Source organism: Mesorhizobium sp. B2-3-7 (assembly GCF_006442695.1).
Classification (GTDB): Bacteria; Pseudomonadota; Alphaproteobacteria; order Rhizobiales; family Rhizobiaceae; genus Mesorhizobium.
Window position 1 is genome coordinate 111879 of the sequence record NZ_VFVV01000004.1, and the last position, 228483, is coordinate 340361.

General features: G+C 63.0%; 210 protein-coding genes, 4 tRNA genes, 1 pseudogene and 1 riboswitch (2 of these 216 running past the window's edge). Of the genes and pseudogenes, 86 read left to right on the forward strand and 129 right to left on the reverse strand.

Features of this window, described 5'->3' with window-relative positions:
* Both FJ940_RS10025 and FJ940_RS10030 read right to left on the reverse strand, forming a co-directional pair.
* Nucleotides 1-114 carry the beginning of a diacylglycerol kinase gene (locus tag FJ940_RS10025; protein WP_140498951.1) on the reverse strand. It extends 246 nt beyond the left edge of the window, so the window shows 114 of its 360 coding nt (coding positions 1-114); its start codon is at nt 112-114; its stop codon lies off the left edge, out of view.
* A 77-nt stretch (nt 115-191) separates the two neighbouring features.
* Nucleotides 192-611, reverse strand: a complete 420-nt coding sequence (locus tag FJ940_RS10030) for a GFA family protein (RefSeq protein WP_140515267.1) — start codon at nt 609-611, stop codon at nt 192-194.
* Nucleotides 612-937: 326 nt separating this feature from the next.
* On the opposite strand from FJ940_RS10030, the gene FJ940_RS10035 reads away from it, so the two are divergent.
* Nucleotides 938-2008, forward strand: a complete 1071-nt coding sequence (locus FJ940_RS10035; RefSeq protein ID WP_140656395.1) for a diguanylate cyclase — start codon at nt 938-940, stop codon at nt 2006-2008.
* Nucleotides 2009-2054: 46 nt separating this feature from the next.
* Here FJ940_RS10035 and FJ940_RS10040 read toward each other — a convergent pair whose 3' ends face one another.
* From FJ940_RS10040 to FJ940_RS10050, 3 genes are all read right to left on the reverse strand, one after another.
* The gene (locus tag FJ940_RS10040; RefSeq protein WP_140515265.1) at nt 2055-3428 is read right to left on the reverse strand and encodes a 3-deoxy-7-phosphoheptulonate synthase class II; all 1374 of its coding nucleotides are present in this window, start codon (nt 3426-3428) and stop codon (nt 2055-2057) included.
* Nucleotides 3429-3563: 135 nt separating this feature from the next.
* The gene (gene mfd / locus FJ940_RS10045) at nt 3564-7061 is read right to left on the reverse strand and encodes a transcription-repair coupling factor (protein WP_140656398.1); all 3498 of its coding nucleotides are present in this window, start codon (nt 7059-7061) and stop codon (nt 3564-3566) included.
* A gap of 11 nt (nt 7062-7072) precedes the next feature.
* Nucleotides 7073-7360 (reverse strand): succinate dehydrogenase assembly factor 2, encoded by a 288-nt coding sequence (locus FJ940_RS10050; protein WP_140498959.1) that lies wholly within the window; start codon nt 7358-7360, stop codon nt 7073-7075.
* Nucleotides 7361-7452: 92 nt separating this feature from the next.
* Here FJ940_RS10050 and recG point away from each other — a divergent pair, with 92 nt between their 5' ends.
* Nucleotides 7453-9561 (forward strand): ATP-dependent DNA helicase RecG, encoded by a 2109-nt coding sequence (gene recG, locus FJ940_RS10055; RefSeq protein ID WP_140656401.1) that lies wholly within the window; start codon nt 7453-7455, stop codon nt 9559-9561.
* Here the strand turns inward: recG and FJ940_RS10060 are convergent.
* The 4 genes from FJ940_RS10060 to FJ940_RS10075 all read right to left on the reverse strand — a co-directional run bounded on the left by FJ940_RS10060 (nt 9513) and on the right by FJ940_RS10075 (nt 14620).
* Entirely contained in the window at nt 9513-10265 is a 753-nt protein-coding gene (locus tag FJ940_RS10060; protein ID WP_140557815.1) for a DUF502 domain-containing protein, read from the reverse strand. The two genes, recG and FJ940_RS10060, sit on opposite strands and share 49 nt — an antisense overlap.
* Before the next feature lie 94 nt (nt 10266-10359).
* On the reverse strand, nt 10360-12183 hold the full coding sequence (gene glmS / locus FJ940_RS10065) for a glutamine--fructose-6-phosphate transaminase (isomerizing) (protein ID WP_140498965.1): 1824 nt from the start codon (nt 12181-12183) through the stop codon (nt 10360-10362).
* 174 nt (nt 12184-12357) lie between these two features.
* A complete protein-coding gene (glmU, locus tag FJ940_RS10070) occupies nt 12358-13716 on the reverse strand; it encodes a bifunctional UDP-N-acetylglucosamine diphosphorylase/glucosamine-1-phosphate N-acetyltransferase GlmU (protein WP_140525399.1) in 1359 nt (452 codons plus the stop codon).
* Nucleotides 13717-13873: 157 nt separating this feature from the next.
* Complete coding sequence (locus tag FJ940_RS10075) at nt 13874-14620, reverse strand: cytochrome c biogenesis CcdA family protein (protein WP_140498969.1); 747 nt, start codon at nt 14618-14620, stop codon at nt 13874-13876.
* Between the two features lie 156 nt (nt 14621-14776).
* Here FJ940_RS10075 and FJ940_RS10080 point away from each other — a divergent pair, with 156 nt between their 5' ends.
* The 8 genes from FJ940_RS10080 to rpmG all read left to right on the forward strand — a co-directional run bounded on the left by FJ940_RS10080 (nt 14777) and on the right by rpmG (nt 23834).
* Nucleotides 14777-15154, forward strand: a complete 378-nt coding sequence (locus tag FJ940_RS10080; protein WP_140525400.1) for a hypothetical protein — start codon at nt 14777-14779, stop codon at nt 15152-15154.
* Between the two features lie 346 nt (nt 15155-15500).
* Entirely contained in the window at nt 15501-18122 is a 2622-nt protein-coding gene (gene topA, locus FJ940_RS10085; protein ID WP_140518283.1) for a type I DNA topoisomerase, read from the forward strand.
* A gap of 6 nt (nt 18123-18128) precedes the next feature.
* Nucleotides 18129-20447 (forward strand): ribonuclease R, encoded by a 2319-nt coding sequence (gene rnr / locus FJ940_RS10090; protein ID WP_140656403.1) that lies wholly within the window; start codon nt 18129-18131, stop codon nt 20445-20447.
* Nucleotides 20447-20893: a DUF983 domain-containing protein gene (locus tag FJ940_RS10095; protein ID WP_140525403.1), complete on the forward strand. Its 447-nt coding sequence runs from the start codon at nt 20447-20449 to the stop codon at nt 20891-20893. The genes rnr and FJ940_RS10095 overlap by 1 nt, the downstream gene beginning before the upstream one ends.
* Before the next feature lie 73 nt (nt 20894-20966).
* Nucleotides 20967-21707 carry an NUDIX domain-containing protein gene (locus FJ940_RS10100; protein ID WP_140656406.1) on the forward strand — a complete coding sequence of 247 codons (741 nt, stop codon included), beginning with the start codon at nt 20967-20969 and terminating at the stop codon, nt 21705-21707.
* A 23-nt stretch (nt 21708-21730) separates the two neighbouring features.
* Complete coding sequence (locus tag FJ940_RS10105; RefSeq protein ID WP_140501562.1) at nt 21731-22906, forward strand: MFS transporter; 1176 nt, start codon at nt 21731-21733, stop codon at nt 22904-22906.
* A 149-nt stretch (nt 22907-23055) separates the two neighbouring features.
* Entirely contained in the window at nt 23056-23514 is a 459-nt protein-coding gene (locus tag FJ940_RS10110) for a hypothetical protein (RefSeq protein ID WP_140656407.1), read from the forward strand.
* Nucleotides 23515-23666: 152 nt separating this feature from the next.
* Nucleotides 23667-23834: a 50S ribosomal protein L33 gene (gene rpmG, locus FJ940_RS10115; protein WP_006201775.1), complete on the forward strand. Its 168-nt coding sequence runs from the start codon at nt 23667-23669 to the stop codon at nt 23832-23834.
* Nucleotides 23835-24122: 288 nt separating this feature from the next.
* On the opposite strand, the gene FJ940_RS10120 is transcribed toward rpmG, so the two are convergent.
* The 10 genes from FJ940_RS10120 to FJ940_RS10175 all read right to left on the reverse strand — a co-directional run bounded on the left by FJ940_RS10120 (nt 24123) and on the right by FJ940_RS10175 (nt 36035).
* Nucleotides 24123-25262 (reverse strand): hypothetical protein, encoded by a 1140-nt coding sequence (locus FJ940_RS10120; protein WP_140520975.1) that lies wholly within the window; start codon nt 25260-25262, stop codon nt 24123-24125.
* Nucleotides 25263-25834: 572 nt separating this feature from the next.
* Nucleotides 25835-26902 carry a sn-glycerol-3-phosphate ABC transporter ATP-binding protein UgpC gene (gene ugpC, locus FJ940_RS10130; RefSeq protein WP_140656410.1) on the reverse strand — a complete coding sequence of 356 codons (1068 nt, stop codon included), beginning with the start codon at nt 26900-26902 and terminating at the stop codon, nt 25835-25837.
* Between the two features lie 3 nt (nt 26903-26905).
* Nucleotides 26906-27754, reverse strand: coding sequence for a carbohydrate ABC transporter permease (locus FJ940_RS10135; RefSeq protein WP_140656413.1), 849 nt, complete (start codon nt 27752-27754; stop codon nt 26906-26908).
* The gene (locus FJ940_RS10140) at nt 27754-28677 is read right to left on the reverse strand and encodes a sugar ABC transporter permease (protein WP_140623452.1); all 924 of its coding nucleotides are present in this window, start codon (nt 28675-28677) and stop codon (nt 27754-27756) included. The genes FJ940_RS10135 and FJ940_RS10140 overlap by 1 nt, the downstream gene beginning before the upstream one ends.
* A gap of 181 nt (nt 28678-28858) precedes the next feature.
* Nucleotides 28859-30136 (reverse strand): sugar ABC transporter substrate-binding protein, encoded by a 1278-nt coding sequence (locus FJ940_RS10145; protein WP_140656416.1) that lies wholly within the window; start codon nt 30134-30136, stop codon nt 28859-28861.
* 29 nt (nt 30137-30165) lie between these two features.
* Entirely contained in the window at nt 30166-31353 is a 1188-nt protein-coding gene (locus FJ940_RS10150; protein WP_140518291.1) for a PLP-dependent transferase, read from the reverse strand.
* Nucleotides 31350-32084 (reverse strand): FadR/GntR family transcriptional regulator, encoded by a 735-nt coding sequence (locus tag FJ940_RS10155; protein WP_140501544.1) that lies wholly within the window; start codon nt 32082-32084, stop codon nt 31350-31352. The genes FJ940_RS10150 and FJ940_RS10155 overlap by 4 nt, the downstream gene beginning before the upstream one ends.
* Nucleotides 32085-32234: 150 nt before the next feature.
* Nucleotides 32235-33728, reverse strand: coding sequence for an FAD-dependent monooxygenase (locus FJ940_RS10160; protein WP_140656418.1), 1494 nt, complete (start codon nt 33726-33728; stop codon nt 32235-32237).
* Nucleotides 33729-34256: 528 nt separating this feature from the next.
* Nucleotides 34257-35630, reverse strand: a complete 1374-nt coding sequence (locus FJ940_RS10170) for a PleD family two-component system response regulator (protein ID WP_140518293.1) — start codon at nt 35628-35630, stop codon at nt 34257-34259.
* Nucleotides 35631-35663: 33 nt separating this feature from the next.
* Nucleotides 35664-36035, reverse strand: a complete 372-nt coding sequence (locus FJ940_RS10175) for a response regulator (RefSeq protein WP_140501538.1) — start codon at nt 36033-36035, stop codon at nt 35664-35666.
* A gap of 236 nt (nt 36036-36271) precedes the next feature.
* On the opposite strand from FJ940_RS10175, the gene FJ940_RS10180 reads away from it, so the two are divergent.
* On the forward strand, nt 36272-36571 hold the full coding sequence (locus FJ940_RS10180; RefSeq protein ID WP_140501536.1) for a DUF3572 domain-containing protein: 300 nt from the start codon (nt 36272-36274) through the stop codon (nt 36569-36571).
* Nucleotides 36572-36717: 146 nt separating this feature from the next.
* Here the strand turns inward: FJ940_RS10180 and FJ940_RS10185 are convergent, their stop codons facing one another.
* The gene (locus FJ940_RS10185) at nt 36718-38220 is read right to left on the reverse strand and encodes a hypothetical protein (protein ID WP_140518298.1); all 1503 of its coding nucleotides are present in this window, start codon (nt 38218-38220) and stop codon (nt 36718-36720) included.
* A gap of 94 nt (nt 38221-38314) precedes the next feature.
* Nucleotides 38315-38902 (reverse strand): GNAT family N-acetyltransferase, encoded by a 588-nt coding sequence (locus tag FJ940_RS10190; RefSeq protein ID WP_140579688.1) that lies wholly within the window; start codon nt 38900-38902, stop codon nt 38315-38317.
* 65 nt (nt 38903-38967) lie between these two features.
* Between FJ940_RS10190 and FJ940_RS10195 the strand changes: the two genes are divergently transcribed.
* Nucleotides 38968-40296 carry a DNA polymerase IV gene (locus FJ940_RS10195; protein WP_140656422.1) on the forward strand — a complete coding sequence of 443 codons (1329 nt, stop codon included), beginning with the start codon at nt 38968-38970 and terminating at the stop codon, nt 40294-40296.
* Between the two features lie 22 nt (nt 40297-40318).
* On the opposite strand, the gene FJ940_RS10200 is transcribed toward FJ940_RS10195, so the two are convergent.
* Nucleotides 40319-40825 carry a hypothetical protein gene (locus tag FJ940_RS10200; RefSeq protein WP_140501529.1) on the reverse strand — a complete coding sequence of 169 codons (507 nt, stop codon included), beginning with the start codon at nt 40823-40825 and terminating at the stop codon, nt 40319-40321.
* 179 nt (nt 40826-41004) lie between these two features.
* On the opposite strand from FJ940_RS10200, the gene FJ940_RS10205 reads away from it, so the two are divergent.
* The gene (locus FJ940_RS10205; protein ID WP_140623444.1) at nt 41005-41886 is read left to right on the forward strand and encodes a DMT family transporter; all 882 of its coding nucleotides are present in this window, start codon (nt 41005-41007) and stop codon (nt 41884-41886) included.
* A 17-nt stretch (nt 41887-41903) separates the two neighbouring features.
* On the opposite strand, the gene FJ940_RS10210 is transcribed toward FJ940_RS10205, so the two are convergent.
* From FJ940_RS10210 to FJ940_RS10220, 3 genes are all read right to left on the reverse strand, one after another.
* The gene (locus tag FJ940_RS10210; RefSeq protein WP_140501525.1) at nt 41904-42707 is read right to left on the reverse strand and encodes a potassium channel family protein; all 804 of its coding nucleotides are present in this window, start codon (nt 42705-42707) and stop codon (nt 41904-41906) included.
* A gap of 67 nt (nt 42708-42774) precedes the next feature.
* Nucleotides 42775-46302 carry a DNA polymerase III subunit alpha gene (gene dnaE / locus FJ940_RS10215; protein WP_140656425.1) on the reverse strand — a complete coding sequence of 1176 codons (3528 nt, stop codon included), beginning with the start codon at nt 46300-46302 and terminating at the stop codon, nt 42775-42777.
* A gap of 113 nt (nt 46303-46415) precedes the next feature.
* Nucleotides 46416-48428 carry an acetyl/propionyl/methylcrotonyl-CoA carboxylase subunit alpha gene (locus tag FJ940_RS10220; protein ID WP_140656428.1) on the reverse strand — a complete coding sequence of 671 codons (2013 nt, stop codon included), beginning with the start codon at nt 48426-48428 and terminating at the stop codon, nt 46416-46418.
* A 202-nt stretch (nt 48429-48630) separates the two neighbouring features.
* Here FJ940_RS10220 and FJ940_RS10225 point away from each other — a divergent pair, with 202 nt between their 5' ends.
* From FJ940_RS10225 to gcvP, 9 genes are all read left to right on the forward strand, one after another.
* Entirely contained in the window at nt 48631-49758 is a 1128-nt protein-coding gene (locus FJ940_RS10225) for an S-(hydroxymethyl)glutathione dehydrogenase/class III alcohol dehydrogenase (protein WP_140656430.1), read from the forward strand.
* 64 nt (nt 49759-49822) lie between these two features.
* Nucleotides 49823-50392: an S-(hydroxymethyl)glutathione synthase gene (gene gfa / locus FJ940_RS10230; RefSeq protein ID WP_140495858.1), complete on the forward strand. Its 570-nt coding sequence runs from the start codon at nt 49823-49825 to the stop codon at nt 50390-50392.
* Between the two features lie 64 nt (nt 50393-50456).
* Nucleotides 50457-50924: a YaiI/YqxD family protein gene (locus tag FJ940_RS10235; RefSeq protein WP_140495857.1), complete on the forward strand. Its 468-nt coding sequence runs from the start codon at nt 50457-50459 to the stop codon at nt 50922-50924.
* Between the two features lie 25 nt (nt 50925-50949).
* Complete coding sequence (locus FJ940_RS10240) at nt 50950-51627, forward strand: DUF1345 domain-containing protein (RefSeq protein WP_140633496.1); 678 nt, start codon at nt 50950-50952, stop codon at nt 51625-51627.
* A gap of 116 nt (nt 51628-51743) precedes the next feature.
* Nucleotides 51744-52628 (forward strand): cytochrome b/b6 domain-containing protein, encoded by an 885-nt coding sequence (locus FJ940_RS10245; RefSeq protein WP_140656572.1) that lies wholly within the window; start codon nt 51744-51746, stop codon nt 52626-52628.
* 1 nt (nt 52629) lies between these two features.
* The gene (locus FJ940_RS10250) at nt 52630-53421 is read left to right on the forward strand and encodes a molybdopterin-binding protein (RefSeq protein WP_140656433.1); all 792 of its coding nucleotides are present in this window, start codon (nt 52630-52632) and stop codon (nt 53419-53421) included.
* 222 nt (nt 53422-53643) lie between these two features.
* Nucleotides 53644-53730: riboswitch (glycine riboswitch) on the forward strand.
* A 148-nt stretch (nt 53731-53878) separates the two neighbouring features.
* Nucleotides 53879-54976: a glycine cleavage system aminomethyltransferase GcvT gene (gcvT, locus tag FJ940_RS10255; RefSeq protein ID WP_140656435.1), complete on the forward strand. Its 1098-nt coding sequence runs from the start codon at nt 53879-53881 to the stop codon at nt 54974-54976.
* A gap of 7 nt (nt 54977-54983) precedes the next feature.
* Nucleotides 54984-55352 carry a glycine cleavage system protein GcvH gene (gene gcvH, locus FJ940_RS10260; protein ID WP_140495853.1) on the forward strand — a complete coding sequence of 123 codons (369 nt, stop codon included), beginning with the start codon at nt 54984-54986 and terminating at the stop codon, nt 55350-55352.
* 17 nt (nt 55353-55369) lie between these two features.
* Nucleotides 55370-58180, forward strand: a complete 2811-nt coding sequence (gcvP, locus tag FJ940_RS10265) for an aminomethyl-transferring glycine dehydrogenase (protein ID WP_140656438.1) — start codon at nt 55370-55372, stop codon at nt 58178-58180.
* A 9-nt stretch (nt 58181-58189) separates the two neighbouring features.
* Here gcvP and FJ940_RS10270 read toward each other — a convergent pair whose 3' ends face one another.
* From FJ940_RS10270 to cpaB, 10 genes are all read right to left on the reverse strand, one after another.
* Nucleotides 58190-59365, reverse strand: coding sequence for a diguanylate cyclase (locus FJ940_RS10270; protein ID WP_140495851.1), 1176 nt, complete (start codon nt 59363-59365; stop codon nt 58190-58192).
* Nucleotides 59366-59540: 175 nt separating this feature from the next.
* Nucleotides 59541-60011 carry a tetratricopeptide repeat protein gene (locus FJ940_RS10275; RefSeq protein ID WP_140656441.1) on the reverse strand — a complete coding sequence of 157 codons (471 nt, stop codon included), beginning with the start codon at nt 60009-60011 and terminating at the stop codon, nt 59541-59543.
* 161 nt (nt 60012-60172) lie between these two features.
* Nucleotides 60173-60991 (reverse strand): hypothetical protein, encoded by an 819-nt coding sequence (locus tag FJ940_RS10280; protein WP_224681051.1) that lies wholly within the window; start codon nt 60989-60991, stop codon nt 60173-60175.
* 72 nt (nt 60992-61063) lie between these two features.
* Nucleotides 61064-62026, reverse strand: coding sequence for a type II secretion system F family protein (locus FJ940_RS10285; RefSeq protein WP_140648880.1), 963 nt, complete (start codon nt 62024-62026; stop codon nt 61064-61066).
* Between the two features lies 1 nt (nt 62027).
* The gene (locus FJ940_RS10290) at nt 62028-62993 is read right to left on the reverse strand and encodes a type II secretion system F family protein (RefSeq protein ID WP_140648879.1); all 966 of its coding nucleotides are present in this window, start codon (nt 62991-62993) and stop codon (nt 62028-62030) included.
* 4 nt (nt 62994-62997) lie between these two features.
* Entirely contained in the window at nt 62998-64419 is a 1422-nt protein-coding gene (locus tag FJ940_RS10295) for a CpaF family protein (RefSeq protein ID WP_140564048.1), read from the reverse strand.
* Nucleotides 64416-65630 carry a response regulator gene (locus tag FJ940_RS10300; RefSeq protein WP_140555359.1) on the reverse strand — a complete coding sequence of 405 codons (1215 nt, stop codon included), beginning with the start codon at nt 65628-65630 and terminating at the stop codon, nt 64416-64418. The genes FJ940_RS10295 and FJ940_RS10300 overlap by 4 nt, the downstream gene beginning before the upstream one ends.
* A gap of 24 nt (nt 65631-65654) precedes the next feature.
* Nucleotides 65655-65924, reverse strand: coding sequence for a hypothetical protein (locus tag FJ940_RS10305; RefSeq protein WP_140555357.1), 270 nt, complete (start codon nt 65922-65924; stop codon nt 65655-65657).
* Between the two features lie 4 nt (nt 65925-65928).
* Nucleotides 65929-67314, reverse strand: coding sequence for a type II and III secretion system protein family protein (locus tag FJ940_RS10310; protein WP_181167416.1), 1386 nt, complete (start codon nt 67312-67314; stop codon nt 65929-65931).
* 116 nt (nt 67315-67430) lie between these two features.
* On the reverse strand, nt 67431-68357 hold the full coding sequence (gene cpaB / locus FJ940_RS10315) for a Flp pilus assembly protein CpaB (protein WP_246671066.1): 927 nt from the start codon (nt 68355-68357) through the stop codon (nt 67431-67433).
* A 235-nt stretch (nt 68358-68592) separates the two neighbouring features.
* Between cpaB and parE the strand changes: the two genes are divergently transcribed.
* A complete protein-coding gene (gene parE / locus FJ940_RS10320; RefSeq protein ID WP_140517037.1) occupies nt 68593-70653 on the forward strand; it encodes a DNA topoisomerase IV subunit B in 2061 nt (686 codons plus the stop codon).
* Between the two features lie 38 nt (nt 70654-70691).
* Nucleotides 70692-72758, forward strand: a complete 2067-nt coding sequence (locus FJ940_RS10325; protein ID WP_140656444.1) for an FUSC family protein — start codon at nt 70692-70694, stop codon at nt 72756-72758.
* Between the two features lies 1 nt (nt 72759).
* Here the strand turns inward: FJ940_RS10325 and FJ940_RS10330 are convergent, their stop codons facing one another.
* On the reverse strand, nt 72760-73884 hold the full coding sequence (locus tag FJ940_RS10330) for a DUF2336 domain-containing protein (protein WP_140520995.1): 1125 nt from the start codon (nt 73882-73884) through the stop codon (nt 72760-72762).
* Nucleotides 73885-74035: 151 nt separating this feature from the next.
* Here FJ940_RS10330 and FJ940_RS10335 point away from each other — a divergent pair, with 151 nt between their 5' ends.
* Both FJ940_RS10335 and FJ940_RS10340 read left to right on the forward strand, forming a co-directional pair.
* On the forward strand, nt 74036-74488 hold the full coding sequence (locus FJ940_RS10335; protein ID WP_140495838.1) for a MaoC family dehydratase: 453 nt from the start codon (nt 74036-74038) through the stop codon (nt 74486-74488).
* On the forward strand, nt 74488-75369 hold the full coding sequence (locus FJ940_RS10340) for a CoA ester lyase (RefSeq protein ID WP_140656447.1): 882 nt from the start codon (nt 74488-74490) through the stop codon (nt 75367-75369). Before FJ940_RS10335 ends, FJ940_RS10340 begins: the two co-directional genes overlap by 1 nt.
* A 3-nt stretch (nt 75370-75372) precedes the next feature.
* Here FJ940_RS10340 and FJ940_RS10345 read toward each other — a convergent pair whose 3' ends face one another.
* From FJ940_RS10345 to FJ940_RS10355, 3 genes are all read right to left on the reverse strand, one after another.
* The gene (locus FJ940_RS10345) at nt 75373-76047 is read right to left on the reverse strand and encodes an isoprenylcysteine carboxylmethyltransferase family protein (protein WP_140495836.1); all 675 of its coding nucleotides are present in this window, start codon (nt 76045-76047) and stop codon (nt 75373-75375) included.
* Between the two features lie 202 nt (nt 76048-76249).
* Nucleotides 76250-76858: a flavin reductase family protein gene (locus FJ940_RS10350; RefSeq protein WP_140495835.1), complete on the reverse strand. Its 609-nt coding sequence runs from the start codon at nt 76856-76858 to the stop codon at nt 76250-76252.
* On the reverse strand, nt 76859-77443 hold the full coding sequence (locus tag FJ940_RS10355; RefSeq protein ID WP_140495834.1) for a nitroreductase: 585 nt from the start codon (nt 77441-77443) through the stop codon (nt 76859-76861).
* 154 nt (nt 77444-77597) lie between these two features.
* Between FJ940_RS10355 and FJ940_RS10360 the strand changes: the two genes are divergently transcribed.
* Nucleotides 77598-78560, forward strand: coding sequence for a hypothetical protein (locus FJ940_RS10360; RefSeq protein WP_140517047.1), 963 nt, complete (start codon nt 77598-77600; stop codon nt 78558-78560).
* 53 nt (nt 78561-78613) lie between these two features.
* On the opposite strand, the gene FJ940_RS10365 is transcribed toward FJ940_RS10360, so the two are convergent.
* The 4 genes from FJ940_RS10365 to yidD all read right to left on the reverse strand — a co-directional run bounded on the left by FJ940_RS10365 (nt 78614) and on the right by yidD (nt 83131).
* A complete protein-coding gene (locus FJ940_RS10365) occupies nt 78614-79552 on the reverse strand; it encodes a GNAT family N-acetyltransferase (protein WP_140656450.1) in 939 nt (312 codons plus the stop codon).
* A 118-nt stretch (nt 79553-79670) separates the two neighbouring features.
* The gene (thrS, locus tag FJ940_RS10370; RefSeq protein WP_140517051.1) at nt 79671-81647 is read right to left on the reverse strand and encodes a threonine--tRNA ligase; all 1977 of its coding nucleotides are present in this window, start codon (nt 81645-81647) and stop codon (nt 79671-79673) included.
* Between the two features lie 147 nt (nt 81648-81794).
* Complete coding sequence (gene blaOXA, locus FJ940_RS10375; protein WP_140517053.1) at nt 81795-82613, reverse strand: class D beta-lactamase; 819 nt, start codon at nt 82611-82613, stop codon at nt 81795-81797.
* Nucleotides 82614-82756: 143 nt separating this feature from the next.
* On the reverse strand, nt 82757-83131 hold the full coding sequence (gene yidD / locus FJ940_RS10380; protein ID WP_140495829.1) for a membrane protein insertion efficiency factor YidD: 375 nt from the start codon (nt 83129-83131) through the stop codon (nt 82757-82759).
* A 326-nt stretch (nt 83132-83457) separates the two neighbouring features.
* Here yidD and FJ940_RS10385 point away from each other — a divergent pair, with 326 nt between their 5' ends.
* On the forward strand, nt 83458-84363 hold the full coding sequence (locus FJ940_RS10385) for a LysR substrate-binding domain-containing protein (RefSeq protein WP_140517055.1): 906 nt from the start codon (nt 83458-83460) through the stop codon (nt 84361-84363).
* A 16-nt stretch (nt 84364-84379) separates the two neighbouring features.
* On the opposite strand, the gene FJ940_RS10390 is transcribed toward FJ940_RS10385, so the two are convergent.
* The gene (locus tag FJ940_RS10390; RefSeq protein ID WP_140495827.1) at nt 84380-84826 is read right to left on the reverse strand and encodes an iron-sulfur cluster assembly scaffold protein; all 447 of its coding nucleotides are present in this window, start codon (nt 84824-84826) and stop codon (nt 84380-84382) included.
* Nucleotides 84827-85068: 242 nt separating this feature from the next.
* Here FJ940_RS10390 and folE point away from each other — a divergent pair, with 242 nt between their 5' ends.
* From folE to FJ940_RS10405, 3 genes are all read left to right on the forward strand, one after another.
* A complete protein-coding gene (folE, locus tag FJ940_RS10395) occupies nt 85069-85704 on the forward strand; it encodes a GTP cyclohydrolase I FolE (RefSeq protein WP_140517057.1) in 636 nt (211 codons plus the stop codon).
* A gap of 89 nt (nt 85705-85793) precedes the next feature.
* Nucleotides 85794-86252, forward strand: coding sequence for a phosphoribosyl-AMP cyclohydrolase (hisI, locus tag FJ940_RS10400; RefSeq protein ID WP_140517282.1), 459 nt, complete (start codon nt 85794-85796; stop codon nt 86250-86252).
* Nucleotides 86253-86349: 97 nt separating this feature from the next.
* A complete protein-coding gene (locus FJ940_RS10405) occupies nt 86350-87321 on the forward strand; it encodes a patatin family protein (protein ID WP_140656453.1) in 972 nt (323 codons plus the stop codon).
* A gap of 11 nt (nt 87322-87332) precedes the next feature.
* Here FJ940_RS10405 and recJ read toward each other — a convergent pair whose 3' ends face one another.
* The 7 genes from recJ to FJ940_RS10440 form a co-directional block, all read right to left on the reverse strand.
* Nucleotides 87333-89117: a single-stranded-DNA-specific exonuclease RecJ gene (recJ, locus tag FJ940_RS10410; protein ID WP_140495824.1), complete on the reverse strand. Its 1785-nt coding sequence runs from the start codon at nt 89115-89117 to the stop codon at nt 87333-87335.
* Between the two features lie 60 nt (nt 89118-89177).
* Nucleotides 89178-90161 carry a class II fructose-bisphosphatase gene (gene glpX / locus FJ940_RS10415; RefSeq protein ID WP_140495884.1) on the reverse strand — a complete coding sequence of 328 codons (984 nt, stop codon included), beginning with the start codon at nt 90159-90161 and terminating at the stop codon, nt 89178-89180.
* A 179-nt stretch (nt 90162-90340) separates the two neighbouring features.
* A complete protein-coding gene (locus FJ940_RS10420) occupies nt 90341-90508 on the reverse strand; it encodes a Thivi_2564 family membrane protein (protein ID WP_140495823.1) in 168 nt (55 codons plus the stop codon).
* A gap of 66 nt (nt 90509-90574) precedes the next feature.
* On the reverse strand, nt 90575-90931 hold the full coding sequence (locus FJ940_RS10425; RefSeq protein WP_140495822.1) for a hypothetical protein: 357 nt from the start codon (nt 90929-90931) through the stop codon (nt 90575-90577).
* A 128-nt stretch (nt 90932-91059) separates the two neighbouring features.
* A complete protein-coding gene (locus FJ940_RS10430) occupies nt 91060-92373 on the reverse strand; it encodes a homoserine dehydrogenase (RefSeq protein ID WP_140656456.1) in 1314 nt (437 codons plus the stop codon).
* Between the two features lie 48 nt (nt 92374-92421).
* Nucleotides 92422-93639 carry an LL-diaminopimelate aminotransferase gene (locus tag FJ940_RS10435; RefSeq protein WP_140495820.1) on the reverse strand — a complete coding sequence of 406 codons (1218 nt, stop codon included), beginning with the start codon at nt 93637-93639 and terminating at the stop codon, nt 92422-92424.
* 74 nt (nt 93640-93713) lie between these two features.
* Nucleotides 93714-94106 carry a hypothetical protein gene (locus FJ940_RS10440; protein WP_140495819.1) on the reverse strand — a complete coding sequence of 131 codons (393 nt, stop codon included), beginning with the start codon at nt 94104-94106 and terminating at the stop codon, nt 93714-93716.
* A gap of 98 nt (nt 94107-94204) precedes the next feature.
* On the opposite strand from FJ940_RS10440, the gene phaC reads away from it, so the two are divergent.
* From phaC to FJ940_RS10460, 4 genes are all read left to right on the forward strand, one after another.
* Nucleotides 94205-96040: a class I poly(R)-hydroxyalkanoic acid synthase gene (gene phaC / locus FJ940_RS10445; protein ID WP_140495818.1), complete on the forward strand. Its 1836-nt coding sequence runs from the start codon at nt 94205-94207 to the stop codon at nt 96038-96040.
* Nucleotides 96041-96256: 216 nt separating this feature from the next.
* Nucleotides 96257-97504 (forward strand): YcbK family protein, encoded by a 1248-nt coding sequence (locus tag FJ940_RS10450; protein ID WP_140495817.1) that lies wholly within the window; start codon nt 96257-96259, stop codon nt 97502-97504.
* A gap of 268 nt (nt 97505-97772) precedes the next feature.
* Nucleotides 97773-97847: transfer RNA gene (locus tag FJ940_RS10455), tRNA-Glu, on the forward strand.
* Nucleotides 97848-98013: 166 nt separating this feature from the next.
* On the forward strand, nt 98014-99156 hold the full coding sequence (locus FJ940_RS10460; RefSeq protein ID WP_140656459.1) for a hypothetical protein: 1143 nt from the start codon (nt 98014-98016) through the stop codon (nt 99154-99156).
* A gap of 40 nt (nt 99157-99196) precedes the next feature.
* Here the strand turns inward: FJ940_RS10460 and FJ940_RS10465 are convergent, their stop codons facing one another.
* The 4 genes from FJ940_RS10465 to FJ940_RS10480 all read right to left on the reverse strand — a co-directional run bounded on the left by FJ940_RS10465 (nt 99197) and on the right by FJ940_RS10480 (nt 100817).
* On the reverse strand, nt 99197-99556 hold the full coding sequence (locus tag FJ940_RS10465; RefSeq protein ID WP_246671067.1) for a DUF6074 family protein: 360 nt from the start codon (nt 99554-99556) through the stop codon (nt 99197-99199).
* 42 nt (nt 99557-99598) lie between these two features.
* A complete protein-coding gene (locus tag FJ940_RS10470; RefSeq protein ID WP_140517077.1) occupies nt 99599-99895 on the reverse strand; it encodes a DUF982 domain-containing protein in 297 nt (98 codons plus the stop codon).
* Between the two features lie 178 nt (nt 99896-100073).
* Complete coding sequence (locus tag FJ940_RS10475) at nt 100074-100310, reverse strand: hypothetical protein (RefSeq protein ID WP_140495812.1); 237 nt, start codon at nt 100308-100310, stop codon at nt 100074-100076.
* A 108-nt stretch (nt 100311-100418) separates the two neighbouring features.
* Nucleotides 100419-100817 (reverse strand): hypothetical protein, encoded by a 399-nt coding sequence (locus tag FJ940_RS10480; protein ID WP_140495811.1) that lies wholly within the window; start codon nt 100815-100817, stop codon nt 100419-100421.
* A gap of 209 nt (nt 100818-101026) precedes the next feature.
* On the opposite strand from FJ940_RS10480, the gene map reads away from it, so the two are divergent.
* The 9 genes from map to FJ940_RS10525 all read left to right on the forward strand — a co-directional run bounded on the left by map (nt 101027) and on the right by FJ940_RS10525 (nt 110000).
* Nucleotides 101027-101854 (forward strand): type I methionyl aminopeptidase, encoded by an 828-nt coding sequence (map, locus tag FJ940_RS10485; protein ID WP_140517079.1) that lies wholly within the window; start codon nt 101027-101029, stop codon nt 101852-101854.
* Nucleotides 101855-101902: 48 nt separating this feature from the next.
* On the forward strand, nt 101903-102691 hold the full coding sequence (radC, locus tag FJ940_RS10490; RefSeq protein ID WP_140656462.1) for a DNA repair protein RadC: 789 nt from the start codon (nt 101903-101905) through the stop codon (nt 102689-102691).
* 231 nt (nt 102692-102922) lie between these two features.
* Entirely contained in the window at nt 102923-104104 is a 1182-nt protein-coding gene (locus tag FJ940_RS10495; RefSeq protein WP_140623399.1) for a PfkB family carbohydrate kinase, read from the forward strand.
* 36 nt (nt 104105-104140) lie between these two features.
* Nucleotides 104141-104917 (forward strand): glutamine amidotransferase, encoded by a 777-nt coding sequence (locus FJ940_RS10500; RefSeq protein WP_140656465.1) that lies wholly within the window; start codon nt 104141-104143, stop codon nt 104915-104917.
* Between the two features lie 27 nt (nt 104918-104944).
* The gene (locus tag FJ940_RS10505) at nt 104945-105715 is read left to right on the forward strand and encodes an ATP-binding cassette domain-containing protein (protein ID WP_140656468.1); all 771 of its coding nucleotides are present in this window, start codon (nt 104945-104947) and stop codon (nt 105713-105715) included.
* A 31-nt stretch (nt 105716-105746) separates the two neighbouring features.
* Nucleotides 105747-106733: an autoinducer 2 ABC transporter substrate-binding protein gene (locus FJ940_RS10510; protein WP_140495805.1), complete on the forward strand. Its 987-nt coding sequence runs from the start codon at nt 105747-105749 to the stop codon at nt 106731-106733.
* Nucleotides 106734-106801: 68 nt separating this feature from the next.
* Nucleotides 106802-107728, forward strand: coding sequence for an ABC transporter permease (locus FJ940_RS10515; protein ID WP_224681046.1), 927 nt, complete (start codon nt 106802-106804; stop codon nt 107726-107728).
* On the forward strand, nt 107725-108681 hold the full coding sequence (locus tag FJ940_RS10520; RefSeq protein WP_140561491.1) for an ABC transporter permease: 957 nt from the start codon (nt 107725-107727) through the stop codon (nt 108679-108681). The genes FJ940_RS10515 and FJ940_RS10520 overlap by 4 nt, the downstream gene beginning before the upstream one ends.
* A gap of 2 nt (nt 108682-108683) precedes the next feature.
* Nucleotides 108684-110000, forward strand: coding sequence for an ArgE/DapE family deacylase (locus FJ940_RS10525; RefSeq protein WP_140521014.1), 1317 nt, complete (start codon nt 108684-108686; stop codon nt 109998-110000).
* An 82-nt stretch (nt 110001-110082) separates the two neighbouring features.
* On the opposite strand, the gene FJ940_RS10530 is transcribed toward FJ940_RS10525, so the two are convergent.
* The 7 genes from FJ940_RS10530 to FJ940_RS10560 form a co-directional block, all read right to left on the reverse strand.
* A complete protein-coding gene (locus FJ940_RS10530; RefSeq protein ID WP_140656471.1) occupies nt 110083-110961 on the reverse strand; it encodes an SMP-30/gluconolactonase/LRE family protein in 879 nt (292 codons plus the stop codon).
* Nucleotides 110962-110998: 37 nt separating this feature from the next.
* Complete coding sequence (locus tag FJ940_RS10535; protein ID WP_140656474.1) at nt 110999-111961, reverse strand: 3-keto-5-aminohexanoate cleavage protein; 963 nt, start codon at nt 111959-111961, stop codon at nt 110999-111001.
* Nucleotides 111958-112905: a 3-hydroxyacyl-CoA dehydrogenase gene (locus tag FJ940_RS10540; protein WP_140561497.1), complete on the reverse strand. Its 948-nt coding sequence runs from the start codon at nt 112903-112905 to the stop codon at nt 111958-111960. Before FJ940_RS10540 ends, FJ940_RS10535 begins: the two co-directional genes overlap by 4 nt.
* A 10-nt stretch (nt 112906-112915) precedes the next feature.
* A complete protein-coding gene (locus tag FJ940_RS10545) occupies nt 112916-113722 on the reverse strand; it encodes an SDR family oxidoreductase (protein WP_140495799.1) in 807 nt (268 codons plus the stop codon).
* A 13-nt stretch (nt 113723-113735) separates the two neighbouring features.
* Nucleotides 113736-115802, reverse strand: a complete 2067-nt coding sequence (locus tag FJ940_RS10550; protein WP_140656477.1) for an ABC transporter permease — start codon at nt 115800-115802, stop codon at nt 113736-113738.
* Entirely contained in the window at nt 115799-117340 is a 1542-nt protein-coding gene (locus tag FJ940_RS10555; RefSeq protein ID WP_140580055.1) for a sugar ABC transporter ATP-binding protein, read from the reverse strand. The genes FJ940_RS10550 and FJ940_RS10555 overlap by 4 nt, the downstream gene beginning before the upstream one ends.
* A gap of 75 nt (nt 117341-117415) precedes the next feature.
* Nucleotides 117416-118543, reverse strand: coding sequence for a sugar ABC transporter substrate-binding protein (locus FJ940_RS10560; RefSeq protein ID WP_140495797.1), 1128 nt, complete (start codon nt 118541-118543; stop codon nt 117416-117418).
* Between the two features lie 216 nt (nt 118544-118759).
* Between FJ940_RS10560 and FJ940_RS10565 the strand changes: the two genes are divergently transcribed.
* The 7 genes from FJ940_RS10565 to FJ940_RS10595 all read left to right on the forward strand — a co-directional run bounded on the left by FJ940_RS10565 (nt 118760) and on the right by FJ940_RS10595 (nt 124905).
* Complete coding sequence (locus tag FJ940_RS10565) at nt 118760-119440, forward strand: GntR family transcriptional regulator (RefSeq protein ID WP_140521020.1); 681 nt, start codon at nt 118760-118762, stop codon at nt 119438-119440.
* A gap of 284 nt (nt 119441-119724) precedes the next feature.
* Complete coding sequence (coxB, locus tag FJ940_RS10570) at nt 119725-120609, forward strand: cytochrome c oxidase subunit II (RefSeq protein ID WP_140521021.1); 885 nt, start codon at nt 119725-119727, stop codon at nt 120607-120609.
* A 21-nt stretch (nt 120610-120630) separates the two neighbouring features.
* Nucleotides 120631-122400, forward strand: coding sequence for a cytochrome c oxidase subunit I (ctaD, locus tag FJ940_RS10575; RefSeq protein ID WP_140495794.1), 1770 nt, complete (start codon nt 120631-120633; stop codon nt 122398-122400).
* Entirely contained in the window at nt 122397-123101 is a 705-nt protein-coding gene (locus FJ940_RS10580; RefSeq protein WP_140495793.1) for a cytochrome c oxidase subunit 3, read from the forward strand. The genes ctaD and FJ940_RS10580 overlap by 4 nt, the downstream gene beginning before the upstream one ends.
* 13 nt (nt 123102-123114) lie before the next feature.
* Nucleotides 123115-123834 carry a heme-copper oxidase subunit III family protein gene (locus tag FJ940_RS10585; RefSeq protein WP_140495792.1) on the forward strand — a complete coding sequence of 240 codons (720 nt, stop codon included), beginning with the start codon at nt 123115-123117 and terminating at the stop codon, nt 123832-123834.
* Between the two features lie 9 nt (nt 123835-123843).
* Nucleotides 123844-124242, forward strand: coding sequence for a cytochrome C oxidase subunit IV family protein (locus FJ940_RS10590; protein ID WP_140495791.1), 399 nt, complete (start codon nt 123844-123846; stop codon nt 124240-124242).
* Between the two features lie 189 nt (nt 124243-124431).
* Nucleotides 124432-124905, forward strand: a complete 474-nt coding sequence (locus tag FJ940_RS10595) for an aminoacyl-tRNA deacylase (RefSeq protein ID WP_140521022.1) — start codon at nt 124432-124434, stop codon at nt 124903-124905.
* 59 nt (nt 124906-124964) lie between these two features.
* Here FJ940_RS10595 and FJ940_RS10600 read toward each other — a convergent pair whose 3' ends face one another.
* The 5 genes from FJ940_RS10600 to tig form a co-directional block, all read right to left on the reverse strand.
* Nucleotides 124965-125786 (reverse strand): DUF2189 domain-containing protein, encoded by an 822-nt coding sequence (locus tag FJ940_RS10600; protein ID WP_140495789.1) that lies wholly within the window; start codon nt 125784-125786, stop codon nt 124965-124967.
* 312 nt (nt 125787-126098) lie between these two features.
* On the reverse strand, nt 126099-127034 hold the full coding sequence (locus FJ940_RS10605) for a heme o synthase (protein ID WP_140521023.1): 936 nt from the start codon (nt 127032-127034) through the stop codon (nt 126099-126101).
* A gap of 152 nt (nt 127035-127186) precedes the next feature.
* A complete protein-coding gene (locus tag FJ940_RS10610) occupies nt 127187-127567 on the reverse strand; it encodes a cytochrome c family protein (RefSeq protein ID WP_140495787.1) in 381 nt (126 codons plus the stop codon).
* 192 nt (nt 127568-127759) lie between these two features.
* Nucleotides 127760-128278, reverse strand: coding sequence for a hypothetical protein (locus FJ940_RS10615; protein WP_140495786.1), 519 nt, complete (start codon nt 128276-128278; stop codon nt 127760-127762).
* A 163-nt stretch (nt 128279-128441) separates the two neighbouring features.
* A complete protein-coding gene (tig, locus tag FJ940_RS10620) occupies nt 128442-129917 on the reverse strand; it encodes a trigger factor (RefSeq protein ID WP_140495785.1) in 1476 nt (491 codons plus the stop codon).
* Nucleotides 129918-130392: 475 nt separating this feature from the next.
* On the opposite strand from tig, the gene FJ940_RS10625 reads away from it, so the two are divergent.
* Nucleotides 130393-130477 (forward strand) — tRNA-Leu (locus tag FJ940_RS10625).
* A 63-nt stretch (nt 130478-130540) separates the two neighbouring features.
* Here FJ940_RS10625 and FJ940_RS10630 read toward each other — a convergent pair.
* From FJ940_RS10630 to FJ940_RS10640, 3 genes are all read right to left on the reverse strand, one after another.
* On the reverse strand, nt 130541-130759 hold the full coding sequence (locus FJ940_RS10630) for a hypothetical protein (RefSeq protein ID WP_140495784.1): 219 nt from the start codon (nt 130757-130759) through the stop codon (nt 130541-130543).
* Nucleotides 130760-130954: 195 nt separating this feature from the next.
* Complete coding sequence (locus FJ940_RS10635) at nt 130955-131539, reverse strand: GDYXXLXY domain-containing protein (protein ID WP_140564089.1); 585 nt, start codon at nt 131537-131539, stop codon at nt 130955-130957.
* On the reverse strand, nt 131536-132654 hold the full coding sequence (locus FJ940_RS10640) for a DUF2157 domain-containing protein (RefSeq protein ID WP_140555293.1): 1119 nt from the start codon (nt 132652-132654) through the stop codon (nt 131536-131538). Before FJ940_RS10640 ends, FJ940_RS10635 begins: the two co-directional genes overlap by 4 nt.
* A gap of 235 nt (nt 132655-132889) precedes the next feature.
* Between FJ940_RS10640 and FJ940_RS10645 the strand changes: the two genes are divergently transcribed.
* The 5 genes from FJ940_RS10645 to FJ940_RS10665 all read left to right on the forward strand — a co-directional run bounded on the left by FJ940_RS10645 (nt 132890) and on the right by FJ940_RS10665 (nt 135885).
* On the forward strand, nt 132890-133030 hold the full coding sequence (locus tag FJ940_RS10645; RefSeq protein WP_013531315.1) for a DUF1127 domain-containing protein: 141 nt from the start codon (nt 132890-132892) through the stop codon (nt 133028-133030).
* A gap of 48 nt (nt 133031-133078) precedes the next feature.
* Nucleotides 133079-133219: a DUF1127 domain-containing protein gene (locus tag FJ940_RS10650; RefSeq protein ID WP_140495781.1), complete on the forward strand. Its 141-nt coding sequence runs from the start codon at nt 133079-133081 to the stop codon at nt 133217-133219.
* Nucleotides 133220-133789: 570 nt separating this feature from the next.
* Nucleotides 133790-135199, forward strand: a complete 1410-nt coding sequence (gene trmFO / locus FJ940_RS10655) for a methylenetetrahydrofolate--tRNA-(uracil(54)-C(5))-methyltransferase (FADH(2)-oxidizing) TrmFO (RefSeq protein WP_140656480.1) — start codon at nt 133790-133792, stop codon at nt 135197-135199.
* A 64-nt stretch (nt 135200-135263) separates the two neighbouring features.
* On the forward strand, nt 135264-135554 hold the full coding sequence (locus tag FJ940_RS10660) for a type II toxin-antitoxin system ParD family antitoxin (protein WP_140564092.1): 291 nt from the start codon (nt 135264-135266) through the stop codon (nt 135552-135554).
* Nucleotides 135538-135885, forward strand: a complete 348-nt coding sequence (locus tag FJ940_RS10665) for a type II toxin-antitoxin system RelE/ParE family toxin (protein ID WP_318013603.1) — start codon at nt 135538-135540, stop codon at nt 135883-135885. The genes FJ940_RS10660 and FJ940_RS10665 overlap by 17 nt, the downstream gene beginning before the upstream one ends.
* Here the strand turns inward: FJ940_RS10665 and FJ940_RS10670 are convergent, their stop codons facing one another.
* The 7 genes from FJ940_RS10670 to yajC form a co-directional block, all read right to left on the reverse strand.
* Nucleotides 135886-136836 carry a sterol desaturase family protein gene (locus FJ940_RS10670; protein WP_181167636.1) on the reverse strand — a complete coding sequence of 317 codons (951 nt, stop codon included), beginning with the start codon at nt 136834-136836 and terminating at the stop codon, nt 135886-135888.
* Nucleotides 136836-137270: a type II secretion system protein gene (locus FJ940_RS10675; protein ID WP_140555290.1), complete on the reverse strand. Its 435-nt coding sequence runs from the start codon at nt 137268-137270 to the stop codon at nt 136836-136838. The genes FJ940_RS10670 and FJ940_RS10675 overlap by 1 nt, the downstream gene beginning before the upstream one ends.
* 81 nt (nt 137271-137351) lie before the next feature.
* Complete coding sequence (locus tag FJ940_RS10680; RefSeq protein ID WP_140656482.1) at nt 137352-138167, reverse strand: phytoene/squalene synthase family protein; 816 nt, start codon at nt 138165-138167, stop codon at nt 137352-137354.
* A 25-nt stretch (nt 138168-138192) separates the two neighbouring features.
* Entirely contained in the window at nt 138193-138582 is a 390-nt protein-coding gene (locus tag FJ940_RS10685) for an Mth938-like domain-containing protein (protein WP_140495776.1), read from the reverse strand.
* A gap of 29 nt (nt 138583-138611) precedes the next feature.
* Nucleotides 138612-141164 (reverse strand): protein translocase subunit SecDF, encoded by a 2553-nt coding sequence (secDF, locus tag FJ940_RS10690; RefSeq protein WP_140495775.1) that lies wholly within the window; start codon nt 141162-141164, stop codon nt 138612-138614.
* 89 nt (nt 141165-141253) lie between these two features.
* On the reverse strand, nt 141254-142324 hold the full coding sequence (locus FJ940_RS10695) for a hypothetical protein (RefSeq protein ID WP_140656485.1): 1071 nt from the start codon (nt 142322-142324) through the stop codon (nt 141254-141256).
* 52 nt (nt 142325-142376) lie between these two features.
* Nucleotides 142377-142715 carry a preprotein translocase subunit YajC gene (gene yajC, locus FJ940_RS10700; RefSeq protein ID WP_140495773.1) on the reverse strand — a complete coding sequence of 113 codons (339 nt, stop codon included), beginning with the start codon at nt 142713-142715 and terminating at the stop codon, nt 142377-142379.
* A gap of 287 nt (nt 142716-143002) precedes the next feature.
* On the opposite strand from yajC, the gene FJ940_RS10705 reads away from it, so the two are divergent.
* Nucleotides 143003-143878, forward strand: a complete 876-nt coding sequence (locus FJ940_RS10705; protein ID WP_140656488.1) for an ATP-binding protein — start codon at nt 143003-143005, stop codon at nt 143876-143878.
* An 84-nt stretch (nt 143879-143962) separates the two neighbouring features.
* Here FJ940_RS10705 and FJ940_RS10710 read toward each other — a convergent pair whose 3' ends face one another.
* The 14 genes from FJ940_RS10710 to FJ940_RS10775 all read right to left on the reverse strand — a co-directional run bounded on the left by FJ940_RS10710 (nt 143963) and on the right by FJ940_RS10775 (nt 160862).
* The gene (locus FJ940_RS10710; RefSeq protein WP_140521031.1) at nt 143963-144268 is read right to left on the reverse strand and encodes a hypothetical protein; all 306 of its coding nucleotides are present in this window, start codon (nt 144266-144268) and stop codon (nt 143963-143965) included.
* Between the two features lie 436 nt (nt 144269-144704).
* The gene (locus FJ940_RS10715) at nt 144705-146234 is read right to left on the reverse strand and encodes a LysM peptidoglycan-binding domain-containing M23 family metallopeptidase (RefSeq protein WP_140656491.1); all 1530 of its coding nucleotides are present in this window, start codon (nt 146232-146234) and stop codon (nt 144705-144707) included.
* Nucleotides 146235-146411: 177 nt separating this feature from the next.
* On the reverse strand, nt 146412-147065 hold the full coding sequence (locus tag FJ940_RS10720) for a protein-L-isoaspartate(D-aspartate) O-methyltransferase (RefSeq protein WP_140495769.1): 654 nt from the start codon (nt 147063-147065) through the stop codon (nt 146412-146414).
* Nucleotides 147062-147820: a 5'/3'-nucleotidase SurE gene (gene surE / locus FJ940_RS10725; RefSeq protein ID WP_140495768.1), complete on the reverse strand. Its 759-nt coding sequence runs from the start codon at nt 147818-147820 to the stop codon at nt 147062-147064. The genes FJ940_RS10720 and surE overlap by 4 nt, the downstream gene beginning before the upstream one ends.
* Complete coding sequence (gene serS, locus FJ940_RS10730; protein WP_140495767.1) at nt 147820-149124, reverse strand: serine--tRNA ligase; 1305 nt, start codon at nt 149122-149124, stop codon at nt 147820-147822. The genes surE and serS overlap by 1 nt, the downstream gene beginning before the upstream one ends.
* A 376-nt stretch (nt 149125-149500) precedes the next feature.
* The gene (gene tatC, locus FJ940_RS10735) at nt 149501-150364 is read right to left on the reverse strand and encodes a twin-arginine translocase subunit TatC (protein WP_140495766.1); all 864 of its coding nucleotides are present in this window, start codon (nt 150362-150364) and stop codon (nt 149501-149503) included.
* The gene (gene tatB / locus FJ940_RS10740; RefSeq protein ID WP_140495765.1) at nt 150361-151095 is read right to left on the reverse strand and encodes a Sec-independent protein translocase protein TatB; all 735 of its coding nucleotides are present in this window, start codon (nt 151093-151095) and stop codon (nt 150361-150363) included. The genes tatC and tatB overlap by 4 nt, the downstream gene beginning before the upstream one ends.
* Before the next feature lie 86 nt (nt 151096-151181).
* Nucleotides 151182-151403, reverse strand: a complete 222-nt coding sequence (locus FJ940_RS10745) for a twin-arginine translocase TatA/TatE family subunit (RefSeq protein WP_015317533.1) — start codon at nt 151401-151403, stop codon at nt 151182-151184.
* 179 nt (nt 151404-151582) lie between these two features.
* Nucleotides 151583-152362 carry an SMC-Scp complex subunit ScpB gene (gene scpB / locus FJ940_RS10750; RefSeq protein WP_140656494.1) on the reverse strand — a complete coding sequence of 260 codons (780 nt, stop codon included), beginning with the start codon at nt 152360-152362 and terminating at the stop codon, nt 151583-151585.
* Nucleotides 152359-153162, reverse strand: a complete 804-nt coding sequence (locus FJ940_RS10755; protein ID WP_140495879.1) for a ScpA family protein — start codon at nt 153160-153162, stop codon at nt 152359-152361. Before FJ940_RS10755 ends, scpB begins: the two co-directional genes overlap by 4 nt.
* Before the next feature lie 60 nt (nt 153163-153222).
* Nucleotides 153223-154242, reverse strand: a complete 1020-nt coding sequence (gene nagZ, locus FJ940_RS10760; RefSeq protein WP_140517130.1) for a beta-N-acetylhexosaminidase — start codon at nt 154240-154242, stop codon at nt 153223-153225.
* A gap of 125 nt (nt 154243-154367) precedes the next feature.
* The gene (locus tag FJ940_RS10765; RefSeq protein ID WP_140656497.1) at nt 154368-157724 is read right to left on the reverse strand and encodes an SPOR domain-containing protein; all 3357 of its coding nucleotides are present in this window, start codon (nt 157722-157724) and stop codon (nt 154368-154370) included.
* Between the two features lie 103 nt (nt 157725-157827).
* Nucleotides 157828-159585, reverse strand: a complete 1758-nt coding sequence (gene argS / locus FJ940_RS10770; RefSeq protein WP_140517134.1) for an arginine--tRNA ligase — start codon at nt 159583-159585, stop codon at nt 157828-157830.
* A 62-nt stretch (nt 159586-159647) separates the two neighbouring features.
* Nucleotides 159648-160862: a deoxyguanosinetriphosphate triphosphohydrolase gene (locus tag FJ940_RS10775; protein WP_140517136.1), complete on the reverse strand. Its 1215-nt coding sequence runs from the start codon at nt 160860-160862 to the stop codon at nt 159648-159650.
* A gap of 127 nt (nt 160863-160989) precedes the next feature.
* On the opposite strand from FJ940_RS10775, the gene erpA reads away from it, so the two are divergent.
* From erpA to FJ940_RS10795, 4 genes are all read left to right on the forward strand, one after another.
* The gene (gene erpA, locus FJ940_RS10780; protein WP_140517138.1) at nt 160990-161337 is read left to right on the forward strand and encodes an iron-sulfur cluster insertion protein ErpA; all 348 of its coding nucleotides are present in this window, start codon (nt 160990-160992) and stop codon (nt 161335-161337) included.
* Nucleotides 161338-161342: 5 nt separating this feature from the next.
* Nucleotides 161343-161735 carry a VOC family protein gene (locus FJ940_RS10785; protein ID WP_140495758.1) on the forward strand — a complete coding sequence of 131 codons (393 nt, stop codon included), beginning with the start codon at nt 161343-161345 and terminating at the stop codon, nt 161733-161735.
* Nucleotides 161736-161742: 7 nt separating this feature from the next.
* Nucleotides 161743-162537, forward strand: a complete 795-nt coding sequence (gene xth, locus FJ940_RS10790; protein WP_140495757.1) for an exodeoxyribonuclease III — start codon at nt 161743-161745, stop codon at nt 162535-162537.
* A gap of 64 nt (nt 162538-162601) precedes the next feature.
* Nucleotides 162602-162919 carry a hypothetical protein gene (locus FJ940_RS10795; RefSeq protein ID WP_140517140.1) on the forward strand — a complete coding sequence of 106 codons (318 nt, stop codon included), beginning with the start codon at nt 162602-162604 and terminating at the stop codon, nt 162917-162919.
* A 36-nt stretch (nt 162920-162955) separates the two neighbouring features.
* Here the strand turns inward: FJ940_RS10795 and FJ940_RS10800 are convergent, their stop codons facing one another.
* From FJ940_RS10800 to FJ940_RS10820, 5 genes are all read right to left on the reverse strand, one after another.
* Entirely contained in the window at nt 162956-163804 is an 849-nt protein-coding gene (locus tag FJ940_RS10800) for a tetratricopeptide repeat protein (RefSeq protein ID WP_140495755.1), read from the reverse strand.
* The gene (gene ilvD, locus FJ940_RS10805) at nt 163791-165515 is read right to left on the reverse strand and encodes a dihydroxy-acid dehydratase (RefSeq protein WP_140495754.1); all 1725 of its coding nucleotides are present in this window, start codon (nt 165513-165515) and stop codon (nt 163791-163793) included. Before ilvD ends, FJ940_RS10800 begins: the two co-directional genes overlap by 14 nt.
* Nucleotides 165516-165822: 307 nt before the next feature.
* Entirely contained in the window at nt 165823-167052 is a 1230-nt protein-coding gene (locus FJ940_RS10810) for an OmpP1/FadL family transporter (RefSeq protein ID WP_140495753.1), read from the reverse strand.
* A 359-nt stretch (nt 167053-167411) separates the two neighbouring features.
* Nucleotides 167412-170195: a valine--tRNA ligase gene (locus tag FJ940_RS10815; protein ID WP_140521040.1), complete on the reverse strand. Its 2784-nt coding sequence runs from the start codon at nt 170193-170195 to the stop codon at nt 167412-167414.
* 259 nt (nt 170196-170454) lie between these two features.
* A complete protein-coding gene (locus FJ940_RS10820; protein WP_140517148.1) occupies nt 170455-170952 on the reverse strand; it encodes a MarR family winged helix-turn-helix transcriptional regulator in 498 nt (165 codons plus the stop codon).
* 43 nt (nt 170953-170995) lie between these two features.
* Between FJ940_RS10820 and FJ940_RS10825 the strand changes: the two genes are divergently transcribed.
* Nucleotides 170996-172540, forward strand: coding sequence for an FAD-dependent oxidoreductase (locus tag FJ940_RS10825; RefSeq protein ID WP_140517150.1), 1545 nt, complete (start codon nt 170996-170998; stop codon nt 172538-172540).
* A 193-nt stretch (nt 172541-172733) separates the two neighbouring features.
* Here the strand turns inward: FJ940_RS10825 and FJ940_RS10830 are convergent, their stop codons facing one another.
* The 4 genes from FJ940_RS10830 to FJ940_RS10845 all read right to left on the reverse strand — a co-directional run bounded on the left by FJ940_RS10830 (nt 172734) and on the right by FJ940_RS10845 (nt 176213).
* Complete coding sequence (locus FJ940_RS10830) at nt 172734-173564, reverse strand: PopZ family protein (protein WP_140521041.1); 831 nt, start codon at nt 173562-173564, stop codon at nt 172734-172736.
* 258 nt (nt 173565-173822) lie between these two features.
* Nucleotides 173823-175202 carry a TolC family outer membrane protein gene (locus FJ940_RS10835; RefSeq protein ID WP_140521260.1) on the reverse strand — a complete coding sequence of 460 codons (1380 nt, stop codon included), beginning with the start codon at nt 175200-175202 and terminating at the stop codon, nt 173823-173825.
* Between the two features lie 178 nt (nt 175203-175380).
* Nucleotides 175381-176049 carry a protein-L-isoaspartate O-methyltransferase gene (locus FJ940_RS10840; protein ID WP_140495747.1) on the reverse strand — a complete coding sequence of 223 codons (669 nt, stop codon included), beginning with the start codon at nt 176047-176049 and terminating at the stop codon, nt 175381-175383.
* Between the two features lie 90 nt (nt 176050-176139).
* Nucleotides 176140-176213 (reverse strand) — tRNA-Cys (locus FJ940_RS10845).
* A 221-nt stretch (nt 176214-176434) separates the two neighbouring features.
* Between FJ940_RS10845 and FJ940_RS10850 the strand changes: the two genes are divergently transcribed.
* Nucleotides 176435-176686: a hypothetical protein gene (locus tag FJ940_RS10850; RefSeq protein ID WP_140495746.1), complete on the forward strand. Its 252-nt coding sequence runs from the start codon at nt 176435-176437 to the stop codon at nt 176684-176686.
* Nucleotides 176687-176741: 55 nt separating this feature from the next.
* Here FJ940_RS10850 and FJ940_RS10855 read toward each other — a convergent pair whose 3' ends face one another.
* A complete protein-coding gene (locus tag FJ940_RS10855; RefSeq protein ID WP_140495745.1) occupies nt 176742-177002 on the reverse strand; it encodes a hypothetical protein in 261 nt (86 codons plus the stop codon).
* A 220-nt stretch (nt 177003-177222) separates the two neighbouring features.
* Here FJ940_RS10855 and FJ940_RS10860 point away from each other — a divergent pair.
* Nucleotides 177223-177297 (forward strand) — tRNA-Asn (locus FJ940_RS10860).
* A gap of 38 nt (nt 177298-177335) precedes the next feature.
* On the opposite strand, the gene FJ940_RS10865 is transcribed toward FJ940_RS10860, so the two are convergent.
* The 4 genes from FJ940_RS10865 to FJ940_RS10880 all read right to left on the reverse strand — a co-directional run bounded on the left by FJ940_RS10865 (nt 177336) and on the right by FJ940_RS10880 (nt 181314).
* Entirely contained in the window at nt 177336-178499 is a 1164-nt protein-coding gene (locus FJ940_RS10865) for an IS481 family transposase (RefSeq protein WP_140656500.1), read from the reverse strand.
* Nucleotides 178500-179043: 544 nt separating this feature from the next.
* On the reverse strand, nt 179044-179730 hold the full coding sequence (locus FJ940_RS10870) for an ABC transporter permease subunit (RefSeq protein WP_140517152.1): 687 nt from the start codon (nt 179728-179730) through the stop codon (nt 179044-179046).
* Between the two features lies 1 nt (nt 179731).
* Nucleotides 179732-180454 (reverse strand): ABC transporter permease subunit, encoded by a 723-nt coding sequence (locus FJ940_RS10875; protein WP_140517154.1) that lies wholly within the window; start codon nt 180452-180454, stop codon nt 179732-179734.
* 74 nt (nt 180455-180528) lie between these two features.
* The gene (locus tag FJ940_RS10880; protein WP_140495742.1) at nt 180529-181314 is read right to left on the reverse strand and encodes a transporter substrate-binding domain-containing protein; all 786 of its coding nucleotides are present in this window, start codon (nt 181312-181314) and stop codon (nt 180529-180531) included.
* Nucleotides 181315-181866: 552 nt separating this feature from the next.
* Here FJ940_RS10880 and FJ940_RS10885 point away from each other — a divergent pair.
* Both FJ940_RS10885 and FJ940_RS10890 read left to right on the forward strand, forming a co-directional pair.
* Nucleotides 181867-183162, forward strand: coding sequence for an amidase (locus tag FJ940_RS10885; protein ID WP_181171758.1), 1296 nt, complete (start codon nt 181867-181869; stop codon nt 183160-183162).
* A gap of 152 nt (nt 183163-183314) precedes the next feature.
* Nucleotides 183315-184319, forward strand: coding sequence for a LysR substrate-binding domain-containing protein (locus FJ940_RS10890; protein ID WP_140656505.1), 1005 nt, complete (start codon nt 183315-183317; stop codon nt 184317-184319).
* A 6-nt stretch (nt 184320-184325) separates the two neighbouring features.
* On the opposite strand, the gene FJ940_RS10895 is transcribed toward FJ940_RS10890, so the two are convergent.
* Both FJ940_RS10895 and FJ940_RS10900 read right to left on the reverse strand, forming a co-directional pair.
* Nucleotides 184326-185402 (reverse strand): aminotransferase class V-fold PLP-dependent enzyme, encoded by a 1077-nt coding sequence (locus FJ940_RS10895; protein ID WP_246671068.1) that lies wholly within the window; start codon nt 185400-185402, stop codon nt 184326-184328.
* A 70-nt stretch (nt 185403-185472) separates the two neighbouring features.
* The gene (locus tag FJ940_RS10900) at nt 185473-186474 is read right to left on the reverse strand and encodes an ornithine cyclodeaminase family protein (RefSeq protein WP_181171759.1); all 1002 of its coding nucleotides are present in this window, start codon (nt 186472-186474) and stop codon (nt 185473-185475) included.
* Nucleotides 186475-186688: 214 nt separating this feature from the next.
* Here FJ940_RS10900 and FJ940_RS10905 point away from each other — a divergent pair, with 214 nt between their 5' ends.
* From FJ940_RS10905 to FJ940_RS10920, 4 genes are all read left to right on the forward strand, one after another.
* Nucleotides 186689-188035 carry an FAD-binding oxidoreductase gene (locus tag FJ940_RS10905; protein ID WP_224519171.1) on the forward strand — a complete coding sequence of 449 codons (1347 nt, stop codon included), beginning with the start codon at nt 186689-186691 and terminating at the stop codon, nt 188033-188035.
* 70 nt (nt 188036-188105) lie between these two features.
* Nucleotides 188106-188456 carry a RidA family protein gene (locus tag FJ940_RS10910; RefSeq protein ID WP_140517162.1) on the forward strand — a complete coding sequence of 117 codons (351 nt, stop codon included), beginning with the start codon at nt 188106-188108 and terminating at the stop codon, nt 188454-188456.
* Nucleotides 188457-188563: 107 nt separating this feature from the next.
* Nucleotides 188564-188995 carry a cupin domain-containing protein gene (locus FJ940_RS10915; RefSeq protein WP_140495738.1) on the forward strand — a complete coding sequence of 144 codons (432 nt, stop codon included), beginning with the start codon at nt 188564-188566 and terminating at the stop codon, nt 188993-188995.
* A gap of 229 nt (nt 188996-189224) precedes the next feature.
* Nucleotides 189225-189671: a hypothetical protein gene (locus tag FJ940_RS10920; protein WP_140521047.1), complete on the forward strand. Its 447-nt coding sequence runs from the start codon at nt 189225-189227 to the stop codon at nt 189669-189671.
* A gap of 69 nt (nt 189672-189740) precedes the next feature.
* Here the strand turns inward: FJ940_RS10920 and FJ940_RS10925 are convergent, their stop codons facing one another.
* Both FJ940_RS10925 and FJ940_RS10935 read right to left on the reverse strand, forming a co-directional pair.
* Nucleotides 189741-190196 carry a carboxymuconolactone decarboxylase family protein gene (locus FJ940_RS10925; RefSeq protein ID WP_140495736.1) on the reverse strand — a complete coding sequence of 152 codons (456 nt, stop codon included), beginning with the start codon at nt 190194-190196 and terminating at the stop codon, nt 189741-189743.
* Nucleotides 190197-190318: 122 nt separating this feature from the next.
* Nucleotides 190319-190746 (reverse strand): annotated as a pseudogene (locus FJ940_RS10935) (SRPBCC domain-containing protein).
* Nucleotides 190747-190945: 199 nt separating this feature from the next.
* Between FJ940_RS10935 and FJ940_RS10940 the strand changes: the two are divergent.
* The gene (locus FJ940_RS10940; RefSeq protein WP_140555124.1) at nt 190946-191704 is read left to right on the forward strand and encodes a copper homeostasis protein CutC; all 759 of its coding nucleotides are present in this window, start codon (nt 190946-190948) and stop codon (nt 191702-191704) included.
* Nucleotides 191701-192195, forward strand: coding sequence for a GNAT family N-acetyltransferase (locus FJ940_RS10945; protein ID WP_140495733.1), 495 nt, complete (start codon nt 191701-191703; stop codon nt 192193-192195). The genes FJ940_RS10940 and FJ940_RS10945 overlap by 4 nt, the downstream gene beginning before the upstream one ends.
* A 153-nt stretch (nt 192196-192348) precedes the next feature.
* Here the strand turns inward: FJ940_RS10945 and FJ940_RS10955 are convergent, their stop codons facing one another.
* The 5 genes from FJ940_RS10955 to FJ940_RS10975 all read right to left on the reverse strand — a co-directional run bounded on the left by FJ940_RS10955 (nt 192349) and on the right by FJ940_RS10975 (nt 199061).
* Nucleotides 192349-193728, reverse strand: coding sequence for an OFA family MFS transporter (locus FJ940_RS10955; RefSeq protein WP_140495731.1), 1380 nt, complete (start codon nt 193726-193728; stop codon nt 192349-192351).
* Nucleotides 193729-193967: 239 nt separating this feature from the next.
* Nucleotides 193968-194990 (reverse strand): acyltransferase, encoded by a 1023-nt coding sequence (locus tag FJ940_RS10960; RefSeq protein WP_140656511.1) that lies wholly within the window; start codon nt 194988-194990, stop codon nt 193968-193970.
* Between the two features lie 192 nt (nt 194991-195182).
* Nucleotides 195183-195980 carry a xanthine dehydrogenase family protein subunit M gene (locus FJ940_RS10965; protein WP_140656514.1) on the reverse strand — a complete coding sequence of 266 codons (798 nt, stop codon included), beginning with the start codon at nt 195978-195980 and terminating at the stop codon, nt 195183-195185.
* Nucleotides 195981-196131: 151 nt separating this feature from the next.
* Nucleotides 196132-198483, reverse strand: coding sequence for a xanthine dehydrogenase family protein molybdopterin-binding subunit (locus tag FJ940_RS10970; protein ID WP_140555120.1), 2352 nt, complete (start codon nt 198481-198483; stop codon nt 196132-196134).
* An 89-nt stretch (nt 198484-198572) separates the two neighbouring features.
* Nucleotides 198573-199061 (reverse strand): (2Fe-2S)-binding protein, encoded by a 489-nt coding sequence (locus FJ940_RS10975; RefSeq protein ID WP_140495727.1) that lies wholly within the window; start codon nt 199059-199061, stop codon nt 198573-198575.
* A gap of 305 nt (nt 199062-199366) precedes the next feature.
* On the opposite strand from FJ940_RS10975, the gene FJ940_RS10980 reads away from it, so the two are divergent.
* Nucleotides 199367-200503: an FIST signal transduction protein gene (locus tag FJ940_RS10980; protein WP_140656516.1), complete on the forward strand. Its 1137-nt coding sequence runs from the start codon at nt 199367-199369 to the stop codon at nt 200501-200503.
* Nucleotides 200504-200511: 8 nt separating this feature from the next.
* A complete protein-coding gene (locus FJ940_RS10985; protein WP_140495725.1) occupies nt 200512-201852 on the forward strand; it encodes a hybrid sensor histidine kinase/response regulator in 1341 nt (446 codons plus the stop codon).
* A 9-nt stretch (nt 201853-201861) separates the two neighbouring features.
* On the opposite strand, the gene FJ940_RS10990 is transcribed toward FJ940_RS10985, so the two are convergent.
* Nucleotides 201862-202545 carry a response regulator transcription factor gene (locus FJ940_RS10990; RefSeq protein WP_140495724.1) on the reverse strand — a complete coding sequence of 228 codons (684 nt, stop codon included), beginning with the start codon at nt 202543-202545 and terminating at the stop codon, nt 201862-201864.
* 224 nt (nt 202546-202769) lie between these two features.
* Between FJ940_RS10990 and FJ940_RS10995 the strand changes: the two genes are divergently transcribed.
* The 3 genes from FJ940_RS10995 (at nt 202770) to FJ940_RS11005 (ending at nt 205299) form a co-directional block, all read left to right on the forward strand.
* The gene (locus tag FJ940_RS10995; RefSeq protein ID WP_140656519.1) at nt 202770-203468 is read left to right on the forward strand and encodes a fumarylacetoacetate hydrolase family protein; all 699 of its coding nucleotides are present in this window, start codon (nt 202770-202772) and stop codon (nt 203466-203468) included.
* 4 nt (nt 203469-203472) lie between these two features.
* Entirely contained in the window at nt 203473-204123 is a 651-nt protein-coding gene (gene maiA, locus FJ940_RS11000) for a maleylacetoacetate isomerase (RefSeq protein WP_140495722.1), read from the forward strand.
* Between the two features lie 135 nt (nt 204124-204258).
* On the forward strand, nt 204259-205299 hold the full coding sequence (locus FJ940_RS11005; protein WP_140517186.1) for a zinc-dependent alcohol dehydrogenase family protein: 1041 nt from the start codon (nt 204259-204261) through the stop codon (nt 205297-205299).
* Here the strand turns inward: FJ940_RS11005 and FJ940_RS11010 are convergent.
* Entirely contained in the window at nt 205296-206195 is a 900-nt protein-coding gene (locus FJ940_RS11010; RefSeq protein ID WP_140555108.1) for a DMT family transporter, read from the reverse strand. The two genes, FJ940_RS11005 and FJ940_RS11010, sit on opposite strands and share 4 nt — an antisense overlap.
* Nucleotides 206196-206303: 108 nt before the next feature.
* On the opposite strand from FJ940_RS11010, the gene FJ940_RS11015 reads away from it, so the two are divergent.
* Nucleotides 206304-207704 (forward strand): PLP-dependent aminotransferase family protein, encoded by a 1401-nt coding sequence (locus tag FJ940_RS11015; protein ID WP_140517190.1) that lies wholly within the window; start codon nt 206304-206306, stop codon nt 207702-207704.
* A 23-nt stretch (nt 207705-207727) separates the two neighbouring features.
* Here FJ940_RS11015 and FJ940_RS11020 read toward each other — a convergent pair whose 3' ends face one another.
* On the reverse strand, nt 207728-208618 hold the full coding sequence (locus FJ940_RS11020) for a LysR family transcriptional regulator (RefSeq protein WP_140517192.1): 891 nt from the start codon (nt 208616-208618) through the stop codon (nt 207728-207730).
* A gap of 136 nt (nt 208619-208754) precedes the next feature.
* Here FJ940_RS11020 and FJ940_RS11025 point away from each other — a divergent pair, with 136 nt between their 5' ends.
* Complete coding sequence (locus tag FJ940_RS11025) at nt 208755-210200, forward strand: MFS transporter (RefSeq protein WP_140656522.1); 1446 nt, start codon at nt 208755-208757, stop codon at nt 210198-210200.
* A gap of 34 nt (nt 210201-210234) precedes the next feature.
* Here FJ940_RS11025 and FJ940_RS11030 read toward each other — a convergent pair whose 3' ends face one another.
* The 3 genes from FJ940_RS11030 to FJ940_RS11040 form a co-directional block, all read right to left on the reverse strand.
* The gene (locus FJ940_RS11030; RefSeq protein ID WP_140495716.1) at nt 210235-210732 is read right to left on the reverse strand and encodes a MaoC family dehydratase; all 498 of its coding nucleotides are present in this window, start codon (nt 210730-210732) and stop codon (nt 210235-210237) included.
* Nucleotides 210733-210979: 247 nt separating this feature from the next.
* The gene (locus FJ940_RS11035) at nt 210980-211408 is read right to left on the reverse strand and encodes a phasin family protein (protein WP_140656525.1); all 429 of its coding nucleotides are present in this window, start codon (nt 211406-211408) and stop codon (nt 210980-210982) included.
* Between the two features lie 70 nt (nt 211409-211478).
* On the reverse strand, nt 211479-212774 hold the full coding sequence (locus FJ940_RS11040; RefSeq protein ID WP_140564116.1) for a DUF445 domain-containing protein: 1296 nt from the start codon (nt 212772-212774) through the stop codon (nt 211479-211481).
* 398 nt (nt 212775-213172) lie between these two features.
* Between FJ940_RS11040 and rirA the strand changes: the two genes are divergently transcribed.
* Complete coding sequence (rirA, locus tag FJ940_RS11045; RefSeq protein ID WP_140495713.1) at nt 213173-213634, forward strand: iron-responsive transcriptional regulator RirA; 462 nt, start codon at nt 213173-213175, stop codon at nt 213632-213634.
* A gap of 78 nt (nt 213635-213712) precedes the next feature.
* On the opposite strand, the gene FJ940_RS11050 is transcribed toward rirA, so the two are convergent.
* The 5 genes from FJ940_RS11050 to hemP are packed head-to-tail and all read right to left on the reverse strand — an operon-like array spanning nt 213713 to nt 217822.
* The gene (locus FJ940_RS11050; RefSeq protein WP_140564117.1) at nt 213713-214501 is read right to left on the reverse strand and encodes a heme ABC transporter ATP-binding protein; all 789 of its coding nucleotides are present in this window, start codon (nt 214499-214501) and stop codon (nt 213713-213715) included.
* A gap of 9 nt (nt 214502-214510) precedes the next feature.
* Nucleotides 214511-215611, reverse strand: a complete 1101-nt coding sequence (locus FJ940_RS11055; protein WP_140495711.1) for an iron ABC transporter permease — start codon at nt 215609-215611, stop codon at nt 214511-214513.
* Between the two features lie 5 nt (nt 215612-215616).
* Entirely contained in the window at nt 215617-216525 is a 909-nt protein-coding gene (locus tag FJ940_RS11060) for a hemin ABC transporter substrate-binding protein (protein ID WP_140564118.1), read from the reverse strand.
* Nucleotides 216526-216535: 10 nt separating this feature from the next.
* Nucleotides 216536-217597 carry a hemin-degrading factor gene (locus FJ940_RS11065; protein WP_140517206.1) on the reverse strand — a complete coding sequence of 354 codons (1062 nt, stop codon included), beginning with the start codon at nt 217595-217597 and terminating at the stop codon, nt 216536-216538.
* An 18-nt stretch (nt 217598-217615) separates the two neighbouring features.
* Entirely contained in the window at nt 217616-217822 is a 207-nt protein-coding gene (hemP, locus tag FJ940_RS11070; protein ID WP_023757683.1) for a hemin uptake protein HemP, read from the reverse strand.
* 201 nt (nt 217823-218023) lie between these two features.
* Here hemP and FJ940_RS11075 point away from each other — a divergent pair, with 201 nt between their 5' ends.
* The 3 genes from FJ940_RS11075 to FJ940_RS11085 all read left to right on the forward strand — a co-directional run bounded on the left by FJ940_RS11075 (nt 218024) and on the right by FJ940_RS11085 (nt 221045).
* Nucleotides 218024-220213, forward strand: a complete 2190-nt coding sequence (locus FJ940_RS11075) for a TonB-dependent hemoglobin/transferrin/lactoferrin family receptor (RefSeq protein WP_140656528.1) — start codon at nt 218024-218026, stop codon at nt 220211-220213.
* Between the two features lie 2 nt (nt 220214-220215).
* A complete protein-coding gene (locus FJ940_RS11080) occupies nt 220216-220659 on the forward strand; it encodes a hypothetical protein (protein ID WP_140495707.1) in 444 nt (147 codons plus the stop codon).
* 71 nt (nt 220660-220730) lie between these two features.
* Nucleotides 220731-221045 carry an antibiotic biosynthesis monooxygenase gene (locus tag FJ940_RS11085; protein WP_023763446.1) on the forward strand — a complete coding sequence of 105 codons (315 nt, stop codon included), beginning with the start codon at nt 220731-220733 and terminating at the stop codon, nt 221043-221045.
* Between the two features lie 28 nt (nt 221046-221073).
* On the opposite strand, the gene putA is transcribed toward FJ940_RS11085, so the two are convergent.
* On the reverse strand, nt 221074-224685 hold the full coding sequence (gene putA / locus FJ940_RS11090; protein ID WP_140656531.1) for a bifunctional proline dehydrogenase/L-glutamate gamma-semialdehyde dehydrogenase PutA: 3612 nt from the start codon (nt 224683-224685) through the stop codon (nt 221074-221076).
* A 164-nt stretch (nt 224686-224849) separates the two neighbouring features.
* Between putA and FJ940_RS11095 the strand changes: the two genes are divergently transcribed.
* Nucleotides 224850-225302 (forward strand): Lrp/AsnC ligand binding domain-containing protein, encoded by a 453-nt coding sequence (locus FJ940_RS11095; RefSeq protein ID WP_140631128.1) that lies wholly within the window; start codon nt 224850-224852, stop codon nt 225300-225302.
* Between the two features lies 1 nt (nt 225303).
* Here the strand turns inward: FJ940_RS11095 and FJ940_RS11100 are convergent, their stop codons facing one another.
* Complete coding sequence (locus FJ940_RS11100) at nt 225304-226503, reverse strand: cytochrome c peroxidase (protein ID WP_140656534.1); 1200 nt, start codon at nt 226501-226503, stop codon at nt 225304-225306.
* Between the two features lie 7 nt (nt 226504-226510).
* Nucleotides 226511-226960, reverse strand: coding sequence for a FixH family protein (locus FJ940_RS11105; RefSeq protein ID WP_140495703.1), 450 nt, complete (start codon nt 226958-226960; stop codon nt 226511-226513).
* Nucleotides 226961-227111: 151 nt separating this feature from the next.
* Between FJ940_RS11105 and FJ940_RS11110 the strand changes: the two genes are divergently transcribed.
* Entirely contained in the window at nt 227112-228032 is a 921-nt protein-coding gene (locus tag FJ940_RS11110; RefSeq protein WP_140495702.1) for a sugar kinase, read from the forward strand.
* A gap of 3 nt (nt 228033-228035) precedes the next feature.
* Here FJ940_RS11110 and FJ940_RS11115 read toward each other — a convergent pair whose 3' ends face one another.
* On the reverse strand, nt 228036-228483 hold the 3' end of the coding sequence (locus tag FJ940_RS11115; RefSeq protein ID WP_140517222.1) for an aldose epimerase family protein. The gene runs 575 nt beyond the window's last position; 448 of the gene's 1023 nt are visible here — the last part of the coding sequence; the start codon falls outside the window, past its right edge; its stop codon occupies nt 228036-228038.

Here is a 228483-nt window from a genome sequence, read left to right on the forward strand (position 1 = left end):
GATCGGAAGGGCAAGGGCGAGCAGCGCCAGCTCCTGCTGGAAAGCTTTTTCAGTTGCGGTCAGCTTGCGGAACGCCCGCAGCGAGTTGAAATAAGCGTCGATCAGCCGCTGCATGCCAAACCCCTTTGCGAATCACCGGCACGGGATAAAGCAATGGCCCGATCAATGGAATAAGCTGGCTCGCCCAAAATTCATTCGTCGGCGACCTTCACCGATGGGGTCGACTTCTCGAATTGAGGCAGCGCGTCGTCGATCGAATAATAATCGCCCTTGTCACCCACGAAAATGTGGCATTGGCCCTCGAGGCCTGTCGGTTCATCGAACGATCCCGCCAGAACCGAAACATAGGCGTTGTCCCGCGGTTTCCAGAAAAGCAGCGATCCGCATGTCTTGCAAAAACCGCGCCCGGCGAAGGCGGACGCCTCATACCAGGTGATGTTGTCGGCGCCGTCGATATCGATATTGGCGTCCGGGACATTGGTTGCGGCATAGAAATGTCCACTCTGCTTGCGACATTGCGAGCAATGGCAATAGATGACGCCGCGCAACGGCCCTCGCGTCCTGAAGCGAACCGCTCCGCAGAGACACGATCCCGTATGATTTTCACTCATCGCACCATCCCAAAAGAAATCGCTGCTGACAGGATCCCAGCTTTTCGATGGCTGCGCGCAAGAAAATGCGACATGCATTTGGCGCGCTCGGGAATTGTTTGTTCACAGATGAAGGCGTGTTAAGCCGGAATCAGCGAAAGACAGGCCGGATTCAGCGGATTAAGGAAACTTTAGCGCTGCTGCATCTATGATCCTCGCAAGCGAAAGTCGTGAGTGGGGACGCGCCTTCTTCGCAAGATGGACTGGAATGGCCAGCGTTCCCCAGGTCGGCGACATTGGATGCCTGCGAATGCCGCAGCGTGTTCCCGGGGAAGAGTGAACAGAACATGCAGCCGGCAGCCGCCCAGAGCGAACGAAGCACCGATATTGCGAGCACTGTCCTCGCCACAATGCGCCAGCTCGGCGTGCTCGGCCTGCCACGCAACTACGAGATCTTCTACGAGGCCTTGAGCGGATCCAATCGCGAGCTCAGCCTTGCCGTCGTGTCGCTGAGCGGCCGACCGACACAGGACGACATCGACCAGATCGGACGCGCCTTCTTTGCCCAGAACCATGGCTCCGGCATCGTCGAGCATGCCAGGGAAGTCATCGCCAACGAACTCGAGGACATCGCTTCGCTGCTGAGGAGCGAGCGCAGCCACATCGAGAAATACGGCAGGATCCTCAACGAAACGTCGAGCGGACTCGGCAGAAACAGCCTGCTGTCGCCGGATGTTCTGCAAAAGATCGTCAACGCCATGGCGGTCGCCACCAATTCGACGATCGATCATGGCCGGCAAGTTGCCTCGACGCTCAGCGACAAGACCGCGGAACTGGAAAGCGTCAAGTCGAAGCTCGAGGAATACAAGCGCCTAGCCGACACCGACCCCCTGACGCAAATCTGGAACCGTCGCGCCTTCGACAAGGAAATCACCAGGATCTACAATAGCAACAAAGGCATCCTGTTCAATGCATTGATCCTCGCCGACATCGATCGGTTCAAGGACATCAACGACAGGTACGGCCATCCCGTCGGCGACAAGATCCTCCAGATCATCGCCGATATATTCCAGACCAGCATTCGCGCCGACATGTTCGTCGCCCGCACCGGCGGCGAGGAATTCGCGCTGATCGTCGAGGGCGCAAGCGAGGACGCCACCTACGAAATCGCCGAACGCATTCGCGCGCTGATCGAGCAGTCGCCTTTCACCAGCAGCCAGACCGGCATGAATTACGGCACCGTCACCGTCTCGATGGGCATCTGCATGGCATCCGAAGCCGAGGGCCCTGAAGACCTCTACAGCAAGGCAGACCGGGCGCTTTACCGCTCAAAGGTCAGCGGACGTAACCGCGTGACCAGGCATTCGACGATGGCGGGCCGCGCCGGCAAGAGCTGGCTGCTCTACAAGCAAGACTGATTTTTCGGCAGGAAGCGCTTTTCCTGTGAACTGCTTTGGACGGGGGTCAGCCGTTGGCGACCTGCTTGTGTTGCACCGGATGGCTTTTCTTGAGCAGGTCCGACACCAGGAACGCCAGTTCGATGGCCTGGTCGGCATTGAGGCGCGGGTCGCAATGGGTGTGATAGCGGTCCTGCAATTCCTCGGCGGTGATGGCGCGGGCACCGCCAGTGCATTCAGTCACGTTCTTGCCGGTCATCTCGACATGGATGCCGCCCGGATGCGTGCCTTCGGCGCGGTGCACCTCGAAGAACGTCTGCACCTCCTTCAGGATGCGGTCGAACGGCCGCGTCTTGTAGCCGGCCGCCTCGATCGTGTTGCCATGCATCGGGTCTGACGACCAGACGACGCTACGGCCTTCCTTCTGCACCGCCCGCACCAGCTTCGGCAGATGCTCGGCGACCTTGTCGGAACCGAAGCGCGCGATCAGCGTCAGCCTGCCTGGCTCGTTCTCGGGGTTGAGCAGGTCGATCAGTTCCAGCAAGCCGTCCGGCGTCAGCGACGGGCCGCATTTCAGGCCGAGCGGGTTCTTGATGCCGCGGCAATATTCGACATGCGCATGGTCGGGCTGGCGGGTGCGGTCACCGATCCAGATCATGTGGCCAGACGTCGCGTACCAGTCGCCGGAGGTCGAATCGACACGCGTCAGCGCTTCCTCATAGCCGAGCAGCAGCGCCTCGTGGCTGGTATAGAAATCAGTCTCGCGCAGCGCGAAATTGGTTTCGGAGGTGATGCCGACCGCGCGCATGAAATCCATCGTCTCGGTGATGCGGTTGGCAAGCGACTCGTATTTTTCGGCCTGCGGGCTGTCGGAGACGAAGCCGAGCATCCAGCGATGCACATTCTCCAGGCTGGCGTAGCCGCCCTGCGCGAAGGCGCGCAAAAGATTGAGCGTTGCCGCCGACTGACGGTACGCCATTTCCTGGCGGGCAGGATCGGGAATGCGCGACTTGAGGTCGAATTCGATGCCATTGATGATGTCGCCGCGATAGCTCGGCAGCGTCACCTCGCCCTTGGTCTCGTTGTCGGACGAGCGTGGCTTGGCGAACTGGCCCGCAACGCGGCCGATCTTCACCACCGGCTGCGCACCGGCGAAGGTCAGCACCACCGACATTTGCAGGAAGACGCGGAAGAAGTCGCGGATGTTGTCCGCGCCATGTTCGGCAAAGCTCTCGGCGCAGTCGCCGCCCTGGAGCAGGAACGCCTCGCCGGCAGCGACGCTGGCCAGTTGCTTCTTCAGCTTGCGCGCCTCGCCGGCAAAAACCAGCGGCGGAAAGGTGGCGAGCTGGGCCTCCGTGTTCTTCAGCGCGGCAAGGTCCGGATAAGCAGGGACCTGCTTGATCGGCTTTGCCCTCCACGAATTCGGCGACCATTTCGTCATCGCTGCACCCAACGCTTTTTCCGGCAAGCACCTCGCCCGCCATTTCCAGCCCCCATGTGGGGTGGCGGCTCCATACACGAAGCCGATTTCCTATTCTAGACCGGAATTTCAGCGCTGGCGAATGGGCCGGGCTGGCTACGCCGCCTTCTCTACCAGCCGCGCCAGTTGCGTCATGACGACAGCCGAGCCCGCCAAACGCTTTTCCGCCGTTGGCCAGTCGCGGGTGAAGACGACGCTTTGGTCCGGCCGGATCTTTGCCAGCGAGCCTTGCTCGCCGATAAATTTGACCAGTCCGACCGGGTTGGAAAACTCGCGCTTGCGGAAATGGATGACCACGCCCTTCGGCCCGGCATCGAGCTTCTCGACATTGGCCTTGCGGCAGAGGGCTTTGATGAAGACGATCTTGAGCAGATGCTTCACCTCCTCCGGCAGCGGGCCGAAACGGTCGATCAGCTCGGCGCCGAAAGCATCGATTTCCTCGGTGCTCTCGAGGTCGCCGAGGCGCCGATAGAGCGCCAGCCTGAGCTGCAGGTCCGGCACATAGCTCTCCGGGATCATCACCGCCGTGCCGACGGCGATCTGCGGCGACCAGCCGCCATCCAGCACCTCGCCGGAATCCTTCACCTCCGCGACCGCCTCCTCCAGCATCTGCTGGTAGAGCTCGAAGCCGACTTCCTTGATGTGGCCGGACTGCTCTTCGCCGAGCAGATTGCCTGCGCCTCTGATATCGAGATCGTGGCTGGCGAGCTGGAAGCCGGCGCCCAGCGTGTCGAGCGACTGCAGCACTTTCAGTCGACGTTCGGCGGTGTCGGTCAGCTTGCGGTTGGCCGGCAGTGTGAACAGTGCGTAGGCGCGCACCTTCGAGCGCCCGACACGGCCGCGCAACTGATAGAGCTGTGACAGGCCGAACATGTCGGCGCGATGGACGATCAGCGTGTTGGCGGTCGGGATGTCGAGGCCGGATTCGACGATGGTGGTCGACAAGAGAACGTCGTACTGGCCGTCGTAGAAGGCGTTCATGATGTCGTCGAGTTCGCCCGGCGGCATCTGGCCATGGGCCACCGCCACCTTCAGTTCCGGCACGGATTGGTTCAGGAAATCATGGATTTCCGCCAGATCGCTGATGCGCGGCACGACATAGAAGGAATGGCCGCCGCGATAACGCTCGCGCAACAACGTCTCGCGAATGACCAGCGGATCGAAGGGCGAGATGAAGGTGCGCACCGCCATGCGGTCGACCGGCGGCGTGGCGATCAGCGACAGTTCGCGCACGCCGGTCAATGCCAGTTGCAGCGTGCGCGGGATAGGCGTCGCCGACAGCGTCAGCACGTGGACGTCGGTCTTTAGGTCCTTCAGCCGTTCCTTGTGCTTGACGCCAAAATGCTGCTCTTCATCGATGATCAGTAGGCCGAGATTCTTGAACGAGATCGCGCTGCCGAGCAGCGCGTGGGTGCCGACCACGATATCCACCGTCCCTTCGGCAATGCCCTTCTTGGTCTCTGCCAGATCCTTTGCGCCGACCAGCCGCGATGCCTGGGCGACGCGGATCGGCAGGCCGGAAAAGCGCTGCGAGAAGGTCTTGAAATGCTGGCGGGACAACAGGGTTGTCGGCACGACGACCGCCACCTGGAACCCTTCCATCGCCGCGATGAAGGCGGCGCGCAGCGCCACCTCGGTCTTGCCGAAACCGACATCGCCGCAGATCAGCCGGTCCATCGGCTTGCCGGCCGCCAGATCGTCCCTGACGGAATCGATCGCCGTCTGCTGGTCATCGGTCTCCTCATAGGGGAAGCGCGCGGCGAACTCGCCATAGAGGCCTTCCGCCGGCACCAGCGGGGGTGCAGCGCGCATCTGCCGTTCGGCGGCGATGCGGATCAACTGCCCGGCCATGTCGAGCAGGCGTTTCTTCAGCCGCGCCTTGCGCGATTGCCAGGCGCCGCCGCCGAGTTTGTCGAGTGTCGCCTCGGCTGTGTCAGAACCGTAGCGCGACAGGAGCTCGATGTTTTCCACCGGCAGGAACAGCCGGTCGTCGCCGGCATAGTGGATTTCCAGGCAATCATGCGGCGCCCCGACGGCTTCGATTGTGCGCAGGCCGATGAAGCGGCCAATGCCGTGGTCGGCATGGACGACGATGTCGCCAGCCGACAGGGCCGAGGCTTCGGCAATGAAGTCGGACGCGCGCTTCTTGCGCTTGGAGCGCCGGATCAGCCGGTCGCCCAAAATGTCCTGTTCGGCGACGACGACCAGTCTTTCGGTCTCGAAACCGGATTCCAGCGGCAGCACGGCCAATGCCGCCTGCCCCGGCTCGAGTTTCTCCGCCTCCGCCAAGGTCGCCACCGGCGCAAGATTGCCCAGACGATGTTCGGCGAGAATTTGGCCGAGCCGGTCGAGCGAGCCCTCGGTCCAGCCGGCGACAATGACGCGGCGGCGTGCCGCGCGTTCGTCGGCGATGTGCTTCACCGCCACGTCGAAGACATTGACGTTGGGGTCGGCGCGCTCTTCCGCGAAGCTGCGGCCATGGCGCGAGCCGGCGTGGAAGACCTTTCTTGCTCCCGCATCCGGTGCGTCGAAGGCGGTGAAGTCGATCGCTTCGCGCGGTCCGAGAGAAGCGACGAGATTTTCCGGCGAGAGGTAAAGCAGGTCCGGCGCCACCGGCTTGTAGGGCACCGCGTCCTTCAGCGCACCTTCGGCCTGCTTTTTGCGCGCCTCGTAGTGATCGAGGATCAGCGTGTGGCGTTCGGCAAGCGCTTCATGCGCCAGATGGTCGAAAACGACAGGCGTGTCCGGCAGATAGTCGAACACGGTCTCCAACCGCTCGTAGAAGAACGGCAGCCAATGTTCCATGCCCGCGAAGCGCCGGCCTTCGCTGACCGCGGCGTAAAGCCCATCGTCACGCGACGGCGCGCCGAACGCTTCGATATAGGCGCGGCGGAAGCGGCTGATCGTCTCCGGCGTCAGCGCCACCTCGCTCATCGCCTGGAGCGCCATGGACTTGCGCTGCCCGGTGGTGCGCTGCGTGGCCACGTCGAAGACGCGGATCGATTCCAGCGTATCGCCGAAAAAATCCAGCCTCAGCGCCTCGGCCCAGCCGGGTGCGAAAAGGTCGAGGATGCCGCCGCGCACGGCGAACTCGCCGATGCCGCGCACCGTCGGCACCCGCTCGAAGCCCGATGTCTCCAGCCGCGACACCAGCGCGTTCATATCGACCTGGTTGCCAGGTTTGGCGTGGAAGGTCTGCGCCTCGATGAGATCCGCGGGCGGAATGCGCTGGAGCAGCGCATTGGCGGTGGTGAGAATGACGGCGCGATGCGGCTTCCTCGCCAGCGCGATCATGGCGGCGAGCGCGTCGAGCCGCCGGGCGGCCGCATCCGAGCCGGGCGAGACGCGGTCATAGGGCAGGCAGTCCCAGGCGGGCAGTTCCAGCACGGGCAGGCCGGGAGCGGCAAAGGCCAGCGCCTCTGTGATTGCCGGCAGGCGCTGCCCGTCGCGCGCCACGAACAGCACCGGCTTGTCGGGCGCGATCTCGCGCGCCGCCTGCACCAGCGCGAAGGCTTCATAGCCGTCGGCGACGCCGTCGACGATGAACTGGCCGGCACGGCCTTTCGGCAAGCCGATGGTGGGAATGAGGCTCATGGAAGCGTTCTTCAAAAGGTCATTGTCCGGCGTGAAGCCATGATTTTTTGCAGGACCGCACAATCAATTTCGGCGGGAACAGGACGTTCGCCGGTGATCAAGGGCAGGAACTCGGTGTCGGGAATATCGAGGAGCTTTTCATATTGGTCGATTTCGTCGCCGGTCAAGGCGCCGATCTCGGCATCGGCGAAGGTGCCGAGGATAAGGTCCATCTCACGCATGCCGCGGTGCCAGGAGCGAAACAAGAGCTTGCGGCGGCGGGCGTCGAGCCCCTCGCTTGATCGTTTCGTTCCCGTCATTGTGCCGCATCCTCGCTTGCTGCGGCGCATATAGCGTGGATAGAAGGGGCTGTCAGCCTTGCGCTGCAGCCGTCGCGACATAAGCTGACATCATGCGTCCTTCCATCCTTGACCCGCTTTTCGTCCCGATCACGTCGCTCGCCGGTGTCGGGCCGAAGGTCGGCGCGCTGATCGAAAAAGTCGTCGCGGCCGATCTCGGCGACCGAGCGGCGCGCGCCGGCGATCTTCTGTTCGTGCTGCCGCATACCGTCATCGACCGCCGCAACCGGCCGGGCATTGCCGGCTCGGCCGAAGGCGCCATCGTCACGCTCGACCTGCGCATCGACCGCCACCAGCCGCCGCCGCGCGGCAACAGGTCGGTGCCTTACCGGGTCTACGCCCATGACGATACCGGCGAAGTGGCGCTGACCTTCTTCCACGCCCATGCTGCCTATCTGGAAAAATCGATGCCTGTGGGCGAGCATGTCGTGGTCTCCGGACGCATGGAATGGTTCAACGGGCGCCCGACCATGGTCCACCCGGATCATATCGCCTTGGCCGGCGACGCCGAAAACCTGCCGCTGGTCGAGCCGGTCTATCCGCTCACGGCGGGGCTGTCCGCCAAGGTGCTGCGCCGCGCCATCGGCCAGGCGCTCGGCCGTCTGCCGGAACTGCCTGAGTGGCAGGATGGTGCTTTCATGCGCCGCCAGAGTTTCCCGTCTTTCGGTGACGCGCTGGCCCGCATCCATCATCCCGCGGACCCGATCGATGTCGCCATCGAAGGCGCCGCATGGCGGCGCCTCGCCTATGACGAGTTGCTGGCGGGCCAGGTGTCGCTCGCCCTGGTCCGGTCGAGGGTCCGCAGGCTGTCCGGCCGGCCGCTCACCGGCGACAGCCGGATCGTCGACAAGCTGCGCGCGGCCCTGCCCTACACATTGACCGCGTCCCAGGAATTCGCGCTCGCCGAAATCAATGCAGACCTCGCCGACCCCGAGCGCATGCTGCGCCTCCTGCAAGGCGACGTCGGCTCCGGCAAGACGGTCGTTGCGCTCCTGGCCATGGCGCGTGCCGTCGAGGCTGGCGGCCAGGCTGCCCTAATGGCGCCGACAGAGATCCTGGCGCGCCAGCACGTGGCGACGATCGCCCCTTTGGCGGAACGGGCAGGCATGCGCACGGCCATCCTCACCGGTCGCGAAAAGGGCCGCGAACGCACCGAAACGCTGGCGGGACTGGCCAGCGGCGAGATCGACATCGTCATCGGCACCCACGCGCTGTTCCAGGAAACGGTGGCGTTCCACGACCTCGTCCTTGCCGTCGTGGACGAGCAGCATCGCTTCGGCGTTCACCAGCGGCTTGCCATCACCGCCAAGGGCGACGCGCCAGACATGCTGGTGATGACAGCAACCCCCATTCCGCGCACGCTGGTGCTGACCGCCTTCGGCGACATGGACGTCTCCAAGCTGACGGAAAAGCCGGCCGGCCGGCAGCCGATCCGCACCGTCACGCTGCCGCTTGAGCGGCTGGACGAACTCGTCGATCGCATGGTGGAAGCGGTGGCCGGCGGCCAGAAAATCTACTGGATATGCCCGCTTGTGGAAGAATCCGAAGAGATAAAGCTGATGTCGGCCGAGGACCGCTTTGCTTCCCTGAAGCCGCTGTTCGGCGACCGGATCGGCCTCGTCCACGGCCGCATGAAGGGCGCCGAGAAGGACGAAGCGATGCGCGCCTTCAAGCAGGGCGAGACACGTATCCTGATTGCCACAACCGTCATCGAGGTCGGCGTCGACGTGCCGGACGCGACCATCATGGTCATCGAACACGCCGAACGTTTCGGCCTCGCCCAGCTGCACCAGTTGCGCGGCCGCGTCGGGCGCGGCGACAAGCCTTCGTCCTGCGTGTTGCTCTACAAGGATCCGCTAGGCGAAACGGCCAAGCGGCGCCTGTCGGTGATGCGCGAGACCGAGGATGGTTTCGTGATCGCCGAGGAGGACCTGAAGCTGCGCGGCGAAGGCGAATTGCTTGGCACCCGTCAGTCCGGCACGCCGGGCTTCCAGGTCGCGCGCATCGAGGCGCATGCGGACCTGCTCGAAGCGGCCCGCGATGACGCAAGACTGATCCTGTCGCGTGATCCGGACCTGCAGACCGAGCGCGGCGAAGCGCTGCGCCTGCTGCTCTACTTGTTCGGCCGCGACGAGGCGGTGCGGCTCCTGCGGGCGGGATAAGGCCCGAGCGGCGGATTGGCCAGGGTGCCCGTGATCGGCTCGCCATTCAGCATCACCAGCTTCGTTTTCACCTCCGGCGCCACCAGCCCGGCCGAGACGATCAGCTTGGCGCCATCCTCGATCGTCATGTCGAGCAGCACGATATCCGACTTTGGCACATACATCAGGAAGCCCGTCGTCGGATTGGGCGTACAAGGCATGAAGACAGCGGTCAGCGGATCGCCTTCCTGGTCAAGCTTCTGGTTGATCTCGGTTTCCTTCTCGCTGGCCACGAACACCAGCGACCACACCCCCTTGCGCGGATATTCGACCAAGCCGACCTGGCGGAACATGTCACCTTTGTTCGACAGCACGGTTTCGAAAATCTGCTTCAGCGAGCGATAGATGCCCCGCACCAGCGGCATTCGGCCAAGCAGGCGCTCGCCGAAATTGACGATGGCGCGGCCGACGATATTGGCGGTCATGAACCCGATCAGCGTGATCAGGACAAGCGCCACGATCAGCCCAAATCCCGGAACCGGGAACGGCAGGTAGGTATCGGGACTGTAGCGCGCCGGAATATAGGGTTTGACCCAGGAATCCACCCAACCGATGAAGGACCACGCGATATAAGCGGTGATCGCCAGCGGCGCGCAGACGACGAAGCCTGTGAGGAAATAGTTCCTCAGCCGGGTCATGCCGGAGGTCTTGAGAGCATCTGACATGGGTTCACCGGGGCGCGAGTTGCAGCGCAAACATTAGTGAACCGGAAGGCGCTTTGGAACTGCGAAGTTTTTAAAGCACCTGTTTAAAAAACGCCTACTCCACCGTCACCGATTTCGCCAGATTGCGCGGCTGGTCGACATCGGTGCCCATGAAAACGGCGGCGAAATAGGCCAGCATCTGGATCGGCAGCGCGTAGATGATCGGCGAGATGATTTCCGGCACGTCCGGAAGGATGATCGTCTCCATCGTCTTCACGCTCGCCTGCGCGGCGCCCTTGGCGTCGGTGATCAGGATGATCTTGCCGCCGCGCGCCGCCACCTCCTGCATGTTGGACACAGTCTTCTCGAAGATGCGGTCATGCGGCGCGATGACGATGACCGGCATGTTCTCGTCGATAAGCGCGATCGGCCCGTGCTTCAACTCGCCCGCGGCATAGCCTTCGGCGTGGATGTAGGAGATCTCCTTGAGCTTCAGCGCGCCTTCCATGGCGAGCGGGAAATTGGTGTCGCGTCCGAGATAGAGCACGTCCTTGTAGCGCGACAGTTCCCGCGCGATCCGTTCGATCTGCTCTTCGAGCTTGAGCACCTGGTTGGCATAGCGCGGCGCCTCGGAAAGCGCCCGCACCAGCGACTTTTCCTCGTCCCGCGAAATCGTGCCGCGCGCCACGCCTGCCCGGACGGCGAGCGAAGCCAGCACCGACAACTGGCAGGTGAAGGCCTTGGTCGAGGCGACACCGATCTCCGGCCCGGCCAGCGTCGGCAAGATGACGTCGGATTCGCGCGCCATGGTCGATTCCCGCACGTTGACGACGGCGCCGATCTTCATGCCGGCCTTGCGGCAATAGCGCAGCGAGGCCAGCGTGTCGGCGGTCTCGCCCGATTGCGAGATGAAGAAGGCGGCGTCGTTCTTCGACAGCGGCATTTCGCGGTAGCGAAATTCAGAGGCGACATCGATGTCGACCGGGAGCCGAGCGTAGCGCTCGAACCAGTATTTGCTGATCAGCCCGGCGAGATAGGCGGTACCGCAGGCCGAAATCGCCAGCCGGTTAATCGTAGCAAAGTCGAACGGCAGGTCGAGCGGCTTGGAGACGCCGGAAACAAAATCGACATAATGCGCCAGCGTGTGCGAGATCACCTCCGGCTGCTCATGGATTTCCTTCTCCATGAAGTGGCGGCGATTGCCCTTGTCGACCATGAAGCTGGTCGAGAGCGACTGCTGGCGCTTGCGGTCGACCTTTTCGCCGTCAATGTCGAAGATGGCGACACCGCTGCGGCGCACCACCGCCCAGTCGCCGTCTTCCAGATAGGTGATCGAATTGGTGAACGGGGCAAGCGCGATGGCGTCGGAGCCCAGGAACATCTCGCCGTCGCCATGGCCGACCGCCAGCGGTGGGCCGTTGCGAGCGCCAACGATGAGGTCCTCGTCGCCCGTGAACATGATCGCCAGCGCAAAGGCGCCTTCCAGCCGCTTGAGCGCCTTGTGCGCGGCATCGACCGGCTTCAAGCCTTTCGCGACTTCCCGCGCCACCAGATGCGCGACGACCTCGGTGTCGGTCTGCGACGAGAAGGAATAGCCGTCGCGGATCAGTTCGTCGCGCAGCTCGGCGAAATTCTCGATGATGCCGTTGTGGACGATGGCGACGCCATTGGAGAAATGCGGGTGCGCGTTGGTCTCGTTCGGCACGCCATGCGTGGCCCAGCGGGTGTGACCGATGCCGATCGTGCCGTCGAGCGGCTCGTCCTTCAGCCGGCGTTCGAGATTGACCAGCTTGCCTTCGGCGCGGCGGCGGCCAAGCGCCCCCTTCTCTATGGTGGCGACGCCGGCCGAATCGTAGCCTCGATATTCAAGCCGCTTCAGCGCATCGACGATGAGCGGCGCAACCTGCGAATGGCCGACAATTCCAACGATACCGCACATGCAGACAGTCCCCAATCCCCGGCAGAACCCGGCGCTATCTACGGATTGCCGGGCTCTCGCGAAAGTTACTTTGCGTTTCGTTCCGTGTAATGGGAACAGTCTCGTACGCATGCATCATGACACAGCGCACTTGCAATCCAGTTACTGCAATCGTTCAGTTTTTGAAGACCGGTTTTACCTCTTTTTGGCAACCGCGGCCGACGCGAAGCGCTCGCGCAATTCCTTGCCTTTGCCGGGGATCGTCTTCTGGCGGGCACGCCCGAAGGCCAGCGCATCGTCGGGCACGCTTTCGGTGATGACGCTGCCCGAGGCGATATAGCCGCCCTTGCCAATGGTGACCGGCGCGACAAGCGAGGAATTCGATCCGACAAAGGCGCCCTCGCCGATATCGGTGAAGTGCTTCAGATAGCCGTCATAATTGCAGGTGATCGTGCCGGCGCCGATGTTGGCCCCGGCGCCCACCCGCGCGTCGCCGATATAGGTCAAATGGTTGACCTTGGCGCCCTCCTCGATGACGGCCTGCTTGACCTCGCAGAAATTGCCGACCTTGGCTTTCTGTTTGAGATCGGCGCCCGGCCGCAGCCGCGCGAAGGGGCCGACATCGCAATGAGCGGCGACGATGGCGCCTTCGATATGGCTGAAGGCGTGAATCCTGGCGCCGCCTGCAATCTTCACACCGGGCCCGAACCAGACGTTCGGCTCGACAATAGTATCGGCGCCGATCTCGGTGTCGTGCGAGAAATACACCGTTTCTGGTGCGATCAGCGTCACGCCCGAAAGCATCGCTTCCTGCCGGCGGCGTGCCTGCCAGATGCCTTCGGCCTGCGCCAGCTCGGCGCGGTTGTTGATGCCGAGCGCATTCTCGAAGCTGGCTTCGGTGGCGACGACATCGAGGCCCTGGTTGCTGGCAAGCTCGACGATATCGGTGAGATAGTATTCGCCCTTGGCGTTCTTGTTGCCGACGGCATCGAGCAGTTTCAGCGCCTGGCTGCCGGCAATCGCCATCAGCCCGCCATTGCAGAAGGTGATCTTCTTCTCCTCGTCGGAGCAGTCCTTTTCCTCGCGGATGGCGACGAACTTGCCACCTTTTTCGATCAGGCGGCCATAGCCGGTGGGGTTCGCCGTGCGGAAGCCGATGACCACGACGGCAGCACCTTGCGCCAGCTTCAGGCGCGCGGCCGTGAGGGCGTCCGGATCGATCAGCGGCGTATCGCCGAACATGACGAGGATATCGTCGTAACCTTTTGATATAGCAGCGCGCGCGGCAAGCACCGCATGCGCGGTGCCGAGGCGCTTTTCCTGCACGAAAGCCTCTGCCTTCGGCGCGAATTTCTGCGCCGCCTTGCGCATCTCCTCGGCGCCGTGGCCGATCACCAGCGCAAGATCGCCGGCGCCCGCTGCCTCGGCCGCCTTGACCACATGCGCGACCATCGGCAGCCCGGCGATCTGGTGCAGCACCTTGGGCAGCGCGCTCTTCATGCGCGTGCCTTCGCCGGCGGCGAGGATGACGGATAGGCATGTTCTCTGGTTCATGGAAGGACAACCATAGGAAAAGCGTTGGGAATCAAATCATGCTAGCAGTGGGCGCCATGCTGCACCAATGCGGTTAAATTCCGGTGAGATGGTGAGCAGCCGACTCTTAATCAGCGGGTCACAGGTTCAATCTTGTGCGCACCCGATACCGACAGCCTTATCCCAGCCGGCCCAGCAGCGGAAAATTCTCCAGCAGCCAATACGACACGGCCTGCACCCCGCCGGTGAGGAAAAACACGCCGGCGACGACAAGCAATGCGCCGATCGCCTTCTCGACGCGGCCGAGATGGACGCGGAATTTGCCGAGGAAACGCATGAAGGCGCCGGAAAACAGTGCCGCGATCAGGAATGGGATGCCGAGGCCGAGCGAATAGGCGGCGAGCAGCAATGCGCCTTCGCCCACTGTCTCGCGGCCGCCGGCCAGCGTCAGGATCGGCCCCAGCACCGGGCCGATGCACGGCGTCCAGCCGAAGGCGAAGGCCAGTCCCATGACATAGGCCGCAACCGCGCTTGCCGGTTTGCCCTGCGACTGGAAGCGCGCCTCGCGCGACAAAAGCGGAATGCGCAGGATGCCGAGGAAATTCAGCCCCATCAGGATGATCAGCACGCCGGCGCCCATTGCCAGCGGCTCCTGCCAGACGCGCAGGAGGCGGCCGATGCTCGAGGCGCCGGCGCCCAGCGCGACGAACACGGTCGAGAAGCCGAGCACGAAGGCAATCGAGGAATAAAGCAGCGCGGTGCGGGCGCCGGCTTTCGCGGCTGCCCCGGCATTGCCGCGAAAATCGTCGACCGACACGCCGGCCATGTAGCAGAGATAGGGCGGCACCAGCGGCAGCACGCAAGGCGACAGGAACGAGATCGCCCCTGCCCCGACCGCGCTGACATAGCCTATATCGAGTGCCATTCCAGAACTCCGACTTTACGGGCCGATATAGCGACGCCCGGGCCCCTCTGCCAATCACCATTGTGTTGGCATGCCCGGGAATAAACGTCGGTACCTGCGCGTTGATCGAGCGAGGCCGCGATTGCCGCGCATCCTCGGATCAGCAGGGAGATTTCGATGAAAACCGTGACACTAGGGTTGGCCGCGCTTTTGCTCAGCACCGCCGCGTCTTTCGCAGCAGAGGCCTGGAAGGAGGCCGAGGTCGGCGGCACCAAGATCTACACCGATGCCAACGGCATGACGCTCTATACCTATGACAAGGACGAGAAGGGCAAGACCAACTGCTATGACAAATGCGCCACAAACTGGCCGCCGCTGAAGGCCGAGGCCGGCGCCAAAGCGGACGATGAATGGACCGTCGTCGACCGTACCGACGGCACCAAGATGTGGGCCTATGACGGCAAGCCCGTCTACACATTCATCAAGGACAAGAAGGCCGGCGATGTGTCGGGTGATGGCGTCGGCGGCGTCTGGCATATCGTCAAGGCCGACTAAGGCTGCCACCTTAACTTCGACGTTGCTGCCGGGCGTGCCTTCAACGCCTGGCAGTCCGCATCAGACGCGCTGGCGCGGCATTTGACTCGGTCCACAGGGTCGCCGGCGACCTCATCGGCGCCAATTTGAGCCGCTCCTCACCGCTCCAGCCATTTGTTTTAGTTAGCCCTCAACAATGTGATCTTCTCCATACACTCTTAGAGTGTATTGCTGCCGGCACTCTTGCAATTTGGCCGCTTCCCCTTGACCGGATGCAAAAGCGCGGCCATGTGAGCGACGAACAGAACCGAGATTTCGTCGCGCGCAGCGGAATTCTTCTGCCGCATCACAGCTGATATGAGCCCTCATGGACGTCGTCGTCGTCGAATCGCCGGCCAAGGCGAAGACAATCAACAAATACCTCGGCAAGAACTACAAGGTTCTGGCCTCGTTCGGCCATGTCCGTGATTTGCCGGCCAAGGACGGCTCGGTGCGACCGGACGAGGATTTCGCCATGTCTTGGGCGGTCGACACGGCATCCGGCAAGCGCCTCGCCGACATCGCCAAGGCGGTCAAGGACGCCGACGGCCTGATCCTCGCCACCGACCCGGACCGCGAGGGCGAGGCCATTTCCTGGCACGTTCTGGAAGTCTTGCGGCAGAAGCGCGCGCTGAAGGACAAGCCGGTCAGCCGCGTCGTCTTCAACGCCATCACCAAGAGCTCGGTGCTCGAGGCGATGGCCAATCCGCGCCAGATCGATGCGCCGCTGGTCGACGCCTATCTCGCCCGCCGGGCGCTCGACTATCTCGTCGGCTTCACTCTTTCGCCGGTACTGTGGCGCAAGCTCCCCGGAGCCCGTTCCGCCGGCCGCGTGCAGTCGGTCGCCTTGCGGCTGGTCTGCGACCGCGAATCCGAGATCGAACGCTTCATCCGCGAGGAATACTGGCAGATCGCTGCCATCCTCGGCACGCCGCGCAACGAGAACTTCGAGGCGCGCCTGACCGCTTTCGAGCGCAAGAAGTTGCAGAAGCTCGACATCGCCAACAAGGCGCAGGCCGACGACATCAAGGCCATGCTCGAGGGCGCGGCCTTCAAGGCGCTGTCCGTCGAAGCAAAACCCACCAAGCGCAATCCGGGCCCGCCCTTCACCACCTCGACATTGCAGCAGGCCGCCTCGTCGGGCCTCGGCTTTTCGGCCAACCGCACGATGCAGGTGGCGCAGCGCCTCTATGAAGGAATGGAGATCGGCGGCGAAACCACCGGCCTGATCACCTATATGCGAACCGACGGCGTGCAGATGGCGCCCGAGGCGATCTCGGCCGCACGCGATGCCATCGCCAAGGAATTCGGCCCGAAATACCTGCCGGAAAAGCCGCGCCTGTACACGACCAAGGCCAAGAACGCCCAGGAAGCGCACGAAGCGATCCGCCCGACCGACTTCATGCGCACGCCGGCATCGGTTAGGCAATATCTCGATGCCGACCAGATGCGGCTCTACGAATTGATCTGGAAGCGCGCCATCGCCAGCCAGATGCAGCCGGCGGAGATCGAACGCACCACGGTCGAGATCGAGGCGGTCAACGGTGCTCGCACGGCCGAGTTGCGCGCCGTCGGTTCGGTCGTGCGCTTCGACGGTTTCATCGCCGCCTATACCGATCAGAAGGACGACGATTCCGAGGACGAGGAAAACCGCCGCCTGCCCGAAATCCGCGCCGGCGAGCAGCTTGCCCGCCAAGCGATCAACGCCACCCAGCACACGACCGAACCGCCGCCGCGCTATTCCGAAGCTTCGCTGATCAAGAAGCTGGAGGAGCTCGGCATCGGCCGGCCGTCGACCTACACGGCGATCCTGAAGACGCTCGAGGACCGCGACTATGTCACCATCGACAAGCGCCGGCTTGTGCCGCAGGCAAAGGGCCGGCTGCTGTCGGCCTTCCTGGAAAGCTTCTTCGAGCGTTATGTCGAATATGACTTTACCGCATCGCTCGAGGAAAAGCTCGACGAGATCTCCGACGGCAAGCTCGCCTGGAAGGACGTCCTGCGCGATTTCTGGAAGGATTTTTCCGGCGCCGTGGCCGACATCAAGGAACTGCGCGTCACCGACGTGCTCGATGCGCTGAACGAGGAACTGGCGCCGCTGGTTTTCCCTGCCCGGGAGGACGGCTCCAATCCGCGCATCTGCCCCAAATGCGGCACCGGCAATTTGTCGCTCAAGCTCGGCAAGTTCGGCGCCTTCGTCGGCTGCTCGAACTATCCCGAATGCTCCTTCACCCGTCAGCTCGGCGACGCCGCCAACCCCAATGGCGAGAATGGCGGCGGCGAAGACGGCACCAAAGTGCTCGGCAAGGATCCCTACACGGCTGAGGAGATCACGCTGCGCAGCGGCCGCTTCGGTCCCTATATCCAGCGCGGCGACGGCAAGGAAGCCAAGCGTTCCAGCTTGCCCAAGGGCTGGACGCCCGATTCGATCGACCATGAGAAGGCGCTTGCCCTGCTTTCCCTGCCGCGCGATGTCGGCAAGCATCCGGAAACCGGCAAGATGATCTCGGCCGGGCTTGGCCGCTACGGGCCTTTCGTGCTGCATGACGGCACCTACGCCAATCTCGACAGCATCGAGGATGTATTCTCGATCGGGCTCAACCGCGCTGTTTCGGTAATCGCCGAGAAGCAGTTGAAGGGCAAGGGCGGCCGCAATGGCGGCACTGCGGCAGCCCTCAAGGAGCTTGGCGATCATCCCGACGGCGGCGGCAAGATCGTCGTGCGCGACGGCAAGTACGGGCCTTACGTCAATTTCGGCAAGGTCAATGCCACGCTGCCCAAGGGCAAGGATCCGCAATCGGTGACGATGGAGGATGCGCTGGCGCTGATCGCCGAGAAGGAAGCCAAGGGCGGCGGCGGCAAGAAGCCTTTCCGCAAAGCGGCGGCGGCCAAGGCGCCCGCTACCAAGAAGACGGCGGCCAAGAAGCCTGCCGCCAGGAAAAAGGGATAGAACGGCGTGGCGCGCAGGATCTCCGCAACAACCCACGGCGACCCGCGCACCGCCGACACAACGGCCAAGGTCAAGGGCGATTACAGGCCCTCGCGTGACGAAATCCTGCGCTACATCGCCGAAAATCCGGATCGCGCTGGAAAACGCGACATCGCCAAGGCGTTCGCGCTGCGCGGCCCGGACCGCATTTGGCTGAAGGATCTCCTGCGCGACCTGCAGGACGAAGGCGTCCTGACCAAGGAGCGTAAGCGCCTGGCCCGCGTTGGCGCCCTGCCCCATGTCACAGTGCTCGACATTTTCGACCGCGACGCCGACGGCGTGCTGCTGGCGCGTCCCACCGAACACACCGCCAATGGACCGCCCCCCATCGTTTCCATCCGCCTGTCGCGCAGTGGCGGCGGACCGGCGCCTGGCATTGGCGATCGCGTGCTGGCCAAGACCTTTCCCGCCGACGACACGAATGTCGCCTTGGGCGGCCCGGCCTACACAGGGCGGGTGATGAAGATATTCGAGAAGCGCACGGATGCCGTTCTCGGCGTCTTTCGGGTGCTTCAGGACGGCAGCTTCCGCATCGAGCCGGTGGAGCGCCGGCAATCCGAACTGATCGTCGACAAGGAATTCCAGAACGGAGCCAAGAACGGCGATCTCGTCGAGGTCGAGCCCGCCCGGGCCTCGCGCTATGGCTTGCCGAGAGCAAAAGTGCTCAACGTGCTGGGCTCGCTGACCAGCGAAAAGGCGGTCTCGATGATCGCCATCCACGCACATGACATTCCGCATGTCTTCCCGGCCGACGTTATCGCCGAAGCCGAAGCCGTCAAGCCTGCGACGATGGCCAACCGCGAGGACTGGCGCGAACTGCCGCTGGTCACCATCGACCCGGCCGACGCCAAGGACCACGACGACGCGGTGTTCGCTACGCCCGATCTCGATGAGAAGAACCCCGGCGGCGTGGTCATCACGGTCGCCATCGCCGACGTGGCTGCTTACGTCCGCTACGGCACTCCACTCGACCGTGAAGCGCTGAAGCGCGGCAACTCGGTCTATTTCCCGGATCGCGTCGTGCCGATGCTGCCCGAGCGCATCTCCAACGATCTCTGCTCGCTGCGCGAAGGCCAGGATCGCCCGGCACTGGCCGTGCGCATGACCTTCTCGGCGGACGGGCGCAAGATCAGGCATTCCTTCCATCGCGTCATGATGAAGTCGGCGGCCAAGCTCGCCTACCCACAGGCGCAGGCGGCGATCGACGGCGTGCCGGACGACAAGACCGGGCCGATCCTCGACGCGGTGCTGAAGCCGCTATGGGATGCCTATGCGGTCCTCAAGCGCGGACGCGATGGCCGCCAGCCGCTCGAACTCGACCTGCCCGAGCGCAAGATCCTGCTGAAGCCCGACGGCACTGTCGATCGCGTCGTCGTGCCGGAGCGGCTCGATGCCCATAAGCTCATCGAAGAATTCATGATCCAGGCCAATGTCGCCGCCGCCGAGACACTCGAGGCGAAGAAGCAGGCGCTGGTGTACCGCACCCACGACGCGCCCTCGCTGGCCAAGCAGGAATCGCTGCGCGAATTTCTGCAAACCCTGGGCCTGTCGCTGGCGCGCGGTGCGCAGATGCGGCCCGCCCAGTTCAACGGCATTCTCGAGCGCGTGCGCGGCGCCGACAATGAAGGTCTGGTCAACGAGGTGGTGCTGCGCTCGCAGAGCCAGGCCGAATATTCACCCAAGAACATCGGCCATTTCGGCCTCAACCTGAACCGTTACGCGCATTTCACCTCGCCGATCCGCCGTTACGCCGACCTCATCGTGCACCGCGGGCTTATCGCCGCACTCGGCCTCGGCCCAGGGGGCCTGACGCAGGAGGAGGAAGCGCGGCTCGAGGATGTTTCGGTGCTGATTTCCGGCACAGAACGCCGTGCAATGGCGGCCGAACGCGACACGGTCGACCGGCTGATCGCCGCTTATCTCGCCGAGCGCATCGACGACCGTTTCGACGCCCGCATTTCGGGTGTCACCAAATCGGGACTATTTGTCCAATTGCCGCAGTATGGCGCGGATGGTTTCATCCCTGTGTCAACTCTGGGCGGCGATTACTATATATATGACGAAACGGCCCGCTCGCTCTACGGAGAACGCTCGGGCAAGGGTTATCAGCTGGCGGACCGTGTCGAGGTCCGTCTCGTCGAAGTGGCGCCGATGGCCGGCGCGATGCGCTTTGAGATGTTGACCGACCCGAAGCCCCTGCCTGGCTCCGTCAGGTCGTTTCACAAGGCAAAGGGCCGCGCCCGTGCGTCACAATCGCGCCCAGGCTCGCGTGGCAGGAGACGATGATGGCAAGAGGCACGGAAGAACAGGTTTTCGGCGGTGAACATCACTCGGGCCGGGTCGCGCGTCCGCTGTGGACGGCGATGAAGCGCGGCATGCTCGGCCGCTGCCCGCATTGCGGCGAAGGCAAGCTGTTTCGCGGCTTCACCAAGACCGTCGAGACATGCAGCGTCTGCGGCGAGGAGATACACCATCACCGCGCGGACGATCTGCCCGCCTATCTGGTCATCGTCATCGTCGGCCACATCGTGCTCGGCGCCTTCATGGGCGTGGAGGCGACGTCGACCCTTTCCACCTGGCAGCACATCGCCATCTGGGTACCCTTGACGATCCTGCTGTCGGTTGCCCTACTGCAGCCGGTGAAAGGTGCCGTCATCGGATTGCAATGGGCATTCTATATGCACGGTTTTGCTGGCGAACACGACGTGGCCGAACCCCATCCCGGTGCCTGAGGTGCTGGCTGGCGCAACATGCCAACCGTCAAGGCTACTTTCGCATGCAAGACGTTTCCGCTAGGTCCTGCGCATGGAAGGAATGACCAAGGCGGACGTCGACAGGATCGACAAGGGTCTGGCCACGCATGGCGGCCGGGCGATTCGTCCACGCGATGCCGCGACCCTGATCCTGCTCGACGGCAAGGCCAACGACTTGCGGGTCCTGATGGGTCGCCGTCATGCCCGTCACGCCTTCATGCCAGGCAAGTTCGTTTTTCCCGGCGGCCGTACCGACCCGGCGGACAGCCGCATCCCCACCGCCACCGCGCTGCATCCCGAGCAGGAAGCAAAGCTCATCGCCGGCCCCGGGCGCACGAGCGAGGCGCGTGCCCGCGCCATCGCCTTGTCGGCCATCCGCGAGACCTATGAGGAAGCCGGGCTGCTGATTGGTCGCAAAGGCGCCTTCGCCACGACAAGGTCTGATTGGCAAGGCTTTGCCGAACATGGGGTGCAACCTGCCCTGGACATGCTGCGCTTCATTGCGCGCGCCATCACGCCGCCCAACCGGGTGCGCCGCTTCGACACCCGCTTCTTCTGCGCCTGGCGCGATGATGTCGCCGTCGAACTGACGGGCGGCGGTCCGACCAACGAACTCGAGGAGCTGGTCTGGCTGCCGCTTGCCAAGGCCAGGGAAGCCGACATTCCCGACATCACCCGGATGATCCTGGACGAGCTGGAAAGCCGCCTCGCCCATGATCCGCTGTTGCGTCCGGGCGGTCCCGTGCCCTTCTACCGGCTTGTCCGCAACCGCTTCACCCGCGAAATTCTGTAGAACATCGAGTATTCAGACATAACATGACGGTCGATACCCAACCAAAGGGCGACGAGCGCGTACACTGGCTGCCGATGGTGGCGGCGATCTCGTCGATCAGCGTCGTCGGCATTGCCATAGGCTTGGGCATGCCGCTGCTCAGCGTCATCCTGGAAACGCGTGGGCATTCGGCCTCGATGATCGGCCTCAACACGGCAGTCGCCGGCCTGGCCTCGATCGCCGGCGCCCCTCTGGCCACGCCGCTCGCCATGCGCTTCGGCGTTGCCTGGACGATGATCGCCATGATTGCCGCCGGTGCGCTGGCCTTCGTCGGCTTCCACTTCGCACCCGATTTCTGGATGTGGTTTCCGCTGCGCGTCGTGCTGCACATCGCGCTGACGGTGCTGTTCATCCTGTCGGAGTTCTGGATCAGCACCTCGGCGCCGCCGCATCGGCGAGGTCTTGTGCTCGGCATCTACGCCACCGTGCTGTCGCTCGGCTTTGCCGCGGGGCCGTGGCTGTTCGCCCATCTCGGCAGCTCCGGCTTCAGGCCGTTCGGAGTCATCATCGCATTGGTGGCGCTGGCCGCGATCCCGGTGCTGGCGGCGCGCAACGAGAGCCCGACGATCGTATCCGACGGCGAAACCAGCAATTTCCTGCGCTACATCTGGCTGGTGCCGACCGCGACCGCCGCCGTTCTGGTGTTCGGCGCTGTCGAAACCGGCGGTTTCGCCCTGTTTCCGGTCTATGGCAACCGCATCGGCTATTCCGAAGCCGACGCAGCCTTGCTGCTCACCATGATCGGCCTCGGCAACGTGCTCTTGCAGATCCCGATCGGCATGATCAGCGATCGCGTCTCGGACCGCCGCTATCTGCTTCTGGCCTGCGCCACTGTCGGCCTCGCCGGCACGATCTTCATGCCGCATCTGGCCGGCAACTGGCACCTGATGGCGGGCCTCCTGTTCGTCTGGGGCGGCGTGGTCGCGGCCATGTACACGATCGGCCTCGCCCATCTCGGCTCGCAGCTTTCGGGCCATGAACTGGCTTCGGCCAATGCCGCCTTCGTGCTGTGCTATGGTGTCGGCATGGTGCTGGGCCCGCAGGCGATAGGCATCGGCATGGATGCGTTCGGCCCTTCTGGCTTCGGCTGGTCGCTCGGCCTGTTCTTCGCCGCCTACATGGTTCTTGCCAGCGTCAGGCTGGTCCGCAAGATCCTGTAAGGCGCCACCGGCGCAAACCGAAATTCACGATCGCCCACTACCGGCTGGCCCATAACTGGCCACCCCGGATGACTGGCTGCTGACAGAACCGTGTCAGTAGGCACGGTTTATACGGAGACCTCAAAACACTTGAAGTTGAGGAGACTCCGATGATCGACAGCGGCTTTGAAACCACATCATTGCGGATGACGCTGCTCCTGCTTGTCACTTTCCAGGCGCCGGCCGCGGATGTCGACCGCATCATGGACGCGGTGGTGGCGCTGGCGCCGCTGGCCATGGGTAATTATGACCGCAACGCCTACCAGTCGGCACATGGCATCGAACGCTACCGACCACTTGACGGCGCAGCCGCCGGCGCCGAGACCGAATTGCGGCGCCGCCCCGGCACGGTCGAGGTTTCGTTCGAACTGCCCGATGACCAGGAATTGGCGGCGCGCGTCGTAGAAGCGATCTTTCAGGCGCACAGCTACCAGGAACCGGTGATCCGCATTCAGCCGGTCCTTGCCAGCCGTTCCAAGGGACTGGACGACCGCGCCAATCCGAATCGCTGGTGGAACACCACGGAAGATTGGAAGAAAACCATCGTTCTGGAGGCGGAACACGTATGAATGCCGACAGGCATTGGCGTCCGTGACGGCCGCAAGGCGCGTCGGGCTTGACTTTCCGGGCGCGTTCTTTATGTGTCGCGGCAAGTTTCCCGCGTCCGGGTGTTTTCCCGTGCTCCAGCGGCCAAAACCCCACGAACAAACGGACTGATACCATGGCCAAAGCCGCAAACATCAAGATCAAGCTTCTGTCGACCGCCGACACCGGTTTCTTCTACGTGACCAGCAAAAACAGCCGCACCAAGACGGACAAGCTGTCGTTCCGCAAATACGACCCGGTCGCCAAGAAGCACGTCGAGTTCAAGGAAACCAAGATCAAGTAATCTGGTTTTTCCGAGAAAATGCCGAAACGCCGCCCATCGGGCGGCGTTTTTTGTTCCTAAAACATTGATTTCATTGGTTGGCAGTCAAATCCAGCATAACGGCCAACGTAGTGGATCGCGCTGCCGATAGGGCTGCTATAGTCACAAAGCCCGCGCGAGGCAGGGGCCTTGTCGAGCGGCTCCCATAAACCGCGAAAGGCGTGCGCGTCGTCACCGCATAAATCTCCACGACAAAAGCCACGGCGCCTCAGCAAGGATCCAGAGAATTTGTCTCTACGCAGCTTTGCCCTAGCCACAAGAAAGTGATTCCAAGTACCTTTTCATGACATGCAATGGCACATAGTCACCCTCGACTAGATTTCCACCTTCCTCGTTCACAAGCACCATTAGAGCCTGTGTAGACTTTCTCATAAACACAGATAACTCAGATCTTATTGGTATATTACAAGAGAATCCTTTAATCATGATTAGAGAGAGTCGATTTTCGTCCATATTGAATTCGAGTTTAGACAAATCATCGTTAAATGGTCGATTGTGGAAAATGATAAGCTCTCCACGATCATTTATCGCTATTTCAATTTTAATGGGGAATTCAAAATTAATTCCTCCAATTACATAAGACTCACGTCTCTGAACTATCGCTAGGATTTTAGATATATCATCTTTAATATCAGATGTGTCGTTCTTTATCGAATTCGCTATCTGCAAAAATTGGTCAAATTTGGCTTCGAGTTTCGGTAGCGAATTGCGCAAATACCCAAGGCGAGACGCGACGAAGGCGACCTCCGCTTTGTGATTTTGCTTCAATGCCTCCCGCATGAAGGCAAGGAAAATAAGAGCCCAGCCCGGCTCATCATCTGTCGCCTTTCCACGAAAAAATGACGCGAAATCGGCAGGAACGGCCAGTTGGTCCTTTCCCTGCTCCGTTCCAGCGATGAGATCGCGCAGAACGCGCTTGCACGCTGCATCCAGACTCGCCTGGACCGCTGCAAAGTCGCGAGCCGATAGCGCGCCGTCCAAGTTTGTCTCTATTTCATCGACAACGTCCTTGTTGGATTCTAGCTTGAATGGCCCGCCCAATCCGATCTGCTTATGCAGATAGCGGCGCGCGGCACTAGCGAACTGAATCCTCGCGCGACGCTCCGGCGGCCGTCCGCCAAGCCGCAACTGGTCGGCCTCTTGCGTATCGACATACATGCGCACCATCACGAGTGAAGAGGTGAGTTCACTGAGTCGAATGGCGTGCTCCAAATCGTGGTTTGCTGGAACCGCGCCTGTATGAGCGCGCAGCTTGGATGCGACGTCCTCGTAGATCGCTTTATAACGTCCGCCAAACAGCGTCTCGCCGATCTTATCTAGGATGTCGCCGGCATTTTCGAGCGCCTTCCAACCGATCACCGCCCCGATGTATCCGCAAACCGAGATCATTCGTCTAGGTCCCTGATGATGGCCCAAAGTAGGGCGGCAGTTGACCAGAAATCAAGAATACCAAACGGCTGAGCCTAGCTCATATCCCGCCGCGGACGGTGGAGTTCAAAGAGATTTAGGCTGCTTTGCCGGCCGCCCTGGGATAGAGCGTGGCTTGATACTGCTGCCCTCGCTGTCCGCTAGGCGTCAATTCGCGACTGAATCTGTTCCGTGATTTCGCTGCGTATGAAAGCAATTCTCCGGTCTCCGAGCGTGATGGCAGACGGAAGCCGTCTTCTGACATACCGGTTCACCGGCCTAGGCTGATCATTCTCGCGGCATGGTTCAGTGATACGAGCGTCGGCGGAGTTGTTATTCGCAGGCATTATAAATCTCCCCCCGCCGCGTTGCGGCGATTCAAGAACCAAACTGATTGATGAAAGGACGCCACATGATGGCGGCAGGAGGGGGTTTCTATTAATGTGGCTCCGCAAAGCGGTTGGCCCGAGTCAGGCAAGTTTCGACTCGCCAAAAGGCCGTATGATTAGAATATGCCCAGCGGGCAACAGAGTGGCCGCTTGGCGGCCGCGCCCCTACCCTACCCGGTCGGCGCTTTTCGGGTCGAAAACATGCAGCGCCGCCGGATCGGCCGATAGCCGCACCGTCTCGCCAGGCTTCACGCTGGCGCGGCCCATGGCGAACACGCAAAGCTGCTGGCCGGCCAGCTTGACGTAGAACTGCGTCGAGAGGCCGAGCGGCTCGACCACCGCCACTTCGCCTTGCAGCGGCCCGTCATCCGCCAGCCTTATATGCTCCGGCCGCAAACCGACGGTAACCGCATCGCCTTCCCTGAGTGGCAGGCCATCCGGCAATCGCAGTTTCTGGCCATCGGACAGCACTGCATCCGCCTTGCCGCCCTTCTCAACACTCGCCGGCAGGAAATTCATGCCGGGCGAGCCAATGAATCCGGCGACGAACATGTTGGCCGGCCGGTCATAGAGGTCGAGCGGCGCGCCGACCTGCTGGACGACGCCGTCATGCATCACGACGATGCGATCAGCCATGGTCATGGCTTCGATCTGGTCATGCGTGACATAGACCGATGTGGTCTTCAGTTGCTGGTGAAGCGCCTTGATCTCGGCGCGCATGTGCACGCGCAGCTTGGCGTCGAGGTTCGAAAGCGGCTCGTCGAAAAGAAAGACCTTGGGATCGCGCACGATGGCCCGGCCCATGGCGACGCGCTGGCGCTGGCCGCCGGAAAGCTGGCGCGGCAGGCGTTGCAGAAAATTGTCCAGCCCAAGCCGCCTGGCGGCGCCGTCGACCCGCGCGTCGATCGCCTGCTTTTCCGCCTTCCTCAGCATCAGGCTGAAGCCCATGTTCTTCGACACGTCCATATGCGGATAGAGCGCGTAGGACTGGAACACCATGGCGATGTCGCGGTCCTTCGGCGCGACGTCGTTGACCAGCCGCTCGCCGATACGGATCTCGCCATCGGAAACCTCCTCCAGACCGGCGATCATGCGCAGAAGCGTCGATTTCCCGCAGCCGGACGGACCGACGAGGACGACGAACTCGCCGTCGGCGATGTCGAGGTCGACCGCGTGCAGCACACGCACGGCGCCATAGTCTTTGCGGACTTTTTCCAGCGTAACGGAAGCCATCGATTATCCCTTCACGGCGCCGGCGGTGAGGCCGGTGACGAGATAGCGTTGCAGGAAGCCGAAGAAGATGCAGACCGGGATCAGCGCCAGGATCGACGCCGCCATCATCTGCCCCCAGTCGACGGCGAACTTGCCGATGAAGGTGAGCAGGCCGACGGCGAAGGTCTTCTTGTCATCGCTGGAGATCAGCATCAGCGCGAACAGGAGTTCGCTCCAGGCGGCGGTGAAGACAAAGCCGAGCGTGGCGCCCATGCCGGGCAGCGTCAGCGGCACGATCACCCGGCGCATCGCCTGCGCACGCGTGCAGCCGTCGATCATCGCCGCCTCCTCCAGGTCCTTCGGTATGCCGTCGAAGAAGGACTGCATCAGGAAGGTTGCAAAGGCGGTGTTGAAGGCGGTGTAGATGATGATCAGCCCGGTCAGGCTGTTGATCAGGCCGATCTGGCCCATCACGCGATAGATCGGTGGAATGACCATGACTAGCGGAAAAGTCTGGGTCAAAAGCAGCATCAGCGCCAGTGCCGCCTTCCCGCGAAAGGCGAAGCGCGACATGGCATAGCCGGCAAGCGTCGCGATGACAGTCACCAGTGCAGCCGTCGAAACCGAGACGATGACGCTGTTGAGGAAATAGCGCGGAAAGTCGGTCGCCTCGAGCACGGTGACGAAGTTCTGCAACGTCATCTGCGACGGCCAGAAGGTGATGCCTTCGGAATAGAGAAGCCGTTCCGGTGTAACCGATATCTTCAGCGTCCAGAAGATCGGGAACAGGGCGAAGATCACATAGGCCGCGATGGCCGCATAGAGCCCGACGCCGCCGAAGAAGCGCTGCGAAGATGAGTGTCCCGCAATCATCAGACGTGCCTCACCAGGGAGCGGCGGATGGCGATCAGCGCAATCGCATAGGCAATGAGCAGGACGAGCAGCAGCACGGCAACCGCCGATGCGTAGCCCTTGTCCAGCGACTTGAAGGCACTGACATAGATGTAGACCGGCACCGTGTTGGTCGACCCGGCCGGCCCGCCCTCGGTCATGACGAAGATCAGGTCGGCGAAAGTGGCGATCCAGATGGTACGCAGCATCACCGTGATGGCGATGGTCGGCGCCAGGAACGGCAGCGTCACCTTGGTGAAGCGTTGCCAGGGCGAGGCGCCGTCGATCGCTGCCGCCTCATGCAGTTCCGAGGGAATGGATTTCAGTGCCGCCAGCAACGTGATGGCAAAGAACGGGATGCCGAACCAGACATTGGCGACGATCGGCCCCCACATGGCGGTCGAGGGATCGGAGAGAACGTTGGTCGGCTCGGCCTTCAGCCCCAGCGCGAACAGCCAGTGCGGCAGCGGCCCGATGATCGGATTGAACAGCCATGCCCATGTCAGGCCCGACAGGAAGGACGGCACCGCCCAGGGCAGGAACACCAGCGCCTGCACCACCTTGCGGCCCCGAAACGGCTTGTCGAGCAGCAGCGCCAGGCCAAGGCCGAGGAAGAACTGGAAGAACAGGCTGGAGAGCGTCCACCACAACGTATTGACCAGCGCCTGGCCGAGCACGGCATCCGACAGCATCGCCTGGTACTGGCCGAGCCCGACATACTCCGACTTGAAGGCTGAAAACTTACGGAACGAATAGCTGATGCCGATGACCAGCGGCACCAAAAGCACCACGACCAGCAGGATGATCGCCGGGCTGAGATAAAACCAGGGTTCGGTGGCAGCGTGCGTCAGCCGCTTGCGGCGCGGCCTCCCGGCGGGTCGTATTTCGGACACGGCATAAGTCATTGGCTGTGGGCGACTCCAGGAGGATCGAGATGGACAATGAGCGTCCTTCTCCCCCGCTTACGGGGAGAAGATGCCGGCAGGCAGATGAGGGGCAGCGCCAGGCTGACAGAACGTAGCGCCGCCCCTCATCCGGCCCTATCGGGCCACCTTCTCCCCGTGAACGGGGAGAAGGAAGAAAAAACTACTTCTTGTTCTTCGCCATCCAGTCCTGCTGTTCCTTGGTCAGGAAGGCGGCCCATTGGTCGGCAACCTCCTTGGCCGCCTTTTGGCCAAGCAATACTTCCTGGAAGTTCTTGATCGCCACCTGGTCGACGAAATTGCCGAGGTTCTCCAGATGCGTCGGGGGCGTCACCATTTCATATTTGGCGCTGTCGCTGAGCTCCGTGAACCAACCCTTGAACTGCTCGGTCTTGAAATGCGGATCCTGGTCGGCGCCGTTGTGGATCGGGACGACGCCGACTTCCTTGGCCCATTCCAGATTGTCCTTGGGCGAGAGCAGCGTCGCCATCAGCTTCCAGGCGTCGTCCTTGTGCTGCGAATTGGCGAACATTGCCCAGCCGGCATAGCCGAGCGTCGGATAGGACTTGCCGCTCGGCCCGACCGGCAGCGGCGCCACGGCGAAGTCGTCTGCGCTCATCTTGTCGGCTATACCCAGCAGCGCATCCGGATCCTGGTTGAGCATGGCGCAGGTGCCGGAATAGAAGCCGGTGACGGTTTCGTTGAAACCCCAGCTCACCGCGTCCTTGGGCGCCAGGCCCTGCTTGTACATGTCTGCCAGCATCTGCAGGCCCTTGACCGAGCCCTCCTCGTTTATGGTCGAGGTGCCGTCTTCGTTGAAGTAGCCGCCCTTGCCGGCGGCGATGTTCATGAACATGTGCATACCGTTGAAGGCGCCGGGCCCGCCGCGCAGGCAGTAGCCGTATTTGCCGGGCAACGCCGAGATCTTCTTGGAATCGGCGACGAACTCGTCGAGCGTGGCCGGCGGGCCGTCGAGGCCGGCTTCCTTGAACAGCTTCTTGTTCCAGAACAGCGCGTTCACATAGTAGCCGTAAGGGATCATGAACTGGGTGTTGTTGACGGTCGAGCCGAACTGCTTGGCGCGCTCGCCGAGCGTCTTGGCGTCGGCCCACTTGGCCATGTACGGGCCGAGATCCTCGAGCTGGGCGTTGTTGGCGTAGAGGCCCATCCAACGTTCCGGCATCTCGACCACGTCGGGCGTATCGCCTGCCTGCACCATGGTCAGGAACTTTTCGAAAGCTTGGCCCCAGGGCAGCGAGACCAGCTCGACCTTGATGCCGGGATTGGCCTTTTCGAATTCGGCGATCTGCTTCTTCAGGAACTCCGTGCGCGGCGGGCTGGTGATGACTTCGACCATTTTCAGGGTCGAATCGGCCAGCGCGTTTCCGGCGGAAATCGCCAATCCCGCGGCTGTGGCAAGCATGACGGTCAGTTTTTTCATCTTCAAGACTCCCATTTTGAAGCGGCTCGTTATTTTCTGGCTTTTTCGAAGGCCTGCGCCACGTCGGCCCACAGGTCCTCGACACTTTCCAATCCGACATTGAAGCGGATTGTTCGGGGGCTGACGCCGAAGCGCGCCATCGAATTCAGTCCCGGCGTCTGCTCCAGCGACGCCTTGGCCGGCACGACCAGGCTCTCATGGCCGCCCCAGCTCACGCCGATGCGGAAATATTTCAACGCATCGACGAAGACGGGGATGTCGATATCCTCGGTGACCTCGAAGGAGAACAACCCCGCGTAACCAGCAAGCGTCGCCTTGCCCGGATGGTTCGAATAGGCGGGGTGGTTGACGCGCTCGACGTTGCCATGCGCCTTCAGCCGCTCGGCGATGGCAAGCCCGCTCTTCATGTGATGCGGCAGGCGCAGCGGCAGCGTGCGCAGCCCGCGCAGCAAGAGCCAGGCCTCGAAGGGCGAAAGCTTGCCGCCGAGATAGGAATAGGTCTGCTCGTTGATGTGCTTGATGTGGGCGGCCGAGCCTGCCACCACGCCGGCGACCGTATCGCTATGGCCGCCGAGATATTTCGAAGCCGAATGCAGCACCAGATCGACGCCATGCGTGATCGGCTTCTGGAACACCGGTGTCGCCCAGGAATTGTCGATCGTGGTGACGATGCCCTGCTCCTTCGCCAGCCGGGTCAGGTGAGCCAAGTCCTGCAACTCGAACATCATCGAGGTCGGGCTCTCCAGATAGAGCAGCCTGGCGCCCGGAAGGGCCGCCGCCACCGCATCCGGATCGGAGCCGTCGACATAGTCGACCCTGATGTTGAGCCGCGGCAAAAGCCGCTCGAACAGCCGATAGGCATCACCATAGCAATTGCGCACCGCAACGATGCGCTCGCCGGCGCCGACGAAGGCGAGCACCGTGGCGCTGATCGCCGCCATGCCGCTGGAAAAGCCGCGCGCGGCCTCGGCGCCCTCGAGCGCGGCGACGCGTGCCTCGAACTCCATCACCGTCGGATTGTCGCCGCGCGAATAGATCGGCTGCTTCCGTTTGCCGGCAAAAGTATCCGCCATCTCGGCATAGTTGGCGAAGGTGAACAGCGATGTCTGGTAGATCGGCGGCACCACCGCCCCACCGGGGAAAGGTTCGTCATGCGCCAGAAGCGTCGCCGCCTCGGCAAGATAGTCGTGATCGAAACCTGAGGGATGCTCGTTCATGTCTGGCTCGAAAGTTTGAGTTTGGCGGCGCCGCGCTTGAGATCGTCCTCGACGGTGGCGATCAGCTTGAGCGCTTCGGCGCGGGCGCCGTGCGGGTCGCGCGCGGCGATGCGCTCGTAAATGGTCCGATGATAGGGAAAACTGGCGTGGCCGAAATCGCGCACGCCCAGCGGATGCTCCCAGAAGCGGTGGAACAATTCGTGCATGGCGGCGATGATCTGTTCGAACAGCGGGTTGCCGGAAACCCTGTAGATCGCCTGGTGGAACTCCCAGTCCTCTTCCGAAGACATGCCCTCGCGCGTGCGGAACGCCTGCTCCATGATGTCGAGCTTGCGCTCGATTTCGGCGATATCGGTCTGGCTCGCGCGTTCGGCGCAAAGGGCGGCGGCTTCCGCCTCCAGCGCGCGACGGATTTCAAGCGTCTGCATCAGGCTGGTGAAGTCGTTGCCGCCCGCAAGCGTCAGCGGCAGATGCAACATGTCCGGCGAAACGGCTGCCTTGAGATAGGTGCCGCTGCCTTGCCGGCGCTCGACCAGCCCGAGCCCTTCCCAGCGCGTCAGCGCCTCGCGCACCGTGTTGCGGCTGACCTTCAGCCGCTCGGCCAGGATGCGTTCCGTTGGCAGCCGCTCGCCCGGCTGGAGGGCCTCGGCACGAACAAAGCCTACCAACGCCTTCAGCACGGCGTCGTCACGCGCCGTCGTCTGAATAGGTGGCAGGCTGTTTTGATCCACGCGCGTTCCAAGTGGTCCAATGGTCCAACCAATTTCTGCACAGATGGTACCTCCTGTCAACGGGATGTCAGGAGACCTAACACCGTAAAAGCTCGCAACGCATGACAAGCACGCGTCTGCGGGCGATGCGCCAGGCCGGCCTCGACCCTGCTACGCCACATCAACGCGCGGCCCGAACCAGGTGGTCAGCGCATCGGCCAGTCCCTGTTGGCTTCCGGAACCAACCCATGCCACGTACCCGTCGGGGCGGATCAGCACCGCGTCGGGCCCGGCGACGGCCCCGAGAACTGGCAGCTCCCAGTCGCCGTCGTACACGGCGTCGACCTGCTGGACCCGATCCGCCCACGGCTTGATGTCAAGTCTGCCGGGCGTGCCGAGGTTGATCAGCACCGGTCGGGCATGGTGCAGCAAGGTAAACAGCCGCACCGGCCCGCTGGCGGTGAGCAGATCGAGGTCGGGTATTCGCCACCCAAGCAGCGCGTGCCCCTCCCCGAGGTCGTAGTGGACACCCAGGCCGGATATCTCTGCGGCGATTCGTTTGCGTGGTTCATCCATGGCGAGCAGTTCGGCGATGGTGTCGCCCAAGGCTTTGGTGCGGTCATCCATGCGGCCAAGCGCGACCTGCGCCATCGTGTTGCGCAACACGCGGGCGGCGACCGGATGGCGCTCGGCATGGTAGCTGTCGAGCAGACTGTCCGGTGATGCCCGTTTGACGACCTGGGCCAGCTTCCAACCCAGGTTGACCGCGTCCTGCACGCCGATGTTGAGGCCCTGTCCGCCCATTGGGGGATGGATATGCGCAGCGTCGCCGGCCAGCAGGACACGTCTGTCGCGGTAAGCGGCAGCCTGGCGCGTCATATCGGTGAAACGAGAGAGCCAGGTCGGACTGTGGACGCCGAAATCGGTGCCATAGATAACGGTGAGCGCCTCGCGGAGATCGTCCAATGTCGGTTCACCACCGATGATCAGTCGTTTCTCGGTCAGCACGATGCCCAACCGGTCGCCGTCCTCGATCTTGCCTATCGCATGGGTTCCGTGGGCGTCGCTGCGAAAGCCCAATGGCGGTTCTTCCGACATCTCGACCTCGGCGATCATCCAGCTCATCGTCGGATCCCATCCAGCGAATTCGATGCCCGCCGCCTTGCGGATCGTGCTGCGTCCACCGTCGCATCCGACGAGGTACTGCGCCTTCATCCGTCGGCCATCGGAAAGCCCCACATCCACGCCACTGTCGTCCTGCATGAAATCCGTGACTTCCTGTCCGCGATGGATCGGCACCCCCAATTCGCTGATCCAGTCGGCCAATATCCGCTCGATGTGGTTTTGCCGCAGCGCCAGCAGATAGTTGTGCCGGCTGGGAAAGTCGCTGATGTCCAAACGGATCATGTGGAAGCCGACGGTCGGGAAGCATCGCCCCTGGCAGAGGAACCGGTCGGCGATCCCGCGCTGGTCGAGCACCTCGATTGTGCGTGCGTGCAGGCCACCCGCGCGCAAGCCAATCAGCTGCTGGGTCGGGCGCCGCTCGACAATGGCGACGTCGATGCCCGCCAATGCGAGTTCGCCTGCCAGCATCAATCCTGTCGGGCCGCCCCCGGCGACAATCACCGCATGATTTCGACGCGATCCATCTGTCGGTGCACGCATTCCCGTCACTCCGCTCCCATTGGCTAGGGCCGCGGTTTTACGGGAGGAACCCGGGCTTGAAGCAAGCCCCTTGGGCGCCATATGTATGAAGTGAGGAGCAACGCCCTCTGCCGGAGGGCAAGAGAGCGTGCGCCGCAGCTCTTCACATCGTGGCTCGCCTTTTACAGTCCAAATGCTGTCGATATCCTGTGCGCAAAAAGCTCCTGATATCCGGAGCTTGGCGCAGAATCCTGATGCTATTTTGAAAGGGGGCCGGTCGGCGTTTGGCAGCGGTACGAGGAGGCCACTATGTGCCAGCGCCGGCCGGCCGACCCCACGGACCCAGGAGATGCGGCGGACCTGAGCATCATGGGGTATTTTTTGATCGACCCGGCTGTCTGTCCTCGTGCCGGCGTCGCTCTGTCTGTGGCCGCACATTTGCGCAAGAGCTTATGAAAATCAACAGTTTCTTAACCAAGCCTCGTGAATCGCTTGGATTAAGGTAAATGGGTAACCTTGCCGGATTGACGGATACTCTTACCCGGTCCGTCAGGCAGCCTTGGCGACGACGCGGTTGCGGCCACCGCTCTTGGCTTCATAGAGCGCCAGATCGGCGCGTTTCATCAGCGCCGCCACCGTATCCACCCCCTTCAGCACCGACGACACGCCGACGCTGACGGTGACCTCGATGGCCTTGCCATCAGGCCCGATGACGAACGGCATCTGGGCGATTTCGGCGCGGATGCGTTCGGCCACCTTTTCGGCGATCGCTCCATCGGTGTCAGGCATGACCACTACGAACTCCTCACCGCCGAACCGGCAGGCCAGATCGATGCCGCGCACGTTCTTGCGCAGCCGCCGCGCGAATTCCCGCAGCACCTCGTCGCCACCGTCATGGCCGTGCGTGTCGTTAATCGACTTGAAGCGATCGAGGTCGGTGATCATCACCGACAGCGGCCGACGCCGCGCCACGGCGCGGTCGAACAGCGTCTGGAGATGGCTGTCGAGATAGCGGCGGTTGTGCAGCCCGGTCAGCCCGTCGGTCACCGCCATTTCGATCGTCTGCGTCACGCTGGCGCGCAATTGGTCGTTGTAGCGCTTGCGGCGCACCTGGGTGCGCAACCGCGCCGTCAGTTCCTGCTGGTCGATCGGCCGCATCAGATAGTCGTTGATGCCGAGTTCGAGGCCGCGGATGATGCGCTCCTCCTCGCCCTCCTCCGCCAGCAGGATGATCGGCAGGAAGCGTGTGCGATCGAGCGAGCGCAGTTGCGAGCAGAGCCGAAGCGGATCGAAATCTGCGAAGCTCGTCGAGATCATCACGCATTCATAGGGCGTCTCCGCCGCCTGGAAGAAGCCGGCATGCGGATCGCTGGCGACATCCAGGTCAGCACAGTCGCGCAGCATCTTCTGGACGCGCTCGATCGACGATTTGCGCTCATCGATCAGAAGCACTTTCGGCGTCGTGTCCTCGGAGGCGAAATTGCGGCTGAGCAACTCTTCGATGCCGATGTTGCGCGTGGTCGAAGCGCGCAGCCGCAACTCGTCGGTCAGCGACTTCAGCCTGACGAGGCTCTTGACGCGCGTCATCAGTTGCAGGTCGTTGACGGGTTTGGTCAGGAAATCGTCGGCGCCGACCTCAAGCCCGCGCACCCTGTCGGAAACCTGGTCGAGTGCGGTGATCATTACCACTGGAATATGCGACGTCGCCGGATCGCTCTTCAGGCGGCGGCAGACCTCGAAGCCGTCCATGTCCGGCATCATGACGTCGAGCAGCACGACGTCGACCTTGCCGTTCTCGCAGGTCTCGATTGCATCCAGGCCGTTGGTGGCGGTCAACACCTCGAAATATTCGGCCAGCAGCCGAACCTCCAGCAGCCTGACATTGGCAGGGATGTCGTCGACGACGAGAATCCGAGCGGTCATTTCACAAGGCTCCGGCTTTGGCGGCAAGGTGCATCAGGAATCACCCAGGTAAGACTTGATGGTTTCGATGAAGCGCGGCACCGAGATCGGCTTGGAGATATAAGCCTCGCAGCCGCCCTGGCGGATGCGCTCCTCGTCGCCCTTCATCGCGAAGGCGGTGACGGCAATGACCGGGATGACGTGCAGGTCGTCGTCTTCCTTCAGCCATTTCGTCACCTCCAGCCCAGACACTTCAGGCAACTGGATGTCCATCAAAATGAGATCCGGCCGGTGCTGACGCGCCAGATCGAGCGCTTCCAGACCGTTGCGGGTGCGAACTGTCTCGTAACCGCTTGCTTCGATGAGGTCCCGAAAGAGCTTCATGTTGAGCTCATTGTCCTCGACGATCATGACCTTCTTAGGCATCGATATCCCGTCCCGGCCGCTGTTCCGCTCGAAGGCGGCCGTTATGCGCCCTTCCGGGACGCACCAAACCCTAGTCGACTCTACGGCAATATGATTGACGAAACGGAAACCTGCGGCGAGAAAAGCTGCTCCGTTTCCACCTCGGGTCCCGCACTGAAGAGGTAACGACTTGCCGCAAGCGACGCTTGCCATTACTGCGGAAGAGACTCACATTCCGCATACCCTGAAAGGTAATGATGGCAAACGCAGCGTCAATGCGCGAAGAGGCCGAAACCATTGCCGTGAAGGCTCTGGCCTTCGTCGCCTCTGATCCCGAACTGCTGCCTCGCTTCCTGGCGATCACCGGCATCGAGGCGCATTCGATCCGCAAAGCTGCCGGCGAGCCGGGATTTCTGGCCGGTGTGCTGCAGTTCGTTCTCGCCCACGAACCCACATTGCTGCGTTTTGCCGAGGAAACCGGCACGCCACCGGCCTCCGTCGGCAAGGCGTTGCGCGCGCTGCCGCTGGGCGACGATAACCACGAGCATTCCATATGAGTGACGATCCCAAGGCGGCGCCCCGATCGCCAGGTCGAGCGAAGTCTGACTCTTGTCGCCCGGTTTGAGCGACAAGCATAAAACGAAGGCTTGAGGCGCGTCGCGCCAATCCGTTCGAAGGCGACGCGCTTTGGTGAGCCGAGTGGCTACGGTGTCGGATCCGCCTGGTCCGTCTCGTCGCCGCCATCGTCAATGCTGTCGTCCTCGGCAGGATCGGCCGGCTTCAGCATGACGCCATTGACAATGACCGAACCGTCCGGCTTGGCGTTGACGACCCATTCCATGCGGCCGTCCGTCAAGGTCTTGCCGAACCCTTTCACCATCAGGGCCACAGGCACGTACTGCGCCACCTCCGGTTCCGATTTCGCCGCTTCCTGCAAGCCCTCGACGATCTTGTCGAAGCCGGCCACGTCCACCGTCACATTGGCTTCCGGCTTCTCGCCAGGAAAAGTCATTTCGCCTTCCAAGGCGATTTCGGTATCCTTGTTCTTGATGGTGCTATGGCCAATGACGACCTTCGGCGTCTTGGCCATGAAATCGGTTTTGAGCTGCTCTCCGAATTCGGCCGACAGCGGCGGGTTCTTGTTAAGATCAAAGGCTTCGATTGCCTTCTTCGCCATGCTGTCGAGATCGATGTTGGCGCCGCCGAAGTTCAGGTCGATATCGGTCGGCAGCAGCGCCATGCTCCAGCTCGGCAGAAGCTGCTGCGGCACGGTCAACCCCGACGCCTTGATCCCGTAGCCGATCGTACCGCTCTGGGCGACGCCATCCATTCCGAAGGCGGTGCTGAGCTGCGCCGCACCGAACGTGCCGACCGGGCTCTCGACCGCGAAATTCTTGAACCCGTATGTCCCGTCGATGCGCTCCCACACAGGAAGCGCGGCGAGCAGAAGCGATTTGAGCTGCGCCTGGTTGGCTTTCAGCGTGGCTTCATTCTCATTGGCGACGGCAAATGCCAGGAGATCGAGCAGCGGCTTGGTCTGCACGCCCTTGCCTTTGGCATCCACCGACAGTTCCGGTGATTTGACGGTGACCGGGAATTTCAGTCCGCTTTCGGGATCGTCGAATTTGATCGCCTCGACAAAGTTCGACACTTTTTGCGACAACGCGAAATCGACCCCGCCATTGGCAGCCTTGGTGGCGGCCATGGTCGCGGTGCCGCCGTCGGCGCTGACTTCCATGTGCTGCTTGGCATCTTGCGACACCATCGTCATGCCCGCCATCGAACTGGTGCCGCTGGTAAAGGCCGCCAGATTGGGGTCGTAGACACCGGAACCCTTGCCGTCCTTGATAGAAAATTGCGTGCTCTGCAGCCCCTGCGGCCCGTTGAACTCGAAGGAGGCGCTGTGCGAAAGATCCATCGAGACATCCCAGGTCCCGTCGCTGCGCGGCTTGACCAGCAGGGCGTAGGGCGCAAAGTCGAATTTCAACAGCTTCTGGTCGGGCAAGGTGCCGGCGAGCGCCTTGAAATCGAACATGATCTTGTAGGCGCCGCCTTCGACCGAGACCTTCAGGATGCCCTTGTCGAGGGCCTGTTTGCCGACATAGCGGGACAGGTTCTCGGATAGCTGCTTCGCACCCTGGCTGTCGACGCTCTGGCCGAAAGCGGGCGCGCTGAGCAGAAGCGCGGTAAAGGCGATTGGCAACATCCGGTTCACGTAGAATTCTCCGTTTGGTCGAAAAGGCAAAATCGTCTCCTACTTCTGGTAGGGAAAGACCGTCACAACTGCAAGACGGCGAAGTTCAGGCGCTCGGCTCCAGCACCAGCCGCATCAACGGCCGGCCCGCCTTGCGTTCCAGGAGCCGCTCGAACCCGGCCTTCTCGAACACGCGCGACGAGCCCACGAACAGCCCGATGGAGCGTGAATCCTTCGACAGGTCTATCGGGCAGGCTTCCACCATTCGCGCGCCGTTCCTGCGGGCGAAATCGATGCCGCCTTCGACCAGGCGATGGCTGATGCCCTGGCCCCGTGCCTTGGCGCGGATGAAGAAACAGGAAATTGCCCAGACGCTCGGATCCGATGCGTCCGCGGGATCGACCGGAGCCGAGCCCCGGCCCCGGTTGTTCCACTCGGGCACGTCGGCGCGCGGCCCGATCTGCATCCAGCCGACTGCCTTGCCGTCCTCGAACGCCAGCATGCCCGGTGGCGGGCCTGCTTCGATGCGCGCCCTGATGTGGTCTTTGTTGCGTTCGCGGCTGCTTTCGCGACGAGCCGCCGGCGCCAGCCGGAAATGCGTGCACCAGCAGCCGTAGCAGGCGCCCTGCTTGCCGAAGAGATCTTCGAATTCAGGCCAGAGCTCAGGCGCCAGCGGCACTATGGTCGTGCTCATGCGTTCTCCCCAGGCCAAGCTTGTCGCTAGCCTTGCACTGTCGTACCATTGTGTTTGTTCTCTTTATGTTCGCAGCGATGGCGGCTCCTGTCAATAATCCTGATCACGGTTTCTGCCGCGACTGCCTGGCCTTTCAGCGCGGCGACGCCAGGCGCTGCGAGCGATGCGGCAGCCCCAGGCTTGCCCGTCATCCCGAGCTGTACCGGCTGCATCTGGCCCATATCGACTGCGACGCTTTCTATGCGGCAATCGAAAAACGCGACAACCCGGCGCTGAAGGACAAGCCGCTGATCATCGGCGGCGGCAAGCGCGGCGTCGTCTCCACCGCCTGCTACATCGCCCGGATAAGGGGCGTGCGTTCCGCCATGCCCATGTTCAAGGCGCTCGAGGCTTGCCCCGAAGCGGTGGTTATCCCGCCCAATATGGAAAAATACGTGGTCGTCGGGCGCGAGGTGCGCGCGATGATGCAGGCGCTGACGCCGCTGGTCGAGCCGCTCTCGATCGACGAGGCGTTTCTCGACCTTGCCGGAACCGAACGGCTGCACGGCCTGCCGCCGGCGGTGGTGCTGGCCCGTTTCGCGCTGGCCGTCGAGAAGGAGATCGGCATCACCGTTTCGTCAGGTCTGTCCTACTGCAAGTTCCTGGCTAAGGTGGCGTCGGATTTCCGCAAACCGCGCGGCTTCTCGGTCATCGGCGAAGCGGAAGCCGTGGGTTTCCTCGCCGCACAGCCGGTGAGCATGATCTGGGGGGTCGGCAAGGCATTCAACGCCACGCTCGAGCAGGACGGCATCCGCACCATCGGCCAGCTCCAGAAGATGGACCGTGGCGACCTCATGCGCCGCTATGGCGTGATGGGCGACCGGCTTTACCGGCTCTCGCGCGGCGAGGACGTCCGCCGCGTCGATCCCGACCAGGACGCCAAGAGCGTATCGGCCGAAACCACTTTCGACACCGATATCGCTTCGCTGGACGAGCTGGTCTCGGTGCTGCGGGGCCTTTCGGAAAAGGTCTCGGCGCGGCTGAAGAAATCCGGCATCGCCGGGCGCACGGTGGTGCTCAAGCTGAAGACGCAGGATTTCAAGATCCGCAACCGCAACCGCCAGCTCGGCGACCCGACCCGGCTCGCCGACCGTATCTTTTCGACCGGGGTCGAGCTGCTGCGCAAGGAAACCGACGGCACCAAATACCGGCTGCTCGGCATCGGCGTCAGCGATCTTTCCGCCGATGACAAGGCCGATCCGCCCGATCTGGTCGATATCCAGTCGCGCAAGCGGGCCATGGCCGAAGGCGCCATCGACGCGCTGCGCGACAAGTTCGGCCGCAAGGCGGTGGAAACCGGCTATACGTTCGGCAAAGGCCGCGACACCCACCCGCCAGAGCCGCTGGAAGACTGATAAGGATATCAGCTGTCGAGATTTAGGTGCGCTGCAGATCGATCCTGCTTGTCACCATGCTCTTGCCGGTTTTCGGATCAGTGTCGATCACCGTCAGCCGCATGCCGTTCTCGCCTCGTTTCTCGACCTTCATCTGCGCCTTTCGGTCACCATTGACCTCCTTGGCCCAACGGATGCCGAGATTGATCGCGTTGCCCGAACGGGTGCCGTTCAATTGCGCAGGCCCGGTACGAGACCCGACATAAGTGCCGCTATATTTCGCTCCGGCAGTCCTCAGGTCCGCGCTGATGGCGCGCGTCACCACGATAAGCCCTCGGCAATTGCCATCGAGCGACAATGAGGTCGACGTCGCGTTTGACCTGAACGTGCAGGACACATTCACCGTCGGCGCGTCGGTAGTCACCTTGACGATGCCCTTGCCGGTGAAATTGCCCTTGAACGACTGGAGAAATCTGGACTCGTCGGCATGTGCCGCGCCTGCCGTGACCAACAGGCAGCCAGCAAGCGCAAATTGCGCAAATGATCTCATCGAAATTCTCCTATCGACATTGAAAGGCACCTGCGAAGCACTTCCGATATTCGGAACTCAACGCCCCCTGCCGTGCCAGGTTCCGCCTTCAACATGACTGTTTTGCAACATCCGGCTGGCCCAGAAGAATGCGGCTGCTAGCGGTTGCGGCAAAAGCCACGGCCTGCGACATAGCGGAAATGGCACCCACCCCTTCCATCCCCAAGGCCGCGTTCTGGATGGCGCTGTCGATCGCCTCGTTCCTGGCGATGTCGGTCGCGGGCCGCGCCACCACGGCCGAGCTCAACGTTTTCCAGGTGCTGGAGCTGCGCTCGGTGATCGGCTTTTTCATCCTGCTGCCGCTGGTCATGCAAAATGGCGGCTTTGCCGCCATGCGCACTGGGCGCCCCCTCGCCCATGTCACGCGCAACGTGGTTCACTATACCGGCCAGGCGGCGTGGCTCTACGCCCTGACGCTGATCCCTTTGGCGGTGCTGATCTCGATCGAATTCACGACGCCGATCTGGACGGCGATCCTTGCGGTCACCTTTCTCGGCGAAAGGCTCACCCGGCCGAAGCTCGGCGCCGTGGCGCTCGGGCTGATCGGTGTCGTGATCATCGTGCGCCCAGGCGTCGGCTCGGTCGATCCGGGACATCTGGTCGTGCTGGGCGCGGCAATGTGCTTCGGCATCTCGCTGGTCCTGGTCAAGTCGCTGACGCGGACCGACAGCGTTGTGCGAATCATCTTCTGGATGCTGATCATCCAGTCGGTGCTCGGCCTGATCCCGGCGCTCTACGAATGGCGCAACCCTTCGCTCGAGCTGTGGCCGTGGATCCTGCTGATCGCCTTCACTGGCATGTCGTCACATTTCTGCATGGCCTGGGCGCTGAGCTACGCCGATGCCACCGTCATTTCTCCGATGGATTTCCTGCGCGTGCCGCTGTCGGCATTGATCGGCTGGCTGCTCTACAAGGAGCAGATCGACGCTTTTACCGCAGGCGGGGCATTGCTGATCCTGATGGGCAATATGCTCAACCTGCAGCGCCGGCAGCCAAAGCCGGCGCAAGCGGCGGCATCGTAGCGCGCCTCAATCGCCCCTCAATCACCGCTGTCGGGTATGTTGAGGAGGTGGCCGCAGGCCTTGCAGTGAACGGCGTCCGGCTCGTGCCGTTGCAGGCCGCATTGCGGACAGGGAAAGAACACCTTGGCCGGTCGGAAGATCGCCTGCGCCAGCCTGACGAACAGCGATATGCCGATGATCATGGTCACGATCGCCGTCAGTTTCCCCGCCATTCCCGGCAGCACGATGTCGCCGAACCCGGTCGTGGTCACCGTCGCGACGGTGAAGTAAAGCGCGTCGATGTAGCTTTCCAGCCCCGCTCCGCTGCGGAAGAAGAAAGTGTAGACGAAACCGGTGATCACGAAGAGGAACGTCAAGAGATTGATCACCGCGTGGCTCGCTTCGCGCCAGGGCCGCAGGCCCTGCATCTCGAAATGCCGCCAGAGCGAACCGCTGCGCGACAGCGACCACAGCCGCAGAATGCGCAGAAAGCCGAGATTGGCCAGCGCCGTCGGCATCAGCAGCGTCAAAAGGATGAAAATGTCCACCCAGGAGGTCGGCTGCTTCATCAGCCGCAGCATGTCGTTCGAGGCAAGCAGCCTGGCAACCAGGTCGGCGGCGACCAGAGCCGCCACCGCATAGTCGAGCCACAGGAATGAGGCCGACTGCTGGATGACGGGCGTGGCGATGAAGAAGGCAATGATGGCCAGGTCGATGATGACCGCAACCAGCTGAAACCGAAAAGCCGCCGGCGTGCGGCCGTGGTAGAGCTTGCGCAGCGTGTCGCGCAGCCACGCCATTGTGGAACGGTCCTGCAATCCGTCGCTGTCTTTCGTCTTCATGGCAATTGCGGTGACTTGAGCGGCGGATGCCGCCCGGCGGATTGCCACCAGTCCCCGGAAGGGGCGATCACACCAGCTCCACTTCGACCACGCCTGGCACGGCGCGCATCGCCGAGGCGATTTGCGGCGAGACGCGGTAGCCCCCCTGCAGGGCAATCTCCACCTCGCCCTGCGCTTCTTCCTTGATAACGATGATGCTCACCTGACTTTCACCACGCTGGGTAAGCTGCGATTGAATGATCGAGGCAGGCGCATCGTTTCTGACGAAGATGCGCAGTGCCTTCTGGATGCGGCTGGCCTCGTCCTCAAGCGACTGCACTGTCTGGATGCGCAGGTTGACGCCCTCCGGCCTGTCCTCCGCCGCCACGGTGATGACCACGGAGCGGCCCGGCTCCAGCATGTCGCGATACTGCGCCAATCCTTCGGAAAACAGCACCGCCTCATACTGGCCGGACGTGTCCGAGAACTGCACCACGCCCATCTTGTTGCCGGTCCGCGTCTTGCGCTCCTGCTTGGTGGTCACGGTGCCGGCGAGGCGCCCTGCGGTGGCACCGCGCTTGACCGCGGCCGAAAACTCCGCCCAGTTCTGCACCCGCATCTTCTGCAGCGCCGCCTTGTACTCGTCCAGCGGATGGGCGGAGAGATAGAAACCGACCACCTGGAATTCGCGGTGCAGGCGGTCGGCGGCGAGCCACGGTTCGGTCACGGGCAAGTTGAGCGCCTGCGACTGTGCCCCTAGAGACGCGCCGAAAATGTCGGCCTGGCCTGAGACGGCGTTCTGCTGCGCCAGTGACGCCAGCCCCATCATCCGCTCGACGCCAGCCATCATCGCGGCGCGGTCATGGCCGAAACAGTCTAGCGCTCCGGCCATGATCAGGCTTTCGAAGACGCGCTTGCCGACGATTTTCGGATCGACCCTCTCGCAGAAATCGGCCAGGCTCTTGAACGGCTTCTCGCCGCGCATGGCGACGACATGCTCCACCGCCGCGTCGCCGACTCCCTTGAGCGCGGCCATCGAATAGTAGATGCGGTTCTCGCCGACCTCGAAGGGACGAAAGCTTGATATCACCGACGGTGCCACCACCTCGATGCCGAGGCGCAGCGCATCCTGGCGGAAATCCGCGAGCTTGTCGGTGTTTCCCATGTCGAGCGTCATCGACGCCGCCAGGAACTCGACCGGATAATGCGCCTTGAGATAGGCGGTCTGGTACGAGACGACGGCGTATGCGGCCGCGTGCGATTTGTTGAAACCGTAGTCGGCGAACTTGGCTAGCAGGTCGAAGATGAAGTCGGCCTGCGGCTTGGCCACGCCGCGTTCGACGGCGCCCGAGACGAAGCGCTCACGCTGCTTGTCCATCTCGGCGCGGATCTTCTTGCCCATGGCGCGGCGCAAAAGATCTGCTTCGCCCAGCGAATAGCCGGACAATTCCTGCGCGATCTGCATCACCTGTTCCTGGTAGACGATGACGCCTTGCGTCTCCTTCACCAGATGGTCGATCTTGGGATGGATCGACGCCATCTCCTCCTCGCCGTGCTTCCTGGCGTTGTAGGTCGGGATGTTCTCCATCGGCCCCGGCCGGTACAGCGCCACCAGCGCGATGATGTCCTCGATGCAGTCGGGCCGCATGCCGATCAGCGCCTTGCGCATGCCGGCACTTTCCACCTGGAACACGCCGACCACTTCGCCGCGCGACAGCATGGCGTAGGTCTCGGGGTCGTCGAGCGGTATCGTCGCAAGATCGATGTCGATGCCGCGGCGGCGTATCAGCTTCACCGCCGTCTCCAGCACCGTCAGCGTCTTCAGGCCGAGAAAGTCGAACTTCACCAGCCCGGCCTGCTCGACATATTTCATGTTGAACTGGGTGACCGGCATGTCCGAACGAGGATCGCGGTACATCGGCACCAGCTCCGACAGCGGCCGGTCGCCGATGACGATGCCGGCGGCGTGCGTCGACGCATGGCGATAAAGCCCTTCCAGCTTCTGTGCCATGTCGAGCAGCGTCTGGACGATCGGCTCCTTTTCGGCCTCCTCGGCAAAACGCGGCTCGTTGGCGATGGCGTCCGCCAGTTTTACCGGATTGGCCGGGTTCTGCGGCACCATCTTGGACAGCTTGTCGACCTGGCCGTAAGGCATTTGCAGCACGCGACCGACGTCGCGCAGCACGGCGCGGGCTTGCAGCGTTCCAAAGGTGATGATCTGGCCGACCTGGTCGCGTCCATATTTCTGCTGGACATAGCGGATCACCTCTTCGCGGCGGTCCTGGCAGAAGTCGATGTCGAAATCGGGCATCGACACGCGGTCCGGATTGAGGAAGCGCTCGAACAGCAGCGAGAAACGCAGCGGATCGATGTCGGTGATGGTGGTGGAATAGGCGACCAGCGAGCCCGCACCCGAGCCGCGCCCCGGCCCGACTGGAATGCCTTGCGACTTGGCCCATTTGATGAAGTCGGCAACGATCAGGAAGTAGCCTGGGAATTTCATCTTCTCGATGATGCCGAGCTCGAACTCGAGCCTCTCGCGGTATTGCTCGACCGTATAGCCCGGCGTCGGTCCGTGCGCGGCAAGCCGGGCCTCCAGCCCTTCACGCGCCTGGCGGGCAAGTTCGGCGGCCTCGGCCTTCTCGGCTGCGTCCTTGTCCGACGCGTCGCCGCCGGTAAAGCGCGGCAGGATCGGGCTGCGGGTTTTCGGATAGTAGGAGCAGCGCAACGCGATCTCGACCGTGTTGTCGATCGCTTCCGGCAGATCGGCGAACAACGCTGCCATCTCAGCCTGGCTACGCAGGAAGTTATCCGGTGAAAGCCGGCGGCGATTGTCCACGGCGACGACCGAGCCCTCCGCTATGGCGATCAGCGCATCATGCGCGTCATAATCGTCGCGCGAGGAGAAGAACGCCTCGTTGGTGGCGACGAGCGGTAACTCGTGGGCATAGGCGAGATCGATCGTGGAATGTTCTATCAGCCGGTCGTAACCGGAAACTCGTTCCAGTTCGACATAGAGCCGATCGCCGAACAGGGCTTTCAGGGTCGACAGCCGGGTCTCCGCGAGATCGCGTCGATCCTCCTTCAGAGCCGCGCCGATAGGGCCGCGGGGACCGCCGCTGAGGCAGATCAGCCCGTCGGCCTGGCCCTCCAGCATCTCGCTGGTCAGATGCACCGCCTCGCCGGGCGGCGTCTCCAGATAGACGCGGCTTACCAGCCTGACCAGATTGGAATAGCCGGCCTCGGTCGCCGCGATAAGCACGACTGGCCGCATCTCGGGCCCCTGCCGCCGGCGGTCGCGCTGGCCGTCGACGTTCTCGCCGGAAAAGGCGAGCGCGATCTGGCAGCCGATGATCGGCTGGATGCCGTCCTTCACCGCCTTCTGCGCGAATTCGAGCGCGCCGAACAGATTGTTGGTGTCGGTGACCGCGATTGCCGGACACTCGTCCTTGACCGCATGGCCGACGATCTTGCCGAGTTGGAGCGCGCCTTCCAGCAGCGAATAGGCCGAGTGGACGCGAAGATGCACGAAAGGACGCGCCGGCGCTTCTGGCGCCGCCGCCTTCACTGCCGCTTCGCGCAGCAAGGGGTCGCGTGGAAGTCTGTCATCCGCCATGGTTTTTCGCGTTTCCCGAAGGACTTGAGTCGATCAAGATGTATTGTCCGGCACCGGGCGATGCCAGTCCAGCACAAACGAACATCGGCCACAGGCTTCCGCCCGCCCTCGCTTCAGGCGAATTCCATGATCACCGCGTCGACGGCCAGGCTGTCGCCCGGCTTGACGTTGAGTTTCGCCACCACGAGATCGCGCTCGGCGCGCAGCACGTTCTCCATCTTCATCGCCTCGACGACGGCCAGAGTCTCGCCGGCCTTGACCTCCTGGCCTTCGGCGACGGCGATCGAGACGACGAGGCCGGGCATGGGACATAGCAGCAGGTTGGACGTGTCGGGCTCCAGCTTTTCCGGCATCAGCCTTTCCAGCACGGCAATGCGCGGCAGCATGGCGCGCGCCGTCACCGAAAGCCCTTTCCAGGCGATGCGAAGGCCGTTTGGCGCCGGGCGCAGTTGCGCCACCATTTCGTGCCCGCCGACGCTGCCGCGCCAGACCAGTTCGCCCGGCCGCCAGGCCGACGAAACCGTCAGCGGCTTGCCGCCCTCGATGGACAAGTCGACTTCCATCGGAATGGAGATCATGCCCTCCAGGATGGACGCGGACAGATAGTCCTTGCCAATCTTCACCACCCAGTGACGCTTGAGTGCCCCCGAATGCGGCGCCAAGCGCCCGCCCAGCCGGTCGAGCCGGTCGCGGCGCAGCAATTCGACCACGGTGGCGACCGCCGCCAACACGGCCTTGTCGTCATGGTCGGGCAGGATCGGCGCAAAGCCGTCGGGATATTCCTCTGCGATGAATCCGGTCGAAATCCGCCCTTCCCGCCAGCGCGGATGCTGCATGAGCGCCGCCAGAAAAGGGATGTTGTGCTCGATGCCGTCGACGACAAAACTGTCCAACGCTTCGGACATCGCGTCGATTGCCTCCAGCCGGGTCGGCGCCCAGGTGCACAGCTTGGCAATCATCGGGTCGTAGAACATCGAAATCTCCGATCCCTCGGTGACGCCGGTGTCGTTGCGGATGACGACGTCGCCGACTTGCCCTTCCTGCGGCGGTCGATAGCGCGTCAGGCGGCCGATCGACGGCAGGAAGTTGCGATACGGATCCTCGGCATAGAGCCGGCTCTCCACCGCCCAGCCATTCAGTTTCACGTCGCTTTGCTTCAAGGCGAGCTTCTCGCCGGCTGCCACACGGATCATCTGCTCGACCAGATCGACACCGGTGACAAGCTCCGTCACCGGATGCTCGACCTGCAATCGTGTATTCATTTCAAGGAAATAGAAGTTTTTCTCAGAGTCGACGATGAATTCCACCGTGCCGGCGCTCTGGTAGTCGACGGCCCTGGCCAGCGCCACCGACTGCTCGCCCATGGCCTTGCGTGTCCTGGCATCGAGGAAAGGCGATGGCGCCTCCTCGGCCACCTTCTGGTTGCGGCGCTGGATCGAGCATTCGCGCTCGCCGAGATAGAGTGCGTTGCCATGCGCGTCGGCCAGCACCTGGATCTCGATGTGGCGTGGATCGACGATGAACTTCTCGATGAAGACGCGGTCGTCGCCGAACGAGCTCTTGGCCTCCGAGCGCGCGCGGTCGAAGCCGTCGCGCACCTCGGCCTGGTTCCAAGCGATGCGCATGCCCTTGCCGCCGCCGCCGGCCGAGGCCTTGATCATCACGGGATAGCCGATCTCTCCGGCGATCTTCTCCGCGTGGTCGGCGTTCTCGATGACGCCGAGCCAGCCGGGAACCGTCGAAACATTGGCGGCGTTGGCGAATTTCTTCGATTCGATTTTGTCGCCCATCGCCTTGATGGCCTTCGGCTTCGGCCCGATGAAGACGATGCCCTCCTTCTCCAGCGCCTCGCAGAATGATGCGCGCTCGGACAGGAAGCCATAGCCGGGATGCACGGCCTGAGCGCCGGTCGCCTTGCACGCCGCGATGATTTTCTCGGGCACGAGATAGCTCTGCGCGGCTGGCGACGGTCCGATATGCACCGCCTCGTCGGCCATCTCGACATGCACGGCATCGCGATCGGCGTCGGAATAGACAGCGACCGTGGCGATGCCCATCTTGCGCGCGGTCTTGATGACGCGGCAGGCTATCTCGCCACGGTTGGCGATCAGGATTTTGGTGAACATGCGGGCAAATTCCCCTCCGGCGGACGGTCCAGTTCTATGGATTATGTCGCCATGTCTCAAGTACCGTGTGCGTGGCGCGAACGCCTGCGGTCAAGGGTGTGCTACCTGCGTCAAGAAAGCCGATATTTCGTCTCATCTGGCGGTTGATGAGCAGGCCAAAACCTGAAAGCCTGAGCGCAAAATTGCGTTGGAGGATTGCCAGATGAAAACCCGCGCCGCCGTTGCCGTTGCTGCCGGAAAGCCGCTTGAGATCATGGAGGTCGACCTTGACGGTCCGCGCGAGGGCGAGGTGCTGGTCGAGATCAAGGCGACCGGCATCTGCCACACCGACGAGTTCACGCTGTCGGGCGCCGATCCCGAGGGCCTGTTCCCGGCCATTCTCGGCCACGAGGGCGCCGGCGTGGTGGTCGATGTCGGCAAGGGCGTCACCTCGGTCAAAAAGGGCGACCATGTGATCCCGCTCTATACGCCCGAATGCCGGCAGTGCCCGTCGTGTTTGTCGCGCAAGACCAATCTGTGCACCGCCATCCGCGCCACGCAGGGGCAAGGCCTGATGCCGGACGGCACCTCGCGCTTCTCGATCGGGGGCGAAAAATTGTTTCACTATATGGGCTGCTCGACCTTCTCCAACTTTACGGTGCTGCCGGAGATCGCCGTGGCCAAAGTCAATCCCGACGCGCCCTTCGACAAGATCTGCTACATCGGCTGCGGGGTGACCACCGGCGTGGGCGCGGTGATCAACACCGCCAAGGTCGAGCAAGGCGCGACCGCGGTGGTCTTCGGCCTCGGCGGCATCGGGCTCAACGTCATCCAGGGCCTGAAACTTGCCGGCGCCGACATGATCATCGGCGTCGATCTCAACAACGACAGACGAGCCTGGGGCGAGCGCTTCGGCATGACGCATTTCGTCAATCCGAAGGAGATCGACGGCGACATCGTTGCCCATCTCGTCAACATGACCAAGCGCGGCGCCGACCAGATCGGCGGCGCCGACTATACGTTCGACTGCACCGGCAACACCAAGGTGATGCGCCAGGCGCTGGAGGCTTCGCATCGCGGCTGGGGCAAGTCGGTGGTCATCGGTGTGGCGGGCGCCGGCCAGGAGATCTCGACGCGGCCCTTCCAGCTGGTCACCGGGCGGACCTGGATGGGCACCGCCTTCGGCGGCGCGCGCGGCCGCACCGACGTGCCCAGGATCGTCGACTGGTACATGGACGGCAAGATCGAGATCGATCCGATGATCACCCACACGCTCAAGCTCGAGGACATCAACAAGGGTTTCGACCTCATGCATGAGGGCAAGTCGATCAGGAGTGTCGTGGTTTATTGAGGGCGGCCACACGCCGCGGGCACGGGCCCGCGACCTCTGTGGTCAAAAATGGGAGGAGAAAGGCATGGCGGAAAAACTGCATCCGAAAATCGACAATGGTCTGCCCAGGGAGAGTGCGAGCTTTATCGGCGGCACGCTGGTCTGCGCCTGTACCAGCAATCCGGTCAAGGTGAAGGTCAAGGGCCAGATCGCCCACAACCACGCCTGCGGCTGCACCAAATGCTGGAAGCCCGAAGGGGCGGTGTTCTCGGTGGTGGCCGTAGCCGGCACCGGCGACGTCACCGTCACCGAGAACGGCGACAAGCTGAAGGTGGTGGACCCGAGCGCGTTGATCCAGCGCCATGCCTGCACCGGCTGCGGCGTCCACATGCATGGACCCGTCGAGCGCGACCATCCGTTCAAGGGCTTGTCCTTCATCCATCCCGAGCGCTTCGAGGAGGATGGCTGGTCGCCGCCGGGCTTTACCGCCTTTGTTTCTTCGATCATCGAATCCGGTGTCGACCCGAGCCGCATGGACAGCATTCGCGGCCAACTGAAATCGATCGGCCTCGAACCTTATGACTGCCTCAACCCCGGCCTGATGGACTATATCGCCACCTGGACCGCCAAGAGGTCGGGAGCGCTTCCGGCCTGACGACCATGAGATTTGAGGCATGGGGCCGGACGGGTTGCCGGCCCCATGCTCATTTGGAGAGACAATGCCCGCACCCGCCATCCTCGTCGACGCAGACGCTTGCCCGGTCAAAGCCGAAGTCGAAAAAGTTGCCGAGCGCCACGGCGTCGTCGTCACCTATGTTTCCAATGGCGGCCTGCGCCCCTCCCGCGACCCCATGATCCGCAATGTCGTCGTGTCCAAGGGTGCCGACGCCGCCGACGACTGGATCGTGGAAAACGCAAAACCCAACGACATCGTGGTGACCGCGGACATTCCACTGGCCGCACGCACGGTGGCGCTCGGGGCCCATGTATTGGGGCCGACCGGACGTCCATTCACGCCGGAAACGATCGGCATGGCGGTGGCAATGCGCGACTTGAAGCAGCATCTGCGCGAGACCGGCGAAAGCAAGGGCTACAATGCGAGCTTCGCACCGCAAGACCGCTCACGGTTTCTCGGCGAACTCGACCGCATCTTGCGGCGCGCTCTAAAATCCGCCACACCGCAGTAGAAGCCCAGCGCCATTCGGAACCATCATGGCCGCCGAAATCCCCTCCAGCACGCCCATGCACCGGCACATGCTGTTCGCGGTGTCGGCTTGTGTCGGCGTCTTTGCGCTTCTGCTGGCGTTGCTGCTTCACGCGCCGCTCGCTTATTCGATCGGCGCCAACGCCTTTTTTGCCGCCTATGTCACGCTGGTTGTCGCCCAGATGCCCAAATTCACCGGCATCTATCTCAGCAAGAATGCGCGTGACACCGACCAGCCTGTGCTGGTCATCTTCGCCGTCACGCTGGTCGTCGTCGGCGTTGCCATCACAGCACTGTTCCAGTTGATCAACCAGAAAGGCAGTTCGAACGCGATGGAGCTCGGCTTCGCGCTGCTGTCGATTCCCCTCGGCTGGTTCACCATCCACGCCATGGCGGCATTGCACTATGCGCATGTGTACTGGATGGACGGCGACCTGGTCGATGCCGGAACCAAGAAGAAAATCCCGGTCGGCGGCTTGCTGTTCCCCGGCGACAAACGGCCGGAAGGCTGGGATTTTCTGTACTTCTCGACGGTCATCGGCATGACGGCGCAGACCGCCGACACCAACATCTCGACAACCCATATGCGCCGCGTCGTGCTTGTTCATTCGATCCTGTCGTTCTTCTTCAACACGGTCATCGTCGCCGCCGCCGTCAATCTCGCCGTCAGCCTGGGCGGCCCTTGAGCTTCGATCTGATATTTTCGTGATCGATGAAACATCGGCTTGGCTGGCGACGTATCAGGAGGAGAATGATGCAGACAGCGGCCGCGCCGGATGGAACGGCCAGGAAGCGAGACCAGATGGAATCGGTTGCCATGAACCAACCCGCCGCCAGCGCGGACAGTGACGCTACGAAGGCCACGACATTGATCTACCGGCAATCGGCCTGGACGCGGCTGACGCACTGGCTGTGGGCCATCTCGCTGTTCTTCATGCTGCTTTCCGGCCTCCAGATCTTCAACGCCCGTCCGCAGCTCTATCTCGGCAAGCAGTCCGGCTTCGACTACAACAACACCGCCTTCGCTATCGGCGCCGAGAACACGAATGCCGGGCCGCGCGGCTATACCGAAATCCTCGGACACCGCTTCGACACCACCGGCGTGCTCGGCTGGTCTGGGCCGGCAGGACAAGAGACGCCCCGCGCCTTCCCGTCCTGGGCGACGATCCCATCATACTACGACCTCGGCACGGCACGCGTCGTGCATTTCTTCTTCGCATGGGTGCTGACGACGACGCTGCTTGTGTGGCTGGTCGCCAGCCTGGTCAACGGCCACATCAGACGTGACCTCGCCCCTCGCCTGGACGATCTCAGGCGCCTGCCGCAAGATATCGTCAATCACGCCAGGCTGAAGTTCCACCACACGCGCGAATACAACACGCTGCAGAAAATGGCCTATGGCGGCGTGCTGTTCGTGCTGTTGCCGCTGATGATCCTCACCGGGCTCGCAATGTCGCCAAGCATGAATTCGGTGCTGCCGTTCCTCAACGACCTGCTCGGCGGCCGGCAGACGGCGCGCACCATCCATTTCACCGTCATGGTGCTGCTCGTGGGCTTCTTCATCATCCATATTCTGATGATCGTCGCCGCCGGCCCGATCAACGAACTGCGCTCGATCGTCACCGGATGGTATCGGACCGACCCGCCGGCGCATCATGACGCAAAATCCTCCGAAAGGAGCGCCTGACATGGCAAAATTCGAGATCAACCGCAGGAAATTCCTGACCGCGGCCAGCCTTGGCCTTTCCGGTATCACGCTTTCAGGCTGCGATGCCTTCGACAGCCAGCTCGGCGTGGGCGACGGCCTGCGCAGCTTCCTCGAAAACGCCAACGATCTCACACACCACGCGCAACGTCTGCTCGCGGGCAGCGATTCGCTGGCGCCGGAGTTCACTGAAGCCGACATCCGTCAGCCGATGCGCCCCAACGGCGTGACGTCACCCGACGACGATACCTACAAGGCCCTGCTCGCCAACAACTTCGCCGACTGGCGACTGGAGGTTTCGGGTCTGGTCGAAAAGCCGCTGTCGCTGACCCGCGAGCAGCTCATGAACATGCCGAGCCGAACGCAGATCACCCGCCATGATTGTGTCGAAGGCTGGAGCTGTATCGCCAAATGGACCGGCACGCCGCTGTCGCTGGTGCTCGACCAGGCGGTGGTCAAACCCGAGGCGCGCTACGTCATGTTCCATTGCCTGGACACGATCGACCGCAGCCTTTCGGGCGACATCAAATATTACGGCAGCATCGACCTCATCGACGCCCGCCACCCGCAAACGATCCTGGCCTACGGCGTCAACGGCAAGCCGCTGCCGGTCGAGAACGGCGCGCCGCTGCGTGTCCGGGTCGAGCGCCAGCTCGGCTACAAGATGCCGAAATATCTCTACAAGATCGAGCTGGTCGACGGCTTCGCCGCCGTAGGAGCGGGACGTGGCGGTTATTGGGAAGACAACGGCTACGACTGGTATGGCGGGATCTGATCGCAATCGGCACGCTGCTACCGAGCCAGGCATTGCCTAAGCGGCCTTGCCTCGTCGTCAAGAGCTGGGCCGGCCCGCACAGCCTCGCAATCCCAGTGATATCGGCCGTGTCTTGCCCAGCAAACAGCCTGGTTGGCGAAGACTGTCGGCAACACGTCGCCGGCAGGTGACAATCTGTCGTTGACGGGCTATGGATAACGAGTCGAGGGCTTTTGCGAGCCCTACCTGTTTGCGGGAGAGAGCAGCGAGAGCTGTCGCCGAAGGGGAAATCGCCCGAAATCTCTCAGGCAAAAGAACCGTAGACGGGAAAGACACTCTGGAAAGTCGGGGCCTGCCCCCGCGCCGAAGGTGTAAGCGCTGCCGACAGAGTTACGGGGCGCGAGTCTCTCAGGCTTCAGACAGAGGGGCACGGACTGGTCGCCATTCGCGACCGATTGCGTGCGACTCTGGAGAACACATGACGGGCGACACCAAACACCTTCCTCTCGAAGACATCCACGCAGCTGCCGGTGCGCGCTTTGGCGCCTTTGCCGGCTGGTCGATGCCGCTGACCTACCCGGCCGGCGTCATGAAGGAGCATCTTCACACCCGCGAACATGCGGGCCTGTTCGACATCTCGCACATGAAACTGTTCAAGGTCATCGGGCCGGGCGCGATTCCCCTGCTCAATCTTGCCTGTCCGCTCGATGCGGGCGCGCTCGAAATCTCACAGTCGAAGCTGACATTTTTCCTGAACGAGGCCGCGGGGATCCTGGACGATCTGATCGTCACCCGGCTGGGCGATACCAACTTCATGGTCGTCGCGAATGCCGGCAACGCGATCGCCGACGAGAAGCATTTGCGCGAGCTCGCGACCGGCTTCGATGTCAAGGTCGAACCGCTCGACCGGGTCTTCCTCGCCATCCAGGGTCCCGAGGCCTGGGCGGCACTTTCGCGCGCCGGTATCGAGACCGGGTCGCTGCTGTTCATGCATGGCATCGAACCGCGAAAGAACTGGTTCATGAGCCGGTCCGGCTACACCGGCGAGGACGGGTTTGAGATCGGCCTGCCTGAGGCAGACGCGCGCGGTCTCGTGGCGAAGCTGCTCGAAGACGAGCGCGTGCTGTGGATCGGCCTTGCCGCCCGTGACAGCCTGCGGCTGGAAGCCGGCCTCTGCCTGCACGGCCAGGACATCACCGCGCAAACCGATCCGGCAAGCGCGGCGCTGATGTGGGCCATCCCGACGGACATCCGCGCCAACGGCACGTTTATCGGCGCCGACGCGCTGCGCGCCGCCGTCGAGCGCGGCTCCGCTCAGAAGCGCGTCGGCCTGAGGCCGGATGCCCGCCAGCCAGTGCGCGCCGGCGCCACGCTCTTTGACGCCGACGGCAATCCCGCCGGCCACGTAACCTCGGGCGGTTTCGGCCCGTCTGCCGGCCATCCCGTCGCCATGGGTTATGTCCCGACGCCCTTGGCGAAACCCGGAACTCGGATTTTCGCCGACGTGCGCGGAACGAAGATTCCCGTCGACGTTTCTTCCCTGCCTTTCCTCCCGCATCGCTACCGCAAAGGATAATTTTCAGATGGCAAAGACCTATTTCACCGCCGATCACGAGTGGCTCAGCGTCGAGGGCGGCATCGCCACCGTCGGCATCACCGACTACGCGCAGGAGCAGCTGGGCGACCTCGTCTTCGTCGAACTGCCCGAAACAGGCAAGAAGCTCGCCAAGGGCGACACCGCCGTCGTGGTCGAATCCGTCAAGGCGGCCTCCGACGTCTACGCGCCGGTCGACGGCGAGATCACCGAGGCCAACGCAACGCTGTCGTCCGATCCGTCGCTGGTCAATTCGGCGGCGACCGGCGCCGGATGGCTGTGGAAAATGAAGCTTGCCGACGAAAGCCAGCTCGCCAGTCTCATGGATGAGGCCGCCTACAAAGCCCATATCGGCTGAAATCAGGACGCATTGACATGACCGCAGCACCCTACCCCTTCTCGGCCCGCCATATCGGACCCGGCATTGCCGATGTGAGAGCCATGCTGGCCGTCATCGGCGTGCCCTCAGTGGAGACGTTAATCAGCCAGGCCGTGCCGAGATCGATCCGCCTCGACCAGCCGCTGTCCCTGCCCGCGCCGGCCAGCGAAGCCGAAGCGCTGGCCGAATTGTCGGCGACCATGGCCCGGAATACGGTTCTGAAGAGCTTCATCGGCGCCGGATATTACGGCGTGCACGTGCCGCCGGTCATCCAGCGCAACCTGTTCGAGAACCCGGCCTGGTACACGGCCTATACGCCCTACCAGGCGGAGATCAGCCAGGGCCGCCTGGAAATGCTGTTCAATTTCCAGACGTTGGTTGCGGAACTGACCGGCCTGCCTGTGGCATCGGCTTCGTTGCTCGACGAAGCGACAGCGGTCGCCGAAGCGATCGGCATCGCATTGCGCCATCACCGCGACAAGCGCACCAAGGTGGCTCTCGCCGGCACGCCGCACCCGCAGACGCTGGATGTGGCGCGCACCCGCGCCGAGCCGCTCGGCATCGAGATCGACGGCGAGACGATCGACGACAACACAGCCGCCCTGCTCGTCTCCTGGCCGGACACTTTCGGCGTCTATGGTGATCACAAGGCGGCCATCGACAAGGCGCGCGCGGCCGGCGCTCTGGTCGTCTTCATCGCCGACCCGCTCGGCCTGACACTGACCGACACGCCGGCAAGGCTTGGCGCAGACATTGCCGTCGGTCCAATGCAGCGCTTTGGCGTGCCGATGGGCTTTGGAGGCCCGCACGCCGCCTACTGCGCGGTTGCCGACAAATTGACCCGATTGATGCCCGGCCGCCTGGTCGGCCAGTCGACCGACAGCAAGGGCCGTCCAGGCTACAGGCTTGCCCTACAGACGCGCGAGCAGCACATCCGCCGCGACAAGGCAACGTCCAACATCTGCACCGCCCAGGCGCTGCTTGCCAACATGGCGACAGCCTACGCCATCTGGCACGGCCCCGCCGGCCTTCAGGCAATCGCCGGGCGCATCCACGCGCTGGCCAGCCGCCTGGCAGCCGGGCTCAAGGCGGCAGGCTTGCCGGTGATCGGCACGAGCCGCTTCGACACGGTGACGGTGGAGACGAAGGGAAAGGCCGCGCAGATTGCCGCCGCCGCCGAAAAGGGCGGCCGGCTTCTGCGCGTCATCGATGCCGACCGTGTCGGCATCGCCTTCGACGAGACCTCTGACGAAACCGACCTGGAAGCCATTGCCGCCTTGTTTGGGGCCAAGCCAAGCGCGGAGGCCGCCGCCACCACGCCCGGCAAGCCGCGCGGCAAGGAGTTTCTCACCCAGCCCGTCTTCCACGAGAACAAGTCGGAAACCGAGATGATGCGCTTCCTGCGCCGGCTGGCCGACAAGGACCTGGCCCTCGACCGCGCGATGATCCCGCTGGGGTCCTGCACCATGAAGCTCAATGCCGCGGCCGAGATGATGCCTGTGAGTTGGCCTGAAATCGCCAACATGCATCCCTTCGCGCCGGCCGCGCACTCGGCAGGCTACCGCGCCATGATCGACGATCTGGAAGGCTGGCTTTCGGAGATTACCGGCTTCGATGCGGTAAGCCTGCAGCCCAACGCCGGCAGCCAGGGCGAATATGCCGGATTGCTGGCCATCCGCGCCTATCACCGCTCGCGCGGCGAGGGCCATCGCACGGTCTGCCTGATCCCGTCCTCCGCGCACGGCACCAATCCGGCGAGCGCGGCGATGGCCGGCATGAGCGTGGTCGTCGTTCGCTGCCTGGAGGACGGCAATATCGACATGGACGACATGAGGGCCAAGGCCAACGAGCATTCCAGGAATCTCGCGGCGCTGATGTTCACCTATCCCTCGACGCATGGCGTCTATGAAGAGGGCGCGCGACATCTCTGCGCCCTCATCCATGAGCATGGCGGCCAGGTCTATTTCGACGGCGCCAACCTCAACGCCCTGGTCGGCCTCGCCCGCCCGGGCGACATCGGCGCCGACGTCTGCCACATGAACCTGCACAAGACCTTCTGCATCCCCCATGGCGGCGGCGGCCCGGGTGTCGGCCCGATCGGCGTCAGGGCGCATCTGAAGCCCTATCTGCCGGGCCATGTCACCGAAGGCTCCGCGCATGCCGTGGCCGCCGCACCTTTCGGGAGTGCCTCCATCCTGCCCATCACCTGGATGTACATCCGCATGATGGGCGCTTCCGGCCTGAAGCAGGCGACCGAGACGGCGATCGTTTCGGCCAACTACGTCGCGACGCGGCTCGCCCCACACTTCCCGCTCCTTTACAAGGGCAGGAGCGACCGCGTTGCCCATGAGTGCATCCTCGACACCCGCGTGCTCAAGGAGAGCGCCGGCATCAGTGTCGAGGACATCGCCAAACGGTTGATCGACTACGGTTTCCATGCGCCGACCATGTCGTTCCCGGTCGCCGGCACGCTGATGGTGGAACCGACCGAATCCGAGCCCAAGCGCGAGCTCGACCGCTTCTGCGAGGCGATGATCGCCATCGCGGGCGAAGCGGCCAAGGTTGCGAGGGGCGAGTGGCCCCTGGCCGACAATCCGCTGGTCAATGCGCCGCACACCGCCGCGGAGGCGCTGGCCGGCCAGTGGAGCCATCCCTATTCGCGCCTGGAAGCGGCCTACCCCGCCGGAGACGCCGACATGGCGGCGAAATACTGGCCGCCGGTATCGCGCATCGACAATGTCGCCGGCGACCGCAACCTGGTCTGTTCATGCCCGCCGCTGTCGGACTATTTGGGCGCGGCCGAATAGTCTCGCAAACTATGCTGAGCGCAAGGCCGGCTTGATCGGCTCGGCCTTGCCCATCCTTTTGTGGCTGACGACGCAATTGCGGCCCGCGCGCTTGGCGGCATAGAGCGCTGCGTCCGCCTCGGCCAGCACCTCGCCGAGGCTGTTGCCGTTGGCGCCGCCAAAGCCGATGCCTCCGCTGACAGTGCTGCGCAAGGGACCGTGGGAGGTCGCAACGATCTCGGTGCCGAAGGCGACGCCGATCTTGCTTGCGAGCTCGTAAGCCCTCTCTTCGGTCACCCGGGACATGACGATCGCGAATTCCTCGCCGCCGAGACGAAAGGCGTCGACGCCCGTTCTGGCATATTTTCTGATGACTGCGGCGAAGCGGCACAGAACCTGATCCCCCACCGGGTGACCATAGATGTCGTTCGTCTTCTTGAAATGATCGAGGTCGAACATGACGACAGCCATGAACGGACCGAAGGCCCGTTCGCCATGGAGCGACATCAATCCCCGGCGGTTCATCAGCCCGGTCAACGGATCGGTCATCGTCTCGGCCTTCAGCTCGATCTGCGCCTGCAGGTGATGCAGGGAAAGCGTCAATGCGCCGAGACCGGTCATGCAGGCCACGGCCACGACCGAATTCAGGCGTTCGGCCCAGTTATCGGGGGCTGCCCCGAGCGTCCATTGCCCCTTGGCCACCAGGACGACCGCGCAAAGTGCAAACGACACCGCACAGGTGCCGCCTAGGAACGAAACCACCAGCAGGATTTTGCGATCATGACTGCCGTTGAGCCAGAACATGGTTCCGATCGCCGAGAGCAGCACAGTCACCGTTACATAGGTAACGATGAAGCCTACCCCGTCGAGACCGAGGGAAGTCACCGCCGCGCAGATCGTCATGGCGGCCAATGTCGGCAAAATGGCACGCCGGTAATCCGGCACGCCGAGATACTGCATGGCCGAGAGGCAGATGACCAGGAAACCGAGGCTGAGCAATGCAAGCGCGACCTGGCAAAGCAGCGGATCAGGCTCCTTCGTGTATCGCCAGAACAGGATGACATGCACAACGAGCACGAGAATGCCGCACCCCACCGTCAGCACGAAGCTGGCCCGGGGCGCGGCGAACCAGATCGCGAACATGGTGATGCTGAGGCAGATGCCCGACAGCGCGGCTGCGAGCAGGAGCGAACTGAAATCCAGCATATTGGGCGGGGGTTCCCTGAGCGTCGGCCTTACCGCTGCATTCTAGGTCAACGACAGCCATCAGACATGATTTTCAACTGATCTTCCGGCTGAGACCTTCGGATAGAGTTTACAAAGCGTCGACGCCGAGTGTCCCAAAATCGTCCTCGCGACGATCGTGGCCACCAGACAGCCGTCAGCCCTTGTTCAGGAGGGCAAGATTGGCATCGACGACCGTGGGGTCGGCCATGCCGGCCTTGGCTTCGAGCAGCAGCGCCCTTGCCTTTTTCCTGTTGCCGCGCAGCAATTGCGAATAGCCCATATTGTTGACGATCTGCGGCTTGCGCCCGGCGACCTTGAGCAACTGATCGTAGGCACGATCGGCGAAGTCGAAGCGGCCGAGTTCGTCATAGGAAGCGGCGAGGCCCATCCAGGCTTCCGGATTGTCGGCCTTCAACTCGACGGCCTTGCGGAAATGCTGTTCGGCAAGACCGTAATTCGCGTCGCGAAATTGCGCCTTGCCTTCCGCCAGATCGGATGTGCCGACGTCCTTCGCGGCCGGTTGAATGGCGGTGGTTTTGGTGGTGTCGACGCCACTCGTCGTACAACCAGACATCATCAAGACGGCCGCCATCGCGGCCATTGCCGTGAAATTACTGTGACGCATGCCCCTGCCCCATCGCCCGGTTTTTGCCGGGTCGTTCTTCAGGAAACACACTATACCGAAGCAATTAAACTTAGGTGCCGAAACGCCGCCAAAATTAGGCCTTGGGTACACCACCTATTAACCACCAGGCCGCAACGCCTCAGCCATGGCCAGCGGCGTTCTCAGGGTTCCAGGGCCTTGAGTCCCGCCGGAACCGTATACCGGCTGCCGTCATAGCGCAGCCGGTAGGTTTGGCTCACGGACTTGCCGGGATGGGACTGGCACTCGCCATTGTTGTCGGGCAACGGATTGTCGGTGTCCATCCGTTCGACCACCACCATGTCGTGGTAGCCATGATGTTTGGCCGGGCTCATCGCCAGGCTCACCTGACTGGTATGGAAGGATCCGGCGCAATTGGTATCGCCCTCGCCGCCATTGCCGGCCACGACCAGGCCATCGAGAACCATCCGCAGGGCATCGTTGTCGATGGCATAGAGCCGCAGGTCGATTTCACTGAAAGGGTTAGGCAGCGAATTGTTCGCCATTTCGATGCGCAGGCCGAAGGCGGAGACATCGGGCGCCAGCGCATACCGGCCGGTATCGAGTTCGACCTTGCGGATGGCGATGGCATCATCATTCATCAGCCCGGGCTGCAGCAGGCGCTGGCGCACCTGCCGGCTCTTCCTGTCGATGACCAGAAGCTCGATATCGCCGGCATGCGCGTAGTCGCTGGGTTGCGAGCTGTCCATCAGCGGCACCGCGACCAACAGCAGGTCGTCATGGGCGGGCCATATCTTGCAGACCAGCCCCGGCGGGTCGCCAAATGCAGACGTCAGGGCGATGCTGGTGTAGGGTTCGAGCGTGAACGAGGCACCGTCAGCGCTTTTGCGGGCGTTGGGATAGGCCTGCTGCACCAGGGCAGCGGCATCGCCGCAATCATCGGCCGCAGCCCAGGCGGGCGACAGACTGGCCCCGGCAAGGCCGAGGACGAGCAACAGCATTCGCATGGACTTCTCACTCATTTACGGACTTCGCAGGTCGCTCAGGCCGGCCTCACTGAATATCAGCAAATCCTAGTGGCCGGTCATTTTGACGATGATCGGAATGACCGCGATCATCAGCACCACCGGCAGGATGCAAACCACGACCGGCACCGACATCTTGGCCGGCAAGGCATGCGCCTTTTCCTCGGCCAGCGACATGCGCTTGTGGCGCATCTCGTCGGAAAAGACGCGCAGCGCCCCCGACAGGCTGGTGCCAAGCTCCTTGGACTGTTGCAGCAGCGTGGCGAAGGAGCGCACCTCGTCCAGGCTCAGGCGATCGGCGAGCGCCTTCAGTGCATCGTCGAGGCCGCGCCCGGCCCGCAACTCCAGCGACACGAGCTGCAGGTTCTGGCTGAGCGACGGGTAGGTCTTTGCGAGTTCCTTCGAGACGCGCTCGACGCCCGCTTCCATGCTCATGCCGGCATCCGAACAGACGATCATCAGGTCCATGAAATCGGGGAAGCCGTTGCGGTATTCGCGCATCTTTTCCCGTATCTTCTGGGTCAGCACCAGCCCTGGCAGGAAATAGCCGGCCACGCCCGACAACACGACGAAGGCCCAGCGGCTGGTCACCGTGGCGTCGGGACTGGCCATCCAGCGGTTGAGCACGAAGACGGCGAGCGCGATGCCCACCATCGCCGTGAAACGGATGAGGAAGAACATGCCGACGGCGCGCGGCTCCATGTAGCCCGCCTGGATGAGTTTCAAGCGCAGGCGGGCGACATTTTCCGGATCGCTCTTGGCGTAGAACTCCTGCGCCTTCTTCACCGCCTTCTCGCGAACGACACCGGTATTCTTCTTCTGGGCCGGTTCCGGCCTGGCGGCCACTGGACCCTCGTCGACCTTGAGTCTGCGCCTGACTTCGTTGCGATCGCCCTTTGCCACCACCATCGGCCAGGCAAAAGCGGCAGCGCCCACGGCCAGCAGCAGGACAGCCACCGGCATCAGCGAGGTCGGCGCGAGCGAGGCGAGGAATTCGACGACCTTCTGCATGTCAGAATTTGAAGTTCGACATTTTGAACATGATCAGATTGCCCAGCATCAGCCAGGTGACCGAGCCACCAACCATGTACCACGTCTTCGGCACGCCCCAGACGTCGCTGTAATACCCAGGCATGAATGCCATGATGGTCGTGAACAGCAGCGCCGGCACGGCCGTCAGGATATAGGCCGACAGACGGCCTTCGGTTGAAATGGCGCGCACCTTGCGGCGCAGCTTGCCGCGTTCGCGGATCGTCGTCGACAGTCCGTCGAGGATTTCGCGCAGATTGCCGCCAGAACTCGTCTGGATCGACACGGCGGTGACGAACAGCGGCAGATCCTCATGGCCGACCCTGTCGAACAGCGAATTCAGCGCCGAAACCAGATCCGAACCAAAGGTCACCTCATCGGCAATCACGCCGAACTCGGTGCCGATCGGGTCGGGCATTTCGCGCGACACCATGGCGATGGCCACCGGCACCGGATGGCCGGCCTTGAGGCCGCGCGTAATCAGTTCCAGCGCTTCCGGCAACTGCATGCCGAACCGCTTCAGCCTGCGCTTGCGCATGGAGCGCATCGCCATCACCGGCAGCACCGGCACCACGACGACAAACAGAATGGCGCCCATCAGCAGCGGCAAGCCATACCAGATGGCGACAAGGGCCGCTGCCAACGCCATCCCCGAAGTGATCATCAGGAACTTCGAAAGCGGCATGATCATGCCCGACTGAGCGCGCAGCGCGCGAAAACGGTCAGGCGAGAACAGCGACGTGCCCGCATCGAGACCACGCTCCTTACGCAATTGGATCAGCACCTGTTCCTGACTGATCCTGTTTTCCTGCAGCTTCATGCGCCGGTTTATGGCGGTGCGCCTGTCGCTGCGGCCGGCATAGAGCAGGTAAACGGCCTCGGCGATCATGATGCCGGTCAATGCAGCCCCGGCATAGACGACATAGATCGCGCTGAACCCATCCAACACCTGGTTACTCCTGCGGCCGGCCGGGTTCGAAATAACGCCCGGGAAACTCGATGCCCATGGCGCGAAGATCCTCCAGGAAGCGCGGCCGGATCCCGGTCGCTTCGAAATGGCCGAGGATCGTGCCATCGGCGTCCATGCCGGTGCGCACGAAGCGGAAGATCTCCTGCATCTGGATGACGTCGCCTTCCATGCCCGTCACCTCGGCGACGCTCGTCACCTTGCGCTTGCCGTCGGAGAGCCGGGTCAACTGGACGATGATGTCGATGGCGCTGGCGATCTGGCTGCGGATCGACTGCACCGTCATCGGCATGCCGGTCATGCCCAGCATCTGCTCGAGCCGCGAAATGGCATCGCGCGGCGTATTGGCGTGAATGGTGGCCATCGACCCTTCATGGCCGGTGTTCATGGCCTGCAGCATGTCGAAGGCCTCCTCGCCGCGGCACTCGCCGAGGATGACGCGATCAGGCCGCATGCGCAGCGCGTTCTTGACGAGGTCGCGCTGCTTGAGCTCGCCATGGCCTTCGATGTTGGCCGGCCGGGTTTCCATGCGCGCGACATGCGGCTGCTGCAACTGAAGCTCCGCCGCGTCCTCGATGGTGATCAGCCGCTCGTCCTCGGGAATGAAGGCCGACAGCGCGTTGAGCATGGTCGTCTTGCCGGTACCGGTGCCGCCCGAAATGATCGTCGTCTTGCGGGCATGTACTGCCGCAGCAAGCACTTCGGCCATGTTCTGGGTGATGGCGCCGAATTCGACCAGCCGGTGCAGGCCGAGCTTGTTCTTGGAAAATTTGCGGATCGACACCAGCGGCCCGTCGACCGCCACCGGACGGATGGCGGCGTTGAAACGCGAGCCATCCAGCATGCGGGCGTCGACCATCGGCTGCGATTCGTCGACGCGGCGGCCGACGGCGGCAACGATTTTGTTTATGATTCTAAGCAGATGCGCCTCATCCTTGAACGGAATGTGGACCTGCTGCAGCTTGCCCTTCTTTTCGACGAAGCAGTTCTGATGGCCGTTGATCAGGATATCGTTGATATCGGGGTCCTTGAGCAGCGGCTCGAGCGGGCCGAGCCCGACCATCTCGTCGACGATGTCGTCGACCAGGGCATCGAGTTCGACGGTGTTGATCGCCATCCGCTCTTCGCGCGTCTTTTCCGACACGAAATCATGCACCTGCCGGCGCATCTCGTCCCTGGGCAGCCGCTCCAGCGCGACAAGATTGATCTCCTCGAGCAGCAACCGGTGGATGCGCACGCGCGCATCGAGCACCTTGTTGGCGCTCTTGCCCGGCACGGCTTCGACTTTCGCCGGCAAGACCTTCCGGCTCGTCGGGATGACGACCGCGTGGTGCGCAACCGCCGTCGGCTCGGCGGAGCGCTGCGGACGCGCATCGCGGTTCTGCAAGGTGGAAAAGCGGCTGCTCATCCGGCCTTCCTCTTCAAAAGGCTCTTGCCGAAGCCGAACAGCGATTTCGATTTGCCCGGCGCCGCCGCCACTTCCTCCGGAAGGATGATCCTCTTGAGGTCGTTGACGACGTTGGCATTGGCATCGATCTCGTGCAGCGGCACGCCGCGATCGACGGCCTCGCGCACCAGCCGGTAATTGTTGGCGATGCCGCCGACGAAATGCTCGCCGAGGATTTCCTGGACGTCCGCCTGCTTGATGCCGCTGTCAAACATCTTCTGCTCGAAACGGTTGACGATGACGTTCGGCTTCACTTCCTTGCCGGCGGTCTCGTAGACCGCCTGGATCAGGCGTTGCGTGTGGCGCAGGCACGGTACCGTCATTTCGGCGACGATGTAGAGCTTGTTGGAGCCGAGCAGCACCGTCTCCGTCCACGGAAACCAGGTGCGCGGCATGTCGATGACGACATTGTCGAAATAGGCCGAGACGAGGTCCAGCATCCGCACCACGACATCGGTCTTGAACGAGCGCATCTCCGCCGGCTGCGTCGGTGCGGCCAGAACACAAAGCCCGCTGGCATGCTTGGACAGCATCACGTCGAGCAATTGCCTGTCGAGACGCTCCGGCTGGTTCTCGATTTCGGTGATGTCGAAACGCGGCTCCAGGTCGAGATATTCGGCGCAGGCGCCCTGCTGGAAATTGAGGTCCACCACGCAGGTCGAGGCGCCGCGCGTCACTGAATGATGCAGCTGGAACGCGGTCTGCAAAGCCAGCGTCGTGGTGCCAACGCCGCCAGCCGCGGGCATGAAGGTGTAGATCTGCGACTCGGTGTTTTCCTCGCGCCCCGGCCCTTGCAGCGCACGCACCACCGAACGTACGAGATCGGCCGTGGTGATCGGCTTGACCAGGAAATCCGCGACCTTGAGCTGCACGAGGATGCGCGCGGCGGCGGCGTTGAATTCCTGGGTGACGACCACGACCGGCGCCTTGCCTTCCAGCCGACGCATGACGCGTTGCAGCGCATCGATCTCCTCAAGCTTCGCTGCGTCCATATCGACGATGATCGCGCCGAGATCGGCCTCCTGGACCTCGCCGCGAAGTTCGGTGATGTTCTTTTCCACCGTCGAGAGCTGGATGATCTCCGAGGCGGCAAACGCCGTCCGGGTGTCCTGCGCGAAGGTTCTGTCCGTCGATATGAGCAGGATTTTCCTGGTCTTGATGCGGTTTGCCATTACTTGTCAGCCTATGATCTCGGATCAATTGTCGGCGCTGGCTTGCGATGCCTTGGCGCTGGCCGCCTGCTCGGCGGTGGCGGGTTCCGTGCTGCCGCGCTGGGCAGGCACGAGAAGCCTGGTGTTCTGGACGCCGTATTTCCAGGGATCAACCATCTGCATGACGGTGTTGGCGGCCTGGGCATCCCCGGCGCCGCTCGTCACGCCTTCGCTGCGCACATAATCGTCGCTCGTGCAGCCGGCGGTGAAGCCGGCAAGCAGCAAGGCGACGCTCGAGCTCAAGACCAGACGCATGGCTTCAGTCCTTCGGCAGGTCGAGGAAATGCCCGACTTTGGTGGCGGGAGCGGCACGCGCGGCGCTGCCGTCAGCCAGCGCCAATGCGCGATTGGTGTCCGACGCCCTCACCTCCTCGGTGTTGTTGAGAAAATAGTCGACATTGCTGGCAGGCTGCGTGCCATCGGTCGGCTCGGCCATTTTCTTCGATGGATCCACCGGCTTGACCAGGTAAGGCGTGACGATGATCACCAGGTCCGTCTCGCGCCGCTGGTAGGATTTCGACGAGAACAGGGCCCCGAGCACAGGCATCTTGCCGAGGCCCGGTATGCGCGAGGTGGTGATGTCGTTCTGCGACTGCAGCAGCCCCGCGATCATGAAGCTCTGGCCGTTCTTCAGGTCGACCGACGTCCTGGCGCGGCGCACGATGAAGCCGGGCACCGAGATGCTGCCGATATTGTAGGAAGCCGACGCGTCGATCGAGGAGACTTCCGGCGCGATGTCGAGGCTGACCAGCCCGTCCTTCAGAACGGTGGGCGTGAAATCCAGGCTGACGCCGTACTTCTTGTAGCTGACGGAAATCTTGCCGTTGTCTTCGGAAACCGGGATCGGAAACTCGCCGCCGGCCAGGAAGCTCGCCGTCTCGCCGGACCGGGCGATCAGGTTCGGCTCGGCCAGCCGACGAGCCAGGCCGCGCTCTTCCAGTGCCTTGATGGCGATGTCGATGGAAACGCCGTTCGACAGCAGCTTGCCGATGATCTCGCCGGTCCCCGCCGGCTCAATGGTGCCGGGAGCAATCGTAACGTCGCGTCCGCCCATGCCATAAGCGAAATTGGCACTGTATTTGGCGCCGAGATCCTGCCCCGCCTGGCGGTTGATCTCGACGAAGCGGACATTGAGCTGGACCTGCTGCGAGGACGAGATGTTGACCGAATTGATCACCTCCTCATTGCCGGAGAAGCGGGTGGCGATCTTGTTTGCCTTTTCGGCGGCGACCGCGTCATCCGCCTCGCCCGACAGCACGACGCGGCCATTGGCGGAGCCGACCTTGATCTTGGCGTCCGGCACGCTGGCGCGGATGGTGTCGGCCAACTGGTCGGTATCGAGCGTCACTTCGATGTCTACGGTGCCGACGAGCTGCTTGTTCTCGTCGAACAGCGCAATGCCAGTGGTGCCGAGATTGTTGCCCAGCACATAGAAGGATTTGTCGGTCAACGGGTTGACGTTGGCGATCTCCGGATCGCCGATGACGATCTGGTAGAAGGCCGCGCTCGTCATGATCGTCTTTGGCTTGCCCTTGGCGACCTTGATCGAGGCGTTCTTGGTCGCCGAGACATAGACGATGTCGTTGTCCGCCCTGGCCGGGCCGGCGAAGATGCCGGCCGCCGCCATCGTCACCGCCATCGCCATCGCCTGCGCGACGTGCAACCGGCCTGTCATTCGATATTGAAGTTGCCTGAACATTGTTCCCGTCCCGTCCGGTCCCCACCGGTCCTGCTCTGGTTCCACTCAGGAACCTGATATTCCTATTTCTGGTCCCGCGCAGGAACCTGATATTCCTCGGCCGTCGTTCCACGCGTCACGATGACCGTCTTGAATTTCGGCTTCTCAGGCTCCTTTGCCATGGCGTCGAACAGCGAGCCGGCCGCGGCCTGCGCCTTGCCCGCCACCGATCCGCCAAAGGAGGAGATGGTGGTGACACCGTCCTTGCCCTCGCCGCCCTCGCTGGCGGAGCGAAGCGACAGCGACAGCGTGCCGACAGTGCGGGCCAGCGCCACTTTCTGCGCGCCTTCGGTGGTCACCTCGATGGTTATGGAATTGGCCACCTGCGGCGTCGTTTGGCGCTCGTCGGCGCCCTGCCCGACGCTCAGCACCTTCGCGTCGGCAACGACGATCTCTGAGGTGATGGTCGAACCGGCGGCGCCTTGCGCATTCTTGGCCACTTCCTGGATTTCGCCGGCATCGCGCGTCAGCACGACATCGACCCGGTCGCCCGGCGTGACGAAGCCGCCGACGCCCGCGATCTCGTCGGTGCGGATGGTGACGGCCCGCATGCCGGGCGTCAGCATGTTGGAGAGCGTGGCGCGGCCATTCGGGCCGGACAGCTTTGTAAGCAGCACCGGTTCGTTGACCTCGATCGGCGACAGCACCACGCGGTTGCCGTCCCCGAGCAGTCCATCGATGGTGGCGAAGGCGCCCTGCGGCAGCGAATCCTGCGGCCACGGAATTTCGCTGAGTTTCGCGCGGTCGAGATCCATGCCGTACCGCAACGGTGCATTCGCCACCACGATGGTCTTGAATTCGACCGTCGGCGCGGCGGGCGCCGCGATCGACGCGGTTTTCTCCTCGGCGTCGGCCCTGGCCTGGCGCTTGACCCAGAAATCCGCGGCAAAGATCGAGATCGCGCCGAAAACGGCGGCGATGCCGATCATCGTTATGGCCTTGCCCCTCACGCCCAAACCCCTGATGCCCGTAGTTTCTTGTTATGTTGGCTCACGCTAGGCGGCATTGTTAAAGAATCAGGAATCTTCTCGCTGGCTATCCGCCTGATTTCCGCCGGCTTGGTTATCGAATGGTTTTAGGATAAGAGGGGGTTAATCCCCGAACGTAACAGGAACCTCCGTCGCTTGGCGCTGAAAAGCGTGGCAGTATCGGCGGGTGATTCGCAGCTTGGGCTCTATGGCAGGCATGGACGACAACAACGATCTTTTCGGCAATCTGGAGAAGCAGCCGCAACCGGTTCGCACACCGGCGCGTCCGGCCGATCCGCTGGTGCAGGCGGCAGCCAAGCGTCCGGCGGCGGCGTCTCGTGACGGCTCAGAGGGCTACAGCGCCGCCGATATCGAGGTACTCGAAGGCCTGGAGCCGGTGCGGCGCCGTCCGGGCATGTATATTGGCGGCACCGACGACAAGGCCATGCACCATCTGTTCGCCGAGGTCATCGACAACTCGATGGACGAGGCGGTTGCCGGCCATGCCACATTCATCGATGTCGAGCTTTCGGCTGACGGCTTTCTCACCGTCACCGACAATGGCCGCGGCATTCCCGTCGATCCGCATCCGAAGTTCAAGAAGCCGGCGCTCGAAGTGATCATGACGACGCTGCATTCGGGCGGTAAGTTCGATAGCAAGGTCTATGAAACCTCGGGCGGCCTGCACGGCGTCGGCGTCTCCGTGGTCAATGCGCTGTCGGATCATCTCGAAGTCGAAGTCGCGCGCGGACGGCAACTTTACCGGCAGCGCTTCTCGCGCGGCATTCCGGTCAGCGGCCTCGAGCATCTTGGCGAAGTTCACAACCGGCGCGGCACCAGGACCCGTTTCCACCCCGACGAGCAGATCTTCGGCAAGGGCGCCGCGTTCGAACCGGCGCGGCTCTACCGCATGACGCGCTCGAAAGCCTATCTGTTCGGCGGCGTCGAAATCCGCTGGACCTGCGATCCCTCCCTGATCAAGGAAAAGGACACCACTCCGGCCAAGGCCGAATTCCATTTTCCCGGCGGCCTCAAGGACTATCTGAAAGCGTCGCTTGGCGACGAATTCCAGGTGACGCGCGAAATCTTCGCCGGCAAGAGCGACAGGCAAGGCGGCCATGGCTCGCTGGAATGGGCAGTGACCTGGTTCGGCGGCGACGGCTTCATCAACTCCTACTGCAACACCATCCCGACCGGCGAAGGTGGCACCCACGAGGCCGGCTTCCGCAACGTCTTGACGCGCGGCCTGCGCGCCTATGCCGACCTCGTCGGCAACAAGCGCGCCTCGATCGTCACGTCGGAGGATGTCATGATCTCGGCGGCGGGCATGCTGTCGGTGTTCATCCGCGAGCCTGAATTCGTCGGCCAGACCAAGGACAGGCTGGCGACGATCGAGGCGATCCGCATAGTCGAGACGGCGATCCGCGACCCGTTCGACCATTGGCTGGCCGACAATCCGCAGGAAGCGTCGAAGCTGCTCGAATGGGTTATCGCACGCGCCGACGAGCGGGTACGACGCCGCCAGGAAAAGGAAGTGTCGCGCAAGAGTGCGGTGCGCAAGCTGCGCCTGCCGGGCAAGCTTGCCGATTGCACGCAGAATGCGGCCGCCGGCGCCGAACTCTTCATCGTCGAAGGCGATTCGGCCGGCGGCTCTGCCAAGCAGGCGCGCGACCGCGCCAGCCAGGCGGTGCTGCCGCTGCGCGGCAAGATTCTCAACGTCGCCAGCGCCGGCAACGACAAGCTGGCCGCCAACCAGCAGATTTCCGATCTGATCCAGGCGCTTGGTTGCGGCACGCGGTCGAAATACCGCGACGAGGATCTTCGCTACGACCGCGTCATCATCATGACCGACGCCGACGTCGACGGCGCTCACATCGCCTCGCTGCTGATCACCTTCTTCTACCAGGAGATGCCGAACCTGGTTCGCGGCGGACATCTCTATCTGGCGGTGCCGCCGCTCTACTCGATCCGGCAGGGCGGCAAGGTCGCCTATGCGCGTGACGACGCGCACAAGGACGAATTGCTGCGCACCGAGTTCACTGGGCGCGGCAAGGTCGAGATCGGTCGCTTCAAGGGCCTGGGCGAAATGATGGCCGCGCAGCTCAAGGAGACCACAATGGACCCGAGGAAGCGTACGCTGCTCCGGGTCGATGTGATCGATGCCGAGGCCGCCACCAAGGACGCGATCGATGCGCTGATGGGCACCAAGCCGGAGGCTCGTTTCCGGTTCATCCAGGAACGCGCCGAATTCGCGGAAACGGAAGTGCTGGATATCTGAGCGCAGGCCGGTCGATCAAGGCTTGCGGAGACGCGCGTGTGAGCTGGCAACGGCTGAAAGACTATTTCGAAGCGGCTCTTGCCGGGCTGACACAGCCGACCCGGTCGGACTGGATCTTCGCCTTGCGCACGGTCTCGGCCGGCCTGATCGCGCTTATGGCCGCCTACGCCCTCAAGCTCGATCACCCGCAATGGGCGATGATGACGGTGTTCATCGTTGCCCAGCCGGTCGCCGGCATGGTGTTGGCGAAAGGCTTTTATCGGTTGCTCGGCACGCTGGCGGGCGGTGTTGCCGCAATTGCCATCACCACTGTCTTCGGCACGAATCCCTGGGTGCTGGTGACGGTGCTTGCCCTATGGATCGGCCTCTGCACCTTCGTCTCGTCGCTGCTGCGTAACCCGGAAGCCTACGGGGCGGCGCTGGCCGGCTATACCGCGATGATCATCGGCTTGCCGGCGTTTGGCCAGCCGCATCTCGTCGTCGACCTCGCGGTCGCGCGCTGTGCCGAGATCGTACTCGGCATTGTCTGCGCCGGCCTGACCAGTCGGCTGATCCTGCCCAAATTGGCCAGCGAGGCCATCATCTCGCGGCTGAAGCGCAGCATTCTCGACCTTGCCACCTATGCCGGCGGCGCCTTTTCCGGCGGCGACACGGCAATGCTTTCCGGCCTGCATCGGAAGCTGGTCGCCGACACCCAGACGCTCGCCGAGATGCGCGCCTATGCCAGGCTGGAGGCCCCGAGCTTCGCGCCGCGCGCCCATCCGGTCCGGCGCACCATTGGACAACTGCTTTCAGCCCTGTCCGCGGCCCGCGCGCTGCATTCACACGCCGCACCGAAGAACGCGGCGCTCATTCCGGTGCGCTCGGAGCTGCAAGCCCTCGTCACTGAAATGGCGGCGACGCCGGGCGCGCTCGACGATACGGCGCCCTGGCTGGCACGGCTCGACGCGATCGGCGCCAAAGCGAAGCAAATGCCCGACGCCTTGGCCGACCAGGACGGCGACAGGGTCGGCACCGTCACCCGGCTCACCATCGCCGCCGATTTCGCCGAAGCGCTGAAGCAGACGCTGCGCGGTCTCGATGCCTTGCGTGCGCCCGTCACGCGGCCTTCACGCGAACGCAGCCCCCCGGCGCTGGTTGTACATCGCGACTATCACGGGGCGAGCCGCAACGCGGTCCGCGCGGCACTTGCAACGCTGCTGGTCGCCGCTTTCTGGCTGACGACGAGATGGTCGGAAGCCGCCGGCACGGTCATTCTGGTTGCCGTCGTGTCGAGCTTGTTTGCCGCCCGCCCCGATCCGGTGCGGGTAGCCTGGGGGTTCTTCCAGGGAACGCTGTTGGCTCTGCCCTTTGCCTTTCTCGTCGGCCAGATCGCGCTTCCCGTTTTTCCTGGTTTCGGCTGGTTCATGCTGTTCGTCGTACCGATCCTGGTGCCGGCGGCGCTCGCCATGGCCAATCCCCGCTATGTCGGCGTGGCGACGGCCTTCGCCATCAATTTTCTTGCTTTCCTCAGCCCGCACCAGGCGATGACCTACGACCCGGGCCCGTTCTTCGCCGGCTCGGCCTCGATCCTGGTCGGCATCCTTTTGGCAATCGGCGTCTTCATCATCGTGCTGCCCGCCGACCCATGGCTCGCGGCGCACCGCATCGTGCGGGCCATGCGCGAGGATCTGGCGCGGCTTTGCCTGCACGAGCGCGTGCCGAGGCGTTCGGCCTTCGAGAGCCTCGCCTATGACCGCATCAACCAATTGATGCCGCTGGTGCAGACCAGCGGCAGGAAGGGTGAAGCGGTTCTGGGCGGCAGTGTCGCCGCCGTCACCGTCGGTCTGGAGGTCCTGCGGCTGCGTGGCGCACAGCAGGCGCACGCCGTTCCGGCCGAGACGACGCTTTCGATCGCCAACTTCCTGCGTGGACTGGCACGCGAACTGCTCTTCCGCGCCCCGGGCGATCCGCAGACATCCACCATTGCCGTCGCCCGGCAGTATGCCGCCGGCATCGCCCAGCGAAACGCCACTGGTGAAATGCTCCAGATTGCGGCGTCACTACGGATTGTCGCGGCGGCGATGGAGGATTTTCCGGATTTTTTTGCCAGGGATAAAGGCTAAGTTAAGCGGCTGCGATCGCCAGCGCATGGCCGCGCGCATTTTCACGCAACGCAGCGAGATGGATCGACTTGATCAGCGCGGCGAGATCGCCTTCCGCGGACTGTCCGCCCAATTCCTTCAGCATCAACCAGCTGACTTCCTGCACGCCGGCGACGCGCTTGCCGTTGGCGACCTCTCGCCAGATTTTCAGCGCGCGCAAGATGACCGCGTGCGTGGCGGCAGCCAGGCCGGCACTGCGGAACAGCGCCTGCAAGGCCACGTCGTGTCCGCCGGCCAGCAGCGCCCTCACTCTTTGGGCGGACTGCTGGCTGAGCGCGACCAGCGCCGAGCCGAAGAAGTCGACCTTGCCATGCGCGATGGTGCGGATGAGGAAGCTCGCGGTGAGATCGCCGCGTAGCCTGAGATGCTCGATCAGTGCTGCATGCTCTTCCTGGCGCGTGCTCTCGATCAGCGTCACGCAGGCCTTAACGCAGGCGTCGCGCATGACGCGGTCGGCCCGGGCGGCTCCCATCAAGGCCATGACCAGCGGCGAGGTCTTGAGCATCTCACCGAGCTTGACGAGCAGCATGTGCCGGCAGTCGGCGGGCAGGCGTGAATCCGATATAAGCGCCTCGCGCACCAGCGGCAGATGGCCGTGGCGCTCGGCCATGCGGCGAAAACTCAACGAAGCGACATCGGCCCCGCTGTTGGCCAAAAGCACGGCGCAGGCCTCCGCCTCGCCGATCTCTGCGATAGCCGCCGACAGCGCCATCGAGACCAATGGCCGATCGGCGATCAGTTTTTGCGTCGCCTTCGGACCTGAAGCCACGCGATCGATCAGGTCTGCGTCGGTAAGCAGTGGCGATCGCGTCAGCACGACGCCGGCGACTTCCGGCTGGTCGGAAGCAAGCGCGCTGATGATCTGGGGCGGTGCGTGATGGCTCATGGACAGCGCCTCGGCCATCGCCAGCCGTACCTTCGACGATGCGTCGTCGAGCAGCAAGGTCAGCGCCGCCTCGGCGGCGCAGCGATCCTCGAACGGCAATTCCGCGTCGACATAGGCGCGGGCGAGCGCGCTTGCCGCCGCGGCGCGCTCCGACACCCTGGCCGTGTAGATCCATTTCAGGAAATGCGAGACAACAACCATACCGCCTGCTTACGCCCCTTGCCGGAAGGTTTCCGACCCCGTGCCGGACGTTAGGCCGAATTGGTTTATGAAGCGTTCACCATGTTCGTTAACTGGCTTGCGAGCGCTGGATGCAGCGCCTATCAACCGTCCAGCAGCGGAGGAGAATGAAATGGCTGGGCTTTATCTCGAGGAGTTCGTCGTCGGCCATGTCTTCCAGCACACGCTGCGCAAGACTGTCACCGAAAGCGACAACATGCTGTTCTCGGTGATGACGCTGAACCCGCAGCCGCTGCATATCGACTTCGATTTCGCCGCCAGGAGCGAATGGGGCAAGCCGCTGGTCAACTCGCTGTTCACGCTCGGCCTGATGATCGGCATTTCGGTTAACGACATCACCGTCGGTACGACGGTCGCCAATCTCGGCATGAAGGAAACGGTGTTTCCGCATCCGGTCTTCCATGGCGACACCATCCGCGTCGAGACCACTGTCGTCTCGGTGCGCGAATCCAGGTCGAAGCCCGATCGCGGCATCGTCGAGTTCGAACATCGGGCCTATAACCAGAACGGCGACCTCGTCGCCAAATGCACGAGACAGGCCATGATGCTGAAGAAGGTAGCCTGATGCGTTCGCTGCTGTTCGTTCCCGGCGATTCCGAGAGGAAGCTGGAGAAGGGCTTTGGCGCCGGCGCAGACGTGGTCATTGTCGACCTCGAGGATTCGGTGGCGCCCCAAAACAAGGCATCGGCGCGAATGACCGCGGCGCGCTTCATCGCCAGCCACAGGGCGAAAACAAGGTCGGCAATCTACGTCAGGGTCAACGACCTTTCGACGGGATTGACGGACGACGATCTTGCGGCGCTTATCCCGGCAAAACCCGACGCCGTCATGCTGCCCAAATCGGCTGGCGGCCAGGATGTCCAGCACCTCTCGGCAAAGCTCAGGCTGCGCGAAGCGGAGAACGGCTTGGCCGACGGCGCGACAAAAATCCTGCCGATCATTACCGAAACACCGGCGGCCGTGCTGGCGGCGGCGAGCTACGCCGGGGCAAGCGCGCGACTTGCCGGGCTGACCTGGGGCGCGGAAGACCTGTCGGCGGCGATCGGAGCGCGCACCACCCGCGACCAACATGGCCGTTACACCGAAATATTCCGCTTCGCTCGCGCCATGACCATTCTCGCCGCCGGCGCGGCGAAAGTCGCGGCGATCGACACCGTCTTCCCGAATTTCCGCGATATGGCGGCCTTCGAGGCCGAATGCAGGGAGGCCGAACGTGACGGCTTCACCGGCAAGATGGCGATCCACCCTGATCAGGTGCCGGTCATAAACGCCGCCTTCACGCCCTCGGTGGAAGCGGTGCAACAGTCGGCGGCAATTGTCGCGGCATTCCAGGCGGCGGGAAATCCCGGCGTCGTCGGCATCGACGGCAAGATGTATGACCGGCCGCATCTGCGGCTGGCCGAGCGGCTTCTGGCACGCGCCCGGGCAGCCGGAATCTCCGCCTGACCGCTACCAGACCAACGGGATCAGGCGGTAGCGGACATGGGCCGCATAGTCGTCATAGCCGCGCAGGCCGGTGCGAAGCGTTTTTTCCTCGATGAATGTGCGGATGGCCAAGAGAACGATGAACACGACGACCAGTGCCAGCCCCCACCAGGAGCCGAGCAGGAGAGCCGTGCCGGCAAAGAAGAGGATGGCGCCGGCATACATGGGATGGCGCACATAGCTATAGGGACCCGTTGTGATCACTTGCTGTCCGCGCTCCGCCTGGATCTTCACGACGGGCGCCGCGAAGCTATTCTCCAGCATCGTCAGATAGCTGATCCATAGTCCGACCAGCAGAACCAGCGCACCGATCGCCTGTACCCAGACCGGAACGACGGACCAGCCGAAGCGGTAGTCGAAACCCATGAAGGCCAGCCAGGCAAATATGCCGAGCAGGAGTATGCTCAACAGAACCTTGTCGGCCGCGGTCTGGTCCTTCTGGATGGGAGAGCTCAGCCGTTCGTTCATCAGCCCGGGATCGCGCCGGGCCAGCGTCACGCCAAGGGTCAGGCTCAGCCCGGTCATCACCGCCAGATATACCCAGGCTCCCGGCCAGGTCAGCGTACCCGCTGTCAGGAAAAGCAGCGCGCCCATGGCGCCGAACCACACGAACGTCTGGAGGATCAATCTCGAGACCATGATCAACCTTCCATGATATTTGCCGTCGGCATTTACCAGCAACAGACTACCGCCGACCCTCAGCGGACTATCGCCCATCCCGCGCCTGGACGAAACGGTCCTGGTGTGCAGAAGGTTTCGTCATGCCGCGTCATCAAGCTCAGGGCGCGTCGTGATGACGGCTCGCCCTCAGGAAAGCACAGTGACTGGGCCCCCTTGCGGGCTAATCCTTGCCCCAACGCGGCCGGCGCATCGAAAACACTTCGTTGACGCTGGCATAATCCATGTAGCCGAGGCGAGCGACATTGCCGGCCTTGCTGATATCGAACAGGCCGTCTTTCAGGTAGGCATCGTCAATATGCACGCCGATCACTTCGCCGGCCACGACGACGGCGCTGGTCGGCGTTCCGTCCAGGGCCTTTGGCCGGAACACTTCGGTCACCTTGCATTCGAGTGCGGCGGGTGCGGCCGCCACGCGCGGCGGCGCGACAAGACGCGACGGCGCCATGGCGAGATCGGCATAAACGAACTCGTTGACGCCGCGCGGCGCGTCGACCGACGTCCGGTTCATCTTCTCGGCGAGATCGCGGCCGACCAGATTGGCGACGAACTCGCCGGTCTCCTCAGCGAAGGAGGCACTGTCCTTCTCGCCCTCGGAGGAAAACCAGACGATGAAGGGCCTTGTCGAAACGGCATTGAAGAAGGAATAGGGCGCGAGGTTGATCTCGCCGGCCCCGTTAAGGGTCGAGATCCAGCCGATCGGGCGCGGCGCCACGATCGCCTTCGACGGATCATGCGGCAGTCCGTGCCCCTTTGACGGCTCGTAGAACACTTACCCCGCCCAGGGCCCGGCATAGTCCGCATAAAGCTTTGCCGGATCGGGGCGCGGCCGCTCCGGCGCCGGGCCGCCATAGGAGCCGATATGGACGAAGCCGATGACGCGCTCTTGCGGCGCCAGCCCCAGGATCGCCCTGCCTTCCGGCACGTCTGAATACCAGTTGCTGATCATGTTGGTGCCATAGCCCAGTGCGTTGGCAGCAATCATCAGGTTCATCGCCGCCATGCCGCCGGACAGGAACATCTCCCATTGCGGGATTTTTGGATTTTCCTTCGGCACCGACACCACGCCGATGACCAGCGGCGCGCGCGAGAAGCGCGCCAGCTCCTGGTTGCGGCGGCCATCCGGTAAAGGTCCCTCCCGCTGTTCGGCAAGGGCCGCCAGCTTCCTGCCGATTTCGATGCGGGCATCACCGCGATAAAGAATGAAGCGCCAGGGCTCGAGCCGGCCATGATCGGGCACGCGCGTGGCCGCGGCGATCATCGTGGCGATCTCGGCGTCGCCGGGCGCGGGCTCCTTCAAGTCCGGTATCGGCGCTGAATTGCGGGTCAGCAGGAAGTCGATGATCGGGGACGCCATGGGCGCAAGTCTCCTAAGTTCGATTTTGAGCTGAAGCGCGCCATGGGAATGCGGGGCGGCTCGGGCATCGACGCGGGCGCGCCAGGCTGGAGAGTCGTATCCGTCGGACTCTTAAGCCTTGAAATTGCCACCGCCATGGGCTTCAACGCAAGGCATGTTTGAGGGGGCTTTGCGTCTTTTCCTGATCTGGGTCTGCACCCTGCTGCTCATGGCGCCGGTTTCCGTTGCCGTGGCACAGAACGTGGATGGCGTCAGCGACCTGAAGCTTCCCGGAATTTCGAGCTACGCGACGCCGAAAGGCGAGACATCGCTGGCGCTTGGTGGCGGCGGCGCCATCACCTTGTCCGCGCAATTGACCGACAAGGGAGGCGATATCACTCGCGGTATCGTCTGGCGCGTCTTCAAGCCGGAGGCCGTCAACGGCAAATTGCCGATGGTGGCTTCCGCCCATGGGGGCACGGCGGTCTTCCAGCTCGAACCCGGCAGCTATCTGGTTCACGCTTCCTACGGCCGGGCCGGTGCCACCAAGCGCATCACTGTCGGCAAGGACGCCAAACGCGAGAGCCTCGTGCTCGATGCCGGCGGCCTGAAGCTCGACGCCGTCCTTTCCGGAGGGGCGCGCATCCCGCCAAAGAAGTTGCGCTTTTCGATCTATGAGGGCAATGCCGAACCCAATGGCGATCGCGCGCTGATCATTCCCGACGTCGAGCCCAACAGCGTCGTGCGTCTCAATGCCGGCATCTACCACGTGGTCTCGACCTATGGCGCGGTCAATGCCGTCATCCGCTCCGACATCCGCGTCGAGGCCGGCAAGCTGACCGAAGCCACCGTCGAGCATCACGCCGCCGAGATTACCTTGAAGCTGGTGCGTGAAGCGGGCGGCGAAGCGATCGCCGACACGTCGTGGTCGCTGCTCAACGAATCCGGCGATCCGATCAAGGAAACCGTCGGCGCCTTCGCCTCCATGGTGCTGGCCGAAGGCGACTACACGATCATCGCCAAGAACCGCGACCGGATCTACCAGAAGGATTTCACTGTCGTGGCCGGACAGAACCAGGAAATCGAGGTTCTCGCGACGGAAGCAGCCGCGATGGATCCGGAAGAAGGCGCGGATTAGTCAATTCCGGAAAGCCTCGAGCCGCTTTCCCTTCGGATCTCCACGAAATGGACCTACGCCGCCAGCTTGGCTCGTGCCGGCAGGAATGGAATCCGGCGGCGAGGAACCGGCGGCGCCAGATCGAAGACGCCTCTATAGAGGCGCTCGAGCAGCGCCTTGCGGTCGCGCACGGGCTCCAGTTCGTTCCAGTTCAGCACATCGCCGACACGCACGTCGATCGACTTGCCGGAAAGCCGGGCGAACTCGTGGATAAGCAGCGAAATGCGCAGCGTCAGCGATGCCTTGCCGACGAACTTCGCCACGCGCCCGTCGCGCTCGGCCATGTTCATGGGGCCGCTGACCAGATGGAACAGCCTGCCGTTCTGGCCGGAGAAATGCATCGGCACTACGGAAGCCTTGGCATCCTGCACGAGACGGGCCGGAAACATCTTCCATGGCAGATCGCGTGCCTGGCCAAAACCTTTCGGCGCGGTGGCGACGCCGCCGGCCGGAAACACCACGATGGTGACACGTTCTTTCAAGAGCCGCACAGCCTCGTGACGCACCGCCATGTTGTTCTTCAGAGCGTCCTTGGTCTCGGAAAAGTCGAACGGCAGCGAGTAGGGCTCCATCTCGCTGATCTTGAGCAGATCCTTGTGGATCATGACCCGGAACGGCCGCCCAAGCTGCTCGGCCAGCGACAGCACGGCAATCCCGTCGCCGATGCCAAAGGGATGATTGGCGACGATCACCAGCGGCGTGTCAGGCAGGGTCTGCGGCGGCCATTGGTCGGGGGTTCGCACCCGCACATCGATCAATTCGAGCATGCGGTTGAACACGCGCTCGCCGGACGGGACCACCTGGCGGCGCCAAAAATCATAAAGCGCTGCAAAACGGTCGCGTCCGGACAGGCCTTCGATGGAATGGATGACCCACCGCGTCAGCGCTGGCTGTCGGGGATTAGCATAGGAAAGCTCGGGAAACGGTTTTTCACGCAATTTCAGCTTGAGCATGAGGGCTTGTTACAAGACTGCCGTGACAGGGATGTGAAAATGGAGGGATGTGAAGACGGTGCGATATGGAAATGGCGGCGGACTGCTCCACCGCCATTCCGCTTGAAATACTACCGGGTCAGGCCGCAGGTTTGCGTCGGCGATCGGGCGTGACCGCTTCTTCGGTCAGCTGCGCGACCGCTTGGGCGAGACCCAGCGACTCCTGATCGCGCGATCCGAGGCGGCGCATGTTGACCGTCTGCTCTTCCGCCTCGCGCTTGCCGCAGACGAGGATGACCGGAACCTTGGCTAGGCTGTGCTCACGGACCTTATAGTTGATCTTCTCGTTGCGCAGATCCGCCTCGGCGGACAAGCCCGCGGCTTTCAGCTTCGCCACCACTTCGTTCGCATAGCCGTCGGCGTCCGAAGTGATCGTCGCCACCACTACCTGCAGCGGCGCGAACCACAGCGGGAAATGGCCGGAATAGTTCTCGATCAGGATGCCGAGGAAGCGCTCCATCGAGCCGCAGATGGCACGGTGCACCATGACAGGCTGTTTCTTCTCGGAATCCGAGCCGATGTAGAAGGCACCGAAACGCTCCGGCAGGTTGAAGTCGACCTGCGTGGTGCCGCATTGCCATTCGCGGCCGATGGCATCCTTCAGCACATATTCGAACTTCGGCCCGTAGAAGGCGCCCTCGCCAGGATTGATCGAGGTCTTGATGCGGTTGCCCGATCGCGTCCTGATCGTCTCCAGCACGCCGCTCATGATCGCTTCGGCGTGATCCCAGGCTTCGTCGGTGCCGACGCGCTTGTCCGGCCGGGTCGACAGCTTCACGCTGATTTCGTCGAAGCCGAAATCGGCATAGGTCGACAGAATCAGATCGTTGATACGCAGGCACTCCGACGCCAGTTGCTCCTCGGTGCAGAAAATATGCGCGTCATCCTGCGTGAAACCGCGCACGCGCATCAGCCCGTGTAGCGCGCCCGACGGCTCATAGCGATGCACATTGCCGAATTCCGCAAGCTTTACCGGCAGGTCGCGATAGGATTTCAACCCGTGCTTGAATATCTGCACATGGCCAGGACAGTTCATCGGCTTCAGCGCGAACACGCGGTCGTCATCGGTGTCGTCGCCGGCAACCGTGACCTTGAACATGGCGTCGCGGTACCAGCCCCAATGGCCCGACGTCTCCCACAGGCTCTTGTCGAGCACCTGCGGTGCGTTGACCTCCTGGTAGCCCTGCTCGTCGAGGCGGCGGCGCATGTAGTTGACCAGGTTCTGGAACATCTTCCAGCCCTTGGCATGCCAGAAGACGACACCGGGCCCCTCTTCCTGGAAATGGAACAAATCCATCTCGCGGCCGAGCTTCCTGTGGTCGCGCTTTTCGGCTTCCTCCAGCATTGTCTGGTAGGCGTCGAGCTGCGCCTGATCAGCCCACGCCGTGCCGTAGATGCGCGTCAGCATCGGGTTGTTCGAATCTCCGCGCCAATAGGCGCCCGCCACCTTCATCAGCTTGAAGGCATTGCCGATCTGCCCGGTCGAGGCCATATGCGGACCGCGGCAAAGGTCGAACCAGTCGCCTTGCGCGTAGATCTTGAGATCCTGATCGTCAGGAATGGCGTCGATCAGTTCCAGCTTGTAGCGCTCGCCCTTGTCGGCAAAGACCTTTTTGGCCTTGTCGCGCGACCAGACTTCCTTCGTGAACGGCTTGTTGCGCGCAATGATCTCGCGCATCTTCTTCTCGATCACCGGGAAGTCGTCCGGAGTGAACGGCTCGTTGCGGGCGAAGTCGTAGTAGAATCCGTTCTCGATCACCGGCCCGATGGTCACCTGCGTTCCCGGCCATATCTCCTGCACGGCCTCCGCCAGCACATGTGCCGCGTCATGGCGGATGAGTTCCAGCGCGCGCGGATCGTCGCGGGTGATGATCTCGATCTTGCCGGACTTGCCGAGCGGATCGGAGAGATCGCGCACGGTACCGTCGATGGCATAGGCCACGGCCTTCTTGGCCAGCGACTTGGAGATCGATTCGGCAAGGCCTGCACCGGTCATCGCCGCATCGTAGTCGCGCACGGAGCCATCGGGAAATGTCAGGGAAACGGCATTCAGCATCAGGTATTCTCCTATCCAGTCCCGCAAACGAGCGCGGGTGGTGAAATGCAGGTCGTCAGCCGTTCGAGGCTGCGGCCTGCCAGATAGCCGGAGGCGTCCGGCGGCGGCAGTCTTTTATGGGCAGATGCCGCCGCCGTAAAGCCTCGGCTATTTAATCAGCAGCGGCAGGTCCTTCAGGAAGGCCGCGCGCGTCGCGAGCCCCTTCGGCATATCGCTCCGCTTCGTATCGACGACGAGCCGGGCAAACACGATCTGGCGGCCGTTTTTCTGCGCCCAGCCGACGAACCAGCCGAGTGAACGCCTGTCCTTGCCGCCCTCGCCTCCCCTGGTGCTGCCCGTCTTGCCCTGGACGGTCCAGTCGCCGGCCTTGAAGCTGGGTAGGATGGCTTTCGTCATGTCGTGAGCCTTGGCCGAGACCGGTATCTTGCCGGCGAGGAGCTTACGCAGGAAATCGACCTGCTCGACCGGCGTGATCTTGAGCGAGGAGTTCACCCAGGAATGAGTCAGGCCGTCATTCTTGCCGGGATCGCCGGAAACGTCCGCATTGCCATAGCCGAACTTCGAGACGTAGCCGGCAAAGCTCTCCGGTCCAAGCCGGCGGGTGATCTCGCGTGAATACCACAGCACCGAGTCCCGCTCCCAGATCATCGGATCGACGGTCTTGTGGTCCCGCTTGACCGCCTTGAATTCAGGTTTGTAGTCCCAGCTCGGCGTGTGCTCGTCGCTTAGTATGCCGGCATCGTAACCGATCAGCGACAGCGGCACCTTGAACGTCGAGGCCGGGCTGAACCGCTGATCGCAGACGCCGTTTTGGTAAAGCGTCTTGCCGCTCTGCGCATCGGCGATCAGCGTGCATTGCACATCCCCGAGCGGCGCCGACTGCGCGCGCATCGGAAATCCCAGAAGCCAGGCAAGCAGGAACAGGACTCCGGCAAGGATGAAGGGAAGACGGTCGACATTGCGCATTGGATGCTCGCTCCAGAGGGGGGTTCGGCGAGCGGCTTAGCGAGGTCTCTTGTCTCGATTTTGTCTCAAATTCGCAGTTATTGTGCAGGCTGCCGTTAACCCTACCAGATCGTAAACGGTTGCCTTGAAGAACTGACCGGCAGTCAGCTTCGCGCCTCGTCGTGGTTGCCGCCGATCCGCCAATATCGCCACGGCGTAAACCAGACATACCGATCCGCCAGAACCTCCGGAACAAGGTCGACGCCATGGGTGCCGAATGGTCCGCAGCGCAGAACCCTGAAAAATCCCATCCAGCCGCCGGCCCAAAGGCCATGGCGGGCGATCGCCTCATGCGCGTATTCCGAGCAGGTCGGCAGGTGACGGCAGGAATTGCCGATGAAGCTGGACAGCGTCAGTTGATAGAGGCGCACCAGCGACGTGCCCAACACCCGGCCGGGGGTCTTGCGCCACGGGCCGGACCAGTTGCGGCCTTGCCGCGGCGGCCCGGCTGTATGTGTATGCCCATGCTGGTCGCCCACTGCGATCTCCGTCTTTCCACACGATAGATGTGGGCTTCATCGGGAGAACGCAATCCCGCCCCTGCTTGCTGAGCTTTCACGGGCGGAAGCGGCGAAGTGGCTGCCGATCAGCCGGCAGTGCCCATCGGCGGGGGCTAGACTGCTCTTCGTGGTGCTTCCGACGGGTCCTTTCGTCACGCCACTGATAGGTTGCAATCCGCATCACATCGCCAAAAATCTCTAGCAACTGGACCATGGCCGTATCTCCTTGACGACGAGTAGACCGCCGCTGGCCTTCGCCTTCAAACGAGTATAATTTCCACTTCGGATAATCCTGGGTTATGCGAATGAAGCGTGGGCGACTGCCGCTGACGGCCTTGAGGAGCTTTGAAGCAGCCGGGCGGCACCTGAGTTTCAGCAGGGCGGCCGAGGAGCTTTTCGTCTCGCAGGCAGCGATCAGCCGGCAGATCCGCGAGCTCGAGATCTTTCTGCGCCGGCCCCTGTTCGAACGTCACCATCGCCGCGTCGAACTGACCGATGCGGGCCGCCGGCTGCTCAGTCAGCTGGTCAGGAGTTTCGACGCCATCGACGCCCTGCTTTCCGAGTTGGTGGCGGCTCCCGCGCAGACAGTGGTTCGCGTCAGCGTCGAGCCGTCTCTGGCATCGGTATGGCTGGTGCCGCGGCTCAACCGTTTTCGCCAATTGCGGCCCGACATCGACGTTGCGCTCGAAGTCGATCCAAGGCTGATTGAGTTTCGCGGCGACCAGCCTGAACTTGCGTTACGCTTCAGTGCGCATGCTGCCTCGTGGCCGCGCAGCGAGGCCGAGCAGCTTGCCTCGACGGTCGATTCACCGGTTCTGTCGCCGGCGCTGCTTGCCGCGGGGCCTCCCCTCGACAAGCCGGCCGACCTTGGCCGCTATACGCTGTTGCATGAGGAAAACCGACAGGGTTGGGCGCGCTGGTTCGAGGCGGCCGGTGTGCCTGCCGACGCGGTGCTCGCGCGCGGTCCTATGCTGGCGGATGCGTCGCTTTCGAAGCAGGCCGCTCTGCTCGGACACGGGGTGGCGCTGGGCGATCTTCTGCAGATCGGTGAAGAGCTCGCCTCCGGCACGCTGGTCAAGCCATTCGACATCGACGTCGCGTCCGGCGCCTATTGGCTGGTGGCCAGAAGCCTGCGCGATCTCCCCGAGCCAGCCGCCGCGTTCGCCGACTGGGTGAGAAGCGAATTCGCCGAAAGCAGACGGCTCCAATAGGCCGCCAAATGGGCTATCAGGCGGCTTCTTCGGCGCGCTTCTTCTCGATCTGACCGATCGCGTCGACCACCGCGTCGAAGGTCAACATGGTCGAGGCATGGCGCGCCTTGTAGTCGCGCACCGGTTCCAGATATTTGAGATCGGCGAAGCGGCCTTCCGGCGGCGCTCCGTTCTCTTTCAGCATTTTCAGCATGGTCTCGCGCACCGCGCGCAATTCGTCGGCCGTAGCGCCAACCACATGCTGCGCCATGATGGAGGACGAGGCCTGGCCGAGCGCGCAGGCCTTCACGTCATGTGCGAAATCGGTAACCACGCCGTCCGCCATGTTGAGATCGACGGTAACGGTAGAGCCGCACAATTTGGAATGTGCCCTCGCGCTGGCATCGGGATGATCGAGCCGGCCAATCCGTGTGATATTTCCGGCAAAACCGAGAATTTTCGCATTGTAGACGTCGTTGATCATTATTTTCCAGTCCGTCGCCGCCAAGCGAACAGCGTTTGCCGCTGACGCGTCTTTCTTTCGCTCGTCATGACCATATATAATGGTGGCAGTCCGGTATCGACAAGGCGACGAAAAGCCCACGTCTTTGCCGCAGTTTGCTCACGCCGCTTACGGGGCTGGAAACCGGGCGAGTTTCCGACGCCGAAAGGTCGTGGTCCGTTCAACTCGTTCCTCCTGAGAGAGGGACTACGGGAGACGCCTTTATGGATGCCGTTATCAAGAAGTTCATGCCCCAGTCGGCCTACATGGAAAAGCCCGTCACCGACCGGCCGAGCGAGGCCGAGGTCGAGGCTGCGGTACGCACGCTTTTGCGCTGGACCGGCGACAACCCCGATCGCGAAGGGCTGGTCGACACGCCCAAGCGGGTGGCCAAGGCCTATCGGGAAATGTTCGGCGGCTATGACATGTGCCCGGCCGAAGAGCTTGGCCGCACCTTCGAGGAAGTGGCTGGTTACGACGACCTTGTCATCGTCAAGGACATCCAGTTCCATTCGCATTGCGAACATCACATGGTGCCGATCATCGGCAAAGCCCATGTCGGCTATCTGCCGGACGGCAAGGTCGTCGGCCTGTCCAAGATCGCGCGCGTGGTCGATATCTTCGCCCATCGCCTGCAGACCCAGGAAGCCATGACCGCGCAGATCGCCGGCGTCATTCAGGATGTGCTCAATCCGCGCGGCGTTGCCGTGATGATCGAGGCCGAGCACATGTGCATGGCCATGCGCGGCATCCGCAAGCAGGGCTCCACCACGCTGACCTCGACCTTCACCGGCGTGTTCAAGGATACTCCCGAAGAACAGGTTCGTTTCGTCACCATGGTGCGTGGCGGTGGGGTGTAAGCCGCCTCGCCCGGCATCGCCGAACCATGATTCCGAAAGTGGCTACCGGTTTTCGGATAATTATGGTCAAACAGGAAGATAGCCCGGCGATGTCGGCACTGGAATTTCCGAAGGCTCCCTCAGACAAGAAAGCGCTGGAAGAAGGCGCGGTGTTTTCACCGCGCTTCGATGCCGCCGGCCTGGTCACCGTCGTCGTCACCGATGCGGCAGACGGCGTGCTTTTGATGGTCGCGCACATGAATGCGCAGGCTCTGGCGTTGACGCTTGAAACAGGTATCGCCCACTACTGGTCGCGTTCGCGCAATGCGCTGTGGAAGAAGGGCGAAACGTCAGGCAATCTCCAGCATGTCATCGAGGTGCTCACGGATTGTGACCAGGACGCCATATGGTTGCGCGTCAAAGTGCTAGGCCACGACGCAACTTGTCACACAGGCCGGCGTTCCTGCTTCTATCGGACGGTGGGGCTGATCGACGGCAAGGCGATGCTTGCCGACGATGGCAGCGAGCCCTTGTTCGATGCGGAAAAAACGTATCGGAAGCTCCCGTGAATGACCAGCTTGAACCTTTTGCCCGCAGCCAACCACATAGATTCACCATTTCGATACGGCCCGCCTATATATTAGCTGTGGGACAAGGGAGATCATGATGCTCGAGTGGGCGTCATTGCGTAACAGAGCGGACGTACGAGAGGCGAATGGTCCCGCTTCGTCCGGCGGCGCGTCCGAAACAACATCACCAAAGAAAACTGGCATCTCGCTTGCACTGGGCGGCGGTTGCGCAAGAGGCTGGGCGCATATCGGCGTGCTGCGCGCGCTCGATGAAGCCGGCATCGAGGTTTCGATGATTGCCGGCACCTCGATCGGCGCGCTGGTCGGCGGCTGTTACCTCGCCGGAAAACTGGACGAGTTGGAAGAGTTCGCCCGCAGCCTAACCAGGCGGCGCATCTTCGGCCTGCTCGATCTAAAGCTGCGCGGCAGCGGTCTGTTCGGCGGCATGAAGCTGGATGCTCGCCTGCGTGAGCATGTGGCCGGCATTCGCTTTGAGGATTTGTCCAAGCCGTTCGTCGCGGTCGCTTCCGAAATCCGCACCGGCCATGAGATTTGGCTGTCGAACGGTTCGCTGATAACAGCCATGCGCGCTTCCTATGCCTTGCCCGGCGTGTTCGAGCCGGTGACTTGCAATGGTCGCGTGCTGGTCGACGGAGCTTTGGTCAATCCGGTGCCGGTGTCGGTCTGCCGTGCCTATGAGCAGCCGCTGGTTGTCGCGGTCAACCTTCATTACGACCTGTTCGGCCGTGCCGCCGTCATCAAGCATAGCGCCGGCGAACTGGTCGTCGAGAACGATGCACCGCGCAGTGGCCAATTCGACCCGGAGCACCGGGCGCATCAGACGCGGCTTGGCATCACCGGCGTCATGGTCGAGGCCTTCAACATCATCCAAGACCGAATCTCGCGCGCCAGGCTTGCCGGCGATCCGCCGGACATGTCGCTGCAGCCCAAGCTCAGCCACATCGGTCTGACCGAATTCCACCGCGCCGATGAGGCGATCCAGATCGGCTATAGGGCAACGATGGCACAGATCGGCGAACTGACCCGGCTTCAGACGGTTCTCGCCTGATCAAAGACGCATCAGGCGCGTGCCGCGTCGACGATGCGGAACTGCACGCTGCGATTGCCGTTCCAGTAATTGCCCGACAATGAGCCGGCGACGTGGATCGTCTTACCGCGGTTCTTGAACAGGAAGTCGCCGAGCACGGTGTCGACGGCACGAAAGGCGATCGCCTGGATGCGACCGCCACTGCCCGACTGGAGGTCGGCGCGGATGTGGTTGGTGCCGACCAGCCGGGCGTCGGCCAGCCGATGGCGAGGCAGCGCGAAAACAGGCGCGACATGCCCTGCACCGAACGGGCCGGCCTTTTCCAGCGCATCCAGCAAGGCCAGCGTCGCACCCTCGGCGGCAAGCGCGCCGTCGATCGCCAGGCTTTCCTCGTCTTGCAATCGGAACACGTCGGCTGCTGCGCGCTCCTCGAAAAATGCCCTGAGCTCGCCGAGCCGCGTGCGCTCGACGGTAATGCCGGCTGCCATGCCATGGCCGCCGCCCTTGACGATCAGCCCGGCATCTGCGGCTTCGCGCACCAGCCGGCCGAGATCGAAGCCCGACACCGAGCGACCTGAACCGGTGCCGGTGCCGGTGGCGTTGAAGGCGATGGCGAAGGCCGGCCGTCGGGCATGGTCCTTGAGCCTGGAGGCAAGCAGGCCGACGATGCCGGGATGCCAGTTGGTGCTAGCGGTAACGACGATGGCCGGCCCGCTGCCGCCGGCAAGCTCGGCATCGGCCTCGGCACGCGCCGCGGCCAGCATCTCGTGTTCCATCAGCTGCCGCTCCTGGTTGAGCCGATCGAGCGTCTCGGCGATGGTGCGGGCCTCGACCGGATCGTCGGTCGCAAGCAGCCGGCTGCCGAGGGCGGCGTCGCCGATGCGCCCGCCGGCGTTTATGCGCGGTCCGATCAGGTAGGCCAGATGGAAGGTGCTGAGCGGCTCGCCGACGCGCGAGACCCGCGCCAGCGCAGACATTCCCTCGTTCTTCTGCTGGCGCGCCACTTGCAAGCCCTTGACGACGAAGGCACGGTTGACGCCGGTGAGCGGCACCACATCGCAGACCGTGGCCAGCGCCACGAGATCGAGCAGCGAGAGCAGGTCCGGCGGCGTGGCGTCGGCCAGCCGGCCGCGCAGGACCTTGGCCGTCTGCACCAGCGCGAGAAAAACCACTCCGGCGGCGCAGAGATGGCCCTGCCCGGAAAGGTCGTCGTCGCGGTTGGGGTTGACCACCGCGTGTGCCGCCGGCAAGGCGCCGCCGACCTGATGATGGTCGAGCACCACGACATCGGCACCGGCGGCATTGGCCGCGTCGATGGAAGCCGCGCTGTTGGTGCCGCAATCGACGGTGACGATCAGCGTCGCGCCGCGCGAGATGAGCTCGCGCATGGCTTCGGGATTGGGACCGTAACCCTCGAAGATACGATCGGGAATGTAGATTTCCGACGATATTGAGAAATGCGCGAGGAAGCGTTTGAGCAAGGCCGACGAGGCGGCGCCATCGACATCGTAGTCGCCGAAGATCGCCACCTTCTCCCGGGCCATCACCGCGGCGGCTATTCGAATGGCCGCCTTGTCCATGTCGGTCAGCGAAGCCGGGTCCGGCAGCAGGTCGCGGATCGTCGGGTCGAGAAAGCGCTCCGCCTGTTCCGCCGTCACGCCACGTCCGGCAAGCACGCGCGCGACGATATCGGGCACGCCGTGCCCCTGTGCGATGGCAAGCGCGACCATGTCCTGCCGCTCGGTCAGCCGATGTTCCCAGGAAACACCGGTGGCCGACTGTCGGACATCGAGAAAAAGGCGTCTCTCGCCCGTCATGCGAGGCGACGTTTGCGGATGATCATTGCCCACAATATGCGACGGCCAGTCAGGAATGCATCAAAACTTTTCCAGGTCCTGATGCCGGGCCTTGATCTCGCGCACGGTGCGCGACGACGAGCGCAGCACGATCGTGTGCGTTGTGATGTAGTTGCGGCCGAACTTGACCCCTGCCAGCATGTTGCCGTCGGTGACGCCGGTGGCCGCGAACAAAACATCGCCGCGCGCCATGTCCTCGGCCCGGTAGACCCGCTTCGGGTCGGCAATACCCATCTTGCCGGCGCGGGCGACCTTTTCGGGCGTATCGAGGATCAAGCGGCCCTGCATCTGGCCACCCGTGCAGCGCAACGCCGCCGCGGCCAGCACGCCCTCCGGCGCGCCGCCAATGCCGAGATAGATGTCGATGCCGGTTTCCTCGGGATCGGTGGTGTGGATGACACCGGCGACGTCGCCATCGCCGATCAGCCGGATTGCCGCCCCGGTGGCGCGCACGGCGTCGATCAGCTTGCCATGGCGCGGACGGTCGAGGATGCAAGCGGTAACGTCGGACACCGCGACGCCCTTGGCCTTTGCCAGGCTGGCTATGTTTTCGGCCGGCGAGGCATCGATGTCGATGACGCCCTCGGCATAGCCCGGGCCGATGGCGATCTTGTCCATGTAGACGTCGGGCGCGAACAGCAGGCTGCCCTTCTCGGCGATGGCGATGACGGCCAGCGCGTTGGGCAGGTTCTTGGCGCAGATCGTGGTGCCTTCAAGCGGGTCGAGCGCAATGTCGACCGCCGGGCCTTTGCCGGTGCCGACCTCCTCTCCGATATAGAGCATCGGCGCCTCGTCCCGCTCGCCTTCGCCGATCACCACCGTGCCCTTGATGGCGAGGCGATTGAGCTCCTGGCGCATGGCGTCCACCGCGACCTGGTCGGCGGCCTTTTCGTCACCGCGTCCGCGCAGCCTGGCGGCCGCGACGGCGGCGCGTTCGGTGACGCGCACCAGTTCCATGGTGAGTATCCGGTCAAGTCCGGCGATAATGTTGTGGGCCACGTTCATCAGGTCGATCCTCGTTCGCATGCCGCCTCCCGCCGGAGGCGCGCCTCTTGTGTCAAACGAGCATGACAACGGCAAGACCTCTCGAAGGTTTTCTCGAAAAGCCTGCAATATCAACCGATTAAATTATGGATAGCACGATTCCGGCGAACCTGGGCCGCTTTCAAAGTAGGTATCGAGATCTAAAACACGGCCAGATATTTCAATAGCGAAACGATGCCGATGATGATGACGATGATCTGCGCGATCTGCCGCATCCTGGCGTCCAGCGGCAATCGCTGAATGAGGTAAAGCACCAGAATGATCACCAGGAACGTGATCAGGATGCCGATCAGGACGGAAGAAGCCATAGTGCTCCCCTGGAAATTGCTCGACGGACAGGTAAGCCGGCAAAAACCGGCTCGGTCGTTACCGGATCAATACCAGCGGCGCTGGCTGTCATTCATCGACTGGCCAACGGCGAGGCCGGCCAGAAAACCCAGCAGCCCGATGACGCCGACCACTGCCGTCGTCGTGCCCGGGTTTTCACGCGCGACCTCCGAGACCGCCTGGGCGTGGCTGCGCAACTGCTGAGCCGTTCGCGACGCACGGCTCGCCGCGCTGTCGTAGACGTCGGATGCCTGAGCCGAGGCCTCGTCAACTAGTTCCGCACCTCGCTCCGAAAGGCTCTTGTTGATCCTGGTGATCTCCTTGCGCAGGTCGGCGATCTGCTTTTCGAGCGTCTTTTGGATGTCGTCGATCTGGGGGGTGTCGGATTTCGATGTTTCGGCCATTGGCATTCCCTCGGTTTGCACCTCGTGAGAACGGCGCTGGCCGGGATTGGTTCCGGCGAGCCAGGCAGCGGCATCGGCCGCAACAGTATCGTCGCAGCAATCCAGTGGTGCGCGACGGAAGGAAATATCTATCCTGCCCGTTCGATCCGGATGACCTGCGGCTTGTCGGTCAGGTGACCATCCTTGGTGATACCGTCCACGGCCTTGCGCACCGCGGCTTCGGTGGTCTCGTGGGTGACGAGGATCACCGTCTTTTGCGCCGCCACTTCGCCGCTGATCGCGTGCTGGACGATCGATTCCAGCGAGATATCGTTGTCGGCCATGCGCTTGGCGATGGCCGCGAACACGCCAATGCGGTCATGCACGGTCAGCCGGATGAAATAGCCGCCGGCATGGCTGCGCATCTGCGCCTTCCTGTAGGGCTTCAATTCCCTCGCCGGCCTGCCGAAGACCGGGCCGTGCTGGAAGCCGGGACGGCTCTTTGCTATATCGGCGATGTCGCCGATGACGGCCGAGGCGGTGGCATTGCCGCCGGCGCCGGGGCCGGAGAGCAGCAGTTCGCCGAGGATGTCGGTCTCGATCGCCACCGCATTGATGACGCCGTGGACCTGCGCGATCACCGAGGCCGTCGGCACCATGGTCGGATGCACGCGCTGCTCGATGCCGCTCTCGGTGCGCTGGGCAACGCCAAGCAGCTTGATCCGGTAGCCGAGATCGCCGGCCGCACGGATATCGGCCTGGGTGATGTTCGAGATGCCTTCCATGTAGATGTCGTTGGCGGCGATCTTGGTGCCGAAGGCCAGGCTGGTCAGGATCGACAGCTTGTGCGCGGTGTCATGGCCTTCGATGTCGAAGGTCGGGTCGGCCTCGGCATAGCCCAGCCGCTGCGCGTCCTTGAGGCAGGCGTCGAACGAGATGCCTTCGGCCTCCATCCGGGTCAGGATATAGTTGCAGGTACCGTTGAGAATACCGAAGACACGGGTGACCGAGTTGCCGGCCATCGCCTCGCGCATCGTCTTGATAACGGGAATGCCGCCCGCCACCGCGGCCTCGTAGTTGAGCAGCACGCCCTTCTTCTCGGCGATCTCGGCGAGCGCGACGCCATGTTTGGCCAGCAGCGCCTTGTTCGCGGTAACGACATGGCGGCCGGCTTCGAGCGCCGCCCTGACCGCCGCGAACGCCGGCCCCTCGTCGCCGCCGATCAGCTCGACGAAAACGTCGATCTCGGCGGCCTGCGCCATCTTGACCGGATCGTCGAACCATTTGGCGGCATTGAGATCGACGCCGCGGTCGCGCTTGGGATCACGCGCCGAAACCGCCGATACGACGATGTCGCGCCCACACTGCCGTGTCAGCTCCGCCGCCTTGTTGCGCAGCACGCGCGCCACCGAGGCGCCGACCGTGCCGAGGCCGGCAATTCCAACACGCAGAGCTTCAGCCATGGCCGGCGATGTCCCCCGAAAGATCAAACGAAATTGTGTGCGGAAAGCTTACCGATGGGCGGAAAGCGGCACGACATTGTTGGGTTGCTTGGCACTGGTCGCCAAGAAGCGCTTGATGTTGCGCGCCGCCTGCCGGATCCGGTGCTCGTTCTCGACCAGCGCGACACGCACGAAATCATCGCCGTGTTCGCCGAAGCCGACGCCTGGCGCCACCGCAACGTCGGCATGTTCGATGAGCAGCTTGGAGAATTCGAGCGAGCCGAGATGGCGGAACGGCTCGGGAATCGGCGCCCAGGCGAACATGGACGCAGCCGGAGCCGGAATGGTCCAGCCCGCGCGGCCGAAGGCATCCACCATCACGTCGCGCCGCTTGTGGTAGATGTCGCGCACTTCGGCGATGTCGGCGCCATCGCCGTTGAGGGCGTGTGCGGCCGCCACCTGGATCGGGGTGAACGCACCGTAATCGAGATAGGATTTCACCCGGGTCAGCGCCGAGATAAGCCGCTCGTTGCCGACCGCAAAGCCCATGCGCCAGCCGGGCATGGAGAAGGTCTTCGACATGGAGGTGAACTCGACGCAAACGTCGATCGCGCCCGGCACCTGCAGCACCGAAGGCGGCGGATTGCCGTCGAAATAGATCTCCGAATAGGCAAGGTCCGACAGGATGATGATGTCGTTCTTCTTCGCGAACGCCACCACGTCCTTGTAAAAATCGAGCGAGGCGACCAGCGCCGTCGGGTTCGACGGGTAGTTGAGGATCAGCGCCAGCGGCTTCGGAATCGAATGGCGGATGCCGCGCTCGACCGCCGGGATGAAACCGTCATCGGGTTCCACCTGCAGCGACCGGATGACGCCGCCCGACATGATGAAGCCGAAAGCATGGATCGGGTAGGTTGGATTCGGGCACAGGATCACGTCGCCAGGGGCGGTGATCGCCTGCGCCATGTTGGCGAAGCCTTCTTTCGAACCCAGCGTTGCCACCACTTGCGTATCGGGATCAAGCTTCACGCCGAAGCGGCGCTGATAGTAAGCGGCCTGGGCGCGGCGCAGGCCCGGAATGCCGCGCGAGGAGGAATAGCGATGGGTGCGCGGATCGCGCACCACTTCGCACAACTTGTCGACGATTGCCTTGGGCGTCGGCAGGTCCGGATTGCCCATGCCGAGGTCAATGATGTCGGCGCCGCGCGAGCGGGCGCTGGCCTTGAGCCGGTTGACCTGCTCGAAGACATAGGGCGGAAGCCGGCGGACCTTGTGAAACTCTTCCATGGCAGTTCCAGACATCACTTGGCGTTTGGCAAGGCGCACCGTGTCGGCAAGTGCCTTGGGCGCGCGCTATATACTTATTTGCAGGTAGGGTCGAGGGTGGGGTCGCATTTGCCTTCGATCTGCTTCAGCGTCTGCGCGCCATGCTTGCTGGCCAGGTCCGTCAGCGCCGCCTGATTGGTGACGTTGGGGGCGCCGCCATTGGCTGCCTGCGCGCTTTCGTCCCCCTTCAATTCCGCGAGCCTGGCATTCCTCTCGGCATCGGTGAACTGTTTGGCCGCTACTTTCGGCGGGATGTTCAGGTTCGGAAAGGTGCCGGTATCCTTCGGTCCCGCTGATGTGGCGATGGGCACCGGGCCGCTGGTATTGGTGCTCGAGCAGGCCCCAAGGCACAGCAGGGCAATTGCCGCACCGATGCGGCAAAAACGACCGGCGCCGAAAAAAACAGTCTCGCCAATGTTAATCGTCATATTGTTTCCTTGGCAGCCGGGGTAGAGCGAGGTTGGACCCAGTCGGATGTCCCATGGTAATATGTCAAGAAAACGCTTCGGGAGGAACCCCGCGCACCATGTCCAAAACACCCGATTCGGGCAAAGCGGAAGATGGCGGACCTTCGACGGTCGAGCAATATCTGGTGAAGGACCCGGAACGCTTCGCCCTGAACATGGCGCGCATGATCGAGCAGGCCGGCAAGGCGGCTTCCGCCTGGGCCGAGCCGCGCGAGAAGGGCGAAGTGCGCGACCATGTCGCCGAACCGGTCGTCGACATGGTGAAGACCTTCTCCAAGCTCAGCGAATACTGGCTTGCCGACCCACAACGCGCGCTCGAAGCGCAGACGCGGCTGTTCGCCGGATATATGACGGTTTGGGCGAACGCCATCCAGCGCGTCAGCGCCGATGCCGAGCGAACCGAGGACGCGGTCAAGCCGGAGCGCGGCGACAAGCGTTTCCAGGATCCGGAATGGGGCCGCAACGCCTTCTTCGATTTCTTGAAACAGGCCTATCTCGTCACCTCGCGCTGGGCGGCTGATCTTGTCGAGCACGCCGAAGGCCTGGATGACCACACCCGCCACAAGGCGAGCTTCTACGTCAAGCAGGTGTCCAACGCCATCTCGCCGTCGAATTTCATCCTGACCAATCCGGAACTGTTTCGCGAAACCATCGCCTCGAACGGCGAAAATCTTGTGCGCGGCATGAAGATGCTGGCCGAGGACATCGCGGCCGGCAAGGGCGACCTGAAGCTGCGTCAGGCCGACTACTCGCCCTTCGAGATCGGCCGCAACATCGCCACCACCCCCGGCAAGGTGGTCGGCCGCAGCGACGTCGCCGAGATCATTCAATACGATCCCGCCACCGAGACGGTGCTGAAACGGCCGCTGCTGATCTGCCCGCCCTGGATCAACAAGTTCTACATACTCGACCTCAACCCGCAGAAATCCTTCATCCGCTGGGCGATCGAACAGGGCCACACCGTGTTCGTCATCTCCTGGATCAACCCTGATGAACGCCACGGCATGAAGAACTGGGAAGCTTATACAAGAGAGGGGCTGCAATACGGCCTCGACACTATCGAGAAGGCCACAGGCGAGAAAGAGGTCAACGCTATCGGCTACTGCGTCGGCGGCACGTTGCTGGCGGCGGCACTTGCCCTGCTGGCGCAGGAAGGTGACGATCGCATCAAATCGGCGACCTTCTTCACCACCCAGGTCGATTTCACCTATGCCGGCGACCTCAAGGTGTTCGTCGACGAGGAACAGGTCGCGGCGGTGGAAAAGGCGATGAACGAAAAGGGCTATCTCGACGGCACCAAGATGGCGACCGCCTTCAACATGCTGCGCTCGGGCGACCTGATCTGGCCCTATGTCGTCAACAACTACATGCGCGGCAAGGATCCCCTGCCCTTCGACCTGCTTTACTGGAATGCCGATTCGACACGCATGGCGGCGGCCAACCACTCCTTCTATTTGCGCAACTGCTATCTCGAGAACAACCTCTCGCGCGGCAGGATGGAACTTGCCGGACGCACCGTTTCGCTCGCCGATATCAAGATCCCCATCTACAACCTCGCCTCCAGGGAAGACCACATCGCTCCCGCGCTGTCCGTCTTCCTCGGCTCGAAATATTTCGGTGGCGAGGTCGAATACGTGATGGCGGGCTCCGGTCATATCGCCGGCGTCGTCAACCCGCCCGCATCGGGCAAGTACCAGTACTGGACCGGCGGCAAGCCGGAGGGCGACTTCGGCGAGTGGATCGCAAGGGCCACCGACCATCCTGGCTCCTGGTGGCCGCACTGGCAGAGCTGGATAGAGGCCAAGGACAACAATCGCGTGCCCGCCCGCAAAGCAGGCAAGCATATGAAAACTTTTGGTGATGCCCCCGGCACCTATGTCAAGGTGCGTGTGTAACCGACTGTAATGTCTGGTGAGTTGACGGACCCGTAAAAGCGGGCGAAATGGTGTCGTCAACCATCTTGCCGCCTAAATTCGGCAATTGCCGCAAAAATACTTCCAGGCTTGCTGATTTGACACAGGTCTCGTTTCCGGATCGGAGACAAGGGGCACCTCGACGCAGCCGTTCGGACGCCGCGCCAAGGATATACCGATCGGACATCGAGGGGGAATTTGACTTTGAAATCAGCAGGGTGGAGCCTCGCGAAGGGAGAACGCCGCACCATTGCGGCGGCGCTCTGCTCCGTGCTCCTGGCCTCCTGCACCTCGGCCGGCGACCCCACAATGTCGGTTGGCATGCCCGGCTACAATGCCTCCGCGTCGGACATCAATGCAGCCTCGACAAACAAGCCGATCGTGGCCGGCGATTCGTCGTCGCAGACGGCGACCACGCAGACCACCGTGATGGCGGAAGGCGACACAGCGCTGCCCGAGACGGTCGCCTACGTGCCGATTACCAAGCCGCAGGCGGCCTTCCCGCTCACCGCGCCGGCTGAAGCTGAAACGATTGCCGGAAACACGCCGCAATCGCTGGAGCAGCAGCCGCAGACGGCGCAGCAGACCGATGCGGCGGCGCAGAAGATCGCCGCCGCCGACGCGGCCGTGACGGCGCCGAAGCAGGCCGCCACACCGGCGATGAACAATCCGGTCTATGTGACCGCTGGCGAGGCGCAGCAAGCGGAGGCGCCGAAGAAAAGGGGTTTCCTGGCCTCGATGTTTGGCGCCACGCCGGCTTCGGCGAAGCCCGCTCCACTGGTCAACACGCGCGCAGGCGAACAGCCGGCTGTGCAGGCCAAGCCCGCCCCGGCGGCGGCAAAGCCGATCATTACACTGGCCTCGGCCGATTCCACGGCGAAACCGGTGCAGCTGGCTTCGCTCGGCGACGACTCAGGTCACATCACCGGCAGCGATGCCCTGCCGGGCGTCCGCCAGACGGCGCTGTTCGAGATCAAGCGCAAATCCGGCCTCGACGACGAAAGCGACGTCGACCTCAACGAGGATGAAGGTTCGGGCGGCCTCTACCAGGTAGCCTCCGCCGCCGGCATGGCGCGCCTCGCGCCTAACGGCCTCTTGAAGCAGAACGAGAGCGTCGACGTGGCGTGCCTCAAGCCCTCGCTGGTGCGCGTGCTCAAGACGATCGAAGGCCACTACGGCCGCAAGATGGTCGTCACCTCCGGCTATCGCGACCCCGCCCGCAACCGCCGTGCCAACGGCGCCAAGAATTCGCTGCACATGTATTGCGCCGCCGCCGACATCCAGGTGCCGGGCGTCTCGAAATGGGAGCTGGCGAGCTACGTCAGGACGATGCCCGGCCGCGGCGGCGTCGGCACCTACTGCCACACCGAATCGGTCCATGTCGACGTCGGCCCCGAGCGCGACTGGAACTGGCGCTGCCGCCGGCGCAGCGGTGGCGAAGGCTGACCAGGGCCGGTTCGGCTGGACGCGCCAAAGCGCGTCGCGCTGAAACGGAGCTCACTTTTGAGCGACATGCATTTGCATCGGGCCGCTTCCGCAATCGTCTGAAAAGTGCCCGGAAATCCACGCAGCGGCTGGTGACGGCCGCCAGAAAAATTGCCGCTGGCGCTGCGTGAATCACTCGCTTCGGCAGGCAGGAAAAAAGTTGTCCAAGCCGGCACCTGACGGGTTGCCGGTTGCGCACAACGCCAGTATAAGCCGCTTTCATCTGAGCGCGCCCATCGTCTAGCGGTCAGGACACCGCCCTTTCACGGCGGTAACAGGGGTTCGATTCCCCTTGGGCGTACCAGCTTCACTCGATGTCCCCTCCGCTCCTTTCGGCGTCAAGAGCTATTGCGCCGGACAGGGTAACACCCCCTTCCGAAACGTCATTTTACGTGTTGACCATTCCGCCGCCTCGACCTTGTCGAGGGCAAGGCTCGATGGTTAAATCGGCTTTCCCAGGGGATGCTAATATGGCAGTTCACCTTTCGGCGGATGCTCGAGCTCCTGCGGCGACGCCGCCACAAAGATATCTCTTTGGCCCGCTGGCCGACTTCCTCATGCTTGGCGGCAGCGCATTCCTGATTTTGCCGGCCCTGTACTTCGTGCCTACCAAATACGACAGCCTTGTTGCGGCGGCGATGTTTTTCCTGGCCTACTTGATAAACTATCCGCATTTCGCCCACTCTTACCAACTTTTCTATCGCAATTTTGGAAGCAAGGTGCGCGGCGAGGGATACGACAGGGGCCTCCAGATCCGCTACATTTTCGCCGGCATTGTCGTTCCCCTGCTCATGGTCGGGTTTTTTGCTTACGGCTCGATAACGGCGAACGCCCGGCTGCTCGGAAACGCAGCCAACGCGATGTTCTTTTTCGTGGGCTGGCACTACGTCAAGCAAGGCTACGGCATGTTGATGGTGGACGCCGTGTTGAAGTGCAGGTTCTTCACCAATCCGGACAAGAAAATCTTGCTGGTCAACAGCTATGCCGTATGGCTGTTCGCATGGCTTCAGACGAACACGGCGGTCAGCCAAGCAAAATATTACGGCTTGGAATATTATACGTTTGCCACGCCTGCGTGGCTCAACACGATTGCGCTGTCGGCCGCGGCCGCTTCCACGGCCGCCACCGTCGTGATGCTGATCAATCGCTGGAGTAAAAATGGCGGCAGCCTGCCGTATAACGGCGTCGTCGCTTATATCGCGTCCCTATATCTTTGGATCCTGGTCGTGAGAATAAACCCGCTCTGGCTGCTCGTGGTGCCGGCTCTCCATTCGCTACAGTACCTGGCCGTGGTCTGGCGCTATCAAAGCAATGTCGAGCGTGACGGTCCCGATGCACAAAAGGTTCCGGACTCCAGAATCCTGTCCGTTCTTGGTCCGATCTACAGGACGCGAGTCCTGGGGTTCGTCGTCGCCGGCGGGATCCTCGGCGGTCTCGGTTTCTGGCTGATCCCGGCGGCATTGACTGCCTTGATCCCTTACGACAAGGAAGTCCTGGGTTCGTCGCTGTTCTTCTTCATAGTGCTGATCTTCATCAACGTGCACCACTACTTCCTTGACAACGTCATGTGGCGACGCGGCAACCCCGAAGTTTCAAAATATCTGTTACGCTAGCGGTGGCATGGACCGGCTGTGGGACGCCTTGCGGAGCACTTCAGGCGGAAAGAATTGGCATCGGCTCAGCGGCCGCGCCGGCCGATATCTCTTTTTGCACGGCGAAGAAGAACCTGCGCACCTCGTCGCTGGCCGCCGCCCTGTCCGTGCCTGACCTGACGACGAGATCGAACAACTCCGTCGCCTTGGCCCTCCAGAACGAGGTGGCGCTGTCGCCATGCAAACTGTCGAGCCTGGCAGCCACCTCCCGAACCAGGAATGCCTGACGGTCGATCGGGAATGCACGGATTTTTTCTGGGGACATCTTCCGAACCACGAGACTGACGCAACGAATCAACCATTGCCGAACAAGCATGGCGTAGCCGCGAAAGTGGAAACGGAAGCTTAATGGCATCGGCATCGATGCGCCGTTCGGCCAGGAGAACGAAGAGCGCAGCGCACCTCAGGCTTGCAGCCCTCTCGCCTGGCCACCGCGCTTGCGCGGCGCCATCATGTCCCGGGCCATCAGCCCGGTCACCCGGCAGAACGCCATGAACGCCCGGCAGGCATCCTCGGTCTTGACCACGTCCACGGTTGCGCCGAAGCAGGCGTTGAAGGCCTTCTGGTAAATCGGGCCTTGCCGGCGCAGCGGCCAGGCCTGGAGAAAATCAAGGGCCTGTTCGACGCTGTAGATCTCCTCGACAGGCAGGCCGGGTCCGGGCGCGATACGCACCGGCACCTCGAATTGCAGTCTGTCCATCCGCCATCTCCCGAACTGTCGTCACCAGCGGCAACGCCATCCGTCGTAAAAAGTTGCTCTGGCCTGTCGCTACCGCAGGAATGTGGCGTCTCCGCGGTCATGGACGTTTTGCCGCAGCCGCCGCAAGCAAGCGCCAAGGCGCCCGGCCTTGTCGAACGCGGGCGCCTTGGCGGTCCGGCTACTGGTTGGCGGGATCGGTCTCCGCACCGAAGGCCATGCGCACCGCCGTAAGCAGCACGAGAGCAGACGGCACAGCGAAAATCCCGCCAAGGACAAGTGCCCCTGTCGCCGAAAGGCCGAGCGTCTCCGTCAGCGCCCAGTAGACGGTTCCGATACAGATGAGCGCCTGGACGGAAAGGAAAATGGCGGCGCAGGCCGCGCGCGAAAGGCTCTTGAGTGTCTTGATACGTTGCATGGAAACAATCCGGAAATGACGCGCTACGCACCGCTGCGCGACCGAAGCCGCCGCGCGGATCGAGGCGCGAACAGGAAGTGGTTTGAGTGAAGGAGCGGTTGAAACCGCTCAGGCCGGAACCGATGGCGGCGCGCGCGGCTGATTGGCAGTCGCCCACGGTGTGCGGGCGTCCCCGTCGGCGGCGACGACCTCTGCCGGCGGAACCGAAACAAACCAGGAAAAGACGGTGTCCCGAGCCGACAGGGCCGGATGGCCGCCGGCGAACTTAACCAGGGCCGGCCGGCCGGAACGAACTTCCAGCGCCTGCGCCTTGCCGGTGATGCGCAGCAGCGCCGCCGCTTCGCCGGACCGCTCCACGCCGGCGCTGGCGACACCGGAGGCTGCTCCGGCAAAGACGGGCACCTCCGCCCGGCCAAGCGACAGCATCGCCAGCAGCACAAGGCTCATCAGCAATGAGCAGGCCGCCTTCAACGGCGCTTCAGGCAATCTGGCGTGCTCGACGCTCATGAAATCTCCAAAAACCTCCCTCGCCCTACCGCACGGTCGACTGAAAGGGAAGGAACAAGGGCGTCAAGGACACCGGGGCGCGCCGAATATCCCTGCCGCTTGGTCGTGTCCGGGCAGTTCTTCCTTGAACCTTTTGCCCTCAAGTGCCAAATCTGGGGAGATTTTCACGCCGGCTCCCTTGCAGAGCCACACCGGCAAGACGGACACCAATGGTCACTTATCTCGACGCCGCCACGGCACCGCTCAGAAACACCGGCCAGATCCGCCTCTATGGCGAGGAAGGTTTTGCCGGCATGCGCAAGGCATGCGACCTCACGGCGCGCTGCCTCGACGAACTGGTGCCGATGGTTGCGCCCGGCGTCACCACCGACACCATAGATCGTTTCGTTTTCGAGTTCGGCATGGATCATGGCGCGCTGCCGGCGACGCTCAACTACCGCGGCTACACCAAGTCTTCCTGCACCTCGATCAATCATGTCGTCTGCCATGGCATCCCCGACAACAAGCCGCTGAAGGATGGCGACATCGTCAACATCGACGTCACCTACATCCTCGACGGCTGGCACGGCGATTCCTCGCGCATGTACCCCGTCGGCACCATAAAACGCGCGGCGGAACGCCTGCTCGAAGTCACCCACGAATGCCTGATGCGCGGCATTGCCGCGATCAGGCCCGGCGCCCGCACCGGCGCCATTGGCGCGGCCATCCAGAGCTATGCCGAGGGCGAGCGCTGCTCGGTGGTGCGCGACTTCTGCGGCCACGGCGTCGGCCAGTTGTTCCACGACGCGCCCAATATCCTGCATTATGGCAGCGCCAATGAGGGCGTCGAGATGCGGCCCGGCATGATCTTCACCGTCGAGCCGATGATCAACCTCGGCCGGCCGCATGTGAAAGTCCTGTCGGACGGCTGGACCGCGGTGACACGCGACCGCTCGCTGTCGGCGCAATACGAACACACGATCGGCGTGACTGACACCGGCTGCGAGATCTTCACGCTCTCCCCCAAAAAGCTCGACCGCCCCGGCCTGCCAGCCTAATGTTTCGTTCTCCCGGCGCTCGCGGTCGGGGAGCTGGGGGCAGACGAGATGTCAGGTGACGACGACGAGCGCAGTTTCTTTGCAGAAAAGCCTGCGCAGCTTTCCGCGACCATGCACTCTCCTGGGACAGCCGGGCCTGCCGCGAAGACCAAGGGGATCGAGGAGAAGCCGCATTATCTCGGCCATCGCGACCGTTTGCGCGAACGCTTCGCCTCGGCAGGTCCCGACGCCCTGCCCGACTATGAGCTTCTGGAACTCCTGCTCTTCCGCCTGATCCCGCGCGCCGACACCAAGCCGGTCGCCAAGGCGCTGCTCTCCCGCTTCGGTACCCTGGCCGAGGTGCTTGGCGCGCCCGTCGGCCTCCTCCAGGAGGTCAAGGGCGTGGGCCCGGTGGTAGCGCTCGACCTGAAGGTCATTGCGGCGACGGCCCAGCGCATGGCGCGCAGCGAGGTCCATGGCCGCGAAATCCTCTCCTCTTGGCAGCAGCTTCTCGACTATTGCCGGTCAGCCATGGCCTTCGAGGCGCGCGAGCAGTTCCGCATCCTGTTCCTTGACAAGAAGAACACGCTGATTGCCGACGAGGTGCAGCAGACCGGCACTGTTGACCATACGCCCGTCTATCCGCGTGAGGTGGTCAAGCGCGCTCTCGAACTGTCGGCGACGGCAATCATCCTGGTGCACAACCACCCGTCGGGCGATCCGACGCCATCGCGTGCCGATATCGAGATGACCAAGGAGATCATCGACGCGGCCAAGCGGCTGGGCATTTCCGTGCATGACCACATCATCATCGGTCGCAAGGGCTATTCCAGTATGAAGGGGTTGCTGCTGATCTAGATCATCGGCTCGGCGAAGCTATCCGAATGAAAGCAGGCAATTCGCCGGCCCGGTCTTTCGGCTCAAGAATTTGAAAATCGTTCAATTCTGGAACGAATGGCCCGAAGTTGAGGCCATATCGCCATAGGTTTCCAAATTCCCTCGCAGATTCCTGACCTTTTAGAACATAATTCCGTTGAGGGGCGGCTTTTCCGTTGATACCGTTTGAAACGCTTCAATTGGAACCTGCCATTGCAACGCAAGCGCCCAACCATAGCGGATGTCGCACGCGCGGCCGGTGTCTCCATCGGAACGGTGTCGAACTTCATCAATGGGACCGCCGGCCTGAAGGAGGCCACGCGCGAACGCATCGAAAAGGCGATCGCCACGCTGATGTACCGGCCGAGTTCGTTTGCGCGCTCGCTGCCGGGCCGCGCGCCCCACAGGCCGAAGAATCTCGATCATCTGCCGAGGCTCCTGGTCGCGGGCCGGGTCAGCGTCGACTTTCTCTGCCGCGTCGACGTCCTGCCGCATCGCGACGACCGCATCACAGCCAGCCATATCGAGAAGGCGCTGGGCGGGCCGGCGGCCAATCTCGCGGTTGCCGCCGCCGGTGTTGGGACGCCCTACGCTCTCGACGTGGAACTGGCGACGGCGGTCGGCGAAGACCCGGAGAGTGACTGGGCGCTCGGCGCGCTTTCCAAACTGGGCGTCCACGCATTGCCGATCCGCAACACGCCCAACAACCGCCTTTCGCAAGCCATCGTGATCATCGAGCGCAATGGTAGCCGCACGATCATCAGTGAACCGTTCGAACTCGGCGAGATCGATCTGACCGCCAATCTGGACATCCAGCCCGAGCCGCGCCCGGCCTGTCTTCACATCGAAGGCTTCCACTACGAAACGATGACCGCTTCCATCGCGCGCTTTCATCAGGCCGGCTGGAGGGTGAGCCTGCATTCGGCCGGCCTGCCCAAGAGCGCACGCACGCCTGAAACCTTCACGCAGATGGTCCGGCACATCGACCTGACCTTCATCAACGATGTGATGATGCGGGAGATTTTCGACTTTCGCTCCAGGATGGCGACGATGATCGAAGAGGTGCGGCTGATGCTGGCGCGCATCAAGCCGCGCGGAACGGTCGTGCTCACTCTCGGCGAGTTTGGCGCGGTCGTCTTTCCGGCGAATGGCGGACCGCAGATCGAGGTGCCGGCACTGCCTGTCGACCGCGTCGATGCGACGGGCGCCGGCGACAGCTTCGCCGGCATATTCCTAAGCCTCTGGCTGCATGGTGCGTCGCTGGACGACGCCGCCCGCCATGCGGCGATCGGCGCGAGCCTGACGACCACGGTCGAAGGCGCACAGGGCTACATCGCGGATTTCGCGACTTTGAAGGCTGCCGCTTTGGCGAACAACGCCATGTTGGCAAGCTGAACCAACAACTTACGGGAACCCAGGAGAGTATTGGTCATGGCGAAAACAAGAGTGCTTCTGGTCGGCGAGAGCTGGATGAGTTCGGCGACCCACTACAAGGGGTTCGATCAGTTCGGCAGCGTCACCTTTCACCTGGGCGCGACGCCGCTGGTCGATGCCTTGAAGAGCAGCGAATTCGACCTCGACTACATGCCGGCCCATGAAGCCGTCGAAAAGCTGCCTTTCACCAAGGAGGGCCTGTCGCAATACAGGGCCATCATCCTCTCCGACATCGGCGCGAACTCGCTGCTGCTTCACCCCGATGTCTGGCTGCACGGCAAGACAGTGCCCAACCGGCTCAAGCTTCTGCGCGACTGGACGCAGGCCGGTGGTGGCATGGTCATGATCGGCGGCTATTTCTCTTTCCAGGGCATCGACGGCAAGGCGCGCTGGCACCGCACGGCCGTCGAGGAGGCGCTGCCGGTAACCTGCCTCCCCTATGACGACCGGCTCGAGATTCCCGAAGGGTTCCGGCCTGAAATCACCGGTCCCAAGGATCACCCGATCTTTGCCGGCATCGAAGGCGAATGGCCGCTGCTGCTCGGCGCCAACGAGGTCGTCGCTCGCGATCGCGATGACGTCGAAATCCTCGCACGGTTGCCGCAGGATCACGGCGGTCATCCGCTGCTGGTCACCGGCCGCCATGGCCAGGGCCGCACGCTGGCCTGGACGTCGGATATCGGCCCGCATTGGCTGCCCAACAGCTTCGTGGAATGGCCGGGCTATGCGCGTCTTTGGACCAACGTGCTGCGCTGGGTCAGCAAGGCCGTCTAGCCGACCAGCAACCGCCGGGGAACCGCCATGACAGAACCGTTTCTTGTCGCCAGAAATGTCGCAAAGCGCTTCGGCGCTCTGACTGCGCTTGCCGATGTCGACCTGGAAATCCGCTCCGGCGAGGTGCTGGCGCTTCTCGGCGACAACGGCGCCGGCAAATCCACCTTCATCAAGATCCTGGCGGGCGCCCATCCGCCCAGCGATGGAAAGCTTCTCATCGAGGGCAATCCGGTGGCTTTCTCCTCGCCCAAGGATGCGGCGTCGTCGGGGATCGCGACGATCTTTCAGGAACTGGCGCTCTCGGAAAACCTGTCGATTGCCGAAAACGTCTTTCTCGGCCGCGAATTGAAACGCTCCATTTTGGGTATTCCCTTCCTGAAGCGCAAGGAAATGCGCCAGCGCGTCGACGGCCTGCTGAAAGAGCTCGACGCGCATATTTCCGATCCGGAAGCACCCGTCGGCAGCCTGTCCGGCGGTCAGCGCCAGGCCGTGGCCATCTGCCGGGCCCTCAATCTGAATGCCAGGCTGGTCATCATGGACGAGCCGACGGCGGCCCTTGCCGTCGCCGAAACCCGCAAGGTCCTGGCACTGACGCGGCGGCTTGCCGCGCGCGGTTGTGCCGTCGTCCTCATCAGCCACAACATTTCCGAAGTGTTCGAGGTTGCCGACCGCATCGTGGTGTTCCGGCGCGGCCGCAAGGTGGCCGAACGGCTGGCGGCCGAGACCAATCACGAGGAAGTCGTTTCGCTCATAACAGGCGCTCATCCCGACGTGCGGGCGCTTGAAAAATCAAACTGAAATGCACGTCCATTCCAGAGAGGATAAACCAATGCTTTCTCAACTCAAAAAAGCGCTCGCCGTTTCCGTGCTGTCACTCGTGGTCGCCACGGCGGCGCATGCCGCCGACAAGCCCAAGGTCGCCTTCGTCCCGCAATTGATCGGCATACCCTATTTCAATGCCATGGAAGCCGGCGGCAATCGCGCCGCGAAGGACCTGGGCGTCGATTTCATCTATTCCGGCCCCGTCGACACCAACCCGGTCGATCAGTTGCAGATCGTGCAGAACCTGATCGACCAGGGTGTCCAGGCGATCTCGGTCAGCGTGCTGGATGCGTCCAGCATCGCGCCCGTCGTCGAGAGCGCCAAGGCCAAGGGCATCAAGCTTTTCACCAGCGACAGCGATGCACCCGACAGCGGCCGTGCCGTCTATGTGGCGCAGGCGACCGACGAAGGGCTCGGCACGACGATCATCGATGAGTTGGTGAAGCGCGTCGGCGAGGACGCCACGATCGGCATCGTCTCCGGCGAGGCGACGGCGTCCAATCTCAACGCCTGGATCGGCTTCATGCAGAAAGAGGCCACCGCCAAATATCCGAAGCTGAAACTGCTCGCTCCGCAATTCGCCGGCGGCACGGCCGAGCGCGCCGCGCAGATATCAGGCGATCTCATGGCCGCCAATCCCGACATCAAGGCCATCATCGCCGTCGCATCCTCGACCTGTCCGGGCGTCGCCCAGGCCATCGAAACCGCCGGCAAGATCGGCTCCGTCATAGGCACGGGCTATTGCAGCCCGAACACGGCGCGATCCTACCTGAAGAGCGGCGCCTTCGGCTTCACCGTGCTGTGGGATCCCGAACAGCTGGGCTATCTCACGGTCTGGGCCGGCAAGCAGTTGATCGACGGCAAGAGCTTCGAAGCGGAAAACAAGATCGCCGGCCTCGAAAAGCCCGCCACCTATGATGCCGCCAAGGGCATCCTGCTGCTCGGGCCGCCGGCGGTCTTCACCAAGGACAATGTCGACAAGTTCAACTTCTGAGCCTTGGGATGAACAGGGTGCGACAGTTTGGAAACGGCGTTTTGGCCATGAACGGGCGGGAGTGGTCCTTGCTTGCCGCCTGTCTCCTGGCGATCGTCATCTTTTCTGTCGCATCGCCCCACTACGCGACGCCAGGCAATGCGGCGACCGTCCTGCGCAACAGCGTCGAACTGCTGCTGATCGGCCTTGGCATGACATTGCTGCTTGCCATGGGCGGCATCGACGTGTCGATCGGCATCATCATGGGCCTCGCGGCCATTGCGATCGGCCGCGTGCTCAGCGCCGACGGCAGTCCGCTGCTGGCGCTCATCGCTGGCCCGGCGGTCGGTGCGCTGCTCGGCTGCGTGACGGCCACCGTCGTCGTCCTCGGTCGCGTTCCGGCAATCGTGGGAACGCTCGGCCTGCTTGGCGTCTACCGCACCGCCGTCTTTGTCCTTCTCGGCGGGCAGTGGCTCTCGGGCCTGCCCTCGAGCCTTACCAATGTTCTGGCAACCACCGTACTCGGCATTCCGGTCCCAGCCATCGTCATTGCCATCGCCTATCTGGTCGTCTGGCTGGCATTGCGGCGAACCCCCTACGGCCCGCATCTGCTCGCGATCGGCAATTCCGAGGAAAAGGCGCGGCTGTCCGGAATCCCCGTAGTCAAGGTACGCTTCATGACCTTCGTCATCAGTGGCGTCCTGACTGGCATTGCCGCCACGTTTTACGTCGCCACCTACCGCAACGTGGAGATGACGATCGGCAGCACGCTGGCTCTCGATGCGATCGCCGCGGTCATTCTCGGCGGCACGAGCATATTGGGCGGCAGATGCAGCTTGATCGGCACGGTCTTCGGCGTACTGCTTCTGAGAATTCTCCAGAATGGATTGCTTCTGATCGGCGTCCCCTCGCTTTGGCAGCCTGTGGTTACCGGCGTTCTCATCATCGGCGTGCTCGGCTTCGAAGCCGTCTCCAACCGGCTGCCGCTTGCCCAATTCCTGCGAGCCCGCGCATGAACAGGATCCGGAACCTGCAGGGCCCCGCCCTCACTTTGGCTCTGCTGTGCGGCCTTTGGCTGGTCGTTATTGTCGGCCTGCTGGCGCTCAAGCCTTCGGTCTTCAATCTCGGCACCGTCACCACGATTTTGCAATTTTCGACGATCCTGGCCCTGGTCGGCCTTGGACAGGCGCTGGTCGTCCTGGCCGGGGGCGCGGGCATCGACCTGTCCGTTGGCGGCGCCGTTTCGCTCTCGGCGATCGTTGCCATGCTTTCCCTGAAGCTGGGGTTGCCACCCCTTCTGTTGCCGGTCGTCTGCATCCTGGCTGGCGCTATGCTCGGCGCCTTGAACGGATGGCTGGTGAACGGGCTCGCCCTTCTCCCCTTCATCGCGACGCTGGGAACATTTTTCGTGTATTCCGGCCTGGCGCTTGCGGTCACCGGCGGCGCGGCCCAGTCCGGCGTGCCTGCCTGGCTGCTAGTTTGGGGGCGCGGTGCGATCATGGGCATCCCCGTGCCTTTCCTTACGCTCGCCGTCCCCTGCTTCGCGCTTGCCGGTCTCGTGCTGCTCTCGACGGCCTGGGGGCGCTGGATCTACGCCATGGGCTTCAATGAACGTTCGGCCAAACTGGTCGGCATCCCGGTCGATCGCGTGCGCTTCATCCTTTATGTGCTGAGCGGCGCGCTTGCCGGTGCGGCCGGCCTCGTCTCTCTCGCCTGGCTCGGCAGCGGCAGGCCCAATATCGGCCAGAACCTCGAACTGGAATCGCTGACCGCGGCCATGCTGGGAGGCATCGTCATCACTGGCGGGCGCGGTGGCGTCGGCGGCGTGTTCGCGGCCGTCCTGCTGCTGGTCACGTTGAAGACCGGCCTTTTGCAATTGAACATCAACACGGTCTGGCAGGTGGGGATTGTCGGCGCCCTTCTGGTTTTCGTCCTTCTCGCCGACCGACTTTCCCAACGTTGGAGATAACAATGCCTTCCATGGAAGAGACCATCGCCGCGCGCGTCGAGGCAGCCGCCGAGCGCATCGTGAAGACGCTGAGCGATCTCGTCGCCTTCCCTTCGATCGTGAAATCGAATCCGAAGGAGGCCGGCCCGGGCGAGCGCGATTGTCAGCTCTACCTGCAAAAGCGCCTTGAGGCGCTCGGCTTCTCGACCGATCTCTGGGATCCGGACGGCCCGGCGCTCTACGAGAAATACAAGGGACGTGCCGGCGCCAACAAGGGCAGGACGTTCGAGGGTCGGCCCAATCTCGGCGGCGTTTTGAAAGGCACCGGCGGCGGGCGGTCCATCATGCTGACCGGCCATATCGACGTCGTGCCGCCGGGCGCCGCCGGGCACTGGACCACCGATCCCTTCCAGCCTGTCCTGAAGGATGGATTCCTGCACGGTCGCGGCACGGTCGACATGAAGGGCGGCGTCGCCTGCATGCTGATGGCGGTCGAAATCCTGAAGGAACTCGACGTTTCCCTCTCCGGCGACGTCGTCTTCACCACCGTCGTCGACGAGGAAATCGGCGGCATGGGGTCGCTCGCCATGGTTGATCGCGGCTTTCGCGCCGACGCCGGCATCATGACGGAACCGACGGCGAACAGGATCGCACCGCTTTGTCACGGCATTCTGTGGGGCAAGATCATCATCGACGGCATAGGCGGCCATGCCGAACTGACGCCGAACGCCTGGTATTCGAGCGGCCCGGTCGACGCCGTCCAGCTTTGCCGGCAGATCCTCGACGGCATCGACATCCTCAACCGGCGCTGGATGTTCGATCCCAGGAAGAACCACCCGCTGATGGACCTGCCCAACCAGATCATCGTCACCCAGATCAATGCCGGCGAACATCCATCCTCCATGGCAGGACGCGGCGAGATCATCATCGACGCACAGTATCTGCCGAGCGAGCATGACGAGTTCAGGCTGGGCGGCAATGTCAAACGCGAAATCGAAGAGCACATCGCCAATGTCTGCCAGGCGGATCCTTATCTGCGAAAGCACCCTGCCCGTGTCGAATGGATCCTCGATGCCGATTGCGCCGAGATCCCGTCGGACAACCCCTTTGTCGGCCTGTTCCAGGAGGCCGTCAAAGCAGCCGACCTGTCGCCGGCCCTAAGCGGCTTCGGCGCACACAGCGACATCGGCCTGCCGACCGGCCTGGGCAACACCCCGACCGTCAACTTCGGTCCCGGTGACCCGGCACAGGCGCATCAGCCGAACGAGCGCGTTTCGGTGCGCGATCTCGTCGACTGCACGAAGGCCATCGCCTTAGCGGTGGAGAAATGGTGCCGGTAGTCTTAGCCTAACTGACTGCGAGCGGGATGACGGCAAGAGAGCTTGGGGAAAAAATCCGGGGGAGCGGCTAAGAGGCCGCCCGTCAGCCACCAAACCTCGGCTCGGGAACTCCGGTCACGCCAAGGCCGGTGATGGCGAACAGGCTGCCGCGCAGCACGCCATCGCCGGGAAAACGCGGCAGCGGCGGCTTGGCCATCGAGGTTACGTAGAGCGTGTCGAGCCTCGGTCCACCGAACATGGCGCTGGTGATCTTCTTCACCGGCATGTCGATGATACGGTCTATGCTGCCGTCCGGCGCGTAGCGCACCAGGCGGCCGTCATAGACCAGCGCATTCCACAGACAGCCTTCGGCATCGACGGTCGAGCCGTCGGCGGCACCACCGCGGCTGGTATCGACGCGAACGAAGGTGCGGCGGTTGCTGGCCGTACCGGTCTCGATGTCGTAATCATAGGCCCAGATCTCGCCGGTCCAGGTGTCGGCGAAATAGAAGGTGCGGTCGTCGGGGCTCCAGCATGGACCGTTGGAGCAGATGATGCCGGAATCGATCCTGGTGACGGAGAAATCCGGATCGAGCCTGTAAAGGCCGCCGGACGGCCCCTCTTCCATCGTGTCCATCGAGCCGGCGAAGAAGCGGCCGCGCCGGTCGACCTTGCCGTCGTTGAGACGGTTCATTGGCTTGTCCGGCTCCGGATCGTGGATCCGCGTCACCTCGCCGGTGGCGAAATCGAGCAGATGGAAACCGCGCTGCAACGAGACGACAGCGCCGCCGCCATCCTTGCGCAGCGCCATCGAGCCGATTTTCATCGGCACGTCCCAGCAACGGATCTCGCGCCCGTCGGCGGTCGCGCGGAAGACGCGCCCGTCGAAACTGTCGATCCAGTAGAGACGCTCCTGCTCGACGTCCCAGAGCGGTCCCTCGCCAAGCGTGGTCTTCACGTCCACCACGACTTCGATCTTCATGCCGTCCTCCTCTTTGCTCGCGCGGCGATTGGCTGCGTCAGAAAGCGACCTTGTCGCCGCCCTTCAGCGACAGGATCTCGCGCGCTTCGTCCGGCGTCGCCACCTCCATGCCGAGCCCCTCAATGATCTTGCGCGCCAGCACGACCTGCTCGGCATTCGACTTGGCAAGCTTGCCCCTGCCGGCCCACAGGCTGTCCTCCAGCCCGACGCGAATATTGCCGCCGAGGGCCGCCGATTGCGCGGCGATGCGCAACTGGCTGGCGCCGGCGCCGAGCACCGACCACCGGAACTGGTCCCCGAACAGCCGGTCCGCCGTGCGCTTCATATGCGCGACATCCTCCGGATGCGTGCCGATGCCGCCCAGCAGGCCGAACACCGACTGCACGAAGAAGGGCGGTTTCACCAGCCCACGGTCGGCGAAGTGGGAGAGATTGTAGAGATGCGCAATGTCATAGCACTCGAACTCGAACCGCGTGCCGTTGTCGTAGCAAGTCGCGAGAATGTACTCGATGTCCTTGAACGAGTTGCGGAAGACGAGGTCGCGCGTCGCTTCCAGATGCGGCTTTTCCCAGTCGAACTTGAAGGTCTCGTATTTGTCGGCGAGGTGATAGAGCCCGAAATTGATCGAGCCCATATTGAGCGAGGCTACCTCCGGCTTGAACTGGGCGGCCGGGCGCACCCGCTCCTCGACCTTCATGTAGGGGCTGCCGCCGGTGGTGATGTTGATGGCGGCGTTGGTGCCTTGCTTGACGAGCGGCAGGAAACGGGCAAAGGCCTCCGGCGTCTGGTCGGGCTTGCCGGTCTCCGGATCGCGGGCATGCAGATGCAGGATCGCGGCGCCGGCTTCCGCGGCGGCGATCGCCTCCGAGGCGATCTGGTCCGGCGTGATCGGCAAATAGGGCGACATGGTCGGCGTGTGGATCGCCCCCGTCACCGCGCAGGTGATGATGACCTTGCCCCTGGCCGCCGTGGCGCCGGGCTTGCGGCTGGTTTCTTTCATTGTCCGAACTCCTGATCCGATTTCTTCTTGTGCGCCGCCAGCGCCATCAGCCGGCGATCCCGCCATACCTGCCGATCGCCCAGTTTCTCCCTGGGCAAGCGCCTGCTGCGCTCGGACTCGACGGTTTCCATCACCTCGCCCGCCCAGTCGACGCGACGCAGCATCTGCGGGAAAATATTGGAATAGATGCCCTGGTAGCGCTCGGCATAGTCGCGCACGCCGCCCGGCGCGTTGAGATCGATGGTCTCGAAGGGCCCCATGAACGACCAGCGCAGCGCCAAGCCATCACGGATGCCGATATCGACGTCCTCGACGCTGGCATAGCCGTCGGCGACAAGCCGGAAAGCTTCCTCGAGCAGCGCCCCTTGTAGCCGGTTCATGATGAAGCCGTCGAGCTCGCGCTTCATCACCAGCGGCGCGTGGCCGGCATCGAGGAGGAAGGCGCGCGTCCTTTCGAGCGTCTCGGCGGACGTCCACGGCGCCGGCACCACCTCCGCCGCCGGAATGAGGTAGGGCGGGTTGATCGGATGCACGACCAGGCAGCGGTGCCGCCCCGGGAGATGATCGGTGAATTTCGACGGCAGCAGCGCCGAGGTGGAGCTGGCGATCACCGCCTGCGGATCAGAGAGGGAATCGATCCGCGAAAACACCTCGCGCTTCACTTCGAGATTTTCCGGTGTGTTCTCCTGGATATGCACGGCGCCGGCCAGAGCCGCGTCCAAGTCTCCCATGACGACGATGCGCTCGAGCACCGCGTGCGCGGTCTGTCCGCGCAGCAGATCATTCGAAGCGAGATCGCCGAGCACGCCTTCTATGTAGTCGCGCGCGCCGCCTGCCGCGACCGGCGACTGGTCCCACATGCGCACATCATGGCCGGCGCGCGCGAAGCTGATCGCCCATGCCCGTCCGATGAACCCGCTTCCGACAATTGCAACCCTGGCCATGGCTTGCTCCTCAAAGCGTTTCGACGTTGCCGTCGACGCCGAGCGACTGGCCTGAAATGTTGATGCCCGCGTCGGACAGCAGGAATGCGACCATCGAAGCCACGTCGTACGGGCTGGTCATGCGGCGCAACGAGATGTTCTGCAAATAGCGTTCGGTCATCTCCTGATGGCTGATGCCGACCTGTTTGGCGCGTGCCGAGATAACGCTCTCGATGCGCGGCCCCTCTATGATGCCCGGCAGGATGGCGTTGACCCTGATCCCGTGCGGCCCAAGCTCCTTGGCAAGGCTCTGCGTGAAGCCGATGACGCCGAATTTGGCCGCCGAATAGGGCGTGCGGAACGCATAGCCGTGGCGGCCGGCCGCCGACGACATCGAGACGATCGAACCGCCGCCGGCCCCCTTGATGAGCGGCACGGCGCGCCGTGCGCACAGGAACTGGCCGGTCAGGCCGATGTCGAGACAGCGCCTCCAGTCGGCCGGATCGATTTCGTCGACGCCGCCGGTCGGCCCGGCGATGCCGGCATTGTTGATCAGTGCGTCGAGGCCGCCGAGTTTCTCCTCCACCGCCTCGAACAGCCGGTCGACATCGTCGTCGCGCGACACGTCGGCCTTGACCGCTGCGACGAGCGCCATCTTCTTGGGGGCGGCCGCCAGGGCTTCGTCGGACACATCGCAGACGACGATGCGCGCACCGAGCCGCGACAGCGTTTCGGCAATGGCGAAGCCAATGCCGCCGGCGCCCGCCGTGACCAGGACACGTTGCCCTTTGAGCCCCGCCAGGAATTCGTCGGGCGATTTGGGTGCGCTCGTGCTCATGATTCCATTCCCTTCATTGTATGCGTCTTTCGCGCAGCGCCATGACGGCGCCGAGCACCACCAGCCCGAACAGGATCGCCCGTGTGGCGTAGGGCAGCGTCGTGCCGGCCAGAAGCATCTGCAGCGCCGTCAAAAGCAGCACGCCGCCGAGCATGCCGAGATAGTGGCCGCGCCCGCCGGTGATCAGCGCACCGCCGACCACGACAACGGCGATGGATGGCAGGAGATAGTCGTCACCCATGCCAAGGCTGGCCTGGCCTGAAAAGCCGGTTAGCATGACGCCGACGATCGCCGCGCACAATGCCGACAGCATGTAGACGAAAATCAGCGTCCGTCCGACGGCGATGCCCGAGAGCTGGGCCGCGCGCAGGCTGTTGCCGATGCCGTAGACCTTGCGGCCGAAGGCGGTGCGGCCGAGCAGCAGCACCGCAAAGACCACGAAGACGATCATGAATGGCACGACCGGCGTCACCACCCATATCTTGCCGGTCATGAACCAGCGCAGCATCGGCGAGGAGAAGCCGGCCGGCGTGCCTTGCGAATAGAGAAGCGCGAAGCCTTGCAAGATGCCGTTGGTGGCGAGCGTCATGACGATCGGCGAGATGCCGAGGAAAACAATGCCGACGCCGTTCGCCAATCCGATAAGACAGGCGATGGCCAGCACCACCGGCAGCGCATAGACGAGTGCCGCGTCCGATCCGTTGACCATGCCGGCAAGAAGGATGCCCGACAAGCCGATCGTCCACGGCACCGACAAGTCGAGCCCGCCGGTGAGGATGACGCCGCCCTGCCCGAGCGCAAGCACGGCAAGGAAACTCGACAGCACGAACAACGAGTTCCAGTAGGTGGGATTGAAGATGGCCCGGCCGAGCCAGATCTGGGTGACGATCATGACGACGGCCAGGCAGACGTAAGCCGGCAGCGCGTAGCGCAGCGCCTCGGCATTGCGAACGCGAAAGCCGGGTGCCTGTCCTGGAACGGCCGTTTTGTGAGCGATGCGCAGCCTGCGGTCGGTATGATCGAGTTGCGACGGCAGCATGCCGGCGCGCCATGCGGCGAACCGCGCGCGCAAGGCGCGGACCTGGTAGGCAAGCACGGAGCCATGCGACAGCGAGCCCGCGAGAACGGCAAGGATGAGGATGGTGCCCTCGGCGATGGTCGAATAATAGGCCGAAACGTTGAGGACGAGCAGGACGTTGACGACCATCATCAGGATATAGGCGCCGAAGACGGTGCCGAACGGACCACCCTGCCCGCCGCCGAGCCGCGTGCCGCCGACCACGACGGCAGCGAACATCGACAACAGCAGCGGATTGCCGACGAGCGGATCGCCGCTGCCGGTCTGGGCGCTGATGAACACGCCGGCAAGCCCGTAGCAGCCACCGGCGATGACATAGACGAGGAAGCGCACGAGAGCGACGCGCACGCCGACCGCGGACGCGGCGTCCGGATCGCTGCCGACCGCGTAAAGCGCCGTGCCGAACCGCGTGCCTTTCAGCCAGAACCATGCCAGCAGTACCATGCCGATGACGACCAGCGGCATGGGCAACCAGCCCGGGATCGCATCGCCGAGATAGAAAGCGCCGAGATCGGGCGAGACGAAGCCGCCGGGCTTGTCCATGACCAGCAGTGTGATGCCTTGCAAGATGAACATGGTCGACAGCGTGACGACGATGGGCTGCATGCGCAGCACCGCGATGAAGAAGCCGTTGAACGCCCCGACGAGCATGCCGACGCCAATGCCGGCCATCGTCCACAGCCAGACGCTCGTTCCGGTCGCCATCGGATCCATCGACGTGGCCAGCACCACATTGACCAGCGAAACCACGGCGCCCGCCGACAGGTCGAAGCCGCCGGACAGGATGACGATGGTCTGGCCCATCGCCGCCAGCGCCGAGGTGGCGCCGCCGCTCGACAGGAACGAGATGTCGAAATAGCTGAGCCGCCCGGCGCTGATCAGGTCGACGACGACGAGCAGCACTGCAAAGACGATCGCCGCGATGATGGCGCCGCGATGCCGCGCCAGGAGGCGCACCAGGGATCCGGCCTGTCCGGTTGCCGTCGAACCGACCGCGCTCACTGTGCTGCCTCCAGCATATTGCCGCCATGTCCCAGCGCCGGACGCATGATCGCGCTCTCGGTGATCTCGTCGCCGGCGAGCTCGGCCACCAGCCGTCCGTCATAGAGAACGAGCACGCGGTCGCATTGATGGACGAGTTCGGGAATTTCGGTCGAATGCAGCAGGATCGAGCCGCCCGCCGCCACATAGTTGCGCATCATCACGTAGAGCTCATGCTTGGTGCCCACATCGATGCCACGGGTCGGGTCGAAGAGCAGCAGGATGCGGCTTTCGGCGACCAGCCACTTGGCGATGGCGATCTTCTGCTGGTTGCCGCCGGAAAAGGCGCCTGCCCTTGTCCACAGCGCTCGGTTGTCCACCTCGACCGTCGAGAAGGCCGCCTGCACGGCGCGTGCTTCCTCCTCCTCGCGGATCAAGCCGAGCCGGGTGAAGCGGCCGACCACCGGCAGCGATGCATTCTGCCGGCCCGACAATTTCAGGAACAGGCCTTCGGTCTTGCGATCCTCCGGCACCAGCCCGATCGCCATGTTGGGCCTCAGCGCATCGGCCGGCGAGCCGAGCCACACTTTGCGGCCGTCGACCATGACGTGGCCGCGTTCGATCTCGGCCATGCCGAAGCAGGCGAGGAACAGGTCTAGCTGGCCCATGCCCTGAAGTCCGGCGATGCCGAGGATTTCGCCCCTGCGCAAATCGAAACTGGCGCCGTCGAGTTTTCTGCCCGCCTTGAGGTCGCGCACGCCGAGCACCGGCGGACCGAAGACGGCCGCGCCCTCAGGCTTTGGCGGAAAGGTCTGCGCGAGGGCGCGGCCGATGATCTTCTCGATCACATCCTCATCCGAGATGTCGGCCACCGGTGCGGTGATGATGTGGCGGCCATTCCGAAGGATGATCAAGGTATCGCAGAAGGCCCGCACCTCACGCATGCGGTGGGTGATGAACACGACCGTCGTTCCGGCGGCCTTGAGCCGCGCGATGATTGTTCCCAGCCATTCGACGTCGCCGCCCGAAAGCGTCGAGGTCGGCTCGTCCAGCAACAGGATGCGCGGCTTGCGGTAGACGGCGCGCGCGATCTCGATCTTCTGGCGGACCGCGAGATCGAGCGTCGCCACCTCGGCGTCGAGATCGACCGAAAAACCGAGATCGGCAATGTGCCGGCCGACTGCCTTGCGCGCGGCCGACCGCCTGATCAATCCGGTCGGGCCGGATGGCGCATAGGGCAGCAGCATATTGTCGAGAACGCTGAGGTCGCGGACCAGCGTCATCTCCTGGAACGCCGTCTGCACCCCGCGTTCATGCGCGGCGCGCGGCGAACCGAGCGCGGCCGGCGCGCCAAGGATGCTGATCTGGCCCTGATCGGGCCGCACCAGTCCCGATAGGAGCTTGACCAGCGTCGACTTGCCGGCGCCGTTCTCACCCAGCAAAGCGTGCACGCTGCCAGGCGAGATCGCGAAGGAGACGTCGTCAAGCGCGACCGTCGCGCCAAACGCCTTGCGTATGCCGTTGACGGCAATAGCCGGCACATGCGTTGTTGAAGTCATCATTCCCGGTTCCGGCATGCCATGCTTGCGGGCGCGTGGAGCCCACAGTGCCCCACGCGCACGGATTGCTGAAGCCTACTCCTCGGGCTGGCCGACGAGCGCCGCGTTGAGGCCGATCTCGGGCGTCTGGTCGGAGAAGATCGACGCGAACCAGCCGGGGTTGGAAACCAGCGACGGTTTGAAGGTGTTGCATCCGGCCTTCATTTCGGCCCAGGTGCCCTCGTTGCAAAGCTTGCTCGTCTCGTTGGTGACGATCGGCAGCGGCAGGATTGTCGCTTTCGGCACATCCTTGCCCTCGATCGCCTCGATGGCGAGCTTCAAGGCGAGCGCGCCGGAATAGGGCGGCGAGGCATAGGAAATGCGCGGCGCGCCGAGCGGTGCATAGGGAGAAGCAGCACCCTCGACCTCCGTCCCTTCCGGCAGCATCTGGATGCGGCCGCCATTGGAGCCTTCACCGGCGCAAGGCAGAAGCTGGCTGGCCTTCCTGCCCGCCTCGAGCTGCATCGAATTGGCGGTGAAGCAGCCTACCTGCATCCACAGCCCGTTAATGTCGTCCCAGCTGCGCGTGGCGAGAATCTTGGAGAGTTCGGTGCGTGCCACCGCCTGGCTCCACATGCCGACCGCTTCGCCGACAATCTTGATGTCCGGATATTTGGCGAACACCGCCTTGGCGGCCTTGGTGCGCAGCTCGTCGACCGAGGTGCCGGGAACGCCGGTCACGGCGATGATGTTGCCCTTGCCGTTGAGCTTCTTGGCCAGCCATTCGGCTGTCACCCTGCCAGCCTCCTCCTGGTCGATATGGACATTGTAAGCGCAGGGCTCGGTGATCTCGGCGTCGTAGGCGAAGACCTTGACCCCCTTTTCGCAAGCGTTCTTGACGACCTGGTTCAGCGCCGTCGGCGAGATCGGATAAATCACGATCGCCTCCGCTCCCGCCTGCACCATGGCGTTGATCTGCTGGATCTGGCGCTGCGCATTCGGCCCGGCCACCTGGACCTGCAGGTCGACCTTGTCGACCAGGCTCTTGTGCGAGGCCATCGCCTTGACCATGTTCGCCGCCTCGGCCTGCCAGTCATTGCCGATGAAGCTCATGCTGAGAAAAATCTTGTGTTTTTCAGCGGCCTCGGCCGCGGAGATGCCAAAAGCACAGGCAGCCATGCCGGCCAGCAGCGCAAGCCGCCGGGCTTTCAATCCGATACCCATTATGAAACTCCTCCCGATCCGAACGATCGGATGCCTCCCAAGGGCACGAGACGTGACCTTGCCATCCGATATCGCAACCGTATCACCATTTGATCAAAGATCAATGATGAAATATGCTCATGACAAGGCGACGGCGGGGGTGCTTGACGCCGCAGCCGGAAGCCTGCATTCCGGATACGGGCTATGGCGCAGCTTGCGCGGGAAGGTTGAGGGGAGATGGCTGGAGCGGCGTTCAGAAAGCCGGGTGTCGAGATCGCGCCCCTGTCCAAGGAGACCTTGCAGGACAGGGTCTATCGCCATGTCACCGAATTGATCCTCGACGGCAGCATCGTGCCGGGCGAGATGGTAACGGTGCAAAGCCTTGCCGATGCTTTCGGCGTCAGTCCGATGCCGGTCAGGGAGGCCCTGCGGCGGCTGACCGCCGCCAACGCGCTGATGGTGGTTTCAGGCCGCTCGATCGGCATTCCCGCACTCAGCCGCACACGCCTCGTCGATCTGAGAAACGTCCGCTTCGAGATCGAAGCGATCGCCGCCGCATGGGCGGCCGAGCGTATGGACGACCAAGCTATCGCCCGGCTGCGCCAGCATCTGGACGCGCTCGAACAGGCCAATGCGGCGGGAGACGTCAAGTCCTATCTGCGCGCCAACTACGCCTTTCATTTCTCCATCTACCGGGCGGCCGGCTCCGAGAACATTCTCAACATCATCGAGAACTTGTGGCTGCAGATCAGTCCTTATTTCAACATGCTGCACGATTCCGGAAACTATTCGACCGCCAATACGCACCATCAGGAGATGTTCGCTGCGTTGCGCGACCGGGACGCGGAAGCGGTCAAGGCCGCGGTCCGCGCCGACATCGACGCCGCCTTCGACGTTCTGGTCGGCCTGCTGAAATAGCACAAACGAAACTTCGTCGGCGCGAAGATCGAATTCGGCCTGCCGACGTGGCTTGGCACACCCCACCGTCGACTTCGCCCAAACGATCCGGCGCAGGCGCATCAGCCGGACGAACGCGTCCCCGTGTGTGATGGACGGCTCCTCTCGAAGGGTTGGCGCAGGCAAGGCGGGATTTTTCCCGTCAAGACAGTCGGCTCTAGAATTGCGACCCCAAATCAAGCTATGATGCACTTGGCATTTCCGGAGACGGCTTCGCGCCCCTGGAATGCCGGGAGGAACGGGACATGGCCTTCGCGCTTGTACTCGTTTTGATAGTTGTGGGCTCGGTGCTGTTCCACCTCCTGAGCCCATGGTGGTGGACGCCGATTGCCTCGAACTGGGACTATATCGACAACACCATCATCATAACTTTCTGGATCACCGGCGTCGTCTTTGCCGCCGTGGTTTTGTTCATGGCCTATTGCGTCTTCCGCTTCCGTCATCGGGAAGGCAATCAGGCGGCGTATGAACCGGAGAACAGGCGGCTCGAATCCTGGCTGACGGTTGTCACCGCGGTCGGCGTAACGGCTTTGCTGGTTCCCGGCCTGTTCGTCTGGAACCGGTTCGTCAACGTTCCGAGCGACGCAACCGTGGTCGAAGTTGTCGGCCAGCAATGGCAATGGAGTTTCCGCCTGCCCGGCAAGGACGGCAAGCTCGGCACATCCGACACCCGCGGCGTCACCGCTGACAATCCGTTGGGCGTGATCACCAGCGATTCCAATGGCCAGGACGATGTCGTGGTCGAAGCGGCCGATCTGCATCTGCCGGTTGGCAAGCCGGTCAAGATGTTACTTCGCTCGATCGACGTGCTGCATGATTTCTATGTGCCGGAATTCCGCGCGAAAATGGACATGATCCCGGGCTCGGTCACCTACTTCTGGTTCACCCCAACGAAAACCGGAACCTTCCAGGTCCTGTGCGCTGAACTCTGCGGCCAAGGACATCCGATGATGCACGGTGTGGTGATGGTCGATACGCAGGAGGATTATCTGGCGTGGCTTGGCCAGCAACAGACGTTTGCGCAATTGTCGGCGCCCCAGCAGACGGGCTCGGCAAGCCAGGCGCCGGGTCCAACGACGGTGTCAAGTTCGAGGATTGCAGCAAAGCTCGAAACCGTCGGGTCTCGCTAAAAAGGACACGGAGGTGTTCCTATGGTCGATATTACCCCTGCAGATGCCATCCCGCCGGCCGAAGTCGCGGAAGTCGAACTGTATCATCCGCACAGTTGGTGGACGAAATACGTCTTCTCGCAGGACGCCAAGGTCATTGCCATCCAGTATTCGGCGACGGCAACGGGAATTGGCCTGGTCGCCCTGGTGCTGTCCTGGCTGATGCGGCTGCAACTCGGCTTTCCCGGCACCTTCGACTTCATCACGCCTGAAGCCTACTACCAGTTCATCACCATGCACGGCATGATCATGGTGATCTATCTGCTCACGGCGCTCTTCCTCGGCGGTTTCGGCAACTACCTGATCCCATTGATGGTGGGGGCTCGCGACATGGTCTTTCCCTATGTCAACATGCTGAGCTACTGGATCTACCTGCTTGCCGTGCTGGTTTTGGTGTCGAGCTTCTTTGCGCCTGGCGGACCGACGGGGGCCGGCTGGACGCTGTACCCGCCGCAGGCAATCATGACCGGCACACCGGGGGGCCAGGACTGGGGCATCATCCTGATGCTCGTCTCACTGATCCTGTTCATCATCGGCTTCACCATGGGCGGGCTGAACTATGTCGTGACGGTGTTGCAGGGCCGCACGCGCGGCATGACGCTGATGCGTCTGCCGCTGACTGTCTGGGGCATCTTTACCGCGACCGTCATGGCTCTGCTCGCCTTCCCGGCGCTATTCGTCGCCTGTGTGATGATGCTGCTTGATCGGACGCTCGGCACCAGCTTCTTCATGCCGGCGATCGTCGAAATGGGCGAGCAATTACAGCATAATGGCGGCAGCCCGATCCTGTTTCAGCATCTGTTCTGGTTCTTCGGCCATCCCGAAGTCTACATCGTGGCCCTTCCGGCCTTCGGCATCGTGTCGGACCTGATCAGCACCCATGCGCGCAAGAACATCTTTGGCTATCGCATGATGGTCTGGGCCATCGTCGGCATCGGTGCGCTGAGCTTCGTCGTCTGGGCGCACCACATGTATGTCAGCGGCATGCATCCCTATTTCGGTTTCTTCTTCGCCACCACGACATTGATCATCGCGGTTCCGACCGCCATCAAGGTCTACAATTGGGTGCTGACGTTGTGGCGCGGCGACATCCACCTCACCATACCGATGCTATTTGCCCTGGCTTTCATCGTCACCTTCGTCAATGGCGGGTTGACCGGGCTGTTCCTTGGCAATGTCGTGGTCGACGTCCCGCTGTCGGACACGATGTTCGTCGTTGCCCATTTCCATATGGTCATGGGGGTCGCGCCGATCATCGTGATCTTCGGTGCGATCTACCACTGGTATCCGAAGGTCACCGGCCGGATGCTGAACGAGGCGCTGGGCCGGTTCCATTTCTGGGTCACCTTCCTCGGCGCCTACCTGATTTTCTTTCCCATGCACTACCTCGGACTGATGGGCGTGCCCAGGCGTTACAATGAACTGACCGATATGACGGTGATGACAGAATCGGCCCACCATCTGAACTCGTTCATCAGCATCATGGCGTTCATCGTCGGCTTTGCCCAGATTGTGTTCCTGTTCAATCTGATCTGGAGCATCCGTCATGGCCGCGAGGCCGGCGGCAACCCGTGGCGGGCCACGACCCTCGAATGGCAGACGCCGCAAACACCACCGGCCCATGGCAATTTCGGCAAAGACCTACCGATCGTCTATCGCTGGGCCTATGACTACAGCGTACCGGGCGCCAAGGAGGACTTTATCCCGCAAAACGTACCGGGCTCCTTCGGTCCCTCCAAGGAGCCGGCATGAGCGTCATTCTGGTCTTCATGCTCGTGATCGCCGGTTTTGCCGGATGGTGGCTTTCCCACCAGCGGCTGATGACCAAGCCATGGCTCGAGCAAGGTATGGCCGGGGATTTTGTTGGTATGGAAGGATCGGCGCTACCGACCGCCAAGATCGGCCTCGGCGTCTTCCTGGCGGTCGTCGGCTGTCTGTTCGCGCTGATCACCAGCGCCTACTTCATGCGCATGGCGCTGTCGGACTGGCAGGCGCTGCCGCTGCCGCGGCTGCTCTGGTTCAACACCGGCATGCTGGTCCTCAGCAGCATTGCGCTGCAATGCGCCTCGCTCGCGGCGCGTAAGGGTCAAATGGACATGGTTAAGCTCGGCCTTGCCACCGCCGGGTTTACGGCGCTCTCCTTCCTGATTGGACAGTTTATGGCCTGGCGCGAGCTGTCTGCCGATGGCTACTTTCTGGCTTCCAATCCGGCCAACAGTTTCTTCTACCTGCTTACCGGAATGCATGGCCTGCACATACTGGGCGGACTGGTGGGCCTGGGCAGAACAACCGTCGGCGCTTGGAACGGGGCAAGGCCGGCGCGGCTTCGCCTCAGCGTCGAGCTGTGCGCCATGTATTGGCATTTCCTGCTTTTCGTCTGGCTTGCCATCTTCGCGCTTCTGGCCGGCTGGGCCGCGACTTTCATCGATATTTGCCGGGGGTTACTGACGTAGGAGGAACGGGCGGATGGCAGAGACACTCACGCATATCGCTCAGACAGAGCCGCGGCCCGCAGGCTGGCAAGGCATCGCCGCCGACTGGTCCTCGGATCAGCGGGCGTTCAAGAACGTGTCATGGGGCAAGGCCATGATGTGGATCTTCCTGCTCAGCGACACCTTCATCTTCGGCTGCTTTCTGCTCTCCTATATGACCGCGCGCATTTCGACACGCGTGCCGTGGCCCAATCCCAGCGAGGTCTTTGCGCTTCGTATCGGCGGCTCGGATATTCCGCTGATCCTTATTGCCATCATGACTTTCGTGCTGATCTCAAGCAGCGGAACCATGGCCATGGCGGTCAATTTCGGCTATCGCCGCGACCGCCGCAAAACGGCAATCCTGATGCTTCTGACCGCAGCACTCGGTGCGACCTTTGTCGGTATGCAAGCCTTCGAATGGACCAAGCTGATCACCGAAGGCGTGCGGCCCTGGGGCAATCCCTGGGGCGCTGCCCAGTTCGGGTCAACCTTTTTCATGATCACCGGCTTCCACGGCACGCATGTGACAATCGGGGTGATCTTCCTGATCATCGTGGCGCGAAAGGTGTGGCGTGGAGATTTTGACTTTGGGCGGCCCGGCTTCTTTACCAGCCGCAGGGGCCGCTACGAGAACGTCGAGATCATGGGACTCTACTGGCATTTCGTCGACCTGGTCTGGGTCTTCATTTTCGCGTTCTTCTATCTTTGGTGAGAGGCAGATATGGCTGAAGCAACCGCAAACGGCCTCGGGCAACACACGCTGCACGCTACTCATGACGCGGCGACGACCGGCGCCCCCCCGGCAGAAGTTCATCAGGAGCACCCGATCAAGCTTTATCTGGTGGTCTGGGCATGGCTGTTCATTCTCAGCACCTGCTCCTATCTGATCGATTATTTCGGTCTGCACGGCTATCTCAGATGGTCGCTGATCCTGATCTTCATGATCCTCAAGGCAGGGCTCATCGTCGCCATTTTCATGCACATGGCCTGGGAACGGCTGGCGCTGACATACGCAATCATCCTGCCGCCCGTGCTGGTGTTGGTATTCGTGGCGATGATGGTCTTTGAAGCGGATTACACGCTTCTCACCCGGATGGCGTTTTTCGGGGCTGGGCCCTGACGCCAAATCGGAGTTCAGACCTTGTCGATGGCCGATCAGGATTCCGACGATGCTGCGGGCGGTCCGGTGCCGCCACCCTCGCCTTGAAACAATCGACGGTTGGGCCATCTTTATTCATACCGAAACGACGGAAGCGAAATGATTGCCGCGTTTTGACCTGCGTCGCGAACTCAGCAAGGGACGCCCAAAATGACAATCGCAAACAAACTGAAGGACTATATCGACCGGAAAGGGATTTCCTACGACACTGTCGCGCATCATCGCACGGCCACAAGCAGGCAGGCCGCTATAGCCGCGCACGTGCCCGGCAGCATAATGGCCAAATCGGTGCTCGTTCACCACGATCTGGGTTATGCGCTGGCCGTGGTCCCCAGCACACATAGGATCGAGGTCGGCGCGTTGCAGAAGGTCATGGACAAGAGTCTTGGACTCGCCACCGAAGATGAAGCGGTTTCGCTCTTTGACGATTGCGATACCGGCGCCATTCCGCCGATCGGCGCGGCCTACGATGTGCCGGTAGTCCTTGACGAAAGCCTTGGCAGTGCCGCCGATATCTATTTCGAGGGCGGCGATCACAGGACGCTGGTGCGTGTCAGCGGCAAGGATTTCCGTAACCTGACTATGGGCGCCCACCAGGCCCGCTTCAGCCATCCGGCTTACTGAAGCCGGAAAGGGCTCTGATCAACCTGCACGCACCGGTCCTTGCCGGCGCGGCAGGGAGTTCATCGAGGCGCCGGTCCGGCCGTCGGCGGCGGTTCCACGACCTTGCGGTAGACATGCCAGGTAGCGTGACCGAGGATCGGCAGCACGATCGCCAACCCCGCGAATACTGGCAGCGTGCCGATGATCAGGGCGACGGCGACAATCAGGCCCCATACCGCCATCACGATCGGGTTCGCCAGCACCACGCGCACCGAGGTGTGGATGGCTTCATAGGCGCCGACATCTCGCTCGAGCAACAACGGGAAGGCGACGACCGTCGTGCACAGCACGATCGCAGCGAAGACGAAGCCGATGGCGTGCCCCAGGATGATGAGCGTCCAGCCGCGTCCTGTGGCGAATATGTCATTGATGAAGCTGGAGAAGGATTGCGGTGGGGCGGGGCCGAACAGGTGTTGGTAAAACGCCTGCGCAGTCAAAAGCCAGGCGATGAAGATTGCAAGCAGCATGATCGCAACCGCGGCGATGGCTGGCAGCGCCGGAGAATTCCTGACCTCGAAGGCGGCCCTCCATGAGGCGTCTAGCCCGGCTTCCCGTCGCCGGCTGATCTCATAGAGGCCGATTGCGGCGAATGGACCAATTAGCGCAAATCCGGACACGAGCGGAAACAACAATGGGAGCGTGTTATTGCCTGATGTCCAGACTGCAAGCACGACCCCCGCAAGCGGGTAGATCAGGCAGAGAAAAATGATGTGCGACGGTTTGACCATGAAATCGTCGACGCCGCGCCTGAGCGCATCGAAAAGGTCGGTGACACCGATCTTGCGAATTCTGGTGTGCTCCAGCGTCTCGCTGGCGCCTGCTATGACGTGAAAGCTTGCCATGACCATTCCTCCAGACAGGTCTGGTAAGGCCGCGGTTTCACGGTGCTGCCGTTCTGCATGACTGGCCACGCAAACCGCGACCTGCACCAGGATCAATATACTCTCATGCGAGCGACTTGTCGCGCTTTGTAAGAAGGTTGGGTAAGAAGGCCCGGTCGCCTGGCTAGCTCTGGACGCCTTTCTTCGATATTCTCCTCAAGTCGAAGGTGAAGGGTCATGGACGGAAGGACAGTTCTCATACTCGGCCTTGGCGTCGTTGTTCTGCTGCTGCTGGGTTTTTGCGCACTGCCGACGTAATGTTTTGCGCCGGCGTCAACGGCCAGCTGATGCGATCGTACGCATTACAGTAGTGTCGGCAAGTAACGTTGCAAAGATCGCGAACAGGTAGAAAATCGAATAAGAAAACAACGCCTTTGCTTGCTTCATCTCCTTGTCGGGGATGGTGAGCACCTTGCAGGCGCGCCAGACGAATCCCGCACCCAAGACGGTCGAGACAGTCCCGTAATATCCGCTCGCGAATCCAAAGGCCCAGGGAAGCACGCCGATTGGCGCCAGAACCAGCGAATAGGCCAAGATTTGCTTTCTGGTCGAGGGTTGGCCAGCCACGTTCGGCATCATGGGGACGCCCGCCGCGGCGTACTCTCCGACCTTGAACAGGGCTAGCGCCCAGAAATGCGGTGGTGTCCAGAGGAAAATGATCAGGAACAGAATGATGCTTTCAATGCCGATGGCGCCGGTGGCAGCAGCCCACCCGATCACCGGAGGAAGAGCGCCTGCCGCGCCACCTATGACGATGTTCTGCGGTGTCGAGCGTTTCAGCCAGATCGTATAGATGACGACGTAGAAGAAGATGGTGAATGCCAGCAGCGATGCGGCAAGCCACCCCACCAGCACGCCGAGCACCGTCACCGAAAGTGCGGAAAGCACCAGACCGAAGCCGAGGGCTTCGCCTGGCGCGACGCGGCCCGACGGGATTGGCCGCTTGGACGTGCGAGACATCAACGCATCTATGTCCGCGTCGTACCACATGTTGAGCGCCCCGGCCGCGCCTGCTCCCATCGCAATCGCACTGATGGCGATCACCGCGATGACCGGATTCGTCGGGCCAGGCGCCGTCATTAGGCCCACGAAAGCAGTGAATACGGCAAGCGCCATGACCCGCGGTTTTAAAAGCGCGAAGAAATCACCCGCCGTCGCTTCCGGAAGGCGGATGACGATATCCTTGAGGCGGCTTTCCCTAGTCGACATCTCAGACCGATGGAAGCAAGAAACCTAGGCCATGATCCCGAACCGAAGGCACGCGTGAGCGAAATTGAAACCCGGTTTTTGCTTACGCGGCCCCTTCGGGTTCGGACGAGATCACGGCGAACGAGAGGATAGACGCATGGCGGAGGAGAAAGTCACTTGGAGAACGTTTTCAAATAGGCGATGACGTTGGTCACGTCTGCATCGTTCTTGAGGCCGGGAAACGCCATCTTGGTGCCTTTGACCATAGCCTTGGGATCGTGAAGATAGGTCATCAGTGTTGGTTCGTCCCATTTGACGCCGGATTTGCCGGCCGCAATCATGGCGTCGGAATATTTGAAACCGGGATGCGTACCGGCAGTGCGGCCGATGACGCCGTGCAGCGATGGACCGATCTTGTTCTTGTCCTCGTCCGCAATGTGGCAGGCCTTGCATTTGGTGAAGACCTTCTCGCCAGCCGCAGTATCCTGAGCCTGCGATGGATTGGCGACGAAGGTTGCAACAAACACGACGGCGAAAAATGCGGCTAAGCGCATGACTTTTTCCTCCCTGATCGTCAAATGCGCCTGAGACGATCTGGTATAAGCCAGCATCGCCAGCGAAGCGCCTTGTACGGCAGAACAGATTGTCCACTTCTCCCATATGAAATTGCGGCCTCTATATACCACGGAATCTGGCCGGCAGGTAGAAGAGGTCGACCTACAAAGGTTTAGGTTGTCCGCAGCGGATCAAGGCATAGCAGTGTTGCAGCTGCCGGCGAGCTGGCTGACCGCTTCATCAAATCCGGTCAGATCGAAATCGGCGTGGCCCCGCCCCGACAGCAGCCCGAAGCGCCACGAAAGCTGGAGCCGGTTCGCGGCGGTAAGGCGCTTTATGCCGTCGGCGCCATCGCGCACCAGCATGCGGCCGCGCGGGCCGACCAACCAGCTCTCGTCGAACTTGTTGTCGCCGTCGACGGTGACCGACATGGTGATCTTGCGATTGGCCGAGACGGTGTCGTTCAATTGCAACCATTCGGTCCAGCGCGGTTGGCTGTCCGGGCGGCAGGCGATGGTCAGGATCGGGCTATAGCTCAGGGCGCCACCGCCGGTGATCAGCTTGTTGGTGGCATGGACCGAAGCCGTGACAAGGCCGTCATCGTCCGTGCCGATGCGCCAGGTGCCGGCATCGGCCTGGGCGAAATCGCAGGCGAAGGCCAGGACGATCGCCAAGGCGACGACGCGTCGCGTTTCGAAGAATAGGCTCAACCGCCCCTCCAACAACCCTGTGGTTTGCAGCAGGAGCGCAGATAGTGATCAATGCTTGGTATCGACAATGGTCACCGTCCGCGAAACGGATTGGCTGTTGCAGTTTCGCAACGAAAAAGGCCGCCTCGAGGGGCGGCCTTCGTCAGTTCCATCAACTCGGGATTTACTCGGCGTCCTTGGCGGCCTTTTTCTTCGGCGCTGCCTTCTTCTTCGGCTCTTCCGCGTCATCGCTCTTCTTGTCTTCAGTCTTCTTCGACGCGGCCTTCTTCGCCGGCTTCGCCTTGGTCGCGGTCTCGGCTTCCTCGTCGTCGGCCATCAGCTCTTCCTTGCTGACCTTGACGTCGGTGACCGAGATCTGCCCGAGCAGGTGATCGACCACCTTCTCCTCGAACATCGGCGCGCGCAGCGCATTCAGCGCCTCGGGATTGTTGCGGTAGAACTCGAAGGCTTCCTGCTGCTGGTTGGCCGGGAAGCGACGAACCTGCTCGAACAGACCGCGCTGCAATTCCTCGTCCGACACGGTGACCCCGGCCTTCTCGCCGATCTCGGCCAGCACAAGACCAAGGCGCACGCGGCGCTCGGCGAGCCGCATATATTCGGCGCGCGCTTCTTCCTCGGTCGTCTCTTCATCGGCGAAGGTGCGGCCGGCCGCTTCCAGATCGCGGTTGACCTGCGCCCAGATGTTATTGAACTCGGCCTCGACAAGCCTCGAAGGCGCCTCGAACGAGTAAGCCGCGTCAAGCTGGTCGAGCAGCTGGCGCTTGACCTTCTGGCGCGTCATCGAGCCGAACTGGCTCTCGATCTGGCCACGCACCACATCGCGCAGGCGCTCCAGCGATTCCAGGCCGAGGTTCTTGGCGGTCTCATCGTTGATTTCGAGTTCGCCCGGCTTGGACACTTCTTTGACCGTGACGTCGAAAGTCGCTTCCTTGCCGGCCAGATGCGCCGCCTGGTAGTTTTCCGGGAAGGTCACGGTGACCTGCTTTTCATCGCCGGCCTTGGCGCCGATGAGCTGATCCTCGAAGCCCGGAATGAATTCCTTGGAGCCAAGCACCAGCGGCTGATCCGTGCCGGCGCCGCCGGCAAAGGCCTCGCCGTCGATCTTGCCGACATAGTCGATCGTGACGCGGTCGCCTTCGGCCGCCTTGCCGGTCTTCGGCTCGTAGCTGCGCGCCGATTCGGCGACGCGCTTGACCTGCTCGTCAATCTCCGCGTCAGGGACGTCGAACACCTGGCGCGTCACCTTGATGTCGGAAAAATCCTTGATCTCGATGGGCGGGATGATCTCGTAGTTAAGGCGGAATTCGAAGTCGGCGCCGCCGGCCAGGATCTTCTCGGCTTCCTTCTCGTCCTCGGTCATGATGACTTCGGGCTGCATGGCGGCTTTTTCGCCGCGGCCCGAAATGATCGACCGGGTCGAATCGTTGAGGATCTCGTTGACCACTTCGGCCATGAACGACTTGCCATAGACCTTGCGCAGGTGCTGCACCGGCACCTTGCCGGGACGGAAGCCGTTGATGCGAACCTTGTTCCTGGCGTCCGTCAGCCGCGCCATCAGCTTGGCTTCCATGTCACCAGCCGGCACGGTGATCTTGATCTCGCGCTTGAGACCGGAATTGAGTGTTTCGGTGACCTGCATCGTAAAACCTTTGTTTTCACCAATGAGGCTGCCAAACGGCTCTCTGCCGTTCACAGCCTGCCGGTATAATCTTGCCGGGAATGGCTTTTGGTACGGAACCTGGCGATTTGACCTGAAATACGGCTCAAACTCTTCCAAACTGCGTTCCAAAATGTGAATAAGTCTTTGTTTTTCCTACTTCTTATCACATTTTGCAGAAGCGGATCGTCGCGTCCCGTCACATTCGACACGCCTTTTGTCACAGGCGAGGCCAATTTTCAACCATCTTCGCGTTTAGGCGAATAACCATCATTTCGGCCCTGACATTGACAGAATGATGGCTAATGGGATCGCCAGACCGTGCGGGCGTGACGGAATTGCCAGACCCTCAGGTCGCGGCTGGCGGCTGCCGCGATATTCAAAGGACGATGCGGTATTCCACCTCACTCCCAAGACCTCGACAAGGCCGCCGAGGCTCTGCTACAGCCCGCCCGAGGCGCGTGTGGTGGAACTGGTAGACACAGCAGGTTTAGGTCCTGCCGCCGCAAGGCTTGGGGGTTCGAGTCCCTTCACGCGCACCACTGCCGGCATGGCATCGGATAGTCCACTAGCGCACAGGCGTTGGCAGGAAATCAGGACACTGCCTAGGCGAGCTTCTTGATACGTCCCTTGTCGAGGCGGAAGATGCCATCGTTACCGCCTTGGCGCTGGAAATCATCCTGCAATTCGTCCCATGTGCCAAGATACTGACCGCAGTCGTCGCACCGGATGCCCGTCGAAGGTTCGGCATCGGCAGGAATCCGCAGCCTTATCGTGCCGCAAAAAGGACACTCCAACTGGTGATCCAAGTACCCGGTCGCCATGGGCTTTCCATCTTTCTGAATGCCACCGCCAGCGTCGAGAATATACCTACCACGCAACACAATCCAGTGGCGAGACGCTAGCGCCGTAAAGGACGCCCCTGAGGTCGATTAGACGTAAGCTTCCAAGGCTTGAGCCTTCGAGGCCGCACCGCCCTCCCCGTTCAAGCTATGGATGGCAGCCCACCCCTGCACACCTTAATATAGAGGCTCCTGAAACAGCGTCTTGTCGCCGTCCACCAGCGCCTTGATCTGGGCGGTGCCGTCGCTGGCCAGTGCAAGACGGATCCCGAACGGGCGTACCCGCATGTCGTTCTGAATTGCCATCCCCGAGCCTTCCGGCAGGTAGAACCGTTCGATGCCGTAATCCGGCGCGATCGTCAGTCCCTCGCCGCGAAGATCCCAGCCTCCGGCGACATGACCGCGAATGTCGGCCTCGTCGGCGCCGGTCGGTGTCGGCGCCGCGCCGAACCACGCGGCGCTCGGCGTCCAGTAGCCGTCGGCGTTCTTCTTCAGACGGACGACGATCGAGGTGTCGTCGCTGGAAAGTTTTCCGGCCGGGATGTTGGCGATCATCTTCACCGGTATGCGCGAGATGTCGTAGCCGAGGATGATATAGTCGCCGCGCAGCAGGTCGCGCGGATCGACAGGCTCGATCTTCAGCAGCACTTCCTTGCCGCTGCGCAGGATCGCCGCCCGGCCGGCGATGATCCAACCCAGGAAGCCGATCTGGACGAGCGCCAGCACCAGCGCCAAGATAACGAGCCTCTTTCCGGTCATCATGCCGTGGCTCCTCCGGTGGCCGGATCCTTCATGCGTTTCTCCACGCGGATGATGACGATCGCCAGGATGCCAAGCAGCACCGCCGCGGCAAGGAAGAAGCCGGCGGTGTCGAGCATCGACTGCAGGGTCACGACATAGATCATGGCGAGTTCGAAGGCGAAGCCGAGATAGGCAAGCCAGCGCAGGCCACGGCTCTCGCGCCCCGCGAGCACAATGGCGGCGACAATGCCGGCCAGCGCGACGACCGAAGCAATGGCGAAGCCTCTGTCGTAGCTGCTTTCGCCGGCCAGTTCGAACTGGATGATGGCCAGTCCGGTGAGGAAGCCAAGCAGAGCATGCAGCGGCAAGCGGCCGCCAAGCTGCACGATCCGGTCTACCGGTTCCGGCGCGAAGAGGGAAGCCACGAACAACAATACCGATACGATGACCAGCGGGATCGCCACCGGCAGCGTCTCGTGATCCACGGCGACCAGCACAAGATAGAAGAGCAGCGACAGGATGATCAGGTGCCGCGCCGCCTGGCTGCGGGTCCAGAACGAGACGGCAAACAGCACAGCCGCCATGACGAGGAAGAGATGCGGAAATTCGCTGCGATTGAAATAGTCGAACCCTTTCAGGAACAGCCAGGCGTCGGCGATGCCGACCGCGGCGACGGTCAGCGGGTTGGACCGCAGCGCCACCGCCGCCAATGCGGTGCCGGCGCCCCAGGTGATCAAGGCCGAGGCCTCGTCGCCCGACAGATGGTACATCTGGCCGATCAGCGCGATCGAACCGCCGAAAGCCGCCGCCGCCACGATCCACAACGCCTCGCCGATCGCCGCGTGGTCGCGGGTTTTCAGCACCGCACCGCCGACATAGCCGCCAAGGATGACGGCAAAGAGCGCGGCAACGCGCGCCAGCCGCGGGATGGCTTCCCAGTTGGCGGCAACGAAGATCAGGATGGCCGCGCCGAACAGCAGCGCCGCCATCATCGCCAGGATCGAACCGAAGCTCAACGACTGGCGCGCGTTGATCTCGACGTCGCGCCGCAATGCATCGGCCGTCGGGGCGTCGATCAGCCCGGCCTCAAGCCATCGCGCAATGTCCGACCTGACCCGTGTCGCGTAGCCCGCCATGCTTCCCCCTGCTGCTTGGTCGGTTTTTCAGCTGGAGCTGCCAAACCGTTGACGTCACGGCACTTTCTGATTCCGGCTTCTTTGTGTCAGGTCCGCGAAGGCCTGTTAATGTTGCATTGCACAATTTGCATTGCTGCCATGCAGCCATAGCGCTTTTAAATCGATATGGGCCCGCCTATTTATGGTTTGTACACAAACGGAATGATCCGCAAGAAAAGACGAAACGAGAAATACCATGAACCTGATCCGCAACTACCGCAACTGGCGCCGCTACCGGGACACCGTTTCCGAGCTGAGCCGCCTGAGCAACCGTGAACTGACCGACCTCGGCATCAGCCGCAGCGACATTCCTTACGTCGCTCGCAAGGCGGTCTAATCCTTCGGACCGCGAATGGTCCGAACCAGTTTTGAGAAGAGCATGACAATGAACCTGATCCGCAACTATCGTAACTGGCGCGTTTATCGCGAGACGGTTACCGAGCTGGGTCGCCTTTCCAACCGCCAGCTGCATGATCTCGGCATCGTCCGCGACGAAATCAAGATCGTCGCCCGCCAGGCGATCTAACAACGGAATTTCGCCAGGGTCGACCTCCTCCCCGATCCTGACGAATACGGTCACCCCTTACCTCCTCCCAAGGGTTGACCACCAAAACGGCGCCCGCCGCACCTCCTCCCGCGGCGGGCGTTGTTTCCCGGAGCAAAACGAGTTTTGCTCCAGAGGCTTCGCCCCTCTTCAAAATGGCGAAAAGAATTTCGTCAAAGCCGACCTCCTCCCCGGCGATGACGGATAGGCCCGACCTTCACCTCCTCCCGAAGGTTGGCCACCCAAACGGCGCCCGCCGCACCTCCTCCCGCGGCGGGCGTTGTTTCCCCGGAGCAAAACGAATTTTGCTCCAGAGGCTTCGCCCCTTTTCAAACGGCGAAAGGAATTTCGTCAAAGCCGACCTCCTCCCCGGCGATGACGGATACGGTCGGCCTTCACCTCCTCCCGAGGGTCGACCCCCAAAACGACACCCGCCGGACCTCCTCCCCCGGCGGGTGTTGTTGTTTTCAGGGCAGCCTTCGCCTTCGCCGCCGCGGCATGTTCCAGGTGCGGCAATTGCAATCGTCCCGCCAAGCGATTATTCCGGCGCTCATGAGCAAAAAAACTATTCACATCATCGGCGGTGGCCTCGCCGGATCCGAAGCAGCATGGCAGGCAGCCCAAGCCGGCGTTCCCGTTGTGCTGCACGAAATGCGGCCCGTTCGCGGCACAGAGGCGCACAAGACCGACGGCTTGGCCGAACTCGTTTGCTCCAATTCTTTCCGCTCCGACGACGCCGAGAACAACGCCGTCGGTCTTTTGCATGCCGAAATGCGGCTGGCCGGCTCGCTGATCATGAGCGCCGGTGACGCCAACCAGGTGCCAGCCGGCGGCGCGCTGGCCGTGGACCGCGACGGATTTTCCGACGCGGTGACGGCCAGGATCGAGGCCCATCCGCTGATCTCCATCCAGCGCGAGGAGGTTCCCGGCTTGCCGCCGGTCGAATGGGACCAGGCCATCATCGCCACCGGCCCGCTGACCGCACCGTCGCTTGCCCAATCGATCGCCGAGGCAACCGGCGCCGATGCGCTCGCCTTCTTCGATGCGATCGCGCCGATCATCCATTTCGACACGATCGACATGGACACCTGCTGGTTCCAGTCCCGCTACGACAAGGTCGGGCCCGGCGGCACCGGCAAGGACTACATCAACTGTCCCTTGGACAAGGACCAGTATCTTGCCTTCGTGCAGGCACTGGTGGAGGGCCAGAAAACAGAATTCAAGCAATGGGAAGGCACGCCCTATTTCGACGGCTGCCTGCCGATCGAGATCATGGCCGAGCGTGGCGTCGAGACGCTGCGCTACGGGCCGATGAAGCCGATGGGCCTGACCAACGCGCACAATCCAACCGTCAAGGCCTACGCCGTCGTGCAACTGCGGCAGGACAATGCGCTGGGCACACTCTACAACATGGTCGGCTTTCAGACCAAATTGAAGCATGCCGAGCAGGTGCGCATTTTCCGCACGATTCCTGGCTTGGAGAACGCCGAATTCGCCCGCCTCGGCGGCCTCCATCGCAACACCTACATCAACTCGCCGACCTTGCTCGACGCCTCGCTGCAGCTGAAGTCGCGCCCGGGCCTGCGTTTTGCCGGCCAGATCACCGGTTGCGAAGGCTATGTTGAAAGCGCCGCCATCGGCCTGCTCGCCGGCCGCTTCGCCGCTGCCGAGCGGCTCGGCCACGCGCCGTCGCTGCCGCCACTCACCACGGCGTTCGGAGCGCTGCTCAACCACATCACCGGCGGACACATCGTTTCAGACGACGAGCCGGGAAAGCGCTCTTTCCAGCCGATGAACGTCAATTTCGGCCTGTTCCCGCCTGTCGAGGCGGTGAAGATCGAAGGCAAACGCCTGCGCGGCAAGGACAAGACGGTCGCCAAGCGGCATGCGATCACGTCGCGTGCGCTGGGTGATTGCCGGCGATGGCTGGGACTGCCGGCGCAAGCTCAAGCGGCGGAATAGCCTTACTGACTGGCCTTGCCGCGGAAGTAGGATACTATCCCACTCGCCTAGTGGGAGTCATTGCATGGAAACAGCCGAGAAACTGTCCGTCACCGTCACGCCGGCCATGGCGCGCATGATCCGCGAAAAAGTCGAGGACGGTTCCTTCGGCTCGGCGAGCGAAGTCATTCGCGCCGCGCTCCGCGCTTTCCAGCGCGAAGAGGAAGAGCATGCCGAGCGCATGGCGTCGATCAGGGCGCGGGTAAAATCTTCGATTGAGGACACAAGGCCGAACCTTTCCGGAAAAGAGGTTCGCGAGCAGCTTAAGAAATTCGCTGAACAATATTCGAGCCGCATTGATGATTCGGCGGCTTGAGGTCGAGTATCGCGAAAGTGCCAAAGACGATCTTACCAACATTTTCAGATACATAGTTGAGTCGGGCGGAAGCCCCAACGCGGCGCTGAGATTCGTGCTTCGAATTGAAGACCATTGTCAAAACATCGGCAACGCACCTCGTGGCGGTCGCCTGCGCGACGACATCGTGCCGGGACTGCGAACCGTTCCGTTCGAGCACTCCGCCGTCATAGCCTATAATCGAGAGCGACATCATTCGCGTCGTCAACATCTTCTACAGTGGCCGCGACTACGAGACATTGATGCGAGATGGCGGATCGAGTGGCCTTTCCTAGAAAGGGCTACGAAATAACTACTCGGCCGGCTCGGCACGCGCCGGTCGCAGCCCGGGCTTCCCGGCCTCACCCGGATTTCGCCTGACATAGGCTGCTTTCAGGCTCTCGGAGGTTTCGCGCGAGCCGTCATGGCTCCAGCCGGGCGGCTTGATCAGGTAGTTCAGGCGGTCGCTCAGGGTCAGATCAGGTGCGAAGGCATCCCTGAACATGCCGATCCATTCGTGGAAAGCCACTTTCAGCGGATTGAAGGTGCCAAGATTTTTCACGATGCCGTAGCGCGGGCGGTCCTCTTCCAACTCTTCGACGAAGGTGGCGAACATGCGGTCCCAGATGATCAACGTGCCGGCGTAGTTGGCGTCAAGGTAGCGCGGATTGGTGGCGTGGTGGACGCGGTGGTGCGAGGGCGTGTTGAAGACGAATTCGAACCAGCCCCACATCTTGCCGATCGTCTCGGTGTGGATCCAGAACTGCCAGATAAGGTTGAAGCCGAAGGTGAAGGCAATCACCGCCGGATGGAAGCCGAGCAGCACCAGCGGCGCCTGCAGCACGAACATGAAGGTGAACAGGCCCGTCCAGCTCTGCCTGAGTGCCGTCGACAGATTGTAGTGCTGGCTGGAATGGTGGTTGACGTGCTCGGCCCACACCCAGCGCACCCGATGCGCGATGCGGTGGTAGATGTAGTAGCGCAAATCATCGAGCAGGAAGGCCGCCAGGAACACCCAGATCGACAGGCCGAGGTTGAAGAAACGGAACTGCCAGAGCCACAGCAGCGCCCAGTAGGAGACGACGCCGAGCAGCAGCCCGGCGACGACATTGCCGGTGCCCATCATCAGGCTGGTCAGCGTGTCGTGCGTCTCGAACGAGCCCTTGGCCCGGCCGGTGCGCACCAGCCACAGCTCGATCAGGATGGCGGCAACGAAGAACGGGATGGCGAGCTGGGTAACCTGCGGGAAATTGTAATCGCCCATCACGCGGCCTCCTTGGTCGAACTAGGATGCTGCGGCTGAAGAACTCTTAGCACAGCGTGCGCGTCGGCAGCGTTAGCGAAGGTGAAGTGACCGCCTTTCCAGGTGAAATCGGCAAGGCGCAGCGCAATCGTCCCGGCACCATCGTCACTCCGCGCCAATACATCGCGCGGCGTGACGATACGCGTCAGGAAACGATCTCCGATGGCATGGACGATGCCAAGGCGCCCTCGCCCGAGTTCCAGGAACGCGGTTCGGCCATCGGATGTGAGGTGGATGGCGGCCGCCGGTTCATCCGGAAAATCCTCGGCAAAACGCTCTCGCGCCTGCTCTGCATCGGCCAGCCTGGCCTTGCGGCTGCCGCCGGTGAAATGAACGGCGGCGACCGACAACGCGATGCCGAATACGACGATCACGACCAGCACGGGCAGGCTCATGGACAGGCATCTCCTCCAGCCGGCCTGTTGTCTTGGCAACAGTTCCGGTTGAGCGATCCCTTAACACAATTGACGTTTACGTCAAACTGCTGGCCAGCCCACCATGGCGCGACGCAGCATGAGCCAGTGGCGGCGCATGGTCGAGAGTCGCACCGTGCCGTCGAGCGGCGAACCGCGTTCCATTTTCGTCAGGTAGGCTCGTGACAGGACCAGTGGCAGAAAGGCCGGGCGCAGCGAAGCCGGCAAATCCGATGCGCCTTTCTCGAAGGCCGAGAGATGCTCCCGCGCCAGCGCGATCATGGCGGCGACGGCGCGCTGCGCACCTGGTCCACCATCGTCGGTGACGAATTCCTCCGGAGACGAACCCGCCGCGGCCAGGATATCGGCCGGAACAAAACACTGTCCGCGACTGCGGTGCAGCGGCAGCAGGAGCAACAGTCCCGTAATCGCCTGCGCGCAACCGGCCCTACCGGCCAGTTCGGCGAAACGTGGCGCCACTCCTGGATCCAGCACCATTGCCGCCAGTTGAATAAGCGCGGCTGCCGTTTCGCCGCAATAGCCTTCGAGATCGGTTCGCGACGGCATCGGGTCGTCATAGAGGTCGAAGATCCGGGCCTCGAGCATATTCTCGAATGCCTGTTTCGGCAGGCCGTACCTGGAAATCGTGGCCTTCAGCACATCCGCGATCGGATGGCCCGTCTCGGACCCTTCGGCTGCGATGACATCGCGCCACCATTGCAACCGCACCTCGCCCGGCAAGGCCTCGCGGATGCGATCCCGAATGCCCGCGATTTCGGCATTGAAGGCGTAGAGCGAAAACAGCGCTTCGCGCTTGTCCGTCGGCGCGTAGAGCGCGCTGAGATAGCGGTCATGGTCGGCGGCGCGCACGGCGCCCATGACGATTTCGCCCTTTTGGTCCACGTCAGTCGACGGCGATCAGCGCGGCGGCTACCGCGCGATCCTCTGCGAGCAGGACATTATATGTCCGCACCGCTGCACCGGTCGCCATCGGGTCGGCGGCTATGCCCGCGGTCTTCAAGGCGGCGCGAAGCCCCGCCGGCAAGGGTCGTAAATCCTTGCCCGTGCCGACCAGCAGGATTTCGATCTTCTCGGCCTGGGCCAGCAGCCGTTCGAAATCCGCCACCGTCAGCGCAGATGGGTCCGCCGGCTCCCAGCCATGGATACCCGAAGGCAGGCACAGAAGCGAACCGCGATGCGACATGTCGGCGAAGCGGAAGCCGCCATTGCCATACGCCTCGATGGGGGCGCGGCCGGGGAAATGCGCCTCGCGGATGACGATGCCTTTGGCCATCCCTGCCGATCCGCCCTTCGGGTCGCGCGTCAGGTCGCGACCGCCTTGCCGCCGCCGACCGGCTTTTCCTCGTCCGAGCTCGTGGCCTGCGGCCGCAGCTTGAACAGGATCAGCAGCGGCGCGGCGATGAAGATCGACGAATAGGTGCCGAAGATGACGCCGAACAGCATTGCCATCGTGAACGAGCGGATCACCTCGCCGCCGAACAGCACCAGTGCCAGGAGCGCCAGGATCGTCGTCACCGAGGTCAGCGTCGTTCGCGACAGCGTCTCGTTGATGGCGTTGTTGAGGAGCTGCGGCAGCGGCATCTTCTTGTATTTCCTGAGATCCTCGCGAACGCGGTCATAGACCACGATCGTGTCGTTCAGCGAGTAGCCGATGATGGTCAGGATCGCCGCCAGCGACGATTGGTTGAACTCCAGCCCGGTTATAACGAAGAAGCCTATGGTCATGACCACGTCATGGACCGTCGCCACGATGGCGCCGACCGCGAACTGCCATTCGAAGCGGAACCAGACATAGATCAGGATACCCACCAGCGCGACCAGCATGGCGATCGTGCCTTGCTTGGCCAGTTCTCCTGACACGGTCGGTCCCACCACCTCGACGCGGCGGAAATCGTAATTGTCCTGCAACTCGCCACGAACCTTGTCGATGACGGTCTGCTCGGCATTCTCGCCGCCGTCCTGCGTGCCGACACGGATCAGCACGTCATTCGGCTCGCCGAACTGCTGCACCTGCACTTCGCCGATATTCAGTTCCGAGAGCCTGGCTCTGATGTCGGCAAGATCGGCATTGCCGCTCTTGGACTTCACCTCGATCAGTGATCCGCCCTTGAAATCGATGCCGTAATTGATGTCGACGGTCATGAACAGCACCACCGACAGGACCGACAGCAGGCTCGACAGCGCGAAGGTCCAGCGGCGGATGCCCATGAACGGGATCTTCGTGCCGGGCGGAATGAAGGTTACCGGCGCCCGCGGCAATTCCTTCGGACGCGCGCGGCGCAGCCAGATGGACACCAGCAGCCGGGTAAAGGTGAAGGCGGTGAACACCGTGGTCAGGATGCCGATGGCGTAGGTGATGGCAAAGCCCTTCACCGGCCCCGTTCCGAGATAGAACAGCACCACGGTCGCGATCAGCGAGGTGACGTTGGAATCGACGATCGTCGCCAGCGCCTTCGAGAAGCCGGTGTCGATCGCCTGGATCACCGAGCGTCCGGCGCGCCGCTCCTCGCGGATGCGCTCATAAATCAGCACGTTGGAATCGACGGCCATGCCGATGGTCAGCACGATACCGGCAATGCCTGGCAAGGTCAGTGTCGCGCCAAGCAGCGATAGCAGTCCGACGATCATCGCCACGTGCACCGCCAGCGCGATGTTGGCGAGGAAGCCGAGGAAGCCGTAGGCGACGAACATGAAGGCGACGACAAGGATAGAGCCGATGATGCCGGCGACCTTGCCGGCATGGATCGAATCTTGGCCGAGGCCCGGACCCACCGTGCGCTCCTCGATCACGGTCAGCTTTGCCGGCAGCGCGCCTGCGCGCAGCAGGACCGCGAGGTCATTGGCGCTCTCGGCCGTGAAATTGCCTGAGATCTGGCCGCTGCCGCCCAGGATCGGCTCGCGGATCTGCGGCGCCGAAATCACCTGGTTGTCGAGGATGATGGCGAACAGCTTGCCGACATTCTGCGATGTCGCCTGCCCGAACCGTGTCGCGCCGCGCGAGTTGAAGGTGAAGGAAACCACCGGCTCGTTGGTCTGCGAGTTGTAGGTTGCGGTCGCTTTGGAGAGGTCTTCGCCGGAAACGATGACGCGGTTTTCGATCAGGTAGGGAACCGGCGGATCGTCCTGCGAATAGAGGATCGATGAACCGGCCGGCGGACGGCCCTTCAGCGCATCCTGCACCGGCATAGACTGGTCCACCATCTGGAAGGTCAGCTTGGCGGTCTGGCCGATGATTTCCTTCAGCCTTTGCGGGTCCTGCAAACCGGGCACCTGCACCAGAATGCGGTCGTCGCCCTGCCGCTGCACGATCGGTTCGGTGGTGCCGAGTTCGTTGACGCGGCGTTCGACGACTTCGATCGACTGTGCCAACGCAGCCGACGTGCGATATTTTATGCCGGCGTCGGTGACGGTGAATTTGAGCAGGCCGGGCTCGGAATCATCCAGCGCCATCTCCTGGACGGAGCCGCCGGTGAACAGGCTGGCGGCGACCGGATCGGTCAGCGGCTTCAGTGCCGTCTTGGCCGCATCGAGCTGGTTCGGGTCCTGTATGCGGACCTGTACGGTCCTGCCCGTGCCCGCCAGGCCGGTATAGCCTATCTTGGCCTCGCGCAGCAGTGTCCGGATCTCGTCACGCGTCGTCTCCAGCTGCGCCTTCACCAGATCGTTCTGATCCATCTGGAGCAGGATGTGCGAGCCGCCCTGCAGGTCGAGGCCGAGCGTCATCTGCCGCTTGGGCACCCAGCTCGGAAGCTGCGCCAGCGTGCTTGCGGGAATGAGATTGGGCGCGGCGAGGACCACTGTGGCGGCCACGGCCAGCCAGATCAGGATCATCTTGAAGCGCGAGAAATAAAGCATCAGTTCTTATCCGTTCAGGCGTACAAGCGGCAGCATTCCGCCATCGGTTCGGTTCGCGGGCCCGTTTCTCATTCTGAGCACGGCCGGCCCTATCGTGCTTCTTCAGCGATTGTCAATCTTGCCGGCAATGGGCCGGTTCGCAACAGCATGGCGATGGTGTTGGCTTCCCGGACAGTGAAATTGCCCGAGACTTGACCGTAACCACCATCGATGGGCTCGCGAATGACAGGTGCTGAAATCACGTGGTCATCCAGGATCACAGCCAATGGCTTGCCCACATTTTGCGTTGTAACCTGTTTGAACCGTGCCGCGCCTTTGGCGCCAAACCGGAACACGACAACCGGTTCGTCATTTTGCTGCCCACTGTAAGTTGGGCGGGCGTCGAGCACGTCCTTATCCGAGAGGATGACCCGATTCTCGACCAGGTAAGGAACCGGCGGATCGTCCTGCGTATACACCACCAGCGAGCCAACAGGCGGGGAACCGCTGATCGCATCGTTCACCGGCATCGAAAGGTCAACCAAATGGAAGCTCAGGCGACCAGGCCGGGTGAGAATTTTTTCCAGCGTTTGCCGATCGGCGATGTCTGACGTCTGAACAAGTATGCCGTCTTGGTCCGCTGGTTGGGCCACCGTGCCGGCGACACGCAGATCTTGGAGACGATTTTTGATGACCTTAATCGACTGAGAAATCGCGTTAGAGGTCTGATACTTCAAACCCGCATCCGTCAGCGTGAATTTGAGCAAGCCGGCTTTGCCGGAATCCAGCGTCATTTCCTGAACGCGGCTGTCCGGGGCAACATCCGTTACCCTCTTGAGCGCTGTCTTTGCCGCCTCAAGCTGAGCCGGATTCGTGATGCGCACCTGCAAGGTCCTGCCCGACACAGCAAGCCCCGTGTAGCCGATCCTGGCCTCCATCAGAAGCGCCCGGACATCGCCACGCGCAATCTTCAGCCGGCCGTCGATCACATCAGCCACCACCAGATGGAGCAGGAGATGCGAACCGTCTTGGCCTGCTCGAACGACTGCCGGACTATCGGCAGGCCGTTCGGGCCGCATGGCATGCGGACTGGCGGCGGAAAGGCTGGACGCGTCCAAGACGGTCATCGTGGCTACGGCAAGCCACGTCAGCATCATCTTCAGGCGCCAAAAATGAGACATATGCCGTCGCTTGTCAGGGCCCCGTCCGCGGATCGCTCCGCCTGGAATTTGGTTATTTCTTGGCGTTCTGGTTCGCTACCGGCTCGCCCTTGACGCGCACGTCGGCGATCGTCGAGCGCAACGCCGTCACCTTCGTGCCGCCACCGAGGTCGATCTCGAGCTCATGGTCGTCGATCACCTTGGTCACCTTGCCGACGAAGCCGCCGCCGGTGACGACCGTGTCGCCGCGGCGCACGGCCGCCAGCATCTCGCCGCGCTTCTTCAGCTGCGTGCGCTGCGGCCGGATGATGAGAAAATACATGATCACGAAGATCAGGACGAACGGCAAAATGCTGATGAACATGTCGGGAGAAGCCCCAATGCCTTGGGCATATGCCGGTGTCACGAACATCGAGGTACTCCTGAATTTTGAAAACAGCCGCCAAACGGTTCAGTGGATTTGGCAGCCCCGCGAAATTTGGCCGGAATATAGTCGGTAAAGTTGCCAATGCAACTGCGTGGCCGGGCAAATCGGCTGCTTTTCCGGCCTGTTCACCCGTGTTAGAGCATGACCGCGAAAAGCGCGAGCGGGTTTTCGCAAAAGATCGCGCTGTAACAAACGGTTGCAGCGAGTTTCGAAACCGTCGGGATCGAACCCGGCCACACCTTCCCTCGCGGAACCAGAGCAAAAGACCTGAGATGACCGATACCAGCATCGACGCATTGAACCAGAAACTCGACCGCCTGATCGAGGCGGTCAGCCGCCTCGCCCCGCCGCCTGTGCCCGTAACCGACCTTGGCGGAGCCGATTGCTTCGTCTGGCAGGCGGATCCGGGTTGCCTGGAGCCGGTGCGCAAGGTGAACCGCGTCGACATCGGCCTGATCCGCGGCGTCGACCGCGTGCGCGACATCCTCGTCGACAACACGGAGCGCTTCGCCTCCGGCTATGCCGCCAACAACGTGCTTTTGTGGGGCGCGCGCGGCATGGGCAAATCGTCGCTGGTCAAGGCCGTGCATGCCGCAATCAACGCCTCGCCGAAACTCGACCGCCCGCTCAAGCTGATAGAGATCCATCGCGAGGACATCGATACGCTGCCGAAGCTGATGACGCTGCTGAAGGCCGCGCCTTACCGCTTCATCCTGTTTTGCGACGACCTCTCCTTCGACCATGACGATACCTCCTACAAATCGTTGAAGGCAGCACTCGAAGGCGGCGTCGAAGGCCGCCCGGCCAATGTCATTTTCTACGCCACGTCGAACCGCCGCCATCTTCTGCCGCGAGACATGATCGACAATGAGCGCTCCACCGCCATCAATCCGTCCGAGGCGGTCGAGGAGAAGGTTTCGCTCTCCGATCGCTTCGGCTTGTGGCTCGGCTTCCACAAATGTTCGCAGGACGAATATCTCGAAATGGTCAACGGCTACGCCAGCCATCATGGGCTCGACATCGACCCCGGGCAGTTGCGCGCCGAGGCGCTGGAATGGGCGACGACACGCGGCAGCCGCTCGGGCCGCGTCGCCTGGCAGTTCACGCAGGACCTCGCAGGCCGGCTCGGCAAGCCGTTGAAGGATTAGGCGCGGCTCACCGAGTGACGGCAGGAGCCGGCCACAAAAGTTTCGTGGCCGACCCGTCCGGGGACGCCGGTTTCTATATCGTGTTCATTCCCGCACAGGCTTTATGCTTCCCAGAACCATGGGAATATCGGTTTGTATCCCGAGTGTATCGGTCGCCCAGGCCTGCATTTCTGGTGAAGCATCACCTGATTTCAGGATGGAAATGGCCAGCTCGGACATGTCTGTGGGCGGCTTGGTATTGATCACCGCATAGGAGAAATAGCCGGCCAAAGCGGCACTTGCGATCGAAATGACCGGCGCAACGATTAAAGCAGTTGCTCGTACATGCGATTGCCAGCGATGCGTTGGGCTGGCGGACGGAAGTTCATCCTCTTCGACAGATTCAATCATTCCACTCTCCTTGCAGAGCGTCGAGAATGACTTTCCTCTACATTAGTTAAAATGCAGATAAACCATTTTCGATAACGCGAGTCGCAATACGGCTCTTGCGCCGATCCCCGCCAAGGGAGCGACTGCGGCACCGGAGACGTGGTGCGCACGACGGTTCCGGGCGCTGCTCAGGCGCCCGCCAATGGCAAACGTCTAGACTCCCAAAAGCTATTTGGCGTGATGTGTCCCCGCGCCATTAGCGCGGTTGAGGGCTGCTCTTTGGTTCAGCATGTCACTCAAAATTTGATCCTGGTTAGACATGCATGAAAACAACGACGTGCATCCAGCAACCAACTGAAAAAGCCCGCTCCTTGCGGGGCGGGCTGAGCCGGCGGGCCGGACTGGAGGTCAGGCGGCCCGCAAATCGCTTTTTTTATTCTATTCGAAATAGCCCCGACTATTCGAGATAGCCGGAGGGATCGACCGGGGCCGAGTTCTTGCGCACTTCGAAGTGCAGCTTCGGTGAGTCCGTCGTGCCGCTCATACCCGACAGCGCGATCTCCTGGCCGCGCTTGACCTTCTGGCCGCGCTGGACCTCGATCGAGCTGGCGTGACCGTAGACGGTGACCAGGCCATTCTCGTGCCGCACCAGCACCGTATTGCCGAATTCCTTGAGGCCGTCGCCGGCATAGATGACGACGCCATTCTCGGCCGCCTTGACCGGCGTGCCTGCCGGCACGGCGATGTCGACGCCGTCCTTGCCGGAACCGAAGCCGGAAATGACGCGGCCGCGCACCGGCCAGCGCATCTTGCCTATGCCGGTGGCGTCCGGCGCCACAGCGTCGTCATCCTCGGCCTGCTGGATGACCTTGGCGTCTTTCTTCGGCGGCGTGTAGGAAGCCAGCGTTTGCGACGGCGTCGTCTTGGCCGTCGGCTGCGTCGTGGCTGTCGTCACCGGGTCTACCGTCGCCGGCTTTGCGGCGGCCACCGTGGCCGTTCCGCCGGCCGGCACCTTCAGCGTCTGGCCGATCTTCAGCAAGCCGTCCTGCATGCCGTTCGCCTGCTTGATGGCGACAACCCCGACGCCAGTCTTCCTGGCGATCGAGGAAAGCGTATCGCCCGACTGCACCGTATAGGCGCCGGCGCCGGCCTTGGGCGCGGCGGCGGCCGTTTGCGGCGCGGGCTTGCTGTCTTTGGGCTTGTTCGCCGCGGCCGAAGCATCGACCTGCGCGGCCGGCTTGCCCTCCTTAAGCTTCGGCTGCTGCGGCAGCACGGCGACCTTTTCCGGCGCGGTGGCCGGCACGTCGCGCTTGCCATTAGCGGGCTTGGCATCGGCCATCTTGGGCTCGGCCTTGCTGGAATAGGCGTAGGCCGGAATGATGATCTTCTGGCCGGTCTTCAGCCCCTTGGTCGCGCTCAGCCCGTTGACCTTCATGATCACGTCGGCCGGCACCTTGTAGTGCTGCGCCAGCCCGGAGATCGTTTCACCGTCCCTGACGACGATTTCGGTGGCATGCGCCGTGCCGGCTGCCTTGGCGTCGGGCTGGGCATCCTTGAAGGGCTTGGCCGCGGGAGCAACCGTGCCGGTCGCCGTCCGGTCGACATGCGGTGCCGGGCGCACCAGAGCGGGCGCCGATGCAACACGCACCGGATTGGCGGCGGGTGCCAGCGCGGGAGCGGGCTGCGCCTGGGCGACCGGTGGCGGCAGCGGCCGCGTCGACACCGGTTCGAGGCTGGAGCGGCTGACCGACTGCGTGTGGCTGCCATCGAGCGGCGCGGCCGCGACATCCCCCGGATAGGGCTGCTGCACGGCATCCTGCTTGTTGATGATGGCGCGCTGATTGTTTGTCGAGGAGGTGAAGACGTCGTCGACGCCGTTGAACCGCGACACTTGCGAGCTGCACCCAGCCGCGGCACCCGCGATCATGAGAACAGCGCAGCCCCGCGCCAAATTGCGATTGTTTGCCTTCAAAACACTGAGTTGCATCGCACTAACCCGCACAAACTCTGCACCAACTGGACAGGATTAAAGCGCGTTAATGTTACTGGTCGGTTAACCCCTTAGAATCAGACGCAAAATTTCTTAAAATATTTGAGGCCGCCCAGACTGCCCATATAGAGGCACGCGCAGCCGCCGTTGCAGGCCGGCTGACATGGACAATCCCTAGATAACGGCCGCCAGGCTGCGCAATACCGGCTGCAGGCGCACGAGGCCGATATCCTCGCGCTCGAAACGGCTGCCGACCTTGGTGAGCTTGGCCAGCACCTGCTCGCCCTCCTCCGGTCCGATCGGCGCGATCACGATGCCGCCGCTCGACAACTGGTCGAGCAGGAAACGCGGCAGGCTGTCGAAGGCGGCCCAGGCGACGATCCGGTCGAACGGGCCTTCTGCGGCCAAACCGGAGGAACCATCCACCTGGCGCGCGATGACGTTGCCGATGCCGAGCGCCTCGAAGCGCTGCCGCGCCTGTTCGACCAGCGTCTTGTAGCGGTCGATGGTGACAACCCGGCCTGACAGGCGCGACATCACCGCTGCCGTATAACCGGAGCCGGTACCGATCTCGAGCACGCGATTCCCGACTTCGATGGCGAGTGCGGCGATCACCGCCGCCTGCATGTCCGCGCCCTCGATCGCTTCGCCGCATTCGATCGGCAGCATGCGGTCCGACCAGGCGATGGAATGGAATTGGGCGGCCAGGAAGCCGCGCCGCGGTGTCGCCTCGAAGGCCGCGATCAGCGCCTTCGGCACGGTCCCCCTGCCGCGCAGGCGCAGCAGGAAGGCGGCAAATCCTTCTCGGTCATCGATCGGCAGGTTCATGCAAGGGCCTTGCTCAGCTGGTCACGAATCTCATGCGCGGTGAGGTCGAGCTGCAGCGGCGTCACCGACACCAGGCGATTGCGCAGCGCAAAAAGGTCGGTGCCCTGCTTGCCCTCGACGGGTTCGCGGCCGAAGCGCAGCCAGTAGTACGGCAGCCCGCGCCCGTCGCGGCGTTCCTCGACCCACAGGCTGTGTACGAGCTTGCCCTGCGAGGTGACCACCGTGCCGGCGACCTCTTCAGGCAGGCAGTTCGGAAAATTGACGTTGAGCAGCACGCCGTCCGGCAGCGGCGTCGCGACGAGTTTCTTGAGCAGCGCCGGCGCCAGCGCCTCGGTGGTCTCGTAGGGAACGACGCGGTCCTCGCCGATAGTGCTGTAGCCCTGGCTGAGCGCGATCGAGCGTATGCCGAGCAACGCGCCCTCCATCGCGCCGGCGACGGTTCCCGAATAGGTGACGTCGTCAGCGATGTTGGCGCCGGAATTGATGCCCGACAGGATCAGGTCGGGCGCGCCGGGCAGGATCTTCTTCACGCCCATGATGACGCAGTCGGTCGGCGTGCCGCGCACGGCAAAGTGCTTCTCGCCGATTTTCCTCAGCCGCAGCGGCTCCGAGATCGACAGCGAGTGCGCATAGCCGGACTGGTCCTGCTCCGGCGCCACCACCCAGACATCGTCGGACAATGTGCGCGCGACGCGCTCGAGCGACGCCAGGCCCTCGGCATGAATGCCGTCGTCATTGGTCAGGAGAATACGCATTATTTCGATTCGATCTTTTCCAGCCCGCCCATATAAGGCCGCAGCACTTCAGGAATGGTTACGCTGCCATCCTCGTTCTGGTAGTTTTCGATGACGGCGATAAGTGCGCGCCCGACAGCCGTGCCTGAGCCGTTCAGCGTATGGACGAAGCGGTTGCCCTTGCCGTCCTTGTCCTTGTAGCGGGCTTCCATGCGCCTGGCCTGGAAATCGCCGCAGACAGAGCAGGACGAGATTTCGCGATAGGCGTTCTGGCCGGGCAGCCACACCTCGATGTCATAGGTTTTTCGCGCGCCAAAACCCATGTCCCCGGTGCACAGCACCATGGTGCGGAACGGCAATTCAAGCCGCTTCAGCACTTCCTCGGCACACTCGGTCATCCGCTCATGCTCGGCGAGCGACGACTCCTGATCGGTGATCGACACCAACTCGACCTTGTAGAATTGGTGCTGGCGCAGCATGCCGCGCGTGTCGCGCCCTGCCGAGCCGGCCTCCGAGCGGAAGCACGGCGTCAGCGCGGTGTAGCGCAGCGGCAGTTTCTCATGGGCGGTGATCTCCTCGCGCACGAGGTTGGTGAGCGGCACTTCGGCGGTGGGGATGAGGCCAAGCCTGCCGTCCCCATGCGGGGTGAAGAACAGATCCTCCTCGAATTTCGGCAGCTGGTTGGTGCCGAAAAGAACATCGTCCTTGACCATCAGCGGCGGGATGACTTCCTCATAGCCATGCTCGGTCGTGTGCAGGTCGAGCATGAACTGGCCGATCGCGCGTTCCATCCGCGCCAGCCCGCTCTTCAGCACGGTGAAGCGCGAGCCGGAAAGTTTCGCGGCGCGCTCGAAATCCATCATGCCGAGCGCTTCGCCGATCTCGAAATGCTCCTTCACCCAGTTCGGGCGGGTAGGCACCTTGCCGACGATATGCTTGACCACGTTGTCATGTTCGTCCTTGCCGACCGGCACATCGTCGAGCGGCACGTTGGGCAGCACCGCCAGCGCGTCGTTCAGCGCCTTGTCGAGCTCGCGCTCGCGCGCCTCGCCGTTCTGGATGAAGGTTTTTATCTCGCCGACTTCGGCTTTCAGTTTTTCGGCAAGGGCGGCATCGCCCGAACGCATGGCATTGCCGATCTCTTTCGAGGCGGCGTTGCGGCGTTCCTGCTTGGTCTGCAGCTCGGTAACATGTTCGCGCCGCGCCTCGTCCCTGGCGATCAGGTCATCGACGGTGGACTGCGCTTCCTCGACCGACCACGAGCGCTTGACCAGCGCCTCGACAAGGGCCTTCGGGTTGTCGCGAATCCATTTGATGTCAAGCATGGTCTGAAAGCTCCTGCGGTAGCTTGCCGCCAAAGCGCGCGGCGGTTTGCGCTACGATATGCTCCAAGAATATAGCCTGAAACGCATCGTCGGTTTCGCGATGCGTTTCAGGCCAGAGGGGGTAAACCGCATCTCTGATCGATGCAAGATCGGGCTTGCGGACGGCAGGGGCCGCGAGCCCGCTTTCGAGTGGTGAGGGATAGCGCGACAGTCCAGAAATAAAAAACCCGCCTCGGCGGCGGGTCGTTGGCGCAAATCAGCACCATAACCGAATATGTACCATAGCGGCGGGCACCAAGTCAAGAAAAAATTCCTATCGGCACCGGGCCGCGCACCGATTCCGAGGCCGGCAGCCCGCAGGGGCGACGCGCCTGCCCTATGTGGAGGATGCGTCTGCCGGCTTTTCCGCCACCTCTTCCTCGGATTGCTGCTTCTCCCGCGCCAGGCGCTCGCGCTCCTGGCTGCGTTCAATCATCCGCGCCGACCAGATGGCGACCTCGTAGAGCAGGATGGTCGGGATGGCGAGGCCGATCTGGCTCATCGGGTCGGGCGGCGTCAGCACCGCCGCGACGACGAAGGCGATGACGATCGCCCATTTGCGCTTCTCGGCCAGCGCCTTGGATGACAGCATGCCGACGCGCGTCATCAGGCTGGTCACCACCGGCAGTTGGAATACCAGGCCGAAGGAGAAGATCAGCGTCATGATCAGGCTGAGATATTCCGACACCTTCGGCAGCAGCGAAATCTGCACCTGGTCGTTGGTGCCCGACTGCTGCATGGCGAGGAAAAACCACATCACCATCGGCGTGAAGAAGAAATAGACCAGCGAGGCGCCCATCAGGAACAGGATTGGCGACGCGATCAGGAACGGCAGGAAGGCGTTGCGTTCGTTCTTGTAGAGGCCGGGCGCGATGAACTTGTAGATCTGCGTGGCGATCAGCGGAAAGGCGATCACCATGCCGCCGAACATGGCGAGCTTGACCTGCGTGAAGAAGAATTCCTGCGGCGCGGTATAGATCAGCTCGACCTTGTGCGGGTCGAGCCCCGCCCATTGCGTCGCCCATTTGAATGGCACGACAAGTAGGTTGAACAGCTTCTTGGCGAAGAAGAAGCAGACCAGGAACGCGGCGAAGAAGCCGCCGAGCGACCAGATCAGTCGGCGGCGCAACTCGATGAGATGCTCCATCAGCGGCGCCGAGGATTTCTCGATCTCGTCCTTTTCCTTGTCCGAAACGCTCACTTGGCGGCTCCCGCCGTCTTTTTGGCCACTGGCTTCTTCGCTGGAGCCGGTTTCGCCTCGGCCTTGGTCGTCGCCGCCTTGGCTGCTGCCGGTTTGGCAGCCTTTGACGCCGCCACGGGCTTCGCCGGCGCTTTGGGTGCTGGCGCGGGTTTGGCGGTCGCCGCTTTCGCAGGCGTGGAAGCTTTCGCGCCGTTCGCCGAAGCCTTGGCGGGCTTGGCCGCTTTCCCTGCCGCAGGTGTCTTTGGCGCCAGCTCTGTCGGCGCTGAGGACGCCACCACCGATTCATCGGTCATGACTGGGAAGATCGGCGCGGCCGGCGCGGTATCGGGTTCAGTGGGCCCCGGCATGGTGGTCGCGCCGTTCTTCAACGGTTCGGCCGCCTGCGGCACCGAGCCGGCGGGCGCTGCCGTATCGACGGCCGGCTTCGGCTTCATCGCCGCGTCGACGCCGGAACGTACATCGGCGGCCGCCTGCTCGAACGGATTGAGCTGTTTCCTGATCTCGGCAACCGGGCTGAGCCCCCTTAGCTCGTCGACCGATTTCTTGACGTCGTCGAGCTCCGCTTCCTTCAGCGCCTCGTTGAACTGCTTCTGGAAATCGGCCGCCATGGCACGCAGCTTCGCCGTCGTGCGGCCGAAGGTGCGCAGCATGTTGGGCAAATCCTTCGGCCCGACGACCACGATCATAACGATCGCGATCACCAGCATTTCGGTCCAGCCGACTTCAAACATGGCTATCCGTTCCGACTAATGCATGCCGCCCAAAAGTGCGAAGCGGTTCTGGGACAACGACACGCACAAAAGCAACAACCCTTGGCTCAGCTCTTGCTGGCCTTTTCCTTCGCTGCCGAAACGGTTTCGTCGGCGCGATGTTCGACGGTACGCTTGTCGTCGGCAACGTCGTCGTCGGCCATGCCCTTCTTGAAGCTCTTGATGCCCTTGGCCATGTCGCCCATCAGCTCGGGTATCTTGCCGCGGCCGAACACCAGAAGCACGATGACCAGCACGATCATCCAGTGCCAAATCGAAAATGAACCCATAGCAACTCTCTCTCGAATGGTTTCCCTGGCGATGATCTATGCGTTTTCGCGTTGGGATTCAAACACAACCGCGACAGAGTTTATGAAAGGGTGTCGGATGTCACGCATTTTCGGCGATGCGGTCCGCTACCAATCGGCGCATCTAGCCCGGGAAAGCCTCCAGGAACAGGGGCTTGTGGTCAATCTTCCGTGACGCGCGGCGTCAGCAGGCCGAGTTCCTCGAGATCGATATCGGTCAGCGGATCCTCGTCCTCGGTCAGCGCATCCGGATCGGCCGGCGGCTGCGGAATGGAGAAATTCGACGGCATGCGGCCCGAAAGCAGGCCGGCGCCCTTCAACTCCTCCATGCCGGGGAGATCGCGGATTTCCTCGAGCGCGAAATGGTCGAGGAAGGTTTCGGTGGTGCCATAGGTGACGGGACGGCCGGGCGTTTTGCGCCTGCCGCGCATGCGCACCCATTCCGTCTCCAAGAGCGTATCCAGCGTGCCTTTCGAGGTTTCGACGCCTCTGATGTCCTCGATCTCGGCGCGCGTCACCGGCTGGTGATAGGCGATGATCGCCAGCACTTCGAGCGCCGCGCGCGACAGCTTGCGCTGCTGGACGGTGTCGCGGCTCATCAGGAAGGCGAGATCGCCGGCGGTGCGAAACGCCCAGGCATCGCCGACCCGCACCAGGTTGACGCCGCGCCGCGCATAGATCTGCTGCAGCTCGGCCATCGCGAGCGCGATGTTGATGCCATCGGGAAGGCGCGCGGCCAACTGCTTTTCGCTGACGGGCTCGGCACTGGCGAAAACGATCGCCTCGGCCATGCGCACCGCTTCCGCCATATGCAGCCGCTCGGCGGGATTCTGCGCCGGATTCTGGGCCGGATTCTGAACCGAAGCCTGGTCGACCTCGCCCTCCTCCGGTTCGTTGTCCACCTTGAACGGGACAACCGAAGCGTTGGCGCGTTCGCTCATGATGCCACCTCGACTGCCTTGATTGCCGGTGCGCGGTGATCGCGCAGATAGATCGGCGCGAACACCTCGTCCTGCCGCACATCCATCTTGCCCTCACGCACCAGTTCCAGTGTCGCCGCGAACGAGCTGGCGATCGCGGTGCGCCGCTCTTCAGGGCTGGACAGATATTGGACGAGAAAACTGTCGAGCGCCGTCCAGTCCCGCAAGCTTCCGATCAGCCTGGTCAGGATGTCGCGGGCGTCCTTGAGCGACCAGACGCCGCGCCTGGCGATCGTGACATTGGTGATTGCCTGCTTCTGCCGCTGCTGGGCATAGGCGGTGAGCAGATCGTAGAGCGACGCCGAATAGGCATTGCGCTTCTCGATGATAACCATTTCCGGCATGCCGCGCGCGAACACGTCGCGGCCGAGCCGGTTCCGGTTGACCAGCCGCGCCGATGCATCGCGCATGGCTTCCAGCCGCTTGAGCCGGAATTGCAGCACCGCCGCCAGTTCCTCGCCGCTTTCGCCTTCCTCGCCCGGCTGCTTCGGAATCAAAAGCTTCGATTTGAGGAAGGCGAGCCACGCCGCCATCACCAGATAGTCCGCGGCGAGCTCAAGTCTCAGCGCCCTCGCTGTCTCGACGAAGGCCAAATACTGCTCGGCCAGCGCCAGGATGGAGATGCGCGCGAGATCGACCTTCTGGTTGCGGGCAAGATGCAGCAGAAGATCGAGCGGGCCTTCGAATCCTGCGACGTCGACGACCAGCGACGGATCGCCGGTCAGCCGGGTATCATCGCTTTCGGCCCACAGGCGGTCCATCGGTGCGGCCTTCCCGGCCTTGCTTTCCAATGCTTCCGCCACGTCCCGTTCTTCCCTCTGTCAGGCCACCGCATCGAAATAGGTGGCGAATTCGGCGCGTATCTCGGTTTCTTCAGCCGCGTCGCGTTTTTCTATATAGGTCATTGCCCGGTTTGCACGCTCAAGCGACTTGCCCTCAAGCCCTTTGGTTCGCGATGCGATGCCCGCCATCTCCTCGAAAACGCCGTTGCAGTGAAGGACCAGATCGCAGCCGGCCGCAAGGATCGAGGCCGCCTTTGTCGGGAAATCCCCAGAAAGTGCCTTCATCGAGGTGTCGTCGCTCATCAGCAGCCCATCGAAGCCGATCTCGCGGCGAATGATCTCGTCGATGACCTTGCCGGAGGTGGTTGCCGGGTTTTTCGGGTCGATCGCGCTGTAGACGACATGCGCGGTCATGGCCATCGGCAGGTGGTTGAGTTCCCTGAACGGCGCAAAATCGTGCCGCTGCAGCTCGCTCATCGAAGCGTCGACGACAGGCAGTTCGAAATGCGTGTCCGCGAAAGCCCGGCCATGGCCGGGAATATGCTTCATGACCGGCAGCACGCCGCCAGACATCAGGCCTTCCGCCGCGGCGCGGCCGAGCTCGATGACCGGGCGCGGCTCCTTGCCATAGGCGCGCGCGCCGATGACGTCGCTCGCCCCTTCGATCGGCACGTCGAGCACCGGCAGGCAATCCGCCGTGATGCCGTAGCGCAGAAGGTCGAAAGCGTGCAGCCGCGCCATCAGCCAGGCGGCGCGGGCTCCGGCGTCATGGTCGTCGCGCCACAGCGCACCGAGCGCGCCGCCGGCTGGATAGTTCGGCGCCAGAGGCGGCCGCAGCCGCTGCACCCTGCCGCCCTCCTGGTCGATGAACACCAGCGCGTCCGGGCGTCCGATGCAGTCGCGCATCTCGGCGACCAGATCGCGGATCTGCTCGGTCTCGCTGATGTTGCGGGCAAACAGGATGAAGGCCCACGGGCATTCATTGCGATAGAAACTGATTTCTTCGCGGGTGAGCGACTTCCCGGCACAGCCGAGGATCATGGATTTTGATTCGGTCATGCCGACGAGTCTAGAATCTTCCGCGGCCAAAGGGAATCACGTCGAAAAGTGCAAAAAGAAAACGGCGCGGCGTTGAGGCCGCGCCGGTTTTCAAACTGCTCTCCTCCGACACGGGAGGTGAATGACTACCTCGACACGAAGCAGTTGCCGCCGGCAGCCTTGTAGCTGGTGCACAGATTGATGGCATCGTTGCGCGACTGCGCGGGCACGCGGACGCGGTAGAAAGTCCCCTTGCCGGCGATCTCCGCCTTGACGATGTTGGCGGTGCGGCCGGAAAGCACGCCACCATAGCGACGCTGCAGATCCTGATAGGTCGACTGCGCGCTTTCGACCGTCGGCTGCGAGGCGATCTGCATCGACCACGAACCGCCGCCGGTCGAGGGCGCCGCGGGACTGATGGAGGCAACCTGATCGGGCTTGACCTCGCCGACCACGTCGACCGGCTGGTCGGACGGGCGCTGCGGCGCGACCGGGACCTTGGCCGGCGTGTTGGCCGACTGGGCCTTGGCTTCCGCCTTGGGCTCGGCCACCGGTTTCAGGGCTGGCTCATCGGCCGCCTGCGCGGCGTCCGGCGCCACCGTGCCGGTCTGGTCAGCATCAGCCTGAGCCGACGGCGCGACATGTTGCGGCGCCGGATCGACCGGCTCCACGGCAGCCACTTTCGGTGCGGCGGGCGCCGGATCCTCACGCGGCACCAGCGACCCGTCCGATTTGACCACCATGGTCCTAACCTTGCGCGGCGCCACGGCGACGACGTCGGGATTCGTTCCCTTGTCGGCATCCTGGAGGACCTGCGCGATGCGGTCCTCGGACTTGGCTGCGGGCGCGGCGTTATCGGCTGGCGCCGCAACGGCGGTTGGAGCATCGCCGCCGTCGCCGTCGGTCGCGTCGGCTGCGGTCTGGTCGGGCGAGAGATCGACGGCGCGAGCCGGATCTTTCGCCGCCACATCGACCGGTTCCTCCACATTGGTGACGAGCTTCTGCTGGACCGGCTCGGCGGGCTTGGCGCCCTTGGCGACCGCGTCATAGACCTTGTTGTCCTGGTTCGGCACCACGGCGCCGCCCGGGTTTTCCGGCTTGACCTTGATCGGTGCATTGTCCGCCTTGACCAGGACCGGGGCGTCACTGCCGCCCTGGCCGCCCGGAGACAGCGCGAAGGCGCCGAGGCCTCCGGTGACAACGACTGCACCGACAATGGCGGCGATGAGCAGGCCGCGCCTGCGCGGCGACCCGCCGGCCTCGCGTTCGGCGAGACCAGGAACCGACATCGCCTCGTCCAGCTCGGGATCGTAGTCGAGCTCGTCGACGGCAAAATCGTCGGCCTGTGAAACCGGCTGGCTGCCGGGCAAGTCGTCGACGTCGAAGCCGTTGGTGGCGTCGGCATAGCCTGCCGGCGCTGTCGCGCGGGCAGACATTTCCGCCGGCCGTGCCGCGTAGGTGCGGGCCTCGGGCTGATAGCCCGGCTTGAGCCCCTCATAGCCCGGCTTGAGCGCCTGATAACCCGGCTTGGGAGCCTCATACCCCTGTTCAAAGGCATCGTAACCCGGCTTGAAGCCGGGATTGTAGGAGTCGTCGGCATAGGGCGCGCTGGCGTTTGCGGGAGCCGCAGCGACATCCACTGTATTCATCTCGGTCAGCAGATTGGAGAATTCGGCGTCGAGATCGTCGTAGCCGGGCGCGGCCGGCTCGTCCTCTTCGAAGTGCAATTCCGGAATGTCGAGATCATCCTGAAGCGCCACGACGCGCTCCGGCACATCGACGGTCTCGACGTCAGGCATCTCGTCATCGAACGCGGACTGCTCGCGCTGCGCGGCGGCCGGCGCCGCATAAGCGGCAGGCTCAGCCGCACGATAGGTCGGGATCGCGGCAGCCGGCGCCGCCATGGGGGCCGCCGAAGCCATCGGCTGGGCGGTAAAACTCGCCTGTTGCGGCTGCGGGACCGGCGTAACCCGGCTCCACGACCGGGCCGGCTCGGGCGGAGTGGACTGCGTCGTCAGCCAATCGAGGGGATCGTCGCGGAAAGTTTCCGGCGCGGCGGGATCCGCGGCGAGATCTTCATCCCGGTCGATTCCTTCGGCCAGGTCGATGCTTGCGGCGAGTTCCGCTTCGAAATCATCGTCTTCAGAGACAGTGGCATGCGCGCCGAGGTCCTGGTCCTGAAGCTCATCGAGCATGAGATCGTCAAGATCGACGTCAGCGGTCGAGACCGCCTGATGCTGCTGCGTCGCCGCAGGTTCGTCCAGGTTCCAGTCGAGGTCACCGGCCGTCGGTTCTTCGTCGGGTTTCGCGGTCGCGGCGACAGGCTGCTGAATCGCGACCTCCTCCTTGGCCACCGGCGCCGGGCGCGCGCTCATGGCGCCCAACAGCGCGTTCAACTCGTCTTCAAGGCTACGCTCGACGGCGACGGCATGCACCGGTTCGGCCATAGCCGGGGCCGCCGGATGAACGGGGGCAGCCACAGGCTCGGCAGCCGGCTCGTCCGTCGCTTCGGCAAGCGCGTCGTTGAAATCCTGCTCGAAAGCATCATCCAACGGCGCATCGGCGGCCAGGTCTGCTGTCTCGCCTTCCGCATCCGTCGCCTTGGCGAACACGCCGTCCATTTCGTGCGCATCGGCCGTCTCGGCGGTCACGTCGTGCGCGTCAAGCGCATCCGTCTCCGCAGCCACGGGCGCATCGGTCGCGACCGAGTGATCGGCAGCCAGATCGAAATCGATATCCGCCAGCCCGTCGTCGAAAGCCGTGGCGTCATCAAAGCGATCGCCAAAATCCTCTTCGGAAACCGCATGGTTCGCGTTCAGCGCCGCCTCGACGGGAGGCTCGACCGGAGCCGCGGCCGCTTCAGGCTGCTGCTCCGCCACGTGACCATCGAGCATCAGTTCGTCTTCGAGCGAAAGGGCAAAGCCATCGTCGAATTCATGGTCGACGGTAGGCTCCGCCACTTCGGCGGCCAAGGCGGGCTCGGCCGCATCGGTCGCGTCATCAAGCCGGAAGTCCTGATCGAGCGATGCCGCAAGCTCGTCCGCCATGGGCAGATCGTCATCGAGCGGCGAAACGCCATCGAGAGAGCTGGCTACCGCATCGTCGAAATCCGTATCGAAAGCGGCATCGACGGTTGGCGCGGCCTCGGCAACTGCGTCGTCGGCACCATGCTCATCGTCGAGCTGCATGTCGTCGAACGCCATGGCGAGTTCGTCATCCATGCCGTCGGTAGCGGCGGCGTCGAACGCCGGCTCATCAACATCGGCGACCGTCGCGGCGTTGCCTTCGGCAAAGTCGAAGTCGCCCATCAACTCCTTTTCGAGATCGATGTCGAAATCGACCTCCTGCGCCTGCTGATCAGCGGCGGCTTTCGGTTGGGCGGGCGCCTGTGGCTTGACCGGCTGGCGCGGGTCGAACCCCATGATCCTGGTCAGTTCCGCGAACGGATCATCGTTGGCGATGTCGTTGTTGTCGGCTATTCTCAGCTGGGTTCTGTCTGCCATTATTGTTCCCGAACTCGCACTCATTCGGACGCCATGGACGTCGCGCAGGGTTGGCCCTTACCAGCGCAATGTGGGCAAAAGGTGACAGGTTTTTTAGTCAAACCTAACGCATTTCGGTGGGCGCCGCGGCGCCGATCAGCGTCAGGCCGGACGTCAAGACATCCGAAACAGCCTGCACCAGCCCTAGTCTGGCATGCGTCAATTGTCGGTCGTTAACCTTAACAAAACGTAAGTCCGGATTATCGGTGCCGCGGTTCCAGTGCCCGTGGAAGCTTGAGGCCAGATCGTAGAGGTAGAATGCCAGCCGATGCGGCTCGAGCGCAAGTGCCGCCGACTCGATCAACCGTGGATATTCAGCGAGTTTCCGGATCAGGCCGATCTCGCCTTCGTCGGTCAGCAACGCCACGGCAGCCGCCAGGCTGTTGCGATCGAAATTCGCTTCGCCCAACTGTTCGCTCGCCTGCCGGAACACCGAATGGCAGCGCGCCGAAGCGTACTGCACATAGAACACCGGATTGTCCTTGGACTGTTCGGTCACCTTGGCGAAGTCGAAATCGAGCGGCGCATCGTTCTTGCGATAGAGCATCATAAAGCGGATGGGGTCGCGGCCGACTTCCTCCACCACTTCGCGCAGCGTCACGAAATCGCCGGACCGCTTGGACATGCGCACCGGCTCGCCATCGCGAAACAGCTTCACCAGGTTGCACAGAAGAACCGTGAGCTTCACCTCGTCGCCGGCGATCGCCCGCGCCAGCGCTTCCAGCCGCTTGACGTAGCCGCCATGGTCGGCGCCGAGCACGTAGATCAGCTCGACGAAGCCGCGATCGACCTTGTCCTTGAGATAGGCGACGTCGGCGGCGAAATAGGTGAACGAACCATCCGACTTGACCAGCGCCCGGTCCATGTCGTCGCCGACCGCCGTCGAACGGAACAGGGTCTGTTCGCGATCTTCCCAGTCGTCCGGCCTCTCGCCCTTGGGCGGCGGCAGCTTGCCTTTGTAGATATGGCCCTTCAGCGTCAGGTCGTTGATCGCCGAGCGGATCTTCCTGGCATTGTCGGCGTGCAGCGTGCGCTCGGAGAAGAACACGTCATGATGCACGTTGAGCAGCGCCAGATCCTCGCGGATCATCGCCATCATCGCGTCGATGGTGCGGTCCTTGACGATGGCGAGCGCCTCTTCGTCCGGCATCTGCAGCAAGGACCGGCCGAACTCCTTGGCCAGCGCCTGCCCGACCGGGACCAGATAGTCGCCTGGATAGAGCCCGGCCGGGATCTCGCCGACCTCGTCGCCAAGCGCCTCGCGATAACGCAGCATCACCGAGCGCCCGAGAACGTCGATCTGCGAGCCGGCGTCGTTGATGACATATTCCTTGGTCACGTCGTAACCGGCAAAGGCCATCAAATTGGCAAGCGCATCGCCAACCACGGCGCCACGGCAATGGCCGACATGCATTGGTCCCGTCGGGTTGGCCGATACATATTCGACATTGGCCTTCCTGCCGCCGCCAATGCTGGAGCGGCCGTAATTGCGGCCCTCGCCCAGAAGCGTCGTGAGATGTGCCTGCCAAAAACCGTCCTTGAGCCGCAAATTGACGAAGCCCGGGCCAGCAACCTCGGCGGCCGCGATATCCTTGTCGTCCCGCAGCGCGAGCGCCAGGCGCTCAGCCAGCACCCGCGGGTTCTGGCCGGTGGGCTTGGCCAGCACCATTGCCGCATTGGTCGCGAGATCGCCATGGCTGGCATCGCGCGGCGGCTCGACGGCGATGCGCGACAGATCGGGCGAAACACCGTCACTGGCTTTCAGATCAAGCGCTTCGACGGCTTTTATGATTCGCGCGGTGAAGTCGGCGAAGATGTTCATGGGTATGACTCTGGCGGCTTTGCAGGGAATCCGGCTTGTTGGCCGGCAAAATCGAGCCCGCCCTAGCTCAAATCCGGCGTACGGTCAAACAAACGGCGGTGTTCCTTCAGCGCGTAGGTGTCGGTCATCCCCGCCAGGAAGTCGGCCACGCTGCGCGCCTTGATGCGATCCTCGGCCCGGTCGAGCCCCTCGCGCCAGCCGTCCGGCATGGCGCGCGGATCGGCGAAATAGACGTCGAACAGGTCCCTGACGATCCGCTCCGCATCGGCGCGCACGCGCATGACTTCCTTGTGCCGGTAGAGGTGTTTGTAGAGAAAGGCCTTCAGCTCTTTCTCGGCGATGGCCATTTCGGCGGAAAAGGTCACCATCGTCTCGCCCGCCGCCCTCACCGCATCGGCGCTCCGCGGTCCGGTGCGTTCCAGGTTGGCGGTGGTCGACCTGATCACGTCCTCGACCATGGCGGTGATCTGGCGCCGCATTAGCTCGTGGCCGGTGCGCACCTCGTCGAGATTGGGATAGCGCGCGCGCACCCCCTCCAGGATTGTGCCCGGCAGCGAGACGGCCTTCAGCATGTCCAGCGTCAGCAGCCCCGCCCTCAGGCCGTCGTCGATGTCGTGCGTGTTGTAGGCGATGTCGTCGGCGATCGCAGCACACTGCGCCTCGATGCCGGCGAACCGGTCGAGCTCGAGGTCGTGCAGTTCCGAATAATCGCGGATCGCCTGCGGCACCGGACCCTTCAGGCCCTTGCCGTTAGCATCGGTCAGCGGACCATTGTGCTTGACCAGGCCTTCCAACGTTTCCCAGGTCAGGTTCAGTCCGTCAAACTCGGCGTAGCGCGCTTCCAGCCTTGTCACGATACGCAGCGATTGCGCGTTGTGGTCGAAGCCGCCCCAATCAGCCATCTTCTCGTTGAGGGCGTCCTCGCCGGTGTGGCCGAAGGGCGTGTGGCCGAAATCATGCACCAGCGCCACCGCTTCAGCCAGATCCTCGTCACCGCGCAGCGCCCGCGCCAGGGCGCGTGCGATCTGCGCCACCTCGATCGAATGGGTCAGCCGGGTACGGTAATGATCGCCTTCATGGGCGATGAAGACCTGCGTCTTGTGTTTCAGCCGGCGGAACGCGGTGGAATGGATGATGCGGTCGCGGTCGCGCTGGAACGGCGTACGGGTCGGGCTTTCGACCTCTTCGAACAGGCGCCCGCGCGAGCGCGCCGGATCGCTGGCATAGGCCGCGCGGGGCCTATAGCCGAATCCGATGTCGCCCAACTCGTTGGTCATGGTCGATGCCGCCTGACTTTGGCCGCCTGACTTTGGCCGCTAGACTATGGCCGCCAGACTATGGCCGGTTGACTTGGCCCTTCGCGCTTCATACCTATCATGTGAAACCGAAAGCAAGGTGACGCCCATGGGCGCGGATGCCAAGACCGCCATGAATGTCGAGATGACCGATGCCGCCGCAAGGCGGATCGCCAAGATTGTGTCGGACGAGGCCGGCAAGACGGCGTTGCGCGTTTCCGTCGAAGGCGGCGGCTGCTCCGGCTTTTCCTACAAGTTCGATCTGGTCGACGCGCGCAACGACGACGATGTCGCCATCGAGAAGGACGGCGCCACGGTTCTGATCGATGATCTGTCGCTGGTCTATATGGGCGGGTCGGTGATTGATTTCGTCGACGACCTGATGGGCCAGTCGTTCCAGATCCGCAACCCGAATGCGGTCGCCTCCTGCGGCTGCGGCACAAGCTTCTCCATTTAGGAACAATGCCTGCCATTGGCGCGGTTCGTCAGGTCGCGCTCTCGGCCGGGCGAGACCTCGACGCGACTCTGGCCTTCTGGTGCGACGTGCTCGGGATGAGCGTGCATGTGCGTTACGATCCGCCGGGCATCGCCTTCATCATGGCCGGCAGCGTGCGGCTGCTGTTCACCGACGGCATTCCGGCCGGAACCGTCTATCTCGACATATCAGGTCTCGAGGATTTCCACGCCGGCGCGAAAGCTGCGGGCGTTCCCTTCACCGCGCCTCCAACGCTTGTTCATCGCGACACCGAGGGCCAGTTCGGTCCGGCGGGGGAAAGCGAGTGGATGGCCTTTCTAAAGGATCCCGCAGGCAATACGATCGGCCTGGTCGAACGTCTTGCCCCGGAAGAACATTGAGGCCGCCATGAAGATCGTCACCTGGAACATCAACGGCATTCGCGCTCGCATCGGCAATCTCACCCATTGGCTGACCGAAAGCGCCCCCGACATCGTCTGCCTGCAGGAGATCAAGACGGTCGACGAGCAGTTCCCGCGCGCCGAGATCGAGGCGCTTGGCTACAATGTGGAAACCCACGGCCAGAAGGGTTTCAACGGCGTCGCCCTGCTGTCGAAATTGCGCTTCGACGAGGTCATCAGAGGTCTGCCCGGCGACGACGCCGACGAGCACGCGCGCTTCATCGAAGGTGTGTTCTCGACCGACAAGGGCGCGCTGCGTGTCGCCTCGCTCTATCTGCCGAACGGCAATCCGATCGATGACGAGAGGAAATTCTCCTACAAGCTGTCCTGGATGGCACGGCTGGAGCGCTGGGCCGAGGAGCGGCTGAGGCTGGAGGAAGCCCTGGTGCTGGCCGGTGACTACAACGTCATTCCCGAACCTGTCGACGCGAAGTTCCCGGAGAACTGGCTGAATGATGCGCTGTTCCAGCCGCAGACGCGGCAGGCGTTCCGCAGGCTGAAGAATCTCGGCTTCACCGAAGCAGTGCGTTCGGTCACCGATGCGGGCGACACCTTCACCTTCTGGGACTACCAGGCCGGCGCCTGGCAGAAGAACAACGGCATCCGCATCGACCACCTGCTGCTGTCGCCCGAGGCCGCCAACCGGTTTTCATCGGCCTCGATCGAAAAGCATGTGCGCGCCTGGGAAAAACCGTCCGACCACGTGCCGGTGGCCATCGATCTCGATTTGCTGCCGGCCTGAGGGAGACCCCGGGCCCGCGCTGGACCTCGTATCGCCACAATCAGGCGCATGATGGGAGATCATCATGGCGGCTGGGGTTCCCATGACCATACGACTTGTCCTTTGTCCGATCGGCCTGGCATTCGCTGTCGCCGTCCCTGCGGCGGCTTTCGCCGCCGAGGAATGTCTTGCCAATGGAAAATCCTACCCGGTCGGCCAGGTCGCCTGTCTGACGATCGCCGACAAGAGCCACCTCGCCCGCTGCGAGATGGTGCTCAACAACACCTCATGGACGAAAGTCGGGGACAGCTGCCCGCAAGACACGCTGGCGCCGCACCGGCGGATGACGCCGATCTCGGCGCCGGCTCCCAGCATGGTGCCGGCGGAGCCGACCGAGAATTAATGTCTGATTAGCGATCTCCTCGTGGGGAGATCATCCTTACTGATCGGCGCTGTTGCCCTTGGTCAGGATGTCGTCAGCGAGCGAGATCGCTGTGCGGCGGTCGGCTTCGCCGGCGGCGGCAAAGGCCTCCTCCTGCATGCCGCGGATCCAGGGCTGGTCGGCGGGCGCCGCACGTTCGAGTGCTGCCGTCATCATCGCCAGGCCGCGCACGATCTTGCCGCTCTGGAACAACAGATGGCCGAGCGTCGCCTGCGCGCCGGCATGGCCTTTTTCGGCGGCGAGCTGGAACCAGCGCCCGGCCTGCTTGACGCTGGCCTTCACGCCGCCCTCGCCCTTCAGGAACATCTGCCCCATCTCGAACTGGGCATTCGGGTTGCGGTAGTTGGCGGCGGCGCGCATGTAATATTCCTGGGCCGCCACTTCGTTCTCGGTCACCGGGCTGCCGGGAATGCCCTTGCGCAAATAGTCGCCCAGCGCCACCAGCGCGTCGGAAACGTAGCTTTCTTCCGGTGAGCCGGGCTCGACGTCCTGATCGACGATCTCCGAAAAGAACTTGAACGCCTCGTAATCGTCGCGCGCCACGCCGTCACCCTCGGCATACATGCGGGCAAGCTTCCAGGTGGCGCCGATCTGGCCGTTCTCGGCGGCGTATTTATAGGCCTCCGCGGCCTGTTCCTTGTGGCCGTTCTTGTAGGCGGAGAAGCCGAACTGGAACACCGCCCAGGGGCTCGACTGCGGCTTCACGCCGGTCTTGTCGTCGAACACCTTGTCGTCGAAGGCCATGGCCTGGCCGACGGCGCCAAAGATCGCTAACGCGACCAGTGCCGGAAGGACAGACGACCTCAACAACTCTGGTGTTGACTTCAACAACTCAGATGTCCGCATAGCAGTGTGTTTCTTTCGCACCGCCCGGATGGGTGACCGCGCCGTCGCGGGCGGAACCTACCGTCTGTGCGTATTTCCATATCGCGCCGGACTGATAGTCGGTTGTGCGCGCCTTCCAACTCTTTGCCCTCGCAGCCAGTTCCCTATCGGACAACGCCACATCGATCGTGCCGTTCACGGCATCGATGGAGATCACATCGCCGTCCCGGATGAGGCCAATCGGACCGCCAACGGCGGCCTCGGGCCCGACATGGCCGATGCAGAAGCCGCGCGTCGCGCCCGAGAAACGGCCGTCTGTGATCAGCGCCACCTTGCCACCCATGCCCTGGCCGTAGAGTGCCGCCGTCGTCGACAGCATCTCGCGCATGCCAGGTCCGCCGCGCGGCCCTTCGTAGCGGATGACGAGAACTTCGCCTTCCCGGTAGTTGCGATGCGTCACCGCTTCGAAACATTCCTCTTCCGAATCGAAGCAGCGCGCCGGGCCGGAGAACTTCAACTCCGTCATGCCCGCGACCTTCACGATCGCGCCTTCGGGGGCAAGGTTTCCCTTCAAGCCCACGACACCGCCGGTTTGGGTAATAGGTCTGTCGGCCGGGCGGACCACATCCTGGTGTTCATTCCAGGCAATATGCTCCATATTTTCGGCCAAAGTGCGGCCAGTGACCGTCAGGCAATCGCCATGCAGGTAGCCGTGGTCGAGCAGCGTCTTCATCAACAGCGGAATGCCGCCGGCCTCGAACATGTCCTTGGCGACATATTTGCCGCCGGGCTTGAGGTCGGCGATGTATGGCGTCTTCTCGAAAATCCGGGCGACATCGAACAGGTCGAACTTGATGCCGGCCTCATGCGCTATGGCCGGCAAATGCAGCGCCGCATTGGTCGAGCCGCCGGTGGCCGAAACCACCGTCGCCGCGTTCTCCAGTGCTTTCAGCGTGACGATGTCGCGCGGCCGGATGTTCCTGGCGATCAGTTCCATGATCTTTTCGCCGGAGGCGAAGTTGAAACGATCGCGCATTTCATAAGGCGCCGGCGCGCCGCAGGAATAGGGCAGTGCCAGACCGATCGCCTCGGCCACGGTCGCCATCGTGTTGGCGGTGAACTGGGCGCCGCAGGAGCCGGCCGAGGGACAGGCGGCCTGCTCGATTTCAAGCAGTTCGGCATCGCCGATCGTGCCGACCGAGTGCTGGCCGACCGCTTCGAACACATCCTGCACGGTGATCTGGCGGCCGCGGTAGCTGCCGGGCAGGATCGAGCCGCCATAGATGAAGATCGACGGCACGTTGAGCCGCACCATGGCCATCATCATGCCGGGCAGCGACTTGTCGCAGCCGGCGAGCCCGACCAGCGCGTCGTAGCAATGCCCGCGCATGGTGAGCTCGACCGAATCGGCGATGACCTCGCGCGACACCAGCGACGACTTCATGCCCTGGTGGCCCATGGCGATGCCGTCGGTGACGGTGATGGTGCAGAATTCGCGCGGCGTGCCGTTGGCGGCCGCGACGCCCTTCTTGACCACTTGCGCCTGGCGCATCAGCGAAATGTTGCAGGGCGCCGCTTCGTTCCAGCAGGAGGCGACGCCGACCAGCGGCTGTGCGATCTCGGCCGCCGACAGGCCCATGGCATAGAGATAGGAGCGATGCGGCGCACGCGCCGGACCGACGGTCACATAGCGGCTGGGGAGCTTAGCCTTGGAGATGACTTTGGCGTCCATACTCTTCCTTGCCCCACATCTTCCTCGCAAGAGGGCGGTGCGGCCTGCTCCCATCGCCGAGCCTTTTGGCGCGTGTCCCGAGACAAGATCGAGGTGCGCCGGGTTTATGGCGGGAAATGGGCAATTTCGTCGGCCTGACTTCTAGCGCAGGGGTTGTTCAGAAAGTGTTGCCAAAACATCACAACGACACGAGGCGGAGCTGGTGCGGTTTATCTGCAACGCAGCCCTGGGGCCGACAGGCTCGGCCACAGCCCCGGAACGAAAAAGGCCGGGCATTGCCCGGCCTTTCATTTGATTTTACAGAGACTTAGAACTTGATCTTCACACCACCAGAGATCGCCGTGATCAGATCATTCCCGAAATCATAGCTGGCATCCTCGCCTGCAACATAGCCGTTCTCACCAGCCAATGTCCCCGAGTGGCCGCTGGTCAAAACGCCGACCGCTCCGGCGAGCCGCACTTCGATGTTGGGCTGCGGCGTATACGCGACGCCGCCGCCCAGGGTCCACGTATCGGTCTGCGCACCATAGCCATGCGAGGTGCCACGATCCCAGGTCAATTGACCGGCGGCACTCCATTGATCATTGAACTTGTGGCCGATACCACCTGAAACGGTCCAGCCGTCACGATACATCAGGTCGAGCGACGTCACCTGACCCGGGCCGTTCGTGAAGCAAGCCGCCCCAGGCGCAATTGTTGGACAGATCGGAACGCTCTGCAGCACGCTCCAGTTGACCCACTTGATTGAGCCGAAGGCCAGCCAGTCAGGCGCAATACCGGACTGCAGTTTCAGTTCCAGCGAATCCGGCATCGACTCCTCTGCGCCATAGATCGGCCGAGAACCTCCAAGAATAGCTGGTAAGGTGAGTGTGCCCGAAATGTTGTCTAGCTTGACCTTCGAATTGTAGACCAAGCTGGCGCGGAGCGCGATATCAGGGATTTCGTAGGCAACGCCGGCGCGCCAGCCCCAACCGTTAGCCTCCAGATCGACACGACCAAGCAGCGGTTGTCCGAGGGGAGTAAAACCGACCAAGCTTTCCTTGAAGCCTGAAATGTCCTGATAGAACAACCCGCCGATAAAGCGGAGCTGGCCCTTGCCAGCATCAAACTTGTAGGAACAGGTGCCGGCGTAATTGTTGCTCTTGATATCGGTCTCGACGTTAGAAAGCGCTCCGTTCCACATACCTGGTGCGGTATGCGCGCCCCAAGGCTGCGAATAATCGACCATGCAGTCGACGCCCTGCACAACCTGGGCCTTCATTCCTATGCGCGGTACCCAATAGCCCTCGGCTCCGTCGGCCGAGGTACCAAGGCCGAGATTGGCTCCGCCGGGACCACGCGCATTCTCGTACTTACGGTCCGGCATCACATAGGTCGCTTCCGCGTCCGTCGCGAACGGCGCCGGATCAAACAGCAGGTCGATATCGTAGCCGCCACGTTCCAGGCCGCCGGCATGTGCCGAGCTCATTGCCGTCCCCAGCAAAGCCAGCGAAAAGCACCCTGCCCCCAGCAGTGCTTTCAAACGCAGATTGTTCATGGATGTCCTCCCCGAATAGTCAGTGCATCCAGCTAGAACCAATTCGGGTTAACGGTGCAACAACGAATTCTTGGGGCGTACATGTACATGTCCACCGGACGCATTCCGGACAAAATGCAGACCAGCGCAGCGAGGCAGAAAAACGGTTCGCCGGGCGTGTCTCACTCAGAAAAACGGGAGAAAATCGGCCAAAAAGGCCAAAAATAATCAGTTTTGAGCAGTCGAATGCCCCATTGTTACATTATGGCAACAATGGGGCGAAAACTTCCGTTTACGTCAACATTAACGCTACGGAATGCCGGTTTCGAGGCAAAAAGCCACCCCATTTTAGAGGGCCCTAAAGTCTCCCGAATCTGCCCTCAACCCGCTTCGCGAACCCTGGCCAGCGCCACCGAAAGCTTGCCCTGCGCCTCGCGGTATTCGGCCAGCTTTTCACGCTCGGCTTCCACGATCTCGGCCGGCGCGCTGGCGACGAATCTTTCGTTCGACAGCTTCTTGTGCAGGCGTGCGATCTCCTCGGTCACCTTGGCCAGTTCTTTCTGCAAGCGCGCGGCCTCGGCGGCGAGATCGATCAGGCTGCCGAGCGGCAGGCAGACCGTTGCCTCGTTGAGCACGATCTGCGCCGAGCCCTTGGGTGCGGCGTCAACCTGCGAGATGTCGCCGACGCGCGCCAGCCGCTTGATCGCGGCGGCGTGGCGCCCCAGCCGTTCGCGGGTAAGCGTGTTGGCTCCGATCACCATCAGCGGCGCGATGGCTGCCGGCGGCACGTTCATTTCCGAACGCACGGAACGAATGCCGGAGACGAGATCAACCAGCCAGTTGATGTCGGCGGCCGCTTCAGCGTCCTCGAAATCCGGCGACGGCCACGCGGCATGGCAAAGCAGCGAAGCGCGCTCCTTGCCCTCGCCCGCGGTCTGCGCCCAAAGTTCCTCGGTCATGAACGGCATCATCGGATGCAGGAGCTTGTAGATTTCGTCGAGCACGAAGGCGACGCAGGCGCGGCTTTCGGCCTTGGCCGCCTCGTCCGTGCCCATGAACACCGGCTTCAGCAGCTCCAGATACCAGTCGCAGAACAGGTTCCAGACGAAGCGGTAGGCCGCCCCCGCCGCCTCGTTGAAGCGATATGAGGTGATGCCGTCCGTGACCTCTCGCGCGGCGCGCGTCAGCTCGGTCAGGATCCAGCGGTTGACCGCCAGCTTGGCGTCGTTCAGCCAGAAATCGTCGTTGCGCGCGACTTCGTTCATCTCGGCGAAGCGCGTCGCGTTCCAAAGCTTGGTGCCGAAATTGCGGTAGCCGGCAATGCGCGCCGGGTCGAGCTTCACGTCACGCCCCTGCGCCGCCATCACCGTCAGCGTGAAGCGCAGCGCGTCGGCGCCATATTCGTCGATGAGGTCGAGCGGGTCGACGACATTGCCTTTCGACTTCGACATCTTCTGCCCGTTCTTGTCGCGCACCAGCGCGTGCATGTAGACGGTGTGGAACGGCTCCTCGTCCATGAAGTGCAGGCCCATCATCATCATGCGCGCGACCCAGAAGAAGATCAGGTCGAAGCCGGTCACCAGCACGTCGGTCTGGTAGTAGGTTTTCAGCTCCGGCGTCTCATCCGGCCAGCCCAGCGTCGAGAACGGCCACAGCGCCGAGGAAAACCAGGTATCGAGCACGTCCTCGTCACGGGTCAGGATTTCGCCCGGCTGGAAATTCTCGAGCTTGTCCTCGACCCAGGCCTTCCAGGGTCCTTCGAGCGCCAGATAATATTCGATCGCGGCACTCAGCGCCTCTTCCTCCGTCTTCTCGACGAAGACGCGCCCGTCCGGCCCATACCATGCCGGAATCTGGTGGCCCCACCAAAGCTGGCGCGAGATGCACCAGGGTTCAATGTTCTCCATCCACTGGAAGTACGTCTTTTCCCAATTCGCGGGTATGATCTTGGTACGCCCCTCGCGCACCGAGGCGATCGCCGGCTTGGCCAGTTCGGCGGCGTTTGCATACCACTGCTCGGTCAGGAACGGCTCGATCGGCACGCCGCCGCGATCACCATGCGGCACGGCGTGGCGATGCGGCTCGACCTTGTCGAGGAAGCCGCCTTCTTCCATCAATTCGACGATCCTCTTGCGCGCGACAAAGCGGTCAAGGCCGTTGAGTTCATCCCAGACGGCTTGGCGCTCCGGCGTCACCTCGAGCCCGGCGAGGAAATCCTCGTTGTCCCTGAGGTTTACCGCCGCCTCGACGGTGAGGATATTGATCGCCGGCAGCTTGTGGCGCTTGCCGACCTCGAAGTCGTTGAAGTCATGCGCCGGCGTTATCTTAACCGCGCCAGAGCCCTTCTCGGGGTCGGAATACTCATCCGCCACCACGGGAATCTTGCGGCCGACGATCGGCAGGACGACATTCTTGCCGACCAGGTGCCGGAAGCGCTCGTCGTCCGGATGCACGGCGACGGCCGTATCGCCCAGCATCGTCTCGGGGCGCGTCGTCGCCACGATGATGAAGGTCTTCGGGTTTTCCGGATCGAAGGCCACGCCTTCGACGGGATAGCGGAAGTGCCAGAGATTGCCGTTGACCTCCTGCTGCTCGACCTCGAGATCGGAGATCGCGGTGAGCAGCTTGGGATCCCAGTTCACAAGGCGCTTGTCCTTGTAGATCAGGCCTTCCTTGTAGAGCGTGACGAACACTTCGAGCACGGCCTTGGACAGGCCTTCGTCCATGGTGAAGCGTTCGCGCGACCAGTCGGCCGAGGCGCCGAGCCGCTTCAGCTGGTTGAGGATCGCGCCCCCGGATTCGGCTTTCCACTCCCACACTTTCTCGATGAACTGTTCACGGGTGAGGTCGCGGCGATGGATCTGCTTTTCCATCAACTGCCGCTCGACCACCATCTGCGTGGCGATGCCGGCATGGTCCATGCCCGGCTGCCACAGCACGTTCTTGCCGCGCATGCGCTCGAAGCGAACGAGAATATCCTGCAACGTGTTGTTGAGCGCGTGGCCCATATGCAGCGAGCCGGTGACGTTGGGCGGCGGGATGACGATGGTGAAGGCCTCGGCCCCCTCCTCGGCGCCGGCGCCGGCGCGAAACGCGTCGGCCTCTTCCCACACCTTGGCAATCTTCGGTTCGACGGTTTTGGCGTCGTAGGTCTTTTCAAGCATGGGAAAATGGTCCGCGCTGTCGGATTTTTGCTGGTCCGGTGTAAATCGGAAGGCTTTGACCGAGTCAACCGTAGGGGCCGCCTCGGCAACCGGCACAACAGAAAGAGGATCACCGTTCAGATAGTGTCTGTCCCGTATGCGACAATCCCTGGTGGCGTCGGCACTGTCACCGGCTCCAGCCGGAGAGGCATTGCACGCCTACGCCGCCCAATCCCAAATGCCAGCTCGGGTCGTACGAAACGAGGAATAGTGCGACGTCTCAGGACGCGCTGGAGTCCTCTGGTTTTTCTTTCAAAGCTTCGGCGAACTTGCGCATGAGCCGCACGAGTTCGTCGATGTCGTGTGCGTCCCAGCTTTCGAAAACGGCGCGAGCGTTTCTCTCTCGTGCTGCGTCGATCTTGTCGGTCATCGCCTTGCCCTTTGGCGTGACGACAGCCTCATTCACGCGGCGGTCTGTCTCGCTCTGCCGGCGCACGGCCAGGCCAAGGCTTTCGAGCTTCGCCACCTGACGGCTGACAGTGGTGTAATCGCGGCCAGCCCGGTCGGCGAGGTCCACTATCCCTATCGGCCCAAGCCGCTCTATCCCGACCAGCAGAGGAAACAGTGCGCGGTCGAGCGCAATTCCGGCCTCCTTTACCATCTGCTCATCGCGCTGAGGCCGGTTCATAAGGCTGGCAATCTCGATCAGCGCTCCGTGGAGTTCACGAATCTGATGACTCCCAATATGTGTATTTTTCACGCTTTTCATTGACAGCACTCCGACTCTCCATTATGTGCATTTTACACACAAGGAGATCGACATGACAAACGGTTTTGCGGCAGATGTGCTCATCTGCGGCGCAGGAGCGGCTGGCCTGACGCTGGGGATCGAGCTTGCACGGCGCGGTATATCCTTCCAGCTCATTGAGAAGATGAGCGAACCCTTCCGTGGCTCGCGCGGCAAGGGCATCCAGCCGAGGACACAGGAGATTTTCGAAGATCTTGGCATTCTCGACAGGGTCGTTGCCGCAGGCGGCGTCTATCCGCCGATGCGCGTGTATGGCGATGACGGCAGCTATATCGAAAAGGACACCGGCGAGCGCCCCGATCCGACGCCGGCAGAGCCTTACGCCATCGCGCTAATGATTCCGCAATTCCTCACCGAGCGGATCATGCGAGAGCGGCTGGCAGAACTAGGCCATAGGGTCGAGTACGGATGTGAGTTGGTTGGGTTCGAGCAAGGTGAGAACGGTGTCATGGCACGTCTTGCGGGGCCGAATGGCGAGCAAACCGTTCGCGCACGCTATCTTGTCGGGGCGGACGGCGGGCACAGCTTCGTGCGCGGCGCGCTCGGCTTGAATTTCCCCGGCAAGACGCTGGGCGTGCGTGCGGTCGTGGCGGATGTGCTGTTGACCGGGCTGGACCGCGATGCGTGGCACCAGTTCAACGACGGTGACATGGAGCGAATGGTCGCGATTTGCCCGCTCGCCGGAACCGATCTCTTCCAGATTCAGGCACCCATTCTGCTGGACGGCGAAGTGGACCTCTCAGCAGAACAGCTGGGGCGCTTGATTAATGAGCGGACCGGCCGCGGCGACGTGCGGGTGGATTCGGTCGCCTGGGCGTCGGCCTACCTGATGAACGCCCGGCTTGCCGATCGCTACCGGGTCGATCGGGTATTCCTCGTTGGCGATGCAGCTCATATCCATCCGCCAACCGGCGGCCAGGGCCTGAACACCAGCGTGCAGGATGCCTATAATCTGGGCTGGAAACTTGCCGCCGTCCTCGACGGCGCGGATGATTGCCTGCTCGACACCTATGAGCAGGAACGACGTCCGGTCGCAGAATCGGTTCTCGGCCTTTCGACCCGGCTGCTCGACACCCAGAAACAGGGTGGAATGCACCGCGGCCGCGAGGTGCGCCAGCTCGATATCGCCTATCCGGAATCGCCGCTCTCCAGGGAAATGGCCGAACGCAGCAGCGGCCCGCACGCGGGGGACCGCGCGCCGGATGCCCAAATCAGGGGCGCGGCGGGGCAACCATGGCGACTGTTCCAATTGCTGCAAGGGCCGCATTGGACACTGCTTGTTCATCAAGCCGGGAGAGAGACGGTTGGGCCACTCAAGGGGCTGCATGTCCACCACATCGGCCCGCAAGGCGATGTCATCGATGCCTGGGGACACCTTCGCGATGCTTATGCACTGGCACCGGGCGAGTGTGTGCTGATCCGGCCGGACGGATATATCGGTGTGATGGCGATTCTTGATGCAGACCGAACCGCGAAGCTCGAAACCTATTTGGCCCGCATGGGCCTAGTCCAACCCGGAGAAGACCCGAAAGACTGCCGAGATATGTTTGAACAATGAGGTTGGCGGGCTCTATGCTTGGGTCGGGCCTATATGAAGCGTGGAGCGGCGTGGTCGTGGCAATCGCCATCATCGGAGCTATTATTGCGGCCACCGCCTCCTTCGACGTGCCGATCCTGAGATTACCGTGCCTGCGCCAGGGTGAAGGCGCAGCGGTGTCCAACTAGCCACCTAAGGCGACCCGGGAAAATCATTACGCGCCGCGCGCCACGCGCTCGATCTCCTCGCGCACCAGGCGCTCGACCAGCGTTGGCAGGTTGTTGTCCAGCCAGTCCTGCAGCATCGGCCGCAGCATCTCCTCGGCCATCTCGTCGAATGTCTTCTTGCTGCGGCTGGCAAAGGCGTCGGAGAGTTCGCCAAAGGCCGCGGCGACCTGCCGGCCCGTATGCTCGGAAAGGATTGCCGGACGGGCCGCAGGCGTTTCATCCGCCGCCTTGCGCGCCTCGTCGGTGCTCGCCGGGGCGGCGATCGAAGGGGTCCGCTCGAACGCCGGCTCCGGCATCGGCTCGTCCACCGGCGCTTCGGGCTGAACAACCGGCTTGCGAATGCCTGGTATCGCCTTCGCCTGCTCGCCGACCGCTGCGATCTCGCGGCGCCAATCGGCGACGATGGCATCGCTTGCCGCACCGGCCTCGGGCGTCGCGGGCCTGTCGGTCCTTTCGGCGGGCAGCGGCTCGGCGGCGATCCGGGCGCTCACCTCGGCAAGCGTCATCGACGCCCTTGGTGCCACGGGATCGGTTCGCTCCGGCGCTTCCATGCGCGCGACCGTTGGTTCGGCCGCCGATGTCTGTGCCTGCACCTCCGCCAGCGTGACCGGCTTCCTGACCTCGGGAGCGGCATGCAATTCGGCGCGGAGCGCATCGACGTCGGGAGCAGCGCCCGCCGCCGGCTTCAGATCCTGCCGCAAGTCATCGGCATCGTCCGGCTGCTTGCGGCCGCTGTCGCTGTCCTCGATGATCCTCCTGATGGAAGCCAGTATCTCTTCCATGGAAGGTTCGCGCTGTGCGCTGCTTGCCGTTGCCATCGTCACATCCGCCGCCCTTGTGACCTGTTACAGACTTCCGCTCCGGTAAACGCCGGATTCGAATCATGGCGACAGCGTAACCGACGGAGCGCCGTACGAGAATCCCCATTCTGGGGACATGTGGGATTTCAACAGATTAGCGCAATTCGTCGAAAAGCATGTGACGGGTTGCCGGCGCAGTTGCGCAAACAATGAAGCGACCCGGCGTTTCGATCGAACGCCGGGTCGCTTCGAGAGAACTACTCGAATCTGTGGAGTTTAGCGGCCATCCGGCGTGCGCAGGCCGATCCACTTGTCCTTGACGGCATTGTAGTGCTCTTCAGGCCTGTACTTCGTCGCCTGCAGCGCAAGGCGCTCGGCCGAGAGGCGGCCGATCGCCGACAGGATGGCATAACTCGCCACCACAACGTCGTGCTCGGAATTTGCCTGGTTGATCTTGGCGGTGATGACGGTGGCCTGCGCGTTGAGCACATCCAGCGTGGTGCGCTGGCCGACATTGCGTTCCTCGATGACACCGTTCAGCGCCAGTTGAGCGGCGTCGATCACCTGCCTGTTGGCAGCGACGCTCTGCTGCGCGGCGGTGTATTGCGACCACGCCGAGGCGACGGCCTGGCGCACCTGGTCGCGGCTGACGTCGACCTGGATGCGGGCCTCGCCAAGCGATTCCTTGTTCTGTCGCACGACCGCCGAGGTGCGGCCGCCCGAATAGATCGGGATCGTCAGTGTCGCACCGATGTTGGCCGAGGTCGAACCGCCGTTGCTCCCCTGGAGGTCGGGATTGCGATGCAGATAATCCTCCGAAATGCCGGCCGATGCGGAAAGCTGCGGCAGCAATGCGCCCTCGGACGACTTCACCGAAAACGCGGCCGCATCGACCAGATGCTGGGTGGCGAGGATCGCCGGATGCTCGGCCGAGGCGATGGCTATCGCCGAATCGAGGCTCGGCGGCAGCAGCCTGGCCAATGGCGAGGCAGGCCTGAGCTTGCCCGGCTCGTCACCGACGATCTGGTGATAGCTCGCCGCACTTGCCAGCGCCTGCGCGCGGGCGGCGCTGAGCGACGCCACGGCGGAAGCGCGCGACGCATCGGCCTGCGCAACGTCGGTGCGCGTGCCTTCGCCGACCTCGAACCGTGAGCGCGCGGCGCGCGCCTGCTCGGTCAGGAACTGCAGATTCTGCTCCGTCAGCACCGCGATCTGCCGGTCGCGAATCACGTCCATATAGGCCGTGGCCGCGCTCAACAGCGTGTTCTCCTCGGTGTTGCGCAGGCTTTCGACGGATGCCTTGACCCGCGATTCGGCTGCCGCCACATTGTTTCTCGTTTGGAAGCCGTCGAACAGGTTCTGGTTTATGACGATGCCCACACTGGCCGACCCCGTCTTGACGTTGGCGCCGCTGGCACGGGTATTCACATAATTCGTGTCGGCCGTCCCGGTGATGGTCGGGCGCCAGCCGGACTTGGCGATGGCCACGCTCTCATCGGTGACGCGTACGCCGGCTCGGGAGGCATTCAGCGAGGAATTGTATTGATAGGCCTTTGCAAGCGCGCCGGAGATGGTTTCGGCCGAGGCGGCCAGCGGGGAAAGCGCGGTCGCCGAAACGAGGACGGCGGTGAAAAGTGACTTGCGTAGAGACGGCACCATTAAACCCTCATTCGTTTTCCATGGGAACCACGCCGCACCGGCTTCTCCTTAGAGAACCGGAGCGGCGTGTCAGAATGTTCCCTGTCGCTCGGCCCAAAGTGCCCCCATTGGGATCAGCAACGATTGTTCAAATGCAAGCGACCATGACAAAGCCTCTGCTGCAAGGCCAAATCATTCAGAATTCGAAAGCATGCTCACGTTCGAACCCGGGTAGTGGCTTAATTGCCGCATTAAATGCCCGTCTACCGGTTACAACCCCCCCTGCTTTGAAAAAAAGCCGCGCCACGCCGGAATTGCCCTGCCCTTCGACCGCGACGAGGCGGCCGCCTTCGGCGAGCTGGTCGAGCAGCGCCGCCGGCACTTTGCCGACGCTGCCGCCGACGAAGACGACATCGTAGGGCGCCTTGGCCGCATATCCCTGCGGCAGCGGGCCCTGGACCACGGTCACATTGCCGCAGCCCAGCGATGAGAGCACCGACTTTGCGGTTTCGGCCAGCGCCGAATCACTTTCAAGCGCCACCACGGAGCCCGCCAGTCGCGACAGGATGGCCGAGGCATAGCCGGTGCCGCAGCCGACATCGAGGACCGAATCAGCCTGACTGATCTCGGCCAGTTGCATCAGCTTGGCCAACGGCGAAGGCTCCATCAGATATCGCGCGCCGCCGGGGCCGTCCGCGATGCGGATGTCTTCGTCGATGTAGGCGAGATTGCGCTGGCGTTCGTCGACGAAAAGCTCGCGGGGCACGGAAAGCATGGCGTCGAGCAGCGGCGTGCTGGTCACGTCGGTGGTGCGGATCTGGCCATCGACCATCTTGACGCGAAGCTCGGAGAAATCAGCGCTCATGTCCCAACCAATCCGCTTGCCGCGCCACATCGCGGTTCATTTAGACGGGAACGGCGAGCTCCCTGCGCTGACGCGCGGGAGCCCGGAGATTGGAGGCCTCGCCCGGAATCGAACCGGGGTGCAAGGATTTGCAGTCCTCTGCGTAACCACTCCGCCACGAGGCCTCGTTACTCCCGGCGTTCCACCCGGTTCCAATAGGTTGCGGCGAAAAAGCCGTCAAGCGGCGACAATGCATTCGCGACGGTTTCGCCTGCGCCAGTCCTCGCACCCCGCCCTAAATGCGAGACAGGGCGGTTCGAGCTGCGTTAGCAAGCCGTTAAGCATGGCGGAGGATCGGGAGAAACTCCGCGCACCGGGCTGCGTTGAGGCCGAGGAGGACTGCGCCATGCAGCTGGCCAAACCGGACGAGTCGACCAACAACGCGGACAGCTCGCCGCTGCTGGGGTGCGAGGAGCTGGTGCGCTATGCCATGGATTGCCTCAAGATAGAAGGCACCGGCCGGCTTTCACCGCGCGACCGCGCGCGCCTTGCCTCGGCTTCCGCCGTCCTGAAGGAAATCAGCGAGGATCTGAGAGCAGGCCAACAGGACGCCCCGGAGGAGGCGAGCACTGGAACGCAGGATAGCGCTGCGATTTGATTCGGGCCCCAAAGGCCGCCGCGACGAAGCCGGGCAAGGTCCCCGGCGTGGCCGATCAATCCGGCCGGCGCCGCCGTTCCCACCAGACGACGAACCGGCGCCGATGGCGGCGCACCATGGCGAATTCGTAGGAGAGCACCAAAAGTCCGAGCGGCACCATCCAGAAACCGAGAATCGGCAAGAACCCCAGAATGCCGCCAATCGTCAAAAGCACGCCGATTGCAATCCTGAGGCCGCGCGAACGCGGCATGGTGAACTTGCGCCCGAAGACCGATATCTTTCGCGCCGGTGCCTGGTTTTCTTCTGCTGCCGTCATCTCGAATGGCCGGTCCGTCTGGTGGTTTGAGGATGTCACTTGACGAAAGCCGCGACCGCGCATTCGGTTCCGCGCCCTCGCAAGACGGCTAATATGAGGACGAACGCCGCCGATTGCGAGAAACGCCTGAGCGAAAAAGTCTCGGAAAAATGCGAAATGGTTCTTTGCAAAGCCGAAAAGGGTTTGCTATAGGCTGCGCCACTCGCATGAGAGCCTCTGTTCCCCGGTAGCTCAGTGGTAGAGCAACCGGCTGTTAACCGGTTGGTCGCTGGTTCGAATCCGGCCCGGGGAGCCACTTAATCCAGGGTCCGTTCCGGACACATAGGTTACGGTTTATACCGGAGACATGGGTAACACTTTTGGCCCGAAGGGGTTTTGGAGTGGTTCGAGCCTGCATGTCTCATCATCGAAATATCCCAAATCGTAGTCCATGAAGCTAGCCAGCCAGATATGGTCCTCGACCTGTTTGATGCCGACGATCTGGCCGGCAAAGACAAGGCTGAGGTTGATCTTCTTTCTGTTATAGCAGATGCGGCCGCAGGTGGTGACGGTGAGGGCCTTGTCGTGAAACGGATAGTCGAGGTCTGGTAGGCCGGCATAGGGACGCGTTGAGGGCGCGTAGCGCTCCGCCGGGTAGTCCATGTCGAGCGCCTGGTGCGGGCGTTCTGAGTTGAACTCATCGATGAAGTCATCGAACCTGGCCTGCTGTTGAAGGAAATTGGCACCAGCCGGTTTGGTGGTTTCCTTCTTCAGGGTGAGGTGCATGCGCTCATGACGCCCGTTCTGCTGCGGGCAGCCCGGCTTGATGCGCTCGATGTCGATGCCCAGGCGCAGCCACCAGACCGACAGCTTGCTGAGGTTGAACAGCGCATTGGGGCTGGCGAAGGGAACGCCATTGTCGGTCCTGATCGCGCTGGGGAGGCCGAACTCTTTGAAAACGCTTTCGAACACGGTGAAGGCACAGGCTTCCTTGGTGGTCGAGAGCGCCTCGCAGGCGATGAGATAGCGGCTGGCAAAGTCGGTGATCGTCAACGGATAGCAATAGCGCCGATCGGCGAGCATGAACTCGCCCTTGTAGTCGGCACACCACAGATCGTTGGGGCGACAGCCGTTTGAAAGCGGTGTCCCCGTCGCCCGGTTTCGCCTGCGCTTGCGGTGCTCGACCAGGCCGTGGCGATCGAGCACGGCGTGCACCGTCGAGATCGCCGGCCGGTGCACATCCGGATACAGCCGGGCCAGCCGCTCGCGTATCTTCGGCGCGCCCCATGTCGGCTTGTCTTGCTTGAGGCGCACAATCAGCTTCTCGATTTGAAACGGAAGCTGATTGGCGTGGCGATAGGGCCGACGCGATCGATCCGTCAGCCCCTCCAGGCCGCTATCGTTGTAGCGCGCGAGGATCTTGTAGCCGGTCTTGCGCGAGATATCGAACTCTCGGCAAAGCACGGCCATCTTCTCACCGTCCAGCAGCCGGGCGACGAACTTCAGCCGCTCTTCCATGACGTTACACTCCTTCCAAGGCACTTTGCTCTCCTTGCAAAGGGCCGAAAGTGTAACCCATCTATCCGGAATGAACTGTCACCCATCTCTCGGGAAGGGCACCAGAAATGTCTTTAAACCCAAGCACTGCAAGGGTTTCCGCCTCCCAGAGGTACACTGCGGGGTACACTGGGCTATGACGATCGGCGTGAACCACATTCAGAAGCGCGGCAAGGCCGGATGGCGCTACAGGCGCAAAATCCCTGGAGAACTTCGGGTTATTTTGGGCACGCGAGAACACCTCGTGCCCGCTTGGCGCCACTGACCAGGAGGCCCTCAAGAAATACCCTGGGGTTCATGTAGGGGCCGAGAAGTTTTTTGTCCGACGCGGTCAAGCGCGCGAACGGCCCCGACAGCGTGGGATCAGTTCCGCGACGAAATAGCCGCTGCTTGCAAAACGGGATTTGGCGAGGTCATCGAGGCGGCGCGATCCTATGTCGAATTCGGCGTGCCTGAAGGTCACGTCGCCTTCCACGCAGCGGCTCGATATGCCGATCCGTTCCGCTCAATGTCGTCGAGCAAGCCGTCTCTCGAAGAAACCAAAGCCGATAGTGATCAATGCCGCCAGCAGGAAATATCCTAGCGCGGCGGCGAACAGAGGCTCGTAGACCCGAAATGTCTGCGCGCGAACGAGGTTCGCCGCACCCATGAGTTCGAACACCGTGATCGTCGACGCCAGTGCGGTCCCCTTCAAAAGCAGGATATTCTGGCCGCCGATCGCCGGCAAAGCCAACCTGAAAGCCTGCGGGAGAAGGACGGAAATCATGATCCGTGTTTTCGACAGGCCAAGCGATTGGCCGGCCTCACGCTGCCCTTCTGGAATGGCCTGTATCGCCCCTCTCCAAATCTCGCCACAGTAGGCCGCGGTGTTCAGGGAAAGGGTAAAAAACGCATAGAAGTCCGCGCCTCGCAAAATGGGCCAGAGCGGGCTGTAGCGGATCGAGGGGATCCCCGAGAGAATTTGGCCGATACCGAAGTAGCAGAGGTAAAGCTGGACCAGGAGCGGGGTCCCCCGGAACGCGAGGATAAACGCAACCGCTGGATATCGCAGCCATTTGCTGTTGGATAGCCGGGCCAGTGCAACCGGGATGGCAAGCAAATTGCCGACCACCGCACAGCCGAGGAACAGGATTATGGTGACCTCGACGCCGGCCAGAAGCTGATTGGCAAGGTAGGCTCCAAACTCAGTCACGCTAGCCCCGCCTCCCGCCACGGACGGTGGCTGTTTCGAGGGCATGGAAAAGCATCGCCGATATGCCGGACATGGCGAGGAACACGAACGCGATCGCGCAATAGAACATGAAGTAATCGCGCGTCGCGCCGGCAGCCATCTTGCCGGCGAGAACGAGCTCGGTAAAACCGATCAGGCTGACCAGTGAGCTTTCCTTCAAGACGACCAGCCACAAATTGCCAAGCCCCGGCAAGGCCAAGGGGACCATTTGCGGCACGGTCACCAGGAAGAAGGTCTGGCGCCGTGTCAGACCGAGTGAATAGGCTGCCTCGACCTGACCTCGCGGGATGGCCACGATCGCGCCACGCAGGACCTCCGTGCTGTAGCCGCCTTGAACGATCCCAAGCGACAGGGTCGCGGCGACAAACCCATTGACCTGGAATTCGGAAGTCAGTCCCGCCAGGCTCACGGCCCAGCGCAACGCGTCCGTCGCGGTATAGTAGACGAGAAATATGATGAGAATGTCCGGTACGGACCGGATGATTGTCGTATAGGCAACGGCTGCGGAGACCGCCACGCGGTTCTTCGAGATCTTGGCCACCGCACCCATGAGGCCGAGGGTCAGGCCCACGAGATAGGCGCTGATCGAAATTCCAAGGCTCAGGCAAGCGCCAAGAAGCAATTCGTCGCCCCAGCCCTTGTCCCCGAAGCTGAGCAGGGTTGCCCAAGACACGGTCGAGTTCATACAGCGCGTTCCAGTTCAATGAAGATGGCGACGGCCGCCCCGGGCCGGCCGTCCCCCGGGCCTGAACCAGATGATCAATCGCCGTAAATGTTGAAATCGAAATAGCGCTTGGTGATCGTCTCGTACTCGCCGCTGGCGCGCACCGCCTTGAGTGCTGCATTGAGGCGGTCCCTCAGAGCGGTGTCTTCCTTGCGCAGGCCGCCGCCGTCGCCGTATCCAAACATTTTCTCATGCGGCAGCGTCACCTTGATTTCATAAGCTTGGCCCTCCGGCTTCTTCAAGAAATCCTGGATCTGGATGCCTGCCGCAGCCATGAGATCCACGCGTCCGGCCTGGATGTCCGCGATTTCGTCATCGAGTGTTGGATAGATCTTCACTTCGGCAATGCCGTTGAACTTATCCTGCATGTAGGTCGCCTGCAGGCTGGCACTCTGTGCCGCGACCGCAATCCCCTTGAATGTCTCCGGCTTGGTCACGTCGAACTGCCGCGTATCCGCCTTGGCGCCGACAAGCACGTTGGGCGAATAGTAGTACTTGTCGGTGAAATCGATCACCTCCTTGCGCTTGTCCGTGATCGACATCGAGCTCCAGATGACGTCGAATTTCTTGGCCAACAGCGCGGGAATGATGCCGTCCCAGGCGATATCGACGATCTCACATTTCGCCTTCATCTCTTTGCAAACGGCATTCATCAGGTCGATTTCCCAGCCCTGCCAGGTGCCGCTGGCATCCTTGACGGAGAAAGGCGGGTATGGCTCCGCGGCGACACCGAAACGGATGACATCGTCGGCCGCCGACGATGAATTGGCGGCGCCAAATACCGCCACGATCAGTGACAAGGCGAGTGCAAGCTTTTTCATGATTGTTCCCCTTTTTGTTTATGTGGATTTGTATCTTCCGCAATGATGATGCTGGTAGCCGGGCATCTGCCGATCTTTCGACGTCGGCCCGTGGCCAGCCGGCAGCATCGAGCATCGTGGACTGGTTCGGATGTCGGCGATGCGAACTTGGCCATTCGGCTCAGTCGACCTTCTTTCAGGGCGGTGTTTGAAAACGCTAACAGTTCAAATGATCTCGATCTAATGCCCCCTGCCGTGCGGTTCATCACCAATAGTTATAACGATAGCCCCTTCGAGTGACGCAGTCCGGCGACCGGCAAACGATCGGCGCTCATTGATCGGCGCGTGCGAGGACAGGGCTGAATTGAACGGTTCACGACGCCGCCATTGATCGCGCCTATGAGTTTTCAGCGATAGTCCCGCGCCCACGGGAATAAGCTCGCGACTGTCCACCAAATTTCTGATGTGGCATCGTCGGCTGGTTCCGGGATGGCCGGCCGCAATGCGGTCGGTCCGGTGCGTTCGCTCTAAGGTCGTCATATGAATAGCAGCCCTTGCCGGTCCATCGAGGAGATGAGCGAAAAGATCGCTGCCGGCCTGTCGCCCGTGGAAATCATGGAGGGTTGCCTCGATCGCATCCAGGAACTGAATGAACACATCAAGGCGATGATTTTCGTGGCCGAAGCTGATGCCCTGGACGCCGCGCTTCAGGCCACACGCGAAATCAGATCCGGTCACAGGCGCGGCCCGCTGCATGGCGTGCCGATCGCGGTCAAAGACGTTATCGACGTCAAGGATTGGCCGACAACGGCTGGCTCCCGGTTGTTTCGGGATCACGTCGCGACGGAAACGGCAACATGCATTGCCAATCTTCAGGCGGCCGGCGCCATCATCATCGGCAAGACGAACCTGCACGAACTGTGCGTCGGCGGCCACGACAATCCTTGGCACGGCAAGGTCGCCAACCCGCTTGATCCGGACCGTGGGACAGGTGGCACGAGCAGCGGGTCGGCCGCAGCGGTCGCGGCCGGTTTTTGCCTGGCAGCGGTTGGCACGGACAGCGGCGGGTCAAACCGATCCCCGGCTGCTGCAACCGGCTTGTTCGGTTACAAGCCGACGAATGATCTGATCGCCGTGCAGGGCGTCATGAGCATAGCGCCTTCGCTGGACTGCATCGGCGTTCTTGCACGCTCGGTCAGGGACGTTCGCCTGATGACCGAGGCGCTTGCCGGAAAACGGCTCGCCCCGTCGGCAAGCGGGGGCAGCAAAACGACAACGGGCATCACGATCGGCATCTGCCCCGAACTGCTTGGCGCTCACGTCGACACGTCAGTCGATATCGCGTTGGCTACCATGCTCGATCGTCCTGAAGTGCGCACGGTCGAGATCACCTTCGACGACAGGGAGGCGTTCGTTGCCGCGGGACTGACAATCCTCCAATGTGAGTTCGCGCGAATCTACCGCAATGCAATCGAGCAGAAGCCGGACATGGTCGGCGACGCGGTTCACTTATTCCTGCAGGGCGGCATTCGCATCCATGCCGGCGCCTATGATAGCGCCATCGAAATCCGTAACGGCGTGCGAGGCCGGTTTCTGGAGAAAATCGCGGGCCTGGACGCTCTTGCCATCCCTACGGCGCCTGGATCGGCGCCGCGGCTTTCCGACGAACTCACCGAGGTGAATGGGGAAATGGTGCCGTGGGGAATGGCCGGCGGCCGCTTCCGCCGCTGGGCAAACATGCTTGGCATGCCGGCGTTGGCTATTCCTTTGTTGGTTCCTGACGGGCTCCCGGTGTCGGCGCAACTTGCCGCAGGTCCGGGTCGGGACGCCGGTTTGCTCGACCTCGCCGAAATGTTGACAGGCAACTGAAATCAGCTCCGCCAAATCGCTGAAAGTTCATAACCTCCAGGAATAAACTTCCTTCGCGCGCCTCTTGGAACATCCGGCCCTTCCCATTAATCTTGGCGTTCGCAGCTCGCTGTTTCGCACAGCGATCCAGCTGCCTGGCAAGGTAAGCGGGCATGAAATTTGGCGAAAAGGACACCGTCACGAAGGAGGCAGAGTTTACGCCTCGCGAGATCGAGGTCTTCGCTTCGGTCATGCTGCATGGAACAACCACCAAGGCGGCCGACGCACTTGACATCACGCAGCCGGCTGTCAGCAAGATGCTCCAGCAACTCAGCGAGAAGGCGGATTTCCAGCTGTTCAGGAAAAGCCGGCAGCGGCTGATCCCCACTCCTGAAGCGCACATGCTCTATGCCGAGGTTAAGCGCGTTTTCGAGTCCGCGCGCGGCATCTCGCGCGCCGCGAGGGAAATACGCGAGTTGCGAAGTGGCAGGCTGAACATCTGCGCGCTCCCGGCCTTCGGGTCCACGCTGCTGCCGTCCATCATCACGAGCTTCTCAAAACAGCATCCATCCGTGTCGATTTCCCTGGATATCCGCAGCTCCGCCACGGTGGTGCAGCGGGCGAGCCGCAATCAGCTCGACATCGGAATAGGCGTAACGGCATCGGACGAGAATTCTTCAATCGTCAGGCGAGCGCTGACAGCGACCCCACCGGTTTGCGTTATGCCGGCGGGTCACCGTCTGGCCGAGCTCGACGTGGTGCAGGCGGAAGATCTCGACGGTCTCGACTTCATCGCGATGGGCTCTGCCGATCCGATGCGGCAGCAGCTCGATGCCTTGTGCGAAGAACGCGGAGTGGGACGTCTGTTGAAGGTAGAGGCCAGCCTGTCCAGTGCGTGCATCGCCCTTGTCGCTTCCGGGGCGGGCGTGAGCGTCGTCGACAGGCTTTCGGCGTGGCTGGCACGCGACCTGCCGATCGAGATCAGGGATTTCCGGCCACGTCTCGATCTGAACCTCAGCGTCTACCGGCCTTGGGGTGTCATTGCATCGACGGCGGCGGACGCCTTCACCGAGCATCTCATCCAGACGACGCGAAGCTTTATGAACGGCGTAGAGGCAGGAATCACCGCCCTGGGTCCTCGCCGCCAGGCCGACAGAACTGTTTCCATTCACCGCTGAAAGCCTCTAGCGGAGCGGCAGGCATTCGAACAGGCGGCCGATATCGGCTTCGTCATTGTAGACATGCGGCGACACGCGCATCTTCGTGCCGCGCAGCGTGACGTGCACGTCAGCCCGCTTCAGCTCTTGTGCCGCATTCGGCGCGAGACGGCCCCCTATGTCGAGGATCGCGATATGGGGCGTTGGGTGTCGCGGACGCGCGACCGGCAGCCCTCTGCTTTCCGCCTGCGCCCAGACAAGCTCATTAAGGTGACGCAGGCGCTCAAACACGCGCCCGACGGTCCAGCCGCGGATGAGCTTCATTGCGGCGATTGCGATGGGCAGGACCGCGAAATCGGAGCGTTCCCCCATGTCGAACCGCCGCGCGCCGGGAAGAAACTCGGCTACGGCCACCTTGTAGAAGTCCGATTTGTCCCCGCCCATCCGGTTCCATGAATGATGCTCCAGAGTGCGCCCCTCTGTGTGCCAACGCCGGTCGGCGTAAAGGAATGCGAGGCGATATGGCCCCAGAAGGAACTTGTAGGTGGCAAAGACGAGAAAGTCCGGTCGGACGCGCCGGACATCGAAGGGTATCGCGCCAACCCACTGGGTTCCGTCAACGACAAGACTGGCGCCCGCTGCCCGTGTGGCGGCGGCCACCGCCTCCAGGTCGATCGCCACGCCCTCGAACCAATGCACCAGCGTCCCCGCAACGACCGCGATGGGACGGCTCGAGTCTTGGATTGCCGATACGATCGCGCTGGTCCAGTCGCCGTCGGCTGGTTGCGGGACGATATCAACGCAGGCGCCGGCGCGTTGCGCGAGGTCATACCAGACATATCTGTGCGAGGTGTGTTCGTTCTCCATCAGAAGGATGGCCGAACCTGCCGCAACCAAAACGTTGGCGGCTGCGATAGCCATGCCATAGCTGGTGGCGGCCACAATGGCGATCTCATCGGCATCGGCGCCCACCATTGATGCGGCGAGCTGCCGCGCCTCTTCCACCTCGTCGTAATAAGAGGCGATGGTCATTTTCCAGGGTTCGGCTTTCACCCTGACGCCGGCCTCTCCGGCCGCGACGGCGGCGGTCGGGATCGGAGACATGTATGCGACATCCAGATAAGCTGTCTCGCGGGGAATGGAGAAGAGATCTCGTTGGCAGCTCAGCATGGCATCACAACCTGAAATCAATTGAGGTGCCGAGTCCGGCGTTGCGGGCGGAGATATAGACAAGATTGGCAAGCTCGATGTCTTGCGCCGGAACGCCGAGAGACCGGAAAAGCGTGATCTGATCGTCGCCAGTGCGGCCGGGTTTCGCACCTGCCAGCACGTCGCCGACCTCGCCACGGATATGATCGACGCCGATCACGCCGGTTTCAATCGCCTCGATCAGTTCTCCCGCGGCCGTCAGCGCCATAGGCAGGTAGTCGACCCAGATCTGCGCTCTGCGCACACAGTCGAGGTCGAGCTCGCGGCATGAAGCGACGCTCGCCCCGACCGCATTGATATGGACACCAGGCGGAAGCCATTCGCCGCACAGCACCGGCTTTTCGGAAGATGTCGTGGTGCAGATGATGTCGGCCTCGCGAACGGCCTCGCCAGGGTCGCGATGTGCCTTCGCCTGGAATCCGGCGGCTGACTGCTCCTCGGCGAAGCGCTGCGCCTTTGCAAAGTCGCGACCCCAAATATGGATCGCATGGATCGGCCGGACGCCCGCAATAGCCGCGACATGCCGGCGGGCTTGCTCGCCATATCCGAACAGTGTCAACGTGGTGCTGTCTTCGCGCGAAAGTGCCCTGGTCGCGACAGCACTGGCCGCCGCGGTCCGCCAAGCCGTAAGCTCTCCCCCGTCGATCAAGGCTACAGGCCGTCCATGATCCTTGTCGAACAGGAAGACACCGCCGCGATGAGACGCGAACCCATGCGCGAAATTGTCAGGAAACACGGAAAGCACCTTCGCCCCGAACAGCGGCCGGTCATCCAGCGCAGCATACATAAGCGACAGACAACTCCCGGCCGCACCCGGCAGCTCAAGTGTGCGCCTGATCTGCTGGCGCGCCATGCCGCTCGATGTTTTGCGCAGTGCGGCCTCGGTCGCTTCAAGAGCCAGGGATAGGCTCAAAATGTCCCGGATCGCGTTCTTGTCGATTAGGAGGAATTCCGGCTCGCCACTCACCGTGCAGTCTCTTCCATTCCGCGATCCCCGATGCGCCGATAAGCGTAGCATTGCTCTCGCAAACGGTTGCGCCCGAATTTGATAACTTCGCACGAGAAGTTGCCCGTGCGGGCTAATGGGCCGACCTGGGCAGCCGCAGATGGCTGGGACATTGGTTCATAACTTTTGGCCATGAACGGCAGCGACCAGTTCAATTGACCGCAGTTGGCACCCATTGCAATGTTTTCAGGCAACCGAGGATGTTGTGCGGGGTTGCAAACACATCGCAGGCGCCGATCGAATTAAGAAGAGCGGCGTCAGCAGTACTGTCAAGAACTCCAGCAACATCTCTCAACGATATAGCGGCATTTGCATCGATTCGTCTTTCAGAGATTACTCGTATCGGATGACGTCATTAGCTCGGGAATTTTTGGAGGTCATCTTTATGCGTGTCGTGGTCATTGGTTCCGGTATCGTCGGCAGTTCCGCCGCCTATGAATGCGCCAAGGCGGGAGCAAGCGTCGTCGTGCTGGAGGCCGGACGGATAGCAGGCGGCACGTCGGCGGTAAGCTTTGCCTGGACAAATGCGACGACCAAGCAGCCCCGGCCGTATTTCGATCTGAACGTCTCGGGAATGCGCGCCCATCTTGAACTCAAGCGCGACTTCGGCGTCGCTCCCTGGTTCACCCAGACCGGCAGTTTCGATTGGCGAACAGTGCCGGAGTCGATGGACGATTATTTCGAGAACTTCAGGCAGATGAAGGAATGGGGCTACGGCGTCGAGTGGATCGAGAAGAAGCGCGTCGCCGAGATGGAGCCCGATATCGATGTCTCTGCCTTCGGTGATTGTCCAATCTCCTACTATCCGGAAGAAGGCTGGGTCGATCCGGTGCTCTACTCGGCCTGGCTTTTGCGGGCGGCGAAGGAGCGCTGGGGAGCACAGGTCAAACTCGGTTCCCGCGTGACCGAGATCGAGACCGAAAGCGGGCGCGTACGGGCAGTTCGGACGGCGAACGGAGACCGACACCCTGCGGATGCCGTCGTGAGCTGCACCGGCGGCTGGTCTAGTGAGAGGCTCGGCGATGCCCAGGGTATTCCACTTTCCTCGACCATAGGCGTGCTCGCCTTCACCCCGCCGGTGGCCTTGACGCTCCGCAGCCAGCTGCATGCCGACGATCTGGATATCCGTCCCGACGGAGCGGGCCGCATCATGATCCATAAGGTCTCGGTGGACATGACCCTGGAGAAGCCGGAGGTGCTCAGCCCTGCCGGGAACGAGGCGGCGACGCTCCTGGATGCGGCGACCAAGGTCCTGCCTTCGCTCCGCGACGCAGGTGTGGAAGCCATTCGCACGACGGTCCGGCCGTTCCCGGAGGACGGCTACACCTGTGCCGGCGCCATGCCGGATATCGTCGGCCACTACATGGCCGTAACGCACAGTGGTGTGACCATTGGCCCGCAATTGGGCAAGGTGGTCGCCGACGAAGTCGTGCGCGGCAAAATCCATGACGAAATGGAAACGTTTCGTCCGCAACGCTTCTTCCAGGCCCACGCCCAGCGCTCCGCTGTCGCGCACGTCTGATCCCGCTCAGCAGACCGCTGGATTGCGTACGGCGGCCTGCTTTTGACCAACGCAACCAGGGGCCTCCGCCATGGGGAACATCGAACGATTCGACAAGAACGAACGGCTTAGCCGTATCGTCGTTCACAACGGCACGGCCTATCTCTCGGGCTTGACGGCCGATGACAAGAAAACCGGCACGTCTGACCAGACGAAGGAGATATTGGAAAAGGCGGATCGCCTTCTGGCGAGCGTCGGTTCGGATAGATCGAAGCTGCTGTTCGCGCAGATCTGGTTGAGGGATGTCGAAGACTTCGACGCGATGAACAAGGCTTGGGTCACATGGCTCGACGGCGTGGAGCCCCCGGCACGCGCCACGGTCGGGGCGAGCTTCGCCTTGCCCGAGATCCGTGTCGAGATCCAGCTTACCGCAGCGATTTGACACGTCGCCCGCCACGTCCAGGCCAGCGAGTCCAATCAGATTCGTCAGGGACATGCTTGCGCACCGGCCTTCGCGGCGCGATAGATGCGGCGGTTTGGGGAGGAATCATGCGAAAAGTCCTGGCATCGGCATTGCTGCTGGCGGCTGCGGCGTTCGCGACCGGCGCTCATGCGCTGGACAGCAGCGGCACACCCGTCGTCGTGACACCCCTCGCCTCGCGCACGACCACCGCTTCCGGCCAGCCGATCACGCTGCCGCAGAAGAACGTGCAGGTGCTGGTGTCGACCTACGACATAGCGCCGGGCGCGACCTTGCCGGTGCACAAGCATCCGTTCCCGCGCTACGCCTATGTCGAGGCCGGCACGTTGAAGGTCACCAATGTCGAGACCGGCAACAGCAACACCTACAAGACTGGCGATTTCATCATCGAGATGATCGGGCAGTGGCATCAGGCCACCAATATCGGTGAAGGCCCGGTCAAGCTGCTGGTGATCGACCAGGTCGAGGAAGGCACCAAGAACACGGTTTTGCGCCAGTAAGCCACCGCTGCTCCGGCTCCTCGAACTGTCTCGCCACGGGAGCGCGCCGCGTTAAGTGTTGGCCCAGCTCTTCACATCCGGTTCCGCACGACCGGGCTGACGATGCTATGCCGGTTGCCCGCCTTACCGGCGGAACCGGATTCCCCCCGTTGGGTTTTTCGCGAAATCCCTTTGCTTGGTGAATGCCTTTTCCTGGAGCAAACTCCCTGCCGGGGCTCAAGGAGCAGAAATGAGAGCACGAACAGCGACGGTCGGCGATCTGGAAGACGTGTTTCGCCATTTGTCCAAGCGCATGTCCGACGAATACATCGCCGCCGGCAAGGACAGCAAGGTCGCCTACGACAATCTGATGATGAACCTGAAGGAGGGCCGCGCCCATGCCCTTGTCGACAACGACGGGACCGTAGCGATCGTCGCCTGGCACGAGCATGGCGACGCCGCGGACACGCTGTTCGCCGCGCGCGAGGGCTTTTTCAGGGCCGCGACCGTGCGTTTCTGCAGGCGGCATATCAGGCAGATCCAGGCGCTCGCCGGCAATCTCCCTATTCACTCCCGCAGCTGGCTCACGGGACCGGAAATCGCAAAATGGTTTCGCACCATCGGCTATGTCGAACGCGGCGAGGAAAATGGCGCCAAACTGTTCGAATTGCCGCCGGCCGCGACCCGGCCGGGCTAGGCAAGCAGGTTTGGTGCACCGCGAGTCCAGCCGCCATTGCACCGTGGCACGGCTCGCCTTCGCGCGGCCTTAGCCCCAGGCGCCGACCATTTGGCGTGTCGTGGCGTTCAGCCGATTGAAGGCGTTGATCACGGCGATCTGGATGACGAGCCCGGCAAGCGCCTTTTCGTCATAGTGCCGGGCGGCCTCGTCCCATACCTCGTCCGTCACGGCATCCGTTCTGTCGGCCAGCCTTGTGCCGGCTTCGGCAAGGGCAAGCGCGGCGCGTTCGGCATCGGTGAAGTACGGCGTCTCCCGCCAGGCCGACAAGGCAAAGATGCGTTCGTCCTTCTCGCCAGCCTTCTTGAGTTCGCGCGCATGCATGTCGACGCAAACCGAGCAGCCATTGATCTGGCTGGCGCGCAGATGGACGAGCTTGCGCGTCACATAGGGCAAATCGGCCGCCTCGGTCGACTTGTCCAGCGCCAGCAGCGCCTGCAGGGCGCCGGGGATGAGCATCACGGGGTTCTTGAGCCTGGCTTCCATGGTGTTTCTCCGTTTGAAAAGTTTGGTCAGGGCGCGGTTTGCCATGCCCGGGAGCGGCGCATCCGGGAGACTTGTTGTGGTTCGCCGGCCATGGCGACCGGTTGGTCGAGGAGAGTCGGCGCTCAGCCTTGCTTCGCAGCCACCTGCTCAAGTCGCTCAAGAATACGCGGCCAGCCGCTTCCCATGCCGACATATCCACGCTCGTCGGCCGGCCGGAACCCCGAGTGCTCCATCCGCACCCGGGTCGCCGCGCCCTCAGGCGTGAGCGACCAGGTCACCACGGTTTTCAGTCCGCTGTCGGATTCGCTTCCGTCGCCCCAGCTATAGGCAAGCAGGCGTGGCGCCTCGACTTTCAGCACGACGCAGTTCGTCACCCCGGACCAGCCGGTACCGGTGAAGCGCGGAACGTGAAGCGATGCCCCTCTTGCGGCGCGAAGTCATTCTGCATGAGCCATTCTGCGACGAGTTCGGGCACTGTCAGCGCACGCCATATCTTCTCCGCCGAATGCGGAATCAGCCGTTCAACGACGATCGATTTGGTCTGTGTCATGCCGTGCTCCTCTTAGTCGTCGTCGAGCCACCGCTCGCGATCAATAACTCGATGGCTATGGGTTAACTCATAACCATGTAGTTATAAGACTGTCAAGCAGGGAAATGCCCCCTGGTCCAATGCGCCGTGCCGTTCCTGCTTTCGCGCCCGCCGCGCGGGTGCTACGGGCTTCTCACAACATCATGGACAGGATCACACCTTGACTGAAGAAGCCCGCCCGCCGCTGATCGAAATTTGTGTCGAGGGCATTGATGGCCTTCTGGCCGCACAGGCCGGCGGCGCCGACAGGGTCGAACTGTGCGCCAGCCTCGTCGAAGGCGGCATCACGCCGAGCTTGGGAACCGTGCGCGCCGCGCTCGACCAGGCGATTGTGCCGTTCCATGTCATGGTGCGGCCGCGTGGCGGCGATTTTCTCTACAGCGAAACCGAGTACCGTTCGATGCTGGCCGACGTAGCCGCCCTGCGCGACCTCGGCGTGCCCGGCGTGGTGTTCGGCTGCCTCACCGCCGAAGGCACCATCGACGAGCGCCGCATGAGCGAACTGACGGAGGCCGCCGGCGGCCTTAACGTCACGTGTCACCGCGCTTTCGACATGACGCGCGACCCGGCCGAGGCTTTGGAAGCGCTGATCCGTTGCAAGGTCGGCCGCGTGCTGACCAGCGGCCAACGCGACACGGCGATGGAGGGCCTGTCGCTGCTGGCGGACCTGGTGCGACAGGGGGGCGACCGCATCGTCATTCTCGGCTGCGGCGGGCTCGATCTCGGCAACATTGCCGAGGTGCGGCAAAGGACCGGACTGTCCGAAATGCATTTCGCCGTCCTTAAGGACGTGCCCAGCGCCATGCGCTACCGCAATCCCAAGGTCGGCATGGGTGGCTCCGATCTCGACCGCGAGTATCGCAATACGCTCACCGATACGCCGCTTGTGGCAGCGACGATCGCGGCGGCCAAGGCATGACCGCCCTCTCCCCGATCAGCCGTGTCAGGCAAAGCGACGAAGCGGCCATACTCGCGCTCAACAACGAGCATGCCGCCGAATTGTCGTGGCTTGAGCCCGAGCGCCTGTCTTTCCTGCTTGGCGAGGCGTTCTATGCGCGCCGCATCGGCGCGCTCGAAGCCTTCATCATGACCTTCGATCAAGGGGCTCGGTACGACAGTCCGAATTTTCTCTGGTTTCGCGAACGCTACGAGCGCTTCGTCTATGTCGATCGCGTCGTGGTGGCGGCGCAAGCTCGTGGCCGCGGCCATGCCCGCCTGCTCTACCAAGACCTGTTCGAGCACGCCACGCGCGCCGGCCATGCACTGGTCACATGCGAGGTCAATGCCGACCCGCCCAACCCGGCTTCGGACGCCTTCCATGCCGCGCTCGGCTTCACCGAGGTCGGCGACGCGGTGATCCACGGCGGCAAGAAGGCGGTGCGCTACTACGTCAGGCGGATCATCGCCTGAGCGCTGCTCCTTTCCAGGTCTCTGCCGCTACTGGAACAACGCCGCTGCACTGACCAGCGTCGTCCAGAACCCCCACAACAGCGGGATGCCGACCAGCAGCCAGGCAAGGACCAATTTGACAGAATTGCTGTTGTCTTGCGCCATGATCACTCCTTACGCTGCAGCCGGTTCGGCCTTCATGTGGAACCGTGCATCCACCGGCCGCATCATCAGGTTGAGCAGGAAACCGACGACGAGCAGGCCGGCCATAATGTACATGGTGACCGTGTAGGCATCGGCCTTCGCTACTCCTGCATCGATCTGGTACTGCCTGATGTAGTTGACCAGGACCGGCCCCAGCACGCCCGCCACCGACCACGCCGTCAGCAGGCGGCCATGGATGGCACCGACATACCGCACGCCGAAGACATCGCGCAGATAGGCCGGAATGGTGGAAAAGCCGCCGCCATACATGCTCAAGATGACGCCATAGAACAGCACGAACAGGAACACGTTGCCCGACTGGCCCGTCCACGGCACCACCGCATAAAGGATCACGCCCAGCACGAAGAAGACCGCGTAGGTCGTCTTGCGGCCGATATAGTCGCTGGTCGACGCCCAGAAGAAGCGGCCGAGCATGTTGAAGATCGATAGCAGGCCGACGAAGCCGGCGGCGGCGGCCGGCGTGATGCGTCCCGGGAACATCTCCTGGCTCATGGCGGAGGCTTGGCCGAGGACGCCGATGCCGGCCGTCACGTTGAGGCACAGCACGCCCCACAACAGCCAGAACTGCGGTGTCTTCAACGCGTCGTCGAGATGGACGTTGGCGGTTGTCACCATCGTGTTTTGTGTCGTCGGCGGCGTCCAGCCGGCCGGACGCCAGCCATCGGGCGGCACCCTGACGATGACAGCGCCGATCAGCATGAAGATGAAGTAGACAATGCCCAGCACGATGAAGGTTTCGGCGACACCGATATGCTGCGGGGTCGAAAACAGCTTCAGCAGATAGACCGAAAGCGGCGAAGCGATGAAGGCTCCGCCGCCAAACCCCATGATCGCCATGCCGGTCGCCATGCCCGGCCGGTCGGGAAACCAGGTGATCAGCGTCTTGACCGGCGAGATGTAACCGAGCCCGAGGCCGATGCCGCCCAGGACGCCGTAGCCGAGATAGATGATCCACAGTTGATGCAAGGTGACGCCGAGCGCCGACACGATGAAACCGCCGCCGAAACAGCAGGCGGCCGCGACCATCGCCTTGCGCGGGCCGACGCGATCCAGCCAACCGCCGCCGAAGGCTGCCGCGAGGCCAAGAAACAGGATCGCGATCGAAAAAATCCAGCCGAGTCCGGTCAGCTTCCAGTCGTCGGGCGCCGAATCGGTGATACCGATCAGTTTCGACATCGGCAGGTTAAAGACGCTGAACGCGTAGGCCTGACCGATGCAAAGATGAATGCACAACGCCGCCGGCGGCACCATCCATCTGCTGAAACCGGGCTCGGCGATCGTGCGCGAGCGGTCGAGCCAGCCGCCGGCGTTTTCCCTGGTCGTTGCCATTCCATCCTCCCATGCAATGCTCCGATTCGAATAAACTAGGCGGAGCACGGGGCGGGACAACAAGGAATAGCTGCCATAATACCAATGTCTAAGGACATTGGGCTATCCGGCAAGCAGATCGCCAGGTCACCCCTGGCTATATTAGGACGAACTTACCAAACAAGCTGCCGGACAGGCGGCATCGAGCGAGGCTGACCTTGGCCGCTAGGCAACGCAAGGGAGGGACACTGCGGCGTCACTCACCAGTTGCGGTTCAGCCACTCACGCGACGGCCGCTCGATGACATAATAGCTGCAGAGCGCGCAGGCAAAGACCCCAGCCAGCATCAGCCATGGGTCGCTGCCTCGCTCATAGACGAATTTGTAGAATGGCTGCTGCCACAGATAGAGCGAATAGGACCATAGACCCAACGTCGTCATAGGCCAGGACGACAGCAGTCCAGAAAACAATCTCGTGCTGAAATCGAGAGCGTTGACGGCAAGCGCCAGGAGCGGCACGGCGACCAGATAGTGGATCGGGGTTGGTACCGGGTCCATGAACAGAAGCACCGCCGCGATGGCCGCCGCCACCGCCACATAAGGGCCCTTCAACAGGGCCGGCAGCTTGCCGTCGGTCTTCAGCAGGCAGATGGCGGCCGACAGCAGGATCGACGCAATATGCACGTCGGTGCGCCAGTATGTGGTCTCGTAGTCCATGTGCAGGAACCAGTACGAAACCGCACCGTTTGCCATGGCCAGCACCGCCAGCACCAGGAGCAGCGGGATGACGCGGCTACGGCTTGCGACAAGTGCGCTGATCGCTGCCAGGATGATGTAGGCATGCTCTTCGACACAGAGCGACCAGATGTGGTCGAGCGCGCCGGCGCGGTTCACGAGAATTCCGGCATAGTTGTAGGTGAATGTCAGCGCCGTCAGCGCCGCCTTCCATTTGAAGGCGACGAACGTGCCCGACAGCGCAATCGTCGAAACGATCACGAACACCAGCAGCGCGGGATAGATGCGGGAGAAGCGGCGCTTGAAGAATTTCTTCAGCGGGTAGCGCTCGACGAACAGGATCTCGGCCATCAGCCGGCCGCTGAGCACGAAGAAGAATTCGACGCCCAGTACGCCGAGATTGATCCCTGCAACGGGAAAGAAATGGCCAATGAGCACCAGCGCGATCGAAAGTCCGCGCCAGCCGTCGAGATAGGCCAGTCTTGTCCTGGCGGATCTGTCGGCGACGGATCTTGGCGGCACAACATGCGTCGCGGAGATGTCGGTCATGCCGCTCCCTTCGCATTGAAACATGCGAATAGGGTCGCAGGTCGTGATGAACACTCCGAACCCGGCTCGCGTTTGATCGCCGGCATAGTGCAGTGCAATATCGCTTTGTGCAAGTGCGAGATTGCCACAATGCGCCCATCTGCGGAAAAGGGGCGAGAAGTCCCTCTCCTGCCTGACAGGAGCAGGAAGGAATCAGGCGTTGGCGGCGGCCACCGCGCGCTTAGCCATGACCGCGACCAGATTGGCACGGTAGTCGGCGGAAGCGTGGATATCGCTCATCAGCTTGGTCGCCGGCACCTTGACGCCGTCGAGCGCCGAAGCCACGAAGTCCTTCGCGAGCGCGGCCTCGATCTCCTTCGAGCGGAAGACGCCATCGTCGCCGGCCCCGGTCACGGCCACCCTGACGCCGTCCTCACCCTTGGCCACGAACACGCCGACAATGGCGTAGCGGGAGGCCGGATTGCGGAATTTTTTATAGGCTGCCTTTGCCGGCGCGGTGAAGGTGACGGCCGTGAGGATTTCGCCGTCCTCCAGCGCCGTCTCGAACAGGCCCACGAAGAACTTGTCGGCCGCGATCTGGCGCGTGTTGGTAATGATGGTGGCATTTAGCGCCAGCATGGCCGCTGGATAATCGGCCGCCGGGTCGTTGTTGGCGATCGAGCCGCCGATCGTGCCCCTATAGCGTACTGCCGGATCGCCGATCAGCGATGCCAGATGCGCGAGCGCCGGGCAGGCGTGTTTCAACTTGTCGTCGCTGGCAACATCGAAATGCGTGGTGGCGGCGCCGATCGTGACCGTCCTGCCGGACACTGTCACGCCTTGCAACTCCTTGATCCGCGACAGGTCGACGACATCGGAAGGGGCCGCCAGCCGCGTCTTCATGGCCGGGATCAGGGTCATGCCGCCCGACAGCAACTTGGCGTCGCCGCCCGTGACGAGCTTCGCGGCATCGGCGACTGAGGCGGCGCGGTGGTAATTGACTGCGTACATTTGGAGGCTCTCCCTGGTGAAGAGTGGATAGTCAGTAGTCAGTAGTGATTAGTGAGTAGCATTGGTCGGTAATTTGGTGAATAGCGGGTGATCAATTGCCGCGGCAACCGCGTTTTTGTTCACTACTCACTATTCACTACTCACTCTCCTTTCAGTGCTTCGCCGCCGCACGGATCGCGGCCCACACCGTAGACGGCGAAGCCGGCATGGCGATGTCAGAGATTCCTATGGCGTCGGTGATGGCGTTGATCACCGCCGGCGGCGAGCCGATAGCGCCGGCCTCGCCGCAGCCCTTGATGCCGAGCGGATTGCCCGGACACGGCGTGTTCGAGGTCGAGACCTTGAACGAAGGCAGGTCATCCGCGCGCGGCATGGTGTAGTCCATGTAGCTCGCTGTCAGAAGCTGGCCGTCGGCATCATAGTGGGCGCCTTCGAGCAGTGCCTGGCCGATGCCCTGCGCGATGCCGCCATGCACCTGGCCCTCGACGATCATCGGGTTGATGATGTTGCCGAAATCGTCGGCCGCGACGAACTGGATAATCTCGGTCGTTCCGGTCTCCGGATCGATCTCGACCTCGCAGATGTAGCAGCCGGCCGGAAAGGTGAAATTGGACGGGTCGTAAAACGCCGTCTCCTTCAATCCCGGCTCCATGCCACCGGGCAAATTATGAGCGGTATAGGCCGCCAGCGCCATCTGGAACCACGGCACGTTTTTGTCGGTGCCGGCGACCTTCAGCGCGCCGTTCTCGATGACGATGTCGCCCTCGTCGGCCTCGAGCAGGTGCGCCGCGATCTTCTTGGCCTTGGCCTCGACCTTGTCCAGCGCCTTGGCAATCGCCGACATTCCGACCGCGCCCGAGCGCGAGCCGTAGGTACCCATACCCATCTGCACCTTGTCAGTGTCGCCATGGACGATCGAGACGCTGTCGATCGGCACCCCAAACCGTTCGTTGACCAGTTGCGCGAAGGTCGTCTCATGGCCCTGGCCATGGCTGTGCGAGCCGGTCAGCACCTCGATGGTGCCGGCGGCATTGACGCGCACCTCGGCCGATTCCCAAAGGCCGACGCCCGCGCCGAGCGAGCCCACCGCGGCCGACGGCGCCAGGCCGCATGCTTCGATGTAGCAGCTCATGCCGATGCCGCGCAGCTTGCCGTTCCTGGCGGCCTCCGCCTTGCGCCCGGCAAAGCCGGCATAGTCGGCGGCCTCCATGGCCGCGTCGAGCGAGGCGCCATAGTCACCGGCGTCATAGTTCATGATGACCGGCGTCTGGTGCGGAAACGTGGTGATGAAGTTGGTTCGCCGAAGCTCCGCCGGCGACACGCCGAGTTCCCGCGCCGCGGTCTCCATCGTGCGCTCGATGAGATAGGTGGCTTCCGGCCGCCCTGCCCCGCGATAAGCATCGACGGGTGCCGTGTTGGTATAGACCGTTCGGACATTGGCGTGGATCGCCGGGATATTGTATTGACCCGACAGCAGCGTCGCGTAGAGATAGGTCGGCACGCAGGACGAGAACAACGACATGTAGGCACCGAGATTGGCCAACGTGTCGACCTTGAGACCGGTGATCCTGTTGTTCTTGTCGAAGGCCATTTCCACTGTCGAGACATGATCGCGGCCATGTGCGTCGGAGAGGAAGCTTTCGGTGCGGTCGGCCACCCACTTCACCGGCACGCCGGTTTTCTTGGACGCCCACAGGCAGACGATCTCTTCCGGATAGATATAGATCTTGGAGCCGAAGCCGCCGCCGACATCGGGCGCGATGACGCGCAATTTGTTTTCCGGCGCGATGTTATAGAAGGCGCTCATCACCAGCCGCGCGACATGCGGGTTCTGCGAGGTCGTCCAGCAGGTATAGTGGTCTTCCGCTCTGTCATAGTGGCCCAGCGCTGCCCGCGGCTCCATGGCGTTGGGCACCAGCCGGTTGTTGACGATTTTCATGCGGGTGACGTGGGAAGCCGCGGTGATCGCCGCGTCGGTCGCCTTGGCGTCGCCGATCTCCCAGTCGAAGATCAGGTTGTTTTCGGCTTCCGGATGGAGTTGCGGAGCGCCCTTTTCGAGCGCCTTCGTCGCATCCACCACCGCCTCGAGTTCATTGTAGGTGATCTCGACCGCTTCGGCGGCGTCGCGCGCCTGGCCCTTGGTGTCGGCGACCACGACGACGACCGCATCGCCGACATAGCGAACCTTGTCGACCGCCAGCGGCGACCAGGCTCCCATCTTCATCGGGGAGCCGTCCTTGGAATGGATCATCCAGCCGCAGATGAGATTGCCGATGCCATCGGCCTTCAGCTCCTTGCCGGTCAGCACGCCGATAACACCCGGCATGGCTTGAGCTTTGTCGACGTCGATCTTCACGATCTGGGCATGCGCGTGCGGGCTGCGCACGAAGGCCGCATGCTTCATGCCGGGCACCACCATGTCGTCGACATAGCGGCCGGCACCAGTGATGAACCGCTTGTCTTCCTTGCGCGCCACGCGAGCGCCAACACCTTCAATGCCCATCAGAAATTCCTCCCGAAATAGTGAGTAGGAAGTAGTGAGTGGTGGAGATCGGCGCCGGTTCGTACCGACTACTCACTACTCAACTTTTCTCACGCCGCTTGCCTGACCTTGCCGCTCATCCCCTCCGATGCGGCGAGGATCGCCTTGACGATGTTGTGGTAGCCGGTGCAGCGACAGATGTTGCCCTCGAGCTCTGCGCGCACCGTCGCTTCGTCGAGGCCTTCGGGGTGGCGCTTGATCATGTCGGTCGCCGTCATGATCATGCCCGGCGTGCAGAAGCCGCATTGCAGTCCGTGATGCTCCTTGAACGCCGTCTGCACGGGATGCAGGTCGGCACCATTGGCAAGCCCCTCGATCGTCACCACGCTCGATCCGGACGCCTGCACCGCGAGCATCGTGCAGGATTTCACCGCCTTGCCGTCGACATGGACGACGCAGGCGCCGCATTGCGAGGTGTCGCAACCGACATGGGTACCGGTGAGACCGAGATTCTCCCGCAAGAAGTGAACCAGCAGCGTCCGGTCCTCGGCCGCACCGCGGACCTGTTTTCCGTTCACCATCAACGAAACGTCCGACATGAATCCTCCCTGGGTATCACCTTGGTCATCACGCTGCCGACGCGGTGTTGGCTTCGGCCATGCGTTATTCGTACACCGCACAAGCCGTAAAAAACAGCGCAGCGCAAAGCCGGATCATTGTACTTTCGGCCATGGCAGGGCGAAACACGCATTGCCCTCGCCCCATTGCCAAAATGCCGATTGGCGGCAACAATGGCTTTCGACGTTGGCGCGCAAGAAGCACATAAACAGCCGCGCACAGGCAGCGTCGGAGGAAATGCGGGAGAACGTCGCTGACCGTTTCACGGACGCGCTACGCATGCGGTTTGTCGGCGCTGACCACGGACGAGCCCGACCCGGACGTCTTCGCACGCGCGGTGGCGGCGGAGGCGGCCGCCATCGAGGCCGGCTTCGCCCTGTTGTTCTTTTCCCAGCGCCTTGTCGAGGCCGGCGCCCTTTCGCGCGCAATCGCGGCCCATGCGCCGGCGCTACACTACGCCGGCTGCTCGACCGCCGGCGAAATCACGCCGCAGGGCCTCGAGGAGGGCCATATCCTCGCCATGCTGCTCCCTTCGGCGTCGTTTACCGCGGTCAGCACCACGGTCGACAACCTGTCGTCATCGGGCTTGGACAGGGTCACTGGTGATGTCGAGGATCTGCGACGCACGCTGCATGGGCGCATCGGCGGCGAGCGGGCTGGGAACACCTTCGCGCTCTGTTTCATCGACGGACTGTCCTATGCCGAGGAAGCTGTGAGTTCAGCCATCCATTGGGGCCTCGACGACATTCCGCTGCTCGGCGGTTCCGCCGGTGACGACCTGAAATTCGAGACGACGAGCCTGATCTCCAACGGCAAGGTCACCTCCGACAGCGCCATCATCGTGCTGGTCGCCACGGAAATCCCTTTCCATGTCTTCAAGACCGACAATTTCGTTCCCACCGACGAAAAGCTGGTGGTCACCGCGTCCGATCCCGATCACCGCATCGTGCGCGAGTTCAATGCCACCAATGCGGCCGAGGAATATGCCGCTTCGGTCGGCATCGTCGCGCAGACGCTGACACCGCTGAGCTTCGCCTCGCATCCGGTGGTGGTGAAGGTAGGCGGTGAATATTACTGCCGCTCCATCCAGAAGATGCATGCGGACGGCTCGCTGTCGTTCTTCTGCGCCATCGACGATGGTGTCGTGCTGTCGATCGCCCAACCCAAGGACATGGTGGAATCGACCCGCGCGGCTCTGCTCGACGTCGAGGCGAGGCTTGGCGGCATCGACATGATCATCGGCTTCGACTGTGTCCTGCGCCGGCTGGATGCGCGCAACCGCCAGGTCTTTCGCGAGATTTCCGAACTCTACCGGGTCAACAACGTCATCGGCTTCGGCACCTATGGCGAACAATACCGGTCGATGCATCTCAACCAGACCTTCACCGGCATCGCCTTCGGCGAGCGCCCGGCCGCCGAGTGAGCGCTGCCGTGCCCCTCAAGGACATAGACGATCCCGACAGGCTGAAGAAGATCAACGCTGCGCTGGTCAGCCGCGTCGAGCGCTCGATGGACCAGCAAGGCAACGCCTTCTCGCTGTTCCAGACCGCGATCTCACTGGAAAGCAGGGTACGCGCCCGCACCGAGGAACTGCACTCGACCTTGCGGCGGCTGGAACAATCGAACATCGACCTCAGCGCCGCCAAGGAAAATGCCGAGCAGGCGAACCTGTCCAAGACCCGCTTTCTCGCGGCGGCCAGCCACGACGTGCTGCAGCCGTTGAATGCGGCGCATCTGTCCGTCTCCGCCCTTGCCGAAGTGCAGACCAGCGACGAGGGCCGGAAACTGGTACGGCAGGTCGAGCGCTCGCTGGAGACGATGGAGGACCTGCTGCGCACGCTGCTCGACATCTCCAAGCTCGATGCGGGTGTGGTCCAGCCCGACATTGGCGACGTCAGCCTGGAGGCGCTGTTCTCGTCGCTGCGGTCGGATTTCCAGCCTGTGGCCGAACTGAAGGGCCTGTCGCTGAAATTCCGCGCCGTCAACGCCGTGGTTCGCTCCGATCGCACGCTGCTGCGCCGCATCCTGCAGAACATCCTCTCCAATGCGCTGGGCTACACCCGCTCGGGCGGTGTCCTTGTCGGCACCAGGCACCGCGGCGATGCCATCCGCATCGATGTCGCCGACACCGGCTGCGGCATTCCCGACGACCAGCGCGAGGCGGTGTTCGAGGAATTTCATCGCGGCATCATGCCTGCCAATGCCGAACTCGCCGGCGGCGGCCTCGGCCTCGGGCTGGCCATCGTGCGGCGCATCGCCGGCGCGCTCGGCCATCCCGTGACGTTTTCCTCGAAGGTCGGTCGCGGCACGATTTTTCACATCGATGTCCCCGTCGGCATCGGTGCCACGGCGGACGCCGTCGCCAGCGCTGCAAGCCTGGAGCGGCCGCGCGGCTATGGCTTGTTCGGCACCAAGGTTCTGCTGGTCGAGAACGATGTCGAGGTGCTGCAGGCGATGACCTCGTTGCTCGAACGCTGGCAATGCCTGGTGCGCGCCGCGACCTCGACCGACGACGCGCTCGACATGCTCGGCGACACGGACTGGGTGCCCGACATCGTCATAGCCGACCAGCATCTCGACGGCGGCGATCTCGGCACCGCCACCATATCGAAGGTCCGCCGCTATCTCGGCCGCGCGGTGCCGGCGCTGATCGTCACCGCCGACAGTTCCGAAGCCGTCGCCAAGGCGGCGCGGGCCGGCGGCATCGAGTTGATGCGCAAGCCGCTCAAGCCCGCGCAACTAAGGGCGCTGCTGGCACATCTGCTGGCTTAGACCTGCCCCTCAAAACCCCGCCTGATCCCTGAAAAGCTCCGCATTATCAAGCTTCGAAACCTCGATCACCGCTTGCGTGCGGCTGTAGACGTTGAGCTTGCGCAGGATCTCCGAGACGTGCGCCTTGACTGTGGTCTCGCCCACTTGCAGCTCATAGGCGATCTGCTTGTTGAGCAGGCCCTGGCGTAGCATCTGCAACACGCGCAACTGCTGCGGCGTCAATGTCGAAAGGCGCTGCACCATGTCGGCGCGGTCGGTGCTGTCGGCGTCGGGCGGGCGGCCCTCATAAGTTTCCGGAACATAGATGGCACCTTCCATCACCGAGCGTATGGCGTTGGCCAGATCGCTCTTGCGCGCCGATTTCGGGATGAAGCCGGCAGCACCGTAGGACAGCGCCTCGGAGATGATCTTGGGCTCCTCGTAACCGGATACTATGACCACGGGCAGGCGCGGATAGCGGGTCCGAAGCTGCAGCAACCCCTCGAAGCCGTGCACCCCGGGCATGCTGAGATCGAGCAGGGCAAGGTCGAACGGCTTTGTCCCGGCCAGCAGGTCGAGTGCCTCGGCGATCGAGCGCGCCTCCACCGTGTCGACCTCCGGGTAGGCCATCTGCACGGCGCTGTGCAGCGCCTCGCGAAACAGCGGATGATCGTCGATGATCAGGAACCGGGCGCTGTCAGTGGCTGCTGTCATGTGGCTCGTTTCGGTTTGCCGCCCGCAGTATAATCCCGCGACCATGGCCGACTTATTGGCAAATAGTCTATCCCAGCGGACGATGCATCGCCCCGAAAGTGATGGAAACTCCGGATTCCTTATACGGCCGGCCGGCCAATGCTTTATGAAAAGCGACGCCTTGCCCGGCCTCTCAATTCGGCCGAAGGTGCCCGCGGCCCGACATCCAACTGCAGAGACAGACCATGACCGCCTTTGTCCTCCCCGCTCCGCCAACGCCCTCGGTCGCGGTGGCCGGCTCGAACGAGCGATTTGCGGTGCGCCGCATCTTCTGCGTCGGGCGCAACTACGCCGCGCATATCAGGGAGTTCGGCAATGACGAGCGCGATCCACCCTTCTTCTTCACCAAGCCCGCCGATGCGGTGGCAGACTCCGGCGCTACGATCCCCTACCCGCCGCTGACGACCAACCTGCACCATGAGATCGAACTGGTGGTCGCGATCGGCAAGTCGGGCTTCCGCATCCCGCGCGCCCAGGCGCTGGATCATGTCTGGGGCTATGCCGTCGGCATCGACCTCACCCGCCGCGATCTCCAGGACGAAGCCAAGAAAGCGGCGCGGCCATGGGACTGGTCGAAGGCTTTCGACCGCTCCGCGCCGTGCGGTCCTCTGGTTCCCGCGCAAAAATCCGGCCATCCGAACCAGGGCCGTATCTGGCTGGCTGTCGACGGCAAGATCCGGCAGGACGCCGACCTCGCCGAGTTGATCTGGCCGATCTCCGACATCGTCTCGATCTGCAGCGAAGGCATGGAATTGCAGCCAGGCGACCTCATCTTCACCGGCACGCCGGCCGGCGTCGGCGCGGTCAACCCCGGGGAGACGATGACCGGCGGCGTCGACGGCATCGGCACGATCGAAGTGACCATCGGCCAACCAAATCGGTGAATGCATGAGCGACATCGTCCTTCACAACTACTACCGCTCCTCCACCTCCTACAGGGTGCGGATTGCGCTGGAGATGAAGGGGCTGACCTATGACTACGTGCCGCATCACCTGCGCCATGGCGAGCATCTCGAACCGGCCTATCTCGCGGTCAACCCGCAGGGCCTGGTGCCGGCGCTGATCCTGGGCGACGGCACCCTGCTGACGCAATCGCTGGCGATCATCGAATTTCTCGACGAGACGACGCCCGAACCGCCTCTGCTGCCGAAGGACGCAGTTGGGCGCGCCCGCGTCAGGATGCTGGCGCAGATGATTGCCTGCGATATCCATCCGGTGAATAATTTGCGTATCCTGACCGCGCTGCGAACCCTGTTCGGCGCCGGCGACGAGGATGTCGCCAACTGGTTCCGGCACTGGGTCAAAGAGGGTTTCAAGCCACTCGAAGACCTGTTGATGGCTTCGCCCGAGACCGGCACCTTCTGCCACGGCGACACGCCGGGGCTGGCCGATATCTGCCTGGCGGCACAAGTCACCAGCAATGCCCGTTTCGGCGTCGATATGGCGCCCTACCCGACGATCTCGCGCATCAATGCCGCTTGCATGGCCCTGCCGGCCTTCCAGAACGCCGCGCCGCAAAACCAGATCGATGCCGAGTAACCTTCATTCGGCGACGCGCAGCGTCGCCATCGGCGTATGCCCAAACGGCCGACTTGTCTGGCGGAATCGATTTCCGCTTGACCGGCCAGGGAATCGGCTATCGTTTCCCGAAGTGCGCGCAAGGTGGAGTTGCCGATGAAAGCCGTCGTCTTCGAAAAATTCGGCGAGGCGCCGACGATCCAGACCGTTCCCGATCCGAAGCCGGCGCCGGACGGCGTCGTCATCAAGGTCGAGGCGACAGGCCTGTGCCGCAGCGATTGGCACGGCTGGATGGGCCATGACGCCGATATCCGCTTGCCGCATGTCCCCGGTCACGAGCTGGCCGGCGTCGTGGTAGCCGCCGGCAAGCAGGTGACCCGCTGGAAGGCTGGCGAGCGCGTCACCGTCCCGTTCGCCGTCGGCTGCGGCCATTGTTTCGAATGCACGTCCGGCAATCACCAGGTCTGCGAGCACCAGTCCCAGCCGGGCTTCAACGCCTGGGGCTCGTTCGCCGAATATGTCGCCATCGAGCACGCCGACACCAACCTCGTGCGCCTGCCCGACGAGATGGAATTCGCCACTGCCGCCAGCCTCGGCTGTCGCTTCGTCACCTCGTTCCGCGCCATCGTCGACCAGGGCCGGGTGAGGCCGGGCGAATGGGTGGCGGTGCATGGCTGCGGCGGCGTCGGCCTGTCGGCGATCATGATCGCCAGCGCCATGGGTGCCAATGTCATCGCCATCGACCTCACCGAAGAGAAGCTGGACTTTGCCAGGAAGATCGGCGCGGTGGCGACCATCAACGCGGCGACGACCCCGAACGTCGTCAAGGCGGTCAAGCAGATCACCAATGGCGGCGTGCATATGTCCATGGATGCACTCGGTCATCCCACGACCTCGTTCAATTCGATCGCCAATCTGCGCCGGCGCGGCCGCCATGTGCAGGTCGGCCTGATGCTGGGCGATCACGCCCGCCCGCAGGTTCCGATGGACAAGGTGATCGCGTTCGAGCTCGAAATCCTCGGCAGCCACGGCATGCAGGCCTACCGCTACCCCGCGATGATGGAGATGATCCGCACCGGCAAGCTGAAACCCGAGCTTCTGGTCGGCAAGAAGATCAGCCTTGAGGAAGCGCCGGCTGCACTGATGGCGATGGGCGGCTTCGAAGGCATCGGCATCGGTGTGGTGACGAAGTTTTAGCCAGCGGCGCCGGTTGCGGGCCGTGGCAAATCCCGCCTGGCAAACTTTTTGGCGCCGAATACGCACAGCACCACGCCGAGCGTGATGACGACCATCAGGGGGCTGACCTGTTCATGCAGCAGGGACGCCGCCAGGGCGAGGCCAAAGAAGGGCTGCAGCAGTTGCAACTGCCCCACGGCGGCGATGCCGCCTTGCGCGAGGCCGCGATACCAGAACACGAAGCCGATCAGCATGCTGAACAGCGAGACATAGGCAAGCCCGATCCATGCATTGGTCCCGACCGTGGCGAAGGACGGTGGCAAGGTGACCAGGGTCACCACCAGCATGACCGGCAGTGACAGCACCAGCGCCCAGCAGATCACCTGCCAACCGCCCAGCCTGCGCGACAGCGCGGCGCCTTCTGCGTAGCCCAGGCCGCAAACGACGATTGCGGCGAGCATCAGTGCATCGCCAACCGGCGAGGCCGTCACGCCTTGCGCAAGGGCAAACCCGCCCACCAGCGCGCTGCCGAGGCATGAGAACAGCCAGAAGGCCGGTCTCGGCCTCTCGCCCCCGCGCAGCACGCCGAAGATCGCGGTCGCCAGCGGCAGCAGGCCGACGAAGATGATGGAATGAGCAGAGGTGACATGCTTCAGCGCCAAGGCTGTCAGCAAGGGAAAGCCGACCACCACACCCAACGCGACGATGACAAGCGACATCAGGTCATGACGCTCCGGGCGCTTCTCGCGGAAGACGAGCAGCAGCGCGAGGCCAAGCAAAGCTGCTATCACCGCGCGCGCCGACGTCAGGAATGTCGGATCGAGATCCATCACCGCCACGCGCGTTGCCGGCAAGGAGCCGCTGAAAATCAACACGCCGATGAATCCGCTCACCCAGCCGCTCGTCGTCTTGTCCATTGCAGGCACTCCATCCGTTGCGCCCTCTATCGGGCCCATACCCATGGCGTCACCAGAGACAATGCAGTACAATTCAACAAAACTGTAATGGTTTGCCGGAAGGTACAGATGAACGTATCAGCGAGATTCGACAACAGCGGAACCCTTGTCGAAGGCGTCATGTCCACCATCCGCCAGCGAATTGCCGCGCGCAGCCTCACGCCCGGCGCCCGATTGCCCTCGATCCGCGCCTTCGCCAAATCCATGCAGGTTTCCAAATCGACAGTGGTCGAGGCCTATGAGCGACTGGCGGCGGAAGGCGCGATCCGTTCCCGGCCAGGCTCCGGCTTCTATGCCGCCGGATCGCTGGCGCCGCTGTCGCTGGCCGAGATCGGCCCCCGACTCGATCGCGCCGTCGATCCGCTCTGGGTTTCGCGGCAGTCGCTGGAAGCGGGCGATGAGATGCTGAAGCCCGGCTGCGGCTGGCTGCCCGCCTCGTGGATGCCGCAGGCAGCGCTACGTCGCGCGCTGCGCAACGTGGCGCGCGCCGATGATGTGGCCCTTGCCGACTACGGCACGCCGCTCGGGCTGCCGCCGCTGCGCCAATTGCTGGCGCGGCGCATGGCCACGCATGGCATCGAGGCTTCCCCCGAACAGGTCATGCTGACGGAATCGGGCACGCAGGCCATCGACCTCCTGTGCCGGTTCCTGCTCGAACCCGGCGATACAGTGCTGGTCGACGATCCCTGCTATTTCAATTTCCACGCACTGTTGCGTGCCCATCAGGCCAAGGTCGTCAGCGTCCCCTATACGCCATCGGGACCGGATATCGACTTGTTCGCGCAGGCGCTGGCCGAGCATCGGCCGCGCCTCTACATCACCAACTCCGCCATCCACAACCCGACCGGCGCGATCCTGTCGCCGGTCACCGCGCACCGGCTGCTCAAGCTCGCCGATCAATCGGACCTGACCATCGTCGAGGACGACATCTTCGCCGATTTCGAACACACTCCTGCCCCGAGGCTTGCGGCTTTCGACGGTCTCGAACGTGTCGTCCATATCGGCAGTTTCTCCAAGACGCTTTCGGCCTCGATACGCTGCGGGTTCATCGCCGCGCCCCGTGACTGGATGGAAGGGCTGGCCGACCTCAAGATCGCCACCACTTTCGGCGGCGGGCGGCTCGCGGCCGAATTGGTGCTGACCCTGCTCAGGGATGGCAGCTATCGCAAGCATATGGACCTGCTGCGCGCCCGGCTCTCACGTGCCATGATCGAGACAAGCGCTCGGCTGAAGGCGATCGGGATCACGCCCTGGATCGAGCAGCCTGCCGGTCTGTTCCTCTGGTGCAGCCTGCCGGATGCAGTGGACGCAGCCGAGACTGCCCGCCGCGCGCTTGCGGCCAATGTCGTGCTGGCGCCCGGGAACGCGTTCAGCCTGTCGCGATCAGCCAGCCGATTCCTGCGCTTCAACGTTGCGCAATGCGAAGACGAGCGGATTTTCAAGGTGCTGGAGGCAGCCATGCCGCGTTGACGGCCGGGGCGCGGCTTGCGCGATCAGGACTTCACGCAAATCTCGCGCACACAACTCCGCAGCCAGCGCTGCGCCGGATCGGCATCGAGCCGCGGATGCCAGAGCATGGAAATGGTGACCGCCGGAATGTCGACCGGCAGGGAAAAAGTCTGCATGCCGGCGCGCGCGCCTTGCGTATGCCGCTCGGGCACGCTGGCGATCAGTTCCGAGGCGCGCGCCATCGCGAGCGCGGCCGAAAAACCGGAAGTCATGCACACGACCATTCGTTGCAATCCGAGCCGGCTCAAGGCCTCGTCGATCGGCCCCCTTTCGCGGCCCCGCCGCGAAACATTGATGTGGCGGCCGGCCGCATAGCGTTCCGGCGTCATCGCGCCCTGGCCGAGCGGATGGCCACTGCGCACCGCGCAGACGAAACGGTCGCGAAAAAGCGCCTGGATGCGCACCTCCGGCCCGGTCTCGCCGGCCACACCTACTTCCAGGTCGATCGCCGCTTCGCGCAGTGACGCCATGTCCTTGTCCGACTTCGGCGCGAAACGCAGCCGCACGCCCGGCGCATCGGCCTGGATGCGGGCGATCAGGCGCGGCCCGAACTCCTCGACGAAGCTTTCATTGGTGCGCAGCGTGAAGGTCCTCTCCAGGCCCGGCAGATCAAGCAGCCTCGCCGGGCGCAGCAGCGTTTCCGCATCCTGAACCACACGACCGACCTGCTGGCGCAGTTCCTGCGCGCGTGGCGTTGGAACCAGACCGCGACCGGCCCGCACCAGCAGCGGATCTCCCGTCGCCGCGCGCAGGCGCGCCAGCGTGCGGCTCATCGCCGAGGGGCTGAGCCGTAATCGCGTCGCCGCACGCGCCACGCTGCCTTCGTCCAGCAGGACATCGAGGGCGACGAGCAGGTTGAGATCGGGCGGCGACATGGTTCGATCCTAGCACGAAATCCGCTGATGTGGCGTGCAACGCACGAATAGAATGCAAATGCTGCGCGTTCCGCCACATCATACAAACGATTAGATCTTCGAAGCTTCGACCTGAAGCCGACAAAGGGAGATCGCCGTGGCAGTCACTGAGCAACATCGCAACGAGCACGCATCGGTCGCACAGAAAATCCCATCGGCTGGATGGGCGCTGGCGAGCCTGTCGCTGGCCACGCTGCTGTCGTCGCTCGGCACCAGCATCGCCAGCGTCGGCCTTCCCGCGCTGATGCAGGCATTCGATGCCTCGTTCCAACAGGTGCAATGGGTCGTGATTGCCTATCTGCTCGCCATCACCATCCTGATCGTCAGTGCCGGGCGCCTCGCCGACATGCTCGGGCGGCGGCCGCTGCTGCTTTTCGGCATCGCGCTGTTCACATCGGCGTCGGTGCTCTGCGGCCTCTCGCCGGCTTTGTGGCTGCTGATCGCGGCGCGGGCGGTGCAAGGGCTTGGCGCGGCGCTGATGATGGCGCTGACATTGGCCCTTGTCGCCGAGACGGTGAGCAAGGCCAGGACCGGCAGCGCCATGGGCCTGCTCGGCGCCATGTCGGCCATCGGCACCACGCTCGGCCCCTCCATGGGCGGCCTGCTGATCGCCGCTCTCGGCTGGCGTTCGATTTTCCTGGTCAACGTGCCGCTCGGCATCCTGACCTTTGCAATGGCCTGGCGTGCTTTGCCTACCGGCAACCGGACGGTGCGGACCGGCCAAGCCGGCTTCGATGGTTTGGGCACGGGCCTGCTGGCCCTGGCATTGGCGGCTTACGCATTGGCGATGACACTGGGTAGAGGCAGTTTCGGCCCCATCAACATCGGCCTGCTGGTCGCGGCTGGCATCGGCATCTTCCTGTTCGCCACGGCGCAAAGGATGGCGAAAAACCCATTGGTCGAGCTTTCCGCCTTCCGCGATCTCTCACTGAGCACCAGCCTTGCCATGAACCTGATCGTCGCCACGGTGATGATGGCGACCTTGGTGGTCGCGCCGTTCTATCTCTCGCGCGGGCTCGGACTGGACGCGGCAAACGCCGGACTGGTGCTCTCGACAGGCCCGCTGGTTTCGGCGCTGTCGGCGTTGCTTGCCGGACGCCTTGCCGATCGCTTCGGAGCCAAAAGGATGATGGTCGCGGGCCTGCTCGGCCTTGCCACGGGCACGTTCCTCCTGTCCCTGGCGATAACGACACTCGGCATCGTCAGCTATGTCGTCCCCATCACCGTGACCTGCTTCGGCTATGCCCTGTTCCAGACAGCGAACAACGCCGCCGTCATGAGCAGCGTCGGCGGCGGTCAACGCGGCGTCATCTCCGGCCTGCTCAATCTGTCGCGCAACCTTGGCCTCATCACGGGCGCCTCCGTGATGGGCGCCCTATTCGCCGCCGCATCGGCCGGAGGACGTGAAGCCGGCGGCCAAGGCATGCTGACGTCAGCGGCGGCGGCCACCGGAATGCAGGTGACCTTCCAGACGGCAACGGCACTGGCGGTGGCGGCGCTGGCGCTCAGCCTTTTGCCGAGCCGGCGGGCGGAGAATGCCTGACGAAGATCAATTCAGGGGCTTGGGCGAATGCCGCTCAGGCCCCTGCCCGCTTGCGGCGCTCATAGAGCATGACCAGCGTCTCGGCCGTCAGCGCCGGCTTTTCCTCGCCCTCGATCTCGACGGTGTTGGCGGCCTTCATCAGGTATTGGCCCGGCCCCCTGTCCTCCATGGACAGCAGCGTGGTGCGCAGCCGGATGCGTGCGCCCACCTTGACCGGCGCCAGGAAACGCACCTTGTCGAAGCCGTAGTTGAAGGCGGCCTGCGTGTTCTCGGGCACGATTCCCATGCCGAGCGCCAGCGCGCCGATGATCGACAGCGTCAGATAGCCATGGGCGATCGTCGTGCGGAACGGGCTTTGCCGCCGCGCCCGTTCGGGGTCGACATGGATCCATTGATGATCGCCGGTGCATTCGGCGAACTGGTTGATACGGTTCTGGTCGACTGTCGTCCATTCCGAGACGCCAAGCTCCTGCCCGGACATCGTCCTCAACTGCTCGTAGGTCGGCGGCGTCTTAGGCCGTATTTCGGTCATTCCTGTTTTCCCGATAGCTTCCAACGCTTCCGGACCACGAACCGGCGGCCTCTGTCAATTCGCCCTGCATGATTCGGTCCCCTTGGGATCGATGCGAATCCTGGCATCACTCTACGTCAAGCCGTGTTCGCCCGGCCTTGGCATTTGAGGGTACCCATGGTGTAAAGGCATAGCGGCCGATGAAAGAGCATCCGAACAAACTTCGCCTGGCGCAGGGTTGGCAGGCAACCGGTCTTTGTCACGCAAGCTACTTCTTCTCGTAGCCGGCGCGGATTTCCTCCATCGCCTCTTTGATGCGCATGCGCAGGATGTCGACCGATTCGGTGCCGGATTTCCTGACCAGCTCGGCCACTTCGCTGGCATTCTTCAACGTAGTCTCGAAGGATTTCCTGGCGAACTCAGTCTGTTTGGCCATCAGGTCCTGCGGCGTGCCGGGCGCTCTGTAGCCTTGCGTCATGTCGGCAATTTCGCGCAGCGTGTCCTGCAGCATCTCGCGTTGCCTGGAGAACAGCGACGACGCGCCGGCGGCACTTGCCCGCGCCGATTTCTCCAGCGCTTCAAGGTTCTTGCGGTGGTGCGCGAGGATTGCCTCGACATCGACATTGGGCAGTTTCAGATCGCGGCCGAACCGGCCGAACATGTCCGTGAAGGAATGGGAATCCGGTTGTTTGGCCATGCTCATCTGCTCCCCTGTTGCCGCGACTGCTGATGCCCCGCCCATGAGAATAGGGCATGGCGTGCGCCCGTCAATTGACGAGAAACAGCCGCTCCGCGGTGTAAAGCGCGATGCCGGCCAGACCGCCGATAATCATGCCGTTGAAGCGGATATATTGCAGGTCCCGGCCGATATTCATCTCGATCAGCCGCGTCAGTTGCGCCAGATCCCAGCGCTTGACCTGGTCTGCGATGAATTTCGATACGCCGCTCTTCTGGCTCTCGACGAAAGAGGACAGCGCCACCACGAATCCCTGGTTCATGTCGGCCCTGATCTTGGCGTCTCCAGCCAGATGCCGGCCGACCTCGACGAACATGTTGGCAAGATGCGCGCGGATGATCGATCGCGGCGCCTTGGCATCCTGCTCGATGAACAGCCTGAGGCTTTCCCACATGTCGCCGGCCAGCGCCTTGACTTCCGGCCTGGCGAGGAAATCGCGCTTCAGCTTCTCGGCGCGCCTTGCATATTGCTTCGACGTTCTCAACCGCTCGACGAAGGCTTGCGCGAAACGGTCGAATTCGGTGCGCATCGGGTGGTCGGGATCGGCTCTCACCTCGTCGAGCAGCGAACCGGCCGAGGCGACGATCTTCTTCAGGAGATAGGCGTCGGCCCTGAACAGCTTGAACAGCGACGGCAGTTCCTCGCGGATCTTTTCGCGCATGGTCGTCAGCGCCTGTTCATCGTTGAGGAACCGGCCGATCACCTTGATGAACTCATCGAACAGCCTCTGGTGACGGCGATCGTCGGTCAGGGCCGAGAGCAATTCGGCCGCCAACGGCGCCAGCGGCACTTTTTCGATCTGCTCCAGCATCCGGCTGGTGACGAAGCCGCGCAGCCCCGATTGCTCGACGGCGGCAAGCGTCTGCGGAACCAGGCGCACGACGAAACGCGACAGGCCCGCGGCACGTTCGGAATCGGCCAGCCAGTCGGCGACGAGCGCCGAGAAATCGACCTCGGCCAACTTTTCGCGCACCGGCTCGGGGGCAAGGAAATTGGCTTCGATGAAACGGCCGAGATTATCGGCGATACGGTTCTGGTTCTCGGGAATGATCGCGGTGTGCGGGATCGGCAGACCGAGAGGCCGCTTGAACAGCGCGACCACCGCATACCAGTCGGCCAGGCCGCCAATGGTCGCCGCCTCGGCAAAAGCGGCGACGAAGCCGAGCCAGGGATAGGTGCTCTCGAAGGACTTGGCCAGGGCGAACACGGCGACGCAAAGCGCAAGTGCCCCCGTGGCGACGAATTTGGTCCGCCGCAGCATTACAATCTTGGCATGCGCGTCGGCATCATATCCGCCGGAAGCCATGGCCGTGGCTGATTGTGACATGTCAGAGCCGCTCCTCGTCGATCTCTGATCTATTTAGAGCATTCCAGGAAAGGTGTGTAACGCTGTTCCCTGGAAAAGCGCTTAGCGCTTTCCCCAGGGAATTGCGTGAAAACAAAGAGTTAGGGCGGTCGGCCATTCTGCCGATCACTGGACCGCTCTGGTGTTTCGCCCGAGAAAATGCGCGTGACAGCCGATTCGGCCCGCGTCTTGCCGCCTTGCGCACACAAAGTTGACGGGAATATTCAGCTATTAGGCGAAGCTAGTCTGGAATTATTCCAAGGTATAGGCCATATTCCGCCGAGGCCAGTGTGGCGAATCCGAAAGCTCGGAGCAAAGCCGCACCAGCAAAGTTCAAAATCTGGCGTGATCGCAGCTCGCCGGCGCTTTGTGAGGACAAGATGCGACTTACCCGCCAGACCAATTACGCCATGCGCATCCTGATGTATTGCGCGGCCAATACCGATCGGCTGAGCCGCATCCCCGAGATCGCCGCCGCCTATTCGGTGTCGGAGCTTTTCCTGTTCAAGATCCTCCAGCCACTGGTCGAGAATGGCCTTGTCGAGACGGTGCGTGGCCGCAATGGCGGCGTCAGGCTTGGCCGTGCCGCGGAATCGATCAACCTGTTCGACGTCGTGCGCGTGACGGAGGAAAGCTTCGCCATGGCCGAGTGCTTCGAGAACGACGCCGCGGAATGCCCTCTGGTCGACAGTTGCGCGCTGAATTCCGCGTTGCGCGAGGCGCTCAACGCCTTCTTCGCGGTCCTTGCCCGCTATACGATCGCCGATCTCGTGGCGGCGCGTCCGAACGTGCGCAACCTGCTCGGCATTGACCTGCTGGAGCGCCGCGCACCGGCGGCCTGATCCGGTTTGCCGCAGGCTGGACCTGCGGCGAACGTCCAGAATCTAGGCCGCTGCCAGAATCTAGGCCGCTGCCAGAATCTAGGCCACTGATTGAGGCAGCACGAACGGCATATTGCCGGCTGGCAGGACTCCAACCCTTAAGCGGCAACCGAATACCCTTTCGATCAGATCGTCGCTCAGCACATCCTGCGGCGAACCGGTGGCGGCAAGCCGGCCGCGGTGCATGACGAAAATCCGGTCGGCATACATCGCCGTCAGGTTGAGGTCGTGCAGGATGGCAACCACGCCGCCGCCCGTTCTGGCGAAGTCGCGGGCAATGTTCATGATGATCAGCTGGTGCTTGATGTCGAGGCTGGACACCGGCTCGTCCAGGAACAGATAGCGCGGCTTGCCGTCGAGCACCGGCGCCCAGATTTGGCACAGCACGCGGGCGAGTTGAACGCGCTGCTGCTCGCCGCCGGAAAGCTCCTGATAGAAGCGGCCGGCGAAACCGTCGAGGTCGACACGCGCCAGCGCCCGTTCCGGCAGGCGTTCGTCCTCGCCCGGCAGCACACCTGAGCGGCCTCCGACAAGGCCGAGCCTGACAATCTCGCGCACAGTAAAGGGAAACGACAAGGTCGTCGCCTGCGGCAGCACCGCGCGCAGCGTCGCCGCCTCGACTGGCGTTATCGTCGAGAGCTCGCGGCCGTTGATGGCAATCCGGCCGGTATGCGCGAGTTCCCCCGACAGCGCCTTGAGGAAGGTCGTCTTGCCCGACCCATTGGGGCCGACAATGGCCGAAATCTCACCCGGCCTGACCTCGAAATCGACGCCGGCGACAATGCCTTTCCTGCCGATCGCCACCGAAACATCGCGCGCTTCGATCATGAAACACCCCTACAGGTCGATGACGCCGCGCTTGCGCAGCAGGATCCAGAGGAAGAACGGCGCCCCGGCGATCGCCGTGACGATGCCGATCGGCAGTTCGGCGGGCGCCACGATGGTGCGCGCGACCGCGTCGGCCAAAAGCAGCAGCGAGGCGCCGAGCAGCGCCGAGGCAGGCAGCAGATAGCGGTTGTCGGGGCCGATCAGCAGGCGCAGCAGATGCGGCACCACGATGCCGATGAAACCGATGCCGCCGCTGACGGCGACGGAGGCGCCGACCGCCGCCGAGACGCCGACGATGGCCGTGTACTTAAGCCGTTGCACCGGGATGCCGAGATGGCCGGCGGTCGCCTCGCCCAGCGCCAGCGCATTGAGGCCGCGAGCCAGGAACGGCATCGCCGCCAGCGAAAGCACGATGACCGGGCCGACAGAGCCGATCTTCTGCCATGTCGCACCGGCCAGCGAGCCGAGTTGCCAGAAGGTCAGGTCGCGCAGTTGCCGGTCGTCGGCCATGAAGATCAGGATACCGGTCAGCGCCATGGCAAGTGCGGCCAGCGCCAGGCCGGCAAGCAGCATGGTGGCGACGGATGTGCGGCCCTGCCGCGTCGCGACCTTGTAGAGCAGCAACGTCACCGACAACCCGCCGCCGAAGGCCGCCAGAGGAAGGGTCAGCGCGCCGAACGAGGCGGTCACCGGCGACAGCACGGTCGTGCCGAGCACGATGACGGCCACCGCGCCGAGGCTGGAGCCCGCCGAAACACCGATAAGGCCGGGGTCGGCAAGCGGATTGCGGAACAGCCCCTGCATGACCGCGCCGGAGACCGCGAGCGCAGCCCCGATCAGCACGCCGAGCACGACGCGCGGCAGCCTTATGTCATAGACGATGAGGCGATCTCGCGCGCTCATCGCCACGTCGCCAGGCGCTGCGCCGAACAGCCAGTCGCCGACGACCTTGACGGCGGAGGCATCCGAGGCGCCGGAGGTCAGCGACAGCAATACCGCTGCCGCAAGCACGACGCAGGCGAGCGCGATGACCAGACGGGCGCGCCCGGAACGGTCACCGTCGCTGGCCATCTTCCTCTCCGCCGGCCCGGCGATCGACTGGTCGACCATGCCGCTCAGTCCGTAATCTGCGTGCCATAGAGCGCGGCGGCGAGGTCGTGGACGGCGTCGGCCGTGCGTGGTCCGAAGCCGAGCAGATAGCCGCCGTCGATGCGGATCAGCTTGCGCGCGGTTCCGGCCGGCGTCGAGGCGATCGACGCGTTGCCGAACAGTTCATCGTCCGATACCGGCGGCCCGGCATTGCTCATCATCAGGATCGCGTCCGGCCTGGCGGTGACAACAGCCTCGTCTGACAGTTGCTTGTAGCCGGAGAAGCCTTCGATCGCGTTGACGCCGCCGGCCAGCTTGATGATGCCGTTGGCCGCGGTATCGCTGCCGGCCGCCATGATCTTGCCGCCCTGCATCGACAGCACGAACAGCACGCGCTTGCGCTTCTTGATCGAGGCCGTCTGCTTTTCCGCCGTCTGCAGCTTGGCATCGATCTCCCTGGCCAGCGCTTCGGCCTTGGCGTCGGCGCCGAGCGCCTTGCCGACCACGCGGACCTTTTCGAGGATGCCTTCACGGTCGTACCGGTCAGGCACTTCGATGAAGGGGATGCTCGTCTTCTTCAGCACGTCGAGCGCCTCCTTGGGGCCGCTGCCGTGCAGCGCCAGCATGCCCGAAGGGTTGACCGACAGCACACCCTCCGGCGACAGCTGGCGCATGTAGCCGACATCTGGCAGGTCGAGAGCTGCTTTCGGATAGCGGCTGGTGGAATCGCGCGCCACAAGATGCTTTTCCTCGCCGAGCGCATAGACGATCTCGGTGATCGAGCCGCCGATGGACGCGATCCTGGTGGGATCGGCGAAGACGGAGACACCGTCGCCGGCGTTGGCCGGCTGCGGTGCGCCGAAGGCAAGGGAAAGACCGAGCATCGGGCCAAGCATCGATCCGCGCACAACCGTCAATCCGGTGAGAAGACCCATCATCGTTTCCTCAGGCTGCGGTCGGGCTTGGAATGCGCGGCAGGTTCTCGGCCAGGAAGCGCCAGTCGTCGCGCTCACCCTCTCCTTCATGGCGCTTGCCGAAGAACTGGATGATCATGTTGCCGCCGGCGTCGTAGACCTCCAGCGACGTAACATGGCCGTCCTTGGTCGGCTTGCGCACGGCCCAGACCTCATGAATGTGGTCGGTGCGCAGGTGCAGATGGAAGGTCTCGTCCAGCACATTGATCCATGGCCCCATTGGCTTGATCGACTTGACCGGACCGGAATGGATTTGGATACAGCCGCGGTTTCCCACAAAGCACATGATCGGCATCTCGCCCTCGGCGGCACGATTGAACATGGCTCTCACCGCATCATTGTCGAGCAGCCATGCATAGTCCTGGCCCACCATGCGCACCGCCTGGCGGCGGCTGAGCTTCAACGTCTTCAGCATGCCGAAGAACTGATGCACGTCGGTCAGCCGGCTCCAGCGATCGCGCAGATCGTCGAGATTCGCGGTCGTTGTCACCGCCTCGCCTTCGTTCTCGGCGGCTGGCCCCGAAATGGCGACCAGTGGCTCCTGGTTCGGCGATTCCAGCGAAGCGACCAGTTTCTGATAGGCATAGAGGTTTGACCCCGGCCGCAGATGCACCTTGTGCACCGCCTCGCCCGCCGCGTCGAAGAATTGCAGGCTGCGGCGGATGTCGTCGCCGTCGCGTTTTTCCACGGCAAAGCCGTGCGCCCATATTTTCGGGAAAATGCGCAGGTCGATGTTCTCGCCCAGCACCATGGCATTGTGATTGCCGGTGACGACCTTGTCGTAGGCGCCGATCTTTTCATGCACGGCGCTTTCGTTGCGGGTGAGCGCCATCACCTCGCCGACGGCTTCGAGGCCGGTCAGAAGATCGTTGACGCGTGGCTCGACGCGAACGACACCGTCGCCGCAATGCGCGGCCACCAACTCAGCCTCCGAAATGCCAAGCTGTGCGGCCAGATCGCGCTCGCGCGTTTTCGGATTGTCCGTCCGCGCCCGCCGGATTTCGTGCGGGGTGGGTTTTACGCGCTGGTCCATTATCCTGCTACCTTACGCTTACTTGTTGAGGATGAGCTTGCCCTGACGGGTGATCTTGAGCCGGTAGAGCGCGCCGTGATGCTCGATGCCGATCTCGTGCTCACCTTGGAACAGCGTGTTGCTCGACAGCGTCCGCACCGCCAGCGGAACGCGGTCGAAGCGGGCGGAGGCATCGTCGGAACGGCGGACGCGATAGCGGAAGTCGTTGGGATTGTGCGTGTTCATGTGGATCGGTCCCTTTCCTGTGCCGGGCGTCTGGCTAGGCGTTTGCGTCATCCGATTCATTCTTGACTTGAATAATCATGTTTACTAGTCAGTGCAATACCGGATTAAATGAGTCAAGATTTAAGACGGGAATGCGATCACAAATGCCAGCCAGCCCCAGGCCAGCCCGCATCGAACCTGGAAACTTTGGAGTTGGGGCACATGTGGTTAGCGATTTGGGAACGGCGCGGCTGGTCGGGGCCGAACGGTGCAGTGGCTTTGCTGGCGGGCGTGGCGGCGATTGCCTTGTTCGTGCCACCTGCCAACGCTCAGCAATCCGCACAGGCGGCGGGAGAGCAGGCCGATCAATCGAAGCAGGCTGAGGGGGAAAAGCCGGCGCCAGCGGGCGCAACGCTGCTCGACAAGGTTCTGGTCATCAGCCGCACCGGAGAAACGGCCATCCAATCGCTGGCCTCGGCCAGCCATATCGACCAGGAACAGCTCGATCGCCGCATGGCGACGACGCCGAACGAAATGCTGTTCGGCGTGCCCGGCGTCGCGGCGCAGGCCGATGCCAGGCGCGTCAGCACCAGCGTCAATATCCGCGGCCTGCAGGATTTCGGCCGCGTCGCGATCATCGTCGACGGCGCGCGGCAGAACTTCCAGCGTTCCGACCATGGCACCCAATCGACCTTCTACGTTGACCCCGAGCTTATCAAATCCGTCGACGTCATCCGTGGTCCGGTCGCCAACACCTATGGCTCGGGCGCGATAGGCGGCGTGGTCTTCTTCGACACCAAGGACGCCCAGGACTTTCTCAGGCCGGACGAGACATGGGCTGGTTCCGTCACCGGACGCTACGAGAGCAACGGCAAGGGCTGGACCACCAGCGCATCCGGCGCCTATCGCTTCAATGACGATTGGGATGCGCTGGGCAATATCGTTTACCGCAACTATGACGACTACAAGGATGGCGACGGCGACACGGTCAAGGGCACCGGCTTCGATGTATTGAGCGGACTGCTCAAGACCACAATCCATCCGAGCGACAATAGCGAACTGAAGCTCGGCTGGGTCGGTTCGAGCGACGGCTGGAAAGAGATCAGCGGCGGCATGCCGGTCAATGACGTCGACCTGAAGTCAAACACCTTCACCGCTCGCTACAATATCACGGACGAAGACAAGAGCTGGCTCGACCTCCACGTCAACGCCTCCTACAACAAGACCAATCTCGACCTGACCAGCCTTGTTCCGCAGCGCCGCTTCGATCCCGTCACCGGCCTTCCCGTGATGTTGCCGGCAGGTTCGACGTCGACCTTCGATGTCGGCACAGCCGCCATCGACATCTGGAACACGTCGCGATTCGAGACAGGCGGCCTCGCGCATGAACTGACCTATGGCGGCGACTGGGTGAATGACGACGTCGAGACTGGCGGCACGGCAGGCGGCGACAGCTTCTACACGCCTTCCGGCGAGCGCAACGTTTCTGGCGCCTACGTCCAGGACAAGCTCAGCTGGGATTGGCTCGAAGTCATTGCCGGGCTGCGCTATGACAATTACAGCCTCGAGGACGACACGCACGAAACGTCGGGCGACCGGCTGTCGCCGCGCATCACCGTCGGCGTCTCGCCTTTCGAAAGCGCCGGCCTTGCCGGCCTGCAATTCTACGGCACCTACGCGGAGGGCTACCGGTCGCCTTCGCTGACCGAAACCCTGATCAGCGGCAACCATCCGGCGGGTGTCAGCTTCCCGTTCCTGCCCAATCCCAATTTAAAGCCCGAAACCGGCAAGACCGTCGAATTCGGTGTCAATTACAAGCAGAACGACATTCTGGAATCCGGCGACGCGTTTCGGCTGAAGGCAGCCTACTTCAACAACGACGTCGACGATTATATTGACGGCGTTACGCTGTCGGCCTTTGATCCGACCAGTGGCTGCCCCTTGGGGCCGGGCATTCCGATCTGCTTCCAGTACCAGAACTTCGCCAAGGCAAAGATCAACGGCTTCGAGATGGAAGGCGTTTATGATGCAGCATGGGGCTACGCCGGACTTTCCGCCTCCATCATCAATGGTCACACCATATCCTACGAAGGCGATCGGGCGGACCTTGCCACGATACCGTCCGCGCAGGTCACCGCGCAGCTCGGCCTGCGCTTCCTCGAGGACAAACTCACTGTCGGCGGCGAGGTGCAGTACAATGGCAAGCCCAAGGGTAACCCGATCGCCGAGGACTATACGCTGGTCAACGCTTTCGCCAGCTACCAGGCGACCGACAATCTGAAGGTTGATTTCCGCGCCGACAATCTGTTCGATGTCAAATACGCCAATCCGTTGAACGGCAGCACCACGGTCGCGGTCTATGAACCGGGCATAACGCTGAAGCTGGCGGCAACGATGCGATTTGGAGGATGATGATGACGAACTTGACGGCATCCCTTCGTCTGCTGACCTCGGCGCTGGCGATGTCGCTTGCAGCGGTTCCGGCGTGGGCACAAGAGTCCGCGCCGGCGCCTGCTCTCTCCCTCGAACTCAATGGCGCGCAACCGTCTGAAAAGGGCTGCCGCCTGACCTTCGTGGTCACCAACAATCTCGGCGCCGACCTTTCCAGGGCGGCGTTCGAGATCGCGCTGTTCAACGACGCCGGCGTCGTCGACCGCCTGACCGTGCTCGACTTCAAGGACCTGCCGGCCGGCAAGACCAAGGTGACGCGCTTCGATCTCGCTGGCACCAACTGCGCCAAGGTCAGCCGCGTGCTGATCAACAGCGCGACCGAATGCGTCGGCACCGGCGTCGAGCCGAACACCTGCATGCGAAAACTCAAGACAGATGCCAAGACCGGCATCGCCTTCGGGGTCTGAGCACGGCGTGGGGCCGCACGCGGCATCCTGCGGCACCACCCGTCTAAGTCCAGGAAATCGAAAGGAACTCCATGTACATCGCCATGAACCGCTTCAAGGTGCAGAACGGCTCGGAAGCCGATTTCGAGGCCGTGTGGAAAAACCGTGATTCCAGCCTTGCGGAAATGAAGGGCTTCCGGGAGTTCCATCTGCTGCGCGGCCCAGTCAACGAGACCGAAGGCTATACGCTGTTTGCCTCACACACGGTCTGGGCAAGCCACGACGATTTCGTCGCCTGGACCAAGTCGGAGAATTTTCGCGCGGCCCACAGGAATGTCGGCACGACGAAGGTCCACTATCTCGGCCATCCCCAGTTCGAGGGTTTTTCGGTCGTCGAGGGCGCCTGAAACGACCTCGCCCGCCGGAAAGGCGTCCTTAAGCGGCAGCAAGCAGGCTGGCATTGCCGCCCGCCGCGGTCGTGTCGACGCAGACGGCCCGCTCATGCGCATAGGCCGCGGGGTTGAGCACTTCGCTGACCAGCGGCACGATCGGCCCTGAGCGTTCGGCGATCACCTTGCGCACGATGCGCGCCGCCTCCGGCGTCCCCGAGAAGGCGACGACGTCGACGCGTAACGAACGCGCCTCAACCGGATCGGGGCGGCCGTCGATCGCCGCCAGCGGCAGGCCCTTGCCGGTCAGCGCCGAAAGCGCCGCCGGCGCGCCTGGCGCCACCGCCAGCACCGCGTTGCCGGCGGCGAGCGCCTGGATCGTCTGCGCAAGCAGCGTGTCGCCGTCCGGTCCCAAGCACAGCACCCGGCCGCGCGGCGCCAATGACAGTGTATTGGCCTCGCCGGTCGGCCCGGGCAGGTCGACCTGGCCGAAATCGATTGCGGCGGCGGCACCGATCGCCGCGGCACCTTTGCCTCGCAGGTGCTTGCGCAGGATGGCGATGCGGTCCGGCCGCGTCGACCAGCCGCCAAGCGCGGGATCGGGCAGATTGTCGGCGAGTTCGGTCGCCGTCACCTTGTGGCCGTCGCCAACAGGCGTGTCTGCCTCCGGTCCCTTGCGAAAGCGCCGGAGATAATGCGGTCCGCCGGCTTTGGGCCCGGTGCCGGACAGCCCCTCGCCGCCGAACGGCTGCGAGCCGACGACCGCGCCGATCTGGTTGCGGTTGACATAGATGTTGCCGGCATGGATCCCGTCGACGAAATGCTGCACGCGACCCTCGATGCGGGTGTGCAGACCGAACGTCAGGCCGTAGCCCTTGCGGTTGATGGCGGCGATCACCGCATCGATCTCATCGGCGTCGAAACTGGCGACATGGAGCACCGGCCCGAACACTTCGCGCTCCATCTCCTCGATACCCTTGACCCGAAACACATGCGGCGCGACGAAGCGGCCATCCCTGGGTGCTTCGAGCTTGGCGATCAGCCGTCCCTGCAAACCCATCGTCGTGCAGTAATCGCGGATCGAACCCTGCGCCTCGTCGTCGATGACGGGACCGACATCCGTCGAGATGGCCCAGGGATCGCCGACCTTGAGCGCCTCCATGGCGCCCTTCAGCATCTCCAGCATCTTCTTCTCGACATCCTTCTGCACATAGAGGACGCGCAGCGCCGAACAGCGCTGGCCCGCACTCTGGAAGGCGGAGGCGAGGATATCGCGCACCGCCTGCTCGGGCAGCGCGGTGGAATCGACGATCATGGCATTCAGCCCGCCCGTCTCGGCGATCAGCATGGCATCGGGCGCGGCTGTCTCGGCCAGTTGCTTCTCGATCAGCTTGGCGACGTCGGTGGAGCCGGTGAAGCAGACGCCGGCAATGCGCGGATCTGAAGTCAGCGGTCCGCCGACCGAGGGGCCATCGCCCGGCAGAAGCTGGATGACGTCTTCCGGCACGCCGGCCTCGCGCAGCATTTCGACGGCTCGGAAAGCGATCAGCGGCGTCTGTTCGGCGGGCTTTGCAATTACCGAATTGCCGGTGACGAGCGCTGCGGCGATCTGGCCCGTGAAGATGGCGAGGGGGAAATTCCACGGCGAGATGCAGACAATGACGCCGCGCGCCTCGGTGCCCGCTTCGGCATTGCTCGCCTCGGCCGCGTAATAGCGCAGGAAATCCACCGCTTCGCGCACTTCGGCGACGCCGTCGGCCAGCGATTTGCCGGCCTCGCGGGTGGCCAGCGCGAAGAATTCGACGGCATTGGCCTCGTAGAGATCGGCGGCGCGATTGAGGATGGCCGCGCGCTCGGCAACCGGACGCTTTGCCCAGGCTGGCTGCGCTTCGACGGCGATGCGCACGGCGGTTGCCGCCTGCTTGGCGGTGGCTTCGCTGACCATGCCCACCACTTCCGAAGGCCTGGCCGGATTGACGACCGGGCGTTGCTCGCCATAGCCGGCCGCGCGCGTGATCGGCTTGGCGTGCCAGCGGTTAGGGCCCGCGAAGGCTGTCCTCTCCTTGTCGATCGCTGCCAACGTCACCGGATCGGTGATGTCGAACCCTTTCGAGTTGCGGCGGCTTGCACCGAAGATGACGGCAGGCCGGGGGATCGCGGGATTGGCGGCGGGGCCTTGGCTCTCGACCGCTTCTAGCGGGTCGCGCGCGATGTCTTCGGGCTCGACATCCTCGTCGGTAAGTTGGTGGACGAAAGATGAATTGGCGCCGTTCTCCAGCAGCCGGCGCACCAGATAGGCGAGCAGGTCGGAATGCGCGCCGACAGGCGCGTAGATGCGGCAGCGCGTGCCTTCGGCCTTACGCACCGTCTCGTGCAACGCTTCGCCCATCCCGTGCAGGCGCTGGAACTCGAAGCTCTCACGGTTCTTCGTCATCGACAGGATGGCGGCGACAGTGTGGGCATTGTGGGTGGCAAATTGCGGATAGATGCGATCGGTCATCGACAAAAGCTTTCTCGCGCAAGCGAGATAAGAAACGTCGGTGTTGACCTTGCGGGTGAAGACGGGGTAGCCGGCGAGCCCCAGCGTCTGCGCCCGCTTGATCTCGGTATCCCAATAGGCACCCTTCACCAGCCGCACCATGATGGTGCGATCGTATTTCGTGGCAAGCGCATAGAGCCAGTCGATGACGAAGGCAGCGCGCGGACCATAGGCCTGGACGACGACGCCAAAGCCGTTCCAGCCTGCAAGCTCCGGCTCGGCAAGCACGCGCTGGATGACGTCGAGCGAGAGGTCGAGGCGATCGGCCTCCTCGGCATCGATATTGAGGCCCATGCGCGAATGGCGCGCCGCGAGCGCCAGCGAAAGGAGCCGCTCGGCCATGACAGGCAGCATCTCTTCCTTCTGCGCTTCCTCGTAGCGCGGATGCAGCGCCGAGAGCTTCACCGAGATGCCGTGGTTGTGGCGGATATCAGGCCCGTTTGAACCGGCATCGAGTGACGAGATGGCATCGGCGTAGGCCTTGTGGTAACGCAGCGCATCGGCCTCGGTGCGGGCCGCCTCTCCCAGCATGTCGAAGGAATAGAGATAACCCTTCTGCGTCATCGGCCGGCCGCGCTTCACCGCTTCGGCGATGGTGCGGCCGAGCACGAACTGCTCGCCCATCTCGCGCATCGCCGCCGCCACCGCCTTGCGGATGACGGGCTCGCCCAGCCGGCGAACCATGGCGCGCAGCGTGCCTTCGATGCCGCCCTCGCCTTCATCGAGCACGCGGCCGGTCAGCATCAGCGCCCAGGTCGAGGCATTGACGAAGATGGAGCTCGAGCCGCCCGAATGCGCCGACCAGTCGTGCGGCGCGATCTTGTCGGCGATCAGGTCGTCCATCGTCTCGGTATCGGGCACGCGCAGCAGCGCCTCGGCCAGGCACATCAGCGCCACGCCTTCCTTGGTGGAGAGGCCATAGGCGGACAGGAAAACCTCCATCAGCCGCGGATCGGACGAGCCGCGCACCGCCCGCACCAGATCGGCGGCACGAGCAGAGATCGCCCGGCGGTCCTCCGCCGAGAGGCCGCTCGCCTCGGCCAGCCGCTTCACGGCCTGATCCTCGTCGGGCAGATAGTTGGCGCGGATTTGCTGGCGGATGGCGTCGAGCGCTGGCATGGCGGGTCCTACGGGCAAGCACAAGGGAGCGGGCCGGCGGTCACCGGACCGAATGGCGCAAGCTAGCACAAGTCCCGATTTTCAGGCGGTCTGAAGAAATCGACATTGCAGTTCGATCGATCTATCATATCGCCGCAAACTACCCGAAGAAGGCTGCATTTTCGATGAGGGAAGACCAATTGGACCGCATCGACAGGAACATCCTGTCGGCGCTGGCAAGCGCCGGCAGGCTTTCCATGTCGGAGCTCGCCGCCAAGGTCGGCCTGTCCAAGACGCCGGTGCAGGCGCGGGTGAAGCGGCTGGAGAAGGACGGCTACATCAGGGGCTACCAGGCGATTATCGACCGCGAGCGCATGGGCGAAGGCCATGTCGCCTTCGTCCAGGTGAAACTGTCCGACACCCGGTCCGCCGCGCTGGACGCTTTCAACCGCTCTGTCCAAGCCGTTCCGGAGATCGAACAGTGCCACATGATGGCGTCGAGCTTCGATTATCTGCTGAAGGTCCGCACCCGCGACATCGCCGCCTATCGCCGCGTGCTGGGCGAGCGCATCTCCGCCCTGCCCCATGTCGCCCAGACCTCGACCTTCGTGGCGATGGAGACTGTGAAGGATCGATAGTTCACTCCGCCAAGGTCTTCAAAAACGCCACCAGCGCCGCGCGCTCGCGGTCCGACAGCTCAAGCGGATGAATTTCGGATGTACCCTCAACGCTGGGGGCTGCCTTCGCGTAGTGCGCCACCACTTCGTCGAGCGACGCAAACTGACCGGCGTGCATGTAGGGCGGCCGCGTCGCCGCGCCGCGCAGCGAAGGCGTCTTGTAGGCGCGCACCAATTCCGGCGTATCCTTGACCATGAACCGCAATTCGCCGCAGGCGTCGACGTCGCCATCACGGTAGGCGCCGAAACAGTTGAACGGGTCGGCCTGAACTTGGCCTACCGCATCGACGCGGCCGCGATCCGGCGGCAGGCCCTTGACCGGCGGCACGCCGGTGTTGTGGAACCCATTGTCGGTGAAGCGCGGCCCATTGTGGCAGGTCACGCAATTGGCCTTGCCGATGAACAGTTTCAGGCCGAGGATTTCCTCCCGGGAGAAGGCGGCGTCGCCTTTCGGCTCGGCGCCGGTCGCCAGGTCCAGCGCGAACCGGTCGAAGCGGGTCTGCGGCGGCTCGATCGAGCGTTCGAAGGCAGCGATTGCCTTGCCGATGTTGGCGAACACCCGGTTTATCGCGTCACGCTGCTGGTCGCTCATGGCGCTCCATGCAGCCTTCTCGGCATCGCTGCCGAGCGGACTGGCATTGGCTGGTATGTCGGACAGATCGGGCAGCGGGCCGAAGATGCGCTCATAGCGGTCGCCGAAGCGCGCCTTGATGTAATGCGCATAGGCGGCACGGTTTCCCGCCTGCTCCAGCGGGTTCTCCAGCGGCGTGAGCGCCTGCGCCCACAGGCTGTCGCGCCGTCCGTCCCAGAAAAACCAGGGATCGCGCGCGATGCCGGCGAGCGGCATGGTACGCCGGTTCGTGCGGCCGACGCCAACCGCCTGCGGCAAGCCGTCCTGAAACTGCCGGTCGATCTTGTGGCAGGTCGAGCAGGACACCGTGCCGTCGCGGCTCATGCTGGCGTCGAAGAACAGCGTCGAGCCAAGGGCAGCGGCGGCCGGGACATCGGCGAACCGGTTGGTGGTGTCGGGTTTCAGGGCCGGCAGCCTCGACAGCGCCAGCGAGGCGATGGTCTTCTTCTCGGCATCGGAAAAGTCCGGCTTGCCGCAGCCGGCAAGGACGGCCATCGCCATCAAGACGAAAAAGCGCGCAAGACGCCTCATCTGCGGCTCACAGCACGACGTTGAAGACGACCGTATCCGACCCAGCCGTCGCGGAGATGGCAAAATGCAGCTGCCACCAGCCGCTCATGGTGAATTTCACGCCTTCGATGCGATAGCGCCCGTCGCCGAGATAGTCCGTCGCTTGCGGGCTGGTCGGCAGGCCGTGGCGGTGCTGCGGCATGCCTCCCGATACCGCGATCGCGGCCCCTTCCACCGGCGTCCCGGCTATCGTCTTCAACGTCAACAGCCAGGCTTCCAGTTCGCCTTGACGGACGACGCCGCGTTCCGGCGCGAAGCTCGCCATGAACAATCCGTTCTCGGTCTTTTTGGTTCGGGAGATATCCGGGCCGGCAACCTGCGCGGTTCGCGGTGCGGTCAGATAGACCACTGCCAGGATGCCAGCCAGCAAGGCTGCCAGACCAAGACCCGCCAAAAGATAACGCCATATCGAAGCCAAGCCGGTTCCTCTTCAGGGGATAACGTTTTGCCGCACCGATCGCATCCCGCCAAACCTGTTGGAATCGCAGGTGACGGAAAAAACCGCCCTTGCCAAGCATGGCGCTCTACTCTCCAAAAAGCTACAGCAGCATCGTAACAGGGGATGGATCATGATCGGCAAAGGTGTCGCCTCGATCGGCGAATGCATGATCGAGCTTTCGGGCCAAACGGGTTCGAACTGGCGCATGGGATTTGCCGGCGATACGTTCAACACGCTGTGGGCCCTGCATGCGCTGAGTGGAAGGCCAGCGACCTACGTCTCGGCTTTCGGAGACGATCCTTTCTCGCAAGACCAGATCGGCTTCTTCGCGGACAATGGCATCGGCATTGGCGAAAGCCCTGTTATCCCGGGGGCGCGGCCCGGCCTCTATGCCATCACGCTGACCGGCGCGGAACGCTCCTTCACCTATTGGCGCGGCGATGCGGCTGCCAGGCAGCTTGCCTCCAATCCGGCTGCGTTGGCAAAAAGCCTTGAAAAGCAGGCGCTTGTCTACTTTTCCGGAATCACTTTGGGAATTCTGGACTCCGCTGCGCGCGCCACGTTGCTATCGGCCGTGGCCGAGGCGCGATCCGCGGGGTCGCTGATCGCCTTCGATCCCAACTACCGGCCACGGCTGTGGCGCGATCGCGAGGAGGCGCAAGCCGCGATCCTGGAGGCGCTCGCCGTCACCGACATCGCATTGCCGACTTTCCCGGACGAGCAGATGCTGTTCGGCGATGAAGCGCCACAGGCAACGGCTGGGCGGCTCGGGCAACTGGTCGGCGAAGTCGTGGTCAAGAACGGGGAACAGCCGGCGCTGATCGTCGAGAACGGGACGCTGCGGGACGTTCAGGCGATCCATGTGGCCACGCCCGTCGACACCACGGGCGCGGGCGATTCCTTCAACGGCGGCTATCTCGCCGCGCGTCTCGCCGGACACACCCCTGCGGAGGCTACAAAGCGCGCGCACCGTGTCGCGGCCAGCGTGGTGCAGGTTCGCGGCGCATTGGCGCCATTCGAGACGTTGCGTGCGGCATTCGAAACGGATTGAGGGTCAGGGCAGCCGGAACCGATATTCCGTCACGTGATGGTAGATCGCACCCGGCCACAGCGTCGCCTGCGGGAAATACGGCCGGTTCGGCGCGTCCGGCCATATTTGCGGCTCCAGGCAGAAACCGCAGAAAGCTTTGTGGTTTCGCCCTTCCAGCCCCGTGCGCGGCGTCACATACTGGCCGGTATAGAGCTGGACGCCGGGCTCCGTGGTCCACAGTTCCATCTCGACGCCGGAGCTCGCGCCTTGCACCCACGCCGCCTGCTTGAGCGGCCCGCGCGCCGAAGCGAGGCAGAAGTTCTGGTCATAGGCAAGCTGCTCGCCCTCGATCTCCATGCGCAGCGGCCGTGCCTGGCGGAAATCGAAAGGCGTGCCGTCGACAGGCTTCACCGTGCCCGTTGGAATCATCTCGCCATCCACCGGCAGATAGGCGCCGGCATTGAGCATCATC

Bases quoted from the DNA above. Each gene is read 5' to 3' on its own strand.
- FJ940_RS10030 (WP_140515267.1), bottom strand. From the start codon at position 611: ATGAGTGAAAATCATACGGGATCGTGTCTCTGCGGAGCGGTTCGCTTC.
- FJ940_RS10035 (WP_140656395.1), top strand. From the start codon at position 938: ATGCAGCCGGCAGCCGCCCAGAGCGAACGAAGCACCGATATTGCGAGC.
- FJ940_RS10040 (WP_140515265.1), bottom strand. From the start codon at position 3,428: ATGACGAAATGGTCGCCGAATTCGTGGAGGGCAAAGCCGATCAAGCAG.
- mfd (WP_140656398.1), bottom strand. From the start codon at position 7,061: ATGAGCCTCATTCCCACCATCGGCTTGCCGAAAGGCCGTGCCGGCCAG.
- FJ940_RS10050 (WP_140498959.1), bottom strand. From the start codon at position 7,360: ATGACGGGAACGAAACGATCAAGCGAGGGGCTCGACGCCCGCCGCCGC.
- recG (WP_140656401.1), top strand. From the start codon at position 7,453: ATGCGTCCTTCCATCCTTGACCCGCTTTTCGTCCCGATCACGTCGCTC.
- FJ940_RS10060 (WP_140557815.1), bottom strand. From the start codon at position 10,265: ATGTCAGATGCTCTCAAGACCTCCGGCATGACCCGGCTGAGGAACTAT.
- glmS (WP_140498965.1), bottom strand. From the start codon at position 12,183: ATGTGCGGTATCGTTGGAATTGTCGGCCATTCGCAGGTTGCGCCGCTC.
- glmU (WP_140525399.1), bottom strand. From the start codon at position 13,716: ATGAACCAGAGAACATGCCTATCCGTCATCCTCGCCGCCGGCGAAGGC.
- FJ940_RS10075 (WP_140498969.1), bottom strand. From the start codon at position 14,620: ATGGCACTCGATATAGGCTATGTCAGCGCGGTCGGGGCAGGGGCGATC.
- FJ940_RS10080 (WP_140525400.1), top strand. From the start codon at position 14,777: ATGAAAACCGTGACACTAGGGTTGGCCGCGCTTTTGCTCAGCACCGCC.
- topA (WP_140518283.1), top strand. From the start codon at position 15,501: ATGGACGTCGTCGTCGTCGAATCGCCGGCCAAGGCGAAGACAATCAAC.
- FJ940_RS10095 (WP_140525403.1), top strand. From the start codon at position 20,447: ATGGCAAGAGGCACGGAAGAACAGGTTTTCGGCGGTGAACATCACTCG.
- FJ940_RS10100 (WP_140656406.1), top strand. From the start codon at position 20,967: ATGGAAGGAATGACCAAGGCGGACGTCGACAGGATCGACAAGGGTCTG.
- FJ940_RS10105 (WP_140501562.1), top strand. From the start codon at position 21,731: ATGACGGTCGATACCCAACCAAAGGGCGACGAGCGCGTACACTGGCTG.
- FJ940_RS10110 (WP_140656407.1), top strand. From the start codon at position 23,056: ATGATCGACAGCGGCTTTGAAACCACATCATTGCGGATGACGCTGCTC.
- rpmG (WP_006201775.1), top strand. From the start codon at position 23,667: ATGGCCAAAGCCGCAAACATCAAGATCAAGCTTCTGTCGACCGCCGAC.
- FJ940_RS10120 (WP_140520975.1), bottom strand. From the start codon at position 25,262: ATGATCTCGGTTTGCGGATACATCGGGGCGGTGATCGGTTGGAAGGCG.
- ugpC (WP_140656410.1), bottom strand. From the start codon at position 26,902: ATGGCTTCCGTTACGCTGGAAAAAGTCCGCAAAGACTATGGCGCCGTG.
- FJ940_RS10135 (WP_140656413.1), bottom strand. From the start codon at position 27,754: ATGATTGCGGGACACTCATCTTCGCAGCGCTTCTTCGGCGGCGTCGGG.
- FJ940_RS10140 (WP_140623452.1), bottom strand. From the start codon at position 28,677: ATGACTTATGCCGTGTCCGAAATACGACCCGCCGGGAGGCCGCGCCGC.
- FJ940_RS10145 (WP_140656416.1), bottom strand. From the start codon at position 30,136: ATGAAAAAACTGACCGTCATGCTTGCCACAGCCGCGGGATTGGCGATT.
- FJ940_RS10150 (WP_140518291.1), bottom strand. From the start codon at position 31,353: ATGAACGAGCATCCCTCAGGTTTCGATCACGACTATCTTGCCGAGGCG.
- FJ940_RS10160 (WP_140656418.1), bottom strand. From the start codon at position 33,728: ATGCGTGCACCGACAGATGGATCGCGTCGAAATCATGCGGTGATTGTC.
- FJ940_RS10170 (WP_140518293.1), bottom strand. From the start codon at position 35,630: ATGACCGCTCGGATTCTCGTCGTCGACGACATCCCTGCCAATGTCAGG.
- FJ940_RS10175 (WP_140501538.1), bottom strand. From the start codon at position 36,035: ATGCCTAAGAAGGTCATGATCGTCGAGGACAATGAGCTCAACATGAAG.
- FJ940_RS10180 (WP_140501536.1), top strand. From the start codon at position 36,272: ATGGCAAACGCAGCGTCAATGCGCGAAGAGGCCGAAACCATTGCCGTG.
- FJ940_RS10185 (WP_140518298.1), bottom strand. From the start codon at position 38,220: ATGTTGCCAATCGCCTTTACCGCGCTTCTGCTCAGCGCGCCCGCTTTC.
- FJ940_RS10190 (WP_140579688.1), bottom strand. From the start codon at position 38,902: ATGAGCACGACCATAGTGCCGCTGGCGCCTGAGCTCTGGCCTGAATTC.
- FJ940_RS10195 (WP_140656422.1), top strand. From the start codon at position 38,968: ATGTTCGCAGCGATGGCGGCTCCTGTCAATAATCCTGATCACGGTTTC.
- FJ940_RS10200 (WP_140501529.1), bottom strand. From the start codon at position 40,825: ATGAGATCATTTGCGCAATTTGCGCTTGCTGGCTGCCTGTTGGTCACG.
- FJ940_RS10205 (WP_140623444.1), top strand. From the start codon at position 41,005: ATGGCACCCACCCCTTCCATCCCCAAGGCCGCGTTCTGGATGGCGCTG.
- FJ940_RS10210 (WP_140501525.1), bottom strand. From the start codon at position 42,707: ATGAAGACGAAAGACAGCGACGGATTGCAGGACCGTTCCACAATGGCG.
- dnaE (WP_140656425.1), bottom strand. From the start codon at position 46,302: ATGGCGGATGACAGACTTCCACGCGACCCCTTGCTGCGCGAAGCGGCA.
- FJ940_RS10220 (WP_140656428.1), bottom strand. From the start codon at position 48,428: ATGTTCACCAAAATCCTGATCGCCAACCGTGGCGAGATAGCCTGCCGC.
- FJ940_RS10225 (WP_140656430.1), top strand. From the start codon at position 48,631: ATGAAAACCCGCGCCGCCGTTGCCGTTGCTGCCGGAAAGCCGCTTGAG.
- gfa (WP_140495858.1), top strand. From the start codon at position 49,823: ATGGCGGAAAAACTGCATCCGAAAATCGACAATGGTCTGCCCAGGGAG.
- FJ940_RS10235 (WP_140495857.1), top strand. From the start codon at position 50,457: ATGCCCGCACCCGCCATCCTCGTCGACGCAGACGCTTGCCCGGTCAAA.
- FJ940_RS10240 (WP_140633496.1), top strand. From the start codon at position 50,950: ATGGCCGCCGAAATCCCCTCCAGCACGCCCATGCACCGGCACATGCTG.
- FJ940_RS10245 (WP_140656572.1), top strand. From the start codon at position 51,744: ATGGAATCGGTTGCCATGAACCAACCCGCCGCCAGCGCGGACAGTGAC.
- FJ940_RS10250 (WP_140656433.1), top strand. From the start codon at position 52,630: ATGGCAAAATTCGAGATCAACCGCAGGAAATTCCTGACCGCGGCCAGC.
- gcvT (WP_140656435.1), top strand. From the start codon at position 53,879: ATGACGGGCGACACCAAACACCTTCCTCTCGAAGACATCCACGCAGCT.
- gcvH (WP_140495853.1), top strand. From the start codon at position 54,984: ATGGCAAAGACCTATTTCACCGCCGATCACGAGTGGCTCAGCGTCGAG.
- gcvP (WP_140656438.1), top strand. From the start codon at position 55,370: ATGACCGCAGCACCCTACCCCTTCTCGGCCCGCCATATCGGACCCGGC.
- FJ940_RS10270 (WP_140495851.1), bottom strand. From the start codon at position 59,365: ATGCTGGATTTCAGTTCGCTCCTGCTCGCAGCCGCGCTGTCGGGCATC.
- FJ940_RS10275 (WP_140656441.1), bottom strand. From the start codon at position 60,011: ATGCGTCACAGTAATTTCACGGCAATGGCCGCGATGGCGGCCGTCTTG.
- FJ940_RS10280 (WP_224681051.1), bottom strand. From the start codon at position 60,991: ATGCTGTTGCTCGTCCTCGGCCTTGCCGGGGCCAGTCTGTCGCCCGCC.
- FJ940_RS10285 (WP_140648880.1), bottom strand. From the start codon at position 62,026: ATGCAGAAGGTCGTCGAATTCCTCGCCTCGCTCGCGCCGACCTCGCTG.
- FJ940_RS10295 (WP_140564048.1), bottom strand. From the start codon at position 64,419: ATGAGCAGCCGCTTTTCCACCTTGCAGAACCGCGATGCGCGTCCGCAG.
- FJ940_RS10300 (WP_140555359.1), bottom strand. From the start codon at position 65,630: ATGGCAAACCGCATCAAGACCAGGAAAATCCTGCTCATATCGACGGAC.
- FJ940_RS10305 (WP_140555357.1), bottom strand. From the start codon at position 65,924: ATGCGTCTGGTCTTGAGCTCGAGCGTCGCCTTGCTGCTTGCCGGCTTC.
- FJ940_RS10310 (WP_181167416.1), bottom strand. From the start codon at position 67,314: ATGGCGATGGCGGTGACGATGGCGGCGGCCGGCATCTTCGCCGGCCCG.
- parE (WP_140517037.1), top strand. From the start codon at position 68,593: ATGGACGACAACAACGATCTTTTCGGCAATCTGGAGAAGCAGCCGCAA.
- FJ940_RS10330 (WP_140520995.1), bottom strand. From the start codon at position 73,884: ATGGTTGTTGTCTCGCATTTCCTGAAATGGATCTACACGGCCAGGGTG.
- FJ940_RS10335 (WP_140495838.1), top strand. From the start codon at position 74,036: ATGGCTGGGCTTTATCTCGAGGAGTTCGTCGTCGGCCATGTCTTCCAG.
- FJ940_RS10340 (WP_140656447.1), top strand. From the start codon at position 74,488: ATGCGTTCGCTGCTGTTCGTTCCCGGCGATTCCGAGAGGAAGCTGGAG.
- FJ940_RS10345 (WP_140495836.1), bottom strand. From the start codon at position 76,047: ATGGTCTCGAGATTGATCCTCCAGACGTTCGTGTGGTTCGGCGCCATG.
- FJ940_RS10355 (WP_140495834.1), bottom strand. From the start codon at position 77,443: ATGGCGTCCCCGATCATCGACTTCCTGCTGACCCGCAATTCAGCGCCG.
- FJ940_RS10360 (WP_140517047.1), top strand. From the start codon at position 77,598: ATGTTTGAGGGGGCTTTGCGTCTTTTCCTGATCTGGGTCTGCACCCTG.
- FJ940_RS10365 (WP_140656450.1), bottom strand. From the start codon at position 79,552: ATGCTCAAGCTGAAATTGCGTGAAAAACCGTTTCCCGAGCTTTCCTAT.
- thrS (WP_140517051.1), bottom strand. From the start codon at position 81,647: ATGCTGAATGCCGTTTCCCTGACATTTCCCGATGGCTCCGTGCGCGAC.
- blaOXA (WP_140517053.1), bottom strand. From the start codon at position 82,613: ATGCGCAATGTCGACCGTCTTCCCTTCATCCTTGCCGGAGTCCTGTTC.
- FJ940_RS10385 (WP_140517055.1), top strand. From the start codon at position 83,458: ATGAAGCGTGGGCGACTGCCGCTGACGGCCTTGAGGAGCTTTGAAGCA.
- FJ940_RS10390 (WP_140495827.1), bottom strand. From the start codon at position 84,826: ATGATCAACGACGTCTACAATGCGAAAATTCTCGGTTTTGCCGGAAAT.
- folE (WP_140517057.1), top strand. From the start codon at position 85,069: ATGGATGCCGTTATCAAGAAGTTCATGCCCCAGTCGGCCTACATGGAA.
- hisI (WP_140517282.1), top strand. From the start codon at position 85,794: ATGTCGGCACTGGAATTTCCGAAGGCTCCCTCAGACAAGAAAGCGCTG.
- FJ940_RS10405 (WP_140656453.1), top strand. From the start codon at position 86,350: ATGCTCGAGTGGGCGTCATTGCGTAACAGAGCGGACGTACGAGAGGCG.
- recJ (WP_140495824.1), bottom strand. From the start codon at position 89,117: ATGACGGGCGAGAGACGCCTTTTTCTCGATGTCCGACAGTCGGCCACC.
- glpX (WP_140495884.1), bottom strand. From the start codon at position 90,161: ATGAACGTGGCCCACAACATTATCGCCGGACTTGACCGGATACTCACC.
- FJ940_RS10420 (WP_140495823.1), bottom strand. From the start codon at position 90,508: ATGGCTTCTTCCGTCCTGATCGGCATCCTGATCACGTTCCTGGTGATC.
- FJ940_RS10425 (WP_140495822.1), bottom strand. From the start codon at position 90,931: ATGGCCGAAACATCGAAATCCGACACCCCCCAGATCGACGACATCCAA.
- FJ940_RS10430 (WP_140656456.1), bottom strand. From the start codon at position 92,373: ATGGCTGAAGCTCTGCGTGTTGGAATTGCCGGCCTCGGCACGGTCGGC.
- FJ940_RS10435 (WP_140495820.1), bottom strand. From the start codon at position 93,639: ATGGAAGAGTTTCACAAGGTCCGCCGGCTTCCGCCCTATGTCTTCGAG.
- FJ940_RS10440 (WP_140495819.1), bottom strand. From the start codon at position 94,106: ATGACGATTAACATTGGCGAGACTGTTTTTTTCGGCGCCGGTCGTTTT.
- phaC (WP_140495818.1), top strand. From the start codon at position 94,205: ATGTCCAAAACACCCGATTCGGGCAAAGCGGAAGATGGCGGACCTTCG.
- FJ940_RS10460 (WP_140656459.1), top strand. From the start codon at position 98,014: ATGGCAGTTCACCTTTCGGCGGATGCTCGAGCTCCTGCGGCGACGCCG.
- FJ940_RS10465 (WP_246671067.1), bottom strand. From the start codon at position 99,556: ATGCCGATGCCATTAAGCTTCCGTTTCCACTTTCGCGGCTACGCCATG.
- FJ940_RS10470 (WP_140517077.1), bottom strand. From the start codon at position 99,895: ATGGACAGACTGCAATTCGAGGTGCCGGTGCGTATCGCGCCCGGACCC.
- FJ940_RS10475 (WP_140495812.1), bottom strand. From the start codon at position 100,310: ATGCAACGTATCAAGACACTCAAGAGCCTTTCGCGCGCGGCCTGCGCC.
- FJ940_RS10480 (WP_140495811.1), bottom strand. From the start codon at position 100,817: ATGAGCGTCGAGCACGCCAGATTGCCTGAAGCGCCGTTGAAGGCGGCC.
- map (WP_140517079.1), top strand. From the start codon at position 101,027: ATGGTCACTTATCTCGACGCCGCCACGGCACCGCTCAGAAACACCGGC.
- radC (WP_140656462.1), top strand. From the start codon at position 101,903: ATGTCAGGTGACGACGACGAGCGCAGTTTCTTTGCAGAAAAGCCTGCG.
- FJ940_RS10500 (WP_140656465.1), top strand. From the start codon at position 104,141: ATGGCGAAAACAAGAGTGCTTCTGGTCGGCGAGAGCTGGATGAGTTCG.
- FJ940_RS10505 (WP_140656468.1), top strand. From the start codon at position 104,945: ATGACAGAACCGTTTCTTGTCGCCAGAAATGTCGCAAAGCGCTTCGGC.
- FJ940_RS10510 (WP_140495805.1), top strand. From the start codon at position 105,747: ATGCTTTCTCAACTCAAAAAAGCGCTCGCCGTTTCCGTGCTGTCACTC.
- FJ940_RS10520 (WP_140561491.1), top strand. From the start codon at position 107,725: ATGAACAGGATCCGGAACCTGCAGGGCCCCGCCCTCACTTTGGCTCTG.
- FJ940_RS10525 (WP_140521014.1), top strand. From the start codon at position 108,684: ATGCCTTCCATGGAAGAGACCATCGCCGCGCGCGTCGAGGCAGCCGCC.
- FJ940_RS10530 (WP_140656471.1), bottom strand. From the start codon at position 110,961: ATGAAGATCGAAGTCGTGGTGGACGTGAAGACCACGCTTGGCGAGGGA.
- FJ940_RS10535 (WP_140656474.1), bottom strand. From the start codon at position 111,961: ATGAAAGAAACCAGCCGCAAGCCCGGCGCCACGGCGGCCAGGGGCAAG.
- FJ940_RS10540 (WP_140561497.1), bottom strand. From the start codon at position 112,905: ATGGCCAGGGTTGCAATTGTCGGAAGCGGGTTCATCGGACGGGCATGG.
- FJ940_RS10545 (WP_140495799.1), bottom strand. From the start codon at position 113,722: ATGAGCACGAGCGCACCCAAATCGCCCGACGAATTCCTGGCGGGGCTC.
- FJ940_RS10555 (WP_140580055.1), bottom strand. From the start codon at position 117,340: ATGACTTCAACAACGCATGTGCCGGCTATTGCCGTCAACGGCATACGC.
- FJ940_RS10560 (WP_140495797.1), bottom strand. From the start codon at position 118,543: ATGGGTATCGGATTGAAAGCCCGGCGGCTTGCGCTGCTGGCCGGCATG.
- FJ940_RS10565 (WP_140521020.1), top strand. From the start codon at position 118,760: ATGGCTGGAGCGGCGTTCAGAAAGCCGGGTGTCGAGATCGCGCCCCTG.
- coxB (WP_140521021.1), top strand. From the start codon at position 119,725: ATGGCCTTCGCGCTTGTACTCGTTTTGATAGTTGTGGGCTCGGTGCTG.
- ctaD (WP_140495794.1), top strand. From the start codon at position 120,631: ATGGTCGATATTACCCCTGCAGATGCCATCCCGCCGGCCGAAGTCGCG.
- FJ940_RS10580 (WP_140495793.1), top strand. From the start codon at position 122,397: ATGAGCGTCATTCTGGTCTTCATGCTCGTGATCGCCGGTTTTGCCGGA.
- FJ940_RS10585 (WP_140495792.1), top strand. From the start codon at position 123,115: ATGGCAGAGACACTCACGCATATCGCTCAGACAGAGCCGCGGCCCGCA.
- FJ940_RS10590 (WP_140495791.1), top strand. From the start codon at position 123,844: ATGGCTGAAGCAACCGCAAACGGCCTCGGGCAACACACGCTGCACGCT.
- FJ940_RS10595 (WP_140521022.1), top strand. From the start codon at position 124,432: ATGACAATCGCAAACAAACTGAAGGACTATATCGACCGGAAAGGGATT.
- FJ940_RS10600 (WP_140495789.1), bottom strand. From the start codon at position 125,786: ATGGCAAGCTTTCACGTCATAGCAGGCGCCAGCGAGACGCTGGAGCAC.
- FJ940_RS10605 (WP_140521023.1), bottom strand. From the start codon at position 127,034: ATGTCGACTAGGGAAAGCCGCCTCAAGGATATCGTCATCCGCCTTCCG.
- FJ940_RS10610 (WP_140495787.1), bottom strand. From the start codon at position 127,567: ATGCGCTTAGCCGCATTTTTCGCCGTCGTGTTTGTTGCAACCTTCGTC.
- tig (WP_140495785.1), bottom strand. From the start codon at position 129,917: ATGCAGGTCACCGAAACACTCAATTCCGGTCTCAAGCGCGAGATCAAG.
- FJ940_RS10630 (WP_140495784.1), bottom strand. From the start codon at position 130,759: ATGGCGACCGGGTACTTGGATCACCAGTTGGAGTGTCCTTTTTGCGGC.
- FJ940_RS10635 (WP_140564089.1), bottom strand. From the start codon at position 131,539: ATGATGACCGGAAAGAGGCTCGTTATCTTGGCGCTGGTGCTGGCGCTC.
- FJ940_RS10640 (WP_140555293.1), bottom strand. From the start codon at position 132,654: ATGGCGGGCTACGCGACACGGGTCAGGTCGGACATTGCGCGATGGCTT.
- FJ940_RS10645 (WP_013531315.1), top strand. From the start codon at position 132,890: ATGAACCTGATCCGCAACTACCGCAACTGGCGCCGCTACCGGGACACC.
- FJ940_RS10650 (WP_140495781.1), top strand. From the start codon at position 133,079: ATGAACCTGATCCGCAACTATCGTAACTGGCGCGTTTATCGCGAGACG.
- trmFO (WP_140656480.1), top strand. From the start codon at position 133,790: ATGAGCAAAAAAACTATTCACATCATCGGCGGTGGCCTCGCCGGATCC.
- FJ940_RS10660 (WP_140564092.1), top strand. From the start codon at position 135,264: ATGGAAACAGCCGAGAAACTGTCCGTCACCGTCACGCCGGCCATGGCG.
- FJ940_RS10665 (WP_318013603.1), top strand. From the start codon at position 135,538: ATGATTCGGCGGCTTGAGGTCGAGTATCGCGAAAGTGCCAAAGACGAT.
- FJ940_RS10670 (WP_181167636.1), bottom strand. From the start codon at position 136,836: ATGGGCGATTACAATTTCCCGCAGGTTACCCAGCTCGCCATCCCGTTC.
- FJ940_RS10675 (WP_140555290.1), bottom strand. From the start codon at position 137,270: ATGAGCCTGCCCGTGCTGGTCGTGATCGTCGTATTCGGCATCGCGTTG.
- FJ940_RS10680 (WP_140656482.1), bottom strand. From the start codon at position 138,167: ATGGGCGCCGTGCGCGCCGCCGACCATGACCGCTATCTCAGCGCGCTC.
- FJ940_RS10685 (WP_140495776.1), bottom strand. From the start codon at position 138,582: ATGGCCAAAGGCATCGTCATCCGCGAGGCGCATTTCCCCGGCCGCGCC.
- secDF (WP_140495775.1), bottom strand. From the start codon at position 141,164: ATGCTTTATTTCTCGCGCTTCAAGATGATCCTGATCTGGCTGGCCGTG.
- FJ940_RS10695 (WP_140656485.1), bottom strand. From the start codon at position 142,324: ATGTCTCATTTTTGGCGCCTGAAGATGATGCTGACGTGGCTTGCCGTA.
- yajC (WP_140495773.1), bottom strand. From the start codon at position 142,715: ATGTTCGTGACACCGGCATATGCCCAAGGCATTGGGGCTTCTCCCGAC.
- FJ940_RS10705 (WP_140656488.1), top strand. From the start codon at position 143,003: ATGACCGATACCAGCATCGACGCATTGAACCAGAAACTCGACCGCCTG.
- FJ940_RS10710 (WP_140521031.1), bottom strand. From the start codon at position 144,268: ATGATTGAATCTGTCGAAGAGGATGAACTTCCGTCCGCCAGCCCAACG.
- FJ940_RS10715 (WP_140656491.1), bottom strand. From the start codon at position 146,234: ATGCAACTCAGTGTTTTGAAGGCAAACAATCGCAATTTGGCGCGGGGC.
- FJ940_RS10720 (WP_140495769.1), bottom strand. From the start codon at position 147,065: ATGAACCTGCCGATCGATGACCGAGAAGGATTTGCCGCCTTCCTGCTG.
- surE (WP_140495768.1), bottom strand. From the start codon at position 147,820: ATGCGTATTCTCCTGACCAATGACGACGGCATTCATGCCGAGGGCCTG.
- serS (WP_140495767.1), bottom strand. From the start codon at position 149,124: ATGCTTGACATCAAATGGATTCGCGACAACCCGAAGGCCCTTGTCGAG.
- tatB (WP_140495765.1), bottom strand. From the start codon at position 151,095: ATGTTTGAAGTCGGCTGGACCGAAATGCTGGTGATCGCGATCGTTATG.
- FJ940_RS10745 (WP_015317533.1), bottom strand. From the start codon at position 151,403: ATGGGTTCATTTTCGATTTGGCACTGGATGATCGTGCTGGTCATCGTG.
- scpB (WP_140656494.1), bottom strand. From the start codon at position 152,362: ATGAGCGAACGCGCCAACGCTTCGGTTGTCCCGTTCAAGGTGGACAAC.
- FJ940_RS10755 (WP_140495879.1), bottom strand. From the start codon at position 153,162: ATGGACCGCCTGTGGGCCGAAAGCGATGATACCCGGCTGACCGGCGAT.
- nagZ (WP_140517130.1), bottom strand. From the start codon at position 154,242: ATGACCGAATCAAAATCCATGATCCTCGGCTGTGCCGGGAAGTCGCTC.
- FJ940_RS10765 (WP_140656497.1), bottom strand. From the start codon at position 157,724: ATGGCAGACAGAACCCAGCTGAGAATAGCCGACAACAACGACATCGCC.
- argS (WP_140517134.1), bottom strand. From the start codon at position 159,585: ATGAACATCTTCGCCGACTTCACCGCGCGAATCATAAAAGCCGTCGAA.
- FJ940_RS10775 (WP_140517136.1), bottom strand. From the start codon at position 160,862: ATGACCAACGAGTTGGGCGACATCGGATTCGGCTATAGGCCCCGCGCG.
- erpA (WP_140517138.1), top strand. From the start codon at position 160,990: ATGGGCGCGGATGCCAAGACCGCCATGAATGTCGAGATGACCGATGCC.
- FJ940_RS10785 (WP_140495758.1), top strand. From the start codon at position 161,343: ATGCCTGCCATTGGCGCGGTTCGTCAGGTCGCGCTCTCGGCCGGGCGA.
- xth (WP_140495757.1), top strand. From the start codon at position 161,743: ATGAAGATCGTCACCTGGAACATCAACGGCATTCGCGCTCGCATCGGC.
- FJ940_RS10795 (WP_140517140.1), top strand. From the start codon at position 162,602: ATGGCGGCTGGGGTTCCCATGACCATACGACTTGTCCTTTGTCCGATC.
- FJ940_RS10800 (WP_140495755.1), bottom strand. From the start codon at position 163,804: ATGCGGACATCTGAGTTGTTGAAGTCAACACCAGAGTTGTTGAGGTCG.
- ilvD (WP_140495754.1), bottom strand. From the start codon at position 165,515: ATGGACGCCAAAGTCATCTCCAAGGCTAAGCTCCCCAGCCGCTATGTG.
- FJ940_RS10810 (WP_140495753.1), bottom strand. From the start codon at position 167,052: ATGAACAATCTGCGTTTGAAAGCACTGCTGGGGGCAGGGTGCTTTTCG.
- FJ940_RS10815 (WP_140521040.1), bottom strand. From the start codon at position 170,195: ATGCTTGAAAAGACCTACGACGCCAAAACCGTCGAACCGAAGATTGCC.
- FJ940_RS10825 (WP_140517150.1), top strand. From the start codon at position 170,996: ATGACAAACGGTTTTGCGGCAGATGTGCTCATCTGCGGCGCAGGAGCG.
- FJ940_RS10830 (WP_140521041.1), bottom strand. From the start codon at position 173,564: ATGGCAACGGCAAGCAGCGCACAGCGCGAACCTTCCATGGAAGAGATA.
- FJ940_RS10840 (WP_140495747.1), bottom strand. From the start codon at position 176,049: ATGAGCGCTGATTTCTCCGAGCTTCGCGTCAAGATGGTCGATGGCCAG.
- FJ940_RS10850 (WP_140495746.1), top strand. From the start codon at position 176,435: ATGCAGCTGGCCAAACCGGACGAGTCGACCAACAACGCGGACAGCTCG.
- FJ940_RS10855 (WP_140495745.1), bottom strand. From the start codon at position 177,002: ATGACGGCAGCAGAAGAAAACCAGGCACCGGCGCGAAAGATATCGGTC.
- FJ940_RS10865 (WP_140656500.1), bottom strand. From the start codon at position 178,499: ATGGAAGAGCGGCTGAAGTTCGTCGCCCGGCTGCTGGACGGTGAGAAG.
- FJ940_RS10875 (WP_140517154.1), bottom strand. From the start codon at position 180,454: ATGAACTCGACCGTGTCTTGGGCAACCCTGCTCAGCTTCGGGGACAAG.
- FJ940_RS10880 (WP_140495742.1), bottom strand. From the start codon at position 181,314: ATGAAAAAGCTTGCACTCGCCTTGTCACTGATCGTGGCGGTATTTGGC.
- FJ940_RS10885 (WP_181171758.1), top strand. From the start codon at position 181,867: ATGAGCGAAAAGATCGCTGCCGGCCTGTCGCCCGTGGAAATCATGGAG.
- FJ940_RS10890 (WP_140656505.1), top strand. From the start codon at position 183,315: ATGAAATTTGGCGAAAAGGACACCGTCACGAAGGAGGCAGAGTTTACG.
- FJ940_RS10895 (WP_246671068.1), bottom strand. From the start codon at position 185,402: ATGTCTCCGATCCCGACCGCCGCCGTCGCGGCCGGAGAGGCCGGCGTC.
- FJ940_RS10910 (WP_140517162.1), top strand. From the start codon at position 188,106: ATGGGGAACATCGAACGATTCGACAAGAACGAACGGCTTAGCCGTATC.
- FJ940_RS10915 (WP_140495738.1), top strand. From the start codon at position 188,564: ATGCGAAAAGTCCTGGCATCGGCATTGCTGCTGGCGGCTGCGGCGTTC.
- FJ940_RS10920 (WP_140521047.1), top strand. From the start codon at position 189,225: ATGAGAGCACGAACAGCGACGGTCGGCGATCTGGAAGACGTGTTTCGC.
- FJ940_RS10925 (WP_140495736.1), bottom strand. From the start codon at position 190,196: ATGGAAGCCAGGCTCAAGAACCCCGTGATGCTCATCCCCGGCGCCCTG.
- FJ940_RS10945 (WP_140495733.1), top strand. From the start codon at position 191,701: ATGACCGCCCTCTCCCCGATCAGCCGTGTCAGGCAAAGCGACGAAGCG.
- FJ940_RS10955 (WP_140495731.1), bottom strand. From the start codon at position 193,728: ATGGCAACGACCAGGGAAAACGCCGGCGGCTGGCTCGACCGCTCGCGC.
- FJ940_RS10960 (WP_140656511.1), bottom strand. From the start codon at position 194,990: ATGACCGACATCTCCGCGACGCATGTTGTGCCGCCAAGATCCGTCGCC.
- FJ940_RS10965 (WP_140656514.1), bottom strand. From the start codon at position 195,980: ATGTACGCAGTCAATTACCACCGCGCCGCCTCAGTCGCCGATGCCGCG.
- FJ940_RS10970 (WP_140555120.1), bottom strand. From the start codon at position 198,483: ATGGGCATTGAAGGTGTTGGCGCTCGCGTGGCGCGCAAGGAAGACAAG.
- FJ940_RS10975 (WP_140495727.1), bottom strand. From the start codon at position 199,061: ATGTCGGACGTTTCGTTGATGGTGAACGGAAAACAGGTCCGCGGTGCG.
- FJ940_RS10990 (WP_140495724.1), bottom strand. From the start codon at position 202,545: ATGACAGCAGCCACTGACAGCGCCCGGTTCCTGATCATCGACGATCAT.
- FJ940_RS10995 (WP_140656519.1), top strand. From the start codon at position 202,770: ATGACCGCCTTTGTCCTCCCCGCTCCGCCAACGCCCTCGGTCGCGGTG.
- maiA (WP_140495722.1), top strand. From the start codon at position 203,473: ATGAGCGACATCGTCCTTCACAACTACTACCGCTCCTCCACCTCCTAC.
- FJ940_RS11005 (WP_140517186.1), top strand. From the start codon at position 204,259: ATGAAAGCCGTCGTCTTCGAAAAATTCGGCGAGGCGCCGACGATCCAG.
- FJ940_RS11010 (WP_140555108.1), bottom strand. From the start codon at position 206,195: ATGGACAAGACGACGAGCGGCTGGGTGAGCGGATTCATCGGCGTGTTG.
- FJ940_RS11015 (WP_140517190.1), top strand. From the start codon at position 206,304: ATGAACGTATCAGCGAGATTCGACAACAGCGGAACCCTTGTCGAAGGC.
- FJ940_RS11020 (WP_140517192.1), bottom strand. From the start codon at position 208,618: ATGTCGCCGCCCGATCTCAACCTGCTCGTCGCCCTCGATGTCCTGCTG.
- FJ940_RS11030 (WP_140495716.1), bottom strand. From the start codon at position 210,732: ATGACCGAAATACGGCCTAAGACGCCGCCGACCTACGAGCAGTTGAGG.
- FJ940_RS11035 (WP_140656525.1), bottom strand. From the start codon at position 211,408: ATGGCCAAACAACCGGATTCCCATTCCTTCACGGACATGTTCGGCCGG.
- FJ940_RS11040 (WP_140564116.1), bottom strand. From the start codon at position 212,774: ATGTCACAATCAGCCACGGCCATGGCTTCCGGCGGATATGATGCCGAC.
- rirA (WP_140495713.1), top strand. From the start codon at position 213,173: ATGCGACTTACCCGCCAGACCAATTACGCCATGCGCATCCTGATGTAT.
- FJ940_RS11050 (WP_140564117.1), bottom strand. From the start codon at position 214,501: ATGATCGAAGCGCGCGATGTTTCGGTGGCGATCGGCAGGAAAGGCATT.
- FJ940_RS11055 (WP_140495711.1), bottom strand. From the start codon at position 215,611: ATGGTCGACCAGTCGATCGCCGGGCCGGCGGAGAGGAAGATGGCCAGC.
- FJ940_RS11060 (WP_140564118.1), bottom strand. From the start codon at position 216,525: ATGGGTCTTCTCACCGGATTGACGGTTGTGCGCGGATCGATGCTTGGC.
- FJ940_RS11065 (WP_140517206.1), bottom strand. From the start codon at position 217,597: ATGGACCAGCGCGTAAAACCCACCCCGCACGAAATCCGGCGGGCGCGG.
- hemP (WP_023757683.1), bottom strand. From the start codon at position 217,822: ATGAACACGCACAATCCCAACGACTTCCGCTATCGCGTCCGCCGTTCC.
- FJ940_RS11075 (WP_140656528.1), top strand. From the start codon at position 218,024: ATGTGGTTAGCGATTTGGGAACGGCGCGGCTGGTCGGGGCCGAACGGT.
- FJ940_RS11080 (WP_140495707.1), top strand. From the start codon at position 220,216: ATGACGAACTTGACGGCATCCCTTCGTCTGCTGACCTCGGCGCTGGCG.
- FJ940_RS11085 (WP_023763446.1), top strand. From the start codon at position 220,731: ATGTACATCGCCATGAACCGCTTCAAGGTGCAGAACGGCTCGGAAGCC.
- putA (WP_140656531.1), bottom strand. From the start codon at position 224,685: ATGCCAGCGCTCGACGCCATCCGCCAGCAAATCCGCGCCAACTATCTG.
- FJ940_RS11095 (WP_140631128.1), top strand. From the start codon at position 224,850: ATGAGGGAAGACCAATTGGACCGCATCGACAGGAACATCCTGTCGGCG.
- FJ940_RS11100 (WP_140656534.1), bottom strand. From the start codon at position 226,503: ATGAGGCGTCTTGCGCGCTTTTTCGTCTTGATGGCGATGGCCGTCCTT.
- FJ940_RS11110 (WP_140495702.1), top strand. From the start codon at position 227,112: ATGATCGGCAAAGGTGTCGCCTCGATCGGCGAATGCATGATCGAGCTT.